Genomic DNA, 228703 nt, shown 5'->3' with positions numbered 1-228703 from the left:
AACCATTCCCAAGGCCCCTCGCTGTATTTTCTTGATCCAGACGGTCACAAGCTGGAACTGCACTCGGGCGACCTCAATGCGCGGCTCGATCACTACCGCGCAAGCCCAGATAGCCCGATGCGTGTGCTGGACTGATCTCTTTCTCTTGTCGCAAATATCTTGGGGAATTTGAGCGCTCCTGTCGCTTAAACGGGGACATAGCTCCTCAGGCTATCGACGATAGCGCGTTACCATCCGATAGCCCTTACGCGGTCCAGACACATTCCAGACCGACTGCCACGTAGGCCATAAGCTGAAATCAAATGACACTCGGTACTGGTCCGGATCACACCAATGCAGGTCTTCAGGTTGGGCCACGGTCAGATCGATCATATGAAAATCGCGTCCATCCGCGAACAGAACCTTCACGCGCCCGTCCCCCAATCCACACCAATGATAGACCCGGCTTGCTGCAAAGCTGGCCCCGTTTTCCGTTACAAGCTGCCCTTCTTCACGATACAGCAGCCCACCCGGCTCAGCGGAAAATACTGCCGCTCCTGAAAGGCGATGGACTGCCCCAGTTTCCTCGGCAACCTCGCGTTCAATCTGCCATTCCCCCAGAAAATCCGCGAGTCTCACCCTGATTACCCCTTTTTCGTCGCAAACATGAGCCCCACGCGCCCATTCCCGGCACGCGTCCCTTGTTCGCTGCATCGCGGCAGTTTATGAGATGCGCGACTGCCAACCAAACGAAAAAGGCTCCGCCGATGATCCCTCGTTATGCCCGCCCCGATATGGTCGCCATCTGGTCGCCCGAAACCAAGTTCAAAATCTGGTACGAGATCGAGGCACATGCCTGCGACGCCATGGCCGATCTGGGCGTGATCCCGCGCGAAAACGCCGAAGCCGTCTGGAAAGCCAAGGACGTTGAATTCGACGTGGCCCGCATCGACGAAATCGAAGCCGTCACCAAGCATGACGTCATCGCCTTCCTGACCCATTTGGCCGAGCATGTCGGCTCGGATGAAGCTCGTTTCGTGCACCAGGGCATGACCTCGTCGGACGTACTGGACACCTGCCTGAACGTGCAGCTGGTCCGCGCCGCCGACCTTCTGCTGGTAGGCATGGACAAGGTTCTGGCCGCCCTGAAGAAACGCGCGTTGGAGCACAAGGACACCGTCCGCGTTGGTCGCAGCCACGGCATCCACGCCGAACCCACCACCATGGGTCTGACCTTCGCGCGCTTCTACGCCGAAATGGACCGCAACAAGAACCGTCTGGAAAAAGCCCGCTGGGAAGTCGCCACCGGCGCGATCTCGGGCGCTGTTGGCACCTTCGCGAACATCGATCCCGCGGTTGAAGAACACGTTTGTGAAAAGCTGGGCCTGCGCCCCGAGCCGATCAGCACCCAAGTTATCCCGCGTGACCGCCACGCCATGTTCTTTGCCACGCTGGGCGTCATCGCCTCGTCGATTGAAAACATCGCCGTGGAAATCCGCCACATGCAGCGTACCGAAGTTCTGGAAGGCGCCGAGTTCTTCTCGATGGGCCAGAAGGGCTCGTCGGCCATGCCGCACAAGAAGAACCCGGTTCTGACCGAAAACCTGACCGGCCTGGCCCGTCTGGTGCGCATGACCGTGATCCCCGCGATGGAAAACGTGGCGCTTTGGCACGAACGCGACATCTCGCATTCGTCGGTTGAACGCGGCATCGGCCCGGACGCCACCGTCACACTGGACTTCGCCTTGCATCGTCTGGCGGGCGTGATCGACAAGATGCTGATCTTCCCCGACAACATGCTGGACAACATGAACAAGTTCCCGGGTCTGGTCATGTCGCAGCGCGTACTGCTGGCCCTGACGCAGGCTGGCGTATCGCGCGAAGACGCTTATTCCATGGTTCAGCGCAACGCGCTGAAAGTCTGGGAAGAACGTCTGGATTTCCGTGAGCTTCTCTTGGCAGACGAGGCCGTGGTCGAAGCGCTTGGCGTTGACGCGATCAACGAAAAATTCGACATGGGGTACCACACCAAACATGTCGACACGATCTTCAAACGGGTCTTCGGCGACAGCTGATCCGCGACAAATTTGGGCGCAACGCCCATTTGTGCTATGATAGGGGCCTTCTGAACAGGAGGCCCCTATGCAATTCAAGACCCTGCTATTCTCGCTCCTACTGGCGCTGGTACCAACGCTGTGCATCGCAGGCCAATGCAACCGAGGTTCGCACGAAGCCTCGACCTGCGCAGCCGGACAGGTTTGGAACGACAAGCTTCAAGCCTGTATCGACGAGAAATCAGCCTAACCATCTAGGCGTAAAGGTGGTTTTAACCCACAGCTGTCAATCTGCCTAAAACCAAGGCGGAGGCGGCGCTGTGCCAAATGACATGATGAGGGGAGCGGACCTGATATTGCAGGATGGCCCGGGTCAAGTGATGCCCGGTGCGGTTCCGGATTCAACGGTCGATCTGGCGCAACCTCTTCGTCACCTTCCCCGGCATTTGTCTAGACGTCAGAAGGCAGCAATCATTGTGCGTCTGTTGCTTGCGGAAGGCGCGGAACTGGCCTTGCAGGATCTGCCCGACAGCTTGCAGGGCGAGCTGGTCCACCAAATGTCCACTATGCGCTATGTCGACCGCGCGACCTTGAAGGCCGTCATCGACGAGTTCGTTTTTGAGATCGAAGAGATCGGCCTGTCGTTCCCCGGCGGTCTAGAGAATACGCTGTCGGTCTTGGATGGAACGATCAGCCCCGCGACCGCCGCACGCGTACGCCAACTTTCGGGCGTCGAGATCACACATGATCCCTGGATTACGATCTCGAATACTCCCGTCGAACAACTTCTGCCGCTGTTGGAGCACGAAAGCGCCGAGGTTTCGGCAGTTTTACTGTCAAAGCTGAGAACTTCTGTCGCCGCTGAGCTGTTAGGCAAACTGCCCGGCCAAACTGCCCGCAAGATCGCCTTTGCAGTCTCATTGACCAGCACCATCGCCCCGAACGTGGTTGCGCGGATCGGTCGATCGCTGGCTGAGCAGCTTTGTGATCGACCGGCGAAAGCCTTTGAAGATGATCCCAGCGAACGCGTCGGATCGATACTGAATGTCTCGCCCGCCACCACGCGAGAAGAGGTTTTGGAAGGGTTGGAGCAAGAAGATACCGAATTCGCAAGTGCTGTTCGCAAGTCGATCTTCACCTTCGCAAATGTGCCCGAGCGGTTGCAGCCCACTGATGTGCCGAAAGTCACAAAGGATATCGACCAAGCAACTCTGGTCACCGCCCTTGCCGCAGCAACGGGCGACCTCGAGCCTGCGGCAAATTTTGTCCTTGATGCCATGTCTAAACGTCTGGCCGAACAGATCCGCGAAGAAATGGAAGAACGCGGCACCGTTAAACCTGCCGAAGGTGACGCAGCCATGAACGAAATAGTTGCCCAGATCCGAACCTTGGAAATAGAAGGGGAAATTACACTCATCACGCCCGATGAAGACGGCTGACATCCCTGCCTGATGCTTGCAGGCTGCAGCGCTCCCCGCTATGTGTGACCGACCAGCCCATTCCACCACATGGGCACAGGACCGGGAGCGACCGCATGGTGCAAGAAAAACGTGGGCTGGGTCCCTATCTGACCCATCTGGCACTGGCTGGTGTTCTCAACTTGCCCCGCATCCTGCCTTATAAGATGCGCCTGCCCGTAGTCGGTTGGTTTGCGTCGCGTGTCATCGGACCTGTCGCGGGTTATGACAAGCGCATTCGCAACAATCTTTCCCTGACCTGCCCAGACATGCCAAGGGACGAGGTCAAGCGCATGGAACGTGCCGTGCTGTCCAACGCCGGTCGTTTTCTGGCCGAGATGTGGTCTGGCGACGATCTGTTCAATCGAATGAAAAACACGCGGCTGAGCGGTCCCGGCGTCGCCGCCCTTGAGCAAGCCAAAGCCGACGGACGCCCGATCATTGCGACCTCGGGCCATTTCGGGAACTACGACGCAGCCCGCGCTGTTCTGATCCAGTCTGGTTTTAACACCGGCGCGCTCTATCGTCCGATGTCCAATGTCTATTTCAATGAAAGCTACATCAAGCGGATGGAGGGCTTCGAAGGAAAAGCGTTCGAACAATCGCGGCGCGGCATGGGCAGCATGGTGAAACACCTGCGCAGTGGTGGGCTTTTGGCAATCCTCTTGGACCAGCGTGAAGATCAAGGCGCGAAGCTCAGCTTCTTCGGCAAACCTGCAATGACCACACTGGCCATCGCGGAAATGGCCCTGAAATACAACACGCTGTTCATTCCGGTCTTCGCGGTCCGCAAGGAAAACGGTGTGGATTTCGACGTTGTTGTGGAAGACCCGATCGACCATTCGGATCCGGAAACCATGATGCAAGAATTCAATGACCGGTTCGAGGCCCGCGTGCGTCAAAATATGGATCAGTTCCTGTGGATCCACAATCGTTGGCAACTGCCCGACGACGCGTGATCGTCAGTCTAGCGCGATAGCCGCCACAATCTCGCCTGGATAGTCCCCCATCCGCGTGGCCTGCAACAGGATCGCAACGCTCTGCCCTTCAGGGGCCAAGGGATCCGGCAGCTTGAACTCGATCTCGCCCTTGCCGTCCCATTTTCCAAATGCCTGAATATTGGTCACGATGTTGGTCGACGTGATGGAGCGCCCGGCGTTTTCACCGCGTTTGATCGCCACGGTCGCCTTGGGTGCGAAATGTACGATCTGCGCGACTACGACACCGGGCAAAGGCAGATTCGAGATATTGGCCACCCGTACAACCCGCCCGTTGTCGCCATTATGGGTCGACAGGCTGACACGACCTACGGCCATTTGATGCCTGTGCAAGATCTCCATCACTTTCATGACATGGCTGCCCACGGCTTGATCCACCCCACCAATCACCATCTGCGGCGTATAAATCGATTTGGTGCCAAACCCGTATGCATAGGCCTTTTGCCGCTTCGTGTGCTCGGGCCGCGCAAAGGTGTCTTTCCACCCGATGTAATCCCAATAGTCGACATGCATTGCTAGGGGCAAAACGTCATCTTGGCGGGACAGCTCACCCAGAAACTCATCTGCAGGTGGGCAGGACGAACAGCCTTGTGACGTGAATAGCTCGACAACGACAACAGGCCGATCTCCGGCCGTGGCCAGCCCAGCGAAGGTGGCAAGTAATATGCTGATCAATCCGGTCAGAAGTGCCCGCATCGGTGTCTCTTTCTGTTATGCTCTAATCCCTAGATAGCGACCCTGCCGCTGACCTTCCAATCAAGGATTTGCGAGGTGTTTGTTACATTTTCCCGCACAGATGGAATTCCCACAGTTCAGGTGGGTTTTGAAAGCATCAAGCAGCATCGCATTTCACGAAGCTTCGCCGAGCTTTGCAAGGACCTGTAGCTGAATACAGATACGGAAAGGCAGAACGATTCGGTGGTCGCTTCACTTATCTCGACCGGCTTCCGTCATATTTTATTGGCTACTCAACCTATGAAGGTTCGGTTGCGTCTTGTGATGTACGTCACTGTTGAGCGCAGCTTGACCAGCTAAACTGATATTAGAAAAACAGACCGTTTCTGCTTTGCGTTCTAGATCGCAGAAGCTGTCCAGTTTACCTTGTGTAAAGCAGGCGATGGAGCTGAATTAATCCATCGACGGCAAAACCAAGTGAGGTCACGATTTAAGTGGGTAATTTTTTTAGACGTATCCCAGTTCCGGTGCTGGAGTTCATCGGCTTCACTGTCATTATCTTGACGCTTAACGCAGCTGGTTAGCGTGCTTCCGCCTTGGCTATGGCAGGGCGGATGATGCTTTCCAGAATGCCCTCGGTGATCGGACCCGCAAAGCGTTTCACGACGGTTCCGTCGCCGGCAATCACGAATGTTTCCGGTACGCCGTAGAGCCCCCATTCAAGCCCCGTGCGTCCGTCACCATCAGTCATCAAGGCGGCATAGGGATTGCCCAACTGGGTCAGGAAGCGTTTGGCATTGGCCGGATCGTCCTTGTAGTTGATCCCGTTGATTTGCACGCCTTCCTCGGCCAGTTTTTCCAGCAACGGATGCTCGGCCCGGCAAGGCGCACACCAGCTGGCCCAGAAGTTGACCAGCTTCACACCACCGGATTTCAAATCTTCTTGGGTAAAGCTGGGCTCACCGTCAAAGCTTGTGACTTGCATTGCTGGTACAATGCCGCCCTCACGGGTCGATGGAAGCGCGTCACGGTTTTCCTGTTTCATGCCCCAAAGAAACATCGAGGCCAGCCCCAGAAACAGTACCGGCGGCAGGATCATCAGCCACGAGACACGTTTTTTCTTCTCAGTCATTCCGCTTCGCCCTTTCTTCGGCCGCATCCAGCTCTTGTTTTACTTGGACCGAACGGCGCCAAGTCACAAGGATCAGAGCGATCAAAAGTCCGAGAGTGATCGCCCATGACGACAAGATAGCGTCAGCATACTTTCCTAGCTCAAGCATCTTTCATCCTTTCACGAACGTCCAAACGGTGCAGGCGAACCAGACGCAGTTCGGTCCGGGTGCGGATTAGGACAAGCGCGACGAACAGCAGGATGAACCCTGCAATACACAGCAGCAGTGGCTGGTAATAGACGTTCGACACGTGTTCTTCCTTGTCCAGAGACAGCGACGCGCCCTGATGCAGGCCTTGGTTCCAGAAGTTCACAGCATAGCGGCTGAGCACTGCAAAGACGGACCCGACAATACACAGTACAGATGTCAAATCTGCCGCCGTATCCGGATTATCAATCGCGGCCCAAAGCGCCATGTAGCCAAGATAGAACAGAAACAGGATCAGGAAGCTGGTCAGACGCGGATCCCACGCCCAATAGGTGCCCCACATTGGCTGACCCCAGATCGCACCGGTGATCAAAGCAATCACCGTCATGGTGACGCCGATCAGCGCAGCTGCTTTGGCTGCCCGGACCGAGACATGGTGACGTCGCACGATCCAGATCAGTGAGGTGACAAGCATCATCACCCAGACATTGATCGCCATCATCGCGCTTGGCACGTGTATATAGATAATCTTGACCGAGTTGCCGAAATTGGCGGCCTCGGGCGTGAAGAAGAAGCCCCAGATCAGGCCGGGGATCAGGGTCACGGCGCATAGACCAATCACCCAAGGCAAAACCTTGCCGCTGAGCGCCATGAATTTGACCGGGTTTGCGAATTCCCAAAGTGACATGTGTTTCCTCTGTGGCTTCCTACAGTCGGCGGCACCGGCAGCATCGCGCATGTGCCTCGGAATGGTTTGACCTATCTCAGGTTCACACGCAAGGCAGCGGCGGCGGCAAATGGTAGCAGGGCGATGGATCCAGCCGTAATCCCGGCCATCATTAGCAGCGGGGTTGATGCGGAAAGACCTGCTGTGCCGCGCGTCGCGGCCTCGGCCCCGAAGATCAGCGTGGGGATGTACAATGGCAAGACGAGCAGCGACAACAGCAGACCACCCCGTTTCAGCCCAACGGTCAACGCAGCGCCGAACGCGCCGATCATTGACAGGGCGGGCGTTCCAATCAGAAGCGTGATGAAGATCCAGTAATGGCCGGGGCTTTCCAGATTCATCAGCGTCCCCAATACAGGCGCAGCCAGCGTCAGCGGAAGGCCGGTCACCAACCAGTGGGCCAGTGCTTTGACCGCGACGATCCCTTCCATCGGGATGGGGGCGGTGGCTAGCAGGTCCAGCGACCCGTCTTCAAAATCCAGTTGGAAGATACGATCCAGCGACAACAGGCAGGCAAGCAGCGCACCCACCCACAAGATGCCCGGCGCGATACGCGATAAGATTGCGGCCTCGGGTCCAACACCAAAGGGCACAAGGGTCGAGACGATCAGGAAGAACGCAAGCCCCAGCCCAAAACCGCCCCCTGCCCGCATGGCAAGTCTAAGATCCCGAACCAGCAAAGCGATCATGAAAAGGCCTCGTCGAAATCTGCGTAAGCATCACGCATACCATCCGTGCGCGGTCGGTGCGCATCAGCTTTGTACGGGCCAACATCCAAGGTGTCGGCCTTCAGACCAAGGTCGATATGCGTTGCAATCAGGGCCGAGCCTCCGCCGGCCACATGCGCGCGCACCGCATCCGCGAACAACGTGACCGAGGCCACGTCCAGCGACACGGTCGGTTCGTCCAGCAGCCAGATGGGCCGCCCAGTGACCAACAGGCGCGCCAGTCCCAGCCGCCGTTTCTGCCCTGCTGACAGATTGGCCGAGGGACGCTCAAGCAGACCGCGTAAATTGAACCCGTCCACCGCGGGGGCAATATCCGCAAGCCCGTGGACCGAGGCCCAAAAGCGCAGGTTTTCCTCGACACTCAACGTGGCTTTCAGCCCATCCGCATGGGCGCCATAGGTGATCTGTTCGGGATCGGCGGACACACTGCCCGTCAAGGGCGGCTGCAATCCCGCAAGGGTCCGCAACAGCGTGGTTTTCCCCGATCCGTTTGGTCCACGCAGGATCAACACCTGACCGGGGGACAGGGTGAATTCCAACCCCTCCAGCACTGGCACGCCACCGCGCGCCACGGTCAGATTTTCGACCCGTAGTTCCATGTAAAAAGCCTTAGACCGGAAGGGCGGCCAGCGCAATGCGGCGGCCCTCGGCAATTAGTACGTTGTAGGTGCGGCAGGCCTGTGCGGATCCCATCATCTCGATCCCGATCCCGGCTTCTTCCAGTGCCTCACGCAGAGGCGCAGGGGGATGCGCAATCTCGGCCCCCATGCCCAGAAACAGAACGTCGATCTGGCCTTTAAGTGCGGTCAGCGCGGCAATGTCCTCAAGCCCGCCCCAGCCGGTTGCAGTCTCGGCCGTGACCAGCACTGGGCCTTCGATCACCTCGCCCGCGATGCGGAAGAATCCTGGGCCATAGCTGTCCACTGGTTGCGCACTGTCATATCGGACTTCGTGAAACTGCATCGGGATCTCCTTATCCTAGGGCAGCGTATAGCCCCGACAGGGCCGATCCGGCAATAATTGCATACGCCACACGGCGATAAAGGCGTTCGTACTCAGGATTGAAAATCCAGCCTCCGATAAGGTTGCCCAAGATACTGGGCAACATCGTCAAAAGACCCAGCACCAGCGGAAGCCCCAGAAGTTGGCCTGTGATCAGGAATGCGGCCAACATAATCAGGTCAAAGAAAAACAAGAACGACGTTGTGTTGGCGCGGATCACGCGCGGCCCATGCGGCGAGGCCATGTAAAGCAAAATGACCGGTGGCCCCGGTATGCCTGCGGCTCCGCCCAAAAGGCCAGCCACACCACCCGTGGCCCAAACTGTTTTGGGTGTTACTGTACCGTGATACCGCCAGCCACTTATCAGCGCTGCCAGCATTGCAAGGCTGACAAGCGACACGACGAGTTTGAACACCGTGGGCTCGACCACAAAAAGCGCAGAGAGCCCAAGCGGTAGTGCTATCGCCATGCCTGACACCAGCCGCATCAGATCTTTTGGATGCCCATCCCTTAGGGCACGCGGAATGGCCGGTGCGGGACCCGCCAAATCCATAATGATAAGAATTGCAATTGCCAGAACCGGATCAACAACTTGCGATGTGATCGGCAGAAAAATCATCGCTGTGCCAAAACCCGCGAATCCGCGGACCAGCCCGGCTGTAAAAGCTGCTGCCAGAATCCACCCAAGCCCCGGCAAGGCCAGGGCTTGGGTCAGAAGATCAGGCATCCACGTTGGCAAACTGGTTGCCGGCGCTTGCATCAGGCTTGGACCAGTCGCGTTTCACGCCGAGGCGCAGCAAGATGGCCGAAGCCACGAAGATCGACGAATAGGTGCCGACAATTACGCCCCAGATCATCGCAAAGACGAAGCCGCGGATCACATCTCCGCCCAGCACGTAAAGCGCGATCAGCGCAAGAAGCGTGGTGACAGAGGTCATCATTGTACGTGCCAGCGTTTCGTTGATCGACAGGTTCAGAACCTCTTTCAGGTCCATCTTCTTATAGCGGCGCAGGTTTTCACGCACGCGGTCAAAGACGACCACGGTATCGTTCAGCGAATAGCCCACGATGGTCAGAAGTGCTGCGATAATGGCCAGATCGAACTTGATGCCCAGCAGGCTGAATATCCCGATGGTCAGCACCACGTCGTGCACAAGGGCCGCCACTGCGCCCAAGCTGAACTGCCATTCGAAGCGCAGCCAGATATAGACCAGAACCGCCGCAATCGCCGCGACAACAGCCAGCACAGCAGTCGTCACCAGCTCGCCCGAGACTTTCGGCCCAACGCTTTCCACGCTGGGGAAGGTGATGGCCGGATCGACCTGAGCCAGCGCCTGTTCGATCAGGGTCATGGTTTCGGGTGTGATCGCCTCTTGGCCTTCTTGGGCCTCGATACGGATCTGGCTGACATGCTGATCAGCGCGGAAGTTCACGTCGTTCACCTGAACAATCGAGATGTCACCAAGGGCGAGCGGCGTCAAAGCGTCTCGATAGCTGCCTACGTCCACAGCCTGCGTGCTTTCGGTGCGGATCGTGGTGCCGCCGCGGAAGTCGATGCCGAAGTTCAGCCCGATCACAAAGAACAACAGAACCGATGCCACCATTGCCAAACCTGATGCGCCCAGCGTCGCGATCGACCGCTTGAAGAAGTCAAAGACGCGGCCTTGCGGGGCCATGCGGATGCCTTTGATTTCGAAGTTGCGCGGACGTTTGCGTTCGAACCAGATGACGACCATCAAGCGGGTCAGGAAGATCGCGGTGAAGACCGAGGTCAGAATGCCCAGCCCCAGCGTGACCGAGAAACCGCGCACCGGGCCCGAGCCCATGATGAACAGGATCACGGCGGTGATGAAGGTGGTGATGTTGGCATCCAGAATGGCCGATAGCGCTTTTTCATAACCAAGCTCGATGGCGCGGGCTGGACCGCGGCCGGCTTTCAGCTCTTCGCGGATACGCTCGAAGACCAGCACGTTGGCGTCCACCGCCATACCGATGGTCAACACGATCCCGGCGATGCCCGGAAGGGTCAGCGTCGCCCCGATCATCGACAGAAGGCCAAAGATCATGCCGACGTTCAGGATCAGCGCCACATTGGCGATCACACCGAACCAGCCGTATGAGGCGACCATGAAGATCAGCACGGCAGCGAAGGCGACCATCGACGCGATCTTGCCGGCGTCAATGCTGTCCTGCCCCAGTTCCGGGCCGATGGTGCGTTCTTCAACGTAAGTCAGCTCGGCGGGCAACGCACCCGCGCGCAGAAGCACGGCCAGATTGGTTGATTCTTCGATCGAGAAATTGCCGCTGATGATGCCCGAGCCGCCACAGATCTGTTCGTTGATCCGCGGAGCCGAGATGACCTCTTCATCCAGCACAATCGCAAAGGGGGCGCCGACATTGGCGCCGGTATAGTCACAGAACAGCCGCGCACCCGAGACGTTGAACCGGAAGTTCACAGCCGGTTGGCCGTTCTGGTCAAAGGCGGGCTGGGCGTCATTCAACTGCTCGCCAGTCACAACCGGGGTTTGCTCGAGCACATAGAACACGCCTTCGTCATCCAACGACGGATAAAGAACATTGCGCGGACCCGGCGTGGTCGCCGCGTCGGTGGTGCGGCTGACAACCGGGTGGAAGGTCAGCTTCGCAGTTTTACCGATGATCTCTTTCAGCTCAGAGGCCGAGCCGATCCCCGGCACCTGAATCAGAATGCGCGTATCGCCCTGACGCTGGATGGTGGGTTCGCGGGTGCCAACCTCGTCCACGCGGCGACGAATGATTTCAAGCGATTGCTGAATGGTGCGGTCGTCGGTGGCAACACGTTCGGCCTCGGACAATGTGACGACGAACTCGCCCTCGCGGCCTGCATTCACCTCGATATCCGTGGATCCAACGCCCGACAAGCTGACCACAGGCTGGGCCAGACCGCGCACGATCTCGATCGCTTGCGGCAAGGCCTCGGGCTTCGAGATTATCACGCGCAGTTCGGCAGGGTCGCTGTCCTGACGGCGGATCGTTCCGATGGTGGCGCGTTCATCGCGTAGAGCGTTACGGATTTCCGGCCAAAAGCCATCCATCCGTGCTTCATAGACGTCTTCGACCTGAACCTCGGCTAGCAGATGCGCTCCGCCGCGCAGGTCCAGACCCAGATTGACCAGCGCATTCGGCGCCCAATCCGGCCAGGCCGAACGGTCCGCCTCAAGCTCGGGCGTGGTGCCCGTGGTTTCAATCGTGGCGACCGCATCATTATGCGTTTCGACGCGGTCGTAAAACCCGTTCGGGGACGCAAAATATAGGCCAAGGAGCACAAGCCCCCAGATCACAAGACGTTTCCAAGTTGCGATTTGAAGCATGTGCCCCTGCCCTATATATTCTTTTTATTCAGTTGGTTGGGTCGGAAACCCGCGCAGATCAGCTTTCGACCGGCTCGGTCTTGCCCATGACATTCACGATGGTCGAACGCACAACGCGGACCTTCACGCCCGACGCGATTTCAACTTCAACTTCTGTGTCATCTTTGACCTTGGTGATCTTACCGATCACACCGCCCTGCGTGACGATCTGATCGCCCTTGCGCAGCGCGCCAAGCATCGACTGATGCTCTTTCATTTTCTTCTGCTGGGGGCGGATCATGAAGAAGTACATGATCGCAAAGACCAGCACCATCGGGACCAACATCCCGTTCAGAATTCCTCCAGCCGGGGCGCCCGCGGCTTGTGCAAATGCAGGAGTTACAAACATCGTTTTATCCCTTCTTTCACGGGCTGGCTTACGCGCCCTACCCAATTGTCCGGCGCACCCTATATGGGGGCCTGTGGGTTGTCCAGCAAGCAGCGCATCCGCTCTTTCTTCGTGCAGCTGGGTGTTATTTGGCCTTTCTTTTCGCGCCACCCTGCGTAATTTGATCAAAATACCGAAACACAGGAGCCCCCATGACCCTTGCCTTCAAGATAACGTCGGATGTCGCGCCGGAAATCGACCACCCTTCGGAAGAAAAGCTCATCTCGGGCACGCCCGAATTTACCACGTGGTCGCTCGAGGAAACCGAGGATCAATTCACCGGCATTTGGCAGTCCACGCCGGGGAAATGGCACGTGACTTATGATGAGTGGGAGTATTTCAATATTCTGGAGGGACACTCGGTTCTGACGGATGCTGATGGCACCGAGTTTCAGCTACATGCCGGCGACCGCATGGTGATCCGTCCCGGCTTTACTGGCACGTGGGAGGTCCTGGAAACCACGCGCAAAGACTATGTGATCCGCATTTTCGCTTAGGGCTTCCCCCCCGCGCGTGCATCTGGCATATGCGCGTCAGGTTAAATCAAAGGACAGATCCATGCATGATATTCGCTTGATCCGTGACAATCCCGAAGCATTCGACAAGGCTATGGCCCGTCGGGGCCTCTCGGCGCTGTCGGGTGAGGTTTTGTCGCTGGATGAAAATCGCCGCGCCGCCATTCTGGCTGCCGAAACCGCACAGGCAGACGCCAACAAGGCAGCCAAGTCCGTTGGGGCTGCAAAAGCTTCGGGTGACGAGGCCGAGTTTGAACGCCTGCGCGCCCTCGTCGGTGAAAAGAAAGCCGAGATCGCAAGCCTGAACGAGCAAGCGAAAGAGCTGGACGCCAAGCTGACCGATCTGCTGATGGGTCTGCCCAACATCGTGGCCGACGACGTGCCGGATGGGGAAGACGAAGACGACAATGTCGAGATCAACCGCTGGGGCACCCCGCGCGAGTTTTCGTTCAAGCCGATTGAGCACTATGAGCTGCCCGCCGTTCAGGATGGTCTGGATTTCGAAACCGCCGCGAAACTGTCTGGTTCGCGCTTCATGGTTCTGTCGGGTGCCGTCGCCCGCCTGCATCGCGCTCTGGCCCAGTTCATGCTGGACGTTCACGTCAATGACAACGAGCTGACCGAGACCTGGACCCCGGTTCTGGTCAAGGAAGACATGATGCGCGGCACAGGCCAGTTGCCGAAGTTCGGCGAAGACAGCTATCAGACCACCAATGGCTGGTGGCTGGTGCCGACCGCCGAGGTGCCGCTGACCAACATTGTGAACGGTGCGACCGTCGAAGAAGGTTATCTGCCCCGCCGCTATGTGGCCCACACCCAGTGTTTCCGCTCGGAAGCGGGTTCGGCTGGTCGTGACACGGCCGGCATGCTGCGCCAACACCAGTTCGAAAAGGTCGAGATGGTGTCGATCACCAAACCAGACGAATCTGAAGCTGAACACAAGCGTATGACCCGCTGTGCCGAGGACATTCTAGAGCGTCTGGGCTTGCCCTACCGCACTGTAAACCTGTGCACCGGCGACATCGGCTTTGGCGCGATCCGCACGCATGATATCGAGGTCTGGCTGCCCGGTCAGAACACCTATCGCGAGATCAGCTCGATCTCGACCTGTGGTGACTTCCAAGCACGTCGCATGAACGCCCGCATGAAGCCCGCAGAGGGTGGCAAGCCGGTGTTCCTGCATACGCTGAACGGCTCGGGCCTTGCAGTCGGCCGCGCGCTGATCGCAGTTCTGGAGAACGGACAAGAAGAAGACGGATCGGTCACCGTGCCCGCGGCGCTGCACCCCTATCTGGGTGGAAAAACCCGGATCACGGCGGAAGGCCAGTTGGCCTAAACCTCTGTTCTATTTCAAAAGATCCTCGATGACGGGATCAAGGGTGCGCGGACGATAAGACGTCTGGCGCACCCTTTCTTTTGCGGCACCCGATATCTGTCGGGCCGGGATGTCGTGGCTTTTGGAGTCGCGCAGCAACGTGCGATCACACAGAAATAGCCCCCATAGATTGCGCCACGCGGGCTGCAAGGCAGCACCTCGGTCATCGGCTTTCAGATCAGCTGCCGTTAGCAACTCCTGAAGCCGTGCGGGGTTAAAATCCAACTTTCGCTCCTGCGCACCCGCCACAATCCAAGCCGTTGGAAAAGCTGATAATTCCGGAGCAGCACCGGACCCGCCGACAATCCCGTGATTGCCTGCGAACCAAAGTTGCTGATAGCGCGAATTGCTGCTCGTGACCTCTCCGTTCAGCTTGTCCAGATTGGTCCAAAGCGCGGGCGGAAAATGCTTGCGCCGTTCGTCAATCGCCACTGCATGACGTGCCGCCCCGACCGAGCGGGACAGATCCGCATCGTGAAACGCATAGCGCGCATTCAGGAAACGGGCGAGCGGGCCAAGAAATGCAGGGACGCCCAGTGCGCCCACAGTGTCCCAGACGCCGACATAGGTGATGTCCAATAGGTGACAGTCAATGCCCTGATCCATCCGCCATTTTTCATCCTTGGGACTGGTGGCCACCTCGGGCGACATGGCCAGACGTGCCGCCATGGAAGGCGCACTGTCCGGATGCGAATTGCGGCCCTCACGCGCGCGATACATGCGCATCGCCTCGGGGATCAGATCGGTTCGGTTTGAAGGCAAAATACCCGCCGTGCGGATCATCCCAGCAAGGGAGCGCGCAGTATAGGCCCCACGAGAAAACCCGAAAATATAGATCTGGTCGCCGGGCTCATAGGTAAACAAAAGCGCGCGGTAGGCTTCCAGAATTCGATCATCCAAGCCCCATCCCAATGCGCCGCCCAGCACACGATCCATGAAGCGCGACAGCTTGGTCACACCCTGACCACTGCCCACGCCCGGCAAATAGTGAACGACCTGAGTGACACCGTCGCGCGCTGTGGGGCGCACCGCTTGGGCAAGACGCAACACATGGGTCGGGTTGTGCGCGTCAGATCGGTTCCAGGTTCCGTCACAGAAAATAGCGATGCGTTTCATGTTGGCCTCGGCTTTGGGTACCGAACACTAACATGCCACGAAGGGTTGAAAAACCTTTTGATCTGCGCGCTTAGTCCAGCGTCACACCCTTGCGACCCGCCAGATCGGTGAAGTACTGCCACGCCACACGACCCGAGCGCGCCCCACGTGTGGCTTGCCACTCGATCGCCTCGGCCCACAGGGTGTCGTCGTCGATCTCGACACCATAGGCTTTACAGTACCCCCGGATCATCGACAGGTATTCGTCCTGATCACAGGGGTGGAAACCCAGCCACAGCCCGAAACGATCAGAAAGCGAGACCTTTTCTTCCACCGCTTCAGACGGGTTGATCGCGGACTGACGTTCGTTTTCGATCATGTCGCGCGGCATCAGGTGTCGGCGGTTTGATGTGGCATAGAAAACCACATTGTCCGGACGGCCCTCGATCCCTCCATCCAACACGGCTTTCAGCGACTTGTAATGCTGGTCATCATGGCTGAAGGACAAGTCATCACAGAACAGCAGGAAGCGATGTTCAGACCCGCGCAGAAGGTTCAGAAGACGCGACACCGACGGTAGGTCTTCGCGTTGCAATTCGACAATTTTCAAGGGTTTGCCACGGCTCAGAATCTCGGCATGCACGGCCTTGACCAAGGACGATTTCCCCATACCCCGAGCCCCCCAAAGAAGCGCGTTGTTGGCGGGCAACCCGTTGGCAAATTGCAGGGTGTTTTCAAGCAGCGTATCGCGCGAGCGGTTCACGCCAACAAGCAAGTCCAACGCCACGCGCGAGACATTCTGAACGGGTTCCAAACGATCAGGGGAGACATGCCAGACGAAGGCATCTGCACTGTCAAAATCCGGAGCATCGAAGGGCGCAGGGGACATGCGCTCTAAAGCTTCGGCAATGCGTTTCATCATGTCCTGATCCGCCATGTGCTTAGTCCTTTAATCGTCTACTGATTTGTTGGCTAATATGCCCAAACAAGTGAAGTGCCAATTCGTGTAGTGAGATTATGCAAACTTCTTTCCTTTAGATCGAATTTGCGACTAAAAAAATTTACCGCCGGAACATGAGATCAATGGTTGAGCGCATCGCCCGGCAAATCGCGATTCAGCCGTTCTTTCGCGCCAACGACTTCCGACAATTGCAGAGTTTGGTTCCACTCAAGCACATGATAGAGTCCCATTATGTCAAAATCTACATCCGCCTCTTGCATTAAGCCCCAATAAGCACTGTACAGATCGGCGCGGGGCACCACCGGATCAGTGAGCGGGGATATTTCGAGCACACCTTCCACACGTCGGTCATAGCCTGATAGAAATAACACCGCACATTCAGCCCCGCAGAAACCGTCTTCTGGAATGAAGGTGGAAAGGCGACGGTTCCAGATGGCTTTACCGATGATTATTGCATCTGGGGCTGAACCTCCCCAACTGTGCAAAGATACTCCGATTAAGCTCGGATGCGTATCCAGTAGTCTCTGGAACTCTTGGGCGGTCTGTTCTGTAACTTCCCCTTGTATCTTCGCAAATCGACCATCTTCCGAAACCGAAATCAGAAATGGGGGAAGATTTCCCGGATCGTTCAGTCGCACAGAGGCGAAGCGCGCAGCGGATAATTTCACTTCGCCCAAATAAGCCACTGTGGTGGAAAGTTTCGTCAAGGGATCAAAATGGCTATCTACTCGGTACCCGTTCGCAAGCTCATGAAAAGCCCATCCCCTAGTAGAACCAATGAGCACATATCGCGTCATTTCACATATGTCATCTATGCAGAACTCGACAGGCTCTCCAGGACTATCCTCGGATTCCGTCCAAACCCCTGCCAATGTTAAGCTGGAAAACGTTGCCAAAGCCGCGAGTGACATTGTGAAAATGCGAGCTGCTGAATTAATCATTTTAACCTCTGAATTGTATAGCGCTTTATCATTACACGCATAATAAGTTTCCAATTGTCAAAAGTGAAACCAGTAATTCAACTCCGTATCAAATAGATAGATTGCGACTCGCCCCCGCTACAAAACATCTGTGAGCCGCCATCGACAATCGTCGATTGCTCGGTTTTCAGAGTGCGGACGTGGCGGACTATGAAGTCTTAAGTAACCGCGCAGAGAAAAAGCGCGCCCGATTGGGCGCGCTTTGGTGTCTCTTTATCTATGAAGGATCAACGACCGGTTTCAACCATGCCCGGATCATCCTCGGGGTCATCATCTGGGCCGCCTTCGGGATCATCGCTAGGATCATCGTCCCCACCTTCATCTTCATCGTCATCTTCGTCAAACTCGGCCATCAGCTCGTCTTCGACTTCCTCGTCGTCATCGTCGAACCACAGACCTTGCGCGCGCAGATCAGCCTCGCGCTTTGTCTCGACCCGTTTCACAAGCTGGATCGAAATCTCATAGAGGCCATAGACCACGACGAACAGAATGACCTGAGTGATGACATCGGGCGGCGTGACCAGAGCGGCCAGAACCAGAATGCCAACAACCGCGTATTTACGCACATCCGCCAGACCCTGCGAGGATACCAGACCGGCCTTGCCCATCAGGGTCAGAAGCACAGGAAGCTGGAAGCACAGGCCAAAGGCCACGATGAATTTGATCGATAGACGCAGATATTCCTGCACAGAACCTTGGAAATCGATGGACGCCTCGACGCCAGTTTCAGCGACGTTGCCGGTTTGCTGGAACCCAAGGAAGAAATCAAACGCCAGCGGCATAACCACGTAGAATGCGAAAGATGCCCCGATCAGGAACATAATCGGCGAGGCCAGCATGAAGGGCAGGAACGCGTTCTTTTCGTTCTTGTAAAGCCCCGGCGCCACGAAGCGCCATAGCTGGTAGCTGATATAGGGGAAGGACAGAACCAAGCCCCCAAAAAGCGAGATCGAAACCGCGACGAAGAAACCCTCTTGCAGCTTGATCAGGATCAGCCCGCAATCGTCTTGACCGCGATTGGCCATGGTCGAACACAACGGTTCGGTCAGGAAGTTAAAAATCGGGTTCCAGACCGTGAAGCAGATCACCATACCGATGATGAAAGCGACGGCGGAATGGATAAGCCGCGTGCGCAGCTCGGCCAGATGCTCGATCAGCGGGGCCGAGCTGTCTTCGATCTCTTCAGTATCGCTCATGCGTCAAATGTGTCCGTGGATTTGGGTTTGGCCGCAGGCTTCTTCGCAGCTGGTTTCTTGGCCGCAGGTTTCTTTGCAGCCGGTTTCTTGGCTGCAGGTTTCTTGGCCGCGGGCTTTTTTGCGGGCTCTTTTTTGGTGCTAGCCTTTTTCGCAGCGGGCTTCTTGGCCGTCTTAGGCTTGGCTGCGGGCTTCGCGTCGGCATCATCGGTTGCCTTAGACGCCGGCTTTGCACTGGCGGCGCTGATCTTTTCGGCCGCCTTTGCAGTATCTTCTGCCAACTTTGCGCTCTTCTCGGCATCTTTCGCCTTGAGGGCGGCATCAGCCTCTTTCTGGTCGCGCAATGCCTTTGAAGGATCCCACTTTTCAAACCCTTCGGCGGCTTTGTTTAGCGTATCAAGCCCCATCGACTTGGCCGAAGTCGCCGACTTCAGCGTCGAAGAGACATCTTTGATCCCGCTTTCATCCGCCGCGTCATTCATGGCTTGCGTGAATTCGCGCCCCATCTGGCGCGCCCGCGCCGTGAAGCGACCAAGCGTGCGGAACATGCCGGGCAGGTCCTTTGGACCCACCACGATCAGGGCGACAACGCCGATGACCAGAAGCTCGGTAAACCCGATATCGAACATAGGCTGCGCCTTTCCTTAGGCGGCTTACGCCTTGTCTTTTTCGGTTTCGGGGGTCACGTCCTTGGCCACCTCGGCGGCTTCGTCTTCGATTTCCTTCTTGCCATCATCTACGCCCTTCTTGAACGCAGTGATGCCTTTGCCGACCTCGCCCATCAGCGACGAGATTTTGCCGCGGCCGAACAGAACCAGCACCACGACGGCAATCAGCAGAAGGCCCGGAAGGCCGATATTGTTGAGCATGTTTTTCTCCCTAGTCCGAAAGCCATTCGCAGCTTTCGCAGATATATCGCCCTGAACATTTATTGCTTCATGCGGGAAGTTCAAAGCCCCAAAGGGAAAAAACTGCGAAAACGGTTGGGTTTTCGCGATATCTGACGCGTGATGTCAGCAAGCTGTCAGATAAGTCGGCATCAGGTGGCTAGATTTGAACGTTGGGCGCGACTCGATTCTGCCGAGTCAGCGGCGTGGGAATACGAAGCAGCGGTCTCGGCGGATGGCGATCCACAGCGGCGTGTCGGGCTTTGGCAGGAATACTGACGGGACCGAGGCGGTCAGGATACTGCCGTCTCGCTCCATCTGAAATTCAACAAGGCTTTCCTTGCCGATGAAACGTGCACGTTTCACCAATCCGCGCGCCCAAACGCCGTGGTCGAGTGTCGGGCTGGGACCAACGCCCCCACGATCAAAGTCGATTTTCAGATGCTGTGGGCGGATCACGATATCCACGGTGGACCCGTCTGGCACACCGGGCGCCAGAAACTGACCGAAAGCAGTTTGAGTCAGTGCGCCATCGACTACACCTGAAATGACGTTCACGTCAGAAAAGAAGGCGGCGGCCTGCAAATCGACCGGGGCGTTATAAAGGTTATAGGGTGCGCCGTGCTGCACGATCTGGCCTGCACGCATCAGCGCGATTTCATCGGCCATGCGCATCGCCTCTTCCGGTTCATGTGTGACCAGAAGCACGGCGGCCCCTTCCTCTTTCAGGATGCTCAGCGCTTCGTCGCGGATGCCGTCACGCAGACGATTGTCGAGGCCCGAGAACGGCTCATCCATCAGCATGATCGAGGGTTTGGGCGCAAGTGCACGGGCCAAGGCGACGCGCTGTTGTTCGCCGCCCGACAGCTCGTGCGGAAACTTGTCGACGAACTTGCCAAGCCCGACCTTGTCCAAAAGCGTGTAGACACGTTGGCGTTTCTCGGTTCGTGTGCCGGACAAACCGAACGCGACGTTGTCACCGACAGACAGGTGAGGAAACAGGGCAAAATCCTGAAACATCAGACCGATGTGACGTTTTTCGGGCGGAACAAACACACCGGGGCCAGCGACCATCTGGCCGTCGATCCAGACCTCGCCCTCGGTCTGGTGGTCAACGCCTGCGATGATACGAAGCGTGGTGGACTTGCCGCAGCCGGACGGCCCCAAAAGCCCGGTCACCTGACCAGCCTGAAGCGACAAGGACACGTCGCGCACCACATCCAGCCCGCCAAAGTTGCGCTTCAACCCGCGCACTTCCAGCCGCGCTGTGCTTTGGGGTGTCATGTCCATCTTCAGTGCCTTCCCGTCTCCTGACGCAATTCCTATTGTTTCCATCAGGTTTCCCTCGCTTACCAGCCACCCCCACGCCCCGCAAGCGAAACAGCGAAAAACGACAGCCAAAGGTTCAAGAGGTCGCGGACGGAACGGAGGCGCGCGTCAAAGCTGCCAAGCTGAAGGGAACCGAGGTGCCAGATGCGACTGTTTCTAAGTTTTACTCCACTGCTGCTGTCCATCGTACTTTTGCAGCTGAGTTCCGGCGGGGCGGCCCCACTGGACGCGGTGTCAGGCCTGACGTTGGGTTTCACCCGGGCCGAAGTTGGCCTGCTGGGCTCGGCCCATTTCGTCGGTTTTTTTGTCGGATGCTGGTGGGCACCGCGCCTGATGGGCGCCGTCGGCCATGCACGCGCCTATGCAGGATTTGCCGCGCTAGGGGCGATTGGTCTGCTGGCGCATATGATGTGGATTGACCCCTATGCCTGGGCGATAATGCGGATGGCAACGGGACTGTGTGTGGCTGGCAGCTATACGGTGATTGAAAGCTGGTTGAACGCGCGCGTGACAAACGACACACGGGGCCGCGTGATGGGCGGCTATCGCATTGTCGAACTGGGGGGATCGCTTTGCGCCCAGTTGATGATCGCGGTTTTGGAACCTGCACATTACATCAGCTACAACATTCTCGCGATTGCCTGCTGCGCCGCCATTCTGCCGTTAGCCCTGACCCGGGCGCGCCAACCAAAAATGCCAGAAGCACCGCGCCTTCGCCCCGCATTGGCTTGGATGCGGTCCCCTTTGGCCGTGGCAGCGGTGATCACATCGGGCATCACCACCTCGGCCTTTCGCATGGTTGGCCCGATCTATGGCAACGAGGTGGGATTAGAGACCAGCCAGTTGGCGTGGTTCCTTGCGGCTTTCGTTTTGGGCGGCGCGTTGGCGCAACTTCCTGCGGGCTGGCTGGCGGACCGATATGACCGGCGCTGGGTGCTGATTTGGCTGTCGGCCGCGGCCATCGCAAGCTGTATGATCACCGTGCTGGCTGCCGGATCAGGGATCACGGGCGTATTCCTTACTGCGGGCCTGTTTGGCTTCACAACGTTCCCCATCTTCTCGGTCGCGGCGGCGCATGCCAATGACTTTGCCTCCAGCGAGGAACGGGTCGAGCTGTCGGCGGCCTTGATGTTTTACTATGCGGTTGGGGCCATCGCCTCGCCGCTGCTGGCATCAAACCTGATCGAAAGCTATGGCCCGTCTGCCCTTTTCACGATGATTGCTGTGGGCCACGTGGTGCTGATCGGCTTCGGACTGGCCCGGATGCGCCACCGCCCAACATTGGACGAACGCACGCCCTATACCTACACCCCGCGCACCACGTTCTCGATGGGGCGGCTGTTTGGAAAGCTTCGGGATCGGGGCTGATGGGCTTGTCCCTCTGGTCATGAGACGGGGCATGTCGTATACGGCCCCAAACACGTTTTGGGAGCTCTCATGAACCGCGTCCTCATCACTTCGGCAATCCCTTACATCAACGGGATCAAGCACCTTGGAAACCTGGTTGGCTCGCAACTGCCAGCTGACCTTTACGCCCGCTATAACCGCTGTCGTGGTCGCGAGGTCATGTTTATCTGCGCCACCGACGAGCACGGCACGCCTGCTGAACTGGCGGCGGCAAAAGCAGGCAAACCTGTGGCCGAGTTCTGTGCCGAGATGCACGAGGTTCAGGCCGAAATCGCACGCGGCTTCCGCCTGTCTTTCGACAATTTCGGGCGCTCTTCCAGCCCCCAGAACCACAAGCTGACCCAGCATTTTGCAGGCAAACTGGCGGATAACGGGTTCATCGAAGAAGTCAGCGAAAAGCAGGTCTATTCGAACGCCGATGGGCGCTTCCTGCCGGATCGCTATATCGAAGGTGAATGCCCCAACTGTGGCTATGACGGCGCGCGCGGTGACCAGTGCGAGAACTGCACCAAGCAGCTTGATCCGACTGACCTGATCAACCCACGCTCAGCCATTTCGGGATCGACCGATCTGGAAGTACGCGAGACCAAGCACCTGTACCTGAAACAGTCCGCGATGAAGGACAAACTGGATGCGTGGATCGACCAGAAATCCGATTGGCCGGTTCTGACGACCTCGATCGCGAAGAAATGGCTGCATGATGGCGACGGGCTGCAAGATCGCGGCATCACGCGAGATCTGGACTGGGGTGTGCCTGTGAAGAAGGGTGGCGAAGATTGGCCCGGTATGGAAGGCAAGGTCTTCTATGTCTGGTTCGATGCGCCCATCGAATACATCGCCGCCACCGCCGAACTGGCGGATGAGAAAGGCGAAGGGCCCGAGTTCTGGGAACGCTGGTGGCGCACCGACAAAGGTGCCGATGACGTGCGGTATGTGCAGTTCATGGGCAAGGACAACGTACCGTTCCACACGCTGTCGTTCCCGGCCACGATCATGGGTTCGCAAGAGCCGTGGAAGTTGGTCGATTACATCAAGTCGTTCAACTATCTGAACTATGATGGCGGGCAGTTCTCGACCTCGAAAGGCCGTGGCGTGTTTATGGATCAGGCTCTGTCGATCCTGCCTGCGGACTATTGGCGCTGGTGGCTCTTAAGCCACGCGCCCGAAAACTCGGACAGTGAATTCACGTGGGAGAATTTCCAGACCTCGGTGAACAAAGATCTGGCCGATGTGCTGGGTAACTTCGTAAGCCGCGTGACCAAGTTCTGCCGCTCGAAGTTCTCGGAAGCAGTGCCGGAAGGCGGCAGCTATGGCGATGCGGAAACCGCGCTGATCGCCGACCTGACCACCAAAGTGCGCGCCTATGAAGGCCATATGGAAGCGATGGACGTGCGTAAGGCAGCCCAAGAGCTGCGTGGCATTTGGGTTGCAGGCAACGAATATCTGCAGTCCACCGCGCCGTGGGCGACGTTCAAAACTGACCCCGATCAGGCCGCCGCGCAGATCCGTCTGGCGCTGAACCTGATCCGCCTTTACGCAGTCCTGTCAGCTCCGTTCATTCCAGATGCTTCGGAAACGCTGCGCGCTGCAATGGACACCGACATGGACTGGCCGGGTGACGTGGCCGAGGCGCTGGACACGCTGAAACCGGGTCACGCCTTTACGGTGCCGGAAAACCTCTTTGCCAAGATCGCGGACGAGCAGCGCGAAGAATGGCAAGAGCGGTTTGCGGGCACGCGCGACTAACCCATATGTGAATGGCATTCTCAACGCCCCGTCCTTTGGTCGGGGCGTTTTTTATGGCCAATCCGTCGGAAATGCACCCGATCTAGGGGCAGCTGGTCCACCACATACAAAATCAGCCATTTTCGCTTTATTTCGCCCTGAAACTGGCTATCTTTAAAGAAGAACAACAATAACCGGGTAAGTGACCGGAACCATGAGGAACAAAGGCAGCAAAAAGTTGACGATTGCGAAAGGCAAACAAAAGCCGATCCGGCTGTCGCTTTCTGATAAGCGATCCGTGCGCACGCAGTTCGGTGCGCTTCCCTTCCGTATTCGTGATGGCAGTGTCGAAATTCTGCTGATCACCTCGCGCGGGACCGGGCGGTGGATCATTCCCAAAGGCTGGCCGATGGATGGGGAAACACCTGCTGGGGCGGCTGCAACGGAAGCCTTTGAAGAGGCCGGGGTGGAAGGCAAACTGTTCCATCAAGTGCTTGGGTTTTATGCCTATGACAAGGGCTTTGCCGGCGAACGGCTGCCTTGCGTGGTGGCGGTGTTTCCGCTGAAGGTGAAGAAACAGCTGAAAAGCTTTCCCGAAAAGCAAGAGCGTCGACGCAAATGGGTCAGCCGCAAGAAAGCCGCACAGTTGGTGGGCGAACCGGAGCTGCGTCAGATCATCAAGGATTTCGATCCGAAAGCGCTGCGCTGATCATCGGCAACAGCCGCTAGGGTCTTGCACTAGCCCTCACCGAGTTTCATATATCTTTAGTAAGACACCAATTGGACGCACGCGCCCTATGATCCGATATGCTTTGAAATGCGACAAGGACCACAAGTTCGAAAGCTGGTTCCAGAACGCCGACGCCTTTGATGCGTTGAAGGCGGCGGGTCATGTTGTGTGCCCGGATTGCGGATCAACCACGGTTGAAAAGACCCTGATGGCCCCCAAGGTACGTCCAGCGCGCACTGCGGCGGCGAAACCTGACATGCCTCAGCCAACCCCAGCGCCCCTCCCTGCCCAAGCGGCCCCTTCCCAACCGACCACTGCCCCGCATGTGGCGCCTCCCCCAGAAGTGCAGGAAGAAATCGCCGCTGAAATCGCCAAGCTGCGCGCCAAGGTCGAGGCCGAGAGCGACTATGTTGGCGAAGACTTCGCCAAAGAAGCCCGCGCCATGCATCTGGGCGATGCCCCGGAACGCGCCATCTATGGCGAAACCAAGCTGGAAGACGCCAAAGAGCTGATCGAGGATGGCGTGCCGGTAATGCCGCTGCCCTTCACACCGACGCGGAAGGTAAACTAAGGCGCCTTGAGATCGGGGGGCAATCGGCTAGGCTATTGCCAACGCACCCCTATTCAGGACAACGCCATGCCCGCTGAGATCACCATCCGCCCCATCCGTGCCGACGACAAGCCCGCCTGGCGCGCGCTTTGGACCGCCTATCTGGAGTTCTACGAAACCAAACTGGACGACGCGGTCTATGAAAGCTCGTTCGCGCGGATGCTGTCGGGGGAACCTGGCGAGTATCAAGGGCTGGTGGCCGAGCAGGACGGAACCCTCGTCGGCCTGACCCATTTTCTGTTTCACCGCAGCATGTGGAGCATCGAGAACACATGCTACCTGATGGACCTCTACGTCGATCCCAACTTGCGCGGGGGCGGCGTTGGCCGACAGCTGATCGAAGCCGTCCACAAGATCGCCAAGGATAATGGCTGCTCAGGCACCTACTGGCTAACGCAAGAGTTCAACTACAAGGGCCGGATGCTCTACGATCAGGTCGCCACGCGGACACCGTTTATCAAATACGCAAAGAAGGACTAATCCGGCGCTGAGGACAGAATGCAGTTCATTGAACGATCCGTGCTGGGGGTGCGCAGCGCCGTCTGGACCCTCGAAAGCCCGCAAATGGGCTTTCGCGTTATGCTCTTTCCAATGATCCATGTGGCGCAACCTTCGTTCTATGCCGAGGTGTCAAAGCGATTGTCGCAGTGCGATATCATTCTATGCGAGGGTGTCAGTAGCAAGTTCAGCAAAAGGCTGGCCCAAGCTTATTTGCAGCTGACGCGAAATCCGCGACTGGGACTGGTCGCACAACACGAAATGGCGCTTGATCACGTCAAAGAGCGACTGGTCCTTGCGGATATCGAGGGCGCGCATTTTGATGAAAGCTGGGAAGACCTGTCCTTCTTCAACCGGTTTATTCTTCCTGTTGCTGCATATTTTTTCGGGCTTTACCTGCGGTTATTTGGAACTCGCCGTCTTATGGCGCGCCAGATCAACAGCCAAATGCTGGAAAGCCGCGATGACCTTTTGATAGACGATGATACCCAAGAAATAGACAACATTTTACTAGAGCATCGTGATCAACATTTGATCAGCGTCATCGACGATCAGATTGCCAAACTGGGTGATGCGAAACAGACCATCGGGATTGTCTATGGCGCCGCGCATATGCGCGCCGTTGCCCGGCATCTTGTCCGGAACCATGGATGCCGCACTCTGGATGGCGAGTGGATCACGGTATTTGATCTGTAGCCAACAATCACCACCCGGGGTCAAAGGGCCAACATGTCGCCCCATCCACACTTGCCCTTTCGCGCCCTCCTGCGTAAGAGAAGCCGGACGTAAAGGAAGGGATGGGGCAGCATGCCTATTCTGGTGATGAAATTCGGCGGCACATCGGTCGCCAATCTGGATCGGATCCACCGGGCCTCGAAGCGGGTCGCGCGTGAGGTGGCCAATGGCTATGACGTGATCGTCATCGTTTCGGCCATGTCGGGCAAGACCAACGAGTTGGTGGGCTGGGTCAACGAAACCTCACATCTGTATGATGCACGCGAATATGACGCGGTAGTCAGCTCGGGCGAGCAAGTGACCGCAGGTCTGATGTCGCTACGCCTGCAGGAAATGGATGTGCCCGCACGCAGCTGGCAGGGCTGGCAAGTGCCGGTGAAAACCACCGGCGTGCACTCGGCCGCGCGGATTGAAGAGATCCCGACCGACAACATCATGGCCAAGTTCGGCGAAGGCATGCGCGTCGCCGTTGTGGCGGGCTTCCAGGGCATCGCGGATGATGGCCGGGTCACCACGCTGGGCCGTGGCGGATCGGACACCACCGCCGTGGCTTTTGCCGCCGCCTTCGGGGCCGAGCGTTGCGACATCTATACCGATGTGGACGGCGTCTATACGACCGACCCGCGCATCTCGGACAAGGCGCGCAAACTGGACAAGATCGCGTTTGAGGAAATGCTGGAGCTGGCATCGCTTGGTGCGAAAGTTCTGCAAACCCGCTCGGTCGAGCTGGCAATGCGCTATAAGGTGAAACTGCGGGTTCTTAGCAGTTTCGAAGAATATGACCCGGAAGCAGGCACGTTGGTCTGCGACGAGGAGGATATCGTGGAAAGCAATGTAGTTTCTGGCGTCGCATACAGCCGCGACGAAGCGAAAATGACCCTGATCTCGGTGGCAGACCGCCCCGGCATCGCGTCGGCAATCTTCACTCCGCTGGCAGACGCCGGCGTGAATGTGGACATGATCGTGCAGAACATCTCGGAAGAGGGCCGCACGGACATGACGTTCTCGTGCCCGGTTGATCAAGTGGCGCGCGCCGAAAAGGCGATGTCAGCCGCTAAGGAAGCCGGCGACATCAACTTCCACGACATCGTGGCGGACACCGATGTGGCCAAAGTGTCGATCGTTGGGATCGGCATGCGCTCGCAGGCAGGTATCGCGGCCAAGATGTTCCAGGTGCTGTCCAACGAAGGCATCAACATCAAAGTCATCACCACCTCGGAGATCAAGCTTTCAGTCCTGATCGATCGCAAATACTTGGAGCTGGCCGTACAGGCGCTGCATGACGCGTTCGAGCTGGAGAAAGCGTAAGAGCTACGACCTTACGGTTGGAATTTGAACGGCCTCGCAGAGATGCGGGGCCGTTTCTTATTGAGATGTCCTGTCAGCGTACTAGCCGCATGACTGCGACGGCCAGAAACGACGGATGCCGCGCCGGTTCATGCGGCTGAGCGATCTGGTTGGCACTTCCCTGAAAGACATTGAACAAACAGGTTGGGTACTTTAGTTATATCCCTATAACTAAAATGACCTGAGCCGAATCCAGTTTTTACGGGGCGCGAATGATGACGACAGAGAAGTCTCAAGCTTTAGAACCGCGGTCATCTCTGAAGGGCGTCGCTCTGATTGCGATGGTGTTTGGGACGGCTACGGTCATATCCGGTGGCAGCGTTCTTTTTGGCGCAGACGCCATTCGGGAAACGGCCGGACGCTTTGTACCGTTTGTGGTCTGGTTCAACTTCATTGCCGGCTTCGCCTATATCGCTGCTGGGATTGCCATTTGGCTGGCCCACCGCTGGGCTTTAAGTCTGTCAGTCGCCATTGCGGTGGCGACATTCATAGCTGCGGCGGGTTTCGGTGTTTGGATACTTCTGGACAACCCCTATGAGATGCGGACCGTCGGTGCGCTGGCGCTTCGGTTCGGGGTTTGGGTGGCAATTGCCTTGGCCGTACATCGGGCGAAGTCGCACCCATGAGAACCAGAAAACCAGCATCAGTCCGAAAGGCCGAGATAACGCATGCAGCCCTTGAGCTGTCATTCGAGGTCGGACCCGATCGCGTGACGACCGCGATGATCGCGGAACTTCTAGGCCTGACGCAACCCGCGATCTACAAGCATTTTCCCAACAAGAACGACATCTGGAACACAGTCACGGACGAGTTGTGCAATCGCATAGATGCAAACATCCGTGCTGCGCAAAACCAGCCCAACCCAAGCGCTCGGCTGCGTGAACTGATGATGGGGCAACTTCGCCTTTTGCATGATTATCCGGCCTTGCCCGAGATTATGGTGATGCGTGATCCGAACGCCGGAACCACGGCGTTGCGCACACGGATCTTGACCAGCACGGGTGGGCTTCGGAAGGCCATTCAAAGTGCAATGGGTGAAGCGCAGACCATGGGGCATATTCGGTGCGACCTTGATGTCGAGGATTGCACGAACCTGATCGTGTCTGTTGTCCAAGGAGCGGCGCTGAGGCTGCTTCGGTTTCGCGAACCCGAAGCCTTGCTCGTCACGGGCGAACGTTTGCTGGACCTTCAACTCAGTCTCTTAACGGAACAAGGAGAGATCAAATGAGATCCGGTCTAAAGCTCATTCTGATCACGTTGCCAATCATCGCGCTTGGCGTCGGCGTTCTGGCCTTCATCATCGCAACGGGCACGCCGCCAGAGCGTATTGCGCTGACCGAACGTTCGACGCCGGTGCGCGTGATCATTGCCCAGACGCAAGCCGTGGCCCCTCGACAGGTCGGGTTCGGCCTTGTTCGTCCATCTCGTACCTACGAGGCCATCGCCCAAGTTGGCGGCACGGTTGAATACGTCAATCCAAGCCTGCAGAAAGGCGCAATCCTGCCTAAGGGGGCGGATTTGCTGCGCATTTCACCCACTGACTTCAATCTGGCCATCGCGCAAGCCGATGCAAACATCCGCGCCGCTGAAGCCAAGTTGTCAGAGCTTGCGGTGTCCGAGGCGAACCAGATCGCAGCGTTGGAGATCGAAAAGGAAGCCCTGGCATTGCGGGCTGCCGATCTGGATCGGACCGAGACGCTCTTTCAAAACGGCACCATTTCTCAGGCCGCATTGGACGCCGCGCGCACCGCGCATCTGGCGCAGCGGCAGAAGGTGCAGTCTCTGGTCAGCGCCTTGGCGCTTCTCCCGACACAATTGGCCGTCCAGACCGAGCAGATTGCCGTTTATCGCGCCACTTTGGACACTGCCAAGCTGAACTTGGCCCGGACCGAGTTGAACCTTCCCTTCGACGCCCGCGTCGCGTCGGTTGCCGTGGAAGAGGGCCAGTTCCTGCGGTCGGGTCAAACCGCCGCTGTGTTTGACGGAATCAATGCCGGAGAGATCGAAGCACAGGTTCCAATCGCGGGGCTCAGGATGTTGCTCAGATCATCTCTTGGCACCGACCAAGGGATCGTTCTGGACCCCGCCACCATGACTGACGTGCTGCACCATCTGGGGCTTTCTGCAAAAGTGCATCTGCGTCTAGGGGACGAGGTGATAAGCTGGCCTGCCAAGGTTGATCGGATCAGCGACACCGTGGATGTGAAGTCCGGCACGTTGGGTGTGATCGTACGGGTCGATACGGCCTACACCGGGGTTGAACCGGGCAACCGTCCGCCGCTGACCAAGGGCATGTTTGTCGAAGTGTCACTGCAGGGCGAACCGATGGATGGCATCTGGGTGCCGCGCAGTGCACTGCGCGAGGGGCGGCTTCTGGTCGCCGATGCGAATGACCGATTGCAGTCTATCGAGGTCGAAACAACTTTGGTGCAAGATGGTATGGCCTTGATCTCGGGCGATGTCACTGCAGGCACACGCGTTCTTGTCAGCCAGCCCAGTAGCATCGTGGACGGGATGTTGCTGACCGTGACGGAAGACACCGCGCTGATGGCACAGCTGGCGGCAGAGGGACGCGCAGAATGATCAGGTTCTTCGCTGGGCACCCAACCATTGCCAATCTTCTTATGATCGGCTTCCTGCTGGCTGGGCTTTTCGTCGCCCCGACGCTTCTGCGCGAAACGTTTCCACGCGCAGCACAGAACGAAATCGAGATTACCGTGCCATATCCCGGTGCAAGACCCGAGGACGTGGAAACCGCCATTTGCGAACGGATCGAGAATGCTCTGGACGCGGTGACGGGCATTGATCGGCAGACCTGCGAGGCGCGTGAAGGTCTTGCACGCTCGGTTGTCAGGATGCGCGAGAGCAATGACTTTCAGACCTTTGTCGCGGATGTGAAATCCGAAATCGACGCGATCACCGATCTGCCCGCACGCGCCGAAACAGCGCGTGTCCGCGCGCTGGGGCAAACCGATTTCGTAGCCTCGGTCGCGGTCACCGGGCCCATAAACAGCACCGATCTGAAGGATCTTGCCGAAGACACACGCACCCGGATGCTGGCCTGGGGCGGCATTCCAAAGGTCGACATTCGTGGCTTTTCAACGCGCGAGTTGCACATCGGCCTAAAACCAGAAGCGTTGCGCCAGTTCGGTGTCTCGGTCGCGGATGTTGCCCGTTTGGTGCAATCTGGAAGTGTCGATCTGCCTGCGGGTGACATTTCTACGTCAACCGAGACCATGCTGATCCGCGTCGCCGAAGAACGTCGAACGGTTCACGACCTGGTTGCTTTGGTCGTGCGCTCCTCGGCCTCTGGGGGGCAGGTCCGTTTGGGCGACATCGCCACGATCAACGAACAATTCGCAGCCGACGACGATGTTATTACCTTCGATGGCCACCCTGCCGCCATTCTGGACATCAGCAAAACCCGCACCGAAGACGCGTTAACGATCGTCGACGAGTTGAAGGCCTTCATTGACGCCGAACGCCAGCAAGGACCGCCGGGCGTGGTGATCGAGATCACCACCGACGCGGCCTCGGTGGTGCGTGACCGGCTGTCGCTTGTGGTCGTCAACGGATTGCAGGGGCTGGCGCTTGTCTTTCTAGTGCTTTGGCTGTTTTTCGGCTTCCGATTTTCATTCTGGGTCACCATGGGCCTGCCGGTGTCCTTCATGGGTGGCGTCGCATTGATGTGGATGGCCGGGTATTCGCTGAACCTGATGACGACGATTGGTCTGTTGATCGTTATCGGCTTGTTAATGGATGACGCCATCGTCATCGCCGAGAACATCGCCAGGCAGCGCGAAAAGGGCCTTGGCGCCATGGACGCCGCCGTCGAAGGCGCAACACAAGTGCTTCCCAACGTGCTTGCCTCGTTCGGTACGACAGCCATGATCTTTGGCTCGCTGGCCTTCCTGCAAGGTGATATCGGCGCAGTATTACGGGTGGTTCCCGTGGTGATGCTGTTCGTTCTGTCAGTATCGTTGATCGAAGCTTTCCTGATCCTGCCACACCACCTGCTCCACAGCCTAGAGGCCCCGCCGACGTCACGCGGCATATCTGTGCGCGTAGAACGGGGCGTGGCTTGGGCGCGCGAACGCGTGGTCGGTCCGCTGGCCGATCTGACCATTCGCTGGCGCTATGTGACGGCGGGGCTCAGTTTTGCGACCCTTCTAGTGTCTATCAGCATGCTGGCGGGGGGCTATCTGAAGTTCACCGCCTTTCCCGAGCTGGACGGCGACACCATCGTCGCCCGGGTTCTTCTGCCCCAGGGTACGCCGCTGTCGCGGACGGAAGCGATCGTGGCGCAGCTGGAAGACGGTTTGGATCAGGTCAACACAAAGCTGTCGCCCGAACAGCCGGGTGGCATCGACCTGATCAAACACGTTTCGGTCTATTACGGCGAGAACCGGGATGCGTTTGAAACCGGGGCCCACGTTGCGACGGTCAGCGTCGATCTTCTGCCCTCGGCCGAACGGGTACACCGACCCGATGCCATCATGGAGCTTTGGAGCCAAACCGTCGGGCCGGTGCCGGACGTGATCAGCCTGAAGTATGCCGAGTCCACTATCGGGCCAGCCGGTATCGCCATCGACTTGCGCCTGAAGGGTGACGATCTGGCGGCCCTCAAAGCTGCGTCGGTCGAACTGCAGGATTGGATCTGGCAATACACCGGGGTCACCTCGGTGTTGGACGATTTGCGCCCCGGGAAACGCGAGTTGCAGATCACTCTGAACGATGCCGCCGGACCCATGGGGATCACCGCAGCCATGATCGCCGATCAGCTTCGCGCAGCTTATTTCGGCACGACCGTCAGCGAGATGCAGGTTAAAGGCAACCTTCTAGAGGTCACGGCGCAGTTTGCCCTTGGGCATCAGGATACCCATAGATCATTTGACGATTTTCGTGTCGCCCGTGCGGATGGGTCTACCGTTCCGCTTGGTGTCGTGGCGGATGTAAAGATCGGTCAGGGGTACAACCGGATCAACCGCCAAAACGGCACCCGAACGGTCACTGTGCAAGGCTCCATTGATACGCGCATCGCCAACGCAAACGCAATTGTCGGTGATGTTCTGTCGAATTTCGTCCCCTACCTTCTGACCCGCCATCCCGGCGTCATTCTTGACGTCGAAGGCCAGAACGCCGAGGCCGGAAAAACCCAGCAATCCATGCTGAAGGGGTTTCTGGTCGGATTGATCGGCGTTTTCCTTCTGCTCAGTTTCCTATTCCGGTCCTATGTCGAACCCGTTGTGGTGATGCTGGTCATACCCCTGTCTCTGACCGGCGCAATCTTCGGCCACATGGCCATGGGGCTGGATTTCTCGATGCCCAGCATGCTGGGATTCGTGGCCCTTGCTGGCGTGGTTGTGAACAACTCCATCCTGCTGGTGGATTTCGTCAAACGCGAACATGGCGATGCCACGACCGTGGCCGTAGCCGCCGCCCGCGCAGCGCGCGCCCGTTTCCGGGCAATCTTCCTGACCACGACGACAACGGCGGCGGGGCTGTTGCCGATCCTGACGGAAACCAGCCTGCAGGCGCAAATTCTGATCCCACTGGTTTCCAGCCTAATGTTCGGCCTTATTACCGCCAGCCTGATCGTACTTTTCGTGCTTCCTGCGATCTATGCCATCTTGGACGATCTTGGCCTTGGCACCTTGGCTCACGAAAGCAAGGCTACAAAGAACAAGAATCAATCAGTGTCGGTTGCAAACGGGAGCACCCAGTAAGACCTGTAGGGTCATCCATACAAGGCGCATGGAGCGGAGAGCGACCGTAATGATGCGCGCGCGAAGGGCCGCTGTGTCACGCTTGGCAGACAATCATCTAGTGCTGGAACTGCACGCCAATATGCTTTGATAGCTAGGTTTTGGCCACCTATACCTCCCCTTCCAACCCCGCAATAATCAGCTCCACTCCCTGCGCAAAGTTGTGCAGGCCGTCATATTCGCGGGCGGCGACTTTCTCGGCCATGGCGCGCAGATTGGGATAGGTGTCGGCGGGGATCAGGTGCAGGTAGGCTTGGGTGACCTCGGCATATTCCTCGGGCGCGAAGGGGAAGTTTAATTCCTGAAGGGTGAAGCCATAGATGTGGCTGTCCATCAGGTTCCAGGCGTGGTCGGCGTCGATCAGGTCAAAACCTGCGTTGGTCATCACAGCGAGCGTCGCCTCGACATAGGCCAGCACGTTCGGGCCGGTGTTGGGCAGGGACACCATCAGCTGGATCGTCCACGGGTGGCGTCGGAACACCGCCCGGGCGTTATGGGCGCGGGCGCGAAGTTCGTCTTGCCAAGGACCGTTCGGATTGGGCAGCGGGATCTGACCCACGGCCCAGTCGGCCATGCCCATCAGCAGAGCGTCTTTGTTGGCGAAGTGGTTGTAAAGCGACATCGCCTCGACACCTAGCGCGGCGGCAAGTTTGCGCATGGACAGCGAATCGGATCCGGCCTCGTCCGCCAACTTCACGGCAGAAGCCAAGATCGCGTCTCGCGTCAGCTTGGATGTTTTTCCTGCTTTCTTAGCCACTTGCGCCCCTTTCAACTCCCTCTATTGATTTACTTACAGTGTAAGCTTATATCAAGTCCCAAGTTAACTTACACCGTAAGGTTAGGACATGACATGAAACGCATTTGCATCGTCGGGATCTCGGGCAAGCTGGGACAATACATGCTGAAACACGCGCTTGATCGTGGCTATCACGTGAATGGCGTGTGCCGGGAAAAGAGCGTGGGGAAGCTGGACGCCGTGATGGCCGAGCATGGGGATCGCATCACGCTTTTCCCCGGAAAGACCAATGACCGCGCGGTGATCGAACGCGCCGTGAAGGACTGCGAAGGCGTGTTGACCGTACTGGCCCCGTGGGGCGTACAGCAATATTCGTCAGGCACCGCACAGGCCGTGATGGATTTCGCCGAACCGGACGCGCGGCTGATCTTCTCCTGCGGCTGGCACATCACGTTGGACGGCAAGGACCAATACTCGCGCACGTTCCGCACGCTGCTTGCGGTCGCATCGAAGCTAACCCGCTGGCTCCGGCTGGTCGAGATTGATGATCAGGTGCTGGCCTGTAACTTGATCTTCAAATCAGACACAAAGTGGACCGTGGTGCGCGGATCGGATCTTGAGGAAGGCGACAGCGAAGGGCTGCCCGTTTGGTCCGAACATGTGCAGGACCCGGTTTTGGCCTCGAACAAAACCCGCCGGATCGACTTTGCGCTGTTCATGGTCGAGGCATTGCAGAACGACGCACTGATCGGGAAGGCGCCAGCGATTTGTGGCGTGAGAACCGAAAGCGCGCAGGCCCACGCCGCGATGGCTTAATGCGGAGTGGGCGCGGCCAACCGGTTGACACCTTGCGCCGACAGAGCCGCAACCAATTCTTCGGTGGATACCGCCTGCACGGGCACGCCGTCGCGAAGCGCCAAGGCGGCGGCGGTACCTGTCGCCTGCCCCATTGCCATGCATTGCGGCATGCCGCGTACCGACGCAAAGGCTACGGGACCAGCGGACAGGATACGTCCCGCGAACATCAGGTTCTCGATCTGCGTTGGGATTAGGGACCGAAAGGGAATCGTGTAGTAGTCGCCCTGTGTAAGAGCCGCGTGATGTGTCATATCCCCGTCAGAGCGCATCACATCGTCAATAGGATTGTCGCAGGACACAATGCCATCCGGGAACTTCGTGGCCGCCGCAAGGTCCGCACCGGTGACGCGATAGACACCCTCCAACTTGCGCGTTTCGCGGACCCCAACCGTCGGAGACAGCAGCGACATGTGCGCCTTCTGAAACCCCGGCACGTCGCTTAGCAGGAACCGGGCCAGTTGCAGGCAGCGCCGCCGCCCCTCTTGCGTTGCGCGCCCAACTGCTACGGGATCGGTACCATCCACTCCTCGGATATGCACCGAGTTGCAGAAAACCGTCCCCGCATGGAAGCCACGCATCAGGTAAAGCTGCGCAAGATCGGGGTGCAGTCGTTCCTCGGCTATGCCGCGCGCGGCATGAGTTTGGAAATAGGGGTCGGGGTCGGCGAAGGCCTCGTCCCAATCGACACCCATCATGTGAAACGAGATCGTGACCGCCATCATGTTGCCCGATGCATCGCCCAGCGCATAGGGCACGCCCGCCTTGGCCGAGATATCTCCGTCGCCTGAGCAATCAATGACCATGCCGGGCGTGACGGTGAATAGCCCATTCCGATCACAGCACTCCACCTGCACGATTTTGTCGCCCTCAAGGTGAGGCGTCAGCGCCATCGCCCCCAGACGAACCTGCACGCCTGCTTCCTCGAGCATCTCGAACATCGTAAGCGTGGCGATGTCGTGGTCATAAACGATCTCGGGCCCGAAGTTTTCCAGCGTGCAGGGGCGTTTCTCGGCGGCCGGTGGGTCCATCGCGACAAGGCGGTCTGTCAGCTCTTCCATCAGCCCGCCGATGATTTGATCGACCGGATAGCCCCCGCCCCACGGCATGCCCGGGCAAAACGCCATGACCCCGCCGACTTTCTGGGTGGCTTCCAGAAGCATCACGCGAAGACCTTGGCGACCGGCAGCCACCGCAGCGCCGAAGCCTGCGGTGCCCCCTCCGATAACGAGAACATCCACATCGATGCTGGTGTTAGACATTCCGGGTTCCTTGAGATCGCTAGTTCTCGCTGACTAGAGACGAGACGAAGGAAGCTGACAAGTGAATTGGCACGAGGGAGGGTTGGTGCGCTATCGGCGCAACCTTCCAAACACCCGTCCGTCATTCACCGCGAACCCGACTGCGATGATGGCGAAGCCGATCCATGCCTCGGGGGCCATGCGTTCGCCAAGGAAGAGTGCGCCGAGGGTGATGGCGAAGGGGGGGATTAGAAGGGTGACGAGCATCAAGTTTGCGGCCCCTGCCCTGACGAGGATCGCGAAGTAGAGGACATAGGCCAGTCCGGTCGAGAGGGCGGCAAGGCTAAGGAGTGCGCCCCATGTGGTGGCAGTCAGGCTCAGCGCCGGTGGGCCGTCCACAATCCAGACCACAGGGGCCATGATCAGGGCGCTCGCCGTCACCATGCCCAGCGCGTTCATAAGCGGCGGTTGGCCTGCCAGCATGACCCGGCCCCAGACGCTGGCAAAGGCATAGGACAGTGCCGCACCCATGATTGCCAGCTGTGCGAGGTTGGCGGGGTTGAAGCCCGACACGGCCTCGGGGCCCATGATGACGCCGACACCGATCAGGCCCAGAACCGCGCCCCCGATCTTGCGGGCAGTGAGGGGTTCGTCGGCCAGCAGCACGCCCGCGACCACTGCGCCAAACATGGCCGTGGTGCCGTTCAGGATCGAGGCCAACCCGCTCTCAATCTGCGTCTGCCCCCAGAAGATCAGCGAAAATGGGATGGCGTTGTTCAGTGCGCCCATGCCCAGATAGCCCAGCCAGATGCGCGGGTTGCGCGGGACCGGGATGCGTTTCATTGCGACGATCACAGCCAGAATGGGAATGGTCCAGAATACGCGATGCAGCGTGATGGTCAGAGGCGGCACCTCGCCCAGCGCAACTTCAGCAAAGAAAAACGACCCGCCCCAGACGGCAGCCAAAGCGATCAGCATGATCCATGCGGTGCGGTCCATTTGGAGGGAGGGTTGGGTCATTGGGCGGGGTCCTGTGTTGGTGCCCATAGGGATGGCGGGAATAGCTGCGAAGGCCAATCCGTTTCTTGTGGTTTCTTCCAGATCGCCCTCTTCACTGTGTAAAGACAAGATTTTCGAGCAATCTTGGCAGGCTAATTTGAAAATCCTTGAAGAAACCAACCCCTCAGGCACAAGCGCGTTCCTTGTTTCGGCAGCCAGACGCTCATTGTGCTCTCGAATTCGTCTTTGGAATTGATTGCCCTTACCTATTGTCGAACTTCAATAGGTTGGAAGTTCCGGTAATACTCACCCCTGTAGTTTCCACCTATAAGAGCGCCCGCAGGTCATCTAGAGTTCATTGAAGTCTAGCAATTGAGGATGGAACAACGTGACCAAATTTAACGGAACCTCTCTAGCAATGAAGCTGGTGTCGGCTTTCCTCTTACCTCTTTTAGTTCAAACAAACAGAGCGATGGCTGATGTCGGACCTCTATTCGGAGACGTAGGTTGGATAACAAGCGCGGTGGTTTCAGAAATTAACACAAACGGAAGATTTGAGTTAGATGAGAGAATTGAGATTCAATACCGCTTGTGGGGGGTCCAGCCAAAGCAGGGGTATGTGACGTTTCTGAAAGAGAATATTCTTGGCGACGAACTAATATGTATCCACGCCGGTCATACGAGCCATACGGGCCGCCGACCATCGCCATTAAAGCCGCTTCCAAACACGGTGGTTTGCCAACGCCCCGGTGAACACTCACCGTTTCCGGGCGGAATCGCAGGAGAACTCTTTGAGGCAGGAGTTGCTGAACCTTATTGTCTTGAAGCTGTTAAATATCTGCCTAGTTGCGCGGAGAGCATCCAGTAAAAGCATCTGCTCAAAATAAAAACAGCCCACCAATCCGGCGGGCTGTTCTTCGTTAATAGTCTCGCGCTTTACATCTGCCCGTAAGGTGTCGAGCGCGAGATTTCTAACTCCTCGTCGCTCATCACCTCTTCGACGCCTTCAAATAGCGGGGTCGAGAGGTAGCGTTCGCCTGTGTCGGGCAGCATGACCAGGATGTTGGCGCCTTCGGGGGCATTTTTCGCGGTCTCGATCGCCGTCGCGAAGGTTGCGCCGGCCGAGATGCCGACGAAGATGCCTTCCTCAGCCGCCAAACGTTGCGACCATGTGATGCCTTCCGGGCCGGGGACCGAAGTCAGTTCGTCAACATAGCCATTGTCCAGCGCTTCCTGCATCACAAAAGGAATGAAGTCCGGGGTCCAACCTTGGATCGGGTGCGGGTTGAAATCCGGGTGGCCCTCGGTGGGCTGATGGTCTTCGTTGCGGGTGTTCACATAGCCCGAGGCGACCAGCGCCGCGTTGGCGGGCTCGGTCAGGATGATCTTAGTGTCGGGGCGTTCTTTCTTCAACACGCGCCCGATGCCCGTCACCGTGCCGCCGGTGCCATAGCCGGTGACAAGATAATCCAGACGCTCGCCCTCGAAATCGGCAAGGATCTCGCGCGCGGTGGTGTTTTCGTGAATGTCGGCGTTGGCGTCGGTTTCAAACTGGCTGGCAAGGAACCAACCGTTCTCTTCAGCCAATTCTTTGGCTTTGGAATACATGCCAAAGCCCTTCAATTCCTTGGGCGTCAACACCACTTTCGCGCCAAAGAAACGCATCAGCTTGCGTCGCTCGACCGAGAAGCTTTCGGCCATCGTCACCACCAGCGGATAGCCCTTGGCCGCACAGACCATGGCAAGGCCGATGCCAGTATTTCCGGACGTCGCCTCGACCACCGTTTGGCCAGGTTTCAATGCGCCCGAGGCTTCGGCCGCTTCGATGATGCTCAGGGCAAGGCGGTCCTTTACGGATCCGGCCGGGTTGAAGGCCTCCATCTTCACAAAGATGTTCACGCCCTCGGGCGCGATACGATTGATGCGGATAACGGGCGTGTCGCCAACCGTATCCAGAATGCTGTCATAGCGCATGCCGCGCCCATTGGTCTGTCGGGGTGCCATGGAAAGGTCCTTTCGCAATACACGGGTTCATTATTCGTTGATCTTAAACCTAAGCCGCAATCCGTGCAGTCAAAACCCGCACGGAGGCAAAAAGACTGAAATTCACGTATCGCGATACGTCCCCATCGCATCGTCCCAGAAATCGCCAACGCGGCGCGTTTCTGTTCCGCACAAACTGTGGCCGGACAGCGCAAATTACGGGCAAATTCAAAGGGGGACGAAAACGCGCAGAATTTTGCTGATGTGGACGTAACGAGTTTCTGGCATAGGTGGCAGCGAGCCGCTAGGATAAGGCTTGATTAAACGGTTCGCGCCTCGGTCTCCGAGACAGCCAAGAAACCGTAGCAAACAGGGATTGGGAACATGGCAGAAAGCCAGACAAGCGACAGTCGCAAGCTTTTGGTCAACCTGCGCGAGACCCTTGCGGCAGCGTCCGAAGGGCAGGAACGGCTTGACCGCATTACGTCCTTGATTGCTGAAAGCCTTGGGGTCGAGGTGTGCTCGATCTATCTGTTTAGGGATACGGAAACGCTTGAACTGTGTGCGACCGAAGGATTGAACCCTGAAGCTGTGCACCAAACACGTCTGCGCGTGGGCGAAGGGCTTGTGGGCCGCGTGGCGCGTTCGGGCCGGGTGGTGAACACCGAAGACGCCCCGTCGGCGCGTGGGTTCCGGTATATGCCGGAAACGGGCGAAGAAATTTACTCCAGCTTCATGGGCGTGCCCATTCAGCGCCTTGGCGAAAAGCTGGGCGTGCTGGTCATCCAGTCGAAAGATCCCCGCACGTTCTCGGCAGACGAGATTTACGGCATTGAAGTGGTCGCCATGGTGCTTGCTGAAATGACCGAGCTGGGCGCCTTCATCGGCGAAGGCGAAGCGATGGGCGCGCTGCACCAGCGGCCTGTGACCTTCAAGGGCAGCATCGGTCAGGAAGGCGCAGCCGAGGGGCACGTCTGGCTGCATGAACCGCGCGTGGTTGTGACCAACCCGGTGGCGGATGATCCCGAAGCAGAGTTGAAGCGTCTGAACGATGCCGTTGATACGCTGCGTGTGTCCGTGGACGAGATGCTGGAGAACGCGCAGACCACCGACAAGGAACAGATGCAGGTTCTGGAAGCCTATCGGATGTTTGCCAATTCGAAGGGGTGGATGCGGCGCATGGCCGAGGACATCTCGCGCGGGCTGTCTGCCGAAGCGGCGGTCGAAAAAGAACAATCCGCCGCGCGCGCGCGGATGAGCCAAGTGCCCGACCCCTATCTGCGTGAACGGCTGCACGATCTGGATGATCTGTCCAACCGCCTGCTGCGCATCCTGACCGGACAGGGCAAGGATACCGGGGCCGAGATGCCGGAAAACCCGATCCTGATCGCTACGAATATCGGGCCGGGCGAGTTGCTGGAATACGGGCGCGGCCTGAAGGGGATCGTACTGGAAGAAGGCTCGGTCGCCAGTCACGCCGCAATCGTCGCGCGTGCCTTTGCGATCCCGCTCATCATTCAGGCGGGGCACATCGCGACCGAGGCCTTGAACGGCGACCACATCCTTGTGGATGGCGAGGCAGGTGTGGTGCATCTGCGCCCCGAGGATACGATCATCACCGCCTTCCGCGACAAGATGGCGATGGAGGCGAAACAGCAAGAACGCTATCGCAGCCTGCGCGACAAGCCCGCAATGGGCCTGTGCGGGACCGAGGTTAAACTGCATATGAATGCAGGTCTGATGGCTGATCTGCCATCGCTTGAGAGTTCGGGCGCCTATGGCGTCGGGCTGTTCCGTACCGAGCTACAATTCCTAACCGTGGACCGGGTACCGCGCCGTGGTGATCTGGCAGCGACCTATGCGCGCGTCATGGACGCCGCGAAAGGCAAACGGGTAACGTTCCGCACGCTTGATATCGGGTCGGACAAGGTGCTGCCCTATATGAACCCGCTGGACGAACCGAACCCGGCCTTGGGCTGGCGTGCAATCCGCGTCGGGCTGGACAAGCCGGGCGTCATGCGGATGCAGCTGCAAGCGCTCATTCGCGCCGCTGCCGGGCGCTGCCTGACCGTCATGTTCCCATTCATCGCTCAGCTGGATGAATTTCGCGACGCGCGTGAAATGCTTCTGGCCGAGATCGAGCGCGAGCGCGCCTTGGGACATATCCTGCCCGAGAAAGTCGAGATCGGCGCGATGCTGGAAACGCCCTCGATGGTGTTTGCCCCGCAGCAGTTCTTCGAAATGGCCGATTTCATCTCGATCGGTGGCAATGATCTGAAGCAGTTCTTCTATGCGGCGGACCGGGAAAATGAACGGGTGCGGAGGCGTTATGATACGCTGAACGTGTCCTTCTTGAACCTGATCGAAGAGATTGTGACCCGCTGCGACGCGGCCCGCACACCGCTGAGCTTTTGCGGGGAAGATGCCGGTCGACCATTGGAAGCAGTGTGCTTTGCAGCACTTGGAATGCGGCATCTTTCGATGCGGCCGGCCTCGATCGGGCCAGTCAAGAGCTTGATAAGACGCACAAATATCGAAGATCTGCGCGAGCTCATCGACGAGACCCGTCTGTCTGGCGAGCAATCTGTTCGCCAAACGGTCAAGGCGTGGCTGGTCGAGAACGCGACCTAAAGGCCAGCTTTTTCGACTTTGTCACGCCCGATTAGGCAAATCTTTAGACAATTAGAACAATAACAGAACAGCGACGCGGGCATTTCGTCTTCCCGGCAGCGGGACCATCCGAATTGCTCGTATCTTGGAAGATCAAGCTGCGGCTCGATGTCTGGTGCAATGCCCGAACCGACCCGCGTTAGGAGAAGCCTATGCTGTTTCGTGTTCTCATCACCGGCGTTTTCACCGGAACCATCGCCGCCGTCACTGCATTTTCGCAGGGGCTTGGCCCAATTGCAGCCTTCTTGGCTTATGCAGTTTTCGCAGGATTTGCCGTCATCGGGATGGGCGTCCTGACCATCGCTGCCCCCATGCGGCCTGTCTCCTCACATCAATGGAAACTGGACAGATCACGCGATGCGCGAGCACTTCGGATCTGGCATCCGCTATCACAGGGCACACGGTCCCCCTATTGGCAGGAACGGCTGGAGCGGATGGCGCGGCAAACAATTGGGGCGCAATCAAAGCCCGTCACCTTTTGTGTATTCTCTTCGGTGCGACGCAACCAACCTACCTTTCGATAAGGCGCACATATCGCAGGCAAACTAACTGGTGTACCGCTGCGCTTTAAGAAGCATCAATCCGAAGCACGTTTCCTTGCACACCGGTCCATGCGCCGCTGCCTTGATCATAGGCCAGAACCCGATCCGGGTTTGTGGGCGGCGGCATCACCACCCCTTCCAATCGGGTGAATCCAAACCGCTGATAATAGGGCGCATCCCCGACCAACATGACGCGGTCCCAGCCCAGATCTGCGGCACGGCCAAGGCTTTGACTGATCAGGTGACCACCCAACCCTTCGCCCTGTCTTGTCGGGTGCACCGCCACCGGGCCCAGCAACAGCGCTTTGTGGATGTGTTCCCCAACAATGGAAACGGGCCAATAGCGGATCGCCCCAGCCAGAACGCCCTCCGCATCGCGGGCCACCAGAGACAAATCCGGAATCGGCGGCACATCATCACGCAAACGATAGGATGACAGAGCCTCGCGCCCTGGCGCAAAGCACAGATCGTAAAGGGCCTCGACCTCCCACCAATCTTCCTGCGTTTCCTGAGACAGATGATACAGCTGCCTGCCCTCGTGTTGCCTTTGGCTTCTCTTTAAGTTCCTGCTATCACGGCAAGGCCATGAAACGGAAGGGATAAGCCAGTGTTCTATGAACCTGAAAACGGGCACGGGCTGCCTCATAATCCGTTCAACGCTTTGATCGTACCGCGTCCGATTGCATGGATCACCACCCGAGACGCCAACGGATGCGACAACCTTGCGCCATACTCTTTCTTCAACGGGGTAGCCTATGACCCGCCGCAAGTGATGTTCGCCACGACTTCGGGCAAGTCGGACCGTGAGTTGGGTAAGGACACGCTGGACAACATCCGCCAGACCGGCGTGTTCTGCGTGCATATGGTGTCGGAAGACATGACCGAGGCAATGAATGTCAGCGCTGCCAGTTTCGGGCGCGAGGTAAACGAGATCAACGAGGCAGGCTTGGATCGGGTGGAGTGTCAGACCATCAACGCCGCCCGCCTGCCTGCCGCCCCCGCTGCGCTTGAATGCAAGCTAACGCAGATCACGCAATTGCCAGGCAACGCCAATCACGTCTGTTTCGGCGAAGTGACCGGGATCCACATGCGAGATGACTGCATCGTCGATGGAGCTTTCGACATTACGCGTGCACGCCCCTTGGCCCGGTTGGGGTATCGCGACTACACGGTGGTGCGCGACAAATTCACACTTAGCCGACCCGGAGAATAGACGCAGCTTTGCAAAGCGTCTAATCTGACACGAAACAGGGAGGGTGAAATGGACTACGTGGCTTGAGACTTCATTAATTTCAAAGGAGATCACATGCCCCCGATCCTACCCGACGCCAAGCGCGTCCACCCCGTCACCCTGCCCGATGGTTCCCTTCATCATGGTACGGTTTTTCTGTCAAACGTGATTGATCAGCCCAACATTGATGTTGGTGAGTTCACCTATGCCTCGGATTTTGATCCCCCGTCGCCCGAAGGGTGGGCCGCACGACTGGCGCCGTATCATTTCCCGATGTCCGACGGGCAGCTCTCAATCGGGAGGTTCTGCCAAATCGCCCATGGTGTGCGATTCATCACAGCAGCGGCCAACCACGACTATTCAGGTTTGACCAGCTTTCCGTTCGGGATATTTTCGCTGGACAAAGCACCAATGAAACAACCGGATTGTCGCAACACGCGGATCGGAAATGATGTCTGGTTAGGCTATGGTGCGATCATCTGCCCGGGCATCAGCATCGGCAATGGCGCCATCATCGGCGCGGGCGCGGTGGTGCGCGAAGACGTCCCGGATTATGCCATCGTGGCAGGCAACCCCGCCAGGATCATCAAAATGCGCCTATCAGCCATGGACATCGCGCGTATGAACGAACTGGCATGGTGGAATTGGCCCGTCGACCAAATCGCCAGCGCGCGCGACGCACTTGAGGCAGGTGATCTGGACAGCCTCGAGATGCTTGCGCGCTAAAAGTTGGGCCTGTCCGAGGCTCAGCCTCGGGCTATGTCCAAGCCTGTCGATCATCAGATCGTAAAGGCGCAAGAGAGGGCTTCGGCCCAAATAAAAGGGCGCCCGAAGGCGCCCTGTTTCATCTTAGTATGTCCGGATCAGTGTCCGCCGAGAATTCCGGTCTTGACCGAGTAGTCCGCCGCGACCTCGTAATCCGGGTCATCGTCGCTATCGACCACCAGATGACCGGCTTTGGTCAGAAGGTCATGGCAATCGCGGCTGAGGTGACGCAGCTGAGCTTTCTTGCCCAGCGCCTCGTATTTCAGGGCCACAGCTTCAATCGCCTGCAGTGCGGATTGGTCCACGACGCGCGAACGGGCAAACTCGATCACAACCAAGTCTGGGTCATTCTTCACGTCAAAGAGCTCGATAAAGCCTTCGGCCGAGCCGAAGAACAGCGGGCCTTCCACGTCATAGACCTTGGCTCCGTCTTCCTCGCGGGTGATGGCATGGATGCGGGCAGCAGCGTTCCATGCATAGGCCAGCGCCGACACGATCACGCCCACCACAACGGCGACGGCAAGGTCTTCATAGACCGTCACGGCAGTCACCAGCAGGATCACGAACGCATCGGTACGGGGCACGCGGCGCAGGATTTTCAACGAGTTCCAAGCGAACGTGCCGATCACCACCATGAACATGACGCCAACAAGGGCAGCCAGCGGGATCATCTCGATCCAGCTCGACGCCACAACGATGAAGAGCAGCAGGAAGATCGCTGCGGCGATACCGGCGATGCGCGTACGTCCGCCCGAGCGCACGTTGATCATCGACTGGCCGATCATGGCACAGCCACCCATGCCGCCAAAGAAACCGGTGATCACGTTGGACGTGCCCTGCGCAATACATTCCTGCGAGGCTCCGCCACGTTGACCGGTCATTTCGCCGACAAGGTTCAGGGTCAGCAGGCTTTCAATCAAGCCAATTGCGGCCAGAATTACGGCATATGGAAGGATGATCCACAGCGTTTCCAGTGTGAAGGGTGCAAGTGCGGTGCCATACAGCCCCACGCCCGTTCCGAATGGGTTGTGGAAGCTGGGCAAACCACCCTTGATCGAGGCCATGTCACCGACGGTCGGCACATCGATCCCAAAGGCAATCACAAGCCCGGCTACAACGCCGATCCCCGCCAGCGGCGCAGGGATGATCGAGGTGATCTTTGGCAGCCCCCAGATGATCAACATGGTCAAACCAACAAGGCCCAGCATCATGACGAGCGGCAAGCCCGAAAGCCATTCCCCCCCAACAGAGCCATGCCCCGCGGTTTCGATCGTTCCCGGCACCTTAAACTGGGTCATCTGAGCCAAGAAAATAACGATCGCCAGACCGTTCACAAAGCCCAGCATGACCGGGTGTGGCACAAGTCTGATGAATTTGCCCCAGTGCATGACACCGGCAAAGACCTGCAAAAGCCCCATAAGAACCACAGTGGCGAACAGATATTCGACGCCGTGCTGCGCGACCAATGCGACCATCACAACAGCCAGCGCCCCAGTCGCACCCGAAATCATGCCCGGACGTCCGCCAATTACAGCAGTGATCAGTCCAACCATAAAGGCGGCGTAGAGACCCACCAGCGGGTGTACGCCCGCAACAAAAGCGAAGGCCACGGCCTCGGGCACCAGGGCCAAGGCCACAGTCAATCCCGACAGCAGCTCGATTTTGATGCGTGACGGCGTCAACTCGTCATTCGGCGACAAGCGCAGGTCAGGACGTTCGATACGATTGGCAAAGCTTGCCAGCAGGGCTCGGGCCACGGGGGTCACCTCGTTTTGGGGAGTATTCGCAATGTGGCTGTCTAACGGCTTCGACGGCTTCGGGCAATGCCTCAGATGACTTACTGCACTGCAACTATTGCATGGCATGGTGCGCACCTGCGCGATAGGCTGCGGCAAAGACGGAACAGGAGGCTGGCATGGACACGCATATCGGGATCATCGGTGGGTCGGGCATCTATCAGATGGACGGGTTGGAAGACGCGCGTTGGGTGGATGTCGAAAGCCCGTGGGGCACCCCATCCGACCAGATCCTGACCGGTCGGTTAGAGGGTGTCAACATGTCCTTTCTACCGCGCCACGGACGGGGGCATGTGCACAGTCCAACGGACGTGCCCTATCGCGCCAACATCGATGCGCTGAAGCGGCTGGGGGTCACAGATGTGATCAGCGTGTCAGCCTGTGGGTCTTTCCGGGAAGAGATGGCGCCGGGCGATTTTGTCGTTGTAGATCAGTTTATTGACCGGACCTTCGCACGGCAGAAGAGTTTCTTTGGATCAGGCTGCGTGGCTCATGTGGGCTTTGCCCACCCGACCTGCCCGCGCCTGTCTTCGGCCTGTGTTGACGCAGCGCGTGCGGCCGATGTCACGGTGCACGAGGGCGGAACGTATCTGGCGATGGAGGGGCCTCAGTTCTCGACACTCGCCGAAAGCCGAATGTATCGCGATCAGTGGGGCGCACATGTGATCGGCATGACCAACATGCCCGAGGCCAAGCTCGCCCGTGAAGCCGAGCTTTGCTATGCCTCGGTCGCGATGGTTACCGACTTTGATTGCTGGCACCCGGACCACGACGAGGTCGACGTGGCGCAGGTGATCGCCACGCTCACTGGCAATGGCGACAAGGCCAAACGGATGGTGGCGGGGCTGCCTGCGCGTCTGGGTACAGATCGCACGCCCTGCCCGCATGGCTGCGACCGCGCGCTCGACATGGCCATCATGACGGCCCCGGAAAAGCGCGATCCAGCCCTTCTGGGCAAATTGGATGCAGTTGCGAGACGGGTTTTGTGAACCGCCTGAACGGCGTCGACATAGCCCGATATCTTGCGTTTCTTGGCATGGTTTTGGTGAACTTTCGTCTGGTTGCCGAGGTTTCTTCGGGTTCCGATATTGGTTCGCTGATCACCGACAACTTGGAAGGTCGCGCCGCCGCGTTGTTCGTTATTCTGGCCGGCGTTGGCGTCAGTCTTGGCAAGCCCGCATGGCACCTGACCCTGCGCCGCGCCATCTTTCTGTTTACCGTCGGCATGTTGAACATGTTGATCTTCGACGCCGATATCCTGCATTTCTATGCGCTCTATTTCATCGTCGCGATGGCGTTTATGCGCAGCTCAAGCAACTGGCTTTTGGTGGGGGTCGCCGGTTTCATCGTGATTGCCTTTGCGGCTCAGCTCGTATTGGACTTCGATCAAGGCTGGAATTGGAACACGCTAAGCTATGCCGATTTCTGGACCGTCGAAGGCTTCCTTCGCCATTCCCTTTTCAACGGTTGGCACCCGGTATTCCCATGGGCGGCGTTTCTGCTTTGGGGCATGTGGCTGGGGCGACTGCCACTGGGACGTTGGACGGTGCAGATCGGCATGGTGCTGGGCGGAGCTCTGGTGGCGATTGCGGCTCATAAAGCCAGCAATGGTCTGATCAGTGATCCCGAGATTGGCGCCCTGATGGGTACCGAGCCCGTTCCGGCAGGGCCGCTTTACATGCTGGCTAGCGGGGCCACCGCCGTGGCGTTTCTAGGTGCAGTGCTGCTGATCACGCCAATATTGCTGGTTCTGCCTATCTTTCGTCGCCTTTGCGACGGCATGATCGTGGCCGGGCGCCAAACTCTGACCCACTATGTCGCGCATATCTTAATCGGCATGGGGGCGCTCGAGGCGTTCGGTCTACTCGACGGTTCGCTTCATCCGATGCAAATATTCTGGATCTCGATCGCCTATTGCGCATTTGCCGCGTTGTTCAGCTGGCTATGGTCGCATAAGTTCAGACGCGGGCCACTTGAGGCCGCCATGCGTCTGATCACCGAGGGGAAAACATGAAATCCGTCAAAGACTATATCCGCACCATCGTGGACTTCCCGCATGAAGGGATCCTGTTTCGCGATGTGACCACTTTGTTTTCCGACCCACGAGGGTTTCGAATGGCGGTGGACCAGATGCTGCACCCCTACGCAGGCATGCAGATTGACAAGGTAGTCGGACTTGAGGCGCGCGGCTTCATTCTGGGCGGCGCGATTGCGCATCAGCTGACACTGGGCTTCGTGCCAATTCGCAAGAAAGGCAAGCTGCCGGGGGCGACTTTGTCGGAATCCTATACGCTGGAATATGGCGAGGCCGTGATGGAGATCCATGACGACGCCATTCAGCCCGGTGAAAAGATATTGCTGGTGGACGATCTGCTGGCTACGGGTGGCACGGCCGAAGCTGGGATCAAACTGATCGAGCGTATGGGCGGCGAGATCGTGGGCTGTTCCTTCATCGTCGATCTGCCGGAACTGGGCGGGCGCAAGAAGCTGGAAGAACTTGGCATGGGCGTCGATGTTTTGTGCGAATTCGAAGGGCTGTGAACCCTCGGTTAACCAATAGGTCCTAAAGCTGTCCCTGCCCGGTCGGAGCCCGGGCGCTGCTTGTGCACATGAATAAAGTGCGGCGCCCCGCTTACCCGGCGGGGCGTTTTCCGTTTGGCGTTGGTACGTGGGTTCAGGCTTGTGGAAAGATCACGCCCGGATTCATGATCCCGTAGGGGTCTAGCGCCCGTTTGATCGCGCGCATGGCGGCTAAGCGGGCGGGATCGCCATAGCGGGCAAGCTCACCCGTTTTCAAACGGCCTATGCCGTGTTCGGCGCTGAAGGATCCGCCATAGACTTCCACCAAATCATAGACGGCGGTGCGAATGGCATCGCGCTGCGAGAGGTAGGTGGATTTGTCTTCCCCCACTGGTGGGAAGACGTTGTAGTGCAGATTTCCGTCACCAAGATGTCCAAAGGCGTTAACGCGGAATGGGCCGAGTCCAGCAAGCGCGTCATCCGCGCGGGTCAGAAAGGCAGGGACCTGCGACAGGGGCAGCGAAATATCATGCGAGCTGATCGCCCCCACTGCCTTGTTTGCCAACGGAATTTCCTCGCGCAGTTTCCATAGGGCGGTGCGTTGGGATTGGGACTGTGCAATGACACCATCGGACACCCGTCCCTCTTCCAATGCAGCCTCAAAAAGCGTCAGAAGCGCAGCTTCCGGGTCATCGGACGGGCCAAGGCCCAGGTCGATCAGCACGGACCACTCTGGCGTCTCGGCAAAGGGCTGCGGTCCGCCCATTCCGGCCTCGGCTAGAAACTCCAGCCCAGTGCCTTTAATCAATTCAAACGCACTGATCCCCTGCCCCAATTGGGCTTGTGCCAGCGCCAAAAGCTCTAGTGCCGCAGACGGATCACGCACGCACAAAAGCGCGGTGCCCGTGCGCGCGGGACGTGGAAACAGACGCAAGCTTGCGGCGGTGATCACACCCAGAGTGCCCTCGGCACCACAGAGAAGTGCGCGCAGATCATAGCCCGTGTTGTCCTTGCGCAGCCGCTTCAGCCCGTGATGGATGGTTCCATCGGGCAGAACGGCTTCGACCCCCAGACACAGCTCGCGCGCGGTGCCATAGCGCAGCACGTTCACGCCGCCCGCATTGGTCGACAGGCACCCGCCAATGCGACAAGACCCTTCGGATGCCAGCGACAGCGGGAACAACCGCTCTGCGCCTTCAGCTGCAGATTGGACATCGGCCAGAATGGCCCCAGCCTCAGCCACCAGAACATTCTCGGTGGGATGAACGGCACGGATGCGGGTCATTCGTTCGAGGCTTAGGATCACCGGGCGGGCGTTTTGCATCACCTGCCCGCCAACCAGCCCTGTGCCGCCGCCAAAGGGCACGACGGGCACGTGCGCATCGTTGCAGGCCCGAAGAATGGTGGAAACCTCGTCTACTGTTCCAGGCGCGATGAGCAAACCACCGTCGCCGTGAAACAGCCCACGCGGTTCTTCCAGATAGGCTGGGGTCAGGGGACGGAAAGCGGCGATCGGCAAGGCCGCGCGCAACTGTGCTTCGATGGCTTCATCGACAGATCTCACGTCACATCCCTTTTACTTCATCGTCCATCTGCAGGTCACCAAGCGGTCACCCTAGCCCGCTTGTGTGCGCCCGCGCCGATCTGACCTGAGGTTGGCATAGAGCACGTGATTGCGCCAGCGCCCGTTGATCTGAAGATAGCTTTGCGCCACGCCTTCGTATTTGTAGCCAACCTTTTCCAGCACCCCGCGCGATGCGGTGTTTTCTGGCAGACAGCCCGCTTCCAGCCGCGACAGGTCAAGCTCGTTGAAAGCATAATGCACCAGCGCCTCAAGCCCTTCGCGCATATAGCCCTGCCGCGCAAATCGTTCGCCGACCCAGTATCCGGTTGTACCGGCCTGCGACGGTCCGCGGCGAATGTTGTCGAGCGTCAACGCACCCAGCAGCACGCCGTCCTGCCGGCGAAACATGAAAAGTGGAAGTGCCGTGCCGCTTGAGACCGAACGATTGGCCCAATATACGCGATTTGTGAAACTTTTGCGGGTCAGGTGATCGGCAGCCCATGTGGGCTCCCATGGAGTCAGGAAGTCCCGGCTTGCAACCCGAAGCGCTGCCCATGCGCGATAGTCACCATGCAGGGGCGGGCGCAGGGTCATGCGTTCGGTTTCGATCCGAACCTTCTTGGGCCGCGAAAACATCAGGCCGCGCGCCTTTCCATCAATGCCTCCAGCGGCTCGGCTTTCGCCGCCGGGCCATAGACGGCCATCGCCATAGCGCTGTCTGACAGGGACGCACCAAAATCACGCAGGTCTTGCAGGGTTACGGCTTCGATCTTGGCGACCGTATCGGCCAAAGTCGGCACATGACCCCAAATCCCAACCAGACGCGCCATGCGTTCAGCACGCGCCGAGGGGCTTTCCAATCCCATCAGAAGCCCTGCTTTCATCTGGGTGCGCGCACGCTCTAGTTCGCGGTCAGACATGTCACTGGTGGCGCGTTTCATCTCGTCAATGCACAGGCCAGACAGGGCGGCGATGTCTTCGCCCGAGGTGCCCGCATAGACGGTCATCATACCCGTGTCGTCATACGACCCAACTTGCGAGAAAATCGAATAGCACAGCCCGCGTTTCTCGCGCACTTCTTGGAAAAGGCGCGAAGACATGCCGCCGCCCAAGGCGGAACTGAAGAGTTGCGCGGCATAAAATCCATCATCGCGGTACGAAGGTGCCTCGAACCCCAAGGTGAAATGCACTTGTTCGAGCGTATCATTGACCTCGACCCGCTCGCCCGAGGTCCAAACTGCCGTGTCTGGCACCAGCACAGGGCGGGGCGCCAGAGCGCCGAAGGCGGCTTCCGCCAGGCGCAAAATCTCGTCGTGGTCCACCGCTCCGGCTGCCGACAGGATCAGCTGCTCGGGGCCATAGTGCTGCCCCACAAACCCCGACAAGTCATCGCGGCCAAAGGACTTCACCCGTTCGGATGGGCCAAGAATGGTGCGGCCGATGGGCTGCTCGGGAAAGGCCGCTTCTTGCAGCCAGTCGAACACCACGTCATCGGGCGTATCCAGCGCCTGACCGATTTCCTGCAGGATCACACCACGTTCGATCTCGATCTCGCCCGTGTCAAAGACAGGGTTCAACACGATGTCCGAAATCACGTCGAGGCCAAGCGCCACGTCATCTTTCAGAACGCGCACGTAATAGGCCGTCACCTCGCGCGAGGTATAGGCGTTGATGTACCCGCCCACGTCTTCGATCGCCTCGGCAATCTCAAGCGCGTTGCGCTTTTGGGTGCCTTTGAAGGCCATATGCTCAAGGAAATGCGCGATGCCGTTTTGGGCCTGCGTTTCGTGGCGTCCACCCGCCATGACCCACACCCCAAGAGAGGCGCTTTCCAGCCCTGGCATGAATTCGGTCACGACGCGCACGCCGTTAGGAAGACGATCTAGACGCACGGTCATGCAGGTGTGGCCTTTCCGGTGCGCTCTAGAATCAGAGATTTCAACGCTTCAAGGTCGTTGGCTACGCGTGTCACGCGCTCGTCGCGGTCAAACAGGTCCGCCATACGCGGCGGCAGGGGGGCGTCTTCTCCGCAGGCGTCTTTCACGGCAGCCGGGAATTTCGCGGGGTGCGCGGTGGCCAGCGTAACCATCGGGCTATTGCCCAGATGTTCGTTGGCGACTTTCACGCCAATAGCCGAGTGCGGGCACAGGACTTCGCCCGTTGTGGCGAAGCTTGCCTTGATCTGAGCCATGGTTTCGTCTTCCGAGGCGCGGCCCGAGGTGAACTGCTCTTTCAAGAACTCCATCGCGCCTTGGCTGATCGAGAACCCACCGTCCTTGAGATCGTCCATTTGACCGGCAACGGCTTTGCCGTCACGACCGTATGCGTCAAACAGCGCGCGTTCAAAGTTCGAGGACACCTGAATGTCCATCGACGGGCTGATCGATGGCGTGACGCCCGCCTTGGTATAGGCACCGGTTTCCATCGTGCGGTGCAGGATGTCATTTTGGTTGGTGGCGATCACCAGTTGGTCAATCGGCAGGCCCATCTTCTTGGCGATATAGCCTGCGAAGATGTCACCGAAATTGCCAGTCGGCACGGTGAAGCTGATCTTGCGATCAGGCGCGCCCAGCGACACGGCGGACGAGAAATAGTATACCACCTGCGCCAGTACGCGTGCCCAGTTGATCGAGTTCACACCGGCAAGTTTCACGCCATCGCGGAAGTCGAAATCGTTGAACATGTCCTTCAGGCGTGCTTGGCAATCGTCGAAGTCACCATCCATAGCCAGCGCATGCACGTTGCTTTCCGACGGCGTGGTCATCTGACGGCGCTGTACTTCGGACACGCGGCCATGGGGGAACAGGATGAACACGTCGACCGCGTCCAGACCTTTGAAGGCCTCAATCGCCGCAGACCCGGTGTCACCCGACGTCGCGCCGACGATGGTCACTTTTTCTCCGCGACGGCTAAGGGCCACTTGGAACAGTTGGCCAATCAACTGCATCGCGAAATCTTTGAAGGCGAGCGTCGGGCCGTGGAAGAGCTCTAACAGGAAGTGGTTCGGGCCCAGCTGCACCAAGGGTGCACGGGCGTCGTGACCGAAACCAGCATATGCCTTGGCGATGATCTCTTTGAATTCCTCATCGGTGAAGGTGTCGCCCACGAAGGGGCGCATCACGCGAAAGGCGATCTCTTCATAGGACAGGCCCGCCAGCGCCGCGATCTCGGCCTTTGACATGGTCGGCACGGTTTCCGGCACATAAAGGCCGCCGTCACGGGCAAGGCCGGTGAGCATGGCGTCTTCAAAGCTGAGAACAGGTGCGTCGCCGCGGGTCGAGATATAGCGCATCGGAAGTGAGTCCTTCAGGTGTTTCGGCGTTTCTTACGCCAAAGCAGAGTAAGTGTCATCATCGACCATGTCAGGGCCAACAAAAACCATGTGCCTGCGTATTCAAGGTGTCGGTTCGGAACCCCGTCCGAGGTGACGGGAAGTGGAAGCACACGCGGCTCGGGTGGGGTCATATGGCGGGTGATGATAAAGATCGGTTGGGTGCCCAGCACTTCCGCCATTTGGTCAAGGTCACGGGCAAACCATGTATTGCCTGCCACATCGTTTTCCGGGGTCGAGCTAAGCCGGTCAGCAGGCCAGTGCAGGTTGCCCTCAATCTGGACCGGGCCTTCAGGCACCGGCGGCATCTCGTCTGCCACACGGATGAAGCCCCTGTCGATCAGGATCGCGCCCTGCTCGGTCAGAAAAGGTGAAATCAAACGATACCCTGCTCCGGCCTGTTTGGTGGACACCAGCACGCGCAGCGTACCTTCGCCAAAACTGCCACTGACAATAACCGGAAGATAGGTGTCTTGGGCCTTGTCTGGCGTATCCGGCAGGGACACCGGGTCGGCCGCGATACGGGCGTCGATATTGGCCAGCACGCCCTCTTTCCATTGCAGACGCTGCACCTGCCAAGTGCCCAGCCCGACAAACAGGGTCAGGACCGCAAGGCTAAGGATGATCGTGATAGCTTGGCGCATGACAGAGATCCGAAAAGAGAAAGGCGCGAGAGTTTCCCCTCGCGCCCTTGATTAGGACTAATCGCAGGTCAGGTTCAACCGCCCCAGATGTAAACAGCGGCGAACAGGAACAGCCATACAACGTCAACGAAGTGCCAGTACCAAGCGGCGGCTTCGAAGCCGACGTGGCTTTCCGGAGTGAAGTGACCCTTCATCGCGCGCAGAAGGCAGATGAACAGGAAGATGGTACCGACGATCACGTGGAAACCGTGGAAGCCAGTGGCCATGAAGAAGTTGGCGCCATAGATGTTGCCCGAGAAGTCAAAGGCAGCGTGGCTGTATTCGTAGGCCTGGAAGATGGTGAAGATCACGCCCAGGATCACCGCCAAGGTCAGACCCCAAACAAGGTCTTTGCGGTTGTTTTCATGTGCAATTGCGTGGTGCGCCCAGGTCACGGCACAGCCCGACAGCAGCAGGATCAGCGTGTTGATCAGCGGCAGATGCCACGGGTCGAAGGTTTCGATGCCAACCGGCGGCCAAACACCGTCGATCGCGGGCGAGCCTTCCGTCATCGGGTACATGGCGTGCTTGAAGAAGCTCCAGAACCACGCGACGAAGAACATGACTTCGGACATGATGAACAGGATAACGCCATAGCGCAGACCGATTTTCACGACCGAAGTGTGGTCACCGGTTTCGCCTTCATGCACAACGTCCGACCACCAGGCGAACATGACATAGAGAACGCCAGCCAGGCCGGCGAAGAACAGCCAAGGCGTGCCATTGGCCATCCATTGAACAGCGCCAAACAGCATGACGAAGCCAGCTACAGCACCCAGAAACGGGTTTACCGAAGGCGGCAGAATGTGAAAATCGTGGTTCTTTGCATGTGCCATAAGCGTCTAGTCCCTGTTCTTCTGGCGTCAGTTTTGCACAACCGTCTGGGGTGCCTCAAGCGAAGCGACCTCTTCCGGCAATTCGGTTTCGTGGAATGTGTAGGACAACGTGATCGCATTCACGTATTTGCCCTCGTCATCCTCGATAATTTCGGGGTCCACGTAGAAGGTGACCGGCATGGTCACGCGTTCTCCGGGTTGCAGCACCTGCTGTTCAAAGCAGAAGCAGTCAATCTTGGTGAAAAAGCCGCCAGCCGAGAACGGGGCGACGTTATAGCTGGCAGTGCCGGCGACCGGGCGGTCTGTCGGGTTGTAAGCCTCATAGAAGGCCAACCCGGTTTCACCCAGACGAATTTCCATCTCGCGCTGGACGGGTTTGAAATCCCACGGCATGCCGCGTTCTTTCGATGCGTCGAAGCGGACCAGCACCTTGCGGTCCAGCACCACGTCGGACGCTTTCGCGGCCACACCCGTGACACCGCCAAAGCCAGTAACCCGGCAGAACCAGTCATAGAACGGAACCGACGCCCAGCTGAGCGATCCCATCAGGATCACAACGCCGACCATCTTGGCTGCCGTCATCTGGTGCTGCGAAAGGCTCATTGGCTGGCCTCCGTCGCAGTTTCCGGCTGATACAGTTCGCTCACTTTCGCCACGGTCAAGCCGTAAACAAGGGCGACAAAACCCACCAACACGATGCCCAGACCGACATTGCGGCTGAACCGGCGCTTGTGCATTTCATGTTCTGCTTTGATCGCCATCAGCCCCAGCCCCCCAGTCCGAAGGGTTTCAACGAAGCTTCAACCAGCAACGCGCCATAGTGCAGGAACAGGTACGCCAGCGACAGTTTGAATAGACCGCGTTCGGCCTTGTGACTGTCCGCGTCGCTGTTTGCATCGGTGCGGCGGAACACGTCCCACGCACCTTTGATGAACATAGCGTTCAGAACCAGCGCGATCACCATATAGGTGGGGCCACCAACCGAGGTCAGGCCAAGCGCGATAGCTACGGCAGCCAGCGCAAAGGTATAGCCAAGGATGTGCGCGCGGGTTGCTTTACGGCCGTGGGTCACGGTCAGCATCGGCACGCCAGCGTTGGCATAATCACCCTTGGTGAACAGCGCCAGCGCCCAGAAATGGGGCGGCGTCCATGCGAAAGTCAGAGCAAACATCAGGACGCTTTCGATCGAGATCCCGCCCGTGGCGACAGCCCAACCGATCATCGGAGGGAACGCGCCCGCCGCGCCACCGATCACGATGTTCTGCGGGGTCCAGCGCTTTAGCCACATCGTGTAGATCACGACATAGAAGAAAATGGTGAAGGCCAGCAAGGCTGCGGCCATCATGTTCGAGGCCAGCCCCAACATTACGACGGCCATGACCGACAGGGTGATGCCGATGGCAAACGCCTCGCCTTCTTCGACTTTGCCCGACGGGATCGGGCGGGTCAGCGTGCGCTTCATCTTGCGGTCGATGTCAGCGTCCCACCACATGTTCAAAGCGCCCGAAGCACCACCACCTACGGCGATGAACAGGATCGAGGCCAATCCAACCACTGGGTTCACGCCAACCGGCGCGACCAGCAGCCCGACAAGGGCCGTGAACACCACCAGCGACATCACACGCGGTTTCAGCAGCGCGAAATAGTCGCCAAACCCGGCTTCGCCGGTTTCGGTCTTGGTGGATTGGATGCTGGCGTCAGTCATGTTTTTATGGCGCTCTGGCTAGGGTCTTTTTTGCAAGAAACCGCCCCCGGAAGGGCGGTCTGTGGGAAGGGGTTACCCCTTCCGCATGATCAGTTGGCCGATGCGACCTGAATGGCAGGTAAGGTGGTCGCGTCGCCTGCATATTCCTCGATCGCGCCTTTCAGCCAAGCTTCATACTCGGCCTCGGTCACGGCTTTCACAGTGATCGGCATATAGGCGTGGTCTTTGCCGCACAGTTCCGAACACTGGCCGAAATAGATGCCTTCCTTGCCGGGCTCGACTTCGAACCACAGCTCGGCCAGACGACCGGGAACAGCGTCCTGCTTCACACCAAAGGCCGGGATGGTCCACGAGTGGATCACGTCGGCGGCGGTTACCTGCATCACAACTTTCTTGCCGGTGGGCACGACAACTGCGGTGTCGGTGGCCAGCAGGTAATCGCTCTGATCGTATCCGTGCTCTTCCAGAGCCGATTTATCCAGCAGGAAGCTGTCGAAACCGAATTCGTGCTCGGGATACTCATAGCCCCAGTACCACTGATAACCAGTGACCTTGATCACAACGTCACCCTTGGGAATGACCTGCTGCTGGAACAGAACCGGCAGCGAGAAGGCCCCGATGAAGACCAGGATCACGACGGGGATCAGGGTCCATGCGATTTCAATCGGCGTGTGGTGCGAGAAGGTCGCGGGCTCGGGGTTGGCGCGACGGTTGTGGCGCACGATAACGTAGGCCAGCAAAGCAGTTACGAAGATCGTAATCCCGAAGATGATCACATTGATCATAGCATCAAGCCCTTGGGCCGCTTCGGCAACGCTGGTCACGGCTGGCTGGAAGCCTGTGCCGCCTTGTACCGGTTTACCGATCACCTCAAGATTTTCCTGAGCTGTGGCGACACCCGCCGTCATCATTGCTGTTGCAGTGGCGAAAAGGCTGCTGAAACGCATCATAATCGTCTTTCTCTTCCCTGTGCGGCGCGGCCCGGCACCGGTGATTTCCGGTTCAGGCTGCAGCGCGCTCATGCCTCTCCCGCGCACGGGCACGGGAATCCCTTGTTTCTCATTGGTGTGAAACCATATTAGAAAGCTGGGAACAAGGAAAAACCTTCGCAAGTTAACGAACAACGTCGCGTTTAGCGCAAACTAAAGGCCCCTCATGACCGACACCTCCCCCTTTCGCCCGTTCGAGACCCTGATCGCTCAGGATGAGGCACAGAAGATTCTGGCCCAAACCACCCATGGTGCTGATGATGGCGAGCTTTTTCTCGAGCGGATGCGGTCCGAGGCGCTGGTGTTCGATGACGGACGCCTGCGCAATGCCAGCTATGATGCTTCCGAGGGGTTCGGTCTGCGCGCTGTAAAAGGCGAAACGACCGGATACGCCCACTCGACCGAGATCAGCGAAGCTGCTCTGAAACGAGCGGCCTCGACCGTGGCTTTGGCCGTCGGTGACGGTGGGGGCACATGGGCGGACGCCCCTGCCCGCACCAACCGAAAGCTCTATACAGATGCCGACCCGATGGCAGATGCGGGGTTTGGCTTGAAGGTCGAAACCCTGCGTGAGATTGATGCGTTTACCCGCGACCTCGATTCACGGGTGGTGCAAGTCTCGGCGACCATCGCGGCCAGCCTGCAAGAGGTGCACATCCTGCGCCCCGATGGTCAGTTGGTGTCGGACACGCGCCCCATGACACGCCTGAATGTGTCGGTCATCGTAGAAAAAGATGGGCGGCGGGAAAGCGGCTCTTCGGGTGGTGGTGGACGTGCGGGACTAACTGGTTTGATGGACCCGCAACACTGGCAAAGCACCGCGCGCGAGGCGCTGCGAATTGCGTTGGTAAACCTAGACGCGGTGCCCGCGCCTGCGGGCATGATGGATGTAGTTCTGGGCAATGGCTGGCCGGGTATCCTGCTACACGAGGCCGTGGGCCATGGGCTTGAAGGTGACTTTAACCGCAAGGGTACCTCGGCCTTCTCGGGCCTTGTCGGCCAGCAAGTGGCTGCAAAGGGCGTGACAGTCGTCGATGATGGCACCCTGCCCGACCGGCGCGGGTCGATCACCGTGGATGACGAGGGCACCCCTTCGGGCCGTGCTGTGTTGATCGAGGACGGCGTGCTTGTCGGCTATATGCAAGACCGCCAAAACGCACGCCTGATGGGGGTCGCCCCTACGGGGAATGGGCGTCGCCAAAGCTATGCCCATGCCCCGATGCCGCGCATGACAAACACCATCATGGAAGGCGGCAACGCCACCCCGGAAGAAGTGTTGGGAGAGCTGAAAGACGGCATCTATGCCGTTGGATTCGGTGGTGGCCAAGTGGACATCACCAACGGAAAGTTCGTGTTCTCCTGCACCGAAGCCTACCGCGTCGAAGGCGGTAAAGTCGGTGCGCCGGTTAAAGGCGCCACGCTGATTGGGGACGGCCCACAGGCGATGAAGCAAATTCGCGCGATTGGGAATGACATGGCGCTGGATCCGGGCGTTGGCACCTGCGGCAAAGCGGGTCAGTCTGTGCCTGTTGGCGTGGGCCAGCCATCGCTGTTGATCGGCGGCCTGACGGTTGGGGGCTCGGCTGCGTAGCATCCACCAAAGCCGCCTGAATTACGTGGTGGATCGCGCAATTCGATGTGATTCACCCGTCATTAACCATTCTTACGGCAAGCTGATCCGGTAAAAGACGGAATCACGCATGACCAAGGACCTTTTCCAACCTCTTCACCCCATTCCCTCACCCAGGACAGCGGACGAGGCTCTGGCGTGGATCCGTCTTTTGCGTTCGCGCCGTGTGGGCGTATCGACCTTTTTCAGACTTCTGGGCGAACATGGCACGGCTGAGGCCGCGCTGCAGGCCCTGCCCGACGTTGCAGCAGCGGCTGGCGTGAAAGACTATGCACTCTGCCCTGAACAAGTGGCCGAAGACGAATATCATCGCGCGCAGATGGCGGGCGCCAAGATGATCTGCTGGGGCAGTGAAGCCTATCCGGCGCTATTGTCCGAAATATCCGACCCGCCTCCGTTTTTCTGGGCGATGGGGGACACAACCCTTCTGCATAAACCCATCGTCGCGCTGATCGGCGCGCGCAACGCTTCGTCCATTGGGACGCGAATGGCCCGCAAGTTGGCAAATGAACTGGGCGAGGCCGGATTCACCATCATTTCAGGCCTTGCACGTGGGATCGACACGGTCGCTCATGAAGCCGCCCTGAAAGCCAGCAATACCATCGCGGTGATGGCCGGAGGGGTCGACGTCATCTATCCGAAAGAAAACACCGACTTGGCCGAAGACATCGCCCGTGGCGGTCTGCGCATCTCGGAAATCCCACCCGGCGTTACCCCGCAGGCACGGCATTTTCCGCGTCGCAACAGGTTGATCTCGGGTCTGGCGCGCGCAGTGGTGGTCGTCGAAGCTGCCGCAAAATCTGGATCGCTTCTGACCGCACGCAACGCTCTGGATCAGGGGCGAGATGTGCTGGCAGTGCCGGGGCATCCTTTCGATGCCCGTGCCTATGGCTGCAACATGCTGATCCGGGATGGAGCCGCATTGGTACGCAACGCGGCAGATGTGATTGAAGCCATCGGTCCGGCGACATCTTCGGCTATTTCTGACGCGAAAACGCGCGCAAATGACGCTTCTGCGACCACAGAATTGGTTGGAACTCGCGACAAAAGGACATTGGCGGAAACCGCCGAATTGCATGGTCAGATCCTGTCCAGACTGGGATCTTGCCCCTTGGCCGAGGATCAGTTGATCCGCGATATTGGTCACTCACATGGTCTGGGCTCGAAACAGATTCTGCCGGAACTGGTGAATCTTGAGCTTGAAGGGCGCATCACCCGCCAAGCAGGGGGGCTTCTTTCGAAGCCCTCGTGATCTGTGGCATGATTGGTAATATCTTTTTACCAATTTAGCGCTAAACCTTGCCCAATCGTTACAAAAACTGTTGCGCCGCGATGCAGCGCGCCCTACGACTCCTGCAATTCCAAATACGGGACAAGGGGAACACTGATGCGCGACTTTCAGAAAATCCTGATCGCCAATCGCGGCGAGATTGCGATCCGCGTGATGCGGGCGGCCAACGAAATGGGCAAAAAGACCGTCGCGGTCTATGCCGAAGAAGACAAACTGGGCCTGCACCGGTTTAAAGCGGACGAAGCCTACCGGATCGGTGAAGGCATGGGCCCGGTGGCCGCCTATTTGTCGATTGACGAGATCATCCGAGTTGCCAAGGAATGCGGCGCCGACGCGATCCATCCCGGTTATGGCCTTCTCTCTGAGAACCCAGATTTCGTCGATGCCTGCGCAGCGAATGGTATCACCTTCATCGGCCCCAAGGCCGAAACAATGCGCGCACTTGGCGACAAAGCCTCGGCACGGAAGGTTGCGATTGAGGCTGGCGTACCTGTCATCCCGGCCACTGAAGTGCTGGGCGACGACATGGCCGCTATCAAGGAAGAAGCCGCCAAAACCGGCTATCCCTTGATGCTGAAAGCCAGCTGGGGCGGTGGTGGCCGTGGCATGCGCCCGATCTTCAGTGAAGACGAAGTCGAGGAAAAGGTGCTGGAAGGCCGCCGCGAGGCTGAAGCTGCCTTCGGCAACGGCGAGGGCTATCTGGAAAAGATGATCACCCGCGCCCGCCACGTCGAGGTTCAGATCCTGGGCGACAGTCACGGCAATATCTATCACCTTTACGAACGCGACTGCTCGGTCCAGCGCCGCAACCAGAAAGTCGTGGAACGCGCGCCCGCACCGTATCTAAGCGAAGCGCAGCGTGAGGAACTCTGCGAACTTGGTCGCAAAATCTGTAGCCACGTGAACTATGAATGTGCGGGTACGGTCGAATTCCTGATGGATATGGAAACGGGCAAGTTCTACTTCATCGAAGTAAACCCGCGTGTTCAGGTTGAGCACACCGTTACCGAAGAAGTCACCGGCATCGACATCGTGCAGGCACAGATCCTGATCGCCGAGGGCAAGTCGCTGGCCGAGGCCACCGGCAAAGCCAGCCAGTATGACATCCGTCTCAATGGCCATGCGCTTCAAACCCGCGTGACCACGGAAGACCCGCAAAACAACTTCATCCCGGATTACGGCCGCATCACCGCCTATCGCTCGGCCACGGGAATGGGGATCCGTCTGGACGGCGGCACGGCTTATGCGGGCGGAGTGATCACGCGCTACTACGATTCACTTCTCACCAAGGTCACGGCTTGGGCGCAGACGCCCGAGAAAGCGATTGCCCGCATGGACCGCGCACTGCGCGAGTTCCGCGTACGCGGCGTGTCGACCAACATCGCGTTCGTCGAAAACCTGCTGAAGCATCCGACCTTCCTGAACAATCAATACACGACCACGTTCATCGACGAGACGCCGGATCTGTTCAAGTTCTCGAAGCGTCGCGACCGCGGCACCAAGGTGCTGACCTATATCGCGGACATCACCGTGAACGGTCACCCCGAGACCGAAGGCCGCCCTGCCCCTGCCGAGGATCTGAAAACGCCAAAGCCCCCCGCTTTGCGCGCTGTACCCGCCCCCGGCACCCGCACGCTGCTTGAAGCCGAAGGCCCGCAGGCCGTTGCCGATTGGATGAAAGCGCAGAAACAGCTTCTGATCACCGACACCACCATGCGTGACGGACACCAGTCGCTGCTGGCGACCCGCATGCGCTCGATCGACATGATTAAGGTGGCACCAGCCTATGCGGCGAATTTGCCAAGCCTGTTCAGCGTCGAATGCTGGGGTGGCGCGACCTTCGACGTGGCGTACCGTTTCTTGCAGGAATGCCCGTGGCAGCGCCTACGTGATCTGCGCAACACGATGCCCAATGTGATGACGCAAATGCTGCTGCGCGCCTCGAACGGGGTGGGCTACACCAACTATCCTGACAATGTGGTGCAGGAATTTGTGCGTCAGGCAGCCGTTTCCGGCGTCGATGTGTTCCGCGTGTTCGATTCTCTCAACTGGGTGGAAAACATGCGCGTCGCGATGGATGCCGTGGTCGACGCAGGCAAGGTCTGCGAGGGCACAGTTTGCTATACCGGCGACATCCTGAACCCGGATCGGTCGAAATATGACCTGAAGTACTATGTCGGCATGGCGAAAGAGCTCGAGGCCGCTGGCGCTCACGTTCTGGGTCTGAAAGACATGGCAGGCCTGTTGAAACCGGCCGCCGCACGCGTACTGATCAAGGCGCTGAAAGAAGAGGTCGGGCTGCCGATCCACTTCCACACACATGACACTTCGGGCATCGCAGGCGCGACGATTCTGGCCGCATCAGATGCGGGCGTGGATGCCGTGGATGCGGCGATGGATGCGTTCTCGGGCGGGACGTCGCAAGCCTGTTTGGGGTCGGTGGTCGAGGCCCTTCGCAACACCGACCGCGACACCGGGCTGGATATCGGCGCGATCCGCGAGATCTCGAACTATTGGGAAGGTGTGCGCCATCAATACGCTGCGTTTGAAAGCGGGCTGGAAGCACCGGCGTCAGAGGTTTATCTGCACGAAATGCCCGGCGGCCAGTTCACCAACCTGAAGGCGCAGGCGCGTTCGTTGGGTCTGGAAGAGAAGTGGCCGGACGTGGCGCAAAGCTATGCGGATGTGAACAAGATGTTCGGGGACATCGTGAAGGTGACACCCTCGTCCAAAGTGGTGGGCGACATGGCCCTGATGATGGTCAGCCAAGGCCTGACCCGTGACGAGGTCGAGGATCCCAAGACCGATGTGGCCTTCCCGGATTCGGTGGTCGACATGATGCGCGGCAATTTGGGCCAGCCTCCGGGCGGTTTCCCGAAGTCGATCATCCAGAAGGTGCTGAAGGACGAGAAACCAAATGTGGAACGCCCCGGCAAACATCTGGAACCAGTCGACCTTGAGGCCAAACGCGCCGAGCTGTCGAAAGAGCTGGAAGGCTTCAAGGTCGATGATGAAGATCTGAATGGATACCTGATGTACCCTAAGGTCTTCCTCGACTACATGGGACGCCACCGTCAGTACGGTCCAGTGCGCACTCTGCCAACCAAGACCTTCTTCTATGGCATGGAGCCGGGCGAAGAGATCTCGGCCGAGATTGATCCCGGCAAGACACTGGAAATCCGCATGCAAGCATTGGGTGAAACCGATGAGAATGGCGAAGTGAAGGTGTTCTTTGAATTGAACGGCCAACCGCGCACGATCCGTGTGCCGAACCGTTTGGTTAAATCCGCAACCGAGGCGCGCCCCAAGGCCGAAGACGGCAACCACAACCATGTGGGCGCTCCGATGCCCGGCGTAGTGGCATCTGTCGCTGTAACAGCAGGGCAGCAGGTACACGAAGGCGATCTGCTTCTGACCATCGAGGCGATGAAGATGGAAACCGGCATCCACGCCGAACGCGACGCGGTGGTAACGGCTTTGCACATTCAAGCAGGCGGTCAGATTGATGCAAAAGACCTGCTGGTAGAACTAGAGTAACAGCCACAATCAGGAAAACGAAAACGGCCGCCTTAAAGGCGGCCGTTTTTCATTCAGCGACACAAAACATTGGCCTAAGCCCGGCTTAAAACTCACTCTCACGACTTTGCCGCGCCTTAACCTGGCAATGATTGTGGTGGTTATGCGCATCCCGGTGGTTTGCGTCGTGACAGGTAGGACAAAGAGCGATCGCTGTCAGTACACGCCCTCCACCCCCCAAACGCGCCATATATTCATCACCACACACCTCAAGGCTTTCACCCCGAGCAGCCAGCTCTGCAGACGTCACGCCACAGCATTCACACCGTTTCAGATGCAGCGCTTCGCGGCGCTCACGCTCCGTAACCACTTTTTGATAGTTGCATGATTCTAGTTCCAAAACCCCACCCTCCCCAGGATGATTCAGAGCCCCACACTCTTTCATCACAATAATATAGGTACGAATCAGGCATTTTTTAGGTCAATTGTTTGTGTCTGCTGTGACGCCCCCCTGCACAACGCGGTTCCCAACAGAAAAAAACCTGAAATTTCTCGCTTTTCCCCTTGCGGCCAGCGCCCGTATTTCATATCTCACGGCTCACCGAAGGAAGCGGGCGTAGCTCAGGGGTAGAGCATAACCTTGCCAAGGTTAGGGTCGGGCGTTCGAATCGCCTCGCCCGCTCCAATCGGTTACCCAGTCTGGTCACCCACCAGACACTGCCATAGGAAGCGGGCGTAGCTCAGGGGTAGAGCATAACCTTGCCAAGGTTAGGGTCGGGCGTTCGAATCGCCTCGCCCGCTCCAAATGGACCAGATCCCAAAATTGATAGATATACACGCGCCGCCGCATTCGGCGCGTCTGTTTGCGCGCGCGTCACTTATCTCAAATATGACGTCCGGCAAAAAGTAAGGGGACGCGCAATGCGCATCCCCTTATCCCCATTTATCCTTCCCCTCAGAAGACTATGGGTTCAGGCGCTCAGAGACTGGCGCCCGGCAAGTTCGTGAATCATCGACTGGATCTGTGCACGGATCTTGTCATCCGCGATCGAGGACAGAGCCTGTGCGGCCTTGGCTGTCCGCTCATCCAGTGCTTCGCGCTCGGGCATACCAGAGCGCGGCAGGCCTTCGAAAAAATAGGCCGGTTCAACATCAAGCAATTGCGAAATCTCGAACATCTTGCTGGCCGACACCCGGTTATAGCCGGTTTCGTACTTTTGCAGCTGCTGGAACGACAGGCCCAGTTTTTCGGCTACGTTAACTTGCGTCATGCCCCGCAGCAGGCGCACTTCGCGAATTTTCTTTCCCACATGAACATCTACCGGATGTACCATTTTTTCACCACATAATTGTTTCCCGCTAAGGGAGAATGGCACCAAACGATATGAAACCCAATTGGTGAGGGATAAACATTCATGTAACATTTTTGATTGCATGATGGATGATTTATGTTACCAAGTCTGAATAGAGCCTTTTTTTAAAGGGTTTTTCAGATCCTCCGTTCAGCAGGTTGGGTGAAGTGTTTCGCCTACGTGCACAATGCGTTTACAATCAAGGGAGCAGAGATGACCCATCGTGATGCACCTGCACTGCTCTATGAGATGCTGAGGTCTTTCGCCTCATTGGCGCAAACGTTGAACCTTTCCAAGACGGTCAAAAGCCTTGGAAGCACGCGTCAAACAGTCCGCCGACACATTGACCATCTCGAAGAATATATGGGAAATCCGCTCTTCTCGTTCGACAACAGACAATACAAGCTGACCGAAACCGGAGAGAACGCTCTTAAAGAAGCAGAGGAACTTCTGGCGCGGGGCGAGGCATGGCTAAACAGCGAAAGTAGACACGTTCACGGCCTGCACTATCTGGCGTTGCAGGACGGCAAGATCCCTTACTTCTTGCAACAACATCCTCTGACCTCTCTTTGGGACAACTCATCCGAACTTTTGAAGTTTGGGTTTCACTGCTGGGCTCAGTCCCAAGGAGAACTGGAAAGCCCAAGTTTCGCCAAGTTGCGTCCTTATTTGATGGTGTTCAGATACAATCAGCAAAACGGTGATTGGATTTGTACTGAAGTGGGCGAGAAATCGTCCTTCGCGACGTGGTTTGGGTGGGAAAAATACAGGTCTGCCGTTGGTCGCAGTGCCGTCAATTTGCCGTCCGACAAAGGGTACAGCTATCTGCTGACGCAATCCTTCGATGATGTGGCCAACACCCGAAGCGTGCGTCTTGACCACATTCATACACATATGCCGTATGGGTCAGATGGGATCCCGACGCCAAGCTCGTACCACCGCCTTGTGATGGCGTGCAGATATGCCGACGGTGATCTGGCATTGGCGACGCTCATTGATCGCACGTTGAATGTTCAAATTCTGGAATTGCCCGAGGACATGCGGCTTGCGATGCCAGCGGAACTGCAAATGGATGTAAAACCACCATTCTAAAACCAACTTTTTGGTACCTGTGTCTATTTCGCGCCATATTGTTGACAATTTTCAACCGCGGCGCGTTCATTCGACAAATCGCGGCGACTGCGCGAAACTTGGTCATGACCACGAGATAAGAGGTTCCGATGACCATTCACGACACTTTCGCCGGCGCGCAGTACGTTACACGCATGCTAGATATTATCACTGACAAAGGGGTGATGATCGAAATCGGGACAGATTTCGATCTTTATGCAAGTTACATTGCCGAACACCGGACCAATCTTCCGCTGGGATTGGCGTTTGATCCAGAGGTCCAAAAGCTGACCGAGGACAACGGGTTCTGGATCGCTGGTTGGGACAGCGAGGGCAAGATGATGCACTCGCAGGCAATGCGCATGATCGATATGTCTGATATGTACCTTTCGGACTATCTTAGCGAGAATTTTCAACGGTTTGCACCACCGGGGTACACTCTGGACATGAGCCGCAGCATGTATCGCGCGGGTCCAGGCGCAAAGCGGATCACCGGGAGAATTTGCTATCACGGAGATCTTTGGGTCGAAAGCAGCGAAAGGTATCGCGGAACAGGGCTTCCCGGGATTCTGGCCCGGTTCGCCTTGGCAACAAGCCTGCTGCGCTGGTCCCCCGATCATGTGTTTGGTTTCATGGCCCAACATCATGCCTTCCGGGGGCTCGCCGAGCGCGAGGGTTACATGCATTGCGAACCCGGCGCGCTGGAACTTCACACGCGCGAGCTGAATACGGTGATTCGTGGTTTCTTGACGTATATGTCCCGCGAAGACCTGAACTTCCTGATGGAAATCTGCCCGCGCGAGTTCGTGATGTCTCAGGCCGCGTAATCCCGCGCGGACGGGGTTTCCCGTCCGTAGCACCAAAACGGATTTGGGGCGCTTAGACCACAGCGCGCCGTTTCGTTGAGTTTGCCGTCTTTTCGCCGACGTCCTCCGCCCCTATAAGGGGCGCAAGCAAAAGAAGGATTTCCCATGCGGCGCGCTACGATCACTCGCAAAACCGCTGAGACCGCGATCTCGGTCGAGCTGAACCTCGACGGGACCGGCCAGTATGACAACCAGACCGGTGTGGGTTTCTTCGACCACATGCTGGACCAGTTGTCGCGCCACTCGCTGATCGACATGACGATCCGCGCCGAAGGGGATCTGCATATCGACGACCATCACACGGTCGAAGACACCGGGATTGCCATTGGGCAGGCGCTGGTTGAAGCACTTGGCGACAAGAAGGGCATCCGTCGCTATGGCGAATGCCACCTGCCAATGGATGACGCGCAGGTACGTGCGGCGCTGGATCTGTCTGCCCGCCCCTTCCTGATCTGGAATGTGGATTTCGCTGCCCCCAAGATCGGCAACTTCGACACCGAGCTGGTGCGCGAGTTCTTCCAAGCGCTGGCGACCCACGGCGGCATCACGCTGCACATCGACCAGATTCACGGCTTCAATGCCCACCACGTGGCCGAAGCCGCGTTCAAGGCTGTGGCACGCGCCCTTCGCGTGGCCGTCGAAACCGATCCACGCAAAGCGGACGCCATCCCCTCGACCAAGGGCGCGCTGTAAAGCACACCCGACCCGGAGACTGATATGCTGACCGTGATCATCGACTATGACAGCGGCAACCTGCACTCGGCCGAAAAAGCGTTTCAACGCATGGCAGCCGAGACGAATGCAGGCGACGTGATCGTATCAACCAAGCCCGAGGATGTTGCCCGCGCTGACCGGATCGTCCTGCCCGGCGACGGAGCTTTCCCAGCCTGCCGCCAACAGCTTTCCGACCATCGCGGCATCTATGAAGCGCTGGAAGAGGCTGTAATCCGTCAGGGCCGCCCCTTCATGGGGATCTGCGTCGGTATGCAGATGCTGGCCACGGTTAGCCACGAATATCAGGACACGGACGGATTTGACTGGATCAAGGGCCACGTGCGGAAAATCACCCCGGCTGACCCGGCGCTGAAAGTGCCGCATATGGGCTGGAACGATCTGGTGATCGACAGCGATCACCCGGTCCTTGATGGTGTGACGACCGGCGATCACGCCTATTTCGTGCACTCGTATCACTTCGTCGTGGATAACGCTGCTGAACGTCTGGCCCATTGCGATTATGCTGGCGACATCACCGCCATTGTCGGACGAGACAACATGATCGGCATGCAATTCCACCCGGAAAAAAGCCAGGACGCAGGGCTTCGGATGATCGCCAATTTCCTGACCTGGACACCGTAAACGAAAAGGGCGCCTCATCGGGCGCCCTTTGCTTATGGAGTACTGGTTCCGAAAATCGTCAGCGCGTCACTGCACACGCGACCATGTCTGCTTCTTGCAGATCGGCCCCACACAGCCCGCTACTTTCAACGTCGATCCCGACAGCGTCATCTTCGACTTATAGACCTTGTCCGTCGACGGCTGCCAGATTTTGCCACCCGAATACTTGCCGTTGCCATTGGCTTGCATATCCCAAACCAATTGCTTCCCGATATTGGGCGTACTGATCTCTCCGCTTGCATCAAAGGCTTTAGAAATCACGCCGCACAAAGCGGCCCCGCATTGCGAGAAGGTGACATGTGCATAGGCACCATCGTCCACTTGCGTTTTCCACACACCCAGCACCGGTTCAGCCATGGCAGGCCCGGCCAGACCCACCGCAAGCGCCGCTGCCGCAATCACTCGTTTCATAGTTACCTCCCTGTTTTGCCGGTTATCCTGCCGCCCCCGACGGTGCTGTGGCAAGTATGACGTCACGGGAGGTCGCGCTTGGCTTTCCCCCTTGTCCATGTAAAAAGCACCGCAATCGACATGCTAACGGAGCGCCTGCCATGATCCTCTATCCTGCCATCGACCTGAAAGACGGCCAATGCGTACGCTTGCTGCGCGGCGAGATGGAAGAAGCCACCGTGTTCAACGATGATCCGGCAGCTCAGGCGCGGGCGTTTCAGGACGCAGGCTGCGAGTGGATCCACCTTGTCGACCTGAATGGTGCTTTCGCAGGCGAGCCGGTAAACGGCGCCGCAGTCGAGGCGATCCTTGGCGCGATCGACGTGCCTGCCCAGTTGGGCGGCGGCATCCGCGACATGGCCACCATCGAAGGCTGGATCGAAAAGGGCCTGTCCCGCGTGATCCTTGGCACAGTCGCCGTCGAAAACCCCGATCTGGTCCGCGAAGCCGCCCGTGCTTTCCCGGGCAAAGTCGCCGTAGGCATCGACGCACGCGACGGGCGCGTCGCCACCAAAGGCTGGGCCGAGGAAACCGACGTCATGGTCACCGACCTTGCCAAGTCGTTCGAGGACGCAGGCGTCTGCGCCATCATCTATACCGACATCAACCGCGACGGCGCGATGCAAGGCCCGAACACCGAGGCCACCGCCGAACTGGCCCGCGCAGTCTCGATCCCCGTCATCGCATCGGGCGGCGTAAGCTCGCTGGACGACCTGCGCACATTGAAATCCTGCGGCGCGTCCCTGAACGGCGCCATCTCGGGCCGCGCGCTGTATGATGGCGCGATTGATTTGAAAGAGGCGTTGGACGTCCTGAAAGGCTGATACATGCTGAAAACTCGCATCATCCCCTGTCTCGACGTGGCCGAGGGCCGCACGGTGAAAGGCGTCAACTTCGTCGATCTGATCGACGCGGGCGACCCGGTGGAACAGGCACGCGCCTATGACGCTGCCGGGGCCGACGAACTGTGCTTCCTCGACATCAAAGCGACCCATGAAAACCGCGGCACCATGTATGATTTGGCCACCCGCACAGCCGAACAGTGCTTCATGCCGCTGACCATCGGCGGAGGTGTGCGCAGCCCCGAAGACGTGCGGGATCTGCTTTTGGCCGGCGCCGACAAGGTCAGCTTCAATTCGGCCGCTGTTGCCGATCCCGACGTGATCGCACGTGCTGCAGATCGTTTTGGCAGCCAGTGCATCGTGGTCGCCATCGACGCCAAGACCATAGGCCATGATGCGGATGGAAAGCCCAACAAATGGGGCATCTTCACCCATGGCGGGCGCAAACCTGCATTGGATGCAGACGGCACCCCAATCGACGCAGTCGAATTCGCTAAGTTGATGGAACAAAAGGGTGCGGGTGAAATCCTGTTGACCTCGATGGACCGCGACGGCACCCGCGCAGGCTTTAACCTGCCGCTGACCCGCGCCATTTCGGACGCCGTGCATGTGCCGGTAATCGCGTCGGGCGGGGTTGGCAATCTGGACCACCTAGTCGAAGGCGTGACCGAAGGCGGGGCAAGCGCCGTGCTGGCCGCATCCATCTTCCACTTTGGCGACTACACCATCCGCGAGGCCAAGGAACACATGGCCGCCGCTGGCATTCCGATGAGGCTGACATGAGCATCCTGACCAAACTCGCCGCCACGATCGAGGCGCGCAAATCCGCTGACCCCGACAGCAGCTGGACCGCCAAACTGCTGGCCAAAGGTCCGGAGAAATGCGCCGAGAAATTCGGGGAAGAGGCGATCGAAGCCATCATCGCCGCCGCCAAAAACGACCGCGAAAACCTGACCGCCGAGGCCGCAGACGTGCTCTATCACCTGCTCGTCATGCTCGCTGCGCGCGACGTGGCGCTGGAGGACGTTCTGGCCGAGCTTGAACGCCGTGAAGGCACCTCGGGCATCGCAGAAAAAGCGGCTCGCCAGCCGTAAGCTCTTATTTTCTTGCCAAAAATATCCTGGGGTGAATGCGCGTAGCGCAGAGGGGCAACGCCCCTTACCCTACCAATTCCGCCAGCGCGTCCGTCCCAATCAGGCGCGGATACTCGATCGCGGGGCAGCGATCCTCGACCACCTCGACCCCACGCGCTTCGGCTTTCGCCCGTGCGGCGGCGTTGAAGATCTCCAGCTGCATCCAGACGGTGCGCAGGTTCGGCAAATGCGCCAGTGCCTCGTCCACAAGAGGCTCAATAGCCTCGGACCGGCGGAACAGGTCGATCATATCGGTTTCGTCGGGCAGATCGGCAATGGACGCCACTACGGTCTCACCAAACATCTCTTGCCCGGCCAATCCGGGGTTAACGCCAATCACGCGATAGCCCTTCGCAGTCAGAAACCCGGCCACGCGATTGCTGGCGCGATCGGGTTTGTGCGACAGGCCGACAAGGCCGATCATGCGGGTGGATGTCAGGATATTGTGAAGGCGGGTGTCGATATCTGTCTGGGTCATCCCCCCCAACTAAGCACCGGGTACGCCCATTCCAAGACCGTAAAAGAAAAAGCGCCCGAGGGGAGTATGCCTCGGGCGCAGTTGGTGGAACGAGGGACAGTGAATGAGGTTCCAGACGTTCCACAGTCTGGCCTCTGTTAAACAGATATGATGGCAGGGCGGAATTGGAAGGGGTGGTAAAACACTTGTGAACCGCCCATCCTGGATCAGCCTTCAAGAATGCCCGGCCAGTTCGCATTCCCTTTGGCGATGTTGCCGGGGATGTCCTGCGACCACAGCTCGCGGGCGCGCAGGCTGAAATTCAGGTAGAGCTTGTCGTCATAGACGGTCCAAGCTTCGGGCACCGTGGGCGCGATATAGCCCTTGCTGGCCGCATAGGCGCAATACCCGCCGAACTGCGGGGCGTATTTCGCGGGATCGGCTGCGAACATGTCACGAGTCTCGGCACTGGAAAACAGCACCGTTGCGCCGTCATGGTCCAAGGAAAACTCGGCCATTCCCGGCGTTGGCGCGCCTTTGGTGAAATAGGCGACGGGGTCATGCCCATCCCAAGCGATGCCATCTTCGGCATAGACAGGTGGGTTGGCGGCAAAAGCCGGACGCGTCAGAAGCGTCGCCCCAACGGGCAAAGCAATCAGACCGGACAGAACGTGGCGGCGGCATAGGGACAGTTTCGACATTGGGACCTCCTTTTTCGGTTGTCCCTAATCTGCGCTGTCCAATCCGATATTACAGCCCCACCCACAACAAGGTGATCACCGCGTGAGGCGCGTGGCGTAGAGTGCGACCGCTGCTGCATTGGACACGTTCAAGGATCCAAAGTCGCGCGCGAAGGGGATTTTCACCAGCGCGTCACAGGTCGCCTTGGTCTTTTCACGCAGCCCCGGCCCTTCAGCCCCCATGACCAACGCGACAGGGCGATCCGGGCGGGCGGCCAATGCCTCTTCAATGGTTTTCGTTGCCTCGCCATCCATACCAAGGACAACGAAGCCCATTTTGCGCAGCTCTTCCATCGCTTCAGCCAGATTGCGGACGCGCAGATAGGGTTGGCGCTCCAACGCGCCCGAAGCGGTCTTGGCCAGCGCACCTGTCTCGGGCGCGGATCCGTGTTTCGTGCCGACAACGGCGCTCGCCCCGAACACTTCGGCCGAGCGCAGAACCGCGCCTACATTATGAGGGTCGGTCACCCGGTCGAGCATAACAACCACGGGCATTTTCCCTTCGCCGCCGATCACGCGACTGGCGAAATCGCCCCAGTTCAAGGGCTTCACTTCAAGCGCGGCCCCTTGATGGACCGAATTGGGGTCAATTGGGGCTGGAAATCTGCGCGGATCCGCCATTTCCGGCGTCATGCCGGACGCTTCAATCGCATCGGCCAGCTTGTCGCACGCGTTCTTCGTCACGATCAACCGCAGCCGTTCACGATCCGGGTTCATCAGCGCATCCCGCACCGCATGCAGCCCGAAAAGCCACACGGTTTCAGACGCCGCCTGACGCTTGTCTTTTTCTTTCTGAACGACCCATTTTGGCTTTTTCATCACGCGATCCGCTGAGTTTTTACAAGGCCCGGACAATGCGCCATGGCATTCTAAGAGACAAGTGCTTTTGGCAAGTGCATTTGGGTGATTTTTCGTATTGACGCCGCAAGCTGCCCGCGATACCTAGCCCCACGTTCGGCGCAGATTGCGCAGGAAAAAGTGGGCGACAGGCCGCAAGGTGTGGCAGGGGACTGTAACTCCCTCGAGGCGACTCACGCTTGGTTCGATTCCAAGGTCGCCCACCATTTTCCCAACATCCCAAAAATCAGATAATTGAAGTTTGGCTTCAAACAGCGGGCTTAGACCCGCAGGACATCTGTATTGAAAGCGCAGCTACCGCTCCAACCGCGACGCAAACCGCGCCTTCCACAACGCTTCTTCGTATTCCGAAGCCGCAGTGCTGTCATAGACCAACCCGCCCCCGACGTTCAGCATTGCGTCCGTGCCATCCAGCAAAAGTGTTCGAATGGCGACGTTGAATTCGGACCGACCATCAGGGGCCATCCAGCCGATCGAGCCGCAATAAATGTCGCGGGGATTGGGTTCCAGCTCGGCGATGATCTCCATCGCGCGCAGTTTGGGGGCGCCGGTAATGGACCCGCAGGGGAAGAGCGCGCGCAGGATGCCGGATAGGCTGGTGCCGGCTTCCATCTGGCCACGGATCAGAGACACCATCTGGTGCACAGTCTCGTAGCTTTCCACGGTGAATAGCTCGGGCACGTGGACGCTGCCTGCTTCGCAGATGCGCGAGATATCGTTGCGCAGAAGGTCCACGATCATCAGGTTCTCGGCCTGATTTTTCTCGTCGCTTTTCAGAAATACCGCGCGTGCGGCGTCCTCGACGGGGTCGGAACTGCGGGGCTGGGTGCCTTTCATTGGACGGGTCTCGATCATCCCGCCCGCGTCGGTGCGAAAGAACAGCTCGGGCGAGCGGGACAGAATCGCCGGCAAGCCTTCCGCCTGCACCAGCGCGCCATATTGCACCGGCTGCAAGCGCGTCAGCGCATGATAGAGCGCTTGCACGTCGCCTTGCGCCCTACCCCGGATCGGGAAAGTCAGATTGACCTGATAAGTGTCGCCCGCGCAGATATAGTCATGCACCGCCTGAAACCCGCGCGCATAGGTGCCCGCATCCCAATCGGGCGTTAATTCGGACAGCGCAGCGTCGCCCGGTCGAAGCGCAGACGCGGGGGTGGGTCCGTCATAGAGACCGAACATCAAAAGCGGCAGACGGCGGTTCGGTTTCAGCAGTGGCTCCAGGCGCGGTTCCAGCGCATAGCCAAGCTCGTAGCTTGCAAATCCCGCCAGCCACGCGCCACTTTTCTGTGCTCGATCCAAGCGGTCCAACGCGTCAGGCACATCGTCCAGCAACCACGCCACGATCAGATCCTGCGGGGCCGTGAACAGCCCAGCACCCCCATCCGGTCCATGATCAAATCTGATATCCACCTGCAAAGCCTCCGCTGCGGAACGGTGATAACATTCTGCGCGATACACCTGCTGACGAAAGGCGGCGTTTGCAAGCCCTTATGCGCCCAAAGCGAGGAGAGGGCCGTAGTCAGAGCTTGGCGGCTTGCAGCTTTTCCAGAAGATCCAAAAGCTGCTTCACCTCGTCCTCGCCCATGTGGGATTCGATCCGGGCCGAGATGTCATTGGCCAGATGCAGGTTGTCGCGCACGATGGCACGCCCCTTGTCGGTGATCGTGACCAGCGTTCGGCGCTTGTCCTTGGCGTCAGACTGGCGCGAGATCAGGCCGTCTGCCTCCATCCCCCGCAGGATCCGCGTCAGACTGGGCAGAAGCAGGCAGGCCTCTTTCGCGATGGTACTTTGCTCGACCTCGCCCAGTTCGTCCAGCGTACGCAGGATACGCCATTTCTGTTCGGTCAGGCCCAGCTCGCCCAGCATGTCGCGAATCGGCTGCATCACCACTTCGCGTGCCCGCAGCAGCGAGATGGGCAGCGAACGCGAGGTTCTGGGATAGCCGGAACGGGTCGAATTACTCTTGGTCATGAGGGTGTTATAGCAAGCGGTAGGAAATGAACAAAGCAACTATTGTTGACAATGGTCGCGCCATTAGTTAACATCGCAATTAATTACTGAAATGAATGAGGGCGACATGTCGGATCTGGACAGCAATCTTTCGAAACTCGCGGGCTATCTTGAGCGGTTCCGCGCAGGGGGAATTAAAAACCGGATCGCCGGCGAAGATCGGGACGGCGCCGCCGGCGTGTTCCAGACAACCAGCCCGGTGGACAAGTCGGTGATCTGCGATGTGGCCCACGGCACGGCGGATGATATCGACACTGCCGCCAATGCTGCCCATGACGCCTTTGCAGGCTGGCGCGACATGCCCGCCACCGAGCGACGTCGCATCCTTCTGAACGTGGCCGACGCCATCGAAGCGCGTGCTGAAGAGATCTCGCTGTGCGAATGTTGGGATACCGGCCAGACCCTTCGCTTCATGTCGAAAGCCGCCCTGCGCGGGGCCGAAAACTTTCGCTATTTCGCAGATCAGGTCATTCAGTCGCGCGATGGGCAGCACCTGAAATCGCCCACGCTGATGAACGTGACCAGCCGCACGCCGATCGGCCCGGTGGGTGTCATCACGCCGTGGAACACGCCCTTCATGCTGTCCACATGGAAGATCGCCCCCGCTCTGGCCGCTGGTTGTACCGTGGTCCACAAACCCGCTGAGGACAGTCCACTAACCGCGCGCTTGTTGGTCGAAATCGCGGAAGAGGCTGGCCTGCCCAAAGGTGTGCTGAACACCGTGAACGGCTTTGGCCCGGACGCTGGCAAGGCTCTGTGCGAACACCCGAAGATCAAAGCGATTGCCTTTGTCGGGGAAAGCCGCACCGGCAGCCTGATCGTCAAACAGGGCGCGGACACGCATAAGCGTAACCATCTGGAATTGGGTGGGAAAAACCCGGTGATCGTCTTTGACGATGCCGATCTGGATCGCGCACTGGATGCGGTGATCTTCATGATTTACTCGATCAACGGCGAGCGCTGCACGTCCTCGTCGCGCCTGTTCGTGCAGGACACGATCAAAGAGGAATTCGAAGCCAAGCTGGTCGAGCGTGTAAACAACATCAAGGTCGGCCATCCGCTGGATCCCGCGACCGAGATCGGCCCGCTGGTGACCAAGGAACACTACAACAAAGTGACCTCGTATTTCGACATCGCCAAGGAAGACGGTGCGACCGTCGCGGCAGGCGGCGTGAAGGTGGGTGACGAAGGCTATTTCGTGCGCCCAACGCTGTTTACCAATGCCACCAACCAGATGCGCATCGCGCGCGAAGAAATCTTCGGCCCGGTTCTGACCTCGATCCCCTTCTCGACGGAAGACGAAGCGCTATCGATGGCCAATGATACTGAATACGGCCTGACGGGCTACGTTTGGACCAACGACCTGATCCGTGCCTTGCGCTTCACAGACAAGCTGGAAGCGGGCATGATCTGGGTAAACTCGGAAAACGTCCGCCACCTGCCAACCCCGTTTGGCGGTGTGAAGGCATCCGGCATCGGGCGCGACGGCGGCGACTGGTCGTTCGAGTTCTATATGGAGCAAAAGCACGTCGGTTTCGCCACCGGCCAACACAAGATCATGCGGCTGGGCGCGTAAGCACCCGCCCGACACCCGAAACGCGCGACCACCAACGGGAGGAGACCCAATGGGACAGATCGTTCAAGCTGCAAAAATCACCCATGTGCCCAGCATCTGGATGTCCGAAACCATGCCGCAATACAAAGGCATCCGCCAATCGGCTGTCGATGGTTACGCCAAGCTGCGACAAGACGCGATTGACCGGGGTGTGGACACGTTCATTATTTTCGACACCCATTGGATCACCAACCAAGGCTTCCACCTGAACGCCAAGCCCCACCACAAGGGCCGCTTCATCAGTCACGAACTGCCGCACATGCTGGCGGATATGGAATTCGACTATCAGGGCGACAGCGAGCTGGCACAGAGCATCCTGAGCGTGCTCGAGGAACGCGGCGAGCGCGCCATGGGCCATGCGCAACCTGATTTGGGTATGGAATACGGAACGCTTCTGCCGATGCACTTCATCAACAAAGACGTAAACGCCCGCGTCCTGCCAATTGCCGTGAACCAGTTTTCGTCCATCGAAGAAAACCGCCGTTGGGGCTCTGCGATTGCTGAAGGGATCAAGCGGTCGGACCGCAAGGTCGCCATCTTCGCCTCTGGATCTATGAGCCACGACTTCACGCCCAACGAACGCTCGGTTGATGGGCTGAATTCTGTGAATGGCGAGTTCAACCGCCAGATGGATCTGCGCGTCCTTGAACTGTGGGAAACCGGCAAATGGGCCGAGTTCCTCGACCTGCTGCCCGACTATGCGGTCAAGTGCACCGGGGAATGCGCGATGAATGACACCGCGCTTCTGTTCGGCGCTTTGGGCTGGAAGGACTACGAGGGAAAGATCGACATCTACACCCCCTATTTCGGCAGCTCCGGTACTGGGCAGGCGAACATCAGCTTCTCGGTATAAAACAGCAAAGAATGCAGGGATCTGTAAATTCCAGCATCCCTTCTATGCAAGAAAGCGCAACTTAATGCGCGAATAGTGAAAGAATAGACAATGCGTTTTGCGACATACTCGGCCGACGGAAACACATTTTTCGGCGCGATCACGGATGAAGGCGCGATCGCGCTGAACGACGCCTTCCCCGATCACGCAAGCCTTTACGAGGTTATTGCCGCCGGGCAGTTTGACGCGTTGGCCGCAGCTGCCCAAGCGCGCACTGTCACCCATACCGACGTCACCTTCGACATGGTGATGCCTGATGTGCGCCGGATCCTCTGCGTGGGTGTGAACTTCCCGGATCGCAACGCCGAGTACAAAGACGGCAGCGCGCAGCCGAAATACATGTCCCTGTTCCCACGCTTTGCCAGCGGGTTCACCGGTCATGGTCGCCCTCTAATCCGCCCGCCGGAAAACCACACGCTGGACTATGAAGGCGAGGTGGCGATTGTCATCGGCAAATCGGGTCGCCGGATTGCGGCTGAAGACGCCTATGACCACATCGCGGCGCTGACGCTCTGCAACGAAGGCACGATCCGTGATTGGGTGCGTCATGCGAAATTCAACGTGACTCAGGGCAAGAACTGGGATCGCTCGGGTGCGATTGGCCCGTGGCTGGTGCCCTTCACCGACGCCACTCAGCTGGATGACGCGCGCATTCAGACCCGCGTGAACGGAGAGCTTCGCCAAGACGACACGCTAGACCGCATGATGTTCCCGATCCGCGAGGAAATCGCCTATATCTCGACCTTCATGACGCTTCAGCCCGGCGATGTAATCGTCACGGGCACACCAACCGGTGCTGGTGCGCGATTTGACCCGCCCAAATACCTTGTACCCGGTGATGTGGTCGAAGTGTCGGTCGACGGGATTGGCACGCTGTCGAACACGATCGAGGACGAAGTCGTATGACGCCAGAAGATCACGCCCGCGCCGCCGCCGATTTGCTTGCCGCCGAGAAGACGCGAGATCAGATCGGGCTTCTGACCAAACGCCACCCGGACATGGGCATGGACGATGCCTATCAGGTGCAGAACGCGATCTACCGCGCCAAGCTCGACGCGGGGCGCAAAGTCATTGGTTGGAAGATCGGCCTGACCTCGAAGGCAATGCAATATGCGCTGAACATCGACATCCCTGACAGCGGCATCCTGTTTGACGACATGCTGTTTGAGAACGGTTCGACGGTGCCGGCGGACCGCTTTATCCAGCCCCGGATCGAAGCCGAGATCGCTTTCGTCATGAAAGACGCCATCGGGGGGACGGATGTGACCCGCGAGGATGTAGTCGCCGCCACGGATTATGTTGCCCCTTCGATCGAGATCCTGGACACCCGCATTCAGCGTTTGGATCCCGAAACCGGAAAGACCCGCACCGTCTTTGACACGATCAGCGACAATGCAGCCAATGCCGGGATCGTGCTTGGCACCGAACGCCATGCGATCGACGCCTTTGACCTGCGCTGGGTCGGCGCAATCACAAGCCGCAACGACGAGGTTGAAGAAACCGGATTGGGTGCAGGCGTTCTAAACGACCCCGTGGAAAGCGTTGTCTGGCTGGCACGCCGCATGGCGCAATATGGCCAAAGTATCGAGCCGGGCCAGATCATCCTGTCCGGCAGCTTTATCCGCCCTGTCGAATGCCCCTCGGGCACCGGCATTCACGCGGATTTTGGGCTGTTTGGCAGCGTGGATATCCACTTCGCCTAACCCCATGCGGGCAGGGCGAAATGTCGCCCGCCCCGAAAACTCCTTGCTGACGGGCCGCGCATCCCGTTATCTCGATCCGAGATGTTTTTGTGCACCTGTCGATATACCCTCGCCGCCCTGTTTTTGGGTGCGTCAACGATGCCGTCGCTGGCTGACCGCATCACCGTTTTCGCCGCCGCCAGTCTGGGCGGCGCGCTGGACGAGGTCGCACGGGCTTTCGAAGATGACACCGGGCACCGGATTGCCCTGTCCTTCGCGGGGTCCTCGGTTCTGGCCCGACAGATCACTTTGGGCGCGCCTGCGGATGTGTTCCTGTCCGCGAATGCCGATTGGATGGACGTGATTGAGGATGCCGGATTGCTGGCAGACGGTTCACGCCGGGACTTTGCCGGGAATGCTCTGGCGCTGATCGCGCCCGCGGCGCAGGCAGCCCCGACGACCCTGCCAGAAACGCCCGAGGATTTCGCGGCAGCCCTGGACGGAGGGCGCATTTCCATGGCGCTGGTCGATGCAATTCCCGCCGGACAATACGGCAAGGCGGCTCTGACCCATCTGGGGCTGTGGGATGCGGCGGAACCCCATGTGGTGCAGACCGACAATGTCCGCGCCGCCTTGGCTCTGGTCGCGCTGGGCGAGGCACGGTTGGGCGTAGTCTATGCCACAGATGCGCAGGCAGAGCCGAAGGTGCGCAGTGTTGCACCGTTCCCTGCCGAGACGCATCCGCAGATCACCTATCCGGCGGCAGCAATCGCATCTGGCGATGTCGCAACGGCCAGCGCATTTCTGGACTATCTGACCGGCGGCGCGGGGCAAGCGATCTTGCAAAGCCACGGCTTCCTACCTGCCCCAGAGGTGCCAGAATGAGCTGGCTTGGTCCGGAAGAATGGCAGGCGGTCGCACTTTCTTTGAAAGTCGCAGGCTGGGCCACGGCGCTGTCGCTGCCCTTCGCCATCTGGGTCGCGCATCTTCTGGCCCGTAGGGACTTTCCCGGCAAGCAGGTGGTAAACGGACTGGTCCATTTGCCCCTGATCCTGCCGCCTGTTGTCACAGGGTATTTGCTGCTTCTGACCTTTGGCGGCACCGCGCCGCTTGGGGCGTTCCTGACCAAACTGGGCTTGCCGCTGGCATTTCGCTGGACAGGCGCAGCGCTGGCCGCTGCAATCATGGGCTTTCCCTTGATGGTGCGCGCCATCCGCCTGTCGATCGAGGCGGTCGATCCCAAGCTTGAAGCCGCCGCCGCCACGTTGGGTGCCAGCCGCTGGTCGGTCTTTGCCACCGTCACCCTGCCCCTCGCCCTGCCCGGTATCATCGCGGGCGCGATCCTTGGCTTTGCCAAAGCGATGGGCGAATTCGGAGCGACCATCACCTTCGTTTCGAACATTGCCGGCGAGACACGCACGGTTCCCTCTGCCATCTATAGCTTCCTGCAAGTTCCGGGAGGCGAGAACGCGGCGCTTCGACTGGTTGTGATCTCGATCATCATCGCAATGGGGGCGTTGGTTGCGTCCGAGGTTCTGGCCCGGCGCATCGCCAAACGGATGGAGGGCGCATGACACAGCCTGCTTTGTCCATCGCCCTTCGCGCCTGCCGCCCCGGTTTTGATCTGGACGTGGATGTCACTGCACCCGCAGGCCTGACCGTGCTGTTTGGCGCGTCGGGATCGGGCAAGACCAGCGTTGTGGATGCTGTTGCTGGCCTGACCCGCGATGTCACCGGGCGGATCGCAGTGGGCGATCAGGTGCTTTTGGACAGTACGCAGGGCATATGCCTGCCCGCGCACCAACGTCGTATCGGCTATGTCTTTCAGGATGCCCGCCTGTTTCCGCATCTGACGGTGCAGCGCAATCTGGATTATGCCCGCCGTGTCACCCGCCAGTCAGCAGACGCCACGCGTTTCGATCAAGTGGTCGAGATGCTGGGCATTGGGCACCTTCTTGACCGCCCCACCCCGTACTTGTCGGGCGGGGAAAAGCAGCGGGTCGCCATTGGGCGGGCGCTGTTGTCGCGCCCACAACTGATCCTTGCAGATGAACCGCTGGCCGCGCTGGACGATGCGCGCAAGGACGAGATCCTGCCCTATTTCGAGCGTCTGCGTGATGAGGGTGAAGTGCCTATACTGTATGTCACCCACTCGACCAGCGAGGTCGCACGTCTGGCCACCACCGTGGTTGCGCTGGAAAATGGTCGTGTAGTTCGGCAAGGCGATGCGATCGAGGTTCTGGGCGATCCCAGTTTCAGCCCCGGAGATGTCAGGTCTGTAGGGGCCGTGATCAAAGCATGCGTTGCCATGCATCACGATGACGGGCTGACCGAACTGACCGCTGGGGGCATCCCGCTGTTTCTTCCGCGAATTGCACGTGATCCCGGCACGCAGGTTCGGGTTCGGATTGCGGCGCAAGACGTGATCTTGTCGCTCGGGCGGCCAGAAGGAATTTCCGCTTTGAACTGTCTGCCCGGCGTGGTGCATGAAGTTCAAGAAGGGGCAGGCCCGGGGGCGATCTTGTCGCTGGACACCGCAGCTGGCCGGGTGCTGGCACGGATCACCAAACGGTCGCTGGCCGCGTTGGACCTGTCCGTTGGGACCGAGCTCCATGCTATTGTGAAGACCGTGGCGGTTGCGCCCAGCGATGTAGGCGGACCGAAAGGGTAGACGCCAGACGCGCGTTTACAGCTTATCCCGCAGGCTGAACCACAACATCGCAGCAACAAGCAACGGCCAGCGCAGGGCCACGCCACCCGGGAAGCGATGGGTTGGAACTTGTGCCATCAGATCGAAACGCTCGGCCTGACCCGAGATGGCCTCGGCCACCATCTGGCCACCCAGCGTCGCCATCGCAACGCCATGCCCGGAATAGCCGGACGCAGACAGCACGTTTCCTTGCAGCCGTTCAAAATGCGGCATCCGGTTCATGGTAATCCCCAGCGTCCCGCCCCAAGCATAGTCGATTTTGGTGTCTTTCAGCTGCGGATAGATTTCCAGCATCGGCTTCGACACCAGCTTGCGAATGTCTTTCGGAAACTTGTAGCCATAGCTTTCCGCGCCGCCAAACAGCATGCGGTTGTCATCGGACAGGCGGAAATAGTTGATCACGAATTTACTGTCCGCCACGGCGTGTCCGTCACGGATCAGGGACTTGGCAAACCCGTCGTCCAGCGGCTCGGTCGCTAGAATATAGTTGTTGATCGGCATAACACGTGCAGCGACATGGCCCTGCGTGTTGCCAAGATAGCCATTGCAGGCCCAGACCAGATGGCTGGCGCGGATCTTGGCCTTGTCAGTCTGAACAGTGACGGTTCCGCCTTCCTTCACTTGGGTCACGCGGCTGGTTTCAAAGATACGTGCGCCTGCGTCGACTGCCGCACGCGCCATGCCAAAGGCCAAACGCAGCGGGTGCGTGTGCCCTGCCCCCATGTCTAGCGAGCCGCCGTGATAGGCGGGCGAGCCGCACAACTCGCGCAATTCCTCGCGGTCCACGGTGCGGATCAGGTCATAACCGTAGTCTTCGTTCAACTTACGCACATAGGCGTGATCCTCGGGCACATATCGCGCGCGGTGCATGGCGTGGATAATGCCGTCGGTGAACCCTGCATCGGGCGCGTGCTTGGCCACCATGTCGCGTACCATCTGGACGCTTTCGCGGGCCATATCCCACAGCTTGCGGGCGTCATCCTTGCCCACCATCTTTTCCAACTCGTCTTGATCCAGACGCTGCCCCATGCCGACCTGACCGCCATTGCGACCAGAGGCACCGAAGCCCACACGCTGCGCTTCCAAAAGCACAACATCATAGCCACGTTCGGCAAGATGCAGGGCTGCTGACAGACCGGTGAACCCGCCTCCGATCACGCAGACATCACACGACACGTCGCCCTGTGCAGCAGGGAACGGGCCGGGTGCGTCGGCAGTGGCGGCATACCAGGATTGGGGATACTCCCCGTGGCGGTCATTTGCGGTGAGCAGGTCCATGGATCCCTCGGATCTTGCTGGGGGTGTAAAATATCGGAAAGGGCGGACCTGAGGCCCGCCCCGAAACTGGTTTACCCAGCGACCATCAGGCCTTTTTCCTTAACGATTTCATAGCCTTCATCAAGCGCCTTGCGGGCGCGCGCGATCAGAAGGTCAATCTCGTCCTTGGTGATGACAAGCGGAGGAGAGATAACCATACGATCGCCCACATGGCGCATGATCAAGTTGTTGGCAAAGCTACGCTCGCGCACGATCAGGCCAACGGTACCGGCATCCGATGCGAAGGGTGCACGGGCGTCCTTGTCTGGCGTCAGCGCAAGCGAGGCCATCAGACCCACGATCTTGGTCTCGCCTACCATGGGATGATCGGCCAGCTCGTGCCATTTTTCAGCCAGATAAGGAGCAGCGACGTCGCGCACATGCTCGATAATGCCTTCTTCTTCCATGATGCGCAGGTTTTCCAAGGCCACCGCACAGGCCACCGGGTGACCGGAATAGGTGTAGCCGTGGTTGAACTCGGTCCCGGCCAGAACTTCCGCCACCTTGTCCGATACAAGCGACGCCCCGATCGGCACATAGCCAGAGCTGAGCCCCTTCGCGACCGTCATGATGTCAGGCTTCAGATCAAGGGTCTGGCTGCCGAACCAGTTGCCGGTGCGGCCAAACCCGGTGATGACCTCGTCCACGATCAGCAGAATGTCATATTTCTGGCAGATGCGCTGAATTTCAGCCCAATAGCCGTCGGGGGCCACGATCACGCCGCCAGCACCCTGAATCGGCTCGCCGATAAACGCTGCAACCTTGTCGGCGCCAACCTCGTTGATCTTGGCTTCCAGTTCCTGCGCACGCGCCAGACCGAACTCTTCCGGCGTCATGTCGCCGCCTTCGGCATACCAGTTGGGCTGCTCGATGAACTCGATGCCGGGGATCGGCAGGCTGCCTTGACCATGCATGCCTTTCATGCCGCCAAGCGATGTGCCGCCAATGGTCGAGCCATGATAGGCATTCCAGCGCGAGATAATCACGTCGCGTTCCGGCTGGCCCTTTTCGGCCCAATAGGTGCGGACCATGCGGATGTTGGTGTCGTTCGCGTCCGAGCCACCATTGGCATAGAACACGTGATTCAGATCGCCCGGGGCCAGTTGTGCCAGCTTCTGTGCCAGCGCGATGGCGGGCACGTGGGTCGTCTGGAAGAAGGTGTTATAATAGGGCAGCTCGCGCATCTGGCGGGCGGCGACCTCGGCAATCGAGTCGTTGCCATAGCCGATGTTCACGCACCAAAGGCCAGCCATGCCGTCCAAAATTTCTTCGCCTTCGCTGTCTTTCAGGAACACGCCCTTGGCCGAGGTAATAACCCGCGCGCCTTTCTGACCCAATTCACCGTCATTGGTGAACGGGTGCATGTGGTGGGCAGCATCGATGGCCTGAAGTTCGGCCGTGGGCAGATGGTTGGTGATCTTGTTCATCCTGGATCTCCTAGAAAACGTGGTCGAGTCGCGCCCAAGGACAGGAGAATCACCCACCCTCTGGATCGCTCCAAAAGCTGAGTTCACAATATGATCAAAAATTAAGCTGTCAACGCATGACCTGCGATCTGATCAAATTCAGGCAGACAAAAGCGTCTCGCGGACCTGAGCGATTCCCTGCTCGATGTCTTCGCGAATGGCACCCGCGACCCCTTCCCCATCGCCCGCGCGCATCGCGGCCATGGCTTCGGCATGTTTGTCAGGAAGATTGGCCGTGCCATAGCGGCCCAGCACCACGCGCAGCGACGGGCCTGCCCGAAGCCACAACATATTTGCGATGGAAGACAGGACCTCGGATCCGGCAAGGTCATACAGGTAGGCATGGAAACGATAGTTGTGTTCCAGATATCCGCGCACATCGCCTTGGTCGATCGCTGCATTCAATTGATCATCATAGGAAACAAGGCGGGCAAGTTCTTCTGCCCCAATGTTTTCTGTGGCTTTACGGGCCAACTCGGGTTCGACCGACAGGCGGGCATAAGCAATGTCATTCCACTGCGTCATGTCGGGCTGCGGCACCGAAACACGGCGATTCCCTTTGAACTCCAGCGCCCCTTCCGACGTCAGCCGTCGGATCGCTTCACGCACAGGTGTCATGCCCACATCGAGCGTCGAGACCAGCCCTTGAATGGTGACAGGTTGGCCTGGGGCCAATTCCCCGAACAGAATCATTTCCCGCAATTTGCGGTAAACACGCTGATGATCTGGCAGTTTCGCTTGGCGATCAGACAAGTTTGCCCCCGTTATTACAATTGTTTTGCCTATTGCGGCTTCGAAGATAATCTTTGAAAGCAACCTACTATGACTTACGCAATTTTACCATATTGCGTGAATCGCATTTTTTTGATCAAATGTCGCAAATGGGCGTCGTGCCCCAAATAGGGAGAGAGTGAATGAAGAAATCCTGGCTTATGCTGAGCGCAGCTTTCGTGATGGGGGCAACCGCTGCCACCGCCGAAGAAGTTCGCGTCTATAACTGGTCGGACTATATCGATGAAGATCTGCTGGCGAAATTCGAAGCCGAGACCGGGATCGACCTGATCTATGACGTGTTCGATTCGAACGAGGTTCTGGAAACCAAGATGCTGGCCGGTGGGTCGGGCTATGACGTTGTGGTTCCTTCGGGCACCTTCCTGCAGCGCCAGATCGTTGCAGGCGCTTTCCAGCCGCTGGATCTGAGCAAACTGTCCAACCACGGCAACATGTGGAACGTGATTGCCGAACGCACCGCCGCCTATGACCCCGGCAACGCGTATTCGATCAACTACATGTGGGGCACCACGGGCGCTGGCGTGAACGTCGGTAAGGTCAAGGAAGTTCTTGGCGAAGACGCTCCGATCGACAGCCTGGCTCTGATTTTTGATCCGGCCAACATGGAAAAACTGGCCGCCTGCGGTGTGCACATTCTGGACGCCCCGGCAGAAATCATCCCGGCTGCACTTGCTTATCTGGGTGAAAACCCCGACAGCCATGATCCGGACGTGATCGCCAAAGCCGAACCGGTCCTGACCGCCATTGCACCTTACGTACAGAAATTCCACAGCTCGGAATACATCAACGCTCTTGCCAATGGCGACATCTGCGTAGCCGTGGGCTGGTCGGGCGATGTTCTGCAGGCACGTGACCGTGCTGCTGAAGCCGACAATGGTGTTGAAATCGCCTATAACGCCTTCAAGGAAGGTTCGCTAATGTGGTTCGACCAGATGGCGATCCCGGCGGATGCTCCGAACCCTGATGCTGCGCACAAGTTCCTGAACTTCATCATGGACGAGCACAACATGGCGGCTGCGTCGAACTATGTTTACTACGCAAACGGCAACGAAGCTTCGCAAGCGCATCTGGAAGAAGATGTAATCGGCGATCCGGCTATCTATCCCACCGAGGCAGCGCTTGGCACGCTCTACACCACCGCGCCTTACGACGCCAAAGTCCAGCGTGTCGTGACGCGCATGTGGACTAAAATCAAGTCGGGCACCTAAGCCCACTCTCCCGCTCCCCCTGGCATGTTCGCATCCAGGGGGAGTTCCTTTTTTTCCCGAGGTTCATCATGTCCGACGCCGCCACTGCAACGGCTCTTGCCGATTTTGTCCCCTGGGAAGATCCCCAGGCCACCCCGTTGATCCGCTTCCAGAACGTCACCAAGCGCTTTGGTGACTTCACGGCGATCGACGATCTGACCATCGACATCTACGAAAAAGAATTCTTCGCTCTGCTCGGCCCATCGGGTTGTGGCAAGACAACGATGATGCGGATGTTGGGCGGCTTCGAGACCCAGACCGAGGGCACCATTCTGATCGACGGTCAGGACGTGGGGCCAATCCCGCCAAACAAGCGCGCGGTGAACATGATGTTCCAAAGCTATGCGCTGTTCCCGCACCTGTCGGTTGCCGAAAACATCGCTTTTGGCCTGAAGCGCGACAAGCTGCCGAAGGACCAGATTGCGGCACGCGTCGACGAGATGCTGAACCTTGTGCAACTGGACAAGTTTGCCAACCGCAAGCCGCACCAGATCTCGGGTGGTCAGCGGCAGCGTGTGGCGCTGGCGCGCTCGCTAGCGAAAGCACCGAAGCTTTTGCTGCTGGACGAACCCCTTGGCGCGCTTGATAAAAAACTGCGTCAGGACACGCAGTTTGAACTGATGGACATTCAGGAACAGACCGGCACCACCTTTGTGATCGTGACCCACGATCAGGAAGAGGCGATGACCGTCGCCAGCCGCATCGCCGTGATGGATCACGGCAAGATCATTCAGGTCGATACACCTGCGAAAATCTATGAAGAGCCCGGTTCGATCTATGTTGCTGACTTCATCGGCGACGTGAACCTGATTAAAGGCAACGTCACCAAATCCGGCGACGACCATGCCTCGATCAGCTGGGCCGAAGGCCAGCAGGATCTGGTCGGTATTGCCCATACTGAAATCCCGGTCGGGACCAGCGCAACGCTTGCCGTCCGCCCCGAGAAAGTCGCAATTTCGGTCGAGAAGCCCGAAGGCGTCACCAACGCAATCCGCGGCAAAGTGCTGGACATCGCCTATCTGGGCAACATGTCCACCTATGTGATCGAAATCCCGACAGGGGAACACATCAAGGCGCAGGCGGCAAACACCCGCCGCATCCGCCGCCGTGCGATCACTTGGGAACAGGAAGTATGGCTGTCCTTCACGGACACCGCTGGCGTGGTGTTGACGTCATGAAACGCTTCAGCCTGATTTCGGTCCCCTATTTCTGGCTATTGGCGCTGTTTTTGGTGCCATTCCTGATCGTGTTGAAGATCAGCTTGTCAGATACGGCTCTGGCCATCCCGCCCTACACACCGACGCTCGACCTGTCCGAAGGCTGGGCCGGGTTCCGGGATTGGTGGTCCAAGCTAGACATCGAGAACTTCACATGGCTCACGCAGGACGATCTGTACTGGAAGGCCTATTTGTCGAGCCTGAAGATCGCGACCCTGTCGACGATCCTTGCGCTGCTGGTCGGGTTCCCCATCGCCTATGGCATGAGCCGCGCGCCCGATGAATGGCGCCCCACCCTGATGATGATGATCATCCTACCCTTCTGGACTTCGTTCCTGATCCGCGTCTATGCGTGGAAGGCGATCCTGAGTCAGGAAGGACTTCTGAACCAACTGTTGATGAATATCGGTCTGATCAGTGAACCGCTGACCATCCTGAACACCAACACCGCCGTCTACATCGGCATCGTTTACACCTATCTGCCCTTCATGGTGCTGCCCATTTACTCGGCGCTAGAGCGTCTTGACGAAAGCCTTTTGGAGGCCGCCGAAGACCTTGGCTGCTCGCGCATGACCGCGTTCTGGCTGGTCACGCTTCCCTTGGCGAAACAGGGTATTATCGCGGGGTCGTTCCTTGTGTTCATCCCTGCCATGGGCGAATTCGTGATCCCGTCGCTTCTGGGCGGATCGAAGACCCTGATGATCGGTAAAGTTCTGTGGGAAGAGTTCTTCTCGAACCGCGACTGGCCAGTGGCGTCTGCCGTGGCCGTGATCCTGCTGCTGATCCTCATCATCCCGATCGTGCTGTTCCAGCGCAACGAGGAAAAACAAAGGGAGGCCGGCAAATGAGACGTCTAAGTTGGTTCAATACCGTATCGCTGACCCTTGGGTTTGCCTTCCTCTACATCCCGATGATCATCCTGATCATCTACTCCTTCAACGGCGGCAAATTGGTCACAGTTTGGACGGGATTCTCGACCAAATGGTATGGGGAACTGTTCCGCAATGAAGCGTTCCTTGATGCCGCTTGGGTCACCGTGAAGGTGGCGGTGATGTCATCGACCGTGGCGACTGTGCTGGGCACGATGGCAGCCTATGTCATGGTTCGCGCAGGCCGCTTCCCCGGACGCACTCTGTTTAGCGGCATGATCTATGCGCCGCTGGTAATGCCCGAGGTAATCACCGGCCTGTCGCTGTTGCTACTGTTCATCGCCATCGGTCTAGATCGCGGCGTGCTGACCATCGTCTTGGCGCACACGACCTTTTCGATGTGCTATGTTTCGGTCGTGGTGTCGTCACGCCTTGTGACCTTCGATCAGTCGTTGGAAGAGGCTGCATTAGACCTTGGCTGTACGGGGTTCGAGGCCTTCCGCCTTGTCACCCTGCCGATCATCGCGCCTGCTGTGATCTCGGGCTGGCTTCTGGCCTTCACCCTGTCGCTGGATGACCTTGTGATCGCCAGCTTCACATCGGGCCCAAGCTCGACCACGCTGCCAATCAAGATCTTCTCGGCCGTGCGTCTGGGCGTCAGCCCCGAGATTAACGCCCTGTCCACAATCATGATTGCCCTTGTAGCGGTCGGCGTGATTGGGGCATCCCTCAGCTCGAAACGGTCCATCGCGAAACGCGCGAAGGACGAACAGGAGGCCATCCAGTGAGCGACTTTCTGGAAGAATACGCAACCTATTGCAAAACCCATGGGCGTCCTGACCGGGTCGAGCTGATGCTGTGCGACGCCAACGCGGTGTTGCGCGGCAAATGGTTGCCGGGTGACGATGAAAAGAAACTGGCCGACGGCGCTGTGCGCCTGCCGCTGTCGACCTACGCGCCCAACATCATGGGTGAAGAGGTCGAGGCAACCGGGCTGGGTATCATCGTCGGCGACCCCGACGGGCGCATCGTCCCCGTTGCGGGATCGCTGAAACCGGTGCCATGGGCCAAAGGCAACGTCGCGCAGGTGCAGGTCGAAATGATTGACCCCGACACCGGCGAGATTTCGGACCTGTCCTCGCGCCAGCAGCTTGTGCGTATGGTCGACAAGCTGCACAACGCAGGGCTTCATCCCGTGTTGGCGACTGAGCTTGAGTTCTACCTGTTCAAACCCCGCACCGAGCAAGACGCAGCTCCGACGCCGCCCGATCGCAGCCCGGATGCGCAGAACTATGACCTTGAGGTGCTGGAACGCACGCAGGACATTCTGGACGACATTCTGAAAGCGTCCGAGCTTCAGGGACTGGCCACAGACACGTTGATCGCCGAATACGGCCCCGGCCAGTTTGAGATCAACTTCCACCACACTGACGATGTGATGTGGGCGGCTGACACCGCACTGCTGTTCAAACGTCTTGTGCGTGGGGTGGCCCGGACGCATGGGATGGAAGCCACTTTCATGGCCAAACCCTATGCCGACTTCCCCGGCAACGGAATGCACGTGCATGCCTCAGTCGTGGATCGTGACGGGAAGAACGTGTTTGACGATGGCACGGATGGTCCGTCAGATGCGCTGACACACGCGGTGGGCGGGACGCTGGACACGATGCGTGACCTGCAGGCAATCTTTGCCCCGCATATGAACTCTTACCGTCGCTTCAAACCGCTAAGCTTCGCGCCTTCGGCCCCCGATTGGGGATTTGACAACCGCGCCGCTGGGGTGCGTCTGCCCGAAACCAAAGGACCGGGTGCACGTCTGGAGCATCGCATCGCAGGCGCCGATGTGAACCCCTATCTGGTGATCACCGCGATCCTTGGCGGCATGTTGCACGGGCTGAACACCAAACCCGCCCTGCCCCTGCCTTTGGACGATGCGGGTGCTGAACCGGCAGAAACCCTGTCGGCCGACTGGTTCCAGACGGTCGAGCGGTTCGCGGCTTCAGACGTAGCAGTCGAAATCTTCGGTCAGCGTTATGTGGATGTCTATGCCGCCATACGCCGGGACGAGATCGCGCAGCTTACCCATGAAATCACCCATGTGGAGTATCGAACCTACCTCGGACGTCTCTGATGCCCCCCAAAGCACCCAGACGCATCTACGAGGACTACGCCTATTCCGACGCCGCGCGTGCCGAATGCATTTGGCCGCGTCCCGAAGGTGATTGGCCCGCGCTTGCAGGTGATCATCAGGTTGGAGTCGCGGTCATTGGCGGCGGCTTCACCGGGCTTTCGGCGGCACTTCACCTCGCTGAATCCGGGGCCGAAGTGGTGGTTCTTGACGCCATAGCTCCCGGCTGGGGCGCGTCTGGCCGCAATGGCGGGTTTTGCACGATCGGCGGCGACAAACTGGGGCTAAGCGGCATACGAAAGCGCTTTGGTGACGATGCCACACGGGCGTATTTCTCAGCCCAGAAAGCTGCGGTCGAACTGGTGGCCGAGCTGTTGGAGCGCCACAAGATCGACGCCGAAACCCACTCGGACGGCGAGCTTGTTCTGGCCCATACGCCCCGCGCCATGACCGACCTGCGCGCCGAGCAATCAGAATGGGCCGAGCTGGGCCACCCGGCCGAACTGATCCCCGCGGAAAACCTGAAGAGCCGCGGCATGAACGGCGCGTTTCATGGCGGGTTGGTCCTGCCCTTGGGATTTGCTCTAAACCCCGGGCGCTATGTCAGTGGTTTGGCCCGCGCCGCCCAAGCAGCCGGGGCAACCCTGTCAGCCAACAGCCCCGTCACCCATATTGACCACGGTGATTCCCAGCACGTCCTGACGACGCCAACGGCCCGGATCACCGCGAAGAAGCTGATCATCGCCACCAATGGCTATTCCTCGGACGGCGTGCCTGACTGGCTGACCGGGCGCTATTTGCCGGTGCAGTCCAACATCCTTGTGACCCGCAAACTCACCCAAGACGAGATCGCGGCACAGGGCTGGAGCACCGACCTGATGGCCTATGACAGCCGCAACCTTCTGCATTATTTCCGATTGCTGCCAGACGGACGGTTCCTGTTCGGCGCGCGCGGTAATGTCGGCGCCAGCGCCGAGGGTCAGGCCGCGATGCGCGCACGGATGAAACAACACCTTGCCGCCATGTTCCCGGCCTGGCGAGATATCGAGACCCCGCATTTCTGGTCGGGCCTCATCAGCCTGTCGCAAGACCTGCTGCCCTATGCCGGACCGATCGGAAACACCACTTCCGCCTGGGCCGGTCTGAACTTTCACGGCAATGGCGTCGCCATGGGAACATGGACCGGCGCGCGACTGGCCGACATGGCACTTAGCCGGACAACCGAGCTGCCCGTGCACACACGCCCCCTGCCACGCTTCCCGTTCCCGGCCCTAAGACGCAACTATCTGCACGCGGCCTTTGTGGGCTACCGGCTGAAAGACGGTCCGCCGCCCAGATAACGCTCCTGCGCGTTCGGCTCGGGGCCGGGCATCCTCTTTTTCTTGTCAAAGATATCTCGGGGTGAGCGGCAACGCCGCAAGGGGCAGCGCCCCTACCCCTTCAACAGATCCGCATAGGTGTCACGCATGACATTCTTCTGCACCTTGCCCATCGTGTTGCGTGGCAATTCATCCACCACGACGATCCGCTTGGGCTGCTTAAATTTGGCCAAGCTTTCAGCCAAGCCCGTTTTCAATGTGGCCTCGTCTAGCGATGCTCGGTCTTGTGCCACGACAACAGCCACGACAGCCTCGCCGAAATCCTCATGCGGCACGGCGATCACGGCGCTTTCCAACACGCCGGGAAGCTCGTCGATTACGCCTTCGACCTCTTTCGGGTAGACGTTGAACCCGCCGGTGATGATCAGGTCCTTGCCCCGCCCAACGATGGTCACATAGCCATCCGGGTCGATCATCGCCAAGTCACCGGTGATGAACCATCCATCGGCGCGCAGCTCTTCGGCGGTCTTTTCCGGCATCTGCCAATAGCCCGCAAAGACGTTATTCCCTCGCACTTCCAGCACACCAATTTCCCCATCGGATAGCGTAGCGCCGGACACCGGATCACACACCTTCACCTCGACGCCGGGCAGCGGGAAGCCAACCGTGCCGGCACGGCGCTCGCCGTCATATGGGTTCGACGTGTTCATGTTGGTCTCGGTCATGCCATAGCGCTCAAGAATTGCGTGGCCCGTGACCTCACACCAGCGATCATGGGTCTCGGCCAGAAGCGGCGCGGATCCGGACACGAAGAGCCGCATCCCCTTGGACGCCTCGGCCAGACGGTCGTCTTTCAGGAGGCGCGTATAGAAGGTCGGCACGCCCATCAGCGCGGTCGCATTCGGCATCGCATCAATGATCGCTTCAGCATCGAAGCCCGGCAGGAAGACCGCCGCCCCGCCTGCCATCAGGGTCACATTGGTCGCCACAAACAGCCCGTGAGTGTGGAAAATCGGCAGCGCGTGGATCAACACATCCTTGTCGGTGAAGCGCCAGTAGTCCCGCAGGGTTTCGCTGTTCGACGCCAGCGCCCTGTGGGTCAGCATTGCACCCTTGGATCGCCCGGTGGTGCCAGAGGTATAGAGGATCGCGGCCAAGTCCAGCGCCTCACGCGCCACGGCGTCAAACCCCGGCTTCTGCGCGTCACGAGCGGGGACGAGCGTCCCCGTCTCTCCTGCGCCAAGCGAAAGCACATGCGCCACCTGCGCGTCTTCTGCCACGGGCGTCAGAGCGTCCAGCTTGCCCGGCTCACACACGAACACGCGTGGGGCGGCATCACCGAGAAAATAGGCCACCTCGTCCGGCGTATAGGCCGTGTTCAGCGGTAAGAACACGCCACCTGCCAGCACCGTGCCCACGTAAAGCTCCAGCATCGCGGGCTCTTTCGGGGCCTGCACAGCCACACGATCCCCCGGCGCGACGCCCAGTGCCACCAAAGCCGCTGCCATGCGTTCAGCATTGGCCCAGAAATCACCATAGCTGGTCACTTTTCCCGTGCGCCCATCCTTAAGGAAAGTGGCGTCGTGACGCCCATCCGAGGCGCGAGAAATGGCGTGGGCAAGGTGGTTCTGGTCGTACATGTCGGCTCTCCTGAAATCGCCTTGGGCTTAGCTTTTGGAGGTGACCGGGTCAATCGGACCAAGTGGCCCACCCATCACCATTTCAACCGCACGGGCTGCGGCCAGAAGCTTGGCCTCGCCACGCGGGGGGCCAATCAGCTGAATCCCGACCGGCATCCCGTCATCCGACAGACCCACAGGCACCGAGATCGCGGGCAGCCCCGCCACGGTCGCCAAGAAGGCAAAGCTCAGCCAGTCCATGTAGCCCGTCAGGGTTTGACCGCCGACCTCACGCACCCATTCCTCGGATTGCGGATGGGGCATGTTGCCGACCACCGGGCAGGCCAGCACGTCATAGCGATCAAGGAAGCCACGCATATTGTCGTAGATCAACGAGCGCGACAGCTGCGCCTTCGCGATATCTTCAGCGGTCAGTGACAGTCCAAAGGACAGGTTCTCGGCCAGTGTCGGCTTGAAATGCTGGGTCAGGTTTTTAGGGGCTTTAATGAAGTTCGCCGCCCACATGCCACCCCGGATCACATGATAGGTGCGTTCCAGATCAGTCAGGTCCGGGCAAGCTTCCTCGACCGTAGCGCCAGCGCCCTCCATCGCGGTCATGGCGCGCTGCAGATACTCCGCCATATCTGTGTCCACCGGGGCGAAACCACCAAGATCGGGGGCGAACCCAATGCGCAGCTTCGTGTCGGCGCGTTTGACCGCCTCTTGATAGGGCGTCTCGGGCGCAGGGAACGACAGCGGCGCGCGGGGTTCGAAACCGGCCATTGCATCCAGAAACAGCGCACAATCTGTGACAGAGCGTGCCATCGGCCCCTGAACGCCTTCGCCGATGAACCCAGTCACGGACGCCGAAGCGCACAGCCCCATGCTGGGCCGCAGCCCCACAATCCCGCAATACGCGGCGGGTGTGCGCAGGCTTCCCCCATGGTCCGAACCATGGCTCAGCCACAGTGATCCCGTGGCAAGAGACACGGCGGCGCCTCCCGATGAACCGCCCGCGTTCATCCGTGTGTTCCACGGGTTCAATGTCGCCCCAAACACGTCGTTAAACGTATTGGCGCCGGCCCCGAATTCGGGCGTGTTGGTCTTGCCCATGACCACACCACCGTGCGCCTCAAGCCGCGTGACGATCGGGTCACTCTCTTTCGGGATATTGTCTGCCAACGCCTTGGTCCCAAAGGTCGTACGCACGTCAGCCACGGGGGTCAGATCCTTGATCCCAATGGGAAGTCCCGCCAGCCATCCTGGGTGATCCGGATCCCCATCCAACGTCTTGGCGGCCGCCCGCGCCCGATCTGCGCAGACCACAGGTACGGCGTTCACGTCCGGCTCGACCTGCGCCAACCGCGCCACGGACGCATCGATCAACTCTTCTGACGATATATCGCCCTTGCGCAGCAGCGCCACAACCTTGTGCGCTTCCAGTTTGCAAATCTCGGGTCCGGTGAATGTGGTCATGTCATGCTCCTCCGCCCGATCAGATGACCACAGCCAACGCGCGGTGGGAAGAGACGATTTCGCTTGGAGTGATCGCCGTTTCGCAGCAGAGTGGCAGCATGAAAAAGCTTGGCATTTGCATCCCCTATTTTTCCGGGTTCGGACATACAAAACGCATCGCGGAAACCATCGCCAAGGCCATCGGCGACGAGGCCCGACTGCTGGATGTGGAATCCCTGAGCGATGCTGACTGGCAGGCGCTGGATCAGGCCGATGCCATCATCTTCGGCGCGCCCACCTATATGGGATCCGCCGCGGCGCGATTCAGCCTGTTTCTGGAACAGATCGACACCCGATGGGAACACGGCCTTTGGAAAGACAAGATTGGCGCCGGATTCACCACCGCCATTCACCCGTCCGGAGACAAGCTGGCCGCGCTGCAACGTCTGTCGATCTTCGCCGCCCAGATGGGCATGATCTGGGTTGGCCCCACAGACATTGGCGCACCGGTGAAGCCTGACCATCCCGGCCTGAACCGCGACGGAAGCTGGCTGGGTCTGATGGTGACCGAACAACTGGGTGCAGACGAGGATCTGCTGTCTGAGGATCTTGAGACTGCGCGCCGGTTTGGCCTTCGCGTTTTAGCGGCAACCCAACGCTGGAATGCTCAATAGCGGCCCTTGCGCGCCAGTTCGATCTGCGCGTCCATCATCGACATTTCTTTCATGATGTCTGTGCGCCGGGTGCGATCACCGGTTTCTGCCAGTTCCTCGCGCAGCCGCTTTAGTTCTCGTGTCAGACGCACAAACTCGGGCACGGCACCACTTTCCTGCACCAGCCGATTGAACACTGCGTTCTCGGGGTCATCCACCTTGGGCAGCGGCTTACCGGCGCCTTCGAGGTTATCGAAGTCGCCAGCCTCTTCCGCGGCACGGATTTTCTGTTCGATGAGGTCAAAAAGCGGATGGTCCATGCGCACATCATAACGCGCCTTCATGAAACGAAAAAGCCCCCGGCGGTTTCCCGTCGGAGGCTTTCAAAGGGTTAGACTCCCTTATTTTTGCATAATACGCCCATCAAGCATCGGCTTTACCGGACCCATTTTGGCCATGTACTCGGCGGTTACATCCGCCAGGTCGGGACCATAGTCATAGGCGTTCTGCGCGTCGCGGAACATTTTGTAGCCGTCTCCGCCATTGCGCACGTAGTTGTTGGACACAACGCCGTACATCTTGGCCGGATCAATCGGTGCACCGCCGACCATGACGTCAGACACCCGCTCGCCCGCTGGCTTCGATACATCAAACGCATAGGTCATACCTGCAACCTGAGGGAAGCGACCTGCGCCTTCCTCGTGCTGGCTAACGCCGTTTTCAAGCGCTGCAATGATCGTCTCGCCAGTTACCTGGAAGGTGGACAGCGTGTTCTGGAACGGAAGCACGGTCAGCACTTCGCCCATGGTGACATCGCCCGCATCAATCGACGCACGGATACCGCCGCCGTTCTGGATTGCGATCTCGATGCCTTGATCCTTCACACGATCCAGCATCGCGTCAGCGATGATGTTGCCCATGGCGCATTCCATCGCACGGCACGAGCCGCGTTCGCCATCAATCGCCTCGGCAGTATTGGCAACCACGCGCTGACGGATTTCTTCCAGCGGCGCTGCGGCTTCAGCGATGCGCGCTTTGGTGGCTTCATGCTCGTGCACACCACCGTCCATGATCAGAGGCTCGCCCTTGGCTTCGGTGATGTTGCCATCATCGTCGAAAGTCACGTTCAGCTCGCCCAGGAACTTGCCGTACGCATAGGCCGAGACAATCGCCGTCGAACCAACCATGGTCGGATACGGGCCTTCCGCACGTTCGTTCGAATTGGACAGCAGCGTGTTGGTATGGCCGCCCACGATGATGTCGACACCTGTGGTGCCTGCGGCAACCTTCTGGTCCACCCCATAGCCAGAGTGGCTGAGCACGATGATCTTGTTCACGCCCATCTCGGTCAGTTTGTCGACTTCACCCTGCACCGCATCAACTGGATCGGTGAAGACGATGTTGTCACCGGGGCTGGCCAGCTCGTCCGTGTCTTGCGGTGTCAGGCCGATTAGGCCCAGCTTTTCGCCGCCACGCTCGATCACGGTGGACTTCGCCAGCTTGCCAGCCAGCAAAGGCTCGCCCGAGACATCTGCGTTCGACATCAGCACCGGGAAGTTCACGGCATCCATGAAGCCGCGCAGCACTTCCGGGCCATCGTCAAACTCGTGGTTGCCCACGGTCATCGCGTCATAGCCCATCTGGTTCATCATCTCAGCGGCAAGCTTGCCCTTGTAATAGGTATAGAACAGCGTGCCCTGGAACTGGTCACCGCCGTCGACAAGGATCGCGTTGTTGGTGCGCGAACGCGCTTCCTCGATCGCGGTTTGCAGACGGGCCGAGCCGCCAAAGCACTTGCCCTCGGTGTTGTCTTCCGCCGAGCATCCGCTGTCATATTTGCTGATCGGCTCGAAACGGGCGTGAAAGTCGTTTGTGTGTAAAACGGTCAGCGAATAATCCGCCATCGCGGTGCCGGTGGTCAGCGCAAGTGCCGCCGCCGTTGTTAAAAATCTAGTCATGACTAAGTCTCCCTAATGTCTTGTTGTTTTGACATGAGCGTGGCGTGAGTCGGCCCGCCTTGTCAAAAGTCGAGTGATTGGTGCCCGATTGACGTAACGGGAAGATGACCAATCTGCCCGACGATTGATCGCGTTTACCAACGTGACTTGACGCACAGAGACCAAAGCGGCACATGAGAACCATGCAGATTTACAAGATACTTCGGGCTGCCGAGTGGCAAGCCTTCAAAATGGCAGGAAAGACCACCGGCGCACCGATTGATGTGCAGGACGGGTTCATCCATTTTTCCACTGCGAAACAGGTGCGCGAAACGGCCGCCAAGCATTTTGCAGACGAAGAAGGGCTGGTTCTGGTTGCGTTCGAGGCCGACGCCATGGGCACGATGCTAAAATGGGAGGCATCGCGCGGCGGTGCTTTGTTCCCGCATCTCTACCGCGAACTGATGATGTCCGAAGCCCTGTGGAATCGCGACATCCCGCTTGGCCCGGACGGCCATGTCTTTCCCGAGGATTTGGCATGAACTTGATCGAAAAACTCGCGCTGAAGGCGTTGCATAAAGTAGACCCTGAACGCTCGCACACGTTGGCCTTGATGGCGATGAAGGCTGGCGTGGTGCCGATGCCGGGCATTGTGACCTCGGATCGCTTGAAGACCACCTTTTGTGGGATGGAGATGACCAATCCGGTTGGTCTGGCCGCTGGTTATGACAAGAATGCCACCGTGGTGGACGCTCTGACACAAGCCGGCTTTGGCTTTGTTGAAGTGGGCGCAGTCACCCCGCGCCCGCAACCAGGCAACCCCAAGCCGCGCCTGTTTCGCCTGACTGAAGATCAGGCGGTGATCAATCGCTTCGGGTTCAACAACGAAGGAATGGAGGCCGCCGCTGCCCGCCTGACCCGCCGTTCGCGCGGGCGTCCTGTACCCGTTGGTCTGAACCTCGGAGCCAACAAGGACAGCGACGATCGCGCCGCAGACTATGTGAAAGTGTTCAACTGCTGTGGACCGTATGTCGACTTCGTCACGGTCAACGTCAGCTCACCCAACACCGAAAAGCTGCGAGATCTGCAGGGAGCGGATGCGTTGCGTGGGCTGTTGCAAGGTGTGCTGGATGCGCGCAAAGAACACGACAAATTCACCCCCATCTTCCTGAAGATCGCGCCCGATCTGACGGATGAGGAGCTGGCCGAAGTGGCCGGTGTCGCGCAAGAAGTGAAAGTGGACGCGGTGATTGCCACCAACACCACTTTGTCACGCGAAGGTTTGAAAAGTGCACATAAGGACGAAGCTGGCGGGCTATCCGGCCCACCATTGTTCGAAAAGTCCACGCGCGTCTTGGCGCGTCTGTCGAAATTGACGGATGGCCAAATGCCATTGATCGGCGTGGGCGGCATCGCATCCGCCGAGGATGCGTACCAAAAGATCCTTGCCGGTGCGTCGGTTGTGCAGCTGTACTCCTCGTTGGCGTATAAGGGCATCAGCCTTGTGGAAGACATTGCGCGCGGGATTGATGAACGGCTGGAACGTGACGGGTTCAACAGTGTTGCAGATGCCGTCGGGACCGGACGCGAGGCGTGGCTATGACCGAGATTTGGCACAATCCCCGCTGTTCGAAATCACGACAGACACTCGCCCTTCTGGAAGAGCACGACGCGGCCGTGGCTGTGCGCCGTTATTTGGACGACGCGCCCAGTGAGGCTGAATTGCGGGCCGCTCTGACCGCATTGAAAGCTGCGCCAATCGACATCATGCGCAAGGGCGAGAAGGTCTTTAAGGAACTTGGCCTGTCCGCTGACACGCCCGACGATGACTTGATTGCCGCCATGCTGTCACATCCGATCCTGATCGAACGCCCCATCGTGTTGAAAGATGGGAAGGCGCGGATCGGACGGCCTCCGGAAAGCGTACTGGAAATTCTCTAACGCTCTACGGCGGCGGACCGCTCAAGCGCGGGGTATCGCAGGCCAAGCGTTGCCCCTCGTGCCACGAATGAAATCAGCAGCGCGACCCACAGCCCGTGATTGCCCAGTGCAGGCATCAAGGCATACACCGCCGCGAAATAGACCGCAGCGGACAGGATCATCATGTTACGCATGTCGCTTGTCCGTGTGGCCCCGATGAAAATCCCGTCCAGCATCCAGGCAGGCCAACCCAAAAGCGGGGCCAGCACCATATAGGGCAGGAAATCCCGCGCGACCTGCCGCACATCCGGCGCAGTGGTCATCACATCAATGCCCCAACCGCCAACCAGCAAAAAGCCCAGTGCCAAGGCACAGGAAATGCTGGCGCCCCAAAGACTGCTCATCACGGACGCGCGCCTGACGGCAACGCGATTCCGTGCGCCCAGCGCTTGGCCCACGAAGGCCTCGGCGCCGAAGGCGAACCCATCCATCGCGTAAGCCGTCACGTGCAGGAATTGCATGAGCACCTGATTGGCGGCGAGCTCGGTGTCTGACAGGCCTGAGCTGTAGAAAGTGAAGCTGGTGAAAATCGCCATGATGAAGAGCGAGCGCAGCAGGATGTCGGTGTTCACCACGGCCATATTCTTCAAGGTCGGCCCATCCAACACCCGCGCGCGGTCGCGCCACGCCGGGTTGCGGAAGATGTCGCGGCACAGCCACAGGCCCAGCGCCGCGCCCGAGAACTCCGCCAAGAGCGTGGCAACCGCTACGCCCGCGACCCCCAGATCCAGCCCGAGCACGAACCACAGGTCCAGCCCGATATTCACGCCGTTCATGACGACTTGCAAAACCAGCACCGACCGCGCGCGCTCGAGCGCGATTAGCCAGCCGGTAAACGCATAGACCGAGATTGCAAAGGGTGCGCCCCAAATCCGGATGGCGAGGTAGTCGCGGGCCAGCGTTTCAACCTCATCCGAGGCCGGGGCCACCTGAAACGCCGCCCAGAAAAGTGGTCCTTGCAAGGCGACCAAAGCAACACCCGCAACGAGCGCGATCAAAAGGGCGCGGGTCAGCATTGCCGCGACCTCGCCCTGCCGTCCGGCTCCATGGGCCTGCGCGGTCAGGCCGGTCGTGCCCATCCGCAGAAAGCCGAAGATCCAGAAGAATGTGGACAAGATCACCGCGCCGATGCCGACGGCTCCGATCGGCACGGCGTCGCCCAGTTGGCCGATCACACCGGTGTCCACGAGCCCCAGAATGGGCACCGTCACATTGGACAGGACAATCGGCCCAGCAACCGCCAGAACACGCCGATGTGTCAGTTCTTGGCGGTTCACGAGCCGGGCATCAGGAAGTGGCCGGTCGCCTGTGCATAAAGCTTCTCGCGTCTGTCTTGCCACGCCTCAACGTGGACAGACGCATAGCGCCGCCCCTGTCGCACAACGCGCGCACGCGCATAAGCATCGCGCGGCAGGCCCGAGCGCAGATAGTCGATCGAGAAATCAATCGTCTTGGGCAGATAGGGCATGTTGTCCGGGCTTAGCGTCGAGGGGTCAAAGGCGCCGCTTTCCATGTCCTCCCACAGGGTGGACCAGCTAAGTTGGATCACCGCAGCCGTTTCCAAAAACGCAGCAGTCACGCCGCCGTGGATCGCAGGCAACATCGGGTTGCCGATAAGCTTGTCATCAAACGGCAAGATGGCCGTCAGCTCGTCCCCGTGGCGTTCGACCTGAATGCCAAGGAACTGAACGTAGGGAACACCGTCCACCAGACCGGACAGGGCGGCATCGCGGCGTTGCTTCACGACCTCGACCGGTTCGGGGCGTTTATGGTTTGGGGGCAAGCTCATGCGGCACCTCCTTCGCTGACATCATCGGTGATGTCATTGGAAATCTCGGTCGAGCGGCGCTTGGGGTCGCCATCGGCGGTAAACGCCCCCGAGGCAGTCGCAACCGGGCGGCCCTCGTCCTCGTCCAACGCGACTGCACGTACAAACGCGACCGAACGCGTGACGTGGTAACAGGTCGCCTTGGCTGTGATTCTATGGCCCGGGGTTGCAGGGCGCATATAGTCGATGCGCAAATCAATCGTCGCCGTGATCGCCGGAGCTTTGGGGTGGCTCATCACTGCCGACCCACAGCACGTATCCAACAGCGCTGACACCGCGCCGCCATGAATTACGCCCGTACGCGGATCCCCGATCAGCCTTTCATCATACGGCATGGACATGATTGCTTCGCCGTCCTCGAGCTTTTCCAGAACCATACCCAGCGCTTTGCAATGCGGGATAGCCTCGGTGAACTTCCGCGCAAGCTCGGCCTTCTGTTCGGCTGTCATGCCTTTGATCATTGGCAATATCCTTTTGCTTTCACGTCTTTTATTGGCCCTTGCAATTCACGCGTCCAGCCCCTAGTTTCGCAATTAAGAATTATTCGCAATTAAAAGTAGCGACATGACAGACGCCACAACTATCGCCACGCCCTTCGGTGTACGACGCCCCAAGCGCCTTCTGGTGCTGGCCATCATGGCGTCACTTGCCATTGCGCCGGGCCATCTGGGCGCGCTGACCCGCGAATTGATGACCGACGCCTATGTGCAGGTCTCGGTCTTTGTTGCCGCTACGTTACTTCTGTTCTACGGGGCCGAACGGCTGTTCAAGTTTGATATCGGCGAGGTCCTGTCGAACGCGAAAGGTGCACAGGTTCCACTGGCTGCATTGCTGGGTTCGACGCCGGGTTGCGGTGGTGCCGTAGTTGTTGTCGCCGCCTATAGCTCTGGCCATGTGGGTTTCGGTGCGGTGGTCGCCACTTTGACGGCCACCATGGGCGACGCGGCCTTTCTTCTATTGGCAACACGTCCGGATGCAGCCGCAGTTGTACTGCCGTTGTCGCTTGCAATCGGTGTTCTATCAGGCTGGATCGTAGATCGTTTCCACACAGTAGAATATCGCGCCTCGACACTGGCCAGTTGCGAACTTGCCCCGCTGATCGGCAAGACCCGCCCTCAGGACGTGGCTTATCTGCTTTTGGCCATTCCGGGCCTCTATGTCGGCGCCCTTCAACTGGCGCAGATCGAGGTCGGGCATATCTTCGGCCTGCCCATCATGTGGATCGCTTTGGTTGGCACCTTCCTTGGCCTAAGCATCTGGGCGACGTCGAAGGTCTCGGCCATGACCAACGCCAAGGACAGTCCGCTGACTCGTATGGCCGAGGAAACCAGCTTTATCTCGGTCTGGGTGATTGGTGCCTATCTGGCCTATGACTATGTGGCCGAGTTCGGCGGTCTGGATCTGGAACTTCTGTTTCAGTCAGTTGCACCACTTCTGCCCCTGCTCGGGGTCCTCGTGGGTCTAATCCCCGGCTGTGGTCCGCAGGTTCTGGTCACAACTCTGTATCTGAACGGCATCATCCCTTTTGCAGCACTGATGGGTAACGCAGTGTCGAATGATGGCGATGCCCTGTTCCCCGCGATTGCGCTGAATCCGAAGGCTGCGATTGTAGCGACGCTATACTCGACCATCCCAGCCGTAATCATTGCCTATACCTTCTACATCCTTGCACCGGGCTTTATGAACTGACGCCCTTTGTGGCCACCCTTTCGCCCCGCCCGACAATCGTGAATTTGCCCGTCAACCGAGTGCTTCTACTGAATTGCACCATCCCGCGCAGTCCTTTACGGTTGACCAAGGATCAACAAAGGGAAACGCGATGTCTGACGAACGCCTGACATTCAAAGAAATGTGCGCGAAGTTCGATGTCACCCCACGAACCTTGCGCTATTACGAGTATATCGAGCTGCTGACCCCCGAAAAGGAAGGCCGGTCGCGATTCTATACTCCGCGCGAAGTTGCCCGGATGACCTTGATTCTACGTGGCCGTCGCTTTGGGTTTTCGCTGGAAGAGCTGCGCCAATGGTTGTTGATCTATGATGAGAAAGGCACCGAAGCGCAAAACCGCGCTTGGATCGAGCTGGCGGATCGACAGCTTTCTGCCCTGCGGTCTCAGTACGAAGAGCTGACCGAAAGCATCACGGACCTTCAGAAACTGCGTGATGACGTGGCTGACGGGCTCGGCTGATCTCTGCCAGAAAAGAGATTCGCCTCGGCGAACAGGGCCATATCTTCCTCTAGGGTAATGCCCGGCGCAAAAACCCAAAAAAACACATGCCCCTAGGGAAACTGATTTTCGATTGAAAATCAGCCCTTTGCGTATCTCGTTTAAAATCAGGCCTTACGCAACGACAAGAAAAGACGCGACGTCACGTTACATTTACGTAAACGTCAACTTATATAGTAGATAGACCTGGTTAGATCATCGACCAGCGTCGGAAAGGAATGGAGTATCAAATGACCGACGACCTTATGACCATCCGCCAGATGTGCGATGCGTTCGACGTCACCGCACGAACGCTACGCTTTTACGAAGCCAAGGAGCTGCTTTCCCCGATCCGGGAAGGCCAGAAGCGCCTGTTCACCAAACGTGACCGCGCGCGCCTGAAATTGATCCTGCGCGGCAAGCGCTTTGGCTTTGCTCTGGAGGAGATCCGCCAGCTTTTGGATATGTACGACATGGGCGATCAGCAGCAAACGCAGCTGGTTCGCAGTACAGAAGCCGCTCGACGGCACCTTGAGGGCCTTAAGCAGAAGCGTGACGAACTGGACGACGCAATCTCTGATCTGACTGAACAAATTGGATGGGCGGAAAAGACAATCGCCTCTTTCGACGAAGACAGTTAAACCAGACAAAGGACGCTCGACATGCCAAGCTATATCGCGCCCACGCAAGACATGGCCTTCCTACTGCACGATGTGCTGAAGGCCGATCAATCGGACATTCCCGGTTATGCCGACCTTGAACGTGACTTTACCAGCGCTGTGCTGGAAGAAGCTGGCAAGGTCGCAAGCGAGGTACTGACCCCGCTGAATGTCGTGGGCGATCAGGAAGGCTGTCGGCTTGAGAACGGCGTCGTCTACACGCCCACCGGCTTCAAAGGCGCATTCGAGCAGATGAAAGAAGGCGGCTGGACTGGTCTGGATATGCCTGAAGAATTCGGCGGCCAGAACATGCCGGTTCTGCTGGGTACTGCAGTGGGTGAAATGTTTTCCGCCGCGAACCAAGCCTTCACCATGTATCAGGGTCTGACCCACGGGGCGGCCTCGGCTATTTTGGCGCATGGCACGGACGAACAGAAGGCGACCTATCTGCCCAAGATGGTCAGCTGCGAATGGACCGGCACCATGAACCTGACGGAACCGCATTGCGGCACCGATCTGGGTCTCATGCGCACCAAAGCCGAACCGCAGGACGATGGCTCGTACAAAGTTTCGGGCCAGAAGATCTTTATCTCGGCTGGTGACCACGACATGTCGGACAACGTCATTCACCTTGTGTTGGCGAAGATCCCTGGCGGCCCCGAGGGCATCAAGGGCGTGTCTCTGTTCATCGTACCGAAGTTCAACGTGAACGACGACGGCTCGGTCGGGTCGCGCAACGGCGTATCGGTTGGCAATATCGAGAAGAAGATGGGCATCCACGGAAACTCGACCTGTGTCATGAACTATGACGAGGCGACGGGCTTCTTGCTGGGTGACATGCACAAGGGCATGCGCGCCATGTTCACAATGATGAACGAAGCGCGTCTGGGCGTAGCCATGCAAGGTCTGGCACAGGCGGAAGCCGCGTATCAGAACGCCGTGATCTATGCCAAGGACCGCCTGCAGGGGCGCGACGTGACGGGCACCAAGAACCCCGACGGCCCTGCCGATCCGCTGATCGTGCACCCGGACATTCGCCGCTCGCTGATGGATCAGAAAAGCTTCTGTGAAGGCGCGCGGGCGTTCCTTCTGTGGGGCGCACAGCTGATCGACCAAGCGCATCGTTCCGAGGACAAGGACGCCGATGGGCTGATCAGCCTGATGACCCCGGTTCTGAAAGGTTTCCTAACCGATCAGGGTTACGACATGACTGTGCTGGCACAGCAGGTTTATGGCGGCCACGGCTATATCGAAGAACACGGCATGAGCCAGTTCACCCGCGATGCCCGCATCACCCAAATCTATGAAGGTGCCAACGGCGTTCAGGCGCTGGACCTTGTGGGCCGTAAACTGGCTGCCGATGGTGGTAAGCCGATTATGGCGTTCTTCGAGATGATCAAGGACTACTGCAAGGACCAGAGCGAAGACGAGGCGATGACCGATTTCATCGAACCGCTGAAAACCGCGTCTAAGCACCTGCAGGCGTCGGCGATGTATTTCATGCAATCTGCCGCGAAGAATCCCAACAACGCACTGTCCGGATCGTATGACTTCATGCACCTCTTTGGTCATGTCTGCCTTGGCTTCATGTGGGCCCGTCAGGCCCGTGCGGCACTGGACGCACTGGCAACCGGAGAAGGCGACGCGACGTTCTATGAGACCAAACTGACCACCGCGCGCTACTATATGGCACGCCGCCTGCCCGCCACGTCGATGCATCTTGCACGCATCGAAAGCGGCGCGGACACGGTAATGGCGCTGGAGGCAGACCGGTTCTGACCTCGACCCGCTGATACAATTCTGTGCGCCCCAAGCTATCTTAGCCACGGGCGCACAGGTCAAAACAACAAAGCGCCGGGGAGGCCGCCATGACCATCAAACTTTACTGCTTCGGAGAAAGTGGAAACGCCTATAAGGCCGCCTTGGCACTGGAACTGTCCGGGCTGGAATGGGAACCGGTCTTTGTTGATTTCTTCGGTGGCGAAACCCGCAGCCCAGAATTCCGTGCCCTCAACCCGATGGGAGAAGTCCCGGTCATGGTGGATGGTGACATCACCATGACGCAATCCGGCGTCATGCAGGATTACATCTCGTCGAAATCCGGCAAGTTGGGCGGGCGCAGCGCGGCCGAACGCCGCGAGATCTTGCGCTGGCAGTTTTGGGACAACCACAAAATGTCCTCGATGGCTGGCGTGACCCGTTTCCTGATGAATTTCCTGCCCGAAGACAAACGCCCAGCCGAGGTGATCGCCTTCAACCAAGGCCGCCTGAAGGGCGCTTACAAAACGCTGGAAGCCGAGCTTTCGACCCGCGACTGGCTGGTCGGTGATCAGCTTACCATCGCTGACATCTCGTGCTGTGGTTACCTTTTCTACCCTGAACCCTTCGGCTTCGACCGCGCCGAATGGCCCGCAATTGACGCTTGGCTAACTCGCATTTCCGAGACGCCTGGCTGGAAACACCCCTATGACCTGATGCCCGGATCGCCCGCCGACCGCGCATGATTTCGAAAGGATCAACGATGAACGACGCCTATATCTATGACGCCGTGCGCACCCCGCGTGGCAAAGGCAAAAAAGACGGCACCCTGCACGAGATGACCTCGGTGCGCCTATCCGCTGTCGCGCTGAACGCGCTGAAAACCCGCAACAATCTGGACGGTCACGCCGTCGAAGACGTGATCTGGGGCAACGTGACCCAAGTGGGCGAACAAGGGGCCTGCCTTGCGCGCTCGGCTGTGCTGTATTCCGATCTGGACGAACGCATTCCGGGTGTGTCCATCAACCGGTTCTGCGCCTCGGGTCTGGAAGCTGTGAACATGGCCGCCAACCAAGTGCGCGGTGGTGCTGGTGACGCTTACATCGCTGGTGGTGTGGAAAGCATGAGCCGCGTGCCGATGGGCATGGATGGCGGCGCGATTGCCGCAGACCCGCATCTGGCCATGAAAGCCTATTTCGTGCCGCAAGGCATCTCGGCCGACATCATTGCGACCGAGTATGGTTTCAGCCGCGATGACTGCGACGCCTATGCCGTCGAAAGCCAGAAACGCGCTGCTGCGGCCCGTGCCGACGGTCGTTTCAAGTCGATCATCCCTGTGACCGATCAAAACGGCCTGACCGTCATGGCCGAAGACGAGATGATCCGCGAAACCACCATGCAGACACTGGGCGGCCTGAACCCGTCCTTCAAGGTGATGGGCGAAGCCATGCCCGGTTTCGATGCAGTGGCTCTGCTGAAATACCCGCATCTTGAGCGCATCAACCACGTGCACCACGCTGGTAACTCGTCCGGCATCGCAGATGGTTCTGCGGCCATCCTGATTGGCAACAAAGAGTTCGGCGAGCGTCACGGCATCAAGCCGCGTGCGCGCATCAAGGCGACCTCGAAAGTGGGCACCGATCCGACCATCATGCTGACCGGTCCGGTTCCTGCAACCGAACGTGTGCTGCAAGCCGCCGGGATGAGCATCAGCGACATCGACCTGTTCGAAGTCAACGAAGCCTTCGCATCTGTCGTGCTGCGCTTCATCCAAGCCTTTGACGCCGACACCAACAAGGTGAACGTCAACGGCGGCGCGATTGCCATGGGCCACCCGCTGGGCGGCACTGGCGCCATGATCCTCAGCGCTCTGCTGGACGAAATGGAGCGCACGGATAAAGAAACCGGTCTGGCCACGCTCTGCATCGGCTCGGGCATGGGTGCTGCCACCATTCTGGAACGCGTGTAAGAGGAAGACGTAACAATGGCTGATTTCAACTATTCCGTTGACGCCGATGGCGTCGCCACAATTTGCTGGGACGTGCCCGGCAAGTCGATGAACGTTCTGTCGATGGAGGGCATGCAAGAGCTGGACGCCCATGTCGACACCGCTTTGGCAGACGACGCCGTGAAAGGCGTAATCATCACCTCGGGTAAAAAAGATTTTGCCGGCGGCATGGACCTGAATGTCATCGCGAAAATGAAAGAAAGCGCTGGCGACAACCCCGCTCAGGGCTTGTTCGACGGCATCATGTCGATGCACCACGGTCTGCGCAAAATCGAGCGCGCCGGCATGGACCCCAAGACCAACAAAGGCGGCAAACCGATCGTCGCCGCCTTGCCCGGCATCGCCATGGGCATCGGTCTGGAAATCCCGCTGGCCTGTCACCGCATCATCGCGGCAGACAATCCTAAGGCCAAGATCGGCCTGCCGGAAATACTTGTGGGCATTTTCCCGGGCGCAGGCGGCACCACGCGCCTTGCGCGCAAAATGGGGGCGATGGCAGCAGCACCGTTCCTGTTGGAAGGCAAGACCGTGGCCCCGGCCAAAGCGAAAGCCGCTGGCCTGATCGACGACGTTGTTCCCGCAGACGAACTGCAAGCCCGCGCGAAAGAGTGGGTACTGAACGCGACCGACGCGGACATCGTGAAACCGTGGGATGCCAAGGGCTATAAAATGCCCGGTGGCGCCCCCTATCACCCGGCTGGCTTCCAGACCTTCGTGGGTGCGGCCGCGATGATCCACGGCAAGACCAACGGCGTTTACCCCGCAGCGAAGGCGCTTCTGGCAGCAGTCTATGAAGGCGCAATGGTGCCGTTCGACGACGCCCTGCGCGTGGAATGCCGCTGGTTCGTGAACGTGCTGATGAACCCGTCCTCAAGCGCGATGATCCGCTCGCTCTTCATCAACAAGCAGGCCTTGGAAAAAGGCGCCGTACGTCCCAAGGACGTCGATGACCAGTCGGTCAAGAAGGTCGGCGTTCTGGGTGCAGGCATGATGGGCGCTGGCATCGCGTTGGTGTCCGCCATGGCCGGTATGGAAGTTGTTCTGATCGACCAGACGCAAGAGGCTGCCGATCGCGGCAAGGCGTACTCGGAAGGCTATCTGGACAAAGGCATCGCCCGCAAGAAAGCCACGCCCGAGAAGAAAGAGGCCGTGCTGTCAGCGATCACCGCGACAACCGATCTGGAAGCACTGAAAGGTGCTGACCTGATCATCGAAGCGGTCTTTGAAGATGTTGGCGTCAAAGCCGAGATGACCAAGAAGGTCGAGGCCGTAGTTGGCCCCGATTGCATCTATGCCACCAACACCTCGACCCTGCCGATCACCGAACTGGCAAAGGCGTCTGAACGCCCCGACCAGTTCATCGGCATCCACTTCTTCTCGCCGGTTGAACGCATGATGCTGGTCGAGATCATCAAAGGCAAAGAAACCGGCGGCCGTGCCGTGGCCAAGGCGCTCGACTATGTGCGCCAGATCCGCAAGACGCCGATCGTGGTGAACGACGCGCGTTTCTTCTACTGCAACCGCTGCATCATTCCTTACATCAACGAAGGCATGCGCATGGTTGGTGAAGGCGTATCGCCTGCTCTGGTTGAAGGCGCTGCGAAACTTCTGGGCTTCCCGGTGGGACCGCTGCAACTGGTCGATGAGACCTCGATCGATCTGGGTGTGAAGATCGCCAAGGCCACGAAAGCGGCCATGGGTGACGATTATCCTGACGCAGCCGTCGACGACATCATCTTCTGGATGGCGGACGAAGGTCGACTGGGCCGCAAGTCGAACGCAGGCTTCTATAACTACGACGAAAAGGGCAAACGAACCGGTCTGTGGGAAGGTCTTGGCGACAAGTTCCCGCTGGCGGACGATCAGCCTGATCTGACCGAGGTGAAGCATCGCCTGATGATGAGCCAGGTTCTGGAAGCTGTCCGCGCGTTGGAGGAAGGCGTGTTGGAAGACATCCGCGAAGGTGATGTGGGTGCGATCCTGGCGTGGGGCTTTGCCCCGTGGTCGGGCGGTCCGTTCAGCTGGCTGGACATGATCGGCGCAGGCAAAGCGGTCGAGATCTGCGACAGCCTGACCGACGCTCACGGTGCGCGCTTCACAACGCCTGCTCTGCTGCGCGATCTGGCCGACAAGGGCGACACGTTCTATGGCCGCTTCGACAGTGCGCAAGACGCCGCCTGATCCCAACACTCAAACGATCAAACGGCCCGGATATTCCGGGCCGTTTTTCTGTGGTGTATCCGCTTAGCTTTCGCGTGTCCGCAGCGTGATGACAACGCCCGACACCACGATCAGCACCATGCCCAAAACCGCGCTCGGGCCCAATCGGTCGCCGTAAAGGACGAAGCTCCACGCCGCCGCAAATCCCAGAAGCGAGTATTCATAGATCGCCACCTGTGCCGGATCGCCCAACTGATAGCCGCGGAACAACAGCCCGACTCCTAAAATCGAACCGATCGCTTGCAAGAAGGTGATGAACAGCGCCCAACCGCTGGGCCAAACGACACCGCGCAGGATGAACCCATCCGCGCCCAAAGGAACCTCGTGCGGCCAGACGGTCATGATGACCGTGCCAATCGCACCAAACACGCCCAAGCACAGGAAGAAAGCCGCCAGCATGGACAGCGCTGATTCCCCCTCGCACCATTGGCGCGTCGCGATGGCCCCCAACGCATAGAAGAACCCCGCCGCCATTGGGACAACGACCGCAGGGCGGATGCCTTCGCTAAATGGGTCCAGTACGATCACCACACCGACGAAGCCCACAAGGGCCGCCCCCATCCGCGTGAACCCAATGGGTTTTCCAAAGAACAGGGCCGAGATCAGCATCACCCAGATGGGTGCTGTGAACAGCCCCGAGGCCACCTGCCCCACAGGCAGAAAGCCCAATCCGCCGAAGTAAAACAGCATCGCAAGGGCAGCCAGACCTCCGCGCACCATCACCGCCCACGCCCGAATCGGGCGCAACCGAACACGGTCCGACAGAGACATCAGCGCAAACAGCCCAAAGGCCATCACCGTCCGCATCAAGTGGAACTGCCACAGCCCAAGCTCGGGCGCGATCTGTCGGACAAGGTTGTCAAAGAACCCCAGGAAGAACATGGCGGCAAAGATAAATCCTGCCGCTGCCAATGGCCTGTCTGCCGACATGTCGTTTTCCTTATCCGAAAAGCCTCTCAGAGCCATTGACCACAGGGGGTACACTGGGGTCCACTCGGAAAACGACACAGGTTAAGAAAACACATCGCTTTGGGAGGAGTGAGAATGGGTTGGATGGCAGACGAACGCGGGCTGGATAAATGTGCGGCAAACTTTGTGCCGTTAAGCCCGCTTTCACATCTACAACGTGCCGCAAAGGTATTTCCCAACCGCGAGGCCGTGATTGAGGGTGATCGTCGACTGACGTATCGCGACTATCATGGGCGGGTCAGCCGGTTGGCCTCGGCCTTGGCGGCGCGCGGGATACAGCCCGGAGACGTCGTCGGAACGCTGTTGCACAACACTCTGGCCCATGTCGAAGCCAGCTTCGGCATTCCCGCCTGTGGTGCTGTTCTGAACACGATCAACACCCGATTGGACGTCGACACGGTCGCCTATATCTTTGGGCATGGAGCCGCCAAGGCGGTTCTGGTCGACACCGAACTTCTGACCTTGGCCGAAGCCGCCTGCGAGCTGATGTCGAAAGACGGCGTGCCGCAGCCCGAGATCATCGAGGTCGCGGCCCCGGACGCGGGTTTCCCGGCCACCGGTCGCTATCCTGAATACGAAGATCTGTTGGAAAGCGGAGACCCTAGCTTCGACTGGATCATGCCAAAGGACGAATGGGAAAGCCTTGCGCTGAACTATACCTCGGGCACCACCGGACGCCCCAAGGGTGTGGTCTATCACCATCGCGGCGCCTATCTGATGACGATGGGCACGCCGATCAGCTGGAACATGCAGCTGTACCCACGCTACCTGACCATCGTGCCGCTGTTTCACTGCAATAACTGGAATCACACTTGGATGATGCCAGTGCTGGGCGGTACGGTTGTGTGCTGTCGCACCATCACTGCCAAAGCAGTTTACGATGCCATCGCGGATGAGGGCGTGACCCATTTTGGCGGTGCACCGATCGTGCTGAACATGATCGTAAACGCCCCTGACGAACACCGCCGCGACTTTGACCACGTGGTCGAAGTCTTCACCGCAGGTGCGCCCCCCGCTGCCGCGACCTTGGCCGCCATCGAGCCGCTAGGCTTTAACGTCACGCAGGTCTATGGCCTGACAGAAACCTATGGTCACGTGACAGAATGCCTGTGGAACGGGCCCGAATGGGACGGGCTGCCACAGGACGACCGCGCTGCGATCAAGGCCCGCACGGGTGTTGCCTTCCCTCAGATGGAGGACATCACTGTACTGGACGAGACCATGGCGCAGGTCCCCATGGATGGCGAAACCACGGGCGAGATCATGATCCGCGGCAACTCGGTCATGAAAGGCTATCTGAAGAACCCCGAGGCCACGGCAGAGGCGTTTCAGGGCGGATACTTCCATTCGGGCGACGTCGCCTATCAAACGCCGGACGGGTACATCAAGATCACAGACCGCTCGAAGGACATCATCATTTCGGGTGGCGAAAACGTCAGCTCGGTCGAGGTCGAAGGCGTGTTGATGCACCACCCCGCCGTAAGCCTCTGCGCTGTGGTCGCAAAGCCCGACGACAAATGGGGCGAGATCCCCTGCGCCTATGTCGAGCTGAAAGACGGAAGTGATGTCAGCGAAGAAGAGCTGATCGCCTTTACCCGCGAACGTTTGGCCGGGTTCAAAACCCCGAAGCGGATCGAATTCTGCGAGCTTCCCAAAACCTCGACTGGGAAAATTCAGAAATTTCAGCTGCGTGACTGGGCGCGTTCTGACGACTAAGGCGGTTCCGATTGCCGGGCGGGTTGGTTGGCGCTATTCTGCGTTCAATTAAGAACGAGCAGAAAGCCCCGTCCGAACATGACGGCCCTAACCAAATATGACCGGCTTGAGGCCACTGCCCTTTGGCGCCCCGAAGAGGGGGCGCAAAGGCTGGATGTCCTGTTGTCTCTTGGGGATGCAACGCTGACGATCTCGGACATGCGCGAGAACGTGTTGAACCATTGGTCCCTGCCGGCAATCCAGCGCGTCAATCCCGGCGAACGTCCAGCCATCTTCCGCCCCGGCGATGATGCCACGGAAGAGCTTGAGACCGAGGATGACGAGATGATCCGCGCGCTGGAAAAGGTGCGCAAGCTGATCGAACGTCGTCGCCCCCATCCCGGTCGACTGCGCCACTGGGTGACTGCAGGGGTGCTGGTGTCGTTGCTGTTGCTGGCCGTCTTCTGGCTGCCCGGCGCGCTACGCAGCTATACGGTGTCCGTTGTGCCCGAGCCAACGCGCGCAGCCATCGGGCAGCAAATCCTGACGCGGATCGGACGTATCACCGGGCAGGAATGCCGTGGCCGCGAGGGGCGTTTGGTTTTAACGCAAATGGCCCGAACAACGACCGGAAATCCAAATTTGCGCGTCGTAGTTCTGTCCAGCGGCGTTCAAACTGCCAAGCATCTTCCGGGCAACATCACGCTTCTAAACCGCGCCCTGATTGAAGATTTCGAACATCCGGACGTCTTGGCCGGCTTTCTTTTGGCCGAAGAATTGCGTCGAGATATGACAGATCCGCTTTTGCCACTTCTTGACCATGTAGGCCTTCGCGGGACGGTACAGCTTTTGACAACCGGCGACATGCCGGACATCGCGATTGATCAATACGCCGAAGATCTTCTGATCGCACCGCAATCTGACCTGCCAGCCACAGCGCTTCTGAAGCGATTTGAGGCACAGGGCATCAGCGTCAAGCCTTATGCCTATGCATTGGACCTAACTGGCGAAACAACTCTCGGACTGATCGAAGCAGATCCGGTTCCCGAAGCCAGCGCCAGAGAACTGTTGTCTGACGACGACTGGGTCAGGCTGCAAGGTGTCTGCGGCGAATAGAAAAGGGCGCCCATCTGATTGCCAGACGGGCGCCCTTTGTCAGGCATAAGCCTTGTATCTTTACTTCGTGCCGAACATCCGGTCGCCCGCGTCACCCAGCCCCGGAACGATATAGCCCTTTTCATTCAGCTTCTCATCCAGCGCGGCTGTAATGATCGGCACATCGGGGTGGGCTTCTTTCATGCGTGCAACACCTTCTGGTGCAGCCAGAAGGCACAGGAAACGGATGTTTTTCGCACCCGATTTTTTCAGCATATCAATTGCCGCAACCGAGCTGTTGCCGGTGGCCAGCATCGGGTCCACCGCAATCACCAGACGTTCGTCCATATGCTCGGGAACCTTGAAGTAATACTCCACCGGCTCCAGCGTTTCTTCGTCACGATACAGACCGACAAAACCCACGCGCGCCGAGGGGATCAGCTCTAGCACCCCATCCAGAAGGCCGTTGCCTGCGCGCAAGATCGACACAAGCGCCAGTTTGCGGCCTGCAAGGGTCGGCGCGTCCATGTCCTGCATCGGCGTGGTGATGGTTTTCGTGGTCATCGGCAGTTCGCGGGTGATCTCATAAGCCAAAAGCTGGCTGATCTCGCGCAGCAGCTGGCGAAACAGGCTGGTCGGCGTGGCTTCATCCCGCATCAAAGTCAGCTTGTGCTGGATCAGGGGGTGATCAACAACGGTCAGGTGATCATACATCTTGCGTCTCCAATTCTTTGCGGATGCGGGTGCGGGTCGCGTCGTCGCAGAAAGCCGCGTCAATGGCAACCAAGTTCAAATCGCGAAAGTCCTCTGCCGTCCAGCCGAACTGGCGCGACAGGTCTTCGTATTCCTTGTTCATGTCCGTGCGGAAGAACGGGGGATCGTCGGTCGATACGGTCACCTTGACCCCGCGCTCACGCAGTTTTGCGATGGGGTGGGCGGCAAGGTCAGGATACACCCCTAGAAACACGTTCGAACCGGGGCAGACTTCAAGCGTCACGCCGTCCTCAGCCAGCCGCTCAACCAGCGCCAGATCCTCGATCGCGCGCACACCGTGGCCAATGCGTTCGACCTTCAAATCATCAAGCGCGGCGCGCACCTCTTCCGGGCCGTTCCATTCACCTGCATGGGTGGTCAGGCGTAGGCCTGCTTCGCGGGCCATGTCGTACGCATAGGCGAAATCGCCCTGGGTGCCGGACTTTTCGTCCCCCCCCATGCCAAAGCCTGTGATGAAATCACCCACCGTTTCCTGCGCGCACATCGCGGCTTCGCGGGCCAGTTCAGGGCCAAAATGTCGGATGCAGGTGACGATACCGCGCAGCGTGATGCCCATATCGCGCTCGGCCTCGGCGGCGGCGTCCTGAATGGCAGCAAGATAGTCCTTCCACGCCACCACATCGCGCCCACCGCAGAAATCCGGCGACAGGAAGGTTTCGGCATAGACCACACCTTTTTCCGCACAAGCCTCTAGCACGGCCTTGGTCAGGCGGTGAAACTCCTCTGGTCCAGTCAGGACCGAGGTTGCGGCCTCGTAAACCTCAAGGAAATGCCAGAAGTCGCGATACGCGTAACCACCGTCATCGGTGAAAATTCCCGACAGATCGACGGATTTTTCCTTGGCCAGAGACCGGATAAAATCGGGCGGAGCCCCGCCTTCGATATGCAAGTGCAACTCGACCTTCGACAGATCTTTGAAACTCATAGAAACGACCTCCCTGCCCCGCGATTCTTTAGTCCCAGATGCGCCGCGACCGACGCGCCAATATCCGAGAACCCGACTTGCCCAATTTCGCAAGCACCAAGCCCAGCGGCAACCACCGGCACACGTTCCCGCGTGTGGTCAGTGCCAACCCAGCTGGGATCATTGCCGTGGTCTGCAGTGAACAGCACCAGATCACCGTCTCGCATTTTCTTTAGGACGCGCGGAACCTGACTGTCGAACCACTCTAACGCGCTGGCATAGCCCGCGATATCGCGACGGTGGCCATACTTCGTGTCGAACTCGACGAAATTGGCAAAAACCAGATCACCGTCCTGCGCACTGTCGAATGACGCCAGCAGATACTCCATCAAATCCGCATCAGCCCCCTTCTGAACGGACGAGATTCCGCGATGTGCAAAAATATCTCCTATCTTTCCAATGGCATGAACCTTGCCACCCGCATCTGTCACCCAATCGCACAGCGTGGGTTCGGGCGGGGTCATGGCGTAATCGCGGCGGTTGGTAGTGCGCGTAAACCCTTCGGCCTCGGAGCCAAGGAAGGGGCGCGCGATGACGCGACCAATACGCATGTCATGCACCATCGGCGCGATGGCTTCACACAAGGCGTAAAGCCGTTCGAGGCCAAAATGCTCTTCATGTGCGGCGATCTGTATGACGCTGTCGACCGATGTGTAAACAATAGGAAGTCCGGTACGAATGTGCTCGGCTCCCAGCTCGTTCAAAATGACAGTGCCCGAGGCATGTTTGTCGCCCAGAATGCCGTCCACGCCCGCAGCCCTGCAGATGGCCGCCGTCACGTCTGCCGGGAAAGCCGGAACAGTGTCGGGGAAATACCCCCAATCCCACGGCAAGGGCACCCCAGCGATTTCCCAATGCCCGGTGGGTGTATCTTTGCCCGGCGAGACTTCTTCCGCCGCACCCCAAAGCCCGGTAGGCGTCGCCGTCATACCCGGAGTTTCATCGCCCGAAGCCAAGCGGATCGCGGCGCCCAGCCCAAGCCCATCCAGACTTGGCATGGACAGCGGACCCGAACGTCCGTCCTCTGCATCCCCATCAGCGCAGGCCTGTGCAATATGGGCCAACGTGTTTGCCCCGGTGTCAGGCACGGTCTTGTTGTTGAAAAATTTGTGCGCGTCAGGGGCTCCGCCGCAGCCGACGCTATCCAACACAATCACGAAAGCGCGGGTCATGTGTTCTCCATATGCGCCGCTCCGAAAGCGCCGGGCAGAAGTTCGGCCATGGTCATGGTCAGGCTTTCGCCCCCCATTGTCATCATGGTGATTTTCACATCAGGGCCGGAAAACTCGGCCAGTTTTTGACGACACCCGCCGCACGGCGTCACTGGCAGGGGGGCGTCTGCGATCACCAATGCCTCGGCGATTTCGCGCTCGCCCGACGCACACATGGCAGCGATTGCGCCCGCTTCTGCGCAAGTGCCTTCCGGATAGGCGATATTCTCGACATTACATCCGACATGCACAACGCCCGCGCTTGTGCGTAGCGCCGCGCCGACCTTGAAGTTTGAATATGGGGCATGCGCGTTTTCACGCACGGCCTTGGCAGCTTCCAACAGCGACATGATCCGCTCCTGCAAAAAAATCTATCCAGCAACCCTGAACCTCTGCATTCTCGGATGCAAGCGCAATCCGTGCATCAAGGGGCTGGTCGCAAGGGAATGCCATGCTAATGTACACAATGCAGACTTGATTGCCCTTGCGTCACTGGTGTATCGGAGTGATGGAGGGAAGGTAGTTTAAGGTTAAACTATCCACGCTAAGCCTTGGGAGGCCTCGATGTCCGAAGACAGCTATCTGCGCAAACGCGCGTTGGATTATCACGAATTTCCACAGCCCGGAAAGCTTGAGATCCGCGCGACAAAGCCGATGGCGAACGGGCGAGACCTAAGCCTTGCCTATTCTCCCGGCGTGGCTGAAGCCTGCGTCGAAATCGCAAAAGATCCTTCTTTGGCAAGCCGTTACACGGCGCGCGGCAATCTAGTCGCCGTTGTCTCTAATGGGTCAGCCGTATTGGGGCTGGGCAACATTGGGGCCCTGGCCTCAAAGCCTGTGATGGAAGGCAAGGCGGTTCTCTTTAAGAAGTTTGCCAATATCGACTGCTTCGATATCGAGCTTAACGAATCTGATCCTGAAAAGCTGGCCGAGATCGTTTGCGCGATGGAGCCCAGCTTTGGCGCGATTAATCTAGAAGACATCAAAGCACCCGATTGTTTTATCGTTGAACAAATTTGCCGCGAGCGGATGAACATTCCCGTCTTTCACGACGATCAGCACGGAACCGCAATCGTGGTCGGGGCTGCAGCCACCAATGCGCTGAAAGTGACGGGCAAATCCTTCGAGAATATCAAGGTCGTTTCGACCGGTGGTGGGGCTGCTGGTATTGCCTGCCTGAACATGCTTCTGAAGCTAGGCGTTAAGCGCGAGAATGTCTGGCTCTGCGACATCGAAGGTCTGGTCTATGAGGGCCGCGAAAAAGAGATGACGCCTCAGAAGGCGGACTATGCGCAGGGTGACAGCCCAGCCAGCCTGAACGACGTGATTGAAGGCGCGGATCTGTTCCTTGGCCTGTCCGGTCCCGGTGTTCTGAAGCCCGAGATGGTCGCCAAGATGGCCGACCGCCCGATCGTGTTTGCCCTTGCCAACCCGACACCCGAAATCATGCCCGACGAAGTGCGTAAGGTCGCCCCTGATGCAATCATCGCCACGGGCCGCTCGGATTTCCCCAATCAGGTCAACAACGTACTGTGTTTCCCCTTCATCTTCCGGGGCGCCTTGGATGTCGGCGCGACCGAGATCAACGACGCCATGCAGTTGGGCTGCATCGAAGGCATCGCAGCACTGGCACGCGCCACGACCTCGGCGGAAGCCGCTGCGGCCTATAAGGGCGAACAACTGACCTTCGGCGAAGACTATCTGATCCCCAAACCCTTTGATCCGCGCCTAATGGGCGTGGTTGCCAGTGCGGTGGCTAAAGCCGCAATGGACAGCGGTGTTGCGACGCTCCCGGTTGCAGATCTAGAGGCCTACAAGGCGAAGCTGGACGGCTCGGTCTTCAAATCCGCGCTGATCATGCGCCCTGTTTTCGAAGCTGCTGCGACTGCCGAACGCCGCATCGTTTTTGCCGAAGGCGAGGACGAGCGCGTATTGCGGGCTGCCAATGCGATGATCGAAGAAACCACAGACGCGCCGATTTTGATTGGGCGTCCGGATGTGATCGCCCTCCGCGCTGAACGGGCTGGCCTGTCGATCGTGCCGGGTCGCGATTTCGAGGTCGTAAACCCCGAACGCGACGACCGTTATCGCGATTATTGGAGCGCCTATCACGAGTTGATGGCCCGCAAAGGCGTGACCCCTGATTTGGCCAAGGCCATCATGCGCACGAACACCACCGCCATCGGCGGCATCATGGTGCATTTGGGCCATGCGGACAGTTTGATTGCTGGGACATTCGGGCAATATCTGTGGCACTTGAATTATATCCAGCAGATCCTGGGCCATGAAGCACTCCACCCTGTTGGAGCGCTGAGCCTGATGATCCTTCAGGACGGCCCGCTGTTTATCGCTGATACCCATGTGCACAACACGCCCAACGCCGAGCAAATCGCTGAAACCGTCTGCGCCGCGGCCCGCCACGTACGCCGCTTCGGGGCCGAACCGAAAATTGCAGTGTGCTCGTATTCGCAATTCGGCAATCACGGCGGAGACAGCGGTGCACGTGCGCGTGGTGCTCTCGACATTTTGGACGCTGCCCCGCGCGATTTTGCCTATGAGGGCGAAATGCACGTAGACGCCGCGTTGGATCCCGAGGTGCGTCGCCGCCTGTTCCCCGGTGCTCGCTTTGACGGCCCCGCCAACGTCTTGGTCTTTGCCAACGCGGACGCCGCCAGCGCAGTGCGCAACACGCTGAAGGTGAAAGGTGGCGGGCTTGAGGTCGGTCCGATCCTGATGGGCATGGGCAACCGCGCCCATATCGTAACGCCCTCGATCACCGCGCGTGGACTTTTGAACATGTCCGCCATCGCCGGGACACCGGTTGCACATTACGGCTAAACGATTCCCTGCGAAACTTTGCAAGGCGAGGTTTGCAATTTTGCAAATCTCGCCTTTTTCAAACTCAGATCCCTCAAAACAATGGGGTTTGCAAAAATTTGCAGGCGATTTTCCACCGCCCTGCAAATTTTCCGCGATAATGTGACGCTACGTCCAACACGGTTCTTGCCCGGATAGGTCGTAGCGGCGTAACACTTTCCTCAAGGGAAAATGGAGGATGTGCACCATGGCATACAAAGACGTTTACGCGGCGTGGCAATCGAACCCAGAGAAGTTCTGGATGGACGCGGCCCAAGCCATTAGCTGGGACAAGGCCCCCACCAAGGCGCTCTTTGACGGCAACGCCCCGATCTATGAGTGGTTCTCGGACGGGATGGTCAACACCTGCTACAACGCAGTCGACCGCCACGTAGAAAACGGGCGCGCCGATCAGGTTGCCATCATCTATGACAGCCCCATCACAGGCCGTCAGTCGAAAACCACCTATGCCGAATTGAAATCCCGGGTCGAGAAAGTCGCCGGTGCTCTGGTCGAAAAAGGTGTGACCAAAGGCGACCGCGTCATCATCTATATGCCGATGGTCACCGAAGCCCTCATCGCCATGCTGGCCGTCACGCGCATCGGCGCGGTGCACTCGGTCGTGTTCGGTGGCTTTGCCTCGAACGAGTTGGCCGTGCGCATCGACGACGCAAAACCCAAGGCGATCATTGCAGCCTCGTGCGGGTTGGAGCCCGGCCGCGTCGTAGCCTACAAACCGCTTCTGGACGGTGCCATTGATCTGTCCGAGCACAAGCCCGACTTCACCCTGATCCTTCAGCGCGAGGAACACATCGCCGACCTGATCGACGGTCGCGATTTCGACTGGGCCGAGATGGAAGCAAACGCCGCCCCCGCCGCTTGTGTTCCGGTCGAAGGCAACCACCCGGCCTATGTCCTCTACACTTCGGGCACCACGGGTCAGCCGAAAGGCGTTATTCGCCACACCGGCGGGCACCTTGTCGCTTTGAACTGGACCATGAAGAACCTGTACAATGTCGATCCCGGCGATGTGTTCTGGGCAGCCTCTGATGTAGGTTGGGTCGTTGGGCACTCGTACATTACCTATGGTCCGCTGGTGCACGGCAACACGACCATCGTCTTTGAAGGCAAGCCAGTGGGCACGCCGGACGCGGGCACCTTTTGGCGCGTGATCAGCGAGCACAACGTGAAATCCTTCTTCACCGCCCCGACTGCGTTCCGCGCCGTGAAACGCGAAGACCCCAAAGGCGAGTTCGTAAAGAAATACGACCTGAGCTGCCTGAAGCAGGTTTATCTGGCCGGTGAACGTGCCGACCCCGACACCATCGTCTGGGCGCAGGATCAGCTGAAAGTGCCCGTTGTGGACCACTGGTGGCAGACCGAAACCGGCTTCGCCATCGCCGCCAACCCGATTGGTATCGAAGAGCTGCCGATCAAACTGGGTTCGCCCTCGGTTCCGATGCCCGGCTTTGACGTGCAGATCTTGGACGAAGGCGGACACCCGATGCCCGCAGGCGAACTGGGCGCGATTGCGATCAAGCTTCCCCTGCCCCCGGGCACCCTGCCGACCCTTTGGAACGCGGAAGAGCGCTTTAAGTCGAGCTATCTGAACACGTTCCCCGGCTATTACGAGACTGGCGACGCGGGCTATATTGATGAAGACGGCTATGTCTACATCATGGCGCGCACCGATGACGTGATCAACGTGGCGGGCCACCGCCTGTCGACCGGCGGCATGGAAGAGGTTCTGGCCTCGCACCCCGATGTGGCCGAATGTGCCGTGATCGGCGTGACCGACCAGCTGAAAGGCCAACTTCCGCTTGGCATGGTCTGCCTGAACGCTGGTACCGATCGCCCGGATGAAGAGATCACCGCAGAATGCGTCAAGCTGGTTCGCGAGAAGATCGGCCCGGTTGCCGCCTTCAAACTGTGTGTGGTTGTGGATCGCCTGCCCAAGACACGCTCGGGCAAGATCCTGCGCGCGACCATGGTGTCGATTGCCGATGGCAAAGAATACAAGATGCCCGCGACCATCGACGATCCAGCCATTCTGGACGAGATCAAAGAGGCGCTGGCCTCGCTTGGCTACTAAGCCCGACCTGATAAAAAGAAACGCCTCCGATTTCGGGGGCGTTTTTTATTAGACGAACTGTTCGCGGATCAGGCGTTCTTCCAGCCCATGTCCGGGGTCGAACAGGATGCGGTGCGCGATATCCCCGCAAGACCGGATCTCGACCGATACGACGTTCGGCACGGACCGGCTGTCCGCATCGGCCATTACGGGGCGTTTGTCGGGCTGCAGCACATCAAAACGCACCACAGCATTTTTCGGCAACAAAGCCCCCCGCCAACGACGCGGACGGAACGCTGCCATCGCGGTCAGCGCCAACACGTCCGACCCAATCGGCAGAATCGGTCCGTGGGCCGAATAGTTGTAAGCGGTCGAACCCGCAGGCGTACACAGAAGCGCGCCGTCGCAGACCAGCTCGTCCAGACGCACGCGCCCATCGACGCTGATTTGAAGCTTCGCGGCCTGAGGGCCTGCACGCAGCAAGCTGACTTCGTTGATGGCCAACGCCTCGTACACGGCGCCGTTCGCCGTTTCGGCCCGCATCGACAGCGGGTTGATGACCTCTTCTTCCGCAACGATCAGGCGGTCGATCAGCCCGTCAGGCGCGTATTCGTTCATCAAGAACCCGACCGTACCGCAATTCATGCCATAAACCGGGGCCGGAAGATGCTGGGTGCTGTGCAACGTGTGCAGCATGAACCCATCCCCGCCCAACGCGACAATGATATCGGCCTGATCCTCAGCGACATTCCCATAGCGCGACACCAGTTCGTCAAGTGCTGCCTGCGCGATGGTCGTATCACTGGCAAGGAACGCGATTTTTCGACTCATGCTAAATGTCCCGATTGGCGGTCTTCGTTTCCGAAACAATCACATGTTTCCACAAATCACCAGATAATGCCGCGTCTTTCCGTCGCCGCGTCGCTTTCTGGTCTTTGCGACAGGTAATGTTTCCGATAGGAAATCCACAAATCGGACCTTAATTGAAGGAATACGCGCATGTCTGCCACCCGTGACCAAGGTTTCTTTACCGAATCCCTCGCGACCCGTGACCCCGAGCTGTGGGGCTCGATCACCAATGAGCTGGGCCGTCAGCGCGACGAGATCGAGCTGATTGCATCTGAGAACATCGTCTCTGCCGCCGTAATGGAGGCTCAGGGTTCGGTTCTGACCAACAAATATGCCGAGGGCTATCCCGGACGTCGTTACTATGGCGGTTGCCAGTACGTAGACGTGGCCGAGAACCTGGCCATCGACCGCGCCAAGGAACTGTTTGGCTGTGAATTCGCCAACGTTCAGCCGAACTCGGGTTCGCAGGCGAACCAAGGTGTGTTCCAGGCGCTGATCAAGCCCGGCGACACCATTCTGGGCATGGACCTGTCGGCTGGTGGTCACCTGACCCACGGCGCACGTCCGAACCAGTCCGGCAAGTGGTTCAACGCAGTTCACTACGGTGTGCGTCGCGAAGACAGCCTGATCGACTATGACCAGATTCAGGCGCTGGCGACCGAGCACAAGCCCCAGATGATCATCGCCGGCGGTTCCGCCATTCCGCGTCAGATCGACTTCGCCAAGTTCCGCGAGATCGCCGATAGCGTTGGCGCTTACCTCTTGGTCGACATGGCTCACATCGCAGGCCTGATCGCGGCTGGCGAGCACCCCTCGCCCTTCCCGCACGCCCACGTGGCCACCACGACCACCCACAAAACCCTGCGCGGTCCGCGCGGTGGCATGATCGTGACCAACGACGCGGATATCGCGAAGAAGGTGAACTCGGCCATTTTCCCCGGCATTCAGGGTGGCCCCTTGATGCACGTGATTGCTGGTAAAGCGGCTGCGTTTGGTGAAGCTCTGCGCCCTGAGTTCAAAGAGTACCAGAAACAAGTACGCGCGAACGCTGTAGCCTTGGCTGATCAGCTGATCAAAGGTGGCCTGGACATCGTGTCCGGCGGCACCGACACCCACCTGATGCTGGTAGACCTGCGCCCGAAAGGCGTAACCGGCAACATCGTGGACGCAGCCCTTGGTCGTGCGCATATCACCTGCAACAAGAACGGCATCCCGTTTGACCCAGAAAAGCCGATGGTCACATCGGGCATCCGTCTGGGCACGCCCGCTGGCACCACCCGCGGCTTTGGTGAAGCCGAGTTCCGCGAAATCGCTGACCTGATCATCGAAGTAGTTGACGGTCTGGCGGCCAACGGAGCCGACGGCAACGCAGACGTAGAAGCTTCGGTCCGCGATAAAGTGGCCACGCTCTGCGCACGCTTCCCGCTGTACCCGAACCTGTAATCCCACCGGGAACAGGTTTGACTGACAAAGCGCCCCCGGAAACGGGGGCGTTTTTTATTGGGTCATCACAACAAACCGCGCCACATCAAGAACCCGACGACAACAAGCGCCAAGACCAGAAGGTTAAACAACAGGCCCGCACTGACATTGACCGCGATGCCCTTACGGCGATCCCATGGGTCAATGCTCAGCAGGTAGCGTTCCAGATCGGCAGCCGCCAAATCAAGCGCTGCCTCGTCCAACTGGCGCAGAAGCCTAGGATGATCAGCGCGGACAGTGGCATCAACAAGCAACTGCCCTTTCATACGCAAATGGCGCGGCAGAAGGCGCCCTGCCCGGCGCAGCTTCACGTCAAAACCCTTGCCGCGAACGTCCAGCCGCTCTTCAAGCAACTGGGCAAGCCGATCTGTGCGCGCCGCGATGTCCAACTCAATCCTCGATATTTCTGGTCGCCACTATCACAACCATAGCTTCAACCATGGGGCTTCCGAAAGCCCAAAGCCGCTTGTCGACAATTCCGGGTTCAATCCAAGCGCCTGTCACGCTATCAGAGCGTATGCTTACGATGCAGACATTCGGGGACGATATGTCCCACCCGCCTATCCTGATCGTGCACGGGCTTTTTGGCTCGGGGCGCAACTGGAACGTTATCGCCAAACGCCTGTCGGGTGAACGACGCGTGGTGTCCGTAGACATGCGGAATCACGGAGAGAGCCCGTGGTTTGACACACAAAGCTATCACGACATGGCCGAAGACCTTGCGCAGGTGATCCGCCATATCGGCGGACAGGCTGATGTGATCGGGCATTCCATGGGCGGAAAAGCTTCGATGATACTGGCGCTGCAGGACGCGGCATTGGTGAACAAACTTCTCGTCGCCGATATCGCCCCCATCGCATATCGCCACAGCCAGCAATCCATGATCGAAGCCATGCGTACGATTGATCTGGGCCTCGTAAACACGCGAGGAGACGCCGATCGCCAACTGGCACAGGTACTGGATGACGCTTCCATCCGGGCGTTTCTGCTTCAGTCACTGAACGTGAAAGAGCAGAAGTGGCGGCTTAATCTGGATGCCTTGCAAGCCGAGATGGCCAAGATCGTCGGGTTCCCGGACGTTTCAGGATCCTTCGGCGGGCCAACGCTGTTTCTGGCCGGCGCAAACTCGGATTATGTCCTGCCCGAACACCGCCCGACGATCAAAGCGCTGTTTCCAGCGGCGAAGCACGCCAAGATCCCCGGCGCGGGCCACTGGCTTCATGCGGAAAAACCGCGCGAGTTCGAAGCGGCGGCGCGTAGCTTCCTAAGTCTCTAGACCCAAAAACACAAAACCCCGCGGCGTGGCGGGGTTTCTTAGGATCATCTGGTGCGTTTCAGTGCGTCCAGGGACCGCGACGGTTGGTGGCAAAGTTCTCGCCGTATCCGCCCGTACGGATATTCGGTTTGCGCTTATGCGGTTCGGTAACGGTGGCCTCGATGCGGTGTTCCTTGGCATAGTCCAGCGCGGCCTCTTTGCTTTGGAACTTCAAGCGCACCTGGCTTTGCGTGTCCGACGATCCGGTCCAACCCATCAGGGGATCAAGTTCGCGGGCTGCATCGGCCGCATATTCCAGAACCCAAACCTTGGTCTTTCCCATACCCGACGACATTGCATTCCGAGCGGGTTGATAGATACGAGCACGCATTCGGTATCTCCTTCCAAAACTGAAATGGTTATCCGTCATGCGGACAGGCAATTCAAGGCAGAATCAAGGATGTGCAGCAGCAGAACAATCACTCTGCGTGAATCTCATCCAAAAAAATGTCCGTGAGTATGGCGAGGAAGTAAGAGCAGGAAGACTGCCGGTGGTCGGCGAGGGAGCGAGGGGTGGGGTGGGTGTATCGCCGACACCGGCAGTCCGTTCTGCTGCTTGCCTAATTACGCTATCGCAGAGACGGGACTGCGGCAAGAGTAAAATACACCTCCAATTGCATTTTTTTGGAGTTTTCACACCAATTTCGTTGTTACTTTACAAATACTTAATTGAAGATTCAGCTTTGCTGCATACGCAAAATATCAATCATGTGATTCAATCACTGATTGCTAATAGTGAATGTGTTCTCAGGACACATTTCCGGGATATGCCTAATCTCGTAAAAAACGCTTAACACTGCAACTCACCAATTATGGGGAGATTCTTGCTAATCCCGCGTTAGACGCACTTGAAGAAGAACAAAAAGTGACCATTCTTGGAGGACGGAGAGATTCGCATGCCCCATGACTCGACCACGCACAGCCCGCTGACCAACCCGACGATGGCCCCTGTTGCCCGCCCTAAGCTGGAAGGCGGCAAACCGTTCGTGATGCACACACCATTTCAGCCCGCAGGCGACCAGCCCACGGCGATTGCCGAACTGAAAAGCGGTATTGAAAATGGCGAGCGCGATCAGGTTCTGCTGGGCGCAACCGGCACCGGCAAGACCTTCACGATGGCCAAGATCATCGAGGAAACCCAGCGCCCTGCGATCATCCTTGCCCCGAACAAAACCCTTGCCGCCCAGCTTTACGGCGAGATGAAGGGGTTCTTCCCTGAAAACTCGGTCGAGTATTTTGTCAGCTACTACGACTACTACCAACCCGAAGCCTATGTCGCGCGGTCCGACACCTTCATCGAGAAGGAAAGCCAGATCAACGAACAGATCGACCGGATGCGCCACTCGGCCACGCGGGCTCTGTTGGAACGCGATGACGTGATCATCGTGGCGTCCGTGTCCTGTATTTATGGTATTGGCTCGCCCGAGACTTACACCGCGATGACGCAAGACATCACGGTGGGCGAGGAATACGACCAGCGTGCGATGATGCGTGATCTGGTCGCCCAGCAATACAAGCGCAACGACAACGCATTTCAGCGCGGATCGTTCCGGGTGCGTGGAGACAGCCTTGAGGTCTGGCCAAGCCACCTTGAAGACCGCGGCTGGCGTTTTTCCTTCTTTGGCGAGGAACTGGAAAGCATCACCGAGTTTGATACGCTGACCGGCGCCAAGACCGACACGCTAGAGAAGGTACGCATCTACGCGAACTCGCACTACGTGACGCCCACTCCGACGCTGAAACAGGCCATTCAAAGCATCAAGCAAGAGCTTGCCTTGCGCCTGAAGCAGTTCGAAGACGAAGGCAAACTGCTGGAAGCACAGCGTCTTGAGCAGCGCACCAAGTTCGATCTGGAAATGCTGGAAGCCGCCGGGTTCTGCAACGGGATCGAAAACTACTCGCGTTACCTGACAGGCCGTGCGCCGGGCGAACCGCCCCCCACGCTGTTCGAATACATCCCCGACAATGCGATTGTGTTTGCGGATGAAAGCCACGTTTCGGTGCCGCAGATCGGTGGCATGTATCGCGGCGACTATCGGCGTAAATTCACGCTGGCCGAACATGGGTTCCGCCTGCCCAGCTGCATGGACAACCGCCCCCTGAAGTTCGAGGAATGGGACGCGATGCGCCCACAATCGGTCTTCGTGTCCGCCACGCCCTCGAATTGGGAGTTGGAACAGACCGGCGGTGTCTTCGCTGAACAGGTCATCCGCCCCACCGGTCTTCTGGACCCCGAGGTCGAAATTCGGCCCGTTGAGATGCAGGTCGACGATCTGTTGGACGAGGTCCGCAAAGTTGCCGCCAACAACATGCGCACGCTGGTCACGACGCTGACCAAACGCATGGCCGAGGATCTGACCGAATACCTGCACGAACAGGGCATCCGCGTGCGCTATATGCACTCGGACATCGACACGATTGAACGGATCGAAATCCTGCGCGATCTGCGCCTTGGCGCGTTCGACGTGCTGGTCGGCATCAACCTGCTGCGCGAAGGCTTGGACATCCCGGAATGCGGGCTGGTCGCCATTCTGGACGCGGATAAAGAGGGCTTCTTGCGCTCTGAGACTTCGCTGATCCAAACCATCGGCCGCGCCGCACGGAACGCCGAGGGCCGCGTCATCATGTATGCCGACCGCATCACCGGCTCGATGGAGCGGGCACTGAAGGAAACCGAACGGCGGCGTGAGAAACAACATGCCTATAACGTCGAACACGGGATCACGCCCGAAACGGTGAAAAAGAATGTCGATGACGTTCTGGCTGGGCTTTACGACGGCGACACCGACATGTCCCGCGTCACGGCGACCATCGACAAACCCATGGTCGGCGACAACCTTCTGGCCCATCTGGAAGGCCTGAAAGCCGAGATGCGCAAAGCTGCCGAGAACCTCGAGTTCGAAGAAGCCGCCCGCTTGCGCGACGAGGTGCATCGTCTGGAGGCCGTGGAACTGGCCGTCGCGGACGATCCGCTCGCGCGTCAGTCTGCGATTGAGGCGGCGGGAGAAGCAGCACAGAAGGCGAAGGGGCGGTCAACGGCTGGGAAGCCGGGACAGCGGGCTGGGCGTGGGAAGAAGAGGTGAGCCGCTCGGCGTGTCTGACCAATCTCAGGTAACAGGAAGAATACAAATGATATTCTGCGGCGTTGAGGAGCCTATCTCCGTAAACTCACAACTCCACGTACGAAGCAATACAAGCACCGGCATCCTTGCATGTGACGAAGGCTCGGAGTTCCCGTTGAACAGATACACATTCGTCAACAGAAGTGAGGCCGGAAATGCTTCGCTTACGAAGGTGCTTGACGCAATATATTCCTCGACCTCAACCGATCCCATCGCTGTTTCCGCATGGCTTACTCAGCTTCCCAACAGATCAGCGACTGCATCAAAGGTGATAGCTTCAAAGCTAAAGAAGGATGGATGGCAGGACACCGAGCGCGATCAACATTTCATCGCATCGAAGGTGCTATCGAATGAGGCACGTGCCACTTGGCCTTTCCACGACCAAGAAATGCAATTTGTGGGCAGGGTTGTTCTATTTAGCTGCCCTAACGCTAAATCAGCACGAGACATCCTGACGACATCATCAAGCTTCTTTCTTGCGCGGAACGGATACTTCGTTCCGGACAAGGAATTCTTTGCGAGAATATATGCAAAAGGATTAGGCGCGATCTACTTGAACAGAACCAATTCAGGGAATGAAAGCCTGGTGCTTCTTAACGCCAGAAAGATCGACATACACGCGTTCGAGAAGGCTGGAATCAAGCTTGAGGTTTTTCACGGCCCCGATGCTTACCGGGCCATCATGTAGCGCTGATGTACTCGGCCTAGTGGACCCTAAAAAAGAAGTGCGCGGGAAAAACCCGCGCACCAAAGGTTATACAAACCCAAACCTCTCGCCAAACGGCATCTCGGTCGGCCTCTCCCCCGTCGCCTGAAAGATCGCCTCGGCCAAGGCGGGCGCGGCGGGAGGAACAGGCGGTTCTCCGACGCCGGTCACGTAGTCCCGGTTCTCCATGCCACGCACGATGATCTCGGGCGCTTGATAGTTCCGCAGCCCTTCGAAATCCCAGAAGTTCTCTTGCTCGGCCATGCCGGCGGCATAGGTGATCTGGCTGTTGATCGCGTGGCCAAGGCCCCAGATCACGCCGCCTGCGACGAGGTTCTCAAAATTCACCGGGTCAACCACTTTACCCACTTCAGCAGCGACCCAGACCTTGTCAAGTTTGATGCCGTCCTCGCCATTGGTGATCTCGATGATCTGTGCGCAGGGCGTGCCGAAGGACAGGCAGAAGGCGACGCCGCGGGCTCTGCCGGGGGCAAGCTCTCCGCCCCAGTTGGACATCTCGGCCACGGCTTCTAAGGCCTTGCGCGACGGGTCGTCCGTCATCAGGCGCAGGCGTTCCTCGACCGGGTCGGCCCCGGCGGCGTGAATAAGCGCATTCAGGAAGTTCTCATGGAAAAACCCGTTCTGTGACGCCCCGACCGAGCGCCACGAGCTGACCGGGCCAAGCTTCGGCGCGCGGTATCCCGTCACGCGGTAATTCGGGATCGCATAGGGTTGATCCCACAAAGCCTGAGTGATTGTGGTATCGGGGCCCGGCACCGGGAAGCCCTGCCGTTCCACCATCTGGCTGTCCATGATCGAGGGCGAGGCGACCTTGATCTCCATCGCGGTAACTTTGCCATCAGCCACTGCCCCACGCCCGCGCATCAGCGCGATGGGCCGGGTGAAATCCTGAAGCGTATCTTCCTCGCGCTTATAGGTCAGTTTGACCGGCGTGCCCTTCATGGCCATTGCCAGTTCGGTCGCGCGTTTCACCACCTCGTCTTCCAGACGATGCCCGAAACTGCCGCCCATCATCAGGATGTGGACGTGCACGTCATCCACATCGACGCCCGTCATCTTGGCAACGCTGGCCTGCGTCATGCGCGGGATCTGGTTTCCGGTCCAGACGTCAACGCGGTCGTCGGCAACCAGAACGGTGGCGTTCATCGGCTCAAGTGGTGCGTGGGCCAGATAGGGCGCACGGAATTCGGCCTCGACCGTTGTCGCGACGCCGTCCACGTCTCCGTCATCGCGGGGCGTTGCATCTGCGTCGCCCGCGTCAATCGTGTTGGCCAGAACCTTCCAGTGTTCAGCCTGCTCGGCAGGATAAGGCGCGGCGCCCCACTCGACCTCAATCGCATCCACCGCCTGAAACGCGCGCCAGGTGTTGTCGGCGATCACGCCCACGCCACCTGTCACAGGAATGACCTTCTGCACCCCGCGCATGCCTTCAGCTTCGGACGCATCGAACGAGATCACCTCGCCACCCTTCCGGGGGTTTACGCGAACGGCGGCATGCACCATGCCCTCCATCCGCATGTCGATGCCATAGCTCTGCGTGCCGGTTGATTTCGCCACCATGTCAACGCGCTGCATTGGCTTGCCAACCAAACGCCATTGGGTCGAGGGGCGCAGAGTGACATCTGTCACGGGATCGATTTCGGCCGCTTTGGCAGCCAGCGCCTCATAGGGAATACGTTTGCCGTCAGGCAGGACAACCGCCCCGCGTTGGGTCTTCAGCTGTGTGACCGCAAGGCCAGACATTTCCGCCGCTGCGGCCTTCAGCGTTTCACGCGCTACAGCCCCCGCCACACGGAGTTTTTCGAACCCATCTGGCACGGTGGTCGACCCGCCCGTGATCTGCATGCCCATCAGCTTGATGACAGCCCCCATGAAGCCACGCATGGTTTCAGCCGCCATACCTCGATCGGTCGAGGGGAACGGCACGCCTTCATCCGCGAGGGCCGTGTTCCAATAAGCGGGCGACGGCGGGCCGGGATCAACGTTGATCTGGTCCAGCTCGATATCCAACTCCTCGGCGATCAAAGCCGCCTGGACAGAATAGGCCCCCTGCCCTTTATCCGCGCGGGGCGTGATCAAGGTGACCCCGTCCGCGTTGATCAACACATAAGGCGTCAGCGCCGCTTCGCCCTGCGCCAGATCATCTTCCAGCGGATTGGCCACGGGCTGTTTGTATTTGTAGTAACCGAAGGCCACGCCGCCCAGCATGGCTGCCGAACCGACAAGAAAGGTGCGGCGTGCAATTGTTCCGATACGTCCCATGGTTCAGACCACCTGCAGATTTTTAGCGGCGGTTTTTACCGCGTCGCGAATACGGGGATAGGTGCCACAGCGGCACAAGTTTCCGGACATGGCATCATCGATGTCTTCGTCGGTCGGGTTGGGATTGTTGGTCAGCAAATCCGCAGCCTGCATCATCTGTCCACCCTGACAGTACCCGCATTGCGCCACCTGATGTGTCAACCAAGCCGCCTGGACCGCGTGCATTTCGTCTGGATTGCCCAGACCCTCGATCGTGGTCACCGGCCCATCCACATCACCGACCAGAGTTTGGCACGACCGCACCGCCACGCCATCCACATGCACCGTACACGCCCCACAGGCCGCGACACCGCAGCCGTATTTCGGGCCATCCAGCTTCAACTCGTCCCTCAAAACCCAAAGAAGCGGCATGTCTTCTTCGACATCAACTTCATGGGAAACACCATTTACAGATAGCTTCATCGCGTGATCCTTTAGCTGGTGACTGTTCACGTTACGTCAACCAAGTGCACATTAATGACCGACGGTCAGTTGTATTGGACATATAAAATTTTGCGATGCAACCCCCTAAAATATTTCATCGGATTCTTTTGATCAAACCGCGCCCATCGGTTGCCAACTCCACCTAAAAATGCGCAACAATCGCCCCATCATGCTTGGGCCGAATCCACCCCTTTGAGAAGGACAGCACATGGACCATTGGAAACACGTTCTGTTGACGCATTGGGGCATTGATGCCCAGCTTCGCCAGCTGGATGGCGAGTATGATTTGAACTTCCTTGCCGAAACCGACACCGGCGACGGGTGTGTCCTGAAGGCGATGCGCCCCGATTGCGAGAACTGGCTGGTTGACCTGCAAATCAAGGCGATGGATCACATTCAGGAAAAGGCGCCCAGCGCGCTGATCCCGCGCATCATCCCAACCCCCGATGGCGCACGTGTCCTGCACCTTGCCGATCAGACCGGAGCACAGCGCCTGATCTGGCTGATCGAGCGTCTGCCGGGTCGGTGTTATGCCAAGGCGGCCCCCAAAACCGAAGCGCTGATCCATCAGACCGGAGCAGCATTGGGCCAAACGGCGAAGGCGCTTCAGGATTTCCACCACGACGCGCTTCAACGTGATTTCAAGTGGGATTTGATGCAGGCCGGGTGGGTCGAGGACGAACTGTCATGCATTGCACAGCCCGACCGCCGGGTGCTGATCGAAACCATTCATGCCGAGTTTGACGCCATCAAGCCCGCGCTCGACCGCCTGCCGAAGCAGGCCATCCACAATGATGCCAACGACTATAACATCCTCGTGGACCGGGGGCTTCTGGACCTCTCCCTGTCCGGTCTCATTGATTTTGGCGACATGTGCGCCGCGCCTCGGATCTGCGATGTGGCTGTGGCCGCGGCCTATCTGGTACTGGACCACCCGAACCCCGAAGCCGCGCTGGCCGCATTCGTGTCAGGCTATCACGCCGAATACCCCCTGACCGCCGCCGAAGTTGACCTGATCTGGCCCCTCTTGCGGATGCGTCTGGCGGTCAGCGTCGTCAACTCGACCCTGATGGCTGCGGACAACCCGGACGACCCCTATGTCACGATCAGCCAAGCACCCGCGTGGCGGTTCCTTGAAACCTACGACCTGCATCCCGGCCTGCTGTCCGCACGACTGCGCGCGGCTTGCGGGCTGCCCGTCGTGGATGGAGCGGATCGCGTCATGGCGTGGCTGGATCAAGAGCGCGGGAACTTCGCGCCGGTGATGGGTGAAGACCTGAGCGATGCGCCCTTAGGGTCTCTGTCGGTCGAACACAGCACATGGCCGCAGAACCCGTTCCACATGCCCCTGTCCGAAGCTGCCCGCGTGGGGGAAGAGTTCGAAGACAGCGGGCGCATCTGGCTGGGCTACTATCACGAGCCGCGCCTAATCTATGCCGAACCCGCCTTCCGCAAGGGCCCGTGGAAAGCCAGCGACCGGCGCACCGTGCATCTGGCCGTAGATGCTTTCGCGCCCGCCGGCGCTCCGCTTTATGCACCCTATGACGGCACCGTCTTTGTGGCCGAAAACCGCACCGGACATTTGGACTATGGCGGGGTGATCATCCTGTCGCATGAAACACCCGAGGGCGATGCGTTCTATACCCTCTACGGCCATCTGAATCCCGAGTTCATGAACCGCCTGCAACCCGGCGATGTGATCGTAAAAGGAGCTGCCTTCTGCCAGTTGGGGGATGCCAACCAGAACGGCGGCTGGGCCCCGCATGTGCATTTCCAACTCGCCCTCACCACCGACGGGATCGAGGCCGACTGGCCCGGCGTTGGCGATCCGGACGAGATGTATATGTGGCGCGCGATCTGCCCCAATCCCGCGGCTTTGCTGAACCTGTCTGACGAACACGTGTGCTATCGCCCCACTGACAAGTCTAAAGTTCTAGACGGGCGCCGCGCGCATTTCGGCGGCAACCTCAGCTTGACCTATTCGGACCCGGTGATGCTGGTGCGTGGCTGGAAGCATCACTTGTTTGACGAATGGGGGCGCCCCTATCTGGACGCCTATAACAACGTCCCCCATGTGGGCCACGCGCACCCCCGCATTCAGGCCGTGGCAGCGGATCAGTTGAAGCGCATGAACTCGAACACGCGGTATCTGCACCCGGCGCAGACGGCCTTTGCCGACAAGATATTGTCCAAGCTGCCCGATCAGTTCGAGGTCTGCTTCTTCGTGAACTCCGGGACCGAGGCAAACGAGCTGGCCCTGCGCCTTGCCCGCGCCCACACTGGCGCCAAAGGAATGGTAACGCCCGATCACGGCTATCACGGCAACACCAACGCGGCAGTCGCGATCTCGGCCTATAAGTTCAACAAGCCGGGCGGGATTGGCAAAGCTGATTGGGTCGAGCTGGTCGACGTCGCGGATGATTATCGCGGCACGTTCAAACGGGACGATCCCGACCGCGCTCAGAAGTATGCCGATCTGGTCGATCCGGCCATAACGGCACTGACCGAACGCGGACAGGGCGTGGCCGGTTTCATCGCCGAGACCTTCCCTTCGGTCGGTGGCCAGATCATTCCGCCCAAGGGCTATCTGCCTGCCGTCTATAAGAAGATCCGCGCAGCCGGCGGTGTCTGCATCGCGGACGAAGTGCAGACCGGGTTGGGCCGCCTAGGAGACTACTACTTCGGGTTCGAACACCAAGGCGCCCTGCCCGACATCGTCGTAATGGGCAAACCCATCGGCAACGGGCACCCCTTGGGCGTGCTGGTCACCACCAAAGAGATCGCGCAGAGCTTTGACAACGGGATCGAGTTCTTCTCGACCTTCGGCGGCTCGACCCTGTCTTGCCGCATCGGGAAAGAAGTCTTGGACATCGTTGATGACGAGGGTCTGCAAGAAAACGCACAGCAGATGGGGTCACGCCTGATCGCCGGACTGCGCGCGCTTGAAGCCAAATACGACTGCGTCGGCGATGTACGCGGTATGGGGCTGTTTCTGGGAATGGAGTTGATCCACCCGGATGGACGCGAAGCCACCGAAATCTGCCAGTTCATCAAGAACCGGATGCGCGATCACCGGATCCTAATTGGCAGCGAAGGCCCGAAAGACAACATCCTGAAAATCCGACCACCTCTGACGATCGAGGCTGAAGACGTCGACATGATCCTGACCGTTCTGGACAAGGTCTTGGCAGAAGCGTCGCAGGGATGAGCACAGCGAAAGGGGTGGCAAATTTAGCCGCCCTTTCGAGGCGCAAGTTCGCAGTACGGACACCCATAAAGGACGTTCGTTGCCCCGCAAATCTGATGCCGGTCTACCTAACGCAATTCGGAACAGCCAAACCAACAGCGGGCTAATAAAGCGACGTTCATTTCGTTACGGCGCGGCGGTTCGCGGCAGACAGATTTCGGCTCTCTATGCCTAGTCAACTTTCGCCCGAAGAAACGACTTTCTGGGATCATAGCCCCGCAGGCACAGAAAGAAGAAGCCAACCGTGCACACACACACACACAACAATGCGACTGGCTCCAGCCGCAAGTAGAGTGCAAAACGGATCAGTTCAACCGCGTAGGTAAACGGGTTCCAAACAACCGCCGTTGCGATATGTGGCGCGTTTTCCTGCATCTGCCAAAGCGGGTAAAGCGCCGTGGACAGAAAGAACATCGGGAAGATGACGAAGTTCATAACGCCTGCGAAGTTCTGAAGTCTGGTGATCATGGCGGACAGAAATAGCCCCATGGATCCTAACATCAGCCCGACCAGGAACAGAGCGGGCAATACTGCAAGGTAACCGCCCCATTGCATACGAATGTCAAACACCCAAGCGATTGCGAGAAACACGACGCATTGCAGGACCGATACGAATGCACTTGCCAGAAGCTTTGCCATCAGGATCCACCAGCGCGGAACCGGCGCGGTGAGAAGAAGGCGCATAGATCCCACTTCCCGATCATAGACCATTGAAAGTGAGGATTGCATCGCATTGAAAAGCACAATCATCGCGCACAGTCCGGGGACGATATAGGTTTCATACCGAATATAGGTCTCGTAGGGCGGAATGATCGACAGACCGAGTGCTGCGCGAAACCCTGCCCCGAAGATAAAGAGCCAGACCAGAGGGCGGACAAGCGCGGCGAGAAACCTTTCGCGCTGGTGCAAAAAGCGCAGCAACTCGCGGATGATGATGGCTTTCAAACATGTCATCATAGCTGCGGTCTTTCGTTGCTCGCATAGTGCTGGGAAAGTCCTTCCGCACCCCCAAGTTCCGCAAATGCGCCGCGGCTTACGATCATACCGGACTGCAAGACAATAACATCGTCTTCGGGCCAAAGCTCATCAAGCAAATGGGTGATCCAAAGAACTGTCACACCCTGTGCGCTCATGTCATGAACAGCTTCAACGATGGCTTGCTTGGATGCGGGATCAAGCCCGGTTGTGGGTTCGTCCAGCAGTAGGATCTTAGGTCTGGGCAGCAGCGCGCGGGCAATTTCCAATCGACGACGATGCCCGCCATTCAAATCGCGCACAGAGCTTTTCTCGCGCCCCTCAAGACCGAATTGCGCGAGAAGCTCTGCAATTCGCTCCGTGGGTTTCTTCATCCCGTGCAACCCAGCGAAGTAGCGCAAATTCTGAACAACAGATAATTCGGGATCTAATGCGGATTGCTGAAACACCATGCCAACATCGCGCAAACCTGCACGTGTTTGAGACATGGATTGCCCGACTACACGCACATCACCTTGGTCCGGCAGTATTAGGCCCGCAATTAGGTTGAAAATCGTCGATTTCCCGGCGCCGTTCGGCCCCAGAAGTGCCGTGAACGAACCCTGATCCAATCGCAGCGAAAACTGCGATAGAACAGCTCGGGATCCATAGCTTAGGTCCACGTCTTCCAGGACAACGGCGTCGGTCATTCGATCACGATCTCGATCCTTTGGCTTTCACCAGTGCTTCCTGGAATGCGAAGCTCATAGCGGCCCGGTTTGATCGCAACGAAACCGATTTCCATCGTTCCAGCGTCATCGAACTCGATTGAATGCAATGCATAGGGTCGGATTTCCAACCCTTCGATGACAACTTCGTCCACCCAGATTGCGCGGAAGAAATCATTCCCGGCCAGACCGATTTCGCCCGAGCCGTCGGCCGTGATCTCGACCTCATAATATTTACCGGATTTCAACTTCCACGGCGCGTCAGCCAGCGGTTCACCGACAGACAGGATGACTTCCGGCAAGTCGACTTTGTTAGAGCCGGATAACAACCCCGCCATGCCCAGATCATCGTCATCTGCAAACGCAGCGTTTGCGGCAACCATGCAGGCAAGAAGAATGGCTTTTTTCATGTGTCGATTCCTCAACTGGTTGGACGTGCAACCGCGCCCCACGGGAAGCGGCCCACTTTGATGGATTTGATGGCTTTATTGGTGGAAAGGTCGACGACGCTTACATCGCCCGAGACACCATTGGTCGTGAACAGCTTGGTGCCATCGGGCGAAAACGCCATATGCCACACACGGCGCCCCACCAGAATGTAGTCGAGCACCTCGTAAGTTGCCGTATCAACGACCGCGACGTGGTTAGACGGGCCAAGCGCCACGTAGGCGCGGCTGTTGTCCGCGTTCAGCTCGACCCCAACCGGTTGTATCTTGTCAGGATGCACGCCCGTTATTTTAAAGTCGATCTTGGCGATTTGGCTTTGATCGGACGTGTTGAACACAGCCACAGTCCCACCGATCTCCGAGCTGATCCAAAGCTTCGATCCATCGGTGGTGAATTCTGCATGGCGCGGGCGGGCATCGACCAGAGTGTTGGCGTAGATGCTGTTGGTTTCCGTATCGATCCAATGCGCCATGTTTGTGGTTTCCGAGGTCGTGATCGTCGTCTTTCCATCCGGGCTGACTGCCATGCCTTCAGGTTCGACCCCCACGTTGATCTGTGCGATGACGTGATGGGTTTCCGTGTCCACAACGGTGGTCACCGCGTCGTCTTCGTTGGCGATATAAAGCCGCTTACCATTTGGGTGCAGTGCAAATTGCTCTGGGTCTTCGCCGGACGGGAGATCATGAATGATTTTGCCAGCCTCGACATCCAACACCTGAACCGCGTCAGAATCCGACGCGCAAATGTAGAGATATTTGAAGTCCTTCGAAAATAGGATGCCGCGGGGACGTTCGCCGACCTCGTATTCCTTAACGACCTCCAACGTATCGACATCGATCACCGAGACCGTGTCGCTTTTTTCGTTCGACACCCAGATTTCATCACTAAACGCGGCGGCAGGCGTGAAAGCGATCAATGCCGCCAGACAAGTCTTAAGTTTCATTATTCTATTCTCCAAAGGCGGTGCATTGGCTGTTAGGCGCGTCAGCACCCAGACTGTCCAACTCATTTCTGGCGTGCAAAAACCCCTCAAGAGGTGCCATCGCAACAAGAGCCGAGGCATGTGTCAGCCCCACAGGTTGGCGCATCTGACCGTTCCAGTCGCGAAACGACAGCGGGCGCCCTTTGAACCCGGCCAGTTCGATTCCATCGAGCAAATAGGACCTAATGCCATCAATATCCGCGAAGTTCGTTCTAAGCTGCGCTTCGTCCACGGCGCGCAACGCGGCCCATGCGGCATAGTCAACATCTTGCATGTCGCGTCCTGCGAGGTCCTGAAACCGGCTTTGCAGCTGTGCCGCGCCCCATTGTTCATTCACACGTGACCAGCCGGTCGTGCGCAGACCGTCACCGCCAAGAATGGGCCGAGGTAGCCAAGTGTTATAGGCAAGATACCGTGCGAAATCATTGTGCTCATCCGCCACGAACAGCACATCGTGATCGCCTAGCTTCTGCGTCAGCAAAGGCACTTCTGCCCCTGCTTGTCTGCGCAGATCCCCATCCAAGACCCACGGCTCTTCGTTCAAAAAACTCATACCGAACTTGCGGGATGAGTTGCGCAGCGCGTCGGCAAACTTGATGTCTTCTTCAGAGTGCCCTGTGACAAGCGCCAGTTTGTCCCAGCGTTTCTTCAACACAAACTGCATGAATGCATCCGCGCGCATCGCATAGCTAGGTAGAGTGTGAAGCAAGTTTGCGCGGCAGTCCGTATTGCGAAGGTTGTCATCATAAGACCGCACGTTGAAGAAAAGACGCGGCCCAGTCCCGTCGGCCAGATCAAGCATTTCCTTGGCGCTCATATCCAATATCACAAACGGGGCTTTGCTTGACTGCAGCACATCACGCGCACCGACAATATCGCCTTCCTCCAAATCGACGATGTCCATGGAAAACTTATACCCCATGAAACCACCTGTCGTGTTGTTGTCAGCGACAGCAAGCTTTGCCCCAGCAAGACCGAGGTCATTGGGGATCGGGTCTAGATTTGACAAGACCGGTCGTTCCGGGGTCGCAATCCTCAGATACAGAACCGAAATGTCCCGCAAGGCCTCAGTCGCCCGGGCACCGGTCGAAAGCACGCAGATCGCCAGCGCGCACAGGCACAATTTCATGATGCTATTCATCAAGACCTCCCAAGAGGCATTCTGTCTGACGCAGCGGTTTTCGAGAAGTTGGACCAAGGTCGAATAGAGCCGTCGCAGCAACCCAATTACAAAGCTTCAAAAGTTTGGAGGAGACGTGATGAAACTCTCGAAGAAGTTGCTTGTGCCGCCGTTCGTGTTGGCCGCTGCCGCAGCCTTTGCCCATGGTGACGTTGCCCCGCAGGCGGTGGACACGGCTGGCCTTCCCGATCTTGGTGAGGAATGGCTTGAAGAAAACCCGTGGCGCGACCCAGCGAGCGAGGACTGGCAAGCCGCTATTGATATCGGCGCATCGGGCTACAACCAGAACTGCGCACGTTGTCATGGTTTGGAAGTCGTTTCCGGCGGGCTTGCCCCGGACCTGCGCTATCTCAGCGCGGACTGGGATGGTGACGAATGGTATCTCGAGCGTTTCCGCTATGGCATGACCCAGAACGGGATCACCAAGATGCCCGCCTTCGGAGATCTTCTGGGTCAGGAGGCCGCATGGGCCATCCGTACCTACGTTGAAACTCGCCCTGATGACGGTGCTTTTGACGACTATCAGACACGCCTGTCTGCAATTCGCGATCTTTTGAAAGACCGCGCAAGCGAGGTCGAGGGTGGTATTGATGTAGCGTCCCTTGGCGATGAAGTGGCCGCACTTCGGACTGAACTGTCCGACATCAACGCCTCTGCGGAAACCGGCTCCGACGCGCCGGTCGCTGAATCTGCAGTATCCCGCGCAGCAATTGCGCTTGATGGCAGCGCCGCCAGCTTCGCAAAAGCTGCCGAGCTTCTGACCATCGGCCTGTCAGCGGCACATTGACCGTTTTGCGTTTTGGCATCCATATCGCATTGGTGCTCGGCCTTCTGGCCGGCACCGCTCAGCACGCCTTGGCAAGATGTGAAGATTTGGCCAAAGGGTATGGGGATGTGATCCCGAAACGGTCGGACACACGGATCGACGTCGGACAGGATTTCGACACGATCCTCGAGCGCGGCTATCTGACTTTCGCTGTCTACGAAGATTTTGCGCCGTTTTCCTGGGAGGCCGCCGGCAAACCCAAAGGCATTGATATCGAGATTGCGCGCATCATCGCCGAGGATATCGGTGTCGAGGCGCGTTTCAACTTCATCGCGGCTGACGAGAACGTAGATGCAGACCTGCGCAATCAGATCTGGAAGGGTCCATTGATCGGCGGGCAGGTGTCAAACATCATGATGCACGTGCCCTACAGCAAGGATTTGCAGTGTCGCAACGAATTGGTTGTGCTCAACGGTCAGTATTTCAACGAGACGCTGGCGACGGCCTATCGCATCGATGTGTTCCCCGATGATCCTCCGACAACGCCCTATTATCGCTTCCACAAAGTGGGCGTCGAAAACCACACGATCTCGGATTTCTACCTGTCGAACTTCAACGGCGGGATGTTGCTTTCGAACATTCGCCACTATCCCGAACACGAGGATGCCTTCGCAGCCATGGGAACCGGCGAAGTTGACGCCGTCATGGGTGTGAAAAGTATCTTGGAACATCTGGACCAAAGCGATGACATTGCGGTGGCCACGCCGCCGCTTGTGAACTTCGCGCTCGACACATGGACGCTTGGGGTTGCCGTGCGTCACAATTTCCGAGAGCTGTCCTATGCTGCTGATTACGCGATTGCAGATGCGCTTGCGGACGGACGGATCACCGCGATTTTCGAGAAGTACGGCGTTAGCCACGCGGCCCCGGATTACTAGGCGCTAGCCCAGCCGGATCACCGCTCCGCTTGGGCTTTCCAGCCAGACCGTCGCAATGCCCATCGCACCCAGATCCATTGCTTCGATCTTCGGGCGAGGGATTAGTGTGAAGGCCGTTGAATACGCATCTGCAAGCGCCGAGTTCTTGGCCTGTACCGTGACGGTTTTCCAAACCGGTGTCTTTCCGAAAGGATGCACGATATGGGCCTGTCCATTGGCGCGTCTCATCGCGTCCGGCGCGCTGGTTGCAAGCCCCAGATTGCTGAGATCCGTATGTGTCAAACGGTGCGCATCACCATTCTCGATGCCCAATCGCCAATCACCGTCGCCAGCTGCGAACTCTCCGAGGTTGACCAGATGTGCCGCATGTCCCCGGTGCTGCAAGAGACGAGACAATTGATCGCTCGCATATCCCTGCGCGATGCCATTGAGCGTCAGGGCAGTGCCCGGTTTTTCGAACCGGATAAGGTCGTGCCCAACGTCGATCGTATCGAAACCGGCGATAGAGCTTGGCCGCGCGTGCCTGCCTTTCCAGACCGATTGAACGGTTGGGTCGAACACCCCGCCGGTCTCTGTCCAGGCCACTTTGGATACCTGCAGCAACGCAACCAGATCTTCGGGTGGGCTGTGCAGGACTCCGTCCCGATTTAATCGCGAGATCGCCGAGTTTGGGCGGAAAAGGCTGAACATGTGTTCAAGTCGCTCAGCTTCTTTTTCTATGGCGGCGAAGGTTCTTTTGTACCCTTCGTCATGATCGTGAAACACCACCGACAGATCTGCACCAAAGCCACGCCCACGCCATTCGCGTCGGCTTGGAGTGTACCGCGTCAGGGCCAATGCCCCCAGCGCTGCGGCTCCAAGTTTGATAACATTTCTTCGGTGCATCATGACGCCCGCGCCCGTTTCTTGTCGGTCACAATCAGGGGCACGCACTTGTTGCGGTCTTCATAGATGTCGACGCAATCAAGGCAGCCAAAGCATTCGGAATAGTCGATCTTGCCCGACGGTTTGATGGCCTTGTATTCGCATTTGACCTTGCACAGTTGGCAGGGTGATCCACATTCCGCCCGGCGCGCGATCCAAGGGGTCAGACGCAACCAGCCGCCGATTGCCATAAGCGCACCAAGGGGGCAGAGGTAACGGCAATAGGCTTTGAACACGATCGCCGACGCAAGCAGGCAGATCACGGCATAGAACACGTAGTACCACTCGCGCTGGAAGAAGACTGAGATGGCCGTCTTGAAGGGTTCGACCTCGGCGGCGGTTTCGACGTGTTCTGGGCGATAGAACAACGTCACGACCAGACCAGCCAGCACAACGTATTTCAGGAGCTTCAAACGTCGGTCCCAGATGCCCGAGACCGTCAATTGCCGCACCCCTAGACGTTTGGCGATGGCCCCGATGATTTCCTGCATCGCACCGAAGGGGCACAGCCAGCCACAAAAAAGCGCGCGGCCCCAGATGAAGAACCCGATGATCGCGGCTATCCAGATCATCAGTGAAAACGGATCGTAAAGCAGGAAGCTTAGGGACTTTCCGGCAAGGGCCGCAGACAGGGTCGCAATCGGTGTCAGGATCGAAAGTTGCCCCTGGCCCCACCAGCCGACAAATCCCAGTGTGACGCCCAGCGCGCCATAGCGGATCAGCTGGTAGTCAGCGCGTTGCACGAAACGACGATTGAACACCATGATCGTGAAAATCAGCGCAAGGAAAGCCCCAAGCGACAACAGGTCCGCGCGGCGGTTCAATACTGAGCTTTCGAAAGGAGATAGTGGTTTGGGCGGCGTCAGCACCTCAAAGAACCGGTCGTCAGCCCGGACGGTCCAACTGAAACGCGCCTGTCCTAGCTCCGGCTGAAGCATCCCGTGTTGGCGAATGGCCAGCAAGGATAGCTGCCAATCCCTTACCGGGTTGAACCCCAAGCGGCGATCTAACCGCAGCACCATGGCCTTCCCATCTGGGAGGTCTGATTTCAGGTCGATCAGAAGATCTGCATCCATAACTGACACCGGGAACGCGTCTTGGGTCGCTTCGATCCAGGACGGCGCGGTGTTCCTGACAAAGTCATCTGGTACCAAGCCGTGATCCCCTGCTTCGATCAGCAGCAAAGTTTGATCATCGGGTGAGATTTTCCCCAACCGTTGCCAATCGCGCAGCATGCGGTCCCCCATGACCGCGCGCGCGACCGAAGGCGCAGTAACATCCACAATCCACAGATCAATGAAGGGGTCGCTGTCTTCCGCATCAGGATAGGGATCATCGCTTTGCCAGATCGTGCCAGCAAACTCGGACCGCACTTCGCCATGCGTGGCCAACACATGCCGCGCCAGCCCCTGATCCACCAGCTCCTGCCACGTGAATGAAAGGCCTTGGTCCGGTTTCGCCACCACTTTCTCTTGTGGACGCGCGATACCTTTCAGCTTCTCGCGTGCAACCTCGCGCGCGGCGGCCATGATGCTTTCATGTGCGATCCTCACCGACGCCGTCGCTTTGGTGACGCCATCCAGATAGACCAGTGATCCACCACCGCCAGACCCATAGTTGGTGCCAATGGTGATTGGGGTGTTGATGGACAGGCCGCGGTATTGTTCAAGGAATTGCCGAAATGGTGCTTCGCCCAGACCGGACACAAAAATTGGTTCGCTTTGATTAAGCAGTTTCACGTCGATGAAGCCGCCATCCATGTCCAACAGCACCATGATATTGATCGCCGCCCCCGAGAAGCCGGGAAGAGGCGATATGGCTTCGGATTGAATGACATAACCTCCGCGCGCGCCGCTGCCGTTTAGCAGCTCCCACACGCCGTCGATGTCTGTTGGTTCGCCCAAGCTATAGGGCGCGATCACAGCATCCCGAAGCTCGGCATCGTCGACCAGATCAGCCGCCGCCCATTGAACACCTATTGCCAGAAAAACCACTGCTAAGGTGGCGCGGAGCAGGCCGTGGATGATGCCGAACGTGGTCACAGCGCGGCAACCTCTGCGCCGGTCTGGGTGACGTTCCGCAACTCATAGGTTTCAGCCCCAAGAGCTTCCGCCTCGTCCCGAGCATGGGTCACAAGAACCAGCGCACTTCCGGTTTTGTCCAGAAACGCGCGGGTCAGCGCCAGCATCTCTTGCCGCAGGTTCTGATCAAGCGAGGCAAATGGCTCGTCCAGCAGCACCAGAGGCGTTGGTGTCAGAAAGCAACGCGCCAATGCCAAGCGCCGCTGTTGCCCCACAGAAAGCTGACGCGGAAAGTGATCCGCCTTGTCTTGCAAACCGACTTGGGACAGGGCCTCTTGTATGTCTGTTTCTTCCGCGTTGGGATGAAAGATCTGAAGATTTTCCTTGGTCGTGCGCCATTCAAGTAAGGTCGGGTTCTGGAACATGAGCGCAATTTCATCAGGTGCCTCACGCGTCCCGACAAACCGCTTGTCGAGCCCAGCAATAATTCTAAGCAAGGTGGTCTTGCCGACACCCGATGGACCAAACACAGCGATCCGATCACCTGCTTTGATCTCCAGATGAACATCCTCCAGAACGGTGTGACCAGCGAAGGATTTGCGATGAAGGTCAAGCTTCAGCATCGACACGCCACCTCCCGACCCGCTTTTCGCTAGGCTGCATGATCGCAAATTCTATGAACAGGATGCAGATAACGAAGCTGAGCGCATAGGCCAGAACCCCTGTGACATCGAACAAAGAGAACTGCGTGTGGATCTGCCGCCCGATCCCGTTTGGCCGCCCCAGAAACTCGACCACCAACACGATCTTCCAGATGACCGAAAACCCGGTTCTTGCTGCAGAAACGATGTGTGGAAACAGTTCGGGCAAAACGATGTGGCGAAGCCTAGTCAGCAAAGAAAGCCGATAGACGCTTGCCAGGTCCCGCAGCGCAGATGACGCGTTTCGCGAACCTTCGCGGATAATCGTAGTGGTCATAGGCACTTTGCTGAGAGTGACGGCTAGAACCGCCGCGAACTCATTCAATCCCACCCAGAGGTAACACAGGACGATCAAGACAAGCGCAGGCAGGTTCAGGAATATGATCAGCCAAGGATCAAGCCAAGCATCCACAGTATCCGACCGGCCCATGGCATAGCCCAAGACCCCGCCAATGATCATCGCCAACCCGAACGCAGCTGCGACTCGCCAGCCAGTAGCGGCAAGGTTTTCCTGCAGCTTGCCTTGATGCCACAGCACGCTCATCTCGTTGGATACCTGAGCGGGCGACGGCAGAACCTGCGGATCCCCCAGCCAGACCGAAAGGCTGTGCCAGAAAAGCAGGAACAGCCCTAAGGAAAAGATACGTATGCCCGTGTTCCGGTGCATTGTCTGCGTCAGCTTCCGATGAACAGTCCGGCTGGAAGAGATGTGGCTTTGCCGACAAGGTCTTCACCACCAAGTTCACCCATGAGCTCCAGCATGTCCTGGACCGCGTTGGAGTCAATTTCGGTTCCAGCAGGGATCCCTGCAATAAAACCGGCCTTAAGCGCCTCGAACTGAGCTTCGTTCTTGGGTTTCATGCGCGGGCGAACAACATCCCACGCAGCAGCATCGCTACGCAAAATGTCCTTGGCTGCGCGCGACGCGGTGTAAAGAGCTTCGGACAGTTTCGGGTCCATGTCGCCGTTCACGATGTAGCCCAACAAAGGTGTCGCCGGGTTCAAACCAAGGGTTTCGGCGGCCTCTTGGACCGAGATGATCTCGACCAGACCGGCGGCCTTGGCCTTTGCTTGGAAGTGCCAGAAGTTGATCACCGCATCGACTTCGCCGGTCAGTGCAGATTTAAACATTAGGGGCGGTGCGCCGAACTCTTGTTTCGTGATCGCTTCCAGATCAAGTCCGCTTGTCTTCTCGGCGTAAGCCTTCAGGATCAGCCAGCTTTTGTCGAGCGGCCCCCCAGCAATACCCACTTTCTTACCTTGCAAACCCGCAAGGTCGGTGATGCCACTTTCTGGTTTCACCATAATGCCGCCAACGGCCGTAGAATATGGAATGAACTGCACGTCGCGACCTTCGGCGCGCTGCCGCGCAGCCCACACCACATCGGACACCATGACGTCGATCTCGCCCCCAAGAAAGGCAATATCAGATGCGTTGCCGCCCCCCATCGGAACAACTTCAAGCGTAAAGCCATTCGCTTCATCAAGGCCATTGTGTTTGATTGTGTCGAGTTCCCAGTTCACCGTGCCAAACGACAAGGCACCAAGCTTGATGACTGGCAAGTCTGCTGCCAACGCCACCTGTGCGACACAGGCAATTGCCGCGCTGAACGCGGCCTTCTTGAATCCGAACATAACAGTCCTCCCTGTTTGTAAGGAGCGTATGCAAACAGGGGTCGCATCTTCTATACGACCAATTGGCAATACCTTTCACGCCGAGTTTCCGCGACCTTTTTGTGCGACAGGAATCTGGAGTTTCTGTCGTCTCGGAATGGGAGGACACGATGAAGAAATTACTACTGGCGACGTCAGCGACACTGATCGCTGCGACGGCGTCGATCGCGGGTGTGACTGAAGAGGACATCGCCAACGATCAAAACATCACCACACAGATCGTAAGCAACGGGATGGGGCGTCATCAACAGCGCTTTAGCCCGCTCGACAAGGTCAACAAAGAAAACGTTAAGTACCTGGTTCCGGCTTGGTCCTTTTCGATGGGTGGCGAAAAGCAGCGCGGGCAGGAAACCCAACCGCTGATCTATGACGGCATCATGTATGTGACCGGTTCGTATTCACGTCTGTACGCGATTGACGTCGAGACCGGCGAAGAGATCTGGCAATACGACGCACGCCTGCCCGAAGGCATTCTGCCGTGCTGTGACGTGATCAACCGCGGTGGCGCCATCTATGGCGACAAGATCTACTTCGGCACACTTGATGCACGTATCGTAGCGCTTGACCTGAAAACCGGTGACGTTGTCTGGAAAGACAAGATCGCTGACTACAAGGCTGGTTATTCTTACACATCTGCCCCGCTGATCGTTGATGGATTGGTCATCACCGGCAACTCGGGTGGCGAGTTTGGTATTATCGGTGAAGTGCAGGCACGTGATGCTGAAACCGGCGACGTGGTCTGGACCCGTCCGGTGATCGAAGGCCACATGGGCACGCTGAATGGCGAAGAAAGCACCATGACCGGCGAGCTGAACGCGACATGGCCAGGTGATCTTTGGAAAACCGGCGGTGGTGCAACATGGCTTGGTGGCACCTATGACGCAGACACCGACACGCTGGTGTTTGGCGCAGGCAACCCAGCCCCTTGGAACTCTTGGTTGCGCGATGCTGGCGATAAAACCGACGGCTCTGGCGACAATCTTTACGCGGCTTCGCGTATCGGCATCGACCCGGCAACCGGTGAGATCAAGTGGCACTTCCAGACCACCCCCCGCGAAGGCTGGGACTTTGATGGCGTGAACGAAGTTGTTCCGTTCGTCGATGCAGAAGGCAACAAGCGCTTTGCAACGGCAGACCGCAACGGCTTCTTCTACGTTCTCAACCGTGAAGATGGTGCGTTCGTATCGGCGTCGCCTTTTGTGAAAGACATCACATGGGCTGAAGGCATCGATGAGAACGGTCGCCCGATCTACAACGAAGAAAATCGCCCCGGCAACCCGGCGGACGCTGCTGATGGCGGCAAAGGTGATGTTGTATTCTCGGTCCCGTCGTTCTTGGGCGGCAAGAACTGGATGCCGATGGCGCACAGCCCGGCGAATGGCCTGTTCTTCGTTCCCTCGAACGAATGGGGTATGGACATCTGGAATGAGCCTGTAAGCTACAAGGAAGGCGCTGCCTATCTTGGTTCCGGCTTCACGATCAAACCGATCTTCGAGGACTATATCGGCTCGCTGAAGGCGATTGACCCGAACACCGGCGACGTCAAATGGGAGTACAAGAACGATGCTCCGCTTTGGGGCGGCGTGATGGCCACCGCTGGCGGGCTGGTCTTCACCGGTACACCCGAAGGATATCTGAAGGCCTTTGACGCAGACAGCGGCGAAGAGCTTTGGAAGTTCCAAACAGGCTCTGGCATCGTTGGCCAACCCGTCACCTGGGAGCAAGACGGCCAGCAATATGTTGCTGTAGCTTCCGGTTGGGGCGGCGCGGTTCCGCTTTGGGGTGGTGAAGTGGCCAAGAAGGTCAACTTCCTGAACCAAGGTGGCTCGATCTGGGTCTTCAAGATCCCGGTCATGAACTGATCCAAGTCAGACTATGCGGAGCCCGCGCCTTGTGGGCTCCGCGCTTTCGTTATTTAATCAGAGGCGAAAATGAAAATGGCTGAGGTCGTTATGTCGAGTTTCGGTGAAGCAAGTGAATTGAGATTGTTGTTGATCGACGATCACCCATTGTTTTGCGATGCGATGGCAATGACAGTCGGAGAGATTTTTGACGCGCCACTGATCCAAACCGCCGCGACGCTTAAGGAAGCACTGAAGCGTGTCAATGAAGCCGCGCCGGATCTTATCGTACTGGATTTGAACCTGCCGGACGTAGACGGCGTTGATGGCCTGATCCGGCTTCGCTCGGCAGTTCCTGACGCAAAGATCGTCGTGGTCTCGTCGATTTCGGACAACCGTGTGACCTCAAGCGTGCTCGATTCTGGCGCTGTGGGATTTGTCCCCAAAGGAAGCCCCCGCGATGAACTGGTACGCGCCTTCCAGCTGGTTGCAGATGGCGAGATTTACACTCCAGAAGACTTCGTGGTGCCGCAGTCCGACTTCCTGTCACAAGAAAATCAGCAGGTTGTCGAAAAGCTTGCCAGCCTCACCCCGCAGCAATCCGTTATTCTAAACCTGATCTGCGAAGGGAAGCTCAACAAGCAGATCGCCTATGATCTTTCGATTGCCGAAACGACCGTGAAGGCGCACCTAACTGCGATCATGCGTAAGCTCGGAGTGCAAAACCGGACACAAGCTGTGTTGCTTGCGAAGAAAGTCAGCTATGCTTCTCTGACGGGGAATGCTGGCGAAAGCTAGAATTCCAGGGAGGGTTACTGATTGAGCGAAGAACGCGAGCGCATTGTCGCAACCGTATCTGTTGATCTGTTGGACGACGCGGACCCAGCTGACAAGCTGGTAAAGGCTTTGGGTATTGGTCCCTTTGCCTGCGTAATCGTTCTGGTCTCGCCCGAAGTGGATTTGGACGCTTTAACCGCAAAGTTGCAGTCTGAAATAGATGCCCCTCATATCATTGGCGCCCGCACTGCCGGTGAGATTTGCAGCGAAGGTTATAGCGAACGGAAGATCGTGGCACTTGGGTTCCCACAATCCCATTTTGCCGCAAGTGCGCGCATGTTTGAAGCTCTTGATAGCCCAGACGAAGTCGCGATTGGTCGCGAAGTTTTGGCGCTTCGGCACGATGCGCAAGCACAACGGCAAGAATTCAAGAACGAGTTCGCTTTTCTTCTTGTCGATGGGCTGTCGCGGCGCGAAGACGCCTTTGTCCTGAACATCTCGACAGCACTTGGGTCGACCCAATTGTTTGGCGGATCGTCCGGAGATGGACTGCGGTTTGAAAGCGCACCGGTGTTCTACAACGGTCAGGTTCGTAGCAACGCCGCAATCGTGTTGGTCGTGCGCAGCAATTGTCAGTTCAAAGTGTTCAGAGAAGACCACTTTGAGTCTTCCGAAAAGCGTTTGGTTGTCACCGGGGCCATCCCGGAAAAACGGCTTGTGACTGAAATCAACGCAGAACCGGCCGCCCCGGAATATGCGCGTATTGTCGGCATTGATCCCAACCAACTGTCCCCGTTCATTTTCGCTTCGCACCCGATTGTTGTCTCTGTCGGCGACCAGCACCATGTGCGCGCAATCCAGCGTGTTGAAGACAATGGGCATCTCAGGTTTTTCGCTTCAATCGATGAAGGCATGGTGCTGACAGTTGCGAAAGCCCGCAATATCACTGACCATCTGCAAGAAGTACTCGAAGATCTTTCGGCTGACCGAGAGCCAGACCTGATTTTTGCCTGCGACTGCATTCTAAGACGGCTTGAGGCCGAACAGAAGCAAGAGGTCATAAACATGTCCGCCCAACTGAAAAAGCACCGTGTTATAGGGTTTTCAACCTATGGCGAACAGCACAACATGTTGCATGTAAACCAGACCCTGACAGGAATAGCGATCTATCCGCCCGACCATGAGTGACCCGCATTCAACAGACGGCCTTTTAAAGGCAGGCGACAGCCTTGAGCGTGAGAATGAGAAGCTCAAGGTCATTGTCGACAAGCTGATGTCGCGCGTGGAACGGGCGACAGTCGACAGCGCGAAAGGGTATATGCATTTCGAGCGAGCGATCGCGTTGGAAGGCGAAGTCCAACAACGGACCAGCAAGCTGGAAGAAGCGTTGGATGTGCTTCACGCCACGAACGCACAGCTTGCCGCCGCTCAGCGCGAGGCCGAGAAAGCCCGACAAGATCTGTCGTCCGCCGTTGAAACAATTCAGGAAGGCTTTGCGATTTTCGACGCCAGCGAGACGCTTGTGATGAAGAACTCGCGATTTTCGACCATGTTTTCTGATGTCGTCGGCGAGATCAAGCGCGGCATGAGCTTTGAAAGCTACCTTCGCCTGACGGCAGGCAGCGCACATATCATACGCCCCGGCGGAATGTCGGTAGAGGACTGGGTGAACCAGCGCATCGCGGTGCACCGGAGCAATTCAGTAAACTTCACACTAGAGCTGAAAGACGACCTCTGGCTGCAGATCAGTGAGCAGAACACACCAGATGGTGGCACAATTGTCCTGCAAACCGACATTACCGATCACACGCGCCTAGAACGCGAAGAACGCGCCAAGATTCTGGATCGACAGGCCAAGATCGTCAAAGCGACGCTTGAGCATATTGAACAGGGTGTTCTTATTTTCGACGCGGATCGAAAACTGATCGAGTGGAACGATCCGGCAATCGAAATTCTTAAGATTAACCGCCGCCTTGCACGTGCGGGAATGCGTTTGGCTCGGTTCGAACGGCTTTTCGAGCCGGGCGTCGTCTTCACTCCTGAATGCCAGCCACAGGTGGTTTTTGAATGGGCGTCGATCCGTAAAAACCGCGAGATCCTACGGTGTGAGTTGGAGGCGATGAATGGCTTCCAATATGATGTTGTCGGGCAAGAAATGGCAGACGGTTCATTCCTTGTGTCCTTCAACGACGTCACAAAACTGCGCCAGACGTACAAGGACTTGCATCTGGTCAATGAAACCCTTGAGCAGCGCGTTGTCGAAAGAACCGACGAGCTTCGGTCAGCACGAGATTCCGCAGAACGCGCCAACGCATCCAAGTCGCGATTTGTCGCCGCGGCAAGCCATGATCTGCTGCAGCCGGTCAACGCTGCCAAGCTGTTCATTTCTTCCCTGGAGCACACAGAGCTTGATCCGAAACAAGGGTCGATCGTCGGACGGATTTCACAAAGTTTTCGGTCGGTCGAAACGATTCTGGGCGCACTTCTAGACATCTCGAAACTCGATTCCGGGCAAGCGGCGCTGAATATCTCAGAGTTTTCGTTGGATCAGATTTTCGACCGTTTGTTCGAAGAATTTTCTGGCGCAGCAGCCGCGAAGGGGCTTGAGCTTTCTGTTGTGCCGACCTCGGTCCGTGTGAAGTCTGATCCGGTTTACCTTCGGCGCATTTTACAGAACCTCGTTTCAAACGCGATCCGCTATACGAAGGCTGGCCGCGTTTTGGTTGGCGCGCGCCACCGCGAAGAACACATCGATGTATATGTCATCGACACCGGAATTGGGATATCCCCTGAAGAACAAAAGCTGGTGTTCAAGGAATTCCACAGATCCGAGCCGAGCCAAGCAACCGAGTCTGCGATGGGGCTGGGGCTTGCAATTGTAGAACGCGCTTGCCTGATGTTGGAGCATGACCTGGAATTGATCTCGACCGTTGGGGTGGGCACCTCCATTCGCGTATCGCTTCCGCTTGCAGAACAGCAAGAAATGGCTGTCGAGACCGTACAGCCCAACCGGGATATCCCTGTGTCGCTCAAGAACGCCCTTATCATGGTGATCGAAAACGACCCGACAGTTCAGGACGCCATGGAGCGGGTGTTAGAGATCTGGGGGGCTGCGCCATTGATCGCCGCTTCGCTGGAAGAGGCGGAAGCACACATCAGAGAGCTTGATCTTCTGCCCGACATCTTTCTTGTGGATTATCACTTGGACGACAACAAAAACGGGCTCGATTTGATCGGCAATCTGCGTGGCAAACATGGGCCGCTTTTGTGCGTGTTGCTGACTGCGAACCGATCACCCGAGCTATCGCGCGAAGCGCATCAGCAAGGTGTGTTCCTGCGCTATAAGCCGCTTGATGTTGAAGATCTTCAGGAGCTTGTCGGCGGCCTGCTGGCCAGCCGGTCAAACGCCCAAACCTAAGCATCCGCTTCCAAACGAAGTAAAGAAAAAAACCCGCCTCGTGTGAGGCGGGTTTCCAGTTGTCGTGGCAGTTATGGGCCTGCCACAGCGGGAGTTATCCTAGAAGAAGCCCAGCTTGTTGGGGTTGTAGCTCATCAAGACGTTCTTGGTCTGCTGGTAGTGATCCAGCATCATCTTGTGAGTCTCGCGCCCGATGCCCGACTGCTTGTAGCCACCGAAGGCAGCATGGGCCGGATAGGCGTGATAGTTGTTGACCCAAACACGGCCTGCTTCGATCGCGCGGCCAAAGCGGTAGCAACGGTTTGCGTCACGCGACCAGACACCGGCACCAAGGCCGTACATCGTGTCATTTGCAATCGCCAGCGCTTCTTCTTCGTCCTTGAAGGTCGTGACCGACACAACCGGGCCAAAGATCTCTTCCTGGAAGACGCGCATCTTGTTGTGGCCCTTCAGGATGGTCGGCTGGATATAGTTACCGCCGGACAATTCGCCATTGAAGCGGGCAGCGTCACCGCCAACCAGAACCTCGGCGCCTTCTTCGCGGCCAATGGTCAGATAAGACAGGATCTTTTCCTGCTGCTCGGCACTTGCTTGTGCACCGACCATGGTATCACTCAGACGCGGATCGCCGTGTTTGATCGCTTTTACGCGCTCAATGCAGCGGGCAATGAACTCGTCATAGATGTCTTCCTGAACCAGGGCACGCGAAGGACAGGTGCAGACCTCGCCTTGGTTGAAGGCAAACAGAACGAAGCCTTCGACAGCCTTGTCAAGGAACGCATCGTCTTCGGCCATAACGTCCGAGAAGAAGATGTTCGGGCTTTTGCCTCCCAGTTCCAGCGTGACCGGGATCAGGTTCTCGGTTGCGGCTTGCATGATCAGGCGACCAGTTTCGGTCGACCCGGTGAAGGCGATCTTGGCGATGCGGCTTGAACGTGCCAGCGGTGCGCCAACTTCGGCACCATAGCCATTGACGATGTTCAGCACGCCGTCCGGAAGCAGGTCAGCGATGATTTCCATCAGCACCATGATTGCCGCAGGCGTTTGTTCAGCAGGCTTCAGAACGATGCAGTTACCAGCAGCCAATGCGGGCGCCAGTTTCCAAGCAGCCATCAGGATCGAGAAGTTCCACGGGATGATCTGTCCGACCACACCCAGCGGCTCGTGATAGTGGTAGGCAACCGTGTCTGCGTCGATCTCGGACATCGTGCCTTCCTGGCTACGCAGAACGCCTGCGAAGTAACGGAAGTGGTCGACCGAAAGCGGAATGTCTGCAGCGGTGGTTTCACGGATTGGTTTACCGTTGTCCCATGTCTCGGCCGTTGCGATAATGTCGAGGTTCTCTTCGATCCGATCAGCGATTTGCAGCAGGATGTTCGAACGCTCGGCAGCCGAGGTGCGACCCCAGGCTTCTTTCGCAGCATGTGCCGCGTCCAGTGCAAGTTCGACATCAGCCGCGTCCGAGCGGGCCACTTCACACACCGCAACGCCGGTGATCGGGGTCACATTGTCGAAGTACTTGCCGTTTACCGGAGCAACGAACTTGCCCCCGATAAAGTTGTCGTAGCGGGTCTTGAAGGGCGAGGCAAAAGTGCCCGCCTCTTGAGTCATCTCATTCATAACGTCTCCTCCCAAGATTGGTGAATGAAGTTCAGATTGGGAAACCATGGACCCCAGAAGGGGTTTCGACACCCCCGACTTTGGTCGGACATCCAAGAAGTGGATTGAACGTCGCTTGCGGGGTACTCTGCTTCTGACTTTCCAAAATGCTGCTGGCGGCCCGCGGTCAGCAGCATCACGTAAATATTTCATGTGGGCGCAGATTGTCAGGAGATACCGATGACCCTGAAGAAGTTTGTACAGACCAGCATTGTCTTGTTGTTTTCGGTCGGGGCTGCCTGCGCCGACGACCGGGAAATGACCTCGGATGAATTTGGCACTCATAATCCCGAAGAACTGACGCTTCACGGTGCGTTGGCGCGGCTCGAACACGGCGAAGCCCACCCTATGGAATACGCTATGGGGTATTTCGCAGCGAAAGCCGGACTGCATGACGAGGCGAAGAAGCTGTTCGAAGGGGCCGTTGACGAACACGCAAGCCCGCAAGGTATGACATGGCTGTCATGGATGGCCGACAACGGTCTGGCAGGGCCGGAAGACCCAGAGGCCGCCGCCGAATGGGATCGCAGGGCTGCCGAAGCCGGCAGCGAGGTTGGCATGTTCAATCACGGCCTGAATCTGCTGCGCGGACGTGGTGTCGCCCGCAACGAGGAAGAAGGGCGACGCATGATCGAATCCGCCGCCGCAATGGGACAACCGCGTGCGCAGCACCTAATCGACAATGACTATGATCTGGAAAGCGTCACGCCGGATGCGGACAGTTGGAAATACAACCCGCTTGCTTTCTGACAAACTCAACCGACATCAAACAGGATCGCCAGCATGGAAAACTACGCAGACCTGATGTTTCGTGGGCAAGTTGCCGAGATACAGAAGGCTGAAGGATGCCACGGCATTCACAAGGCCAATTATCAACGGCGCACACAGGCAGCGCTCAGCGAGGATGACATGGCCTTCATCCAGACGCGTCAAAGCTTCTACATCGCCAGCGTGAATCCTGACGGCTGGCCCTATATCCAGCATCGGGGTGGTCCGGTCGGCTTTCTGAAAGTGCTTAGCCCGACCCGGATTGCCTGTCTCGACTATGTTGGCAATCGACAGTTCATCACCATGGGACATGTTGCAGAAGATCCGCGTGTCTCGTTGTTCTTGATGGACTATATGCGCCGCGCGCGCATGAAGCTGCAGGGAAACGCAACGCTGGTGCGGCTTGCGGATGCCGATCCGGCGGTTCTAGAGCAGCTTCCGACCGAAGGAACGCCGGCTGAACGGTTATTAATTGTCGATGTTGTTGCGATGGACTGGAACTGTCCGAAATACATCCCGCCCTTTGTGCCCATCGACGTTGCGAATGCCGCAACCGAAAACTATGCGGCCGAGCTTCAGGCAGAAAACAATGCCCTGAAAGCTGAGCTTGCGGCCCTGAAATCAAGCGGCCACTAGCGCGAATAAACACCGTGCCAAGGGATGCCTACGACTAAAGTCGTAGAGAATTAGCCTTGTTTTGTTGACCTGCGTCAAACGGATCGCAGCTGCAGAATTCTAGGGTTGGGCATCAAATCGGAGGCTACAATGAAACATCTCGCCCGCACTTTCAGCATCCTTTGCCTTGCTGTCTGCGCTTCACCCGCCTTGGCTGAAACCACCTTTGAAAAGATCAAGATCGAGGCCGGCGAAAAGCTGTACAACTCGGAATGCCGCAAGTGTCATGCGTCGGACGCTTCGGGTGCCAGCTATGGCCCACCGCTTGAGAACATCGTCGGACGCGGCGCTGGTATGGTTCAGGACTATGACTATTCGACCAGCCTAGAGGCCTCTGGCATTGTGTGGACCCCCGCTGCGTTACGTGCGTGGATGGAGGACAATGACGGTTTCATGCCCGGCACCAAGATGCGCCATGTTGGGATCAATGACCGCACCGTTCAGGATTTCATCATTGCCTATTTGTCGAGCATCACAACTCAGGACAACTCGGCGATTTCCGAATGATCTTTTGGCGTCAACGCCTTTAGACTTTAGTCGCATACTGCCAATAGCTCTTTCCAACTACGCTAGCTTCACAAACAAGGAGCCGAGCGATGGTGGAAAAAGTGGAAAAAGTTGTCGTGACCGAAGCCGCGTTGACGCTGCTTGAAGAAATTCGAGCCGAACACGGCGACGTTGTTTTTAAGATCTCTGCCGGGTGCTGTGATGGCACCGGGCCCATGTGTTTTCGCGAAGCCGACGTCATGATTGGTGTGAACGACATCAAACTGGGCGACGTTGATAAGGCTGGTATCTGGGCCGCCCCATCTATCGCGGATCTTTGGAAGAACTCTCAAATGATCCTGGATGCCGGACCCGGAAGCGGTGCGGGGTTTAGCTTGGACAATGGCCGAACAACTCACTTTTTAACGCGGTCGCGTATCCTGCATCTTGATGAATAGAGTTGCTTGATCACGCCCAGATCTCGAACACAGGCTTACACGTTCATAGTGCCCGTCGTCAGGATGTTTCGGAGCTTACGACATCACGACCGGTGACAGTATAGGGCTCATGGAGATGCTTCATCCACGCCAACAAGGCTTCTTGCACGGATGAAATGTAACATCTTCGGAAGTCAACGAGCCCCTTTCACCTACAGCACCCGCGGGTCACGTCGCTGATAAACGCAGGTAATGCGAGTCGCAAATGAAGCTTCGGCGTGCCCCTAGGAGGTGCATCTCACTTCTCGCGAACACGGGCACGTATAGGGGCGCGACAGAAGCGAAACGCGCCATATCACCGGGCTGAATAGAATTATTGAGTGAGGTGGATGGCGGAGACGAAGGGATTCGAACCCTCGAGACGGTTTCCCGCCTACTCCCTTAGCAGGGGAGCGCCTTCGACCACTCGGCCACGTCTCCGCCGACCCGTTTAGCTATGTCGTTCGGCTGGGGCAAGGGTCAAAAGTGCTTTTTCGGTCGGTTTTCTATGCAGCCGCTTCACCCACCTGAGCCCCCCTTGCTTGACCTCTCCCCGATGGATCGCTTTTCTAGTGACATCGCCCAACGCGAACAGGGCATATTTTAACCAAGTTACCGATTGCGAGGGCGCCATGACCGCTGAATTCATGCTGATCACATTCACTTTGTTTCTGGCAGGAGTGATTGCAGTTCCCATCGCGTCGCGCTTCGGGCTGGGGTCTGTATTGGGCTATCTTGTGGCTGGCATCGCGATCAGTCCGATACTGCATTGGGCTGGGGCAGACGTCATTGCGCTTCAGCATTTTGCCGAGTTCGGCGTGGTGATGATGCTGTTCATTGTCGGGCTCGAGATGAACCCGAAATCCCTGTGGGAGATGCGCAGCCGCATTTTCGTTCTGGGCGGGCTTCAGGTCGGAATCACGACCGGGGCGGTATTGGCTGTCTCGCTGGCTTTCGGGCTGCCCATGACGGTCGGGCTGGCTATCGGGTTGGTGCTGGCGCTGTCCTCGACCGCGATCGTCAATCAGACCCTGCGGGAAAAGGGGCTTTTGAGATCGGATGGCGGGCAGGCCAGCTTCTCGGTTCTGTTGATGCAGGACATCGCGGTGATTCCCATGCTGGCACTGATTCCATTGCTGGCCATGCCAGAATTGTCCGAGGCTTTGCTGCATGGAGCCGGTCACGGCGATGGCCATGGTGACGGGCATGGCGGGCTGAACCTTAGCCTTGTGGAAGGGTTGAATGGCTGGCAGACGGCGCTGGTCACATTAGCTGCCATTGCGGGTGTCATCTTCATCGGTACCTACCTGACCACACCGATTTTCCGCTTCGTGGCCAAGGCACGGTTGCGCGAGCTTTTCGTCACCACGGCATTGATGATGGTACTTGGCATTGCGCTGCTGATGACCTTGGTGGGGCTGTCGCCGGCGCTCGGAACTTTTCTTGCCGGAGTTGTCATGGCAGGCAGCGAATACCGACACGAGCTGGAAAGTGACATCGATCCATTCAAGGGCATTTTCCTTGGCGTGTTTTTCATCACCGTAGGCGCCGGGATCAACTTTGGCCTGCTGGGAAGCAATTTCGCCATGATCATCGGGCTGACACTTGGACTTATCGTGTTGAAAGCCGCGGTCCTGATGGTGTTGGGCCGTGCCTTCAAGCTTCAAGCAGGTGACAAATGGCTGTTTGCCCTTGGACTGGCTCAGGCGGGCGAGTTCGGCTTTGTACTTCTGTCCTTCACAGTCGCCAACGCGGTGATCCCGCAGGACATCGCCGACGTTCTGTTGCTGGTTGTCGCGTTGTCGATGCTGCTGACCCCTGCCCTGTTCATTCTTTACGACCGCGTGATTGCACCGAGATATAGCAGTCAGGAAGAACGCCAAGCGGACGAGATCGAGGGCGAAGCGCCCATCATCATCGCTGGACATGGCCGGTTCGGCGGGATCGTGAACCGCGCACTACGTGGGGCCGGCTATGATACGACGGTGCTGGACTATTCGTCCGAGCAACTCGAGATGTTGCGCCGCTTCCATATCAGCGTCCATTTCGGAGACGCCACACGCCCGGATCTTCTGCATGCGGCAGGCATTGACGAAGCCAAGGTTCTGGTCATTGCCATTGATGACAAGGACGCCATCACGGAGTTGGTCCGCTACATGGTGGAACATCATCCAAACGTGCATCTGGTTGCGCGCGCCATCGACCGCAATCACGTTTATGATCTGTGGTCCGTCGGATGCCGCGACATCATTCGCGAGACCTATGACAGTTCGATCAGGGCCAGCCGCTCGGTCTTCGAAGCGCTTGGACATACGCGTCCACAGGCGGAGAAACTGCTAGAGGAGTTTGAAGCCGCAGATCGCGACGTGATGCTGGATCTGGCCAAACTTTACGACATCAACATCCCTCCGTTTGAAAACGAAGCCTATATGAATCGCGTGGACGAGATGATGGATGAATGGCAGGAGCAGCTGCGCGGACGAATGCAGGAAGCCAAGGCGGACAAGCCTGCAGAATAACCCGTTGGGCAATATTCTTCGAATTCGATTCGGGGGATGGTGCGGTCGGCGGGACTCGAACCCGCACGAGTGTTACCTCACAGCGACCTCAACGCTGCGCGTCTACCAATTCCGCCACGACCGCATGTCAGGCTAGGTGACGCGCTTCATAGCGAAGGGGCTGGTTGTTGTGAAGACCAAAACCGACGCGTGAAAAGAATTTCCGTGTGCTTTTTGACAAGCGCTCATTCAGGTGCCAAATGACGGTCATGGATAACGCTACGGATATGCCCCCTGTCACATGGGAAGTCGCCTCGGATCTGGTCGATTACGAGACTGCTGTCGCCCGAATGGAAGCACACGCCGATGCCATGGCGCGCGGTGAAGCAGGCGAGTTAATCTGGCTGTTGGAGCATCCGCCGCTATATACGGCAGGCACCTCGGCCAATCCACGTGATCTGGTCGCCCCTGATCGATTCCCTGTACATGAAAGCAAGCGTGGTGGGCAGTACACCTATCACGGTCCGGGGCAGCGGGTGGCCTATGTCATGCTTGATGTGGGCAAACGTGGACGCGATGTGCGGGCCTTCGTCGCAGCACTGGAAGAATGGGTCATCAAAACTCTGGCCGAGTTTAATGTCACGGGTGAACGGCGCGACGGCCGTGTCGGTGTTTGGGTCGTGCGCGACGACAAACCATTGACGGCATTGGGACAACCGCCTGAAGACAAGATCGCTGCCATTGGCGTGCGCCTGCGCAAGTGGATCAGCTTTCACGGGATCTCGATCAACGTGGAACCGGACCTTGAACATTTCTCGGGCATTGTACCCTGTGGGATCTCCGAACACGGCGTGACCAGCTTGGTGGATCTGGGCCTTCCGGTCACGATGGAAGATCTAGACGTGGCCCTTCGCCGTGTGTTTGACGAAGTGTTCGGCCCTGATCAGCGCTAAATTGCAGCTTTTCGCACCTGCGACATAGGTACCCCTTCCAATCAAAGTGAATTTAGCGCAGGTTCCCCCGGAATTCGCGCCATCTGGCGCATGTGATCAAGCAAGAGGACTACTATGAAAACGATTCTCTCATCCGCAGCCATGATCATCGCACTGTCCGGCACCGCGTTTGCCGAAGGCGATGCAGCCAAAGGCGAAAAAGACTTCAAAAAGTGCAAATCCTGCCACGCCATTGTTGATGACGCAGGCGAAGTGATCTTCAAAGGCGGCAAGACCGGTCCGAACCTTTACGGTGTCGTTGGCCGTGCTGCTGGTGCCGCTGAAGGCTTCAAATACGGCAACTCGATCATGGACGCAGGCACCGCCGGTCTGGTTTGGGACGCTGACAACCTGGCTGCATATATCAAAGACCCCAAAGGCTTCCTGAAAGAAGCCACCGGTGACAGCGCAGCCAAATCGAAGATGACCTTCAAATGGGGCAAGCCTGAAAACATCATCGCCTTCCTGGCCACCTTCTCGGCCGAGATGCCGGCCGAAGCTGCCGAAGGCGAAGCCGCTGAAGGTGAAGCTGCCGAAGCCGAATCGACTGCAAGCGAATAAGAAACCCGACCAACTGGTCGCGTTATTGCGCTAACGGTGCGTCCTGAATCGAATTTCCCGGTTCAGGACGCATTTTTTTTGGCATTTCGCTGTAATGCAGCGTTGCCCCTGACCCTCCCAGCATATTAAACACGTTAAAAAGCCGGGCAGGGATTTTCCCAGCCCTGTCCTCGTTTAACCCCAAAGGGAGGGATACATGGCGGACGCAGCCATCCACGACCACGACCACCACGACGATCGTGGTTTCTTTACCCGGTGGTTCATGTCGACCAACCACAAGGACATCGGTATTCTGTACCTGTTCCTTGCCGGTCTGACGGGTTTCATCTCGGTCGCTTTCACCGTTTTCATGCGCATGGAGCTGATGGAACCCGGTGTTCAATACATGTGCCTTGAGGGTGCTCGTTTCATCGCAGATTCAGCTGCAGAATGTACGCCAAATGGCCACCTGTGGAACGTGATGATCACGTATCACGGCGTCCTGATGATGTTCTTCGTGGTTATTCCAGCCCTGTTTGGTGGCTTCGGAAACTACTTCATGCCGCTGCACATCGGTGCGCCGGACATGGCCTTCCCGCGCATGAACAACCTGTCGTTCTGGCTGTATGCCACGGGTGTTGCACTTGGCGTTGCCTCGTTGCTGGCCCCGGGCGGCAATGACCAGCTTGGGTCGGGCGTTGGCTGGGTTCTGTACCCGCCGCTGTCCACGACCGAAGGCGGATACTCGATGGATCTGGCGATCTTCGCGGTACACGTTTCCGGTGCGTCGTCGATCCTGGGTGCGATCAACATCATCACCACGTTCCTGAACATGCGTGCCCCGGGCATGACCCTGTTCAAGGTGCCTCTGTTCGCTTGGTCGATCTTCGTGACCGCATGGCTGATCCTTCTGTCGCTGCCGGTTCTGGCGGGCGCAATCACCATGCTGCTGATCGACCGTAACTTCGGCGGGACATTCTTTGACCCAGCTGGCGGTGGTGACCCGGTTCTGTATCAGCACATCCTGTGGTTCTTCGGACACCCGGAAGTGTACATCGTGATCCTGCCGGGCTTCGGTCTGATCAGCCACGTCATTGGTACCTTCGCTCGCAAACCGATCTTCGGCTATCTGCCGATGGTTTGGGCGATCATCGCCATCGGCGTTATCGGCTTCGTCGTATGGGCGCACCACATGTACACGGTTGGTATGTCGCTGCAGCAGCAAAGCTACTTCATGCTGGCAACCATGGTTATCGCGGTGCCGACAGGCGTTAAGATCTTCTCGTGGATCGCGACGCTCTGGGGTGGCTCGATCGAGTTCAAGACACCGATGCTGTTCGCCTTCGGCTTCCTGTTCCTGTTCACCGTCGGCGGTGTAACCGGCGTGGTTCTGTCGCAGGCTGGCGTCGACCGTCTGTATCACGACACCTACTATGTGGTTGCTCACTTCCACTACGTTATGTCGATTGGTGCGGTGATGTGTATCTTTGCAGGTATCTACTTCTGGATCGGCAAAATGTCCGGTCGCCAGTACCCTGAGCTTGCAGGTAAGATCCACTTCTGGACCTTCTTCGTCGGCGTGAACTTGACCTTCTTCCCGCAGCACTTCCTGGGCCGCCAAGGCATGCCCCGTCGTTACATCGACTACCCGGAAGCCTTCGCTTACTGGAACAAGATCAGCTCTTACGGCGCGTTCATCTCGTTTGCTTCGTTCGTGTTCTTCATCGGCATCGTGTTCTACACGCTGACACGCGGCAAGCGCGTGACCGAGAACAACTATTGGAACGAGTATGCGGATACGCTGGAATGGACCCTGCCCAGCCCGCCGCCAGAGCACACCTTTGAAATCCTGCCGAAGCAGGAAGAGTGGGATAAAGGCCACTCGCACTAAGGTGAGTTAGAAATAGAAAAGGCCCGGAGTTTTCCGGGCCTTTTTCTTTAGGGCTGTAGGTTAAGGCAGCTCTAGCTGAAACCGGTCCTCTGCCCAGCCATCCACACTTGTCCGCGCTCGGATCCACACGGCTGACGTGCCATCCGGCACGATCACACCCGAGAGGCTTCGGGTGAAGGGCTGCTCATTTTCATGTGGATGCGCCAACACGCGGGTGCCCAGCACCTCGCCAGATTCGGTCTCGACCCGCCATCCATCTGCATAATCGTCCCATCCTGTCTCGGCATGGGTCAGGGTCACGCTGAAGGACCAGCCCGAGCTTCCACTTCGTGCTGTCGCACCATCAATCACTGCATCATGGGCCAAGGCAGGGCCAGCGGCCAAGAGCATCCCAAGTATCACTGCGCGCATCGCACCCTCCTGTCGTTGGCTTCAGACTGCGTTCTGTAGCGGGCAAACGCCAATCACTTCCCAGAGAGCGGCCGGGGTCTCACCCGCTCTTGCCAAGCGCGGCCGAATTTTGCGATGTATTATCCGTTTCCAAGACCAAGGATCCCCAATGCCCTATGAATGGGTTCAACCCGACGGACCAGACGCCCCCAAAGCCGAGCTTCACCTCTGGCCCTACCGATCCCTGCCCCGGCGTGGCTTTGTCTGGATCATGGGGATGGGGTTTAGCCTGATGCTGCTGCCCCTGCTGGGCGTGGTGGGCACCAAGGCGCTCTGGGGTCTGTTGCCGTTCGGGCTGGCCGCTCTTGGTGCTCTGTGGTTCTTCATCGAGAAGAGCTACAAGGATGGCGAAATCCTTGAAGAGCTGCGGATCTGGTCCGATCACATGACCCTGACACGCCATGGCCCACGCGGGGATGTGCAGGAATGGGAAGGCAACCCCTATTGGGTGACTGTCCAACTTCATAAATCCGGCGGTCCCGTGCCGGACTATGTGACGCTAAAAGGCAATGGGCGCGAGGTCGAACTGGGCGCATTCCTGTCCGAGGACGAGCGCCCAGTGATGCACGAAGAGCTGTCGCAAAAAATGATGCAGTTGAAGTCGCACCAATAAAAAATGCGAGGCCATGGCCCCGCATTCCTTCTGATTCATTTCTGAAAGGTTCAGCCCAGCTTGGCCTTCACCATCGGGCCAACTTTTCCGAAATCCATCTGCCCCGTGTATTTGGCTTTCAGCGCACCCATGACCTTGCCCATGTCACGGATGCTGCCTGCACCGACTTCGGCAATGGCTGCGGCCACGGCGGCCTCGGATTCGTCATCCGAAAGCTGTCTGGGCAGGAAGTCTTCGATCACCGTGATCTCTTCCAGTTCCTTTTCGGCCAGCTCCAGACGTCCGCCTTCTTCGTAGGCGCGTGCGCTTTCTTGACGCTGCTTGACCATCTTACCAAGAATGGCCAGCACGTCCGCGTCCGACACCAAAGCGTCTTCGCCTTTACCACGCAGGGCAATATCCTGGTCCTTGATTGCAGCATTGATCAGCCGCAGCGTCGTAAGCCGCGCGGCATCCTTGTTTTTCATCGCCGTTTTCAGGGCGTCATTTACCCGGCTGCGCATGTCCATGGGTCCATCCATAATCTGTGGCATTCACAAAGACCGGAACTTACCCAAAAGCTCTGGGGCAATCAACCAATCTGTCAGGCGCTAACACAGTAAAAAAGAACAGCCGTGCCTTTTCGGCACATAGCGGCCTTGACCCCACCGGACCCCGCAACTAGGTTCGCGCCAATTTGTCGTTCGGGAGTCGTTCAATGTCCGCTGCCACCGCCCCTTCTCAGGAAACTGCCAAACCCACTGCCTGTCTTGTTCTTGCTGACGGCACGATCTTCTACGGTCACGGGTTCGGAGCCACCGGCATCACCACCGCCGAGCTGTGCTTCAACACCGCCATGACCGGCTATCAAGAGATCATGACCGACCCGTCGTATGCCGGGCAGGTTGTGACCTTCACCTTCCCCCATGTGGGCAATGTGGGTGTGAACCCAGAAGATGATGAGACCACGAACCCAGTTGCTGCCGGAATGGTTGTCAAATGGGATCCGACCGAGCCGTCGAACTGGCGCTCGACCGAACGCCTTGTTGACTGGCTGGCCAAGACCGGCCGCATCGGCATCGGAGGCGTAGACACGCGCCGCTTGACCCGTGCGATCCGCCAGCAAGGTGCGCCCCATGTGGCCATCGCCCATGACCCGGACGGAAACTTCGACATCGAGCTTCTGATCGCCGAGGCCCGCGGGTTCTCGGGTCTTGAAGGGCTGGATCTGGCGAAAGAAGTAACCTGCGCCGAAAGCTACAAATGGGACGAGATGCGTTGGGCTTGGCCGGATGGCTATCCCAAGCTGGACAAACCGCGCCACAAAGTCGTCGCGCTGGACTTCGGTGCCAAGCGCAACATCCTGCGCTGCCTCGCCTCGGCTGGCTGTGACGTCATCGTCCTGCCCGCCACTGCCACCGCAGAAGAGGTTCTGGCCCACAATCCCGACGGCGTATTCCTGTCGAACGGCCCCGGCGACCCCGCGGCCACCGGCGAATACGCAGTGCCGATGATCAAGACCATTCTGGACACCACCGACCTGCCCGTCTTCGGGATCTGCCTCGGTCACCAGATGCTGGCACTGGCCCTTGGCGCACGCACGATCAAGATGAACCACGGCCACCACGGTGCTAACCACCCGGTCAAGGACAACGACACTGGCAAGGTCGAGATCACCTCGATGAACCATGGCTTTGCCGTGGACGCGGCCAGCCTTCCGGAAGGTGTTCTCGAGACCCACGTGTCGCTGTTTGACGGTTCGAACTGCGGGATTCGCATGGAAACCCGTCCGGTCTTCTCGGTTCAGTATCACCCCGAGGCAAGCCCGGGTCCGATGGACAGCTACTATCTGTTCGAGCGGTTCTCGGACGCGATGGACGCACGCGCCTGATCTACGGCGACACGACCCCTGCGGTCGTGGTAAAATTACACTTATCAAACGTGATGGCGGGTTGGTTAACCCGCCATTAACCATTAAGCGCCCAAGCTCGTCTGGTCTGACAGTACAACGAGCATAAAATGCCATCCCCAGATCTACGTATCGTCCACACGAATGATGCGGCTTCGGTTCAGGCAGGGATCGAAGAACACCGCGCATTCGGATCGCACGCGGCCCGTCCGGTCGCACCGTCGCAGCCAACCTCGGCGCCCGCGCACCGCAAGCCTTTGGGGCAGGTGCTGGTCGAAATGGGCGCGCTGTCCCCCAAAAATCTGTCGATGGCCGTGGCCCTGATGGCGCGCGAAGATGCACGCTTTGGCGACATCCTTCTGGCCAATGGATGGATCAGCAAGCCTGACCTCTACGCCGCATTGGCGCTTCAATATGGGTGCGAGATCGCGGACCTGTCGGCACAGCGCCCGGACGTGCGTCTGATTGACCAGATCGGTGCCGAGTTTTGTATCCGCAACGGCATTGTCCCTTGGAAGCGCGCGGGCGGAGCCACCATCGTGATCTGCGCGCGCCCTGATCTGTTTGAGAACTTGTCCAAGGACTTCCCGGCCTCTTGGGGCAAATGCTATCTGGCCATCGCCCCTGAAGAAGACATCCATTCCGCCCTCGTGGACCTGCGCCACCGTACCCTTGCACGGCGCGCCGAAAGCCGCGTGGCGGCAGAAGACAGTTGCCGCACCTGGAGCCAAACCGCCGTGATGCGGTTCGGGCTTTCACTCGTGCTGGCACTCAGCGCGGTCTTCGTCGTCTCAAGCTTTGCGGGTTTCGCAGTGCTTGTCGGCTGGGCAGTGCTGACGCTGATCCTGAATTCATCCCTGAAAGCCATCGCCGCGTGGCAGTTCTGGCGCGCGAAACACGACGACAACGGTCTTGACGGAACACTATCTCCACTGGGCTTCTTGAAGCTGCCAACCGTGTCTATTCTTGTCCCGCTCTACAAAGAGCGCGAGATCGCTGGGCGATTGGTAAAACGGCTCGAACGCCTGTCCTATCCGCGCGAGCTTCTGGATATCTGTCTGGTGGTCGAGGAAGACGACACTCTGACCCAGCAAACGCTTGCCCGATCCGACCTGCCCCGCTGGATGCGCCAGATCGTGGTGCCGCGCGGGGTGGTGAAGACCAAACCGCGCGCGATGAATTTCGCGCTGGATTTCTGCAAGGGCTCGATCATCGGGGTCTACGATGCAGAAGACGCCCCTGCCCCCGATCAGATCCACAAGGTCGTGCGCCGGTTTTCCGAACGCGGACCAGAGGTGGCCTGCCTGCAAGGGAAGCTGGATTTCTACAACGCCCGCACCAACTGGTTAAGCCGCTGTTTCACCGTGGAATACGCAACGTGGTGGGGGCTGGTCCTGCCGGGTGTCGAACGCATGGGCTTTGCCATTCCGCTGGGCGGCACCACCCTGTTCTTCCGCCGCACAGCGCTTGAGGAACTGGGCGGATGGGACGCCCACAATGTGACCGAAGACGCGGATCTTGGCATCCGCTTGGCCCGTCGTGGATACCGGACCGAACTGATCGACACCGTGACGGAAGAGGAAGCCAATTGCCGCGTCTGGCCATGGATCAAGCAGCGTTCACGTTGGATCAAGGGCTATGCGATGACCTATGGTGTGCACATGCGCAACCCGCGCCAGTTACGCAAAGAACTCGGCTGGTGGAAATTCATGGGCTTCCAGATTCTGTTTCTGGGGGCGCTGTCGCAGTTCCTGCTGGCCCCGATCCTGTGGACCTTCTGGGCCTTCCCGCTGGGCCTGCCCCACCCCCTGCGCGGGGTCGCTCCACACAACCTTCTGGTCGTGCTTGGCACGGTGTTCATGGCGGCCGAGGTGTTGACCATCACAGTGGGTGTGCAGGCAGTCAGCAATCCAAAGCACCGTTGGCTCAGATACTGGGTGCCCACCCTGCACTTCTATTATCCGCTGGCTTCGCTGGCCGCGATGAAAGGGTTCTTCGAGATCATGACCAAGCCGTTCTACTGGGATAAAACCCAGCATGGGAAATTTGATCAGCCGGCGGCACCAGATGCCCCGAGTGCCAAAATCAATCCGTCAGTGACGAATCCAGCTTGATACGGGTCTCGAACGCCAACGAGATGTGCTGTCTCAGAGCGGCGCGGGCGGCGTCCTGATCACGTGCCTCGATGGCACTGACAATCGCATCATGCTCGGCAATTGCGTCTTCGCTGCGCCCTTCGGCAGCCAACGACGTAGTAGCCAAAAGCGCCATCGAGCGGTGGACCAAATCCAATTGCTGCACCAGATAGCGATTGTGCGATGCCAGATGAAGTTGCTTGTGGAAACGGCGATTGGCGCGCGCCAAGGCCGAAGGATCATCCAGCAGACGCCGGTCCTCTTCCACCATCTCGCGCAGCACGCGGATTTCTTCGGGGGCGGCGTGTTGGGCGGCCAGCGACGCGGCCAGACCTTCCAGTTCCGCACGCACCACATACAGTTCAGCCAGTTGGCTGTGATCCAACGACGCCACGATCAGGCTGCGCCCATCGCGCGTCAAAAGGGACTGCGTTTCCAGTCGCTGGAGCGCTTCGCGGATCGGGGTGCGGGATACGCCAAATCGCTCGGCCAGCTCGTTTTCAACCAGCCGGTCTCCGGGCTTGTACGTCCCCGTATCAATCGCATCGAGGATCATCTCATACGCGTCGCGCTGTCCCTGTTTACCCTCAGCCACAATTTTGTCCTTCCCGGCCCTTCTTGATCCGCACAGATAAGCACGCTGCCATGAACATGGCAAACAACAACCACGCGTCGCGTCGTCGCAGAGTCTGATTTCGTCGATTAAGACCTTTCACCCGCCCGTGCAGCAGTCTACTTTCCCACCATGGTCGCCGATCTGTTCTCTCATGTCAGTCACTGGGTATTTGACTTGGACAACACGCTGTATCCACCTCGGGTGCGGCTGTTTGACCAGATCGAAGTGCGCATGACCAACTGGGTGATGGAAGAGCTTGGCGTCGACAGGGCCGAGGCGGATCGCCTGAGGCACAAATACTGGCGCGAACACGGCACTACGCTGGCCGGGTTGATGCGCGAACATGGGGTGGATCCCGGCCCCTATTTGCACGACGTGCACGACATTTCCTTTGACGCGCTCGAACCGGATCACGATCTGGCCAGCCACATCGCCAACCTGCCGGGGCGCAAAATTGTCTACACCAATGGCACGGCCCCCTATGCCGAACAGGTTCTGGCAGCGCGTGGACTGTCCGGGATGTTTGATGCGGTCTATGGCGTGGAACATGCCGATTTCCACCCCAAACCCGACCGCGCCGCCTTTGATACCGTGTTTGCCCGCGATGGTGTCAAACCTGACATCGCCGCCATGTTCGAGGACGACCCACGCAATCTAGCCGTACCGCACGAGCTGGGCATGAAAACCGTCCATGTCGCGCCGGACCCGGAACCGGCCGATCACATCCATCACCACACCGACGACCTGACTGCGTTTCTGGAGCGTCTGGTCGAAGCAGACACATCGGATCAAAAGCGCTGATCCACGAAGGAAGAACCATGACCGAACATCGTGCTGACATTTTCATCTCGGGTGGCGGGATCGCCGGTCAGGTGTCCGCGGCAGCTTTCGCCGCTGCCGGGTTCAGCGTGGTCATGGCCGATCCCTTCGTGCCGGTGACCACCGCAGATGAAGAGAAATCCGACCTGCGCTCCACCGCCTTTCTGCGCCCAGCACGGCAGCTGTTTGATCGTATTGGCTTGTGGCCGCATCTGAAGAACCATGCGAAACCGTTGGACCAGCTTGCGGTGATCGACACAACCGGTTGGCCGCCCGAAGTGCGTGATCGTCGCGTGTTCCGCTCGGACGATATGGGCGACGAGCCCTTTGGCTGGAACCTGATGAACTGGGTCGTCCGGCGCGAAATCTGGACCTATCTTCAGGAGCAGCCGCTGATCACGCCGCTTTACGGCACGGGCTTTCGCTCGATCGTACAGCGCACGGGCGAAATCATCGTCACACTGTCAAATTGCGACCGCGTCCGCGCCCGGATGGGGATCGCGGCGGATGGCAAATTCTCGCCCCTGCGCGAGGCTGCGGGCATCACCGTCTCGACCACCCGCTATGGGCAGAAATCGCTGGCCTTCACGGTCACGCATGACCTGCCGCACGGCAACATCTCGACCGAGGTCTATAACGAGGGTGGGCCGTTCACCATCGTGCCCCTGCCCGACATGGATGGCAAACATGCATCGGCCATTGTGTGGATGAACCAAGGCCCGCGCGCGGTTGAGCTGATGAACATGGACGTGCCGGAATTCGAAGATGTGATGTTCCAGCGCTCGACCGGGCTGCTGGGACGGATGCACCTTGAAGGCAACCGCTCGGTCTGGCCGATCATCACGCAGACGGCGGATCAACTGGTCTCGGGCCGTGTGGCCGTCGTGGCCGAGGCCGCCCACGCCCTGCCCCCGATCGGGGCGCAAGGGCTGAACACTTCACTGAACGATGTGATCGCCTTGCTTGAACTGGCGGAAGCCAACCCAAGCGCCCTTGGCGATCCAGCGATGATGAAAGCCTATGACGCCGCCCGCGCGCCTGACATCGCGCGCCGCGCCCGTGCCATCGACCTGTTCAACCGCGTCACACGGTCAGGGGATGGCGTGATGCAAACCGTACGTCTTCTGGGCCTGAAAGCGGTGCATGACGTGGCCCCCATGCGCAAGCGCGTGATGCGTGCCGGACTTGGCCCCAGTTGATCTGATGCTCGAATGCTGCACTGCGGCATGGCGCCACATGACACGAATGTCGCATTCCGCTTCCTGAACACATGCAGGATACCCGTCCCGCAACGTGAACAGGAGACATCATCATGGCAACCGAAGTAACCCCGGAACAGCAAGCCAAAGACGCCCGCGCGGAAAAGATCGCCTTCATGATCATCGGCGCAGTTATTGCGGCCCTTGTGGCTGGCTTTCTTCTGAAAGGCGTGATGGGCGTGGGGCTTGTCGCCCTGTCGACCGTCCCCGTGATCTATCTTTTGCTGCTCACCATGGCAGGCGGAAAAGGGTAATCACGTCAGTCTTGGCGAACAAAAAACGGCGCGCAAATCATGCGCGCCGTTCTGATTTTAAAGAACTTTCTTCAGCGCATCCTCAAGCCGGGCCACGCTGGCATCGACATCGTAAAGCTTATCGAGCCCGAAAAGGCCCAAGCGGAAAGACGAATAGTCGTCGCCCTCATCGACCATCAGGGGCACGCCCGCCGCGATCTGCACACCCTCGGCTGCGAAGGCCTTGCCCGCCTTGATGTCGGGATCTGCGGTATAAGATACGACCACTCCGGGTGCCTCGAACCCTTCGGCGGCCACAGATTTGATGCCGTTCTCGGCCAACAAGGCGCGTACGCGGCGGCCTTGCTCCCACTGGGCATCACGCAGCTTTTCGAACCCGTATTCCTTGGTTTCCAGCATGGTATCGCGGAAGGCGCGCAGCGCATCGGTGGGCATTGTCGCGTGATAGGCATGCCCGCCGCCTTCATAGGCCTCCATGATCGACAGCCACTTACCCAGATCCACCGCGAACGAGGTCGAAGTCGCAGCTTTCGCCATATCCCGCGCGGTGTCGTTCATCATGACGATCCCGGCAGACGGTTGCGCCGACCACCCCTTTTGCGGGGCCGAGATCAGCACATCCACGCCAGTCGCCTTCATGTCGACCCAAGCACAGCCCGAGGCGATGCAGTCCAAGACGAAGATCCCGCCCACGCCATGCACGGCGTCGGCTACGGCACTAAGATAGTCATCCGGCAGGATCATGCCCGACGCGGTTTCCACATGCGGGGCGAACACGACATCTGGCTTTTCGTCCCGGATTTTCGCCACAACTTCGTCGATCGGGGCAGGTACAAATGGTGCATCCGGTGCATTGCCCACACGACGCGCCTTCATCACGGTTTCAGCCGACGGGATCGCGCCCATCTCGAAAATCTGGCTCCAGCGGAACGAGAAGAACCCGTTTCGGATGACCATCACACGCTTACCAGTCGCGAACTGACGCGCGACGGCCTCCATCCCATAGGTGCCACCACCGGGAACAAGGGCCACGGCGTCAGCGTTGTAGACTTCTTTCAACGTGGCTGAGATGTCCGTCATCACACCCTGAAAGGCTTTGGACATGTGGTTCAAGGACCGGTCGGTAAACACGACCGAGAATTCAAGCATTCCATCGGGGTCGATATCGGGCAGAAGTGCGGACATTAGGATCTCCTTCGCTGTGCCGGATCAGCGTGACCCAGATTGCACCAACAGGGAAGAGGTCAAATCGGCCCAGGTCGACGTTCTTCAGACAACAGCACGTTGGCCTCCACGTCACCTACTCCGGGCATGGTCATGATCCGGCGTCGCAGAACACGTTCGAAATCTGAAATGTCGCGGGCGACCACGCGTAAGCGGTAGTCATACAGTCCCAGCACATGTTCGACCGTTTGCACTTCGGGAATGGCAGACACAGCGCGCTCGAAGTCATCCAAGCTGATGCGGCCCTTTGTGGCGAGTTTTACACCCAGAAACACGGTCACACCGAAGCCCAGAGCCTCGCGATCCAAATCCAGCCGCCGTCCTGCAATCACCCCGTGATCCGTCAGGCGCTTGATGCGGCGCCATGCAGCGGGCTGGCTTAACCCGACCTCGCGTCCCAAGGCGCCAGCGGATTGGGTGGCATCCTCGGCCAGCAGGCGCAGCAGGGCCAGATCGATCTCGTCAAACTCTGTCATAGCGGCAGGCTTTCATCCGACTTGATCCGCGCCACATGCATCAACGCTTCGATATCCGCGATATGGGGCAATGACAGGATCTGGTCACGATAGATGCCCTGATAATGCGGCATGTCCCGCGCGATGACGGACAGGCGTACGTCCACACGACCGACGAATGTCTGGATCTCGATTACTTCCCGAATCGCGCGAGCGGCCTCGATGAAATCATCAAAGGCGCGGGGCTGTGTCTTGTCGAGCGTCACGCGCAGGCTGACCTCGACCTCGTACCCTAAGGCACGCCAATTGATCACCGCGCGCGGACCTCGCAGGATCTTCTGATCGCGCAGGCGCTCAATCCGGCGCGATAGGCGCGCTGCAGACAGACCCACCCGGTCTGCCAGTTCAGCCCCGGCCAAGCCCGGATCCGCCTGCATCTGCCTAAGAATGCGTCTATCGAGATCGTCTAACATGATTTTTCTATTATCATATCATTTGGCGAATAGTTAGCGCCAATTTCATCCGCATACTACCGGTTATTCATCTCGAATGCCGCACATCCATGCCTATGATGCGACCTCAGAGAATAACCCATGCAACGGAGCACCCGATATGCGCGTTTACTACGATCGCGATTGCGACATTAACCTGATCAAAGACAAAAAAGTTGCCATCCTGGGCTACGGCTCGCAAGGCCACGCCCACGCGCTGAACCTGCGCGACTCGGGTGCCAAGAACCTTGTTGTTGCCCTGCGCGAAGGCTCGGCATCGGCCAAGAAGGCACAAGCTGAAGGTCTGGAAGTCATGGGCATCGCCGAAGCAGCTGCTTGGTGCGACGTCATCATGTTCACCATGCCCGACGAACTGCAGGCTGAGACCTACAAGAAATACGTTCACGACAACATCAAGCCGGGCGCAGCAATTGCATTCGCTCACGGCCTGAACGTTCACTTCGGCCTGATCGAGCCGAAAGAAGGCGTTGACGTGATCATGATGGCCCCCAAAGGTCCGGGTCACACCGTACGCGGCGAATACGTCAAAGGCGGCGGCGTTCCCTGCCTGGTAGCCGTTGACACCGACGCAACCGGCAAAGCGCTGGAAATCGGCCTGTCGTACTGTTCGGCCATCGGTGGCGGTCGTTCGGGCGTTATCGAAACCAACTTCCGCGAAGAGTGCGAAACCGACCTGTTCGGCGAGCAAGCTGTTCTGTGCGGCGGTATCGTTGAACTGATCCGTTGCGGTTTTGAGACTCTGGTTGAAGCCGGCTACGCGCCCGAAATGGCTTACTTCGAGTGTCTGCACGAGACCAAGCTGATCGTTGACCTGATCTATGAAGGCGGCATCGCCAACATGGACTACTCGATCTCGAACACTGCAGAATACGGCCAGTACGTCACCGGCCCGCGCATCCTGCCTTATGAGGCCACCAAGAAGGCCATGAAGGAATCGCTGGAAGACATCCAGACCGGTAAATTCGTGCGTGACTTCATGCTGGAGAACGCCGTTGGTCAGCCGACCATCAAAGCGTCGCGTCGTCACAACGACGAGCACCAGATCGAGGTTGTCGGTAAGAAACTGCGCGACATGATGCCTTGGATCTCGGCTGGTAAGCTGGTTGACCAAGAAAAGAACTAAGACTTTTACCGGTCACGCGATGGGTTGATTTTCATCGCAACCAAAGGTCAAGTGGGGCGTCCGATACCGGGCGCCCTTTTTCATTGCGAGGCTCCATGACCGACAACCCCACAACTCGTGACTGGGCGGGCGTTATAGCCCTAGGCCTGATCTGGGGCGGTACCTTCATGGTCGTGGCCATCGCGCTGGAAGGCTATGGCCCCGTCACCGTCGCCACGGCGCGCACCACGCTTGGGGCGGTTGCGCTGTTGGGATTGGTTCTGGCGACAGGACGTCGCCTGCCCGGATGGAATGGCGCGTTGTGGTGGTCGATCTCGATCATCGGCATACTGTCCACCGCGTTGCCTTTCATGCTGCTCAGCTGGGGGCAGCAATACGTACCATCGGCTTTCGCTGGACTATCAATGGCCGCAATCCCCTTGATGGTGCTGCCCTTGGCGCATTTCTTCTCGGACGAGCCATTGAACCTGCGCAAATTTATCGGGGTCACGTTGGGGTTCTGCGGCGCGCTGGTTCTGATTGGACCGGGGCTGGCCCAGCTTGGACAAGGCACCGAACCCTTGGCACAACTGGCCTGTATCGGAGCCGCGTTTTGCTATTCCGTAGCGTCGATCCTGACCCGCCGCTGCCCACCGATTGATCCGGTGGTTCTGGCAGCGCTGACCCTTGTTGTCGGGTCGGTGATCCTGTTCCCCATTATGCTTGCGACCGAAGGTTGGCCCGAATGGGAGAGTACCCGTTCCGGCCTGGCCATCGTCGCTTTGGGACTGTTGCCCACGGCGCTGGCAACATTGCTGCGGGTCGCCATTATCCTTAGCGCGGGATCGGTCTTCATGACACTGGTGAACTACCAAGTGCCCGCATGGTCGATGGTCTTCGGGGCATGGATCCTGTCCGAGGCCCTGCCCCTGCGCTTCTTCGCGGCGCTCGCGCTGATCTTGACCGGGCTGGCCATCAGCCAGTGGTTCAGTCTGCGTCGTATGCTGCTAGGCGACTGACGTGCCCTGAAATTTCAGGAAAGAACGGCCTTGTGGTATGATCCTCCGAGGGGAGGATAGTTATGAAACGAAGATCTCTTATTGCACATGCAAGCGCTGCCGCTATTTGCACTCCAAATCTGCTGCTTGCCAGCGAACGCGAACGACGCATCTCAGAAGCCCGTATTCGGTTCATTCACAACAGCAGCCGGATACTTCCGATTGCCCTGTTTGTTATGGCCACCACCGGTCCGTTGGGCTGGAATTTAAAGCGGAGTTTCCGCCAGTATCCCGTTCAGTCACTTCTACTGGGGACCCTTGCCATAAGCGGTCTCAGGACATTGCTGCCTGATCGACTAGCTGGGGCGAAACCCTGGGCGGATGTTTTCCTGTATGGAAATCTTCTGGCAATGCGCCCTGTATCGACGACACCGATGCCGTCAAAATGCGCCGTGACCCACGGAGATATTGAATGGCAGATCAAGCAGCGTGCACGCCGGATAGCGCTTAGCAAGGTGCCTTCGCTTGGCGCATTATTTAAAACAAGAGTGGGTCGCGCCTATGCCACGCAGGCCGAACTGATTGTGTTCCTGCGCCCAACCCTGGTCCAAGAACCCTGATCACCTGCGGCTGGTCTAGATCACCGCATCGACCTCGGACACGATGCCATCCACGACCTGAACCAACAGGGCGTCATCCTCGCATTCCGCCATCACGCGGATCAGAGGTTCCGTGCCGGATTTACGGATCAAAAGCCGACCTTTGCCGTTCAGCCGAACTTCGGCATCTGCAATTGCAGCCCTGACGCTATCAGCTTCAAGCGGAGTCTGGCCCAAGGTGTAGCGAACGTTTTTCAGAAGCTGAGGAACGGCGTCGAAGACCTGACACAGCTCGGACGCGGGCTTGCCGGTTTCCAGCATACAGGCAAGGAACTGCAAGCCAGCCAACAGGCCATCACCCGTGGTCGCGTAGTCCGTCATCACGATATGGCCAGACTGTTCGCCGCCCAGATTATAACCACCTGCGCGCATCGCCTCGACCACATGGCGGTCGCCCACTTTAGTGCGCAGAAGCTCCAACCCCTGTGCCGCCAAATGACGTTCCAATCCGAGGTTCGACATCACTGTCGCAACCAGTTTACCACCGCTCAAGCGTCCTTCAGACGCCCAGTGCGTGGCGAACAGCGCCATAAGCTGATCTCCGTCAGCCACTTGGCCTTTCTCGTCGATGATCATGATGCGATCCGCGTCACCATCCAGACAAATGCCCAGATCCGCGCCGTTTTCCACCACGGTGCGCGCAGCCAACGCGGTGTCGGTCGACCCGCAGCCTTTGTTGATGTTGGTGCCATCTGGCGAGACCCCCACAGGGATGATCTCGGCCCCAAGCTCCCACAGCGCGTCAGGCGCTGCGCGATAGGCCGCCCCGTTGGCGCAGTCGATCACAACCTTAATCCCGTTCAGACGCTTATGCTGCGGGAAGGTGGTTTTCAGATATTCGGTATAGCGCTGGCGGGCTTCCTCGATCCGTTTGGCGCGGCCGATGTTTTGAGGCTGCACCGGATCGACGCCCTCGTGCACCATGCGTTCGATTTCAGCTTCGTCTTCGTCCGACAGTTTGAAGCCGTCGGGGCCGAAAAACTTAATCCCGTTGTCGTGGAAAGGGTTGTGCGAGGCCGAGATCATGATCCCCAAGTCCGCCCGCATCGAATGGGTCGCGCGCCCAACGGCAGGCGTTGGCACCGGACCCAGCAGCAGCACGTTCATCCCGGTCGAGGTCAACCCCGCCGTCAGCGCGTTTTCCAGCATATAGCCTGACAGCCGCGTGTCCTTGCCGATCACCACCCGGTGCCCGTTGGAGTGATCACGGCGGAAGTGGCGACCCGCAGCGGCCCCCAGTTTCAATGCCATCTCTGCTGTCATGGGCCAGGAATTTGCCAGCCCACGCACTCCGTCGGTTCCGAAGAGTTTTTCGACCATTCTGCTGCCCTTGTTCTTACTTTTTTTCGGTCATGGCTGCGTGAAGGCGCAAAGCCTGCCGTGTTTCAAATGTATCATGGACCCGCAAGATCTGCATGCCCTGCGCAATGCCATGCATCGCAACGGCTACGGATCCGGCAACCCTATCGCGGGCCACTTCTGCCTGCCCAATGGTGCCGATGAAACGCTTGCGCGAGACGCCCAGCAGTACCGGAAGACCCAGATCATGTAACAGCGACAGGTTACGCAGCAAAGTCACATTGTGTTCCAGAGTCTTACCAAACCCGATGCCGGGATCGGTAATAATCCGCTCACGCTTGATGCCCTTGCCCTCCGCAAAGCTGATCCGTTCCTCCAGATAATCCATCACGTCGAACAGCACATCGTCATAGCGCGGGTCGTTCTGCATATCCTCGGGACGCCCCTGAGAATGCATCAGGCAGACGGGGACGTCGCGTTCGGCCACAAGATCCGCAAGTTCCGGATCGAAGGTAAAGGCCGACACGTCGTTCACGATATCCGCACCCGCATTCAACGCGGCCTCGGCCACGCGGGCTTTGCGCGTGTCGATCGAGATTGGCGTGGTAACACCCGCTGCACGGATCGCTTCGATCACGGGTGCGGTGCGCTGAATTTCTTCCTGAATATCGACTTCTTCCGCACCGGGCCGGGTGCTTTCCCCGCCGATGTCCAGAATGTCGGTGTCCCCCGCCATCTGACGCGCGCGGGTAACTGCGGCCTCAATCGTATCCAGCTCCCCTCCATCCGAGAAACTGTCGGGCGTCACGTTCAAAATGCCCATCAAACGTGGCTGATCCTGCGTCAGACCGCAGAGCGTCGGGCGAGGGGCGCTAAGGCGTTGAACCGCAGCGTCATCCAGATCGGCCAGATCAACCGTCTGCACCTCGGCGCCGCGCTGACGCTGCAGCGCTTGATCGAACCACAGACTTTCGCTGCCGCACAAAGATTGCCCGGAAAACGGACGGCCGGAGCGGGCGATGGGTTGCATGCGGTGGCTCATGACAGGTCCTCCAACATGACAGAATGCGAAGAGATGCCCGGCGTGTCGGGTGCGTCGCAACCCACCCACAGAATCTGGCAGGCCTGCACCTGCTGCGCGAACCAAAGTGTCAGATCCACAAGGTTGATCGAAATCGGCGCATCCACTGCATCCAGCACCATCTTGGACGGTGCCCAGACGCTCAGTTGTTCATTTTTCAGGCCCCAATCCAGCTCGGTCCGAGTTCCGACCGGCACCACACGGGGGTCAATGGATGCCAGCTGCCACGCCGCCTGATCCGCCTGAAGAAGCACGATATTGCGCGCGGCCCAGCTGTCCTGCATCAGAGGCAGATCTGCATCGACAACCAAAATAGTCGGCACACCATCTTCTTCAAACTGATCAAGAAAAGTCGGCAGAGCCTCTGCGGTCAAGGCGGTCGATGACAGGAAAGCCAGGATCGGAGCTGGGGCATCTTGCGCCTCGACATCGGCATCACCGCTTGCACGATCGCGGACAATCTCGACCCCCAGCTTTCCGGGGCCACGGTCCAGCTTTTCGATCCGTACAAACACGCGCTGAGGCTGCGGCGACAGCAAAAGCCGCTGTGCAATGCGCTCGGCCAAGGTTTCCAGCAGGTTCAGGCGCTCGGCCTCGAGTTCGGCCATGATCGCTTCAGTGATCGTGTCATAGGACAGGATGTCATCCACATCGTCTGTTTCCGCGCCACCGTGGTCAGAAACCTCGACCACAACGCTGAAGCTCAGACGTTGCGTGACACCGCGTTCGGCCTGAAAAGCACCAATTTCCACGTCGACAACGTGATCGCGCACGGAAATACGATCTGCAGGGACGTCCCCAGCCATGGCGCGCGCGCGCGCATCCAAATCAGAAAATGCCAGACTGGCCTCGGTCATTGCATGTCCCCTTTAACTTGGCAGGACCATGCCCCGAACCCGCCCCGAAACGCCAGCCCAAAGCGACGGATCAGAACGATCAGGCGGCTTTAGCCGGGCATCCGATAGAAGCGGTGCACCCCAATTGAGGCGGTTTTCTGGAACCGGCTGGCCCAGCGCGGCGCTACGGCTGTTGTGTGGTAATGCGTGGCCCCAAACGTCAGGTCACGTGGCGCGCCATCTATCATTGTGCGCGCAATGCGCCCCAACCGGTCATGGATGGCTTTTTCGTGAATGACTTCTTCTCGTCCGTCACACGTATAGGTGAACTGGCAGGCGTATTTCTTCCCTGTTCCCTGATGGATCACCCCACAGATCGAGTTTGGAAAGCGCGGGTGATCGACGCGGTTCAGGATCACCTCGGCCACGGCGAATTGGCCTTGCACAGTTTCACCGCGGGCTTCGAAATACAGCGCTTCAGTCAGACAGGTCCATTCGGCATCCTGTTTCGGGACAGGTTGCGCTGACAACCACGCGACCGACCGCTCGAAGCCTTCAGGCGCAGGTTTGGGGGCTTCCGGAAGCACCGAGATCGCGCTCAGCTTCTCGCTTCCCATCGCGCCAAGACCTGAATGCTCTTGCATCAGGGCGGCCCCAAAGGGGTTCGACCCGGGTTCCGAATCCGATGCCAAAGCAGGTGTGAGAGAGCTCATAGCCACGGCACAAACGGCAAGAAACTGAGAATTCCACTTGATACGCATCGAACAACATTTCCCTAGCAACTACGCCGGGAGTCCTATGCGATTGCACGCATTTCGTCCAGTCTTGCGCGGTCAGGGCTTGCTTGGCTTTGGCGAGGTAATCGCCAAATGCGCCGCGGCCAGTCGTGCCACCGGCACCCGGAATGGCGAGCACGAGACATAGTCAAAGCCTGCGTCACGACAGAAGCGGATGCTTTCGGGATTACCGCCATGCTCGCCGCAAATCGACAGCGTCAGGTCGTCATTCTCGGCCCGCCCTCTTTCCGCGCCGATCTCTAGCAGCTCACCGACACCATCGGCATCCAGCATGTGAAACGGGTCTTCTTCATAAACACCCTGAGACACGTATTCGCCCATGAAACGTCCCGCATCATCGCGCGACAGGCCATAGGTCATCTGGGTCAAGTCATTGGTACCGAAGGACATAAATGAAGCATGCTGCGCAATTTCACCTGCGCGCAGGGCAGCACGTGGCGTTTCCACCATCACACCCAAGCGATAGGTAAAGTCAGCACCCTGTTCGATCCTTACAGCAGCGGCGACCGCATCAACACGAGCCTTCACGATCTCGACCTCGCGCTTGGCAGACACAAGGGGGATCATCACCTCGGGCACGACAGGCGCGCCGGATTTTGACGCTTCGACGGTTGCCTCAAAGATGGCTCGGGCCTGCATGTCATAGATCTCGGGCACGGTCACACCAAGGCGCACCCCGCGCATCCCAAGCATGGGATTGAACTCGCGCAGGCCAGCCACGCGGCGCTCGACATCCTTCAAAGGCAGGTCCAACGCTTCGGCAAGTTCGCGCAGGCCTTCGCGGCCATGGGGCAGGAACTCGTGCAGGGGTGGGTCGAACAGACGGATGCAGACCGGTTGGCCCTGCATGATTTCGAACAGCTCGGTGAAGTCGGCGCGCTGCATGGGCAACAGGCGGTCAAGCGCCGCCCGACGGTCATCCGTGTGATCGGCAAAGATCATCTCGCGCATGGCCAAAAGTCGGTCATCGTCGATGAACATATGCTCAGTCCGGCACAGGCCGATTCCTTCGGCGGCGAACATTCGTGCGTTGCGTGCGTCCGGCGGTGTATCAGCGTTGGCACGCACCCCGATATCACGAAACTCATCCGCCCATGTCATCAAGGTCTGGAAGCTTTCACCCAGTTCCGGCGACATCATATCGACGGCGCCAACCAAGGCCTCGCCAGCACTGCCATCAATGGTGATCACATCACCTTCACGAAGCTCCCTACCTTCCGCCGAGCGAAGCTTGCCGTTTCGCTTGTCCAGTGTCAGGTCGCCGGCCCCAACCACACACGGAAGGCCAAGGCCACGTGCAATTACCGCTGCGTGGCTGGTGATCCCTCCACGAATGGTCAGAATACCTTTGGCGGCATGCATCCCGCGAATATCTTCGGGGCTGGTTTCGCGGCGCACCAGAATACAGTTTTCACCTTGCGATGCCAAAGTCTGCGCCGCACGAGCGTTGAATACCATCTTACCCGTGGCCGCACCCGGACTGGCGGCGATGCCGCTTGCGAAGTGATCGCGCTTGCCGTCAGGGTCAACCTGACTGTGCAAAAGCTCGGCCAAGGCCCGGGGTGGGATGCGCATAACTGCGTCAGAGCGGGTTATGATGTCATCTTTTGCCAACCCGACAGCGATACGAACATTGGCCCGTTCAGACCGCGGCACCCGTACAGCGTCCAGAATGAACAGCTGTTCGTTCTCGATGGTGAACTCAATCTCCATCTCTTCGCGCAGGCGGGCGCGGCAGAACTCGCCATAGCGGACGAGGTCTGCGAAACTCTGCGGCAGGACTTCTTCGATCGACCGACCGCGCGGATCTTTGGTCAAATACATGACGTCGCGATCTTCCGCATCTGCCAGCGCATCACGCCCCTGACTTTTGCACAGGTAACGTCCACGAATTTCACGGTGCCCAGTGGTGCCGTTCACAAACTGGATCACGCCAGACCCGCAAATCCCCTGCCCGACACCCAAAACCATTTGCTGCACGACAAGCCCAAGCCCGGCATCTGCAGGTGCCCCCTTGGCTTGACGCAAAAGCCGTGCTGTCGTGCCTTCCCAAGCCCGCGCCATCGAGCGCAGGATCTCCGCCAACTGAACTTTGGGGTCTTGCGGAAAATACTCGTCGGTCTCTTCCTCATAAAGATCCAAAGCTTCGCGCAGCGTGTCGGCAGAAGGGGTGGTCAGGGCGTCAAATTCGTCCGGGTCCAGACGCCCGACATGCACCGCATATGACTGAATGAACCGCAGGTATAGCGCATTGGCCGCGGTTTCCCCGTGGGAATTAACCAGATGCGCATGGACCTTGTCATTCATGCCGATGTTCAGAATGGCCCCCGGCCCGCCCCAATCCGGATCTTCCGAGGACGGACGCACGGACACCAGCGGATCAGGTCCAAACAGCGCCAACATCGCGTCCAGATCGGGCAATTCCCCGGCCGAGACACCGTGTACAGAACCAAAATCAAGAGCCACCGTACGTGGCACCGGCATATCCAGACGGATCAACCGTTGCAGACACTTGGCCCGCCCGCCATGCAGAGACGTCTCGATCTCTGCGGTCGGGGTGATCTCCGTAAATCCTGAAGTCTGATTATTCTGCACCGCAGCACCGCCTTTCACCCGTCACCATAGCGCGGATGTTCTGTCACACAAGGGTTACATATGCTCGGGAAAGCCGGAATGGCATAAGGGGCGTTTCCGCCCCCTTTAGCCTTCAATACGGGACAAATCTGCCACGCCGCCGCAGATCGTACGAATGCGCGACAGCAGGTTCAGTCGGTTGCGCCGGATCACCTGATTGTCCGAGTTGATCTGCACAGCTTCGAAAAACGCGTCGATCGGCGCGCGCAGAGCAGCCATAGCGCTCATCGCGGCAGCGAAATCTTCGCCCTCCATGGCCGGTGTGATTGCAGCCTCGGCAGCATCAAGAGCGGCAAACAACGCCGTCTCGCTGTCGTCTTCAGCAAATTTCACATCCGCCCCATAGGAGTATTCGACGCCGTCTTTTTCTTCGGCCTGCGCCAAGATATTTGACGCACGTTTCACACCTTGGATCAGGTTACCGCCATCCTCGGTCGACAGGAACGCAGCCAAGGCCTCGGCCCGTTTGACCAGAAGCGTCAGGTCATCATTGCCCGGCATGGCAAGGCAGGCGTCGATCACGTCGTGGCGGATGCCCTTGTCACGCAGATAGACCTTCAGACGGTCGTGGAAGAACGAGAGAAGATCGTCGGATGCATCCGGAATTTTGCTTTCAAGAGCAAGAAACGCGGTAGCAGGTAGTTCGCCAAGTCTCTCTTTTACCGTTTCAAAAGCGGCACCAAACACGCCGTGGTCTGCGATTTCGCTCAAGAGTTCCTGAACGTTTTCTTCCGAAAGCGCGGGATCAAGTTGGTTCTCAACGCGCAGCAAATGCGCGTCAAACAGCTTGTCCAGCTCGAGCCGCAGATTGTTGTCCAGCACAAGGCGGATGACACCCAGCGCAGCGCGGCGAAGCGCAAACGGGTCTTTCGATCCGGTGGGTTTTTCGTCAATCGCCCAGAAGCCTGTCAGCGTGTCCATCTTGTCGGCCAGTGCGACAGCGACCGACACCGGGGCCGAGGGCACATCATCGGACGGACCAAGCGGCGAGTAGTGTTCAAGCGCCGCAAAGGCAACCTCGGCCGAATAGCCAGCGGGAGCGGCATAGTATTTGCCCATGAGGCCCTGAAGCTCGGGGAATTCATAGACCATCTCTGACGATAGATCGGCCTTGGCCCAACGGGCGGCTTTTTCCACAAGATCCGCGTCGGCATTCACCGACGGCGCCAACGCACGGGCCAGTACGGCAATCCGGTCGATCCGATCCGCCTGTGTGCCCAGCTTGTTGTGGAAGGTCACGTTGGCAAGGCTGTCGAGCCACGGCTGACCGCCAGCCTCGGCCACGCGGATGTCGTTTTCCCAGAAGAACTTGGCGTCTGCCAGACGGGCAAACAGCACCTTCTGGTTCCCGGCCAGAATGGTCGCGCCATGATCTGCGGTTTCGCGGTTGGCAACGGTGATAAACTTCTCGATCCGATCCGTTTTCGGATTCTTCACGGAAAAGAACTTCTGGTGCTCTTTCATCGAGGTTTGCAGCACTTCCGGCGGCAGGTGGATGAAGTCCTCGGCGATGTCACCCATCAGCACGACGGGCCATTCAACCAGACCAGCGACCTCGGCCAGCAGGCCTTTGTCTTCCACGATCTCAAGCCCCTGCGCAAAGGCAGCGCTTTGCGCGTCGGCCCAAATGTGATCGGCGCGCTCGGCGGGCGACAGGATCACTTTAGCGGCTTTCAGCTTGGCTTCGTAGTCGGCAAATCCGGTCACAGCGAAACGGCCCGGCGCCATGAAGCGGTGGCCTTCGGTGCTGTCGCCCGAGGCGATGCCGTCGACGTCCAGAGGCACCACAGTGGCGCCTGCTTCGTCCGACAGAATGCAGAGGATCGAGTGCAACGGGCGCACCCAGCGCAGGCTGCCTGATCCCCAGCGCATCGACTTGGGCCACGGGAAGTTGCGGATCGCGTCCTCAAGAACCTCGGCGATGATCTCGGCCGCAGGACGGCCCTGTTTTTCAATCGTGGCGAAATAGACCGCACCTTTGGGCGTGTCGCGTTCTTCCAACTGGTCGCGGGTCACGCCTGCACCGCGCAGGAAACCTTCGATGGCCTTGTCCGGCGCGCCCACTTTCGGGCCTTTGCGTTCTTCGCGCGTATCGGGCGATTGGGCCAGCAGACCTTCGACCGCCAATGTCAGGCGACGCGGTGTCGACAGCGCGGCAGCCCCCGCATAGGTCAGGCCAGCCTCGACCAGACCATCAGTCACCAGCTTTTTCAGATCTTCCGCCGCGCGCGTCTGCATACGGGCGGGGATTTCTTCGGAAAAGAGTTCAATCAGCAGGTCAGGCATATCGCTTACTCGCTATATTTTTCGTTCAGCTGATGCCAGGCAAAGCCCCGGCCATCAGGGTATATGGCGACGACGCGGTCGACCCCATCTTTAATGTCACGCTCGCCCACGAAGGCCAGTGCTTCGCCCTGTTCAAGCGCGGCCCCGATGGCGACGGCGTCAAAGCAATCGAACCAACTGGGCGCGGTCAGGGGCGTGGCTTCTTCGTAGTGCTCGAAAGTCTCGGTCAGCATCGCAAGGCTCATCGTTGTGGTGAAGCAACTGCGATAGCGGAGGGGCGAGCTGTCGGCGTCGATGCCTTCAAAGCTGTCATAGATCACGATTTCCGGCTGGCCGGTAACCAGATTGGTCATGCGGATACCGTCCTCGGCCGACACTTCGTCATAGAAGGCGTAAAGCTGCAGCCAATAGATCGCAACGCCGGCAATAAGGGCAATTCCCACGATAAATGTCCCTACCAGACGGCCGCTCACGCCGCGTCCCCATCAGCAGCCCAGCCGCCAGCAGCGGTCTGAACGAATGCATCGGCGCACAGTTTGGCCAGCGTACGTACGCGACCGATATAGGCCTGACGTTCCGTGACCGAGATCACGCCGCGCGCATCCAGAAGGTTAAACAGGTGCGAGGCTTTGATGCACTGGTCATATGCCGGGTGCGCCATGACAATGCGTTTGCCGGTTTTCGGGTCCACGTATTCCTGATCGAGGATCGCCTGACACTCGGCCTCGGCTTCCTCGAAATGGCGCAGCAATACATCGGTGTTGGCCACGTCAAAGTTCCAACGCGCGTATTCTTCTTCGGTCTGCTTGAACACATCGCCATACGTCAGCGCGATCGGAGCATCCGGCGCGTTGAACGGCATGTCCATCACGTGATCGACGCCCAGCACATACATCGCCAGACGTTCCAAACCATAGGTCAGCTCGCCCGAGACAGGTTTGCAGTCATGTCCGCCGACCTGCTGGAAATAGGTGAACTGGCTGACTTCCATGCCATCACACCAAACTTCCCATCCCAGACCCCAAGCGCCCAGTGTGGGGCTTTCCCAGTCATCTTCCACGAAGCGAATGTCGTGCAGATCCATGTCGATGCCGATGGCTTCGAGCGAACCAAGGTACAGCTCTTGCAGATCGGGTGGGCTGGGTTTGATCAGCACCTGGTACTGATAATAGTGCTGCAAGCGGTTCGGGTTCTCGCCATAGCGCCCATCGGTCGGACGACGCGACGGCTGCACGTAAGCTGCTGCCCAAGGCTGCGAGCCAAGCGAACGCAACGTGGTGGCCGGGTGGAACGTACCTGCACCGACCTCCATGTCGTACGGCTGCATCACTGCGCAGCCCTTTTCGGCCCAATAATTCTGAAGCCGCAGGATGATTTCCTGAAAGCATTGCGGTTTGGTCTTGGTCGTGGCCATGGCGCTGCCCTGAACTGGTTTGTGCGAAGTCTGCCACTCAATAGGCGCTGGGTGTAACAGGGTCAACGCGGGAAACGGGCACAAGGGTTGGGTTTTCCTGCCCCAGCGCTCTATAAATTTCCGAAAGGCGGCATGGCGATATTGACCTTCACGGGCGCCGATGTGTTACTTGCGCGAAATTCAGCCTAATTTGCCTTTTATGGCTACGAGGATCCATGACCAAACAATTTGCCTTTGCATTGGCCACCGGCCTTCTTCCCATCGTGGCCTCGGTGCCCGCCACCAGCGTTGTTGCACTGCTCTCGGCTGGGCCGGCCGCGGCACAGCAAGCGACAAACAGTCAGGCGGTGCGGTGGATTCAGGTTGAAGCCCAGCCGACGCTTGGCCAAGCCGAAGCGCGTGCGCGTGCCTATGCAGGGCGCCTTGAAGGCGTGAGCGGATTTCGCATCGGTGGCAATTGGTATGCCATCGTTCTTGGGCCGTACACGGAACGGGCTGCCGACGTGCAGCTGCGCAACTTGAAAAACGCGGGCCTGATCCCGCAAGATAGCTTCATCGCCTTTTCCAACCAGTTCCGCCAGCAATACTGGCCCGTGGGCGAAAGCACACTGGCCGCTGCGCCGATTGAAGAACCCGCCGCACCGGCAGTCGAAACCGCCCCAGAACAGCAAACCGAAACCGTTGCCGTGGTTCCCGCCACGCCGACCGAGCCGGTTATCGTCATTCAGGAAGAAACCAAGCGCGAGGCATTGGCAAGCGAGCGGGCGTTGGATCGTGATGCGCGCAAGGCCCTGCAGGTCGGACTTCAGTGGGAAGGGTTTTACACCTCGGCCATTGATGGAGCGTTCGGCCCCGGCACCCGCCGATCGATGGCCGCGTGGCAAGCGGACAAGGGCTATGACCCGACAGGCGTTCTGACCACCCGCCAACGCGCGGTGCTTCTGGACAACTACCAGTCTGTTCTAGAGGCGCTTGGCATGGCGCCTTACGAGGATCAGACCGCAGGTCTTGCCATGGCCATCCCCGCGGGCATGGTCGAATTTGACCGCTACGAAGCCCCGTTTGTGCATTTCAAAACCAAAGACGACAACGACGTTCAACTGGTGATGATCAGCCAGACCGGGGACCAGAACACGTTGTTTGGACTCTATGACATTCTGCAAACGCTCGAGATCGTGCCAACCGGTGGCCCGCGCGAGCGCGGCAAGAACGGCTTCACCATCGAAGGTGAGGACGACAAGATCACCTCGTTCACGCAGGTCAAGCTGGTTGACGGCACCGTAAAAGGCTTCACGCTTGTCTGGCCCAAGGGGGATGACAAGCGTCGCAATCTGGCCTTGCGCGACATGAAAGCCAGCTTTGCTTCGCTCGGATCGCAAGCGCTGGCAGATGATGCCGGGCTGGATGCCTCGACGCAAAGTCTGGACCTTGTGTCCGGGTTGGAAATTCGCACACCGGAACGCTCGCGGTCGGGCTTCTATGTGGATGGTGCTGGTCGCATCCTGACCACAATCCAGGCCGTGCAATCCTGCGCCCGCGTCTCAATCAATGACGAGTTCGATGCCAATGTGGTTGCCACGGACGACGCACTGGGTCTGGCATTGCTGGAACCCGCGACGGCACAAGCTCCGATCTCGTTCGCGACCTTCCTGGCTGCTGAGCCGCGCCTGAAATCAGACGTGGCCGTGGCAGGCTTTTCCTACGAGGGTCGTCTGAGCGCGCCCAGCCTGACCTACGGCACCCTGTCCGAACTGACCGGGTTGAACGGCGAATCCGAGCTGTCGCGCCTGACCCTTGCCGCCCTACCCGGTGATGCGGGTGGTCCGGTTTTGGACGCTGGCGGATCGGTGATGGGAATGCTTCTGCCTGCAGGCGGCACCTCCGGACGCACCCTACCCGCCGACACCAACTTTGCGATGGACGCAGGCACCGTGGCCGAGTTTCTGGCCGCAAACGGTGTTGCGACCAACACGACGGACAGCGTCACCTCGGTCGATCCGGTCGAGCTGAACACCAAGGCCGCCGATATGACGGTTCTGGTTAGCTGCTGGAACTGATCCGAGGCGCATCGCAATAAGCAAAGGCTCGGGCAGATCGCCTCGGGCCTTTTTGATTGTCGATTTCAAAGATTCAAATTGTTTGGAGCGAACTCAATCTGCCTCAACCCAAAGCAGTTTATCGCCGCGGATTTCCTCTACGACGGTTTCGGCTCTGGCACGAACACCCGGAGCTTGGTTAAGCCCCATAAACTCGGTTTCTACTTTTACCAAGTACGACACCACTTCGGCATCTGACGCACCCCTTCGCAACTGCCCCGCTGCGTTCATTAGATAGGTGTCATACTCGTCAACAAACGAGAGGTACTCGTCATCATTCCAATTCTCGCCATCAGACATCAAGCCAATTGGGTCCCAAAGCCGCCAACCAATATCTCGCAAACGCGAAAGGTCTATCTTGGGATGGAGCGATTGGGATGACATCGTGGGACTCCTAGGAACATTCTTTCGACACTACCCAGCACTACTTTCAATATACCGAATACAGCTTTGCAAAACTCAGCCCGCTTCACCCCCGCCAGAACGTCACGGTGAACAGGACGAACACAGCCAGCAGCTCCAAGCGCCCGATAAGCATCGCCGCAATCAAGATCCATTTGGCGGTGTCGCTGAGCCCCGCGAAATTGCCCGCCGGCCCAATCTGGTCCCCCAAACCGGGTCCGATATTTGCCAAAGCCGCCGCGGCACCGGACAGGGACGTGGTAAAGTCCAATCCTGTCAGGCCCAGCGCAACAGCCGTCACGCCCAAGGTCACGACGAAGAACACGAAGAACCCCATGACCGATGACAGGACTTCTTCGTCCACGCGACGCCCACCATACCGAGGTGTAAAGATACCGTGTGGCGAGTGGATCGACTGAATTTGTGCTTTAATCGAAGACAGCAGCAACTGATAGCGGAAGATCTTGATTGAACAGGCCGTCGATCCAGCGCATCCCCCGATCAGGCCCACGAAAAAGAACATCACAACTGGGAACCCGCCCCACATCATGTAGTCCTGCGAGGCATAGCCCGTTCCCGTTAAGATCGAGGTCAGGTTGAACAATGTTTTGCGCAACGCTTCTTCGCTGGCCTGACCATCCGCCAACCAGCGCCACAGCGCCAGCATCGCGACAACCACCACCAGCGTCATGAAAAAACCGCGCACCTGCGGGTCAAAAAGCAGTGGGCGTGCGGTGCCCTGAAGGATCTGCACGTAACGCACGAACGGCAGGGCAGCCAGCAACATGAAGACCACGGCCGCATATTCGGGTCCGGCCCCAAACGCCCCGAAAGACGCATCATAGTTCGCATACCCACCCGTCGCGATGGTGGTCATTGCATGAGTCACGGCGTCGAAAAAGTTCATTCCCAGCGCAAAATAGGTGACCGCGCACAGCGCCGTCAGCGTGAAATAAATCACCGAGATACGTGACGAAATCTCGGTCGCCCGGGGCAGGATTTTACCGAATGTATCAAAGCCCTCGGACCGGAAGATCTGCATGCCGCCGACGCGCAATTCGGGCAGGAACACCATGGCCACAACAATGATGCCGATGCCGCCAAACCACTGCAAAAGCCCGCGCCAAAACAGAAGTCCTTTGGGCAAATCTTCCAGACCAGACAACACCGTCGATCCAGTGGTGGTCAGCCCTGACATGGCCTCGAAGAACGCATCCACGGGGCGGGCGTCAAGTTCGCCCAAGGCAAAGGGCAAAGCCCCAAAGATGGGCAGCGCCACCCAGACACCGGTGGTCAGAAGAAAGGTTTGTTGGATTGTCAGGCCTTTGCCCACGCCGTTTGCCGTGGACAGCGCCATCGACCCGCCGATCAGCATCGTCACAACCGCGCTTTGCAGAAACACCTGCCAATCAGGATTGTTGTCGACAAGGTCGACCACAACCGGGATCAGCATCGTCGCGCCCAAAACGGCGACGAGAAGCCCGATAACATAGATGACAGGTCGCAGGTCCAACATGGGCGAAGGGTTGGCGCTATGGGCGCAGAGTGTCAAGCATCAGAGTATCGGCAACCCGCGCAGTGTCACCCATTCGCCGCCGTACTAGCCAACGTGAAACAGCGTCGAAAACAGCTTGGGATCAAGGCTTTCGGCCTCGAATGTGTCGCCTTCGATCAGGATCGACACGGCATCGTGGCTGTGCAGGCTTTCCTGATGGCTGGCGACGATGCGGAAATCTCCGATCCGGTCGTCCTGCTGCAATTGTTCGCAGAACAGACGGGCAGCATCTTCAACAAAGATGGGGTTCGCGGCGTTCAGTTCCGCAAAGGCCTGTTCGTCTTCGCGTTTCACCATCACCTGCGTTTCGGTCGGCACCGCCACGCGGCACAGATCAATCAGATCCTCGAACCAAAGCGTGCCCGAGGGCTGATGGATCTTCTCGACCGAAATCCGCGCGACCGAGCGCTGCGAATGCGGTGTCGCCAGTTGCCCGCGCATCTGGCGTGCGTGCTCGGACAGCTCGAGCGAACAGGGGCAGGTCGAGCTGTAAACATAGTCCAGATGCAGGAACTTGCGTCGCTTACCGCGATGCTCAACCAGTTCCAGCGCGATGTCATAGTATTGATAACCAGACAGGCCAGACCGCAGGCTCTCTACCCGCGCGGGATAAGAAAAGCGCATCTCAATCCGCGCATCCAAGCTTTCCAGATCGTTCTTATAATCATCCAGCGCAGCTTCGATCACATCAAAACTGAAGGTCTTTTCCGCATGGCCGTAGAAGCTGCGCATAATGCGCGACATGTTGATGCCCTTCTTGCCCGCCTCAAGGCTGACCGACCCCGTAACCGAGGTTTCCAGTGTGACATCCGACCCGTCGCGGGTGTGATAGCGGATCGGCAGGCGGAAATTGGAAATGCCCACATGCTGGATATGCCGCTTCGCGCCTTGGATCAGGCTGGCCGGGCCGTTCTGCAGATCCGGCATCGACGCCTTATAATCCGCATCCGGCTCGAAATCGCTGGGATAGGTGCGGCTGAGTTCAGGATAGTTCGGCAGGTCCGCCGACGGCAAAAGCCGCGCAATGGCCGGGTCCAACGCAGCCACTTCAACAGGGTCCGCCTTGGCAGCCCAGTTGCGCAGAACCTCGAGAGCATCCTGTGCCTGCGCGGTATCCACCGCGTCACCGCCTTTGCGCTTCATCTGGTTCATATCGAACCCCCATCCTGCTGTCGCACGTCTATATCATATTCGTTTGACACATAAACGCCAAACGCGATGGACGAAATGCGACAGATCAGGCCGCGTCCAAGCCGCTCAGAAGATCCGCGATCAGATCATCGATATCCTCAAGCCCGATGGACAGGCGCACCAGACCATCCGAAATACCCAGCATGTCCTTCTGCTCTTGCGGAAGGCGCTGGTGCGTCGTGGTGGCCGGGTGCGTCGCGATGGATTTCGCATCCGCGAAGTTGTTCGAGATCGTGAAGATCTGAAGCGCATTCAGGAAGCGGAAGCAGGCCTCTTTGCCGCCATCCACTTCGATGGCCAGCACGGTTCCGCCCGACGGCGCCTGCTGGATCGCAATGTCGTATTGCGGATGCGAGGGGTGGGTCGGATAGCTGATCCGCGACAGTTTCGGGTGGCCCTGAAGCGCATCCGTCACCTTCAGCGCCCCCTCGGCCTGCGCCCGCACACGCAAATCCAACGTTTCGAGCGCTTTCAGATGGGTCCACGCGGCGAACGGGTTGATCGCACCGCCGGTATGTTTGACATAGGTCTCGATCGGGCCGCGGATCAGCTCGCGCGAGCCGCAGATAGCCCCGCCCAGCATCCGGCCTTGGCCGTCCACGTGCTTGGTCGTGGAATAGACCACCAGATCGGCGCCCATTTCGGTCGCATAGGAAAAGATCGGCGTTGGCATGGCGTTATCCACCACAACCAATGCGCCATTCGCATGGGCGATCTTCACCACATGGGCCAGATCAATCACTTCAAGCGTCGGGTTCGAGATCGCTTCAAGGAAGACAACCTTGGTATCGGGACGGATCGCATCTTCCCACGCCTGATTGTCGGTGCCGTCAACCAGAGTGATTTCCACGCCGAACCGACCCAGAATATCCTCAAGCACATAAAGGCACGACCCAAACAGCGCACGCGAAGACACGACGTGGTCGCCCGCCTGCGTCAGAGCCATCAAAGCGCCGTTCACTGCCGCCATGCCGGACGCACAGGCAAAAGCGTCTTCCGTGCCCTCCATCGCGGCAATACGGTCTTCGAACATACGGTTCGTGGGGTTGCCGTAGCGCGCATAGATGAACTCGTCATGGCCGCTTTTGATGAAGCGGGCTTCGGCGTCCTCGGCGGTTGGGTAAACAAAGGCCTGTGTCATGAACATGGCCTCGGACAGCTCGTTAAACTGGCTGCGGCGTACGCCACCATGGACAGCTTCGGTCCGTTTTCCCCATTTCGTCATCGCGCGTTCCTTTCGCACAAAAAAACCCCCACCGCAGAGAGCGTCGGGGGACACAGCACGGGATGCCCCGCCTACCCTGACCTCTTTAGCGGAATATTTCACGAGGCCCGCAATCCGGTGGACAAATCGCCTCGGACACAGCCCTACCGCCTGTAAACTAAGGCGTCAAGAGCCGCCAAGGATTGGCTCGCCACATCGTGAAAACTGCATGCTTGCCATTTTGCAGGGGAATGCCATGTTCTGAAGGACGCGAAAGGAAACACGATGTCCGAACCCATTGAACTTTACTATTGGCCGACGCCAAACGGCTGGAAAATCTCGATCGCATTAGAAGAGATGGGCCTGCCCTATGAGGTGAAGCTGATCAATATCGGCGCAGGCGATCAATTTGCGCCCGAGTTTCTTGAGATCGCGCCGAACAACAGGATGCCCGCGATTGTTGATCCTGATGGTCCCGACGGGGCGCCTATTTCGGTCTTTGAAAGCGGCGCGATCCTACAATACCTCGCCCGCAAGACCGGGCAATTCTATGGCGAGACCGAGCGGGATCGGGTCGTTGTCGAAGAGTGGCTAATGTGGCAAATGGGCGGGCTGGGGCCGATGGCGGGTCAGGCGCATCACTTTCTGAAATACGCGCCTGCCATGGATCCACCGCAGGACCTGCCCTATGCCAAGGATCGCTATCGGGCCGAGGTTGCCCGCCTATACGGCGTCATGGATCGGCGTCTGGCCAAGACACGTTATCTGGCTGGCGACTTCTTTTCGATTGCCGACATGGCCTGTTGGGGCTGGGCATCGCTGTGGGAAGGCCAGCAGCAGGATCTAAGCGACAAGCCCAACCTGTCTCGCTGGCTGGAGGAGGTCGGCGCACGCCCCGCCGTTCAGCGTGGCCGCGCTGTTGCGGCTGAAAATCGCAGCAATCTGGAAGATGACCGCAAAGCGCAGGAACTGTTGTTCAAGCGGTAAAGTCTTGCATTCGGGCGGGCCTAGGACGCTTCTTCGTCCGTCCCGAAACGCTTGAAAAGACCCGCTTGAGACATGAAAAACCCAAAGGTTGCCACGGGCAGACCGAAGGTTTTGAAATTCACCCAGGCATCCGTGGACATCATGCGCCAGATCGCCTCGTTCGCGACGGCCAGCAGAAGGAAGAACACGGCCAGCCGCTTGGTCAAGATCATCCAACCCTCGCGTTCCAGCGGCAGCGCTTTGTCCATCACGGCCTCAAGATAGCTTTCGCCGCGCATCAGGCCAAAGCCCAGAAGCCCCGCAAACAGCAGATAGATCATTGTGGGCTTCATCTTGAAGAAGCGTTCGTCGTTGAACCAGATCGACAAGCCACCAAACCCAATCACCAGCACCAGCGTGACGATCTGCATTTTCGACAGGTGGCCGGTCAGTTTCCACATCGCCAACGTGGCCAGCACCAGCACCGGGATGAACATCGCCGTGACGGCGACAAAGCCTGAATACTCGGTCCCCGCGACCATGAAGGTCTGATCTTTCAAGAACGTGTAGGCGGCGAAGAACAGGACAATGGGTCCGTATTCTAGCGCGCCACGCAGGGCGGGGTTTACCTGTTTCTCGGTCATGGGAACTCCTTCATCCGCCCATTTCGACTAGCACGGCGCCCGCCGCAATCAAAGCCATCATCACAAGCCTACGTGGCCCGACCTTCTCGCCCAGCACGATCCAGCCGATCAAGGCCGCGAACACGGTCGAGGTTTCGCGCAACACCGCTGCCTCGCCCACACTGTCCAGACGTGTCGCCAGCATGATCGAACCAAAGCTGGCGAAGGCCACGAAGGCCCCCAACACACCGCGCCCCATCAAGGGGGCAAGTGCAGGACGCGCGGCCATGTTCTTCCATCTAAGGGCTGCAATCACCGGCATGAAGAACCCGTCGATAAAAAAGAACCAGGCGAGGAAGGTAAACGGGTCTGCAGTCGCGCGGATGCCGTACGCGTCATAGGTGGTATAGGCAGCAACGAACCCACCGGTTAGCACCGCCATCGCAAGGGCGGGCCTCAGCTTGTCCCGACCGAGGGGCCAATGGCGCAGGTTGTAAGCAGCCAAGGCGAAAATCCCGGCCACAAGGGTCAACACGCCGACCCATTGCAGAGCCGTGAAGCTCTCACCAAACAGGAAACCCGCGCCGATGACCGTGAACAACGGACCTGTGCCACGCACCACGGGGTAAACCACGGTGTAGGAGCCCAGCACATAGGTATAGCTTTGCGCCAGTTTGTAGCCCACGTGGATCACAAACACGACGGCGAAGATCGGCCACATATGCGGCTCGGGCCACGGCACCACGAACAGCGCAAACGGGGCCGCGATCAGGCCATAGCTGAGATCAATCGCCCCGCGCGACAGCCACGGATCATGGCGCCCTTTTTGAAGCGCGCCGAAAAGCGCATGCAGAAAGGCCGCAGACAGCGCTAGGACCAGCGCAAGGTCATGCCCAGCGGGCGTACCTTCAAGCGACGTCAGCCAGTCGCTCATTCCGCATTAATCCGTGATGCCGATCAGGGCACGCGAGAACTCTTCGGGGTCGAACGGGGCCAGATCGTCGATTTGCTCGCCCACGCCGATGGCGTGAATCGGCAGCGCAAACTTGTCCGCCAGCGCAACCAAGACGCCGCCTTTCGCGGTACCATCCAGCTTGGTCATCACAAGGCCCGACACATCGGCCAGATCTTGGAACGTACCGACCTGAGACAGCGCGTTCTGGCCGGTGGTGGCATCCAGCACCAACAGCGTGTTGTGCGGCGCGCTTTCGTCTTTTTTCTTGATGACACGGACGATCTTGGCCAGCTCTTCCATCAGGTCCGAGCGGTTCTGCAAACGCCCCGCCGTGTCGATCATCAGAAGGTCGGCGCCATCGGCCTCGGCCTGTGTCATGGCGTCAAAGGCCAGCGAAGCGGGGTCGGATCCTTCGGGCGCGGTCAAAACCGGCACGCCAGCACGATCACCCCAGACCTGAAGCTGCTCGACCGCGGCGGCCCGGAACGTATCCCCTGCAGCGATCACAACCTTCTTGCCCGCAGCGGTGAACTGGCTGGCCAGCTTGCCAATTGTGGTGGTCTTGCCGGCACCATTAACGCCCACGATCAGCACGACCTGCGGACGCTTGGAGTAAAGTGGCATGGGGACGGCCACGGGTTCCATGATCCGTGTGACCTCACTCACCAGAACCGCTTTGATTTCGTCCACCGACAACTTCTTGCCGTAGTGGCTTTCCGAAATGTTGGCGGTCACGCGCATGGCCGTGTCAACGCCCATGTCAGACGTGATCATCAGATCCTCGAGGCTTTCCAGCATGTCATCGTCAACTGTGCGCCGAACGACCTTTTGGGCTTCGCGGCGACCGAACATGCGGCCCAAAAGGCCCGGTTTCTCGGCGGCTTCAGGGGCCGCTTCAACAAGAGCCTCAGCCGGTTGGGCAGCGGGTTCCGGTTCCGGTTCCGGTTCCGGTTCCGGTGAAACCTCGGCGGGCTCTTCAACAATCGCAACAGGCTCGGGCTCGGGCTCGGGCTCGGGCTCGGGCTCGGGCTCGGGCTCGGGCTCGGGAGTTGCTTCTTCAACCGGAGAAGGTACGTCAACGGACGTGGGGTCCGGAGCCTCAGCCGGGGCCTCGGCCTCGACCTCCTCGACCAGCTCTTCCTCGCCGCCATCTTCGACGATCGCCTCAAGCCCTTCTTCAAGCTTCGACGACGATTTGAACAACCGGTCCTTCAGTTTCGAGAAGAATGCCATGCGAGCGCCCTCATAGTCCCTTTCCTTTCCAAGTAAGCCACAATCGGGTCGGATGGAAGGGGGGCTTCAAGCCTTACTGACTACAGCGCAGCAAGCCCGCCCAGAAGGATCAGCGCCTGCCCGGCGATATAGAAGCCCCAGATCGCGTAGCCCGCTTTCAGCCGGTGGTGATAGGTGTCGGACATCCTGAAAAGGCTGATCGCAAGAATGACGTCAGACACGATGAATAAACCCGCGCCCATGACCGTCAGACCAAAGGGCAGTGCCAGCGCGGTCAGCCCCATCACGCCGATGATGATGACGTAGATCCGGACCGGCCATTGCAGGTGCCCCGTATGGGTCGCCAACCACAGCTCGGTCGAGACCATCAGCCCGACCAGAACAAGCGCGGGAATGGGTACGGTTGAGAACGCATCGTAGATCGGGGCACCTGAGAGCCCAAGAAAGTGCAGGATGAACAGCAGGTGCGCCAAGGCAAAGGCAGACAGGCCGTACAGGAACGGGCCGTCCCCATCGCGCGACAGCCCGAAATCCCCAAGCGCGGACAGGAACAATCCGGCCACCAGAAAGGCTGACCCTCCGCCCCAGTAGGCCGCAAGTGAAAAGGCCAGAAGCGGGATGGTCTTGATGATCGAGCGCGGCCACGTGGGCGCGCGCGAAGTCAGCGGGAAATAGGCCAGCGAGATCAGAAGGCCAAGGATGAGGGGCAGTTGAGCCATGTCTTTGCGTAATCCAAGTGGGTTAACAACGCATTGACCACCGTCAACACGCACCCAGCCAACCCGCGCATGACGCGCGGGTCAAGCATGACGTTACCGTACTTGGAAGATCAGACCTCGTCCGGGAAGTGCTTCATGGTCAGACGGATCGGGTTCGGCGCAGCCTGCCCCAGACCACAGATCGACGCGTCGACCATTGTCTGGCTCAGCTCTTCCAGAAGATCCTGATCCCACTTGTCCGCTTGCATCAGCTTCACAGCTTTCTCGCAACCGACGCGGCATGGGGTACACTGACCGCAGCTTTCATCCTCGAAGAAGCGCAGCATGTTTAAAGCGGCTTCCTTGGCGCTGTCTTTGTCGGACAGAACCACGACGGCAGCAGAGCCGATGAAGGTGCCATGCGGCTGCAGCGTGTCGAAGTCCAGCGGGATGTCGGCCATCGACGCGGGCAACAGACCCGAGGACGGGCCACCCGGCTGATAGGCTTTGAAGTTGTGGCCATCGAGCATACCACCAGCAGCCTCGATGATATCAGTGATGGTCGATCCGGCAGGCAGCAGATGCACGCCCGGATTGGCGACACGGCCCGACACCGAATAAGAGCGCAGACCTTTGCGGCCGTTCTTCTCGACCGAGGTCAGGATCTCGGGGCCTTCGCGCATGATCCGCGCAACCCAATGCAGGGTCTCGACGTTGTGGACCAAGGTCGGGCGATTGAAGATGCCGACCTGCGCCACGAACGGCGGGCGGTGGCGCGGTTCGCCGCGTTTGCCTTCAATCGATTCGATCATCGCGCTTTCTTCGCCGCAGATATAGGCACCTGCACCACGGCGCAGATCGATATAACCGGGGGTGACGATGCCCGCGTCTTCAAGTGCAGTAATCTCGCGGCGCAGGATGTCCAGCACAGCGGGGTATTCGTCGCGCATATAGATAAAACAGGTCTCGGCCTCGACCGCCCAAGCGGCGATCAGCATGCCTTCCAGCATCAGATGCGGTGTGCGTTCCAGATAGTAGCGGTCCTTGAAGGTGCCCGGTTCGCCCTCGTCGCCGTTGACGGCCAGATAGCGCGTGCCTTCATTGGCGCGCACGAAGCCCCATTTGGTGCCCGACGGGAAGCCCGCGCCGCCAAGACCGCGCAGACCGGCGTTCAGAACGGTTTCCTGCACGTCTTTCCAATCACCACCGTCGCGCAACTCGGCCAGTTTGGCGTAACCGCCTTCAGCCTGATAGGCGGCCAGATCTTGATAGTCGGGGATGTGGGCATGGGTGTCATCGGCTTGGATCGCAGCCAAGGTCTTGTCAAACGTGGCGTGATCGACGTGGTTGTGGCCCAGCTCCAGCACCGGCGCAGTATCGCAACGGCCCATGCACGGCGCGCGCACGACGCGCACTTCCGAGGCATCCAACCCATCCTCAAGCGCCTTTTGCAGCGCTTCGGCCCCGGCCAGTTCGCAGGACAGGGAATCACAGACTCGGATGGTCAACGCAGGCGGAGGCGTCTCGCCTTCTTTCACCACATCAAAGTGGGCGTAGAAGCTGGCGACCTCGTAAATCTCGGCCTGGCCGGTGCCCATTTCCTGCGCCAACGCGCGGATGTGGTCGGCAGACAAATGGCCGTATTCGTCCTGAATCAAGTGCAAAAACTCGATCAGCAGATCGCGGCGACGTGGCCGGTCACCCAGAAGAGCCTGCACACGCTCGAGCGCATCCATATTCAGCTGACGGCCCTTGGGCGTACGACGCCCCTTGCCTTTGCCCGATTTCCAGATGCCTTTTTTATCGTCCAGCGCCATGATGATCCCCTTGAAGCACTCGCGTATCATAACGACCGCCCAGTACCCCGCGCCATTCAAAAGCGACATGAGCATGACGGATTGCGTAGAAGCGCGCTTTCCAGTTTACATACAGGAACGGCAATTCATCGTCCGAGGTTTATGGTGTCACACCCTTTACGGTTCTTCGTCATCGCGGCGGGCATCCCGGCGATTTTGATCGCTGCCGCAAGCCTTTTGGGCGGAGTTTTCTGCGTCCTACTGGTGCTTTATATGACCGCCGTCGCCTTTGGCTTGGATCAGGCAATCTCGCGCATCACCCCGACACTGGATGAAGATAGCATCGCGAAAGATGCAGACATTCTGTCCATCGCGATAGCCGTGTCGCATTTCGTGGCGCTTGCCTTGGTCATCCTCGCCTTCTCAGGAAAAACCGGCTTGACGGGGTGGGAGCGTCTTGGGCTGTTGTGGGGGGCGGGCCTGTATTTCGGTCAGGTCTCAAACTCGAATGCGCATGAACTCATTCACCGCCGCCACCGCGGGCTAAGGCGGTTGGGTGTGTGGGTCTATATCTCGCTTCTGTTCGGGCATCACAGCTCGGCCCACCCGAAGGTTCATCACCGTTTTGTCGCCACACCCGACGATCCCAATACCGCGCAGGAAGGTGAAAGCTTCTACGCTTTCGCGCCGCGTGCGTGGAAGGGATCTTTTTGGGCAGGCTATGAAATGGAGCAACACGACTTGGAGCGCGCCGGGCGCAGCAATCTGCGCAACCCATATATTATCTATGTGCTGGGTGGCGTGCTGATGATCAGCCTCGCTGTGGTGATCGGCGGATTCGGCGGACTTGTCGGTTATGTTCTCATCTGTGCCTATGCCCAAATGCAGCTGCTCTTGTCGGACTATGTGCAGCACTACGGATTGATGCGAGAGACCCGCGAAGATGGGCGCCTTGAACCGGTCGGCCCACAACACAGCTGGAATGCCCCGCATTGGTTCACCGCACATATGATGCTGAACGCCCCGCGCCATTCAGATCACCACGCCCATCCGATGCGACCCTATCCGGCCCTGCGCCTACCCTCGTCTCAAGAGGCACCAATGATGCCATATTCGCTGCCGGTCATGGCGACGCTTGCCTTGTCTCCGACGTTGTGGAACCGGGTCATGGGACGCTCGCTGAAGGGATGGCGCGAACAGGCTTCGAACGCGCAGCCCGAGTAATCCGCTAGTTACTGCGTAAATTCCCGCCAAGGGGGAGCCTGCAAAAGCATTCCCCCTTGTTTATCACGTGGTCAGGCTTATTCTTCTTACTGATACAAAACTCATGGAACGTGTTGTTCTAAAAGGCCGCACGGCGTGCAATCGCGCCTCGGCTTTCTTGGCAATTGCAACGCCGTTTCTGGAAGGGATCTGAACGTGTCGGAAAATGGATTGCAGAAAACTGCGTTCTTCATGCTGCTCGCGCTGATCCTCTATGTCTCGATCATGGGGGGCGCGTAATGGCACAGCGATTTGGTGGCGAATTCAGCCCCGGCGGGCAGCCCAAGAATGCGCCGCCCACCCGCCGTCCTTTCGATGGCCAGGAACCGGCCCGCAGCGCTGGGCGCGTGAACTTTCTGTTCCTTGCCCCCCTGCCCCTTGCGATCCGTGCATTTTTTCAACCGCCAACCGAAATGGCGCTGACCCTTGTGGCATTCGGGCTTCTAATCGGATCGGCGTGGCTGACCCGCGACGGCGTGATGGCCCATCAGGCCTATGACGCGCGCAAGATTGCACGCCGCCCCGCCATTCCGCGCAAGCTCTTTGGGTCCGCGCTGATGGGGGCGGGACTGGCGCTGGTGGGATTTGCCGGAGGCTCGGTTCTGAACGCTGTGATCTTTGGCGCGCTTGGTGTCGGCTTGCACTTGGCAGCATTTGGCCCCGACCCCCTGCGCAACAAAAGCGCAGAAGGCGTAGACGAATTTCAAACCGACCGCGTGGCCCGCGCTGTGGGCGAGGCCGAGAAGCATCTGAACACCATGCGCGAGACCATCGCGCGCATTCGTGACCGCCGCGTCGAGGCACGTTTGGATCAGTTCATCGCAACCGCACGCGACATGTTTCGAACCGTCGAAGACGACCCCCGCGATCTGACGTCTGCCCGGAAATATCTGGGCGTCTATCTACTGGGTGCGCGTGACGCGACGGCCAAGTTTGTCGACATTCACCTGCGCGATCCGCATGGCGGCGCATTGGCAGACTACGAAGCCCTGCTGGACGATTTGGAAGCAAATTTCACGGCAAAAACCAAACAATTCCTGAAAGATGATCGCAGTGATCTTGATGTGGAAATCGAGGTTCTACGCGAACGATTGGCACGCGAAGGTGTGCGTTCTGAAGATTAAGTGACGAGGATAATGTGATGACCCAGACAACCCGCGAACAGGCGCAAGCCGCTCTGAAAGAGATTGAAGAAGCCACCGCCGTGATCCTGCCCGAGCCATCGACCGCTCTGGTGCCTTTGGCCGAGGCGGACAAGCCCACCAGCGCCGAAATTCAAAAGCGCATGGACGAGATCGACATGGCGAACAGCCAATCGATCATCGAATTTGGCTCTTCTGCACAGTCCGAACTTCAAGTCATCAGCCAAGACATGCTGCAAGGCGTGCGCAACAAAGATGTTGGCCCGGCGGGCGACAGCCTGCGCAACATCGTGACAACAATCCGCGGCTTCTCGATCAGCGAGTTGGATATGCGCCGCAAGCGCAGCTGGTGGGAGAAGCTTTTGGGCCGCTTGGCCCCTGCCGCCAAATTCATGGCGCGCTACGAGGACGTTCAGGGCCAGATCGACAAGATCACCGACAACCTTCTGAACCACGAACATGTGCTGCTGAAAGACATCAAGTCGCTCGACAAGCTCTATGAGAAGACACTCGATTTCTATGATGAACTGGCGCTGTACATTGCCGCCGGTGAAGCCAAGTTGGCCGAATTGGATGACACTGTGATCCCCGCCAAAGTGGCCGAAGTCGACGCCGCCCCCGAAGATCAAGGCGTGATCAAAGCGCAAGAGCTTCGTGACCTGCGCGCCGCGCGTGACGATCTGGAACGCCGCGTGCATGACCTGAAACTGACCCGTCAGGTGACGATGCAGTCGCTGCCCTCGATCCGGTTGGTCCAGGAAAACGACAAGTCGCTGGTGACCAAGATCAACTCGACCTTGGTGAACACCGTGCCGCTGTGGGAAACCCAGTTGGCACAGGCCGTGACCATCCAGCGTTCGGCCGAAGCGGCGGTTGCCGTGAAGGACGCCACCGACCTGACCAACGAGCTGCTGACCGCCAACGCCGAAAACCTGCAAGAGGCCAACCGCATGGTCCGTCAGGAAATGGAGCGCGGCGTCTTCGACATCGAAGCGGTGAAATCTGCCAACGCCACCCTGATCGCAACGATCGAGGAAAGCCTTGCCATTGCCGACGAAGGCAAAGCCAAACGCGCCGAAGCCGAAGAAGAGCTGGTCAAGATGGAGGCCGAGCTGAAGGAAACTCTGGCATCCGCCAAGGCACGTGGCACAGCGTCAGGTCACAATCTGGCCGAAAGCGTGTCTGACAGCTAAGAAGGGCGAAACCCCGAAAGGCAGATTGGTGAGCAGAACCGCAATTCACAAGATCACACGGGCCGTCATTGCGATGACGGCCCTGACTGCTGTGATGGGCTGTACCTTGCAGCAGACGACGCGGGGCAAAGCGCCACCCCCTCAGCCGGTAGCATCTTTGCCGCAACTGACGGTCGGCCATGCGAAAGACAGCAGTGCCTATCTTCGGAATTACTATTCCAAGATTCAGGCAAGCCGTCTGGTGCATGACCAGCTGCGCGGTGATGGGGGTGGTCCAGACACGCCTTTCACCAACGCCATGCTGGTACGAAACTTCGAGCGCATCGCCTTCAACAACGAATACAGCAAGGTGGGTGATCGCCGGATCACACTGGAACGCCCGGTCAAGCTGACGCGCTGGACCCGGCCCGTGCGCTTTGGGCTGAACTTCGGGGCCAATGTGCCAGAGGATCAGCGCGAGACCGACCGACAGGTCTTCGCGCCCTATGTGGCTCGACTGGCCCGCTTGACCGGTCATCCGATCAGCGCCGCCTCTGGGGCCGTTCCGCTTGGCGTGAATTTCACCGTCCTCATCCTGACTGAAGACGAACGCCGTGTCAGTGCGCCCGAGTTGCGCCGTGCAGTGCCTGGCATCAGTGACGCCGATCTCTACCAGATCGCCAATCTGAACCGCGATACACAATGCGTTGTCTTTGCCGGCGACCGCGACGACGACAATCGTATCGAGCGTGCCGTCGCCGTGATCCGCGCCGAGTTGCCGGACCTGATGCGCGCCGCCTGTATCCACGAGGAATTGGCGCAGGGCCTTGGCCTGCCCAATGACAGCCCCGAGGCCCGCCCCTCGATCTTCAACGATTCCGACGAGTTCGGGCTTCTGACAAGCCATGACGAGCTTTTGTTGCGGATGCTCTATGACAAGCGCCTGCAACCCGGCATGACCGCCGACGAGGCGCGCCCGATCTTCACAAAAATTGCAGCCGAACTGATGGGCGGCTCTGTTTGACCCGTTTGCCCCCTAGGAGGATTTGACCATGGGTATTCTTGATTTTCTGACCGGTGAATTCATCGACGTCATTCATTGGGTGGATGACAGCCGCGACACGATGGTCTGGCGTTTTGAACGCGAGGATCACGAGATTAAATATGGGGCCAAGCTGACCGTGCGCGAAGGTCAGGCGGCCGTGTTCGTGCATGAAGGCCAGCTGGCAGATGTCTTCACGCCCGGCCTCTATATGCTTGAAACCAACAACATGCCGATTCTGACGACCATCAATCACTGGGATCACGGCTTCAAATCGCCTTTCAAGTCCGAGATCTATTACGTCAACACAACACGCTTCAACGATCTGAAATGGGGCACCAAGAACCCGATCATGCTGCGCGATCCGGAATTCGGCCCAACCCGCATCCGCGCCTTTGGCACCTATTCGGTGCGCGTGACGGATCCGGCAAAGTTCCTTGTGGAAATCGTCGGCACCGATGGCGAGTTCACGATGGACGAGATCAGCTTCCAGATCCGCAACATCATCGTGCAGGCGTTCAGCCGCGTGATTGCAGGGGCTGGCATTCCGGTTCTGGACATGGCCGCCAATACTGCTGATCTGGGCAAGATCGTCGCCGCCGAGATCACTGGCATTGTCGCCGATTATGGCCTATCGATCCCCGAGTTCTACATCGAAAACATCTCGCTTCCGCCGGCGGTTGAACAGGTGTTGGACAAGCGTACCTCGATGGGAATTGCGGGCAATCTGGACAACTACATGAAGTTCAACGCCGCCGAGGCGATGGGATCAGAGAACTCGGCCATGGCGTCATCGATGGGTGCAGGCATGGGCGCCGCGATGGGCATGGGCATGGCTGGACAGATGCAGTCCGGACCATGGGGCGCTGCCCCTGCCGCACCCGCTGCTCGCGCGCAAACGCCGCCTCCGCCCCCGCCGGTGGAACACGTCTGGCATGTGGCCGAAAACGGCGAAACCAAAGGCCCGTTCTCTAAGGCCGCAATCGGCCGCATGGCCGCTGCTGGAAGCCTGACCCGTGACAGCCACGTTTGGACGCCCGGACAGGACGGTTGGAAACGTGCCGAGGACGTGGCCGAACTGGCCCAGCTTTTCACCATCCTGCCACCGCCCCCTCCGGGTGCCTGAACTGGTCGATGAATTGAACGGGCGGCCTAGCCGGGTCGCCCTTCTCCACGCATATCTCTGACAAGGTTTCCCCCGGATGGCCTTTCCGCGCGAAGACACTCAAACGCCCATCGAAGAACATCGCTTTCCCTGTGACCAATGCGGCGCGGATCTGCGGTTCGATCCCGAGCACAATCAGCTGACCTGTGACCATTGCGGTTTCAAGGTTCCGATCGAGGATCGCCAACCTGCCCAGCCCGTCATTCGCGAACTGGACCTGAAGCGCGCTCTGTCTGCCGATCTGCCGGATCACGAGATGGAAGAAACGCGGGTGGTGAGCTGCCCCAACTGCGCCGCCCAATTCGAGTTTGACACGCACACGCACGCAGCCGAGTGCCCCTTCTGCGCAACGCCTGTCGTCACGGATACCGGCACGCACCGTCATATCAAGCCCAAAGGGCTGGCCCCGTTCGAGATCGAGGAACGCGAGGCCCGCAAAGCCATGACCGACTGGCTGGGGCGCCTATGGTTCGCGCCGAACGGATTGCAGGATTACGCGCGCAAAGGGCGCAAATTGACGGGCATCTATGTACCCTATTGGACTTTTGATGCGGACACCAAAACGCAGTATTCGGGCCAGCGCGGGATCGTGCATGAACGCACCCGCACCGTCACGGTGAACGGCCAGCGCGAACAGCGCACCACGCAACATGTCCGATGGACGTCTGTGTCCGGTCGGGTGACCCGATTCTTCGACGATGTATTGGTGTTGGCCTCGAAGGGTCTTCCCAAAAAATACACTGACGCGCTGGAGCCGTGGGACTTGTCGCGGTTGGAACCCTACCGACCCGAGTTTCTGGCGGGCTTTCGCGCCGAAGGCTATACGATCGAATTGGACGAAGGCTTTACCGAGGCGCGCGACTATATGAACCGCGTGATCCTGCGCGATGTGAAGTTCGACATTGGCGGTGACCGTCAACGTGTCAGCGCGATGGATACCGACATGTCCGATCTGACCTTCAAACACATCCTGCTGCCCGTCTGGCTGGCCGCGTACAAGTATCGCGGCAAGACCTATCGGTTCGTGGTGAACGGACAAAACGGACGCGTGCAGGGCGAGCGCCCGTATTCAGTCTGGAAAATTACATTCGCGGTGATTTTAGGACTGATCGCGGCAGGCGTGATCGGCTATCTGTCGGCCCAAAGCCAATAGAAGGTACTCATGAACCCCGATCAGTTTGACGCGCTTCTCAGCGCCCGCCATTCCTGCCGCGCCTTCCGCCCCGATCCGATCCCCGATCCGGTGATCGAACAGATCCTGCGGTCAGCACAAAAGGTGCCAAGCTGGTGCAATGCTCAGCCCTGGCAGGTTGAGGTCACAACCGCGCCGGAAACCGACCGGCTGCGCGACGCCTTCTATGCCCACGCGATGCAGTCAGCGCAGTCCCCAGATGTGGATTGGCCCAGCGCCTATACGGGTCCGCATCAACACCGCCGCAAGACCTGTGGGTTACAGCTTTACAAAAGCGTTGGCGTGACGCCGGGGGATCGCGCAGCATCCGGTCAGCAGATGCTGGAAAACTTCCGCTTCTTCGGTGCACCGCATATCGCGTTGATCACTGCCCCAGCCGAACTTGGCCCCTATGCCTATTTGGATTGCGGGGGCTTTGTGACCGGTTTCTGTCTAGCCGCCACCGCTCAAGACGTGGCGACAATCCCGCAAGCTGCCGTGGCCGCCTTCGCGCCTTTTCTGCGCGACTGGTTTGACCTGCCCAAGGATCGCGTGATCCTGTGCGGCATTGCTTTCGGGCGCAGCGATGAAGCCCATCCCGCCAACAACTTCCGCACCGATCGCGCGGATCTGGACGAATGGGTGCATTGGCACGGAAAGGAAACCACATGAGAGCATTGATCCAGCGCGTCAGCGAAGCCGCCGTCCGTGTGGATGGCGATACCGTTGGTGAAATCGGCCCCGGCCTTCTGGTTCTGGTCTGCGCGATGGAGGGCGACGCCGAAGCGAACGCCGACACTCTGGCGGCCAAGATCTCGAAACTGCGGATCTTCAAAGATGACGCTGACAAGATGAACCGGTCCGTGCTGGACACGGGCGGAGCAGTTCTGGTGGTCAGCCAGTTCACGCTGGCCGCAGATACCTCGCGCGGGAACCGTCCGGGGTTTTCAACAGCAGCCCGCCCTGAGGAAGGTGAACGGCTGTACGAATACTTCGCAGACCAGTTGCGTGGTCACGGGATCGAGGTCGCACAGGGCCGCTTTGGTGCCGACATGAAAGTGTCGTTGCTGAACGACGGGCCGGTCACGATCTGGATGGAATTCTAGGGAAGCCGTAGCTTAATAGCCCGCCTTCTTATCGACCAGATGCAAGAAGGGTTCCTTCGATTCACCGCGCCGAATATTTTCAGCGATCACCTTGGCGGCCGTGTCAGGACGGGTGTCCGAGGCGATATGCGGCGTGACGGTGACGTTCGGGTGCGCCCAGTAAGGATCGTCATCCGGTAAGGGCTCGACGCGGAACACATCCAGTGTCGCGTGGCCAACGTGGCCGCGATCCAACGCCTCCAGCAGCGCCACATCGTCAATCAGCGGACCACGGCCCGGATTGATGATCACTGCCCCCTCGGGCAGCATCGCGATCCGTTCAGCGTTCAGAACGTTCTCGGTCGCTTTGGTGGCAGGCAACAGCAGGACCAAAATGTCCGAGCAGCGCAACACCTGCTCTAGCCCATCATCGCCATGAAGACAGGTCACACCATCGATGGACTTGGCACCGCGGCTCCAACCGGACACCGGGAAGTTCAGATTGGTAAGGGCTTTGGCCGCAACGCGCCCCAGCTCTCCCAGCCCCAAAATGCCGACACGGCGATCACGAGCCAAAGGCGGGGCCAGACGACCCCAAGCGGGATCCGTGTTGTGAATGTCCAGATCCATTTCCAGATGGTGGCGCAGTACATGGCCCACCACCCATTCGGTCATGCCTTCGCTCAGCCCCTGATCCACCATGCGCGCATAGGGTTGGGTCAGCGTCGGGTTATAGACGATCCGTTCCACCCCGGCCCAGAGACCCAGCACCGCCTTGGCACGGGTGAAGGGCGTGAAGTCCTGAAGCGCGCTGTTTGGATCATAGATGATATAGTCGACCTGATCGGCGGGCAGATCGCAAGACAAGGTGGCCTCGATCTCGATTTCCTCAATCGCTTTCGAGATTTCGTGCTGATAGACATCCCAGCGCTTGGGATTGCCTGCATACAAGATATTGATGCTCATCACTTTTGTCTCGCTCTGTGCACATGTGCGCTTTGGACCAAACCGAACCCGACCAGTAGAACCAGCATGGCAGACCCGCCATAGCTGACCATCGGCAGCGGCACCCCGACCACCGGGGCAAGGCCCATCACCATGGACATGTTCACCGCAAAGAACAAGAAAAACGTGACCGAAATTCCAAGGATCAGAAGCGAGCTGAAGCGGTCCTTATTCTGGAAGGCCGAAACGGCGCAGAAGGCAAGGATCAGCACATAAAGCGTCAGAAGCGAGACCCCGCCCAGAAAGCCAAATTCCTCGGCCAAAGTGGTGAAAATGAAGTCGGTGTGTTTTTCCGGCAGGAAGTTCAGGCGCGATTGCGTGCCTTGCATGAAGCCCCGGCCGGTCCAGCCGCCTGATCCCAGTGCGATCTTTGACTGGGTGATGTGATACCCAGCCCCCAGAGGATCCGAGGACGGGTCGAGGAAGGTATCGATCCGGCGGTACTGATAGTCCTTCAATAGCTGCCATTCCGTTCCGCGTGACATGAAGACAGACGTTACCAGACCGATGCCCGAGGCGATGACCGCCCCGAAATACCACAGGCTGACGCCCGCCAGAAACATGATCACCCCGCCCCCCGTGACCAGCAGGATCGAGGTTCCAAGATCCGGCTGACGCAGCACCAGAAAGGTCGGCAATAGGATCAAGATCACTGGAATAAGGACCCAAAGCGGGCGCGAAACCTTCTTGATATCAAGCCAGTCATAATAGGCCGCCAACATCATCACCAAGGTGATCTTCATCAACTCTGACGGTTGCAGACGCATAAAACCAAGGTCGATCCAGCGCTGCGCGCCCATGCCGACCGAGCCGATCACCTCGACCAGGACCAGCAGGACCAGCGAGAGCAGATACCCCACCCCTGCCATATTCCGCCAGAACCAGATCGGCACCATGGCGATGACAAACATCAGCCCCATACCCAGCGCGAACCTTTTCATCTGCGCCATGGCCCATGGGTCCATCCTGCCCCCCGCGACGGAAAACAGCATCAGGAATCCGACGCTGGCCACAGCAACAAGCAAGAGCACAAGGGACCAGTTCAGGTAAAACACCTTGCGAAATCCGGATGGTATGAATTTGACGTTGTATTCAAGATAGCTCATGCGCGGCCCTCGGCGGCCTTTACGCGCTCGGCATGCGGCATCTCCAACATCTCTTCGATGTCGCGTTGGCGGGATCGGATCGTGCCACGTTGATTGGACGGATAGGCCTCGAGCGGAGGCTGACCCTTATAAGCCGCCTGCAGCATCACGTCGCGCGCGATGGGGGCCGCAGCTGTGGAACCGCCACCTCCGTGTTCTACCACGACCGCCACCGCATAGCGCGGGTTGTCATGGGGCGCATAGCCGACAAACAGCGCATGGTCGCGCCGTTCCCAAGGCAGGTCTTCGTTGCGGCTGACCCCGCGCGCGCGTTCGGCGGCGGTGATGTTGCGGACCTGACTGGTGCCGGTCTTACCCGCCATTCGCAGGTCGTCGCCGACGACCTTCGACCGCCCCGCAGTGCCGCGCTTGGCATTTACGACCTCGTACATGCCCTGACGGATTGCAGCCAGGCTGCTTGAACTGATGTCCAAGGGGCCATCATTGCGCACCGGTGTCTCGACCCCGTTGACCGAGCGGACGAGCCGCGGATAGATCGCATGCCCAGTCGCCAAACGCGCGGTCATCACCGCCAGTTGCAAGGGCGAGGCCAGAACGAAGCCCTGACCAATGCCCGCGTTCAGACTGTCACCGATCACCCAATCAGCGCCCCGCGCCTCGCGTTTCCACGCCTTGGTGGGGATCAGGCCCTGCGCAATGGCGGACAGTGGCAAGTCATGACGCTCTCCCAAGCCCAGCTTGCGCGCCATCTCGGCGATCTTTTCGATCCCGACCCGTTGGGCGATCTCATAATAATAGATGTCGCAGCTTTCACGCAGGCTTTTCGTCAAGTCTACTGCACCATGTCCCACGCGTTTCCAGCAGTGGAACCTGCGCCTGTGCACCTCGACGTGACCGTTGCAGCGGATGGTTTCGTTCTCGTCGATCACGCCTTCTTCAAGCGCAGCCAAAGCCGTGACCATCTTGAAGGTCGATCCGGGTGGATAGGTGCCCTGAGCCGGCTTTGCGGCCAGCGGGCGGTATTTGTCGTTTAGAAGCGTGCTATAGTCCTTGCTGGAAATCCCGCGCACGAACTTGTTGGGGTCGAACGTCGGGGCTGACCCGATCGCCAGCACATCCCCAGTTACGGTGTCCATCACGACGGCCGCCGCGCTTTCGCCTGCAAGTCGCGCCTGTACATAGGCTTGCAGATCGGCATCCACCGACAGCTGAATGTTGTCACCAGCACGGCCTTCTTCTCGGCCCAGCTCGCGCATTTCACGACCTACGGCATTCACCTCGACCTCGCGCGTCCCAGCCGAGCCGCGCAAGTCCAGCTCCATCTTCGCTTCCACGCCGCTTTTCCCAATCTGGAAGCGTGGGATTTGCAGAAGGGGATCAGGGTCCTCGAGCTTGGACAGGTCATAGTCTGACACCGGCCCCACATATCCAATCACATGGGCAAAATCATTGGCGCGCGGATAACTGCGCGACAGGCCCACATCGGCGGTAATGCCGGGCAGCGCAGGCGCGTTTACCGCAACTTCAGCGACGTCTTCCCATGCGACACGATCGGCCACGGTAACGGGCACAAAGGGGCTGCGGCGACGCATCTCGTCCAAGGTGCGTTTCACATCCTCGTCGTCGATCCAGACGATCTTGCGCAGGCGTTCCAGCACGGCTTCGGGATCGTCTGCATCCTCGCGCACAATCACGATGCGATAGTTCTGTTCGTTCCCCGCGATCAACACGCCATTGCGGTCATAGATCAGCCCACGTGCGGGCGGAAGCAGCGAGAACTTTACCCGGTTTTCTTCGGCAAGATCGCGGTACTCGTCGGCTTGCTCGACCTGCATATAGCGCATTCGCCCCACCAGCATCGCTGCGAACGAGACTTGAAGCCCGCCAAGGAACAATCCTCGCCGGGTAATCTTGCGTGCGCTGGTCTCGGTATCTACGGGGGATCGCTTCATGCTGCCTGGCTCCGCACTGGATCGTCACCGGGTTGAAGTTTCTCAACGCCCAATACGAAGACCGAGACGAACACCACCGCCGGATAGACCGCAATTGTGCTTATGAACTGCAGCAGAGCGCGGCCGAACGGAATCTGTTCGACAAAGAAGACCATAAGAAGGATCCGCTCGGCCAAGAGCATCGCAAGCAAAACGGCGGTAACAACACCCCATTCGATCATGAAGGGTTGCTCACGCAACCCGGCCTCGCGGCGCCGTAGCACCTCAAGCCCGATCACAGCCATCAGGGCACCGATAGCAGGGATGTCATGATGCAGAAGGTCGGTTAGGAAGATCAGGATCGCGACCAAAAGAATGGGCACGTAATCCGGTCGGCGCAGCATCCATGCCATCACGATGGCCATGAAGAGGTCAGGGCCGGGAAAGCGTCCGGCATTCAGGTCCAGCGGCAGAAGTTTCACAAACAGAAGACCCGCCGAGGTCACGATCAACAGTCCCCAGAAGGCCCAGCGAAGAAGCGTGACGCGATCGGTCATTCGCTTGCGCCTCCCTCTACGACAGCAGTGCCCGTTTCGCTGGCCTCATCCGTGCCGGCTGGCACAGGCGGCACTGCAGGTGAGGACACGATCAGGCTGCCTTCGCCCTCGACCATTTCCCCCGGATGGCTGCGCAAAACACGTAGGAACTGAAGCCGTTCGTAGTCGGCCGCCAACCGGACCCGCAACCGCCGGTCGGTGCCCATTGCCACATGACCCACCAAAAGCCCGGCGGGGAACACGCCCCCATCGCCGGACGACACAACGCGGTCGCCGGGGCGGACCTTTTCTGGGCTCTCCAAAAACTCGATCGGTGGGACGGCAGAGTTGTCACCTACTAGAAGTGCATTCTGCCCCGAAGGTTGCACCATGATCGGAATACGGCTGTTGCTGTCGGTCAAAAGAATGACGCGGCTGGTACGTTTCCCCACACCCGCGATCCGCCCTGCAAGCCCAAGACCATCGGTCGCGGCCCAGCCATCGACCAAACCATCCCTTGTCCCAATGTTCAAAAGTACAGACTGGCGAAATGGCGACCCGCTGTCGGTCAGAACAACACCAGTCACATAGCTTAACTGCGCGTCCAACCGCACATTGTTCAGGTTCAGAAGCTGCGCGTTTTCTTGCTCTAACTGAAGTGCGGCTTCTTTCCACGCCTTCATCTGCTGAAGTTCGCGGCGCAGTTCCTGGTTTTGTTCGTAAATGCGTTGGTAGGATTGAAAGTCCTCGACCATGCCAACCAGTTTGGTCACCGGTACCAAGGCCCAGTCAAAACTGGGCACCACCGTGTCGATCAGGTTGGACCGGAAGCGTTCCACCCGAGGGCTGTCGATCCGCCAGACAAGAAAGACCAGAAACAGACACAGCATAAGCAAGCCGACAAAAAGCCTGCGCAGCGGACGGCTGTATTCTTCAGTCTGGTTCGGTTTGCGTGCCAATCTGGCCTCCGGTTACCCGACGGGCGCGCCCCACCGGCGGGGCAGACCCGATTAGCTGTCGTAATCGATGACGTGGCGCAGTTGCTTTTCGAACTCCAGCGCCTTGCCGGTGCCCAGCGCCACACAGTTCAGACTTTCATCCGCAACTGAAATGGACAAGCCAGTTTGCTCGCGCAGGGCAAGATCCAGCTCGCCCAGAAGCGCGCCGCCACCGGTTAGCATGACGCCGCGATCCACGATGTCTGCCGCCAGATCGGGCGGTGTTGCTTCCAGCGCGGTCATCACGGCTTCGCAGATCTGCTGCACCGGTTCGGCCAAAGCTTCCGCGACCTGCGCCTGATTGATCTCGGTCTCTTTCGGAACACCATTCAGAAGGTCACGACCACGGATCATAAGCGAGGTGCCGCGACCGTCATCAGGCATACGTGCGGTGCCGATGGTGGTTTTGATGCGTTCTGCGGTGGTTTCCCCCACCAGTATATTCTGCTGGCGGCGTAGATAGCTGATGATCGCATCATCCATCCGGTCCCCACCCACGCGAACCGAGCGCGCATATACGATGTCGCCAAGCGAGAGAACCGCAACCTCGGTCGTTCCGCCACCAATATCGACAACCATGTTACCGGTCGGATCGGTGATCGGCATGCCTGCCCCGATAGCAGCCGCGATGGGTTCAGCCACCAGACCGGCACGACGTGCGCCTGCCGACAGAACCGACTGGCGAATGGCACGTTTTTCAACTGGGGTTGCACCATGCGGAACGCAGACGATGATCTTCGGCTTCGAAAAGGTCGTGCGCTTGTGCACTTTGCGGATGAAGTTCTTGATCATCTCTTCCGCGCTGTCGAAATCAGCAATGACACCTTCGCGCATCGGGCGGATCGCCTCGATCGAGCCGGGTGTCCGGCCAAGCATCAGCTTGGCGTCTTCGCCAACAGCCAGAACTTTCTTGACCCCATCCTTCACGTGATAGGCGACCACCGAGGGCTCGTTCAGAATGATGCCCTTGCCCTTTACGTAGACCAGCGTGTTCGCGGTCCCAAGGTCAATCGCCATATCCGACGAAAACAAACTCGAAAACCCTGCCATTTTGGATGCCTATCCCGTTCAAATCCCCTATGTGCCCGCGACTCCCAAAGGGTGCAGACCGATGGATATATAAGCCTCCAAGCCCTTTGGTGAAAGCCCTAATACGGACAGGCAAGCGGCTTATCGCCAAGAACATGGGGGATTCATACATTTGGTGAAAGATTGCTGCCACCAAGCACAAAAAACTTTCACTTTTCAAACAAAACGCAGAAATGCGGGCAAATTACTTCGCCCGCACGTTGGTTTTGGTTAGACGCCCTCGGGCTTGGTCTTTTCGCGGCGCGTGATCAGATTGTTCAGCGCGTTCACGTAAGCCCGGACCGAGGCCAGGATCGTATCGGTGTGCGAGGACTGACCGGTCACGATCTTGCCGTTCTCTTCCATGCGCACAGAAACAGTCGCCTGCGCGTCGGTGCCCTCGGTCACGGCATGCACCTGATACAGTTGCAGGCGTGCCTCATGCGGGAAGATCATCTTCACACAGTTGAACGCGGCGTCGACCGGCCCGTCACCTTCCGAGGTCACTTTGTGCTCGACACCGTTCACGGTCATGGTCAGATCGGCGGTGTTCTTTTCCTCGCCACCGGCAATCACACGCAGAGACTTCACCTGCAGCTGATCATTGGCGTCGTCGGTACCATCGGTCATCAGCGCGACGATATCCTCGTCGAACACCTCTTTCTTGGTGTCGGCCAGTTCCTTGAAGCGCACAAAGACGTCCTTCAACTGGTTGTCACCCACATCAAAGCCCAGATCGTTCAATTTGGCCTTCAACGCAGCCCGGCCCGAGTGCTTGCCCAAGGGCAGCGAGGTTCCGGCCAGACCGATGTCCTCGGGGCGCATGATCTCGAAGTTTTCCGGGTTCTTCAGCATGCCATCCTGATGGATCCCACTTTCATGAGCGAAGGCGTTCTTACCGACGATGGCCTTGTTGTACTGCACGGCAAAACCCGACACCTGCGCCACACGACGCGAGATGTTCATGATCTTCGTGGTGTCGATCTGCGTCTGGAAGGGCATGATGTCATTGCGCACTTTCAGGGCCATCACGACCTCTTCCAGCGCGGTGTTACCCGCCCGTTCGCCCAGACCGTTGATGGTGCATTCGATCTGACGCGCGCCCGCTTCCACAGCTGCCAAGGCATTGGCGGTCGCCATGCCCAAGTCGTTGTGGCAGTGCGTGGCGAAAACGATCTCGTCCGCGCCCGGCACACGTTCAATCAGCATCCGGATCAGGTCCGCACTTTCGCGTGGGGCGGTATAGCCCACAGTGTCGGGAATGTTGATCGTCGTGGCACCTGCCTTGATCGCAATCTCGATCACGCGGCACAGATAATCATGCTCGGTCCGGGTCGCGTCCATCGGCGACCACTGCACGTCATCTACCAAATTGCGCGCATGGCTGACGGTTTCGTGGATCAGGTCGGCCATCTCGTCCATCGTCAAATCGGGAATGGCGCGGTGCAAGGGCGAGGTGCCGATGAAGGTGTGAATGCGCGGCTTCGCGGCCTTGCGCACAGCTTCAGCACAACGATCGATATCCTTAAAGTTCGCGCGGCTCAGCCCGCAGATGACCGAGTTCTGCGAACGCTCGGCAATTTCGGAAACGGCTGCAAAGTCGCCTTCAGAGGCGATCGGAAAGCCCGCTTCGATGATGTCGACGCCCATCTCGTCCAGCATCTCGGCAATTTCCAGCTTCTCGTCATGGGTCATAGTTGCGCCAGGGCTTTGTTCGCCGTCACGCAAAGTGGTGTCGAAAATCAACACGTGATCCGAGGGATTGGTCATGATCTTTGTCTCTTTAGATATAAGTTCTTAGCCTTAGTGGCCCACAAGGTTCGGGCCGGTTCGTGGCGCGGTTGGCGTGTCCCCTGAGCGGTCGCGCCTAAACGGCACGCTCAGAGGCGGCTAAGCAGTAGCAGAAGGCCCAGTGCGGGGCGGAAAGTGATATGGGTCTGCATGTTCATGGGCGCAAATATACGTCGGATTCCGCCAAGTTAAAGCCCTTTTTTCGGGAAATCGCCCGAACAGGCACATCCATATGGATGTTACTCGCTATCAGCCTGACCGTCATCTGAGGCGTTATCCGCACCAGCGGTCGAGGCCGCGCCAGCCGCTTCAGCCGCCGCAGCGGCCGCATCGCTGCCCACCGCAGGCGCCGGGGCGGTTTCGATCGCACCTGCAATCAAGCCGTTTTCCCATGTGCCTTCTTCCTGGCTGCCATCCGCACGATAGACCACGCCCTGACCGTGACGTTTTCCGGCCTTGAAGCCACCTTCATACCGATCCCCGCTGGGATAGATCGCAATACCCTGCCCCTCAAACAGGCCCGAGCGCCACGCGCCATCATAGCTGAACCCGTCAGACGTCACATAAGTGCCGCGCCCCTCGCGTTTACCGCCCACGAAAGCACCTTCATAGGTCGCGCCATCCGCCAGTTTCGAGACACCTTGCCCGTGGAACATCCCGGACTGCCATCCGCCGGAATAGCTGGCACCATCCGCAGTTTCCAACGTGCCTTCGCCGTCGAACAACGCCTCTTTGAACGTCCCCTCATAGCGCGCGCCATCCGCCAGCAGGGCAATGCCCTTGCCTTCGATTACACCGTCTTTCCAGCCGCCTTCGAAACTGCTGCCATCCGGATAGGTGATCATACCCACGCCATCGGCCAGACCGGCCCGGAACTGGCCCTTATAGACAGAGCCATCAGGATAGGTCACGCCGCCGTCGCCTTCGATCACACCGGCAATCCAGCCGCCCTCATAGTTATAGCCATCCGCACCGATAAAGGTGCCTTGACCATGACGTTGGTCAGCCTCAAAGCTGCCCTCGTAGCGATCCCCGTTGGCGTAGTCGACCGTCCCGACCCCCTGCCGGGATCCCGCCTGAAACTGGCCGGAATAGACATCGCCGTTGGACTGCGTCAGCACACCTTCGCCGTCCATCTGGCCTTGTGTCCAATTGCCTTCATACATCATGCCATCTGGCTGGGTCAGCTTGCCCGCGCCGTCGCGTTCGCCACCGCGCATGCCGCCTTCGTAAACGGACCCGTCTGGATAGGTGGACCGGCCTCGGCCCTCTTTCACGCCGGCGACCCAATCGCCTTCATAGATATAGCCAGACGGGCTTTGTAGCCGCCCTTGCCCGTGGTGCATCGCGTTGCGAAATCCGCCTTCGTACTGGATGCCGTTGGCGTAAAGTGCCAGACCCGATCCATTGATCTTGCCATCGACCCAGTCTCCTTCGAAACTGGCGCCATCAGCAAAGGTAATCTTGCCGAACCCTTCGGGCTTGCCCTTCACAAAGCTGCCTTCATAGATGGATCCATTGGGGAAGCGCGCCACGCCCTGGCCGACGATCTCGCCCTCCATGAACTCGCCCGTGTATTCATAGCCCGACGGCAGGGTCAGTGTACCCATCCCGTGCTGCAATCCGCCCTTGAACGTCCCGTCATAAACCGAGCCGTCTTCGTATTGCTTGGTTTCGACCTGCGCCATTGCAACCGCGGGCAATACAAGCGCCAAAGCGACCACTCCGCGAAATCCGATCAGGGGGCTTTGCATCTCGAAACCTCGTTCAATTTCTTTGACTTGTTATTGGACGGCCGCAGCCTGTTCGCGCTCAGACTATGCCGTCCAAAAAGCCGAGACAACGCTTTTCCCGTTCAGCCTCTTTATCCTACGGGCAAACCTGCTACATCTGTGCCAAACCATCCCCCGCAATGCCGGGAAGAAGGACTAGCGCGATGAGTGACAATTTCCGCCTGACACTGGCACAACTGAACCCAACCGTGGGCGCAATTTCTGGCAATGCCGACAAGGCCCGCGATGCCTGGCACGCGGCGAAAGTGGCTGGCAGCGACATGCTGGCCCTGCCCGAGGCCTTTGTGACCGGATATCAGACGCAGGATCTGGTGATGCGCCCGCAGTTTTTCCGCGACGCGATGGACGCGGTCGAGGCGCTGGCCAAAGACTGCGCCGACGGCCCCGCGATGGGCATCGGCGCGCCGTATCACGACGGCAAGGACCTCTATAACGCCTATTACATCTTGCAGGGCGGCAAGATCGCCACGCGGATTTTGAAGCAACGTCTGCCTAACGAAACCGTGTTTGATGAGGAACGCCACTTCACCTCGGCCGACCCGCAAGGGCCGTATTCGATGGGTCCGATCCGTATCGGCACGCCGATCTGCGAAGACGCATGGCACGCCGAGGACGTCTGCGAAACGCTCGCCGAAAGTGGGGCCGAGTTCCTGCTGATCCCCAATGGCTCGCCTTACTACCGCAACAAGTTCGACGTGCGCCTGAATCACATGGTGGGTCGCGTGGTCGAAACCGGTCTGCCGCTGGTCTATCTGAACATGGTCGGCGGGCAAGATGATCAGGTGTTTGATGGTGCTTCTTTCGCCCTGAACCCAGGTGGAGAGCTGGCCTTCCGCATGGCTGATTTCGACGAAGAGATCCGGCACGTGGACCTGACCAACACCGATGATGGCTGGCGCATCCAGCCCGGACCCATCGCCCAGCTTAGCGATGAGTGGGAAGGGGATTATCGCGCGATGGTCGAAAGCCTTCGTGATTATATGGGCAAAACCGGCTTCAAACAGGTGCTACTGGGCCTGTCGGGCGGGATCGACAGTGCGATTGTTGCGACCATTGCCGCTGATGCGCTTGGCCCCGAAAACGTGCGCTGCGTGATGCTGCCGTCCGAATACACCTCGCAAGGGTCATTGGATGACGCCAAGGACATCGCGAACCGCCTTGGCTGTACGTATGATTTTGTACCGATCAAAGAAGGGCGCGACGCGATTACCAACACTCTGGCCCCGTTCTTCGAAGGACTAGAGCCCGACGTGACCGAAGAAAACATCCAGTCCCGCCTGCGTGGTCTGCTGTTGATGGCGCTTTCCAACAAAACCGGCGCGATGCTTCTGACCACCGGCAACAAATCCGAGGTCGCCGTGGGCTATGCCACGATCTATGGCGACATGTCGGGCGGCTATAACCCGATCAAAGATCTGTATAAGATCCGCGTGTTCGAACAATGCCGCTGGCGCAATGCCAATCACCGCGATTGGATGAAAGGCCCGGAAGGCGAGGTCATCCCGGTGTCGATCATCGACAAGCCGCCCTCGGCCGAACTTCGTCCAGACCAAAAGGACGAGGACAGCCTGCCGCCCTATGACGTGCTGGATGCGATCCTTGAAGGGTTGATCGATGATGAGAAATCTGTGGCTAAACTGGTTTCAGAAGGCTTTGACAAGGCAACCGTCAAGAAAATCGAGCATCTGGTCTTCATCAGCGAATACAAACGCTTCCAGTCCGCGCCCGGCACTCGCCTGACCAAGCGCAGCTTCTGGCTGGATCGGCGCTATCCGATCGTGAATCGCTGGCGGGACGGCACCTAAGCCACCCCGCCCGCGCATCTTATCCCATCAACAGCTGATAGCTGTGCGGCACGTATTGGAACCCTGCGTCGCGAGCCTCGACATAACCCAATGCAGGGAACGGCATGTGGTAGCCAATGAAGGGCATCTTCTCGGCGGCCAGCATCCCCAGCAGAGACTTACGCGTGGCGGCCGCCGCAGATTTGTCCATGTCGAACTTCACCTCCCACTCGGGATAGCCCAACGACCAGACATAGTGGTTGGCAAAATCCGCCGCGATCAGCAGCGACTGCCCGCCGCTGTCCAGACGATAGGCCATGTGGCCGGGCGTGTGGCCAAAGGCTTCTACTGCCTCGATCCCGGATAGAACTGCATCGCCAGGGGCCAGCATCGTTGTCTGCTCGGCCAACGGCGCCACCTTGGCATCGAACCTGTCATTTCCGGCCGCCGCCCAGTGATCGAACTCGACCGCACCGGTTACATAGCGTGCGTTCGGGAAGGTTGCGCCCGCATCGCCCGACAACCCACCAATGTGATCGCCATGCATATGGGTGATGACGACGACATCGACATCTTCAGGCGTATATCCAGCCGCCGTGACAGCCGCGCTGATCCCCTCGGGGTTCAATCCGGTGTCAAACAGCACCAAATCGACGCCTGTGTTGACCAAAGTAGGCGTGAAGAAAAACTGGGCCGCATCCGTCGGGATATTGGCGCCCGCACTTGCAGTGGCGAACTCGTCTGCGCCGACATTCATGCCGAATATGGTCTGAGGGTCCGGCACCGTGCGCGCACCTGCCAGCAAGGTTGTCACCTCGAACGCCCCCAGCTTGAAACGACGCGCATCAATGGTTTGCGCGCCCAACTGCGGTGCCATGGCGCGGGCTGGCGTTGCAGCCAAAGCAACCAGAGGCGACGCCGCCCCCATTGCCAGCAAGTGACGCCGTGAAATGCGAGGGATGGGAAAATCTGTCATGTCATTCTCCAATTTGTTGGATTTTGTTAATGCGACAGGGTGAACTATACTCGGATTTCATCCTGAATTGATGCGCGTCACGTCATCGTGAAAAGATCGGCAAGACATGGCCCAGAACAAAACAACACCAACCGACCTAACTGCTGAAAATTTCATCACGTCGGTCGAACCTGCGTCAAAACAAGAAGACGCTAAGGTGCTTGATCAACTGTTCCAAAGCGTGACCGGATACAAACCGCTCATGTGGGGGCCATCGATCATCGGCTATGGTCAGTATCACTATGTCTATGACAGCGGGCGGCAGGGCGATTTTCTGGCCACCGGGTTTTCACCCCGTAAGGCGCGCCACTCGATCTATATCATGCCGGGATACGCCGACTTCGGCGATATCCTTGCGCGTCTGGGAAAACACAAAATGGGCAAATCCTGCCTGTATGTGAACAAGTTGGCAGACATCGATCTGGATGTGCTGGCCGAGCTGATCCGCGCGGGGCTGGCGGACCTCGACAAGAAATGGCCCATCCAGCCGACCTGACCGACGACTATTCCCACCAGCGGTCAATCGCGGCGATATCCTCGTCCGACCAACCGAAGTGATGCGCGAACTCGTGCACGACAATATGGTTGACCAGCTCGGCCATGGTCACATTCCCGCGTGCCGCCCATTCATCCAATATGGCCCGTCGGAACAGCCAGATTGCATCCATCGCCAAAGGCTGATCGCTAACCGATTTCTCGGTCATGGGGACGCCGACATAAAGCCCGGTCAACGTATAGGGATCGGCTATGTCGTGATCGGCCAGCACACTGGCATCCGGAATCTCGGCCACTTGGATCCCGACGTCCAAAGCGGGCTCGGCAAACGGGTCGGGCAGATGGGCACGCGCGTCTAACGCCATTTGCTCGATCTGCGCCAAACTGGGTGCAGATGACTTCTCCATAGGGAATATTATGGACAAAGACGGGCCAATATGAAAGAGGGACCGCCAAGGAGATCAACCTATGACCACCACCCGTTTCGCCCCCTCGCCCACCGGATATATCCATGTGGGCAACCTGCGTACCGCGCTGTTCAACTATCTGATCGCTGCCAAATCAGGCGGCCAATTCATCCTGCGCTTGGATGACACAGATCCAGAACGCTCGAAGCAGGAATATGCAGACGCGATCATGGAAGATCTGGAATGGCTGGGTCTGACCTGGGATCGCGTTGAAAAACAGTCGGATCGTTTGGACCGCTATGAAGCCGCCGCACAAGAGCTGCGCGACATGGGCCGGTTCTATGAATGTTTCGAGACCCCGACCGAGCTGGACCTGAAGCGTAAGAAACAACTGAACATGGGCAAGCCGCCGGTTTATGACCGCTCGGCGCTGGCGCTGTCAGACGACGAGAAGTCCAAGCTGCGTGAAGAACGCGGTCAGGGCCACTGGCGTTTCAAACTGGATCATCAGCGGATTAACTGGACCGACGGCATTCTGGGCGACATCTCGATCGATGCGGCCTCCGTGTCTGACCCTGTACTGATCCGTGGCGACGGGCAGTTCCTCTATACACTGGCCTCGGTCTGTGACGACATCGACTTCGGCATCACCAACGTGGTGCGCGGCTCGGATCACGTGACCAACACCGGCACGCAAATTCAGATTATCGAAGCATTGGGCGGCGCTGTCCCCAGCTTTGCACACCATTCGCTTCTGACCGGCCCGCAGGGCGAGGCTCTGTCCAAGCGTCTTGGCACGCTGGCCATCCGCGACCTGCGCGAACAGGGCGTGCAGCCGATGGCGCTGCTGAGCCTGCTGGCGCGTTTGGGATCATCGCAACCGGTCGAGCTGCGCAGCTCGCTGGACGAGATCATCGAAGGCTTCGATCTGTCGACCTTCGGCTCGGCCCCGACCAAGTTTGATGTCCAAGACCTGTTCCCGCTGACCGCACGCTATCTTGCGGCCCTGCCTGTGGATGCCGTTTCCGCAAAGCTGGACGAAATTGGCGTGCCCGGTGAAATGGCCGAGGCCTTCTGGTCCGTCGCCCGCGAAAACATCACCACGCTGGCCGATCTGGAAGGTTGGTGGGTCCTGTGCCGTGATGGTGCCGAGCCGTTGATCGACGACGAGGACAAGGACTTCATCGCCGAAGCCATGACGCTTCTGCCCGACGCGCCCTATGACGGCGACAGCTGGTCAAACTGGACCTCTGCCGTGAAAGAGGCAACCGGTCGCAAAGGCAAAGGTCTGTTCATGCCACTGCGCAAAGCCGTCACCGGCATGGAGCGCGGCCCGGACATGTCGTCGCTGATGCCGCTGTTGCAGGTAGTACGCGCGAAGGGGTAGGTCCGTCGAAACGAGCAAGATCGCCTAATTGGCGATCTTGTGCTATTCTGGGTTTCCCAAATGCCTAGCATCACTTGCCTAAAATCTGAAAAAACAAACCTCGGCCTCGTCCGCGCGCAAGGGAAAGTTTCTGGCGTCAATATTTCACCTAATTCTGTTTCAGTGGTGAAGAAAAAGTTCGACCCACAGCTTCCAAAGGGCATGAGCGTGCAAAACTGCACTGCGTTTGTACTTGCAGTTTCTGGCCCAGTTCAGATTGAAAACTTGGAGTTCCGTATCTCGATAGACTCTCCAATTGAAGGCACGCCCTGCACTGGCCAGTGTTTGGATGCTCAGGAATGGTCATCTGAAGACTACACCATCGTCATAGGCACCGAAGATGCTGAAATCCTTAGTGATCGGCTTGGCGCACCTGAACTCGAAGATCGTGCGGTTGTCGACTACGACAAGAACTCTTTGACGCTTAGACTCGAGAGATTAGTGAAACGCGACGGGTATTCTTTTCATTTTCTGATGGTTGAGAACCCGGTGCCTGAACCTGTAGATGCGTCAGCATGGTTTGCTGTCGACCAATCACATAAGAACGTCCTACGTTCATAGTTCTCTGTTCTACGGCCCTCGTATCTCTTCCCACATCCTCGCACAGACCCTGTGCACTCCACCCACTGGCGCTGCCCATCTTTCTAGGTCATGCTGATCGACAGCGAACAGGTAAGGTGACGATTATGGCCGAGGCGCAGGCGAAATTCCTTGAAGGCAATCTGCTAAGGCACATCACGGTGATGTCGCTGACATCCTCGGTCGGGCTGATGGCGATCTTTCTGGTCGATCTGGTCGACATGATCTTCATCTCGATGCTGGGCCGGGACGAGCTGGCTGCGGCGGTCGGATACTCGGGTGCGCTTTTGTTTTTCACTTCGTCCTTCGGGATCGGGATGTCCATCGCAGCAGGTGCACTTGTCGCCCGTGCGTTGGGCGAAGGCGAGCCGCAAACGGCCCGCCGTAGAGCCGCCACAGCCCTGTTTTATGGCATGATCATCGGGGCGGTCTTCGCGGCTGTCGTCTGGTATTTCACACCCAACCTTGTCGCGCTTTTGGGTGCGTCGGGGGACACGCTGGACCTTGCAACATCTTACCTGCGGATCATCCTTCCCAGTCTTCCAATCCTGATCGCCGGTATGGTCGGCGGCGCGATCCTGCGCGCACACGGGGATGCCCGTCGCGCCATGATGGCCACCATCGGCGCGGGGGTGGTGAATGCGATCCTCGACCCCATTCTGATCTTCGGGTTCAATCTAGACCTGACCGGCGCAGCTCTGGCCTCGGTCGCGGCCCGCCTGACCGTGGCCGTCATGTCGATCTATCCGATCTTCAAATACTATGGCGGGCTGGATCGTCCCACGCGGGCTGAGTTCAGTGTTGATTTCCCCGCCATCGCCACCATCGCCCTGCCTGCCATTCTGACCCAGTTTGCAACCCCCGTGGGGCAGGCCTATGTCACTCGATCCATGGCTGAATTCGGGGAAGACGCCGTGGCGGGCATGGCCATTATTGGCCGTCTGATCCCGGTCGCCTTCGGGACCATCTTTGCCCTGTCCGGAGCCATCGGACCGATTGTCGGGCAGAACTTTGGGGCCGGAAAGATGGACCGAGTGCGCGGATCCATCCGGGACGGGCTGCTGTTCGTCTTGGTGGTGACACTGGTGGTCACGGCGCTCCTGTATCTGGCACGCGGCCCCATCGCAGATCTGTTCAACGCCGAGGGCCTAAGCCGCGAACTGGTCTTCCTGTTCTGTGGTCCGCTGGCGCTGGCATGGTATTTCAACGGCGTGATTTTCGTCACCAACGCCAGCTTCAACAACCTTGGACACCCGTTCTATTCGACGTGGGTGAACTGGGGTCGTCAGACCCTTGGCACCATCCCATTGGTCATGATCGGAGCGGCCTATTGGGGGGCGCCCGGCGTGTTGATCGGACAAGCGATTGGTGGCGTGGCCTTTGCCGGGATTGCGATGATCCTGTCCGTCCGCGTGCTGAACAAAGCCGAGGCCGGACTATGCCCCGGTGCCACGCATCCGTACCAGCGACAGACCCGTCTCATCTCGCTCTTTCACAACCGCCGATAAGCGCGAGAGACCTTCGTCCACCAGCGCCGTCTCTTCCGCACTCAGAACCTGTGCGCGCGGATAGATTGGGTCTGCGCGGTCGTTCAAAATGGGTGCGTTCCAGCCCTCGGTCGTTTCGAAGAAATGGGTGACGCCGTCCAGACCGAACTCGCGGAAATAGCCCTGAACAACCACATCCAGATAGCTAAGTAGCACCGGGTTATCATCCGTCGGCGCGTGATGCTCGCCAGGCGCGATTGCATAGATCGCCACGTCCAGATCACCACCCTCATGGCGGATCTCTGAGCCCAACTGCACCCGCGCATAAGCGCGCTCGCGTTCATCCAAAGCCGCCCAATCCGCATCCGGGACCGAAGCAATCAGCCCCTCGATATAGTCCGCGCTGTCCGGCACCGCTGTCAGGTAACACAGCGCCCGATGCGGAGACCTTCGCCACGCCCGATGCCAGCCCGTCACACGCGCGGCGCGCGGGTTGTCATAGCTGTGGGTCTGACGGTTCACCAAGGAACCATAGCCGAAGAAATGCGGGTCATTCGCAAGGGTGCTCATAGGGCGCAGACTGCACCCGCATGCGGTGGGATACAAGCTCTTGCCGCCGCGCGCGGGCGGCGATACGGTCAGATCAAACCAGCAGGAGACACCGAATGTATTACACCGAAGAACACGAATGGCTGCGCGAAGAAGATGGCGTCTATGTTGTGGGCATCACCGCCCACGCGGCCGAGCAGTTGGGCGACGTGGTTTTTCTGGAACTGCCCGAGGCTGGCGACACGGTCTCGAAAGATGACGAAATCGTCGTGATCGAAAGCGTGAAAGCCGCGTCCGACATCCTGAGCCCGCTAGATGGCGAGATCGCCGAAGTGAACGAGACCATGGTGGACGAACCGGGCAAGGTCAACGACGACCCCGAAGGCGACGCGTGGCTGTTCAAGATCAAAGCATCCGACACCAGCGTGCTGGACGACTACATGGATGAAGCGGCCTATAAGAAATTCATCGCCTGATCGCTTCGCATTGAACAAGAAGGGGCGCGGACCGGATTGGTACGCGCCCCTTTTCTCATATCAGTCCTTCGACCGTTCCAGCATCCCGAACAGGTCACGCGGATCATCCGGGTCTGCCAGCATGTCGAGCCGGGTGAAATAGGCCGTCCCCTCGATCGCCTTCGAGACATAGCGCAGGGCCGAGAAGTCCTCGATCGCGAAGCCCACGCTGTCAAACAGCGTAATCTGTTTATCCGATGTCCGCCCCTTTGCCTGACCGGTGATCACCTGCCACATCTCGGTGATCGGGTGGCCTTCATCCAACTGCTGGATCTCGCCCTCGACCCAGGTTTGTTCGGGGTATTCCACGAAGATGTCCGAGCGCAGCAGGATGTCGCGGTGCAGCTCGGTCTTGCCGGGGCAGTCGCCACCGATGGCGTTGATGTGCACGCCCTCGCCGATCATATTGTCGGTCAGGATCGTGGCATATTGCTTGTCGGCGGTGCAGGTCGTGATGATCTGCGCACCTTCCATGCTTTCTTCGCCGGTCTTGCAGGACACAACATTCAGCCCATGCCCCGTCAGATTGCGCGCGGCCTTCGCCGTGGCCGCCGGGTCGATGTCGAAAAGCCGTACCGTGTCGATCCCGCAGATCGCCTTGAACGCCAGACACTGAAATTCTGACTGCGCACCATTGCCGATCATCGCCATGGTGGTCGATCCCTTCGGCGCCAGATGCTTTGCCACCATCGCGCTGGTCGCCGCAGTCCGCAGCGCGGTCAGCACGGTCATTTCCGACAGAAGCTTCGGATAGCCCGAGTTCACATCTGCCAGCAGCCCAAAGGCCGTGACCGTTTGCAGACCTTCCTTGGTGTTCTTCGGGTGGCCGTTCACATACTTGAAGCCATACATCTCGCCGTCCGAGGTCGGCATCAGTTCGATCACACCCACATCCGAGTGGCTGGCGACGCGGGGCGTCTTGTCGAAAAGTTCCCACCGTTTGAAGTCGGCTTCAATCTCGTCCGCCAGCTCGCGCAGGACGGTTTCGATGCCGATATGATGGACCAAGCCCATCATGTGTTCGACCGATACAAAGGGAACATAGGCAAGTTCGGAAGGAAGAGGCGGCATGGGGGCGCTCCTTAATAGCTGGTGGTGAAACGGTCGAGCACACGGCGTCCAAACAGGCTTGCCGTCAGGTCGACCATCAGACGCGCGGTGCGGCCACGTTCGTCAAGGAAGGGGTTCAGTTCTACCAGATCAAGCGAGGTTACTAGGCCGGTGTCATGCAGCATCTCCATGATCAGATGCGCCTCGCGGAAAGTCGCGCCACCGGGGACGGTGGTGCCAACAGCGGGGGCAATGTCGGGTTCGATGAAGTCGACGTCGAGGCTCACGTGAAGCAGCCCATTCGACTGTGCTACTTCATCCAAAAACGGGCGAAGAATGCGTGCCACGCCATGTTCGTCAATCGCACGCATGTCATGGGCCTGCACGCCCGAGCTTTGCAGAAGATCACGTTCCTCGCGATCAACCGAGCGCAGCCCGATCATGCACAGCTTTGTCGGGTCCAATTTCGCAGGCAAAGGCTTGCCCAGAAGATCGGGGAAGCCGCCCAGACCACAGGCAAACGCCATCGGCATCCCGTGGATGTTTCCACTGGGAGAGCTAGCGGGCGTGTTGAAATCCGAATGCGCATCCAGCCACAGCACGTATTGAGGGCGCCCCAACTCGGCCGCCGCTGCCACGTGCCCTGTGACCGTGCCCAGCGCCAGCGCGTGATCACCACCCATGTAGATCGGAAGCACATCCTGCTGCGACAACGCGTGGGCGTGTGCGTGCAAGCTGCGCGTCCAACCGGCCACTTCCGGCAGGAATTTCAGGTGGGTATATTCAGTTTCGATAGGGCCAGTCGCCTCGGGCTGCGCATCGCCCAGATCTGTAACACTATGACCCAATGCCGCCAGTTCCTCGGCCAGCCCAGCCGTCCGATAGGCAGCAGGGCCCATGATACAACCGCGGCGTCCGGCGCCTTCCTCCATTGGAACGCCAAGAAGATGAATGTTTGTCATGCTGCAGCTCCTACTACTCTGGGGCGTGGGCTTAGGTGGATACCTGCGATCGTACAGCGCACCGATCCACCTGCCATTTCTAAGGTCGGAATATCCAATGGCAGGATTTTCAGGTG

The 228703-nt window shown here is 58.6% G+C and carries 219 protein-coding genes, 5 tRNA genes and 1 riboswitch (2 of these 225 only partly in view); of the genes, 113 read left to right on the top strand and 111 right to left on the bottom strand.

The genetic code is table 11. From position 1 onward, the window contains the following. A protein-coding gene (locus tag ALP8811_RS03050; protein ID WP_108855707.1) for a VOC family protein crosses the window boundary here: on the top strand, positions 1 to 135 show its 3' portion. 270 nt of this gene lie to the left of the window's left edge; only the last 135 of its 405 coding nucleotides appear in the window; its start codon lies beyond the left edge, outside the window; it ends in the stop codon at positions 133 to 135. Between the two features lie 75 nt (positions 136 to 210). Here the strand turns inward: ALP8811_RS03050 and ALP8811_RS03045 are convergent, their stop codons facing one another. Further along, the gene (locus tag ALP8811_RS03045; RefSeq protein WP_108855706.1) at positions 211 to 618 is read right to left on the bottom strand and encodes a DUF6314 family protein; all 408 of its coding nucleotides are present in this window, start codon (positions 616 to 618) and stop codon (positions 211 to 213) included. Positions 619 to 746: 128 nt separating this feature from the next. Between ALP8811_RS03045 and purB the strand changes: the two genes are divergently transcribed. The 4 genes from purB to ALP8811_RS03025 all read left to right on the top strand — a co-directional run bounded on the left by purB (position 747) and on the right by ALP8811_RS03025 (position 4449). Next, entirely contained in the window at positions 747 to 2054 is a 1308-nt protein-coding gene (gene purB, locus ALP8811_RS03040; RefSeq protein WP_108855705.1) for an adenylosuccinate lyase, read from the top strand. A 67-nt stretch (positions 2055 to 2121) separates the two neighbouring features. Continuing rightward, a complete protein-coding gene (locus ALP8811_RS03035; RefSeq protein WP_108855704.1) occupies positions 2122 to 2283 on the top strand; it encodes a chitin-binding domain-containing protein in 162 nt (53 codons plus the stop codon). A gap of 130 nt (positions 2284 to 2413) precedes the next feature. Then, entirely contained in the window at positions 2414 to 3472 is a 1059-nt protein-coding gene (locus ALP8811_RS03030; protein ID WP_108855703.1) for a flagellar motor switch protein FliG, read from the top strand. 95 nt (positions 3473 to 3567) lie between these two features. Continuing rightward, positions 3568 to 4449 (top strand): lysophospholipid acyltransferase family protein, encoded by an 882-nt coding sequence (locus tag ALP8811_RS03025; RefSeq protein ID WP_108855702.1) that lies wholly within the window; start codon positions 3568 to 3570, stop codon positions 4447 to 4449. A gap of 3 nt (positions 4450 to 4452) precedes the next feature. Here the strand turns inward: ALP8811_RS03025 and ALP8811_RS03020 are convergent, their stop codons facing one another. From ALP8811_RS03020 to yajC, 10 genes are all read right to left on the bottom strand, one after another. Beyond that, a complete protein-coding gene (locus ALP8811_RS03020) occupies positions 4453 to 5184 on the bottom strand; it encodes a DUF1223 domain-containing protein (RefSeq protein ID WP_108855701.1) in 732 nt (243 codons plus the stop codon). 559 nt (positions 5185 to 5743) lie between these two features. Continuing rightward, positions 5744 to 6295 carry a DsbE family thiol:disulfide interchange protein gene (locus ALP8811_RS03015; RefSeq protein ID WP_245924534.1) on the bottom strand — a complete coding sequence of 184 codons (552 nt, stop codon included), beginning with the start codon at positions 6293 to 6295 and terminating at the stop codon, positions 5744 to 5746. Beyond that, positions 6288 to 6443 carry a heme exporter protein CcmD gene (locus ALP8811_RS03010; protein WP_108855700.1) on the bottom strand — a complete coding sequence of 52 codons (156 nt, stop codon included), beginning with the start codon at positions 6441 to 6443 and terminating at the stop codon, positions 6288 to 6290. Before ALP8811_RS03010 ends, ALP8811_RS03015 begins: the two co-directional genes overlap by 8 nt. Beyond that, positions 6436 to 7170: a heme ABC transporter permease gene (locus ALP8811_RS03005; protein ID WP_108855699.1), complete on the bottom strand. Its 735-nt coding sequence runs from the start codon at positions 7168 to 7170 to the stop codon at positions 6436 to 6438. The genes ALP8811_RS03010 and ALP8811_RS03005 overlap by 8 nt, the downstream gene beginning before the upstream one ends. Before the next feature lie 71 nt (positions 7171 to 7241). Next, a complete protein-coding gene (gene ccmB / locus ALP8811_RS03000; protein ID WP_108855698.1) occupies positions 7242 to 7898 on the bottom strand; it encodes a heme exporter protein CcmB in 657 nt (218 codons plus the stop codon). After that, on the bottom strand, positions 7895 to 8536 hold the full coding sequence (gene ccmA, locus ALP8811_RS02995; RefSeq protein ID WP_108855697.1) for a heme ABC exporter ATP-binding protein CcmA: 642 nt from the start codon (positions 8534 to 8536) through the stop codon (positions 7895 to 7897). Before ccmA ends, ccmB begins: the two co-directional genes overlap by 4 nt. A 10-nt stretch (positions 8537 to 8546) precedes the next feature. Continuing rightward, positions 8547 to 8900 carry an Mth938-like domain-containing protein gene (locus ALP8811_RS02990; RefSeq protein ID WP_108855696.1) on the bottom strand — a complete coding sequence of 118 codons (354 nt, stop codon included), beginning with the start codon at positions 8898 to 8900 and terminating at the stop codon, positions 8547 to 8549. Positions 8901 to 8910: 10 nt separating this feature from the next. Beyond that, positions 8911 to 9666, bottom strand: a complete 756-nt coding sequence (locus ALP8811_RS02985) for a sulfite exporter TauE/SafE family protein (RefSeq protein ID WP_108855695.1) — start codon at positions 9664 to 9666, stop codon at positions 8911 to 8913. Beyond that, a complete protein-coding gene (gene secD, locus ALP8811_RS02980) occupies positions 9659 to 12289 on the bottom strand; it encodes a protein translocase subunit SecD (protein ID WP_108855694.1) in 2631 nt (876 codons plus the stop codon). Before secD ends, ALP8811_RS02985 begins: the two co-directional genes overlap by 8 nt. Before the next feature lie 58 nt (positions 12290 to 12347). Then, positions 12348 to 12677 (bottom strand): preprotein translocase subunit YajC, encoded by a 330-nt coding sequence (gene yajC / locus ALP8811_RS02975; protein ID WP_108855693.1) that lies wholly within the window; start codon positions 12675 to 12677, stop codon positions 12348 to 12350. A 191-nt stretch (positions 12678 to 12868) separates the two neighbouring features. Here yajC and ALP8811_RS02970 point away from each other — a divergent pair, with 191 nt between their 5' ends. Further along, positions 12869 to 13213, top strand: coding sequence for a cupin domain-containing protein (locus ALP8811_RS02970; RefSeq protein WP_108855692.1), 345 nt, complete (start codon positions 12869 to 12871; stop codon positions 13211 to 13213). Between the two features lie 61 nt (positions 13214 to 13274). Next, complete coding sequence (gene serS, locus ALP8811_RS02965; RefSeq protein ID WP_108855691.1) at positions 13275 to 14567, top strand: serine--tRNA ligase; 1293 nt, start codon at positions 13275 to 13277, stop codon at positions 14565 to 14567. 9 nt (positions 14568 to 14576) lie between these two features. Here the strand turns inward: serS and ALP8811_RS02960 are convergent, their stop codons facing one another. The 7 genes from ALP8811_RS02960 to ALP8811_RS02930 all read right to left on the bottom strand — a co-directional run bounded on the left by ALP8811_RS02960 (position 14577) and on the right by ALP8811_RS02930 (position 21006). Continuing rightward, positions 14577 to 15722, bottom strand: coding sequence for a T6SS phospholipase effector Tle1-like catalytic domain-containing protein (locus tag ALP8811_RS02960; protein ID WP_108855690.1), 1146 nt, complete (start codon positions 15720 to 15722; stop codon positions 14577 to 14579). Positions 15723 to 15792: 70 nt separating this feature from the next. Then, positions 15793 to 16638, bottom strand: a complete 846-nt coding sequence (locus ALP8811_RS02955; RefSeq protein WP_108855689.1) for an ATP-binding protein — start codon at positions 16636 to 16638, stop codon at positions 15793 to 15795. 143 nt (positions 16639 to 16781) lie between these two features. Further along, positions 16782 to 17657, bottom strand: a complete 876-nt coding sequence (locus ALP8811_RS02950) for a hypothetical protein (RefSeq protein WP_146183981.1) — start codon at positions 17655 to 17657, stop codon at positions 16782 to 16784. Between the two features lie 212 nt (positions 17658 to 17869). Next, positions 17870 to 18838 (bottom strand): twin-arginine translocase subunit TatC, encoded by a 969-nt coding sequence (gene tatC, locus ALP8811_RS02945; RefSeq protein ID WP_108855687.1) that lies wholly within the window; start codon positions 18836 to 18838, stop codon positions 17870 to 17872. Continuing rightward, positions 18835 to 19464 carry a Sec-independent protein translocase protein TatB gene (gene tatB, locus ALP8811_RS02940; protein ID WP_108855686.1) on the bottom strand — a complete coding sequence of 210 codons (630 nt, stop codon included), beginning with the start codon at positions 19462 to 19464 and terminating at the stop codon, positions 18835 to 18837. The genes tatC and tatB overlap by 4 nt, the downstream gene beginning before the upstream one ends. A 24-nt stretch (positions 19465 to 19488) precedes the next feature. Next, on the bottom strand, positions 19489 to 19704 hold the full coding sequence (locus tag ALP8811_RS02935) for a twin-arginine translocase TatA/TatE family subunit (protein WP_108855685.1): 216 nt from the start codon (positions 19702 to 19704) through the stop codon (positions 19489 to 19491). 216 nt (positions 19705 to 19920) lie between these two features. After that, on the bottom strand, positions 19921 to 21006 hold the full coding sequence (locus tag ALP8811_RS02930; RefSeq protein WP_108857403.1) for an ABC transporter ATP-binding protein: 1086 nt from the start codon (positions 21004 to 21006) through the stop codon (positions 19921 to 19923). Positions 21007 to 21195: 189 nt separating this feature from the next. Here ALP8811_RS02930 and ALP8811_RS02925 point away from each other — a divergent pair, with 189 nt between their 5' ends. The 11 genes from ALP8811_RS02925 to ALP8811_RS02875 all read left to right on the top strand — a co-directional run bounded on the left by ALP8811_RS02925 (position 21196) and on the right by ALP8811_RS02875 (position 33829). Next, positions 21196 to 22419, top strand: coding sequence for an MFS transporter (locus ALP8811_RS02925; protein WP_108855684.1), 1224 nt, complete (start codon positions 21196 to 21198; stop codon positions 22417 to 22419). 69 nt (positions 22420 to 22488) lie between these two features. Continuing rightward, a complete protein-coding gene (gene metG / locus ALP8811_RS02920; RefSeq protein WP_108855683.1) occupies positions 22489 to 24204 on the top strand; it encodes a methionine--tRNA ligase in 1716 nt (571 codons plus the stop codon). 217 nt (positions 24205 to 24421) lie between these two features. Next, positions 24422 to 24892, top strand: a complete 471-nt coding sequence (locus ALP8811_RS02915; protein ID WP_306418702.1) for an NUDIX hydrolase — start codon at positions 24422 to 24424, stop codon at positions 24890 to 24892. A gap of 88 nt (positions 24893 to 24980) precedes the next feature. Further along, positions 24981 to 25484: a DUF1178 family protein gene (locus ALP8811_RS02910; RefSeq protein ID WP_108855681.1), complete on the top strand. Its 504-nt coding sequence runs from the start codon at positions 24981 to 24983 to the stop codon at positions 25482 to 25484. A 66-nt stretch (positions 25485 to 25550) separates the two neighbouring features. After that, complete coding sequence (locus ALP8811_RS02905; protein ID WP_108855680.1) at positions 25551 to 26003, top strand: GNAT family N-acetyltransferase; 453 nt, start codon at positions 25551 to 25553, stop codon at positions 26001 to 26003. An 18-nt stretch (positions 26004 to 26021) separates the two neighbouring features. Beyond that, a complete protein-coding gene (locus tag ALP8811_RS02900; protein WP_108855679.1) occupies positions 26022 to 26717 on the top strand; it encodes a hypothetical protein in 696 nt (231 codons plus the stop codon). A gap of 111 nt (positions 26718 to 26828) precedes the next feature. Next, positions 26829 to 28064 carry an aspartate kinase gene (locus tag ALP8811_RS02895; RefSeq protein WP_108855678.1) on the top strand — a complete coding sequence of 412 codons (1236 nt, stop codon included), beginning with the start codon at positions 26829 to 26831 and terminating at the stop codon, positions 28062 to 28064. Positions 28065 to 28315: 251 nt separating this feature from the next. Further along, complete coding sequence (locus ALP8811_RS02890) at positions 28316 to 28729, top strand: hypothetical protein (protein ID WP_108855677.1); 414 nt, start codon at positions 28316 to 28318, stop codon at positions 28727 to 28729. Beyond that, positions 28726 to 29331: a TetR/AcrR family transcriptional regulator gene (locus ALP8811_RS02885; protein ID WP_108855676.1), complete on the top strand. Its 606-nt coding sequence runs from the start codon at positions 28726 to 28728 to the stop codon at positions 29329 to 29331. Before ALP8811_RS02890 ends, ALP8811_RS02885 begins: the two co-directional genes overlap by 4 nt. Next, on the top strand, positions 29328 to 30686 hold the full coding sequence (locus tag ALP8811_RS02880; protein WP_108855675.1) for an efflux RND transporter periplasmic adaptor subunit: 1359 nt from the start codon (positions 29328 to 29330) through the stop codon (positions 30684 to 30686). The genes ALP8811_RS02885 and ALP8811_RS02880 overlap by 4 nt, the downstream gene beginning before the upstream one ends. Continuing rightward, positions 30683 to 33829, top strand: coding sequence for an efflux RND transporter permease subunit (locus ALP8811_RS02875; protein WP_108855674.1), 3147 nt, complete (start codon positions 30683 to 30685; stop codon positions 33827 to 33829). The genes ALP8811_RS02880 and ALP8811_RS02875 overlap by 4 nt, the downstream gene beginning before the upstream one ends. Before the next feature lie 148 nt (positions 33830 to 33977). Here ALP8811_RS02875 and ALP8811_RS02870 read toward each other — a convergent pair whose 3' ends face one another. After that, on the bottom strand, positions 33978 to 34625 hold the full coding sequence (locus tag ALP8811_RS02870) for a TetR/AcrR family transcriptional regulator (protein ID WP_108855673.1): 648 nt from the start codon (positions 34623 to 34625) through the stop codon (positions 33978 to 33980). A gap of 93 nt (positions 34626 to 34718) precedes the next feature. Here ALP8811_RS02870 and ALP8811_RS02865 point away from each other — a divergent pair, with 93 nt between their 5' ends. Continuing rightward, positions 34719 to 35420: an NAD(P)H-binding protein gene (locus ALP8811_RS02865; RefSeq protein ID WP_108855672.1), complete on the top strand. Its 702-nt coding sequence runs from the start codon at positions 34719 to 34721 to the stop codon at positions 35418 to 35420. On the opposite strand, the gene ALP8811_RS02860 is transcribed toward ALP8811_RS02865, so the two are convergent. Continuing rightward, entirely contained in the window at positions 35417 to 36721 is a 1305-nt protein-coding gene (locus ALP8811_RS02860) for an FAD-dependent oxidoreductase (protein ID WP_108855671.1), read from the bottom strand. The genes ALP8811_RS02865 and ALP8811_RS02860 overlap by 4 nt on opposite strands. A 90-nt stretch (positions 36722 to 36811) precedes the next feature. Further along, positions 36812 to 37720: a DMT family transporter gene (locus tag ALP8811_RS02855; protein WP_108855670.1), complete on the bottom strand. Its 909-nt coding sequence runs from the start codon at positions 37718 to 37720 to the stop codon at positions 36812 to 36814. Between the two features lie 367 nt (positions 37721 to 38087). Here ALP8811_RS02855 and ALP8811_RS02850 point away from each other — a divergent pair, with 367 nt between their 5' ends. Further along, positions 38088 to 38567 (top strand): hypothetical protein, encoded by a 480-nt coding sequence (locus tag ALP8811_RS02850; protein WP_146183980.1) that lies wholly within the window; start codon positions 38088 to 38090, stop codon positions 38565 to 38567. Between the two features lie 68 nt (positions 38568 to 38635). On the opposite strand, the gene cysK is transcribed toward ALP8811_RS02850, so the two are convergent. Then, positions 38636 to 39703, bottom strand: coding sequence for a cysteine synthase A (gene cysK, locus ALP8811_RS02845; protein ID WP_108855668.1), 1068 nt, complete (start codon positions 39701 to 39703; stop codon positions 38636 to 38638). A gap of 363 nt (positions 39704 to 40066) precedes the next feature. On the opposite strand from cysK, the gene ptsP reads away from it, so the two are divergent. Together ptsP and ALP8811_RS02835 are read left to right on the top strand one after the other, a co-directional pair. Continuing rightward, positions 40067 to 42313 carry a phosphoenolpyruvate--protein phosphotransferase gene (gene ptsP, locus ALP8811_RS02840; RefSeq protein ID WP_108855667.1) on the top strand — a complete coding sequence of 749 codons (2247 nt, stop codon included), beginning with the start codon at positions 40067 to 40069 and terminating at the stop codon, positions 42311 to 42313. A gap of 191 nt (positions 42314 to 42504) precedes the next feature. Further along, positions 42505 to 42876, top strand: coding sequence for a hypothetical protein (locus ALP8811_RS02835; protein ID WP_108855666.1), 372 nt, complete (start codon positions 42505 to 42507; stop codon positions 42874 to 42876). A gap of 43 nt (positions 42877 to 42919) precedes the next feature. On the opposite strand, the gene ALP8811_RS02830 is transcribed toward ALP8811_RS02835, so the two are convergent. Continuing rightward, positions 42920 to 43420 carry a GNAT family N-acetyltransferase gene (locus tag ALP8811_RS02830; RefSeq protein ID WP_108857402.1) on the bottom strand — a complete coding sequence of 167 codons (501 nt, stop codon included), beginning with the start codon at positions 43418 to 43420 and terminating at the stop codon, positions 42920 to 42922. Positions 43421 to 43501: 81 nt separating this feature from the next. On the opposite strand from ALP8811_RS02830, the gene ALP8811_RS02825 reads away from it, so the two are divergent. Further along, the gene (locus ALP8811_RS02825; RefSeq protein WP_108855665.1) at positions 43502 to 44107 is read left to right on the top strand and encodes a flavin reductase family protein; all 606 of its coding nucleotides are present in this window, start codon (positions 43502 to 43504) and stop codon (positions 44105 to 44107) included. Between the two features lie 93 nt (positions 44108 to 44200). After that, on the top strand, positions 44201 to 44851 hold the full coding sequence (locus ALP8811_RS02820) for a CatB-related O-acetyltransferase (RefSeq protein WP_108855664.1): 651 nt from the start codon (positions 44201 to 44203) through the stop codon (positions 44849 to 44851). A gap of 137 nt (positions 44852 to 44988) precedes the next feature. On the opposite strand, the gene ALP8811_RS02815 is transcribed toward ALP8811_RS02820, so the two are convergent. Further along, positions 44989 to 46647: a SulP family inorganic anion transporter gene (locus tag ALP8811_RS02815; RefSeq protein WP_108855663.1), complete on the bottom strand. Its 1659-nt coding sequence runs from the start codon at positions 46645 to 46647 to the stop codon at positions 44989 to 44991. A gap of 158 nt (positions 46648 to 46805) precedes the next feature. Here ALP8811_RS02815 and ALP8811_RS02810 point away from each other — a divergent pair, with 158 nt between their 5' ends. Genes ALP8811_RS02810 through ALP8811_RS02800 form a run of 3 tightly spaced genes read left to right on the top strand, consistent with a single transcriptional unit; the run spans position 46806 to position 49227 of the window. Continuing rightward, on the top strand, positions 46806 to 47675 hold the full coding sequence (locus ALP8811_RS02810) for an S-methyl-5'-thioadenosine phosphorylase (RefSeq protein WP_108855662.1): 870 nt from the start codon (positions 46806 to 46808) through the stop codon (positions 47673 to 47675). After that, entirely contained in the window at positions 47672 to 48700 is a 1029-nt protein-coding gene (locus ALP8811_RS02805; protein WP_108855661.1) for a DUF418 domain-containing protein, read from the top strand. Before ALP8811_RS02810 ends, ALP8811_RS02805 begins: the two co-directional genes overlap by 4 nt. Further along, the gene (locus tag ALP8811_RS02800) at positions 48697 to 49227 is read left to right on the top strand and encodes an adenine phosphoribosyltransferase (RefSeq protein ID WP_108855660.1); all 531 of its coding nucleotides are present in this window, start codon (positions 48697 to 48699) and stop codon (positions 49225 to 49227) included. The genes ALP8811_RS02805 and ALP8811_RS02800 overlap by 4 nt, the downstream gene beginning before the upstream one ends. A 133-nt stretch (positions 49228 to 49360) precedes the next feature. Here ALP8811_RS02800 and ALP8811_RS02795 read toward each other — a convergent pair whose 3' ends face one another. From ALP8811_RS02795 to coxB, 10 genes are all read right to left on the bottom strand, one after another. Continuing rightward, positions 49361 to 50770 carry an FAD-binding oxidoreductase gene (locus ALP8811_RS02795; RefSeq protein WP_108855659.1) on the bottom strand — a complete coding sequence of 470 codons (1410 nt, stop codon included), beginning with the start codon at positions 50768 to 50770 and terminating at the stop codon, positions 49361 to 49363. A gap of 51 nt (positions 50771 to 50821) precedes the next feature. Further along, positions 50822 to 51406, bottom strand: coding sequence for a GNAT family N-acetyltransferase (locus ALP8811_RS02790; protein WP_108855658.1), 585 nt, complete (start codon positions 51404 to 51406; stop codon positions 50822 to 50824). Next, entirely contained in the window at positions 51406 to 52668 is a 1263-nt protein-coding gene (locus ALP8811_RS02785; RefSeq protein WP_108855657.1) for a M16 family metallopeptidase, read from the bottom strand. Before ALP8811_RS02785 ends, ALP8811_RS02790 begins: the two co-directional genes overlap by 1 nt. Continuing rightward, entirely contained in the window at positions 52665 to 54062 is a 1398-nt protein-coding gene (gene thrC / locus ALP8811_RS02780; RefSeq protein WP_108855656.1) for a threonine synthase, read from the bottom strand. The genes ALP8811_RS02785 and thrC overlap by 4 nt, the downstream gene beginning before the upstream one ends. Before the next feature lie 14 nt (positions 54063 to 54076). After that, positions 54077 to 54745, bottom strand: coding sequence for an SURF1 family protein (locus tag ALP8811_RS02775; protein ID WP_108855655.1), 669 nt, complete (start codon positions 54743 to 54745; stop codon positions 54077 to 54079). Between the two features lie 74 nt (positions 54746 to 54819). Then, complete coding sequence (locus tag ALP8811_RS02770) at positions 54820 to 55620, bottom strand: cytochrome c oxidase subunit 3 (RefSeq protein ID WP_108855654.1); 801 nt, start codon at positions 55618 to 55620, stop codon at positions 54820 to 54822. 27 nt (positions 55621 to 55647) lie between these two features. Beyond that, a complete protein-coding gene (locus ALP8811_RS02765) occupies positions 55648 to 56223 on the bottom strand; it encodes a cytochrome c oxidase assembly protein (RefSeq protein ID WP_108855653.1) in 576 nt (191 codons plus the stop codon). Further along, positions 56220 to 56381: a cytochrome c oxidase system small membrane protein gene (locus tag ALP8811_RS16300; protein ID WP_181363675.1), complete on the bottom strand. Its 162-nt coding sequence runs from the start codon at positions 56379 to 56381 to the stop codon at positions 56220 to 56222. Before ALP8811_RS16300 ends, ALP8811_RS02765 begins: the two co-directional genes overlap by 4 nt. Continuing rightward, a complete protein-coding gene (cyoE, locus tag ALP8811_RS02760; protein ID WP_108855652.1) occupies positions 56381 to 57325 on the bottom strand; it encodes a heme o synthase in 945 nt (314 codons plus the stop codon). Before cyoE ends, ALP8811_RS16300 begins: the two co-directional genes overlap by 1 nt. Before the next feature lie 89 nt (positions 57326 to 57414). After that, positions 57415 to 58275 (bottom strand): cytochrome c oxidase subunit II, encoded by an 861-nt coding sequence (gene coxB / locus ALP8811_RS02755; RefSeq protein ID WP_108857401.1) that lies wholly within the window; start codon positions 58273 to 58275, stop codon positions 57415 to 57417. Positions 58276 to 58480: 205 nt separating this feature from the next. On the opposite strand from coxB, the gene tldD reads away from it, so the two are divergent. The 5 genes from tldD to ALP8811_RS02730 all read left to right on the top strand — a co-directional run bounded on the left by tldD (position 58481) and on the right by ALP8811_RS02730 (position 65555). Further along, positions 58481 to 59905 (top strand): metalloprotease TldD, encoded by a 1425-nt coding sequence (gene tldD, locus ALP8811_RS02750; protein WP_108855651.1) that lies wholly within the window; start codon positions 58481 to 58483, stop codon positions 59903 to 59905. Between the two features lie 109 nt (positions 59906 to 60014). Beyond that, the gene (gene dprA, locus ALP8811_RS02745) at positions 60015 to 61196 is read left to right on the top strand and encodes a DNA-processing protein DprA (protein WP_108855650.1); all 1182 of its coding nucleotides are present in this window, start codon (positions 60015 to 60017) and stop codon (positions 61194 to 61196) included. A gap of 135 nt (positions 61197 to 61331) precedes the next feature. Next, positions 61332 to 64772: a pyruvate carboxylase gene (locus tag ALP8811_RS02740; RefSeq protein WP_108855649.1), complete on the top strand. Its 3441-nt coding sequence runs from the start codon at positions 61332 to 61334 to the stop codon at positions 64770 to 64772. A 589-nt stretch (positions 64773 to 65361) separates the two neighbouring features. After that, positions 65362 to 65436 (top strand) — tRNA-Gly (locus tag ALP8811_RS02735). A 44-nt stretch (positions 65437 to 65480) separates the two neighbouring features. Beyond that, positions 65481 to 65555, top strand: a tRNA-Gly gene (locus tag ALP8811_RS02730). Positions 65556 to 65722: 167 nt separating this feature from the next. On the opposite strand, the gene ALP8811_RS02725 is transcribed toward ALP8811_RS02730, so the two are convergent. After that, on the bottom strand, positions 65723 to 66085 hold the full coding sequence (locus tag ALP8811_RS02725) for a helix-turn-helix domain-containing protein (RefSeq protein ID WP_108855648.1): 363 nt from the start codon (positions 66083 to 66085) through the stop codon (positions 65723 to 65725). A 180-nt stretch (positions 66086 to 66265) separates the two neighbouring features. Between ALP8811_RS02725 and ALP8811_RS02720 the strand changes: the two genes are divergently transcribed. The 4 genes from ALP8811_RS02720 to hisH all read left to right on the top strand — a co-directional run bounded on the left by ALP8811_RS02720 (position 66266) and on the right by hisH (position 69435). Further along, on the top strand, positions 66266 to 67195 hold the full coding sequence (locus ALP8811_RS02720) for a LysR family transcriptional regulator (RefSeq protein WP_146183979.1): 930 nt from the start codon (positions 66266 to 66268) through the stop codon (positions 67193 to 67195). Between the two features lie 173 nt (positions 67196 to 67368). After that, positions 67369 to 68040, top strand: a complete 672-nt coding sequence (locus ALP8811_RS02715; protein ID WP_146183978.1) for a hypothetical protein — start codon at positions 67369 to 67371, stop codon at positions 68038 to 68040. A gap of 144 nt (positions 68041 to 68184) precedes the next feature. Then, a complete protein-coding gene (gene hisB / locus ALP8811_RS02710; RefSeq protein ID WP_108855645.1) occupies positions 68185 to 68772 on the top strand; it encodes an imidazoleglycerol-phosphate dehydratase HisB in 588 nt (195 codons plus the stop codon). A 24-nt stretch (positions 68773 to 68796) separates the two neighbouring features. Next, a complete protein-coding gene (gene hisH, locus ALP8811_RS02705) occupies positions 68797 to 69435 on the top strand; it encodes an imidazole glycerol phosphate synthase subunit HisH (protein WP_108855644.1) in 639 nt (212 codons plus the stop codon). Between the two features lie 66 nt (positions 69436 to 69501). Here the strand turns inward: hisH and ALP8811_RS02700 are convergent, their stop codons facing one another. Then, positions 69502 to 69885 carry a DUF2147 domain-containing protein gene (locus ALP8811_RS02700; protein ID WP_108855643.1) on the bottom strand — a complete coding sequence of 128 codons (384 nt, stop codon included), beginning with the start codon at positions 69883 to 69885 and terminating at the stop codon, positions 69502 to 69504. Between the two features lie 140 nt (positions 69886 to 70025). Between ALP8811_RS02700 and hisA the strand changes: the two genes are divergently transcribed. From hisA to ALP8811_RS02685, 3 genes are read left to right on the top strand one after another with little or no spacing between them, the layout of a single operon-like run. Beyond that, a complete protein-coding gene (gene hisA, locus ALP8811_RS02695) occupies positions 70026 to 70748 on the top strand; it encodes a 1-(5-phosphoribosyl)-5-[(5-phosphoribosylamino)methylideneamino]imidazole-4-carboxamide isomerase (RefSeq protein ID WP_108855642.1) in 723 nt (240 codons plus the stop codon). A gap of 3 nt (positions 70749 to 70751) precedes the next feature. Continuing rightward, positions 70752 to 71549: an imidazole glycerol phosphate synthase subunit HisF gene (hisF, locus tag ALP8811_RS02690; RefSeq protein WP_108855641.1), complete on the top strand. Its 798-nt coding sequence runs from the start codon at positions 70752 to 70754 to the stop codon at positions 71547 to 71549. Next, positions 71546 to 71860, top strand: coding sequence for a phosphoribosyl-ATP diphosphatase (locus tag ALP8811_RS02685; RefSeq protein WP_108855640.1), 315 nt, complete (start codon positions 71546 to 71548; stop codon positions 71858 to 71860). The genes hisF and ALP8811_RS02685 overlap by 4 nt, the downstream gene beginning before the upstream one ends. A 64-nt stretch (positions 71861 to 71924) precedes the next feature. Here the strand turns inward: ALP8811_RS02685 and ALP8811_RS02680 are convergent, their stop codons facing one another. The 3 genes from ALP8811_RS02680 to rlmB all read right to left on the bottom strand — a co-directional run bounded on the left by ALP8811_RS02680 (position 71925) and on the right by rlmB (position 73915). Continuing rightward, a complete protein-coding gene (locus ALP8811_RS02680) occupies positions 71925 to 72377 on the bottom strand; it encodes a CoA-binding protein (RefSeq protein ID WP_108855639.1) in 453 nt (150 codons plus the stop codon). Between the two features lie 206 nt (positions 72378 to 72583). Further along, on the bottom strand, positions 72584 to 73057 hold the full coding sequence (locus ALP8811_RS02675; protein ID WP_108855638.1) for a YHS domain-containing (seleno)protein: 474 nt from the start codon (positions 73055 to 73057) through the stop codon (positions 72584 to 72586). 75 nt (positions 73058 to 73132) lie between these two features. After that, complete coding sequence (gene rlmB / locus ALP8811_RS02670) at positions 73133 to 73915, bottom strand: 23S rRNA (guanosine(2251)-2'-O)-methyltransferase RlmB (protein ID WP_108855637.1); 783 nt, start codon at positions 73913 to 73915, stop codon at positions 73133 to 73135. Positions 73916 to 74076: 161 nt separating this feature from the next. Here rlmB and ALP8811_RS16295 point away from each other — a divergent pair. After that, positions 74077 to 74160, top strand: a tRNA-Tyr gene (locus ALP8811_RS16295). 88 nt (positions 74161 to 74248) lie between these two features. Here ALP8811_RS16295 and ALP8811_RS02665 read toward each other — a convergent pair. Together ALP8811_RS02665 and hpaR are read right to left on the bottom strand one after the other, a co-directional pair. After that, entirely contained in the window at positions 74249 to 75364 is a 1116-nt protein-coding gene (locus ALP8811_RS02665) for an aminodeoxychorismate synthase component I (protein ID WP_181363674.1), read from the bottom strand. A 109-nt stretch (positions 75365 to 75473) separates the two neighbouring features. Continuing rightward, on the bottom strand, positions 75474 to 75926 hold the full coding sequence (gene hpaR, locus ALP8811_RS02660; RefSeq protein ID WP_108855636.1) for a homoprotocatechuate degradation operon regulator HpaR: 453 nt from the start codon (positions 75924 to 75926) through the stop codon (positions 75474 to 75476). Positions 75927 to 76032: 106 nt separating this feature from the next. Between hpaR and hpaE the strand changes: the two genes are divergently transcribed. From hpaE to modC, 7 genes are all read left to right on the top strand, one after another. Continuing rightward, positions 76033 to 77541, top strand: coding sequence for a 5-carboxymethyl-2-hydroxymuconate semialdehyde dehydrogenase (gene hpaE, locus ALP8811_RS02655; protein WP_108855635.1), 1509 nt, complete (start codon positions 76033 to 76035; stop codon positions 77539 to 77541). A gap of 49 nt (positions 77542 to 77590) precedes the next feature. Next, a complete protein-coding gene (gene hpaD / locus ALP8811_RS02650) occupies positions 77591 to 78433 on the top strand; it encodes a 3,4-dihydroxyphenylacetate 2,3-dioxygenase (RefSeq protein WP_108855634.1) in 843 nt (280 codons plus the stop codon). A gap of 90 nt (positions 78434 to 78523) precedes the next feature. Further along, the gene (locus tag ALP8811_RS02645) at positions 78524 to 79378 is read left to right on the top strand and encodes a fumarylacetoacetate hydrolase family protein (RefSeq protein ID WP_108855633.1); all 855 of its coding nucleotides are present in this window, start codon (positions 78524 to 78526) and stop codon (positions 79376 to 79378) included. Continuing rightward, positions 79375 to 80175, top strand: a complete 801-nt coding sequence (hpaH, locus tag ALP8811_RS02640; RefSeq protein ID WP_108855632.1) for a 2-oxo-hept-4-ene-1,7-dioate hydratase — start codon at positions 79375 to 79377, stop codon at positions 80173 to 80175. Before ALP8811_RS02645 ends, hpaH begins: the two co-directional genes overlap by 4 nt. Positions 80176 to 80298: 123 nt before the next feature. Continuing rightward, the gene (gene modA, locus ALP8811_RS02635; RefSeq protein WP_245924529.1) at positions 80299 to 81039 is read left to right on the top strand and encodes a molybdate ABC transporter substrate-binding protein; all 741 of its coding nucleotides are present in this window, start codon (positions 80299 to 80301) and stop codon (positions 81037 to 81039) included. Further along, positions 81036 to 81728: a molybdate ABC transporter permease subunit gene (gene modB, locus ALP8811_RS02630; protein WP_108855630.1), complete on the top strand. Its 693-nt coding sequence runs from the start codon at positions 81036 to 81038 to the stop codon at positions 81726 to 81728. Before modA ends, modB begins: the two co-directional genes overlap by 4 nt. After that, positions 81725 to 82825: a molybdenum ABC transporter ATP-binding protein gene (gene modC / locus ALP8811_RS02625; RefSeq protein ID WP_108855629.1), complete on the top strand. Its 1101-nt coding sequence runs from the start codon at positions 81725 to 81727 to the stop codon at positions 82823 to 82825. Before modB ends, modC begins: the two co-directional genes overlap by 4 nt. Before the next feature lie 15 nt (positions 82826 to 82840). Here modC and ALP8811_RS02620 read toward each other — a convergent pair whose 3' ends face one another. The 3 genes from ALP8811_RS02620 to ALP8811_RS02610 form a co-directional block, all read right to left on the bottom strand. After that, the gene (locus ALP8811_RS02620; protein ID WP_108855628.1) at positions 82841 to 84142 is read right to left on the bottom strand and encodes an NAD(P)/FAD-dependent oxidoreductase; all 1302 of its coding nucleotides are present in this window, start codon (positions 84140 to 84142) and stop codon (positions 82841 to 82843) included. Between the two features lie 71 nt (positions 84143 to 84213). Beyond that, complete coding sequence (locus ALP8811_RS02615; RefSeq protein WP_108855627.1) at positions 84214 to 85608, bottom strand: aspartate aminotransferase family protein; 1395 nt, start codon at positions 85606 to 85608, stop codon at positions 84214 to 84216. A 138-nt stretch (positions 85609 to 85746) separates the two neighbouring features. Beyond that, on the bottom strand, positions 85747 to 86400 hold the full coding sequence (locus ALP8811_RS02610; protein ID WP_245924528.1) for a GntR family transcriptional regulator: 654 nt from the start codon (positions 86398 to 86400) through the stop codon (positions 85747 to 85749). Between the two features lie 161 nt (positions 86401 to 86561). Between ALP8811_RS02610 and ALP8811_RS02605 the strand changes: the two genes are divergently transcribed. The 6 genes from ALP8811_RS02605 (at position 86562) to ALP8811_RS02580 (ending at position 93240) form a co-directional block, all read left to right on the top strand. Then, positions 86562 to 87647, top strand: coding sequence for a polyamine ABC transporter substrate-binding protein (locus ALP8811_RS02605; protein ID WP_108855626.1), 1086 nt, complete (start codon positions 86562 to 86564; stop codon positions 87645 to 87647). Between the two features lie 68 nt (positions 87648 to 87715). Beyond that, positions 87716 to 88864, top strand: coding sequence for an ABC transporter ATP-binding protein (locus ALP8811_RS02600; RefSeq protein ID WP_108855625.1), 1149 nt, complete (start codon positions 87716 to 87718; stop codon positions 88862 to 88864). Further along, positions 88861 to 89751 (top strand): ABC transporter permease subunit, encoded by an 891-nt coding sequence (locus ALP8811_RS02595; protein WP_108857398.1) that lies wholly within the window; start codon positions 88861 to 88863, stop codon positions 89749 to 89751. Before ALP8811_RS02600 ends, ALP8811_RS02595 begins: the two co-directional genes overlap by 4 nt. After that, a complete protein-coding gene (locus ALP8811_RS02590; RefSeq protein WP_108855624.1) occupies positions 89748 to 90560 on the top strand; it encodes an ABC transporter permease in 813 nt (270 codons plus the stop codon). The genes ALP8811_RS02595 and ALP8811_RS02590 overlap by 4 nt, the downstream gene beginning before the upstream one ends. Beyond that, on the top strand, positions 90557 to 91903 hold the full coding sequence (locus tag ALP8811_RS02585) for a glutamine synthetase family protein (RefSeq protein WP_108855623.1): 1347 nt from the start codon (positions 90557 to 90559) through the stop codon (positions 91901 to 91903). The genes ALP8811_RS02590 and ALP8811_RS02585 overlap by 4 nt, the downstream gene beginning before the upstream one ends. Further along, positions 91903 to 93240, top strand: a complete 1338-nt coding sequence (locus tag ALP8811_RS02580) for an NAD(P)/FAD-dependent oxidoreductase (RefSeq protein WP_108855622.1) — start codon at positions 91903 to 91905, stop codon at positions 93238 to 93240. The genes ALP8811_RS02585 and ALP8811_RS02580 overlap by 1 nt, the downstream gene beginning before the upstream one ends. A gap of 92 nt (positions 93241 to 93332) precedes the next feature. On the opposite strand, the gene ALP8811_RS02575 is transcribed toward ALP8811_RS02580, so the two are convergent. Continuing rightward, a complete protein-coding gene (locus ALP8811_RS02575) occupies positions 93333 to 94859 on the bottom strand; it encodes a malonate--CoA ligase (RefSeq protein ID WP_108855621.1) in 1527 nt (508 codons plus the stop codon). A gap of 27 nt (positions 94860 to 94886) precedes the next feature. Continuing rightward, positions 94887 to 96314 (bottom strand): amidase, encoded by a 1428-nt coding sequence (locus ALP8811_RS02570; protein WP_108855620.1) that lies wholly within the window; start codon positions 96312 to 96314, stop codon positions 94887 to 94889. Positions 96315 to 96337: 23 nt separating this feature from the next. Here ALP8811_RS02570 and ALP8811_RS02565 point away from each other — a divergent pair, with 23 nt between their 5' ends. Beyond that, a complete protein-coding gene (locus ALP8811_RS02565) occupies positions 96338 to 96967 on the top strand; it encodes a flavodoxin family protein (RefSeq protein ID WP_245924526.1) in 630 nt (209 codons plus the stop codon). Here the strand turns inward: ALP8811_RS02565 and ALP8811_RS02560 are convergent. After that, a complete protein-coding gene (locus ALP8811_RS02560; protein WP_108857396.1) occupies positions 96961 to 97266 on the bottom strand; it encodes a DnaJ family domain-containing protein in 306 nt (101 codons plus the stop codon). The genes ALP8811_RS02565 and ALP8811_RS02560 overlap by 7 nt on opposite strands. An 81-nt stretch (positions 97267 to 97347) precedes the next feature. Further along, positions 97348 to 98904, bottom strand: coding sequence for a bifunctional metallophosphatase/5'-nucleotidase (locus ALP8811_RS02555; protein ID WP_108855619.1), 1557 nt, complete (start codon positions 98902 to 98904; stop codon positions 97348 to 97350). A 182-nt stretch (positions 98905 to 99086) separates the two neighbouring features. Between ALP8811_RS02555 and ALP8811_RS02550 the strand changes: the two genes are divergently transcribed. From ALP8811_RS02550 to arsC, 3 genes are read left to right on the top strand one after another with little or no spacing between them, the layout of a single operon-like run. Beyond that, entirely contained in the window at positions 99087 to 99425 is a 339-nt protein-coding gene (locus ALP8811_RS02550) for a DUF952 domain-containing protein (protein ID WP_108855618.1), read from the top strand. Further along, entirely contained in the window at positions 99422 to 100486 is a 1065-nt protein-coding gene (locus tag ALP8811_RS02545; RefSeq protein ID WP_108855617.1) for a quinone-dependent dihydroorotate dehydrogenase, read from the top strand. The genes ALP8811_RS02550 and ALP8811_RS02545 overlap by 4 nt, the downstream gene beginning before the upstream one ends. Further along, positions 100483 to 100824, top strand: coding sequence for an arsenate reductase (glutaredoxin) (gene arsC / locus ALP8811_RS02540; protein ID WP_108855616.1), 342 nt, complete (start codon positions 100483 to 100485; stop codon positions 100822 to 100824). The genes ALP8811_RS02545 and arsC overlap by 4 nt, the downstream gene beginning before the upstream one ends. On the opposite strand, the gene ALP8811_RS02535 is transcribed toward arsC, so the two are convergent. Genes ALP8811_RS02535 through ALP8811_RS02525 form a run of 3 tightly spaced genes read right to left on the bottom strand, consistent with a single transcriptional unit; the run spans position 100821 to position 103152 of the window. Then, a complete protein-coding gene (locus ALP8811_RS02535; protein WP_108855615.1) occupies positions 100821 to 102140 on the bottom strand; it encodes an MATE family efflux transporter in 1320 nt (439 codons plus the stop codon). The two genes, arsC and ALP8811_RS02535, sit on opposite strands and share 4 nt — an antisense overlap. Then, positions 102137 to 102652, bottom strand: coding sequence for a PaaI family thioesterase (locus ALP8811_RS02530; protein WP_108855614.1), 516 nt, complete (start codon positions 102650 to 102652; stop codon positions 102137 to 102139). The genes ALP8811_RS02535 and ALP8811_RS02530 overlap by 4 nt, the downstream gene beginning before the upstream one ends. Further along, positions 102649 to 103152, bottom strand: coding sequence for a PaaI family thioesterase (locus ALP8811_RS02525; RefSeq protein ID WP_245924524.1), 504 nt, complete (start codon positions 103150 to 103152; stop codon positions 102649 to 102651). Before ALP8811_RS02525 ends, ALP8811_RS02530 begins: the two co-directional genes overlap by 4 nt. 103 nt (positions 103153 to 103255) lie before the next feature. Between ALP8811_RS02525 and ALP8811_RS02520 the strand changes: the two genes are divergently transcribed. The 7 genes from ALP8811_RS02520 (at position 103256) to ALP8811_RS02490 (ending at position 111503) form a co-directional block, all read left to right on the top strand. Beyond that, positions 103256 to 104380 (top strand): putative manganese transporter, encoded by a 1125-nt coding sequence (locus ALP8811_RS02520; RefSeq protein WP_108855613.1) that lies wholly within the window; start codon positions 103256 to 103258, stop codon positions 104378 to 104380. A 130-nt stretch (positions 104381 to 104510) separates the two neighbouring features. After that, on the top strand, positions 104511 to 104879 hold the full coding sequence (locus ALP8811_RS02515; RefSeq protein ID WP_108855612.1) for a MerR family transcriptional regulator: 369 nt from the start codon (positions 104511 to 104513) through the stop codon (positions 104877 to 104879). 269 nt (positions 104880 to 105148) lie between these two features. Next, the gene (locus ALP8811_RS02510) at positions 105149 to 105538 is read left to right on the top strand and encodes a MerR family transcriptional regulator (RefSeq protein WP_181363673.1); all 390 of its coding nucleotides are present in this window, start codon (positions 105149 to 105151) and stop codon (positions 105536 to 105538) included. A 21-nt stretch (positions 105539 to 105559) separates the two neighbouring features. Then, complete coding sequence (locus ALP8811_RS02505) at positions 105560 to 107335, top strand: acyl-CoA dehydrogenase C-terminal domain-containing protein (protein WP_108855610.1); 1776 nt, start codon at positions 105560 to 105562, stop codon at positions 107333 to 107335. Between the two features lie 89 nt (positions 107336 to 107424). After that, positions 107425 to 108060, top strand: a complete 636-nt coding sequence (locus tag ALP8811_RS02500) for a glutathione S-transferase family protein (RefSeq protein WP_108855609.1) — start codon at positions 107425 to 107427, stop codon at positions 108058 to 108060. 17 nt (positions 108061 to 108077) lie between these two features. Beyond that, positions 108078 to 109283, top strand: a complete 1206-nt coding sequence (locus ALP8811_RS02495) for an acetyl-CoA C-acetyltransferase (protein WP_108855608.1) — start codon at positions 108078 to 108080, stop codon at positions 109281 to 109283. 15 nt (positions 109284 to 109298) lie between these two features. Further along, positions 109299 to 111503 (top strand): 3-hydroxyacyl-CoA dehydrogenase NAD-binding domain-containing protein, encoded by a 2205-nt coding sequence (locus tag ALP8811_RS02490; RefSeq protein ID WP_108855607.1) that lies wholly within the window; start codon positions 109299 to 109301, stop codon positions 111501 to 111503. A 63-nt stretch (positions 111504 to 111566) separates the two neighbouring features. Here the strand turns inward: ALP8811_RS02490 and ALP8811_RS02485 are convergent, their stop codons facing one another. Beyond that, positions 111567 to 112472, bottom strand: coding sequence for a DMT family transporter (locus ALP8811_RS02485; RefSeq protein ID WP_108855606.1), 906 nt, complete (start codon positions 112470 to 112472; stop codon positions 111567 to 111569). A 114-nt stretch (positions 112473 to 112586) separates the two neighbouring features. On the opposite strand from ALP8811_RS02485, the gene ALP8811_RS02480 reads away from it, so the two are divergent. Continuing rightward, entirely contained in the window at positions 112587 to 114227 is a 1641-nt protein-coding gene (locus tag ALP8811_RS02480) for a long-chain-fatty-acid--CoA ligase (protein WP_108855605.1), read from the top strand. A 78-nt stretch (positions 114228 to 114305) separates the two neighbouring features. Next, positions 114306 to 115322 (top strand): hypothetical protein, encoded by a 1017-nt coding sequence (locus tag ALP8811_RS02475; protein WP_108855604.1) that lies wholly within the window; start codon positions 114306 to 114308, stop codon positions 115320 to 115322. Between the two features lie 60 nt (positions 115323 to 115382). Here ALP8811_RS02475 and upp read toward each other — a convergent pair whose 3' ends face one another. Genes upp through ALP8811_RS02455 form a run of 4 tightly spaced genes read right to left on the bottom strand, consistent with a single transcriptional unit; the run spans position 115383 to position 118600 of the window. Beyond that, on the bottom strand, positions 115383 to 116015 hold the full coding sequence (gene upp / locus ALP8811_RS02470) for a uracil phosphoribosyltransferase (RefSeq protein ID WP_108855603.1): 633 nt from the start codon (positions 116013 to 116015) through the stop codon (positions 115383 to 115385). Then, the gene (locus ALP8811_RS02465; protein WP_108855602.1) at positions 116008 to 117000 is read right to left on the bottom strand and encodes an adenosine deaminase; all 993 of its coding nucleotides are present in this window, start codon (positions 116998 to 117000) and stop codon (positions 116008 to 116010) included. The genes upp and ALP8811_RS02465 overlap by 8 nt, the downstream gene beginning before the upstream one ends. Beyond that, positions 116997 to 118211: a phosphopentomutase gene (locus tag ALP8811_RS02460; protein ID WP_108855601.1), complete on the bottom strand. Its 1215-nt coding sequence runs from the start codon at positions 118209 to 118211 to the stop codon at positions 116997 to 116999. The genes ALP8811_RS02465 and ALP8811_RS02460 overlap by 4 nt, the downstream gene beginning before the upstream one ends. Further along, positions 118208 to 118600 carry a cytidine deaminase gene (locus ALP8811_RS02455; protein ID WP_108855600.1) on the bottom strand — a complete coding sequence of 131 codons (393 nt, stop codon included), beginning with the start codon at positions 118598 to 118600 and terminating at the stop codon, positions 118208 to 118210. The genes ALP8811_RS02460 and ALP8811_RS02455 overlap by 4 nt, the downstream gene beginning before the upstream one ends. 214 nt (positions 118601 to 118814) lie before the next feature. Between ALP8811_RS02455 and ALP8811_RS02450 the strand changes: the two genes are divergently transcribed. Next, positions 118815 to 121088 carry an NADP-dependent malic enzyme gene (locus ALP8811_RS02450; RefSeq protein ID WP_108855599.1) on the top strand — a complete coding sequence of 758 codons (2274 nt, stop codon included), beginning with the start codon at positions 118815 to 118817 and terminating at the stop codon, positions 121086 to 121088. A gap of 226 nt (positions 121089 to 121314) precedes the next feature. Further along, the gene (locus tag ALP8811_RS02445; protein WP_108857394.1) at positions 121315 to 123198 is read left to right on the top strand and encodes a propionyl-CoA synthetase; all 1884 of its coding nucleotides are present in this window, start codon (positions 121315 to 121317) and stop codon (positions 123196 to 123198) included. Positions 123199 to 123246: 48 nt separating this feature from the next. On the opposite strand, the gene ALP8811_RS02440 is transcribed toward ALP8811_RS02445, so the two are convergent. Further along, positions 123247 to 124008 carry an NAD kinase gene (locus tag ALP8811_RS02440; protein ID WP_108855598.1) on the bottom strand — a complete coding sequence of 254 codons (762 nt, stop codon included), beginning with the start codon at positions 124006 to 124008 and terminating at the stop codon, positions 123247 to 123249. A 168-nt stretch (positions 124009 to 124176) separates the two neighbouring features. On the opposite strand from ALP8811_RS02440, the gene glyA reads away from it, so the two are divergent. Continuing rightward, positions 124177 to 125469, top strand: a complete 1293-nt coding sequence (glyA, locus tag ALP8811_RS02435) for a serine hydroxymethyltransferase (RefSeq protein WP_108855597.1) — start codon at positions 124177 to 124179, stop codon at positions 125467 to 125469. A gap of 65 nt (positions 125470 to 125534) precedes the next feature. Here the strand turns inward: glyA and ALP8811_RS02430 are convergent, their stop codons facing one another. Next, the gene (locus tag ALP8811_RS02430; RefSeq protein WP_108855596.1) at positions 125535 to 125897 is read right to left on the bottom strand and encodes a hypothetical protein; all 363 of its coding nucleotides are present in this window, start codon (positions 125895 to 125897) and stop codon (positions 125535 to 125537) included. Positions 125898 to 126025: 128 nt separating this feature from the next. Between ALP8811_RS02430 and ALP8811_RS02425 the strand changes: the two genes are divergently transcribed. Continuing rightward, positions 126026 to 126784, top strand: coding sequence for an alpha/beta fold hydrolase (locus ALP8811_RS02425; RefSeq protein ID WP_108857393.1), 759 nt, complete (start codon positions 126026 to 126028; stop codon positions 126782 to 126784). A gap of 58 nt (positions 126785 to 126842) precedes the next feature. On the opposite strand, the gene ALP8811_RS02420 is transcribed toward ALP8811_RS02425, so the two are convergent. Further along, positions 126843 to 127154, bottom strand: coding sequence for an ETC complex I subunit (locus tag ALP8811_RS02420; protein WP_108855595.1), 312 nt, complete (start codon positions 127152 to 127154; stop codon positions 126843 to 126845). Between the two features lie 565 nt (positions 127155 to 127719). On the opposite strand from ALP8811_RS02420, the gene uvrB reads away from it, so the two are divergent. Together uvrB and ALP8811_RS02410 are read left to right on the top strand one after the other, a co-directional pair. Beyond that, positions 127720 to 129906, top strand: a complete 2187-nt coding sequence (gene uvrB, locus ALP8811_RS02415) for an excinuclease ABC subunit UvrB (RefSeq protein ID WP_108855594.1) — start codon at positions 127720 to 127722, stop codon at positions 129904 to 129906. A gap of 10 nt (positions 129907 to 129916) precedes the next feature. Further along, positions 129917 to 130633 (top strand): hypothetical protein, encoded by a 717-nt coding sequence (locus ALP8811_RS02410; protein ID WP_146183977.1) that lies wholly within the window; start codon positions 129917 to 129919, stop codon positions 130631 to 130633. Positions 130634 to 130699: 66 nt separating this feature from the next. On the opposite strand, the gene ALP8811_RS02405 is transcribed toward ALP8811_RS02410, so the two are convergent. Together ALP8811_RS02405 and ALP8811_RS02400 are read right to left on the bottom strand one after the other, a co-directional pair. Continuing rightward, the gene (locus tag ALP8811_RS02405) at positions 130700 to 132934 is read right to left on the bottom strand and encodes a xanthine dehydrogenase family protein molybdopterin-binding subunit (protein ID WP_108855592.1); all 2235 of its coding nucleotides are present in this window, start codon (positions 132932 to 132934) and stop codon (positions 130700 to 130702) included. Positions 132935 to 132937: 3 nt separating this feature from the next. Further along, positions 132938 to 133396 (bottom strand): (2Fe-2S)-binding protein, encoded by a 459-nt coding sequence (locus ALP8811_RS02400; protein WP_108855591.1) that lies wholly within the window; start codon positions 133394 to 133396, stop codon positions 132938 to 132940. 229 nt (positions 133397 to 133625) lie between these two features. On the opposite strand from ALP8811_RS02400, the gene ALP8811_RS02395 reads away from it, so the two are divergent. Beyond that, positions 133626 to 136625, top strand: a complete 3000-nt coding sequence (locus tag ALP8811_RS02395; protein ID WP_108855590.1) for an aminotransferase class III-fold pyridoxal phosphate-dependent enzyme — start codon at positions 133626 to 133628, stop codon at positions 136623 to 136625. A 210-nt stretch (positions 136626 to 136835) separates the two neighbouring features. Here ALP8811_RS02395 and ALP8811_RS02390 read toward each other — a convergent pair whose 3' ends face one another. The 5 genes from ALP8811_RS02390 to ALP8811_RS02370 are packed head-to-tail and all read right to left on the bottom strand — an operon-like array spanning position 136836 to position 140916. Beyond that, positions 136836 to 137618, bottom strand: a complete 783-nt coding sequence (locus tag ALP8811_RS02390; RefSeq protein WP_108857392.1) for a lanthanide ABC transporter permease protein PedC — start codon at positions 137616 to 137618, stop codon at positions 136836 to 136838. Next, entirely contained in the window at positions 137618 to 138328 is a 711-nt protein-coding gene (locus tag ALP8811_RS02385) for an ATP-binding cassette domain-containing protein (protein ID WP_108855589.1), read from the bottom strand. The genes ALP8811_RS02390 and ALP8811_RS02385 overlap by 1 nt, the downstream gene beginning before the upstream one ends. Beyond that, a complete protein-coding gene (locus ALP8811_RS02380) occupies positions 138325 to 138756 on the bottom strand; it encodes a cupredoxin domain-containing protein (RefSeq protein WP_108855588.1) in 432 nt (143 codons plus the stop codon). Before ALP8811_RS02380 ends, ALP8811_RS02385 begins: the two co-directional genes overlap by 4 nt. Positions 138757 to 138767: 11 nt before the next feature. Beyond that, positions 138768 to 139736, bottom strand: coding sequence for a YVTN family beta-propeller repeat protein (locus ALP8811_RS02375; protein ID WP_108855587.1), 969 nt, complete (start codon positions 139734 to 139736; stop codon positions 138768 to 138770). A gap of 4 nt (positions 139737 to 139740) precedes the next feature. Continuing rightward, entirely contained in the window at positions 139741 to 140916 is a 1176-nt protein-coding gene (locus ALP8811_RS02370; RefSeq protein ID WP_108855586.1) for a lanthanide ABC transporter ABC transporter substrate-binding protein PedA1, read from the bottom strand. A 118-nt stretch (positions 140917 to 141034) separates the two neighbouring features. On the opposite strand from ALP8811_RS02370, the gene pedF reads away from it, so the two are divergent. Beyond that, entirely contained in the window at positions 141035 to 141742 is a 708-nt protein-coding gene (gene pedF, locus ALP8811_RS02365; RefSeq protein ID WP_108855585.1) for a cytochrome c-550 PedF, read from the top strand. A 5-nt stretch (positions 141743 to 141747) separates the two neighbouring features. Further along, a complete protein-coding gene (locus tag ALP8811_RS02360) occupies positions 141748 to 142659 on the top strand; it encodes a substrate-binding periplasmic protein (protein ID WP_108857391.1) in 912 nt (303 codons plus the stop codon). A gap of 3 nt (positions 142660 to 142662) precedes the next feature. Here the strand turns inward: ALP8811_RS02360 and ALP8811_RS02355 are convergent, their stop codons facing one another. The 5 genes from ALP8811_RS02355 to ALP8811_RS02335 are packed head-to-tail and all read right to left on the bottom strand — an operon-like array spanning position 142663 to position 147940. Next, positions 142663 to 143544: an FAD:protein FMN transferase gene (locus ALP8811_RS02355; protein ID WP_181363672.1), complete on the bottom strand. Its 882-nt coding sequence runs from the start codon at positions 143542 to 143544 to the stop codon at positions 142663 to 142665. After that, positions 143544 to 145625 (bottom strand): 4Fe-4S binding protein, encoded by a 2082-nt coding sequence (locus ALP8811_RS02350; RefSeq protein WP_245924520.1) that lies wholly within the window; start codon positions 145623 to 145625, stop codon positions 143544 to 143546. Before ALP8811_RS02350 ends, ALP8811_RS02355 begins: the two co-directional genes overlap by 1 nt. Next, positions 145622 to 146227, bottom strand: a complete 606-nt coding sequence (locus ALP8811_RS02345; protein WP_245924518.1) for an ATP-binding cassette domain-containing protein — start codon at positions 146225 to 146227, stop codon at positions 145622 to 145624. The genes ALP8811_RS02350 and ALP8811_RS02345 overlap by 4 nt, the downstream gene beginning before the upstream one ends. Further along, positions 146214 to 146972, bottom strand: a complete 759-nt coding sequence (locus ALP8811_RS02340; protein WP_108855583.1) for an ABC transporter permease — start codon at positions 146970 to 146972, stop codon at positions 146214 to 146216. Before ALP8811_RS02340 ends, ALP8811_RS02345 begins: the two co-directional genes overlap by 14 nt. A gap of 8 nt (positions 146973 to 146980) precedes the next feature. Further along, a complete protein-coding gene (locus ALP8811_RS02335) occupies positions 146981 to 147940 on the bottom strand; it encodes an ABC transporter substrate-binding protein (protein ID WP_108855582.1) in 960 nt (319 codons plus the stop codon). Between the two features lie 149 nt (positions 147941 to 148089). Between ALP8811_RS02335 and ALP8811_RS02330 the strand changes: the two genes are divergently transcribed. The 4 genes from ALP8811_RS02330 to ALP8811_RS02315 all read left to right on the top strand — a co-directional run bounded on the left by ALP8811_RS02330 (position 148090) and on the right by ALP8811_RS02315 (position 154015). Further along, positions 148090 to 149841: a PQQ-dependent methanol/ethanol family dehydrogenase gene (locus ALP8811_RS02330; protein ID WP_108855581.1), complete on the top strand. Its 1752-nt coding sequence runs from the start codon at positions 148090 to 148092 to the stop codon at positions 149839 to 149841. 75 nt (positions 149842 to 149916) lie between these two features. After that, on the top strand, positions 149917 to 150618 hold the full coding sequence (locus ALP8811_RS02325) for a response regulator (RefSeq protein ID WP_245924517.1): 702 nt from the start codon (positions 149917 to 149919) through the stop codon (positions 150616 to 150618). Between the two features lie 21 nt (positions 150619 to 150639). After that, entirely contained in the window at positions 150640 to 151785 is a 1146-nt protein-coding gene (locus ALP8811_RS02320; RefSeq protein ID WP_108855579.1) for an FIST N-terminal domain-containing protein, read from the top strand. Then, entirely contained in the window at positions 151778 to 154015 is a 2238-nt protein-coding gene (locus tag ALP8811_RS02315) for a PAS-domain containing protein (protein WP_108855578.1), read from the top strand. The genes ALP8811_RS02320 and ALP8811_RS02315 overlap by 8 nt, the downstream gene beginning before the upstream one ends. Positions 154016 to 154114: 99 nt before the next feature. Here the strand turns inward: ALP8811_RS02315 and adh are convergent, their stop codons facing one another. After that, the gene (adh, locus tag ALP8811_RS02310; protein WP_108855577.1) at positions 154115 to 155635 is read right to left on the bottom strand and encodes an aldehyde dehydrogenase; all 1521 of its coding nucleotides are present in this window, start codon (positions 155633 to 155635) and stop codon (positions 154115 to 154117) included. A 219-nt stretch (positions 155636 to 155854) separates the two neighbouring features. Between adh and ALP8811_RS02305 the strand changes: the two genes are divergently transcribed. The 4 genes from ALP8811_RS02305 (at position 155855) to ALP8811_RS02290 (ending at position 158061) form a co-directional block, all read left to right on the top strand. Continuing rightward, positions 155855 to 156424 (top strand): tetratricopeptide repeat protein, encoded by a 570-nt coding sequence (locus ALP8811_RS02305; protein WP_245924516.1) that lies wholly within the window; start codon positions 155855 to 155857, stop codon positions 156422 to 156424. Between the two features lie 33 nt (positions 156425 to 156457). Then, positions 156458 to 157078, top strand: a complete 621-nt coding sequence (locus tag ALP8811_RS02300; RefSeq protein WP_108855576.1) for a pyridoxamine 5'-phosphate oxidase family protein — start codon at positions 156458 to 156460, stop codon at positions 157076 to 157078. A gap of 129 nt (positions 157079 to 157207) precedes the next feature. Continuing rightward, entirely contained in the window at positions 157208 to 157624 is a 417-nt protein-coding gene (locus ALP8811_RS02295; RefSeq protein ID WP_108855575.1) for a c-type cytochrome, read from the top strand. 89 nt (positions 157625 to 157713) lie between these two features. Further along, positions 157714 to 158061 (top strand): DUF779 domain-containing protein, encoded by a 348-nt coding sequence (locus ALP8811_RS02290; RefSeq protein WP_108855574.1) that lies wholly within the window; start codon positions 157714 to 157716, stop codon positions 158059 to 158061. Between the two features lie 369 nt (positions 158062 to 158430). Here the strand turns inward: ALP8811_RS02290 and ALP8811_RS02285 are convergent. Beyond that, positions 158431 to 158520 (bottom strand) — tRNA-Ser (locus ALP8811_RS02285). 191 nt (positions 158521 to 158711) lie between these two features. Between ALP8811_RS02285 and ALP8811_RS02280 the strand changes: the two genes are divergently transcribed. Then, a complete protein-coding gene (locus ALP8811_RS02280) occupies positions 158712 to 160598 on the top strand; it encodes a cation:proton antiporter domain-containing protein (RefSeq protein WP_108855573.1) in 1887 nt (628 codons plus the stop codon). A gap of 37 nt (positions 160599 to 160635) precedes the next feature. On the opposite strand, the gene ALP8811_RS02275 is transcribed toward ALP8811_RS02280, so the two are convergent. Then, positions 160636 to 160722: transfer RNA gene (locus ALP8811_RS02275), tRNA-Leu, on the bottom strand. A gap of 124 nt (positions 160723 to 160846) precedes the next feature. On the opposite strand from ALP8811_RS02275, the gene lipB reads away from it, so the two are divergent. The 3 genes from lipB to ALP8811_RS02260 all read left to right on the top strand — a co-directional run bounded on the left by lipB (position 160847) and on the right by ALP8811_RS02260 (position 164000). After that, entirely contained in the window at positions 160847 to 161530 is a 684-nt protein-coding gene (gene lipB / locus ALP8811_RS02270) for a lipoyl(octanoyl) transferase LipB (RefSeq protein WP_108855572.1), read from the top strand. A gap of 114 nt (positions 161531 to 161644) precedes the next feature. Further along, positions 161645 to 162130: a c-type cytochrome gene (locus tag ALP8811_RS02265; RefSeq protein WP_108855571.1), complete on the top strand. Its 486-nt coding sequence runs from the start codon at positions 161645 to 161647 to the stop codon at positions 162128 to 162130. Positions 162131 to 162326: 196 nt separating this feature from the next. After that, positions 162327 to 164000 (top strand): cytochrome c oxidase subunit I, encoded by a 1674-nt coding sequence (locus ALP8811_RS02260; protein WP_108855570.1) that lies wholly within the window; start codon positions 162327 to 162329, stop codon positions 163998 to 164000. 60 nt (positions 164001 to 164060) lie between these two features. Here the strand turns inward: ALP8811_RS02260 and ALP8811_RS02255 are convergent, their stop codons facing one another. Continuing rightward, entirely contained in the window at positions 164061 to 164411 is a 351-nt protein-coding gene (locus tag ALP8811_RS02255) for a hypothetical protein (RefSeq protein WP_108855569.1), read from the bottom strand. A gap of 148 nt (positions 164412 to 164559) precedes the next feature. Here ALP8811_RS02255 and ALP8811_RS02250 point away from each other — a divergent pair, with 148 nt between their 5' ends. After that, positions 164560 to 165063 carry a DUF2244 domain-containing protein gene (locus ALP8811_RS02250; RefSeq protein WP_108855568.1) on the top strand — a complete coding sequence of 168 codons (504 nt, stop codon included), beginning with the start codon at positions 164560 to 164562 and terminating at the stop codon, positions 165061 to 165063. A 50-nt stretch (positions 165064 to 165113) separates the two neighbouring features. Here the strand turns inward: ALP8811_RS02250 and ALP8811_RS02245 are convergent, their stop codons facing one another. Then, positions 165114 to 165572, bottom strand: a complete 459-nt coding sequence (locus tag ALP8811_RS02245) for a GatB/YqeY domain-containing protein (RefSeq protein WP_108855567.1) — start codon at positions 165570 to 165572, stop codon at positions 165114 to 165116. 188 nt (positions 165573 to 165760) lie between these two features. On the opposite strand from ALP8811_RS02245, the gene carA reads away from it, so the two are divergent. Then, on the top strand, positions 165761 to 166933 hold the full coding sequence (gene carA, locus ALP8811_RS02240) for a glutamine-hydrolyzing carbamoyl-phosphate synthase small subunit (RefSeq protein WP_108855566.1): 1173 nt from the start codon (positions 165761 to 165763) through the stop codon (positions 166931 to 166933). Positions 166934 to 167061: 128 nt separating this feature from the next. After that, positions 167062 to 169065 carry a glycosyltransferase family 2 protein gene (locus ALP8811_RS02235; RefSeq protein WP_108855565.1) on the top strand — a complete coding sequence of 668 codons (2004 nt, stop codon included), beginning with the start codon at positions 167062 to 167064 and terminating at the stop codon, positions 169063 to 169065. On the opposite strand, the gene ALP8811_RS02230 is transcribed toward ALP8811_RS02235, so the two are convergent. Then, on the bottom strand, positions 169037 to 169681 hold the full coding sequence (locus ALP8811_RS02230; RefSeq protein ID WP_245924514.1) for a GntR family transcriptional regulator: 645 nt from the start codon (positions 169679 to 169681) through the stop codon (positions 169037 to 169039). The genes ALP8811_RS02235 and ALP8811_RS02230 overlap by 29 nt on opposite strands. A gap of 150 nt (positions 169682 to 169831) precedes the next feature. Here ALP8811_RS02230 and ALP8811_RS02225 point away from each other — a divergent pair, with 150 nt between their 5' ends. The 3 genes from ALP8811_RS02225 (at position 169832) to ALP8811_RS02215 (ending at position 172034) form a co-directional block, all read left to right on the top strand. Then, the gene (locus tag ALP8811_RS02225) at positions 169832 to 170503 is read left to right on the top strand and encodes a pyrimidine 5'-nucleotidase (RefSeq protein ID WP_108855564.1); all 672 of its coding nucleotides are present in this window, start codon (positions 169832 to 169834) and stop codon (positions 170501 to 170503) included. Positions 170504 to 170520: 17 nt separating this feature from the next. Continuing rightward, entirely contained in the window at positions 170521 to 171720 is a 1200-nt protein-coding gene (locus ALP8811_RS02220; RefSeq protein ID WP_108855563.1) for an FAD-dependent monooxygenase, read from the top strand. Between the two features lie 113 nt (positions 171721 to 171833). Next, the gene (locus ALP8811_RS02215; RefSeq protein ID WP_108855562.1) at positions 171834 to 172034 is read left to right on the top strand and encodes a hypothetical protein; all 201 of its coding nucleotides are present in this window, start codon (positions 171834 to 171836) and stop codon (positions 172032 to 172034) included. Between the two features lie 57 nt (positions 172035 to 172091). On the opposite strand, the gene ALP8811_RS02210 is transcribed toward ALP8811_RS02215, so the two are convergent. From ALP8811_RS02210 to ALP8811_RS02200, 3 genes are read right to left on the bottom strand one after another with little or no spacing between them, the layout of a single operon-like run. Next, the gene (locus ALP8811_RS02210) at positions 172092 to 173219 is read right to left on the bottom strand and encodes an aminotransferase class V-fold PLP-dependent enzyme (RefSeq protein WP_108855561.1); all 1128 of its coding nucleotides are present in this window, start codon (positions 173217 to 173219) and stop codon (positions 172092 to 172094) included. 59 nt (positions 173220 to 173278) lie between these two features. After that, positions 173279 to 173734, bottom strand: coding sequence for an Lrp/AsnC family transcriptional regulator (locus ALP8811_RS02205; RefSeq protein ID WP_108855560.1), 456 nt, complete (start codon positions 173732 to 173734; stop codon positions 173279 to 173281). Beyond that, positions 173731 to 174186, bottom strand: coding sequence for an Lrp/AsnC family transcriptional regulator (locus tag ALP8811_RS02200; RefSeq protein WP_108855559.1), 456 nt, complete (start codon positions 174184 to 174186; stop codon positions 173731 to 173733). Before ALP8811_RS02200 ends, ALP8811_RS02205 begins: the two co-directional genes overlap by 4 nt. Positions 174187 to 174325: 139 nt before the next feature. Between ALP8811_RS02200 and ilvC the strand changes: the two genes are divergently transcribed. The 3 genes from ilvC (at position 174326) to ALP8811_RS16230 (ending at position 176945) form a co-directional block, all read left to right on the top strand. Next, on the top strand, positions 174326 to 175348 hold the full coding sequence (ilvC, locus tag ALP8811_RS02195; RefSeq protein ID WP_108855558.1) for a ketol-acid reductoisomerase: 1023 nt from the start codon (positions 174326 to 174328) through the stop codon (positions 175346 to 175348). Positions 175349 to 175443: 95 nt separating this feature from the next. Beyond that, a complete protein-coding gene (locus ALP8811_RS02190) occupies positions 175444 to 176346 on the top strand; it encodes a DMT family transporter (RefSeq protein ID WP_108855557.1) in 903 nt (300 codons plus the stop codon). Positions 176347 to 176408: 62 nt separating this feature from the next. After that, on the top strand, positions 176409 to 176945 hold the full coding sequence (locus ALP8811_RS16230; RefSeq protein ID WP_146183976.1) for a hypothetical protein: 537 nt from the start codon (positions 176409 to 176411) through the stop codon (positions 176943 to 176945). Between the two features lie 15 nt (positions 176946 to 176960). Here ALP8811_RS16230 and glmM read toward each other — a convergent pair whose 3' ends face one another. The 8 genes from glmM to ALP8811_RS02145 form a co-directional block, all read right to left on the bottom strand. Further along, positions 176961 to 178304, bottom strand: coding sequence for a phosphoglucosamine mutase (gene glmM / locus ALP8811_RS02180; protein ID WP_108855555.1), 1344 nt, complete (start codon positions 178302 to 178304; stop codon positions 176961 to 176963). A 16-nt stretch (positions 178305 to 178320) separates the two neighbouring features. Further along, complete coding sequence (gene folP / locus ALP8811_RS02175; RefSeq protein ID WP_108855554.1) at positions 178321 to 179325, bottom strand: dihydropteroate synthase; 1005 nt, start codon at positions 179323 to 179325, stop codon at positions 178321 to 178323. After that, positions 179322 to 180221: a dihydroneopterin aldolase gene (locus ALP8811_RS02170; protein WP_108855553.1), complete on the bottom strand. Its 900-nt coding sequence runs from the start codon at positions 180219 to 180221 to the stop codon at positions 179322 to 179324. Before ALP8811_RS02170 ends, folP begins: the two co-directional genes overlap by 4 nt. A gap of 89 nt (positions 180222 to 180310) precedes the next feature. Beyond that, complete coding sequence (locus ALP8811_RS02165; protein WP_108857386.1) at positions 180311 to 180913, bottom strand: cell wall hydrolase; 603 nt, start codon at positions 180911 to 180913, stop codon at positions 180311 to 180313. Between the two features lie 120 nt (positions 180914 to 181033). Continuing rightward, positions 181034 to 183592: a pyruvate, phosphate dikinase gene (gene ppdK, locus ALP8811_RS02160; protein WP_245924512.1), complete on the bottom strand. Its 2559-nt coding sequence runs from the start codon at positions 183590 to 183592 to the stop codon at positions 181034 to 181036. Positions 183593 to 183697: 105 nt separating this feature from the next. Continuing rightward, on the bottom strand, positions 183698 to 185917 hold the full coding sequence (gene glyS / locus ALP8811_RS02155; RefSeq protein ID WP_108855552.1) for a glycine--tRNA ligase subunit beta: 2220 nt from the start codon (positions 185915 to 185917) through the stop codon (positions 183698 to 183700). Between the two features lie 5 nt (positions 185918 to 185922). After that, the gene (locus tag ALP8811_RS02150) at positions 185923 to 186390 is read right to left on the bottom strand and encodes a DUF6446 family protein (protein WP_108855551.1); all 468 of its coding nucleotides are present in this window, start codon (positions 186388 to 186390) and stop codon (positions 185923 to 185925) included. Continuing rightward, the gene (locus ALP8811_RS02145; RefSeq protein WP_108855550.1) at positions 186387 to 187331 is read right to left on the bottom strand and encodes a glycine--tRNA ligase subunit alpha; all 945 of its coding nucleotides are present in this window, start codon (positions 187329 to 187331) and stop codon (positions 186387 to 186389) included. Before ALP8811_RS02145 ends, ALP8811_RS02150 begins: the two co-directional genes overlap by 4 nt. 215 nt (positions 187332 to 187546) lie before the next feature. Here ALP8811_RS02145 and ALP8811_RS02140 point away from each other — a divergent pair, with 215 nt between their 5' ends. Further along, the gene (locus ALP8811_RS02140) at positions 187547 to 189388 is read left to right on the top strand and encodes a trypsin-like peptidase domain-containing protein (RefSeq protein WP_108855549.1); all 1842 of its coding nucleotides are present in this window, start codon (positions 187547 to 187549) and stop codon (positions 189386 to 189388) included. A gap of 93 nt (positions 189389 to 189481) precedes the next feature. On the opposite strand, the gene ALP8811_RS02135 is transcribed toward ALP8811_RS02140, so the two are convergent. The 4 genes from ALP8811_RS02135 to ALP8811_RS02120 form a co-directional block, all read right to left on the bottom strand. Next, the gene (locus ALP8811_RS02135; RefSeq protein WP_108855548.1) at positions 189482 to 189811 is read right to left on the bottom strand and encodes a hypothetical protein; all 330 of its coding nucleotides are present in this window, start codon (positions 189809 to 189811) and stop codon (positions 189482 to 189484) included. Positions 189812 to 189896: 85 nt separating this feature from the next. After that, positions 189897 to 191345 carry a TrkH family potassium uptake protein gene (locus ALP8811_RS02130; protein ID WP_108855547.1) on the bottom strand — a complete coding sequence of 483 codons (1449 nt, stop codon included), beginning with the start codon at positions 191343 to 191345 and terminating at the stop codon, positions 189897 to 189899. Positions 191346 to 191429: 84 nt separating this feature from the next. Further along, complete coding sequence (gene folE2, locus ALP8811_RS02125; RefSeq protein WP_108855546.1) at positions 191430 to 192536, bottom strand: GTP cyclohydrolase FolE2; 1107 nt, start codon at positions 192534 to 192536, stop codon at positions 191430 to 191432. Positions 192537 to 192621: 85 nt separating this feature from the next. After that, the gene (locus ALP8811_RS02120) at positions 192622 to 193800 is read right to left on the bottom strand and encodes an aminotransferase class I/II-fold pyridoxal phosphate-dependent enzyme (protein ID WP_108855545.1); all 1179 of its coding nucleotides are present in this window, start codon (positions 193798 to 193800) and stop codon (positions 192622 to 192624) included. Positions 193801 to 193864: 64 nt separating this feature from the next. Beyond that, a riboswitch (SAM riboswitch) is annotated at positions 193865 to 193943 on the bottom strand. Between the two features lie 121 nt (positions 193944 to 194064). On the opposite strand from ALP8811_RS02120, the gene ALP8811_RS02115 reads away from it, so the two are divergent. Continuing rightward, complete coding sequence (locus tag ALP8811_RS02115) at positions 194065 to 194766, top strand: glutathione S-transferase N-terminal domain-containing protein (RefSeq protein ID WP_108855544.1); 702 nt, start codon at positions 194065 to 194067, stop codon at positions 194764 to 194766. A 20-nt stretch (positions 194767 to 194786) separates the two neighbouring features. On the opposite strand, the gene ALP8811_RS02110 is transcribed toward ALP8811_RS02115, so the two are convergent. From ALP8811_RS02110 to ALP8811_RS02090, 5 genes are all read right to left on the bottom strand, one after another. After that, positions 194787 to 195389 (bottom strand): inner membrane-spanning protein YciB, encoded by a 603-nt coding sequence (locus ALP8811_RS02110; RefSeq protein ID WP_108855543.1) that lies wholly within the window; start codon positions 195387 to 195389, stop codon positions 194787 to 194789. A gap of 10 nt (positions 195390 to 195399) precedes the next feature. Next, positions 195400 to 196302, bottom strand: coding sequence for an EamA family transporter (locus ALP8811_RS02105; RefSeq protein ID WP_108855542.1), 903 nt, complete (start codon positions 196300 to 196302; stop codon positions 195400 to 195402). Between the two features lie 6 nt (positions 196303 to 196308). Further along, positions 196309 to 197556 carry a signal recognition particle-docking protein FtsY gene (ftsY, locus tag ALP8811_RS02100; RefSeq protein ID WP_108855541.1) on the bottom strand — a complete coding sequence of 416 codons (1248 nt, stop codon included), beginning with the start codon at positions 197554 to 197556 and terminating at the stop codon, positions 196309 to 196311. 80 nt (positions 197557 to 197636) lie between these two features. Then, positions 197637 to 198275: a lysoplasmalogenase family protein gene (locus tag ALP8811_RS02095; protein WP_108855540.1), complete on the bottom strand. Its 639-nt coding sequence runs from the start codon at positions 198273 to 198275 to the stop codon at positions 197637 to 197639. A gap of 110 nt (positions 198276 to 198385) precedes the next feature. Continuing rightward, positions 198386 to 200071, bottom strand: coding sequence for an NAD(P)H-dependent oxidoreductase subunit E (locus ALP8811_RS02090; RefSeq protein ID WP_181363751.1), 1686 nt, complete (start codon positions 200069 to 200071; stop codon positions 198386 to 198388). Between the two features lie 144 nt (positions 200072 to 200215). On the opposite strand from ALP8811_RS02090, the gene ALP8811_RS02085 reads away from it, so the two are divergent. The 9 genes from ALP8811_RS02085 (at position 200216) to dtd (ending at position 208111) form a co-directional block, all read left to right on the top strand. Then, the gene (locus ALP8811_RS02085; protein ID WP_370738867.1) at positions 200216 to 201274 is read left to right on the top strand and encodes an alkane 1-monooxygenase; all 1059 of its coding nucleotides are present in this window, start codon (positions 200216 to 200218) and stop codon (positions 201272 to 201274) included. A 135-nt stretch (positions 201275 to 201409) separates the two neighbouring features. Beyond that, positions 201410 to 201553 carry a hypothetical protein gene (locus ALP8811_RS16290; RefSeq protein ID WP_181363671.1) on the top strand — a complete coding sequence of 48 codons (144 nt, stop codon included), beginning with the start codon at positions 201410 to 201412 and terminating at the stop codon, positions 201551 to 201553. Further along, positions 201553 to 202437 carry a 5-bromo-4-chloroindolyl phosphate hydrolysis family protein gene (locus tag ALP8811_RS02080; protein ID WP_108855538.1) on the top strand — a complete coding sequence of 295 codons (885 nt, stop codon included), beginning with the start codon at positions 201553 to 201555 and terminating at the stop codon, positions 202435 to 202437. Before ALP8811_RS16290 ends, ALP8811_RS02080 begins: the two co-directional genes overlap by 1 nt. A 17-nt stretch (positions 202438 to 202454) precedes the next feature. Next, a complete protein-coding gene (locus tag ALP8811_RS02075) occupies positions 202455 to 203648 on the top strand; it encodes a toxic anion resistance protein (protein WP_108855537.1) in 1194 nt (397 codons plus the stop codon). A 28-nt stretch (positions 203649 to 203676) separates the two neighbouring features. Next, positions 203677 to 204651 (top strand): DUF2927 domain-containing protein, encoded by a 975-nt coding sequence (locus ALP8811_RS02070; RefSeq protein WP_108855536.1) that lies wholly within the window; start codon positions 203677 to 203679, stop codon positions 204649 to 204651. Positions 204652 to 204679: 28 nt separating this feature from the next. Then, positions 204680 to 205795 carry an SPFH domain-containing protein gene (locus tag ALP8811_RS02065; protein WP_108855535.1) on the top strand — a complete coding sequence of 372 codons (1116 nt, stop codon included), beginning with the start codon at positions 204680 to 204682 and terminating at the stop codon, positions 205793 to 205795. Between the two features lie 76 nt (positions 205796 to 205871). Next, entirely contained in the window at positions 205872 to 206987 is a 1116-nt protein-coding gene (locus tag ALP8811_RS02060) for a TFIIB-type zinc ribbon-containing protein (RefSeq protein WP_108855534.1), read from the top strand. A gap of 9 nt (positions 206988 to 206996) precedes the next feature. Then, a complete protein-coding gene (locus ALP8811_RS02055) occupies positions 206997 to 207677 on the top strand; it encodes a nitroreductase (protein WP_108855533.1) in 681 nt (226 codons plus the stop codon). Next, positions 207674 to 208111, top strand: coding sequence for a D-aminoacyl-tRNA deacylase (gene dtd / locus ALP8811_RS02050; protein ID WP_108855532.1), 438 nt, complete (start codon positions 207674 to 207676; stop codon positions 208109 to 208111). Before ALP8811_RS02055 ends, dtd begins: the two co-directional genes overlap by 4 nt. 12 nt (positions 208112 to 208123) lie before the next feature. On the opposite strand, the gene ALP8811_RS02045 is transcribed toward dtd, so the two are convergent. From ALP8811_RS02045 to ALP8811_RS02010, 8 genes are all read right to left on the bottom strand, one after another. Next, entirely contained in the window at positions 208124 to 209056 is a 933-nt protein-coding gene (locus ALP8811_RS02045) for a 2-hydroxyacid dehydrogenase (RefSeq protein ID WP_108855531.1), read from the bottom strand. Next, positions 209056 to 210201: a rod shape-determining protein RodA gene (gene rodA / locus ALP8811_RS02040; RefSeq protein WP_108855530.1), complete on the bottom strand. Its 1146-nt coding sequence runs from the start codon at positions 210199 to 210201 to the stop codon at positions 209056 to 209058. Before rodA ends, ALP8811_RS02045 begins: the two co-directional genes overlap by 1 nt. After that, positions 210198 to 212153 (bottom strand): penicillin-binding protein 2, encoded by a 1956-nt coding sequence (mrdA, locus tag ALP8811_RS02035; RefSeq protein ID WP_108855529.1) that lies wholly within the window; start codon positions 212151 to 212153, stop codon positions 210198 to 210200. Before mrdA ends, rodA begins: the two co-directional genes overlap by 4 nt. After that, complete coding sequence (locus ALP8811_RS02030; RefSeq protein ID WP_108855528.1) at positions 212150 to 212689, bottom strand: rod shape-determining protein MreD; 540 nt, start codon at positions 212687 to 212689, stop codon at positions 212150 to 212152. The genes mrdA and ALP8811_RS02030 overlap by 4 nt, the downstream gene beginning before the upstream one ends. Then, a complete protein-coding gene (gene mreC / locus ALP8811_RS02025; RefSeq protein WP_108855527.1) occupies positions 212686 to 213627 on the bottom strand; it encodes a rod shape-determining protein MreC in 942 nt (313 codons plus the stop codon). Before mreC ends, ALP8811_RS02030 begins: the two co-directional genes overlap by 4 nt. Before the next feature lie 51 nt (positions 213628 to 213678). Beyond that, positions 213679 to 214716 carry a rod shape-determining protein gene (locus ALP8811_RS02020; RefSeq protein WP_108855526.1) on the bottom strand — a complete coding sequence of 346 codons (1038 nt, stop codon included), beginning with the start codon at positions 214714 to 214716 and terminating at the stop codon, positions 213679 to 213681. A 249-nt stretch (positions 214717 to 214965) separates the two neighbouring features. Continuing rightward, positions 214966 to 216504, bottom strand: coding sequence for a 2-isopropylmalate synthase (locus ALP8811_RS02015; protein ID WP_108855525.1), 1539 nt, complete (start codon positions 216502 to 216504; stop codon positions 214966 to 214968). 260 nt (positions 216505 to 216764) lie between these two features. Further along, the gene (locus ALP8811_RS02010) at positions 216765 to 218279 is read right to left on the bottom strand and encodes an MORN repeat-containing protein (RefSeq protein WP_108855524.1); all 1515 of its coding nucleotides are present in this window, start codon (positions 218277 to 218279) and stop codon (positions 216765 to 216767) included. Between the two features lie 182 nt (positions 218280 to 218461). Between ALP8811_RS02010 and ALP8811_RS02005 the strand changes: the two genes are divergently transcribed. Continuing rightward, entirely contained in the window at positions 218462 to 220123 is a 1662-nt protein-coding gene (locus ALP8811_RS02005) for an NAD+ synthase (RefSeq protein WP_108855523.1), read from the top strand. A 19-nt stretch (positions 220124 to 220142) separates the two neighbouring features. On the opposite strand, the gene ALP8811_RS02000 is transcribed toward ALP8811_RS02005, so the two are convergent. Then, entirely contained in the window at positions 220143 to 221078 is a 936-nt protein-coding gene (locus ALP8811_RS02000; RefSeq protein WP_108855522.1) for an MBL fold metallo-hydrolase, read from the bottom strand. 106 nt (positions 221079 to 221184) lie between these two features. Here ALP8811_RS02000 and ALP8811_RS01995 point away from each other — a divergent pair, with 106 nt between their 5' ends. Beyond that, entirely contained in the window at positions 221185 to 221613 is a 429-nt protein-coding gene (locus ALP8811_RS01995; RefSeq protein ID WP_108855521.1) for a DUF1801 domain-containing protein, read from the top strand. A gap of 7 nt (positions 221614 to 221620) precedes the next feature. Here the strand turns inward: ALP8811_RS01995 and ALP8811_RS01990 are convergent, their stop codons facing one another. Continuing rightward, positions 221621 to 222019 (bottom strand): metallopeptidase family protein, encoded by a 399-nt coding sequence (locus ALP8811_RS01990; protein ID WP_108855520.1) that lies wholly within the window; start codon positions 222017 to 222019, stop codon positions 221621 to 221623. Positions 222020 to 222080: 61 nt separating this feature from the next. Here ALP8811_RS01990 and gltX point away from each other — a divergent pair, with 61 nt between their 5' ends. From gltX to ALP8811_RS01975, 3 genes are all read left to right on the top strand, one after another. Next, on the top strand, positions 222081 to 223406 hold the full coding sequence (gltX, locus tag ALP8811_RS01985) for a glutamate--tRNA ligase (RefSeq protein ID WP_108855519.1): 1326 nt from the start codon (positions 222081 to 222083) through the stop codon (positions 223404 to 223406). A gap of 60 nt (positions 223407 to 223466) precedes the next feature. Beyond that, entirely contained in the window at positions 223467 to 224006 is a 540-nt protein-coding gene (locus ALP8811_RS01980) for a hypothetical protein (protein ID WP_108855518.1), read from the top strand. A 125-nt stretch (positions 224007 to 224131) separates the two neighbouring features. Then, complete coding sequence (locus ALP8811_RS01975; RefSeq protein ID WP_108855517.1) at positions 224132 to 225532, top strand: MATE family efflux transporter; 1401 nt, start codon at positions 224132 to 224134, stop codon at positions 225530 to 225532. Here ALP8811_RS01975 and ALP8811_RS01970 read toward each other — a convergent pair. Beyond that, a complete protein-coding gene (locus tag ALP8811_RS01970; protein WP_108855516.1) occupies positions 225461 to 226081 on the bottom strand; it encodes a gamma-glutamylcyclotransferase family protein in 621 nt (206 codons plus the stop codon). The two genes, ALP8811_RS01975 and ALP8811_RS01970, sit on opposite strands and share 72 nt — an antisense overlap. A 95-nt stretch (positions 226082 to 226176) precedes the next feature. On the opposite strand from ALP8811_RS01970, the gene gcvH reads away from it, so the two are divergent. Beyond that, positions 226177 to 226536, top strand: coding sequence for a glycine cleavage system protein GcvH (gene gcvH / locus ALP8811_RS01965; RefSeq protein ID WP_108855515.1), 360 nt, complete (start codon positions 226177 to 226179; stop codon positions 226534 to 226536). Positions 226537 to 226596: 60 nt separating this feature from the next. Here the strand turns inward: gcvH and ocd are convergent, their stop codons facing one another. The 3 genes in view from ocd to ctlX are tightly spaced (at most 11 nt apart) and all read right to left on the bottom strand, a layout consistent with a single transcriptional unit that may run on beyond the window. Further along, the gene (gene ocd / locus ALP8811_RS01960; RefSeq protein WP_108855514.1) at positions 226597 to 227646 is read right to left on the bottom strand and encodes an ornithine cyclodeaminase; all 1050 of its coding nucleotides are present in this window, start codon (positions 227644 to 227646) and stop codon (positions 226597 to 226599) included. Positions 227647 to 227657: 11 nt separating this feature from the next. Further along, positions 227658 to 228587, bottom strand: a complete 930-nt coding sequence (gene rocF / locus ALP8811_RS01955) for an arginase (protein ID WP_108855513.1) — start codon at positions 228585 to 228587, stop codon at positions 227658 to 227660. Then, positions 228584 to 228703, bottom strand: the 3' portion of a protein-coding gene (gene ctlX, locus ALP8811_RS01950) for a citrulline utilization hydrolase CtlX (RefSeq protein ID WP_108855512.1). It continues 831 nt past the right edge of the window; 120 of the gene's 951 nt are visible here — the last part of the coding sequence; its start codon lies off the right edge, out of view — the gene reads right to left on this strand; the stop codon is at positions 228584 to 228586. The genes rocF and ctlX overlap by 4 nt, the downstream gene beginning before the upstream one ends.

The sequence above is a fragment of the Aliiroseovarius pelagivivens genome (genome assembly GCF_900302485.1).
GTDB lineage: Bacteria > Pseudomonadota > Alphaproteobacteria > Rhodobacterales > Rhodobacteraceae > Aliiroseovarius > Aliiroseovarius pelagivivens.
This window is presented reverse-complemented; position numbering and strand designations above follow the sequence as displayed.

Bases quoted from the DNA above. Each gene is read 5' to 3' on its own strand.
- purB (WP_108855705.1), top strand. From the start codon at position 747: ATGATCCCTCGTTATGCCCGCCCCGATATGGTCGCCATCTGGTCGCCC.
- ALP8811_RS03035 (WP_108855704.1), top strand. From the start codon at position 2,122: ATGCAATTCAAGACCCTGCTATTCTCGCTCCTACTGGCGCTGGTACCA.
- ALP8811_RS03030 (WP_108855703.1), top strand. From the start codon at position 2,414: ATGCCCGGTGCGGTTCCGGATTCAACGGTCGATCTGGCGCAACCTCTT.
- ALP8811_RS03025 (WP_108855702.1), top strand. From the start codon at position 3,568: ATGGTGCAAGAAAAACGTGGGCTGGGTCCCTATCTGACCCATCTGGCA.
- ALP8811_RS03020 (WP_108855701.1), bottom strand. From the start codon at position 5,184: ATGCGGGCACTTCTGACCGGATTGATCAGCATATTACTTGCCACCTTC.
- ALP8811_RS03015 (WP_245924534.1), bottom strand. From the start codon at position 6,295: ATGACTGAGAAGAAAAAACGTGTCTCGTGGCTGATGATCCTGCCGCCG.
- ALP8811_RS03010 (WP_108855700.1), bottom strand. From the start codon at position 6,443: ATGCTTGAGCTAGGAAAGTATGCTGACGCTATCTTGTCGTCATGGGCG.
- ALP8811_RS03005 (WP_108855699.1), bottom strand. From the start codon at position 7,170: ATGTCACTTTGGGAATTCGCAAACCCGGTCAAATTCATGGCGCTCAGC.
- ccmB (WP_108855698.1), bottom strand. From the start codon at position 7,898: ATGATCGCTTTGCTGGTTCGGGATCTTAGACTTGCCATGCGGGCAGGG.
- ccmA (WP_108855697.1), bottom strand. From the start codon at position 8,536: ATGGAACTACGGGTCGAAAATCTGACCGTGGCGCGCGGTGGCGTGCCA.
- ALP8811_RS02990 (WP_108855696.1), bottom strand. From the start codon at position 8,900: ATGCAGTTTCACGAAGTCCGATATGACAGTGCGCAACCAGTGGACAGC.
- ALP8811_RS02985 (WP_108855695.1), bottom strand. From the start codon at position 9,666: ATGCCTGATCTTCTGACCCAAGCCCTGGCCTTGCCGGGGCTTGGGTGG.
- secD (WP_108855694.1), bottom strand. From the start codon at position 12,289: ATGCTTCAAATCGCAACTTGGAAACGTCTTGTGATCTGGGGGCTTGTG.
- yajC (WP_108855693.1), bottom strand. From the start codon at position 12,677: ATGTTTGTAACTCCTGCATTTGCACAAGCCGCGGGCGCCCCGGCTGGA.
- ALP8811_RS02970 (WP_108855692.1), top strand. From the start codon at position 12,869: ATGACCCTTGCCTTCAAGATAACGTCGGATGTCGCGCCGGAAATCGAC.
- serS (WP_108855691.1), top strand. From the start codon at position 13,275: ATGCATGATATTCGCTTGATCCGTGACAATCCCGAAGCATTCGACAAG.
- ALP8811_RS02960 (WP_108855690.1), bottom strand. From the start codon at position 15,722: ATGAAACGCATCGCTATTTTCTGTGACGGAACCTGGAACCGATCTGAC.
- ALP8811_RS02955 (WP_108855689.1), bottom strand. From the start codon at position 16,638: ATGGCGGATCAGGACATGATGAAACGCATTGCCGAAGCTTTAGAGCGC.
- tatC (WP_108855687.1), bottom strand. From the start codon at position 18,838: ATGAGCGATACTGAAGAGATCGAAGACAGCTCGGCCCCGCTGATCGAG.
- tatB (WP_108855686.1), bottom strand. From the start codon at position 19,464: ATGTTCGATATCGGGTTTACCGAGCTTCTGGTCATCGGCGTTGTCGCC.
- ALP8811_RS02935 (WP_108855685.1), bottom strand. From the start codon at position 19,704: ATGCTCAACAATATCGGCCTTCCGGGCCTTCTGCTGATTGCCGTCGTG.
- ALP8811_RS02930 (WP_108857403.1), bottom strand. From the start codon at position 21,006: ATGACACCCCAAAGCACAGCGCGGCTGGAAGTGCGCGGGTTGAAGCGC.
- ALP8811_RS02925 (WP_108855684.1), top strand. From the start codon at position 21,196: ATGCGACTGTTTCTAAGTTTTACTCCACTGCTGCTGTCCATCGTACTT.
- metG (WP_108855683.1), top strand. From the start codon at position 22,489: ATGAACCGCGTCCTCATCACTTCGGCAATCCCTTACATCAACGGGATC.
- ALP8811_RS02910 (WP_108855681.1), top strand. From the start codon at position 24,981: ATGATCCGATATGCTTTGAAATGCGACAAGGACCACAAGTTCGAAAGC.
- ALP8811_RS02905 (WP_108855680.1), top strand. From the start codon at position 25,551: ATGCCCGCTGAGATCACCATCCGCCCCATCCGTGCCGACGACAAGCCC.
- ALP8811_RS02900 (WP_108855679.1), top strand. From the start codon at position 26,022: ATGCAGTTCATTGAACGATCCGTGCTGGGGGTGCGCAGCGCCGTCTGG.
- ALP8811_RS02895 (WP_108855678.1), top strand. From the start codon at position 26,829: ATGCCTATTCTGGTGATGAAATTCGGCGGCACATCGGTCGCCAATCTG.
- ALP8811_RS02890 (WP_108855677.1), top strand. From the start codon at position 28,316: ATGATGACGACAGAGAAGTCTCAAGCTTTAGAACCGCGGTCATCTCTG.
- ALP8811_RS02885 (WP_108855676.1), top strand. From the start codon at position 28,726: ATGAGAACCAGAAAACCAGCATCAGTCCGAAAGGCCGAGATAACGCAT.
- ALP8811_RS02880 (WP_108855675.1), top strand. From the start codon at position 29,328: ATGAGATCCGGTCTAAAGCTCATTCTGATCACGTTGCCAATCATCGCG.
- ALP8811_RS02875 (WP_108855674.1), top strand. From the start codon at position 30,683: ATGATCAGGTTCTTCGCTGGGCACCCAACCATTGCCAATCTTCTTATG.
- ALP8811_RS02865 (WP_108855672.1), top strand. From the start codon at position 34,719: ATGAAACGCATTTGCATCGTCGGGATCTCGGGCAAGCTGGGACAATAC.
- ALP8811_RS02860 (WP_108855671.1), bottom strand. From the start codon at position 36,721: ATGTCTAACACCAGCATCGATGTGGATGTTCTCGTTATCGGAGGGGGC.
- ALP8811_RS02855 (WP_108855670.1), bottom strand. From the start codon at position 37,720: ATGACCCAACCCTCCCTCCAAATGGACCGCACCGCATGGATCATGCTG.
- cysK (WP_108855668.1), bottom strand. From the start codon at position 39,703: ATGGCACCCCGACAGACCAATGGGCGCGGCATGCGCTATGACAGCATT.
- ptsP (WP_108855667.1), top strand. From the start codon at position 40,067: ATGGCAGAAAGCCAGACAAGCGACAGTCGCAAGCTTTTGGTCAACCTG.
- ALP8811_RS02835 (WP_108855666.1), top strand. From the start codon at position 42,505: ATGCTGTTTCGTGTTCTCATCACCGGCGTTTTCACCGGAACCATCGCC.
- ALP8811_RS02820 (WP_108855664.1), top strand. From the start codon at position 44,201: ATGCCCCCGATCCTACCCGACGCCAAGCGCGTCCACCCCGTCACCCTG.
- ALP8811_RS02810 (WP_108855662.1), top strand. From the start codon at position 46,806: ATGGACACGCATATCGGGATCATCGGTGGGTCGGGCATCTATCAGATG.
- ALP8811_RS02800 (WP_108855660.1), top strand. From the start codon at position 48,697: ATGAAATCCGTCAAAGACTATATCCGCACCATCGTGGACTTCCCGCAT.
- ALP8811_RS02790 (WP_108855658.1), bottom strand. From the start codon at position 51,406: ATGTTTTCGCGGCCCAAGAAGGTTCGGATCGAAACCGAACGCATGACC.
- ALP8811_RS02785 (WP_108855657.1), bottom strand. From the start codon at position 52,668: ATGACCGTGCGTCTAGATCGTCTTCCTAACGGCGTGCGCGTCGTGACC.
- thrC (WP_108855656.1), bottom strand. From the start codon at position 54,062: ATGCGCTATATCTCGACCCGCGGCGACGCACCTGTTCTCAGCTTTGAA.
- ALP8811_RS02775 (WP_108855655.1), bottom strand. From the start codon at position 54,745: ATGCGCCAAGCTATCACGATCATCCTTAGCCTTGCGGTCCTGACCCTG.
- ALP8811_RS02770 (WP_108855654.1), bottom strand. From the start codon at position 55,620: ATGGCACATGCAAAGAACCACGATTTTCACATTCTGCCGCCTTCGGTA.
- ALP8811_RS02765 (WP_108855653.1), bottom strand. From the start codon at position 56,223: ATGAGCCTTTCGCAGCACCAGATGACGGCAGCCAAGATGGTCGGCGTT.
- ALP8811_RS16300 (WP_181363675.1), bottom strand. From the start codon at position 56,381: ATGGCGATCAAAGCAGAACATGAAATGCACAAGCGCCGGTTCAGCCGC.
- cyoE (WP_108855652.1), bottom strand. From the start codon at position 57,325: ATGACTGACGCCAGCATCCAATCCACCAAGACCGAAACCGGCGAAGCC.
- coxB (WP_108857401.1), bottom strand. From the start codon at position 58,275: ATGATGCGTTTCAGCAGCCTTTTCGCCACTGCAACAGCAATGATGACG.
- tldD (WP_108855651.1), top strand. From the start codon at position 58,481: ATGACCGACACCTCCCCCTTTCGCCCGTTCGAGACCCTGATCGCTCAG.
- dprA (WP_108855650.1), top strand. From the start codon at position 60,015: ATGACCAAGGACCTTTTCCAACCTCTTCACCCCATTCCCTCACCCAGG.
- ALP8811_RS02740 (WP_108855649.1), top strand. From the start codon at position 61,332: ATGCGCGACTTTCAGAAAATCCTGATCGCCAATCGCGGCGAGATTGCG.
- ALP8811_RS02725 (WP_108855648.1), bottom strand. From the start codon at position 66,085: ATGGTACATCCGGTAGATGTTCATGTGGGAAAGAAAATTCGCGAAGTG.
- ALP8811_RS02715 (WP_146183978.1), top strand. From the start codon at position 67,369: ATGCTAGATATTATCACTGACAAAGGGGTGATGATCGAAATCGGGACA.
- hisB (WP_108855645.1), top strand. From the start codon at position 68,185: ATGCGGCGCGCTACGATCACTCGCAAAACCGCTGAGACCGCGATCTCG.
- hisH (WP_108855644.1), top strand. From the start codon at position 68,797: ATGCTGACCGTGATCATCGACTATGACAGCGGCAACCTGCACTCGGCC.
- ALP8811_RS02700 (WP_108855643.1), bottom strand. From the start codon at position 69,885: ATGAAACGAGTGATTGCGGCAGCGGCGCTTGCGGTGGGTCTGGCCGGG.
- hisA (WP_108855642.1), top strand. From the start codon at position 70,026: ATGATCCTCTATCCTGCCATCGACCTGAAAGACGGCCAATGCGTACGC.
- hisF (WP_108855641.1), top strand. From the start codon at position 70,752: ATGCTGAAAACTCGCATCATCCCCTGTCTCGACGTGGCCGAGGGCCGC.
- ALP8811_RS02685 (WP_108855640.1), top strand. From the start codon at position 71,546: ATGAGCATCCTGACCAAACTCGCCGCCACGATCGAGGCGCGCAAATCC.
- ALP8811_RS02680 (WP_108855639.1), bottom strand. From the start codon at position 72,377: ATGACCCAGACAGATATCGACACCCGCCTTCACAATATCCTGACATCC.
- ALP8811_RS02675 (WP_108855638.1), bottom strand. From the start codon at position 73,057: ATGTCGAAACTGTCCCTATGCCGCCGCCACGTTCTGTCCGGTCTGATT.
- rlmB (WP_108855637.1), bottom strand. From the start codon at position 73,915: ATGAAAAAGCCAAAATGGGTCGTTCAGAAAGAAAAAGACAAGCGTCAG.
- hpaR (WP_108855636.1), bottom strand. From the start codon at position 75,926: ATGACCAAGAGTAATTCGACCCGTTCCGGCTATCCCAGAACCTCGCGT.
- hpaE (WP_108855635.1), top strand. From the start codon at position 76,033: ATGTCGGATCTGGACAGCAATCTTTCGAAACTCGCGGGCTATCTTGAG.
- hpaD (WP_108855634.1), top strand. From the start codon at position 77,591: ATGGGACAGATCGTTCAAGCTGCAAAAATCACCCATGTGCCCAGCATC.
- ALP8811_RS02645 (WP_108855633.1), top strand. From the start codon at position 78,524: ATGCGTTTTGCGACATACTCGGCCGACGGAAACACATTTTTCGGCGCG.
- hpaH (WP_108855632.1), top strand. From the start codon at position 79,375: ATGACGCCAGAAGATCACGCCCGCGCCGCCGCCGATTTGCTTGCCGCC.
- modB (WP_108855630.1), top strand. From the start codon at position 81,036: ATGAGCTGGCTTGGTCCGGAAGAATGGCAGGCGGTCGCACTTTCTTTG.
- modC (WP_108855629.1), top strand. From the start codon at position 81,725: ATGACACAGCCTGCTTTGTCCATCGCCCTTCGCGCCTGCCGCCCCGGT.
- ALP8811_RS02620 (WP_108855628.1), bottom strand. From the start codon at position 84,142: ATGGACCTGCTCACCGCAAATGACCGCCACGGGGAGTATCCCCAATCC.
- ALP8811_RS02615 (WP_108855627.1), bottom strand. From the start codon at position 85,608: ATGAACAAGATCACCAACCATCTGCCCACGGCCGAACTTCAGGCCATC.
- ALP8811_RS02605 (WP_108855626.1), top strand. From the start codon at position 86,562: ATGAAGAAATCCTGGCTTATGCTGAGCGCAGCTTTCGTGATGGGGGCA.
- ALP8811_RS02600 (WP_108855625.1), top strand. From the start codon at position 87,716: ATGTCCGACGCCGCCACTGCAACGGCTCTTGCCGATTTTGTCCCCTGG.
- ALP8811_RS02595 (WP_108857398.1), top strand. From the start codon at position 88,861: ATGAAACGCTTCAGCCTGATTTCGGTCCCCTATTTCTGGCTATTGGCG.
- ALP8811_RS02590 (WP_108855624.1), top strand. From the start codon at position 89,748: ATGAGACGTCTAAGTTGGTTCAATACCGTATCGCTGACCCTTGGGTTT.
- ALP8811_RS02580 (WP_108855622.1), top strand. From the start codon at position 91,903: ATGCCCCCCAAAGCACCCAGACGCATCTACGAGGACTACGCCTATTCC.
- ALP8811_RS02575 (WP_108855621.1), bottom strand. From the start codon at position 94,859: ATGTACGACCAGAACCACCTTGCCCACGCCATTTCTCGCGCCTCGGAT.
- ALP8811_RS02570 (WP_108855620.1), bottom strand. From the start codon at position 96,314: ATGACCACATTCACCGGACCCGAGATTTGCAAACTGGAAGCGCACAAG.
- ALP8811_RS02565 (WP_245924526.1), top strand. From the start codon at position 96,338: ATGACCACAGCCAACGCGCGGTGGGAAGAGACGATTTCGCTTGGAGTG.
- ALP8811_RS02560 (WP_108857396.1), bottom strand. From the start codon at position 97,266: ATGGACCATCCGCTTTTTGACCTCATCGAACAGAAAATCCGTGCCGCG.
- ALP8811_RS02555 (WP_108855619.1), bottom strand. From the start codon at position 98,904: ATGACTAGATTTTTAACAACGGCGGCGGCACTTGCGCTGACCACCGGC.
- ALP8811_RS02550 (WP_108855618.1), top strand. From the start codon at position 99,087: ATGCAGATTTACAAGATACTTCGGGCTGCCGAGTGGCAAGCCTTCAAA.
- ALP8811_RS02545 (WP_108855617.1), top strand. From the start codon at position 99,422: ATGAACTTGATCGAAAAACTCGCGCTGAAGGCGTTGCATAAAGTAGAC.
- arsC (WP_108855616.1), top strand. From the start codon at position 100,483: ATGACCGAGATTTGGCACAATCCCCGCTGTTCGAAATCACGACAGACA.
- ALP8811_RS02530 (WP_108855614.1), bottom strand. From the start codon at position 102,652: ATGAGCTTGCCCCCAAACCATAAACGCCCCGAACCGGTCGAGGTCGTG.
- ALP8811_RS02525 (WP_245924524.1), bottom strand. From the start codon at position 103,152: ATGATCAAAGGCATGACAGCCGAACAGAAGGCCGAGCTTGCGCGGAAG.
- ALP8811_RS02520 (WP_108855613.1), top strand. From the start codon at position 103,256: ATGACAGACGCCACAACTATCGCCACGCCCTTCGGTGTACGACGCCCC.
- ALP8811_RS02515 (WP_108855612.1), top strand. From the start codon at position 104,511: ATGTCTGACGAACGCCTGACATTCAAAGAAATGTGCGCGAAGTTCGAT.
- ALP8811_RS02510 (WP_181363673.1), top strand. From the start codon at position 105,149: ATGACCGACGACCTTATGACCATCCGCCAGATGTGCGATGCGTTCGAC.
- ALP8811_RS02505 (WP_108855610.1), top strand. From the start codon at position 105,560: ATGCCAAGCTATATCGCGCCCACGCAAGACATGGCCTTCCTACTGCAC.
- ALP8811_RS02500 (WP_108855609.1), top strand. From the start codon at position 107,425: ATGACCATCAAACTTTACTGCTTCGGAGAAAGTGGAAACGCCTATAAG.
- ALP8811_RS02495 (WP_108855608.1), top strand. From the start codon at position 108,078: ATGAACGACGCCTATATCTATGACGCCGTGCGCACCCCGCGTGGCAAA.
- ALP8811_RS02490 (WP_108855607.1), top strand. From the start codon at position 109,299: ATGGCTGATTTCAACTATTCCGTTGACGCCGATGGCGTCGCCACAATT.
- ALP8811_RS02485 (WP_108855606.1), bottom strand. From the start codon at position 112,472: ATGTCGGCAGACAGGCCATTGGCAGCGGCAGGATTTATCTTTGCCGCC.
- ALP8811_RS02480 (WP_108855605.1), top strand. From the start codon at position 112,587: ATGGGTTGGATGGCAGACGAACGCGGGCTGGATAAATGTGCGGCAAAC.
- ALP8811_RS02475 (WP_108855604.1), top strand. From the start codon at position 114,306: ATGACGGCCCTAACCAAATATGACCGGCTTGAGGCCACTGCCCTTTGG.
- upp (WP_108855603.1), bottom strand. From the start codon at position 116,015: ATGTATGATCACCTGACCGTTGTTGATCACCCCCTGATCCAGCACAAG.
- ALP8811_RS02465 (WP_108855602.1), bottom strand. From the start codon at position 117,000: ATGAGTTTCAAAGATCTGTCGAAGGTCGAGTTGCACTTGCATATCGAA.
- ALP8811_RS02460 (WP_108855601.1), bottom strand. From the start codon at position 118,211: ATGACCCGCGCTTTCGTGATTGTGTTGGATAGCGTCGGCTGCGGCGGA.
- ALP8811_RS02455 (WP_108855600.1), bottom strand. From the start codon at position 118,600: ATGTCGCTGTTGGAAGCTGCCAAGGCCGTGCGTGAAAACGCGCATGCC.
- ALP8811_RS02450 (WP_108855599.1), top strand. From the start codon at position 118,815: ATGTCCGAAGACAGCTATCTGCGCAAACGCGCGTTGGATTATCACGAA.
- ALP8811_RS02445 (WP_108857394.1), top strand. From the start codon at position 121,315: ATGGCATACAAAGACGTTTACGCGGCGTGGCAATCGAACCCAGAGAAG.
- ALP8811_RS02440 (WP_108855598.1), bottom strand. From the start codon at position 124,008: ATGAGTCGAAAAATCGCGTTCCTTGCCAGTGATACGACCATCGCGCAG.
- glyA (WP_108855597.1), top strand. From the start codon at position 124,177: ATGTCTGCCACCCGTGACCAAGGTTTCTTTACCGAATCCCTCGCGACC.
- ALP8811_RS02425 (WP_108857393.1), top strand. From the start codon at position 126,026: ATGCTTACGATGCAGACATTCGGGGACGATATGTCCCACCCGCCTATC.
- ALP8811_RS02420 (WP_108855595.1), bottom strand. From the start codon at position 127,154: ATGCGTGCTCGTATCTATCAACCCGCTCGGAATGCAATGTCGTCGGGT.
- uvrB (WP_108855594.1), top strand. From the start codon at position 127,720: ATGCCCCATGACTCGACCACGCACAGCCCGCTGACCAACCCGACGATG.
- ALP8811_RS02405 (WP_108855592.1), bottom strand. From the start codon at position 132,934: ATGGGACGTATCGGAACAATTGCACGCCGCACCTTTCTTGTCGGTTCG.
- ALP8811_RS02400 (WP_108855591.1), bottom strand. From the start codon at position 133,396: ATGAAGCTATCTGTAAATGGTGTTTCCCATGAAGTTGATGTCGAAGAA.
- ALP8811_RS02395 (WP_108855590.1), top strand. From the start codon at position 133,626: ATGGACCATTGGAAACACGTTCTGTTGACGCATTGGGGCATTGATGCC.
- ALP8811_RS02390 (WP_108857392.1), bottom strand. From the start codon at position 137,618: ATGACATGTTTGAAAGCCATCATCATCCGCGAGTTGCTGCGCTTTTTG.
- ALP8811_RS02385 (WP_108855589.1), bottom strand. From the start codon at position 138,328: ATGACCGACGCCGTTGTCCTGGAAGACGTGGACCTAAGCTATGGATCC.
- ALP8811_RS02380 (WP_108855588.1), bottom strand. From the start codon at position 138,756: ATGAAAAAAGCCATTCTTCTTGCCTGCATGGTTGCCGCAAACGCTGCG.
- ALP8811_RS02375 (WP_108855587.1), bottom strand. From the start codon at position 139,736: ATGAAACTTAAGACTTGTCTGGCGGCATTGATCGCTTTCACGCCTGCC.
- ALP8811_RS02370 (WP_108855586.1), bottom strand. From the start codon at position 140,916: ATGAATAGCATCATGAAATTGTGCCTGTGCGCGCTGGCGATCTGCGTG.
- pedF (WP_108855585.1), top strand. From the start codon at position 141,035: ATGAAACTCTCGAAGAAGTTGCTTGTGCCGCCGTTCGTGTTGGCCGCT.
- ALP8811_RS02355 (WP_181363672.1), bottom strand. From the start codon at position 143,544: ATGCACCGAAGAAATGTTATCAAACTTGGAGCCGCAGCGCTGGGGGCA.
- ALP8811_RS02345 (WP_245924518.1), bottom strand. From the start codon at position 146,227: ATGCTGAAGCTTGACCTTCATCGCAAATCCTTCGCTGGTCACACCGTT.
- ALP8811_RS02340 (WP_108855583.1), bottom strand. From the start codon at position 146,972: ATGCACCGGAACACGGGCATACGTATCTTTTCCTTAGGGCTGTTCCTG.
- ALP8811_RS02335 (WP_108855582.1), bottom strand. From the start codon at position 147,940: ATGTTCGGATTCAAGAAGGCCGCGTTCAGCGCGGCAATTGCCTGTGTC.
- ALP8811_RS02330 (WP_108855581.1), top strand. From the start codon at position 148,090: ATGAAGAAATTACTACTGGCGACGTCAGCGACACTGATCGCTGCGACG.
- ALP8811_RS02325 (WP_245924517.1), top strand. From the start codon at position 149,917: ATGGCTGAGGTCGTTATGTCGAGTTTCGGTGAAGCAAGTGAATTGAGA.
- ALP8811_RS02315 (WP_108855578.1), top strand. From the start codon at position 151,778: ATGAGTGACCCGCATTCAACAGACGGCCTTTTAAAGGCAGGCGACAGC.
- adh (WP_108855577.1), bottom strand. From the start codon at position 155,635: ATGAATGAGATGACTCAAGAGGCGGGCACTTTTGCCTCGCCCTTCAAG.
- ALP8811_RS02305 (WP_245924516.1), top strand. From the start codon at position 155,855: ATGACCCTGAAGAAGTTTGTACAGACCAGCATTGTCTTGTTGTTTTCG.
- ALP8811_RS02300 (WP_108855576.1), top strand. From the start codon at position 156,458: ATGGAAAACTACGCAGACCTGATGTTTCGTGGGCAAGTTGCCGAGATA.
- ALP8811_RS02295 (WP_108855575.1), top strand. From the start codon at position 157,208: ATGAAACATCTCGCCCGCACTTTCAGCATCCTTTGCCTTGCTGTCTGC.
- ALP8811_RS02290 (WP_108855574.1), top strand. From the start codon at position 157,714: ATGGTGGAAAAAGTGGAAAAAGTTGTCGTGACCGAAGCCGCGTTGACG.
- ALP8811_RS02280 (WP_108855573.1), top strand. From the start codon at position 158,712: ATGACCGCTGAATTCATGCTGATCACATTCACTTTGTTTCTGGCAGGA.
- lipB (WP_108855572.1), top strand. From the start codon at position 160,847: ATGGATAACGCTACGGATATGCCCCCTGTCACATGGGAAGTCGCCTCG.
- ALP8811_RS02265 (WP_108855571.1), top strand. From the start codon at position 161,645: ATGAAAACGATTCTCTCATCCGCAGCCATGATCATCGCACTGTCCGGC.
- ALP8811_RS02260 (WP_108855570.1), top strand. From the start codon at position 162,327: ATGGCGGACGCAGCCATCCACGACCACGACCACCACGACGATCGTGGT.
- ALP8811_RS02255 (WP_108855569.1), bottom strand. From the start codon at position 164,411: ATGCGCGCAGTGATACTTGGGATGCTCTTGGCCGCTGGCCCTGCCTTG.
- ALP8811_RS02250 (WP_108855568.1), top strand. From the start codon at position 164,560: ATGCCCTATGAATGGGTTCAACCCGACGGACCAGACGCCCCCAAAGCC.
- ALP8811_RS02245 (WP_108855567.1), bottom strand. From the start codon at position 165,572: ATGGACATGCGCAGCCGGGTAAATGACGCCCTGAAAACGGCGATGAAA.
- carA (WP_108855566.1), top strand. From the start codon at position 165,761: ATGTCCGCTGCCACCGCCCCTTCTCAGGAAACTGCCAAACCCACTGCC.
- ALP8811_RS02235 (WP_108855565.1), top strand. From the start codon at position 167,062: ATGCCATCCCCAGATCTACGTATCGTCCACACGAATGATGCGGCTTCG.
- ALP8811_RS02225 (WP_108855564.1), top strand. From the start codon at position 169,832: ATGGTCGCCGATCTGTTCTCTCATGTCAGTCACTGGGTATTTGACTTG.
- ALP8811_RS02220 (WP_108855563.1), top strand. From the start codon at position 170,521: ATGACCGAACATCGTGCTGACATTTTCATCTCGGGTGGCGGGATCGCC.
- ALP8811_RS02215 (WP_108855562.1), top strand. From the start codon at position 171,834: ATGGCAACCGAAGTAACCCCGGAACAGCAAGCCAAAGACGCCCGCGCG.
- ALP8811_RS02210 (WP_108855561.1), bottom strand. From the start codon at position 173,219: ATGTCCGCACTTCTGCCCGATATCGACCCCGATGGAATGCTTGAATTC.
- ALP8811_RS02205 (WP_108855560.1), bottom strand. From the start codon at position 173,734: ATGACAGAGTTTGACGAGATCGATCTGGCCCTGCTGCGCCTGCTGGCC.
- ALP8811_RS02200 (WP_108855559.1), bottom strand. From the start codon at position 174,186: ATGTTAGACGATCTCGATAGACGCATTCTTAGGCAGATGCAGGCGGAT.
- ilvC (WP_108855558.1), top strand. From the start codon at position 174,326: ATGCGCGTTTACTACGATCGCGATTGCGACATTAACCTGATCAAAGAC.
- ALP8811_RS02190 (WP_108855557.1), top strand. From the start codon at position 175,444: ATGACCGACAACCCCACAACTCGTGACTGGGCGGGCGTTATAGCCCTA.
- ALP8811_RS16230 (WP_146183976.1), top strand. From the start codon at position 176,409: ATGAAACGAAGATCTCTTATTGCACATGCAAGCGCTGCCGCTATTTGC.
- glmM (WP_108855555.1), bottom strand. From the start codon at position 178,304: ATGGTCGAAAAACTCTTCGGAACCGACGGAGTGCGTGGGCTGGCAAAT.
- folP (WP_108855554.1), bottom strand. From the start codon at position 179,325: ATGAGCCACCGCATGCAACCCATCGCCCGCTCCGGCCGTCCGTTTTCC.
- ALP8811_RS02170 (WP_108855553.1), bottom strand. From the start codon at position 180,221: ATGACCGAGGCCAGTCTGGCATTTTCTGATTTGGATGCGCGCGCGCGC.
- ALP8811_RS02165 (WP_108857386.1), bottom strand. From the start codon at position 180,913: ATGAGCTCTCTCACACCTGCTTTGGCATCGGATTCGGAACCCGGGTCG.
- glyS (WP_108855552.1), bottom strand. From the start codon at position 185,917: ATGCCTGACCTGCTGATTGAACTCTTTTCCGAAGAAATCCCCGCCCGT.
- ALP8811_RS02145 (WP_108855550.1), bottom strand. From the start codon at position 187,331: ATGGCCACGACCAAGACCAAACCGCAATGCTTTCAGGAAATCATCCTG.
- ALP8811_RS02140 (WP_108855549.1), top strand. From the start codon at position 187,547: ATGACCAAACAATTTGCCTTTGCATTGGCCACCGGCCTTCTTCCCATC.
- ALP8811_RS02135 (WP_108855548.1), bottom strand. From the start codon at position 189,811: ATGTCATCCCAATCGCTCCATCCCAAGATAGACCTTTCGCGTTTGCGA.
- ALP8811_RS02130 (WP_108855547.1), bottom strand. From the start codon at position 191,345: ATGTTGGACCTGCGACCTGTCATCTATGTTATCGGGCTTCTCGTCGCC.
- folE2 (WP_108855546.1), bottom strand. From the start codon at position 192,536: ATGAACCAGATGAAGCGCAAAGGCGGTGACGCGGTGGATACCGCGCAG.
- ALP8811_RS02120 (WP_108855545.1), bottom strand. From the start codon at position 193,800: ATGACGAAATGGGGAAAACGGACCGAAGCTGTCCATGGTGGCGTACGC.
- ALP8811_RS02115 (WP_108855544.1), top strand. From the start codon at position 194,065: ATGTCCGAACCCATTGAACTTTACTATTGGCCGACGCCAAACGGCTGG.
- ALP8811_RS02110 (WP_108855543.1), bottom strand. From the start codon at position 195,389: ATGACCGAGAAACAGGTAAACCCCGCCCTGCGTGGCGCGCTAGAATAC.
- ALP8811_RS02105 (WP_108855542.1), bottom strand. From the start codon at position 196,302: ATGAGCGACTGGCTGACGTCGCTTGAAGGTACGCCCGCTGGGCATGAC.
- ftsY (WP_108855541.1), bottom strand. From the start codon at position 197,556: ATGGCATTCTTCTCGAAACTGAAGGACCGGTTGTTCAAATCGTCGTCG.
- ALP8811_RS02095 (WP_108855540.1), bottom strand. From the start codon at position 198,275: ATGGCTCAACTGCCCCTCATCCTTGGCCTTCTGATCTCGCTGGCCTAT.
- ALP8811_RS02090 (WP_181363751.1), bottom strand. From the start codon at position 200,071: ATGGCGCTGGACGATAAAAAAGGCATCTGGAAATCGGGCAAAGGCAAG.
- ALP8811_RS02080 (WP_108855538.1), top strand. From the start codon at position 201,553: ATGGCACAGCGATTTGGTGGCGAATTCAGCCCCGGCGGGCAGCCCAAG.
- ALP8811_RS02075 (WP_108855537.1), top strand. From the start codon at position 202,455: ATGACCCAGACAACCCGCGAACAGGCGCAAGCCGCTCTGAAAGAGATT.
- ALP8811_RS02065 (WP_108855535.1), top strand. From the start codon at position 204,680: ATGGGTATTCTTGATTTTCTGACCGGTGAATTCATCGACGTCATTCAT.
- ALP8811_RS02060 (WP_108855534.1), top strand. From the start codon at position 205,872: ATGGCCTTTCCGCGCGAAGACACTCAAACGCCCATCGAAGAACATCGC.
- ALP8811_RS02055 (WP_108855533.1), top strand. From the start codon at position 206,997: ATGAACCCCGATCAGTTTGACGCGCTTCTCAGCGCCCGCCATTCCTGC.
- dtd (WP_108855532.1), top strand. From the start codon at position 207,674: ATGAGAGCATTGATCCAGCGCGTCAGCGAAGCCGCCGTCCGTGTGGAT.
- ALP8811_RS02045 (WP_108855531.1), bottom strand. From the start codon at position 209,056: ATGAGCATCAATATCTTGTATGCAGGCAATCCCAAGCGCTGGGATGTC.
- rodA (WP_108855530.1), bottom strand. From the start codon at position 210,201: ATGAGCTATCTTGAATACAACGTCAAATTCATACCATCCGGATTTCGC.
- mrdA (WP_108855529.1), bottom strand. From the start codon at position 212,153: ATGAAGCGATCCCCCGTAGATACCGAGACCAGCGCACGCAAGATTACC.
- ALP8811_RS02030 (WP_108855528.1), bottom strand. From the start codon at position 212,689: ATGACCGATCGCGTCACGCTTCTTCGCTGGGCCTTCTGGGGACTGTTG.
- ALP8811_RS02020 (WP_108855526.1), bottom strand. From the start codon at position 214,716: ATGGCAGGGTTTTCGAGTTTGTTTTCGTCGGATATGGCGATTGACCTT.
- ALP8811_RS02015 (WP_108855525.1), bottom strand. From the start codon at position 216,504: ATGACCAATCCCTCGGATCACGTGTTGATTTTCGACACCACTTTGCGT.
- ALP8811_RS02010 (WP_108855524.1), bottom strand. From the start codon at position 218,279: ATGCAAAGCCCCCTGATCGGATTTCGCGGAGTGGTCGCTTTGGCGCTT.
- ALP8811_RS02005 (WP_108855523.1), top strand. From the start codon at position 218,462: ATGAGTGACAATTTCCGCCTGACACTGGCACAACTGAACCCAACCGTG.
- ALP8811_RS02000 (WP_108855522.1), bottom strand. From the start codon at position 221,078: ATGACAGATTTTCCCATCCCTCGCATTTCACGGCGTCACTTGCTGGCA.
- ALP8811_RS01995 (WP_108855521.1), top strand. From the start codon at position 221,185: ATGGCCCAGAACAAAACAACACCAACCGACCTAACTGCTGAAAATTTC.
- ALP8811_RS01990 (WP_108855520.1), bottom strand. From the start codon at position 222,019: ATGGAGAAGTCATCTGCACCCAGTTTGGCGCAGATCGAGCAAATGGCG.
- gltX (WP_108855519.1), top strand. From the start codon at position 222,081: ATGACCACCACCCGTTTCGCCCCCTCGCCCACCGGATATATCCATGTG.
- ALP8811_RS01980 (WP_108855518.1), top strand. From the start codon at position 223,467: ATGCCTAGCATCACTTGCCTAAAATCTGAAAAAACAAACCTCGGCCTC.
- ALP8811_RS01975 (WP_108855517.1), top strand. From the start codon at position 224,132: ATGGCCGAGGCGCAGGCGAAATTCCTTGAAGGCAATCTGCTAAGGCAC.
- ALP8811_RS01970 (WP_108855516.1), bottom strand. From the start codon at position 226,081: ATGAGCACCCTTGCGAATGACCCGCATTTCTTCGGCTATGGTTCCTTG.
- gcvH (WP_108855515.1), top strand. From the start codon at position 226,177: ATGTATTACACCGAAGAACACGAATGGCTGCGCGAAGAAGATGGCGTC.
- ocd (WP_108855514.1), bottom strand. From the start codon at position 227,646: ATGCCGCCTCTTCCTTCCGAACTTGCCTATGTTCCCTTTGTATCGGTC.
- rocF (WP_108855513.1), bottom strand. From the start codon at position 228,587: ATGACAAACATTCATCTTCTTGGCGTTCCAATGGAGGAAGGCGCCGGA.